The sequence below is a fragment of the Streptomyces sp. NPDC020917 genome (assembly GCF_044333795.1).
Lineage (GTDB): Bacteria > Actinomycetota > Actinomycetes > Streptomycetales > Streptomycetaceae > Actinacidiphila.
Map to the genome: position 1 here is coordinate 55,310 of NZ_JBIRRR010000008.1, position 230,686 is coordinate 285,995.

Annotated in this window: 187 protein-coding genes and 3 tRNA genes (2 of these 190 cut by a window edge); 105 read left to right on the forward strand and 85 right to left on the reverse strand. The window is 72.8% G+C overall.

Annotated features, from left to right (window positions below):
• Both ACH4TG_RS19115 and ACH4TG_RS19120 read right to left on the reverse strand, forming a co-directional pair.
• Positions 1-835, reverse strand: partial view of an aldo/keto reductase gene (locus tag ACH4TG_RS19115; RefSeq protein ID WP_398243520.1) — the 5' portion only. 161 nt of this gene lie to the left of the window's left edge; 835 of the gene's 996 nt are visible here — the first part of the coding sequence; it begins with the start codon at positions 833-835; its stop codon lies beyond the left edge, outside the window.
• A gap of 91 nt (positions 836-926) precedes the next feature.
• A complete protein-coding gene (locus ACH4TG_RS19120) occupies positions 927-1,607 on the reverse strand; it encodes a GDSL-type esterase/lipase family protein (protein ID WP_398243521.1) in 681 nt (226 codons plus the stop codon).
• Between the two features lie 47 nt (positions 1,608-1,654).
• On the opposite strand from ACH4TG_RS19120, the gene ACH4TG_RS19125 reads away from it, so the two are divergent.
• A complete protein-coding gene (locus ACH4TG_RS19125) occupies positions 1,655-2,677 on the forward strand; it encodes a hypothetical protein (protein ID WP_398243522.1) in 1,023 nt (340 codons plus the stop codon).
• A 191-nt stretch (positions 2,678-2,868) separates the two neighbouring features.
• Here the strand turns inward: ACH4TG_RS19125 and serC are convergent, their stop codons facing one another.
• A complete protein-coding gene (serC, locus tag ACH4TG_RS19130) occupies positions 2,869-3,987 on the reverse strand; it encodes a phosphoserine transaminase (protein ID WP_398243523.1) in 1,119 nt (372 codons plus the stop codon).
• Between the two features lie 34 nt (positions 3,988-4,021).
• Positions 4,022-4,522, reverse strand: a complete 501-nt coding sequence (locus ACH4TG_RS19135; RefSeq protein WP_398243524.1) for a hypothetical protein — start codon at positions 4,520-4,522, stop codon at positions 4,022-4,024.
• A gap of 26 nt (positions 4,523-4,548) precedes the next feature.
• Between ACH4TG_RS19135 and ACH4TG_RS19140 the strand changes: the two genes are divergently transcribed.
• The gene (locus tag ACH4TG_RS19140; RefSeq protein WP_398243525.1) at positions 4,549-7,470 is read left to right on the forward strand and encodes an FAD-binding and (Fe-S)-binding domain-containing protein; all 2,922 of its coding nucleotides are present in this window, start codon (positions 4,549-4,551) and stop codon (positions 7,468-7,470) included.
• A gap of 92 nt (positions 7,471-7,562) precedes the next feature.
• Here ACH4TG_RS19140 and ACH4TG_RS19145 read toward each other — a convergent pair whose 3' ends face one another.
• Positions 7,563-8,663 (reverse strand): citrate synthase 2, encoded by a 1,101-nt coding sequence (locus ACH4TG_RS19145; RefSeq protein ID WP_398243526.1) that lies wholly within the window; start codon positions 8,661-8,663, stop codon positions 7,563-7,565.
• A 256-nt stretch (positions 8,664-8,919) separates the two neighbouring features.
• Here ACH4TG_RS19145 and pdxH point away from each other — a divergent pair, with 256 nt between their 5' ends.
• Together pdxH and ACH4TG_RS19155 are read left to right on the forward strand one after the other, a co-directional pair.
• Entirely contained in the window at positions 8,920-9,558 is a 639-nt protein-coding gene (pdxH, locus tag ACH4TG_RS19150; protein WP_398243778.1) for a pyridoxamine 5'-phosphate oxidase, read from the forward strand.
• 339 nt (positions 9,559-9,897) lie between these two features.
• On the forward strand, positions 9,898-11,340 hold the full coding sequence (locus ACH4TG_RS19155) for a PAS domain-containing protein (protein ID WP_398243527.1): 1,443 nt from the start codon (positions 9,898-9,900) through the stop codon (positions 11,338-11,340).
• Between the two features lie 46 nt (positions 11,341-11,386).
• On the opposite strand, the gene ACH4TG_RS19160 is transcribed toward ACH4TG_RS19155, so the two are convergent.
• The gene (locus ACH4TG_RS19160; RefSeq protein WP_398243528.1) at positions 11,387-12,151 is read right to left on the reverse strand and encodes an SIS domain-containing protein; all 765 of its coding nucleotides are present in this window, start codon (positions 12,149-12,151) and stop codon (positions 11,387-11,389) included.
• Between the two features lie 141 nt (positions 12,152-12,292).
• Between ACH4TG_RS19160 and ACH4TG_RS19165 the strand changes: the two genes are divergently transcribed.
• Positions 12,293-12,985 (forward strand): metal-dependent transcriptional regulator, encoded by a 693-nt coding sequence (locus ACH4TG_RS19165; RefSeq protein WP_398243529.1) that lies wholly within the window; start codon positions 12,293-12,295, stop codon positions 12,983-12,985.
• 328 nt (positions 12,986-13,313) lie between these two features.
• Positions 13,314-14,216, forward strand: coding sequence for an alpha/beta fold hydrolase (locus ACH4TG_RS19170; protein ID WP_398243530.1), 903 nt, complete (start codon positions 13,314-13,316; stop codon positions 14,214-14,216).
• A gap of 28 nt (positions 14,217-14,244) precedes the next feature.
• On the opposite strand, the gene ACH4TG_RS19175 is transcribed toward ACH4TG_RS19170, so the two are convergent.
• The 5 genes from ACH4TG_RS19175 to ACH4TG_RS19195 are packed head-to-tail and all read right to left on the reverse strand — an operon-like array spanning position 14,245 to position 18,352.
• The gene (locus ACH4TG_RS19175; protein WP_398243531.1) at positions 14,245-14,994 is read right to left on the reverse strand and encodes a hypothetical protein; all 750 of its coding nucleotides are present in this window, start codon (positions 14,992-14,994) and stop codon (positions 14,245-14,247) included.
• A complete protein-coding gene (locus ACH4TG_RS19180; RefSeq protein ID WP_398243532.1) occupies positions 14,994-15,755 on the reverse strand; it encodes a hypothetical protein in 762 nt (253 codons plus the stop codon). The genes ACH4TG_RS19175 and ACH4TG_RS19180 overlap by 1 nt, the downstream gene beginning before the upstream one ends.
• A gap of 12 nt (positions 15,756-15,767) precedes the next feature.
• A complete protein-coding gene (locus ACH4TG_RS19185) occupies positions 15,768-16,652 on the reverse strand; it encodes a hypothetical protein (protein WP_398243533.1) in 885 nt (294 codons plus the stop codon).
• Positions 16,653-16,708: 56 nt separating this feature from the next.
• Complete coding sequence (locus tag ACH4TG_RS19190) at positions 16,709-18,049, reverse strand: putative T7SS-secreted protein (protein WP_398243534.1); 1,341 nt, start codon at positions 18,047-18,049, stop codon at positions 16,709-16,711.
• Between the two features lie 6 nt (positions 18,050-18,055).
• Positions 18,056-18,352: a hypothetical protein gene (locus tag ACH4TG_RS19195; RefSeq protein ID WP_398243535.1), complete on the reverse strand. Its 297-nt coding sequence runs from the start codon at positions 18,350-18,352 to the stop codon at positions 18,056-18,058.
• A gap of 265 nt (positions 18,353-18,617) precedes the next feature.
• On the opposite strand from ACH4TG_RS19195, the gene ACH4TG_RS19200 reads away from it, so the two are divergent.
• The gene (locus ACH4TG_RS19200; RefSeq protein WP_398243536.1) at positions 18,618-19,061 is read left to right on the forward strand and encodes a hypothetical protein; all 444 of its coding nucleotides are present in this window, start codon (positions 18,618-18,620) and stop codon (positions 19,059-19,061) included.
• A 306-nt stretch (positions 19,062-19,367) separates the two neighbouring features.
• Here the strand turns inward: ACH4TG_RS19200 and ACH4TG_RS19205 are convergent, their stop codons facing one another.
• Positions 19,368-23,906 (reverse strand): FtsK/SpoIIIE domain-containing protein, encoded by a 4,539-nt coding sequence (locus tag ACH4TG_RS19205; protein ID WP_398243537.1) that lies wholly within the window; start codon positions 23,904-23,906, stop codon positions 19,368-19,370.
• Between the two features lie 524 nt (positions 23,907-24,430).
• Between ACH4TG_RS19205 and ACH4TG_RS19210 the strand changes: the two genes are divergently transcribed.
• The 14 genes from ACH4TG_RS19210 (at position 24,431) to ACH4TG_RS19275 (ending at position 37,205) form a co-directional block, all read left to right on the forward strand.
• Positions 24,431-25,084 carry a hypothetical protein gene (locus ACH4TG_RS19210; RefSeq protein ID WP_398243538.1) on the forward strand — a complete coding sequence of 218 codons (654 nt, stop codon included), beginning with the start codon at positions 24,431-24,433 and terminating at the stop codon, positions 25,082-25,084.
• 20 nt (positions 25,085-25,104) lie between these two features.
• Entirely contained in the window at positions 25,105-25,908 is an 804-nt protein-coding gene (locus tag ACH4TG_RS19215; protein ID WP_398243539.1) for a MinD/ParA family protein, read from the forward strand.
• A complete protein-coding gene (locus ACH4TG_RS19220) occupies positions 25,905-27,212 on the forward strand; it encodes a CpaF family protein (protein ID WP_398243540.1) in 1,308 nt (435 codons plus the stop codon). Before ACH4TG_RS19215 ends, ACH4TG_RS19220 begins: the two co-directional genes overlap by 4 nt.
• Positions 27,212-28,255: a type II secretion system F family protein gene (locus ACH4TG_RS19225; RefSeq protein WP_398243541.1), complete on the forward strand. Its 1,044-nt coding sequence runs from the start codon at positions 27,212-27,214 to the stop codon at positions 28,253-28,255. Before ACH4TG_RS19220 ends, ACH4TG_RS19225 begins: the two co-directional genes overlap by 1 nt.
• Positions 28,252-29,163, forward strand: coding sequence for a type II secretion system F family protein (locus ACH4TG_RS19230; RefSeq protein ID WP_398243542.1), 912 nt, complete (start codon positions 28,252-28,254; stop codon positions 29,161-29,163). The genes ACH4TG_RS19225 and ACH4TG_RS19230 overlap by 4 nt, the downstream gene beginning before the upstream one ends.
• 50 nt (positions 29,164-29,213) lie before the next feature.
• Entirely contained in the window at positions 29,214-29,462 is a 249-nt protein-coding gene (locus ACH4TG_RS19235; RefSeq protein ID WP_398243543.1) for a Flp family type IVb pilin, read from the forward strand.
• Between the two features lie 21 nt (positions 29,463-29,483).
• Positions 29,484-30,005, forward strand: a complete 522-nt coding sequence (locus ACH4TG_RS19240) for a TadE family protein (RefSeq protein WP_398243544.1) — start codon at positions 29,484-29,486, stop codon at positions 30,003-30,005.
• Positions 30,006-30,035: 30 nt separating this feature from the next.
• A complete protein-coding gene (locus tag ACH4TG_RS19245; protein ID WP_398243545.1) occupies positions 30,036-30,473 on the forward strand; it encodes a TadE/TadG family type IV pilus assembly protein in 438 nt (145 codons plus the stop codon).
• A 95-nt stretch (positions 30,474-30,568) separates the two neighbouring features.
• Positions 30,569-31,048, forward strand: a complete 480-nt coding sequence (locus tag ACH4TG_RS19250) for a TadE/TadG family type IV pilus assembly protein (RefSeq protein ID WP_398243779.1) — start codon at positions 30,569-30,571, stop codon at positions 31,046-31,048.
• Between the two features lie 175 nt (positions 31,049-31,223).
• The gene (locus ACH4TG_RS19255) at positions 31,224-34,250 is read left to right on the forward strand and encodes a BTAD domain-containing putative transcriptional regulator (RefSeq protein WP_398243546.1); all 3,027 of its coding nucleotides are present in this window, start codon (positions 31,224-31,226) and stop codon (positions 34,248-34,250) included.
• 251 nt (positions 34,251-34,501) lie between these two features.
• Complete coding sequence (locus ACH4TG_RS19260; RefSeq protein WP_398243547.1) at positions 34,502-34,777, forward strand: hypothetical protein; 276 nt, start codon at positions 34,502-34,504, stop codon at positions 34,775-34,777.
• Positions 34,774-36,126 carry a hypothetical protein gene (locus ACH4TG_RS19265; protein ID WP_398243548.1) on the forward strand — a complete coding sequence of 451 codons (1,353 nt, stop codon included), beginning with the start codon at positions 34,774-34,776 and terminating at the stop codon, positions 36,124-36,126. Before ACH4TG_RS19260 ends, ACH4TG_RS19265 begins: the two co-directional genes overlap by 4 nt.
• A 27-nt stretch (positions 36,127-36,153) precedes the next feature.
• A complete protein-coding gene (locus tag ACH4TG_RS19270) occupies positions 36,154-36,549 on the forward strand; it encodes a hypothetical protein (RefSeq protein WP_398243549.1) in 396 nt (131 codons plus the stop codon).
• On the forward strand, positions 36,546-37,205 hold the full coding sequence (locus ACH4TG_RS19275) for a hypothetical protein (protein WP_398243550.1): 660 nt from the start codon (positions 36,546-36,548) through the stop codon (positions 37,203-37,205). The genes ACH4TG_RS19270 and ACH4TG_RS19275 overlap by 4 nt, the downstream gene beginning before the upstream one ends.
• 48 nt (positions 37,206-37,253) lie before the next feature.
• On the opposite strand, the gene ACH4TG_RS19280 is transcribed toward ACH4TG_RS19275, so the two are convergent.
• Entirely contained in the window at positions 37,254-37,859 is a 606-nt protein-coding gene (locus ACH4TG_RS19280) for a CGNR zinc finger domain-containing protein (RefSeq protein WP_398243551.1), read from the reverse strand.
• A 123-nt stretch (positions 37,860-37,982) separates the two neighbouring features.
• Between ACH4TG_RS19280 and ACH4TG_RS19285 the strand changes: the two genes are divergently transcribed.
• Positions 37,983-39,353 carry an MFS transporter gene (locus ACH4TG_RS19285; RefSeq protein WP_398243552.1) on the forward strand — a complete coding sequence of 457 codons (1,371 nt, stop codon included), beginning with the start codon at positions 37,983-37,985 and terminating at the stop codon, positions 39,351-39,353.
• A gap of 85 nt (positions 39,354-39,438) precedes the next feature.
• Here the strand turns inward: ACH4TG_RS19285 and ACH4TG_RS19290 are convergent, their stop codons facing one another.
• From ACH4TG_RS19290 to ACH4TG_RS19300, 3 genes are all read right to left on the reverse strand, one after another.
• Complete coding sequence (locus ACH4TG_RS19290; protein ID WP_398243553.1) at positions 39,439-41,151, reverse strand: transporter; 1,713 nt, start codon at positions 41,149-41,151, stop codon at positions 39,439-39,441.
• On the reverse strand, positions 41,148-42,041 hold the full coding sequence (locus ACH4TG_RS19295) for an ABC transporter ATP-binding protein (protein WP_398243554.1): 894 nt from the start codon (positions 42,039-42,041) through the stop codon (positions 41,148-41,150). The genes ACH4TG_RS19290 and ACH4TG_RS19295 overlap by 4 nt, the downstream gene beginning before the upstream one ends.
• A 275-nt stretch (positions 42,042-42,316) precedes the next feature.
• Positions 42,317-42,973 (reverse strand): bifunctional DNA primase/polymerase, encoded by a 657-nt coding sequence (locus tag ACH4TG_RS19300; protein ID WP_398243555.1) that lies wholly within the window; start codon positions 42,971-42,973, stop codon positions 42,317-42,319.
• A gap of 226 nt (positions 42,974-43,199) precedes the next feature.
• Here ACH4TG_RS19300 and ACH4TG_RS19305 point away from each other — a divergent pair, with 226 nt between their 5' ends.
• Both ACH4TG_RS19305 and ACH4TG_RS19310 read left to right on the forward strand, forming a co-directional pair.
• On the forward strand, positions 43,200-44,579 hold the full coding sequence (locus tag ACH4TG_RS19305) for a transcriptional regulator (protein ID WP_398243556.1): 1,380 nt from the start codon (positions 43,200-43,202) through the stop codon (positions 44,577-44,579).
• Positions 44,580-45,087: 508 nt separating this feature from the next.
• Positions 45,088-46,689, forward strand: a complete 1,602-nt coding sequence (locus ACH4TG_RS19310) for a hypothetical protein (protein ID WP_398243557.1) — start codon at positions 45,088-45,090, stop codon at positions 46,687-46,689.
• A gap of 58 nt (positions 46,690-46,747) precedes the next feature.
• On the opposite strand, the gene ACH4TG_RS19315 is transcribed toward ACH4TG_RS19310, so the two are convergent.
• Complete coding sequence (locus tag ACH4TG_RS19315; RefSeq protein WP_398243558.1) at positions 46,748-47,872, reverse strand: ABC transporter substrate-binding protein; 1,125 nt, start codon at positions 47,870-47,872, stop codon at positions 46,748-46,750.
• A 286-nt stretch (positions 47,873-48,158) separates the two neighbouring features.
• Here ACH4TG_RS19315 and ACH4TG_RS19320 point away from each other — a divergent pair, with 286 nt between their 5' ends.
• On the forward strand, positions 48,159-48,605 hold the full coding sequence (locus ACH4TG_RS19320; RefSeq protein WP_398243780.1) for a hypothetical protein: 447 nt from the start codon (positions 48,159-48,161) through the stop codon (positions 48,603-48,605).
• Positions 48,606-48,675: 70 nt separating this feature from the next.
• Entirely contained in the window at positions 48,676-49,587 is a 912-nt protein-coding gene (gene purU, locus ACH4TG_RS19325; RefSeq protein WP_398243559.1) for a formyltetrahydrofolate deformylase, read from the forward strand.
• 51 nt (positions 49,588-49,638) lie between these two features.
• Here purU and ACH4TG_RS19330 read toward each other — a convergent pair whose 3' ends face one another.
• Both ACH4TG_RS19330 and ACH4TG_RS19335 read right to left on the reverse strand, forming a co-directional pair.
• Positions 49,639-51,066, reverse strand: coding sequence for a maleylpyruvate isomerase family mycothiol-dependent enzyme (locus ACH4TG_RS19330; protein ID WP_398243560.1), 1,428 nt, complete (start codon positions 51,064-51,066; stop codon positions 49,639-49,641).
• A complete protein-coding gene (locus tag ACH4TG_RS19335; protein ID WP_398243561.1) occupies positions 51,063-51,638 on the reverse strand; it encodes a sigma-70 family RNA polymerase sigma factor in 576 nt (191 codons plus the stop codon). Before ACH4TG_RS19335 ends, ACH4TG_RS19330 begins: the two co-directional genes overlap by 4 nt.
• A gap of 298 nt (positions 51,639-51,936) precedes the next feature.
• Between ACH4TG_RS19335 and ACH4TG_RS19340 the strand changes: the two genes are divergently transcribed.
• Positions 51,937-52,308: an STAS domain-containing protein gene (locus ACH4TG_RS19340; protein ID WP_398243781.1), complete on the forward strand. Its 372-nt coding sequence runs from the start codon at positions 51,937-51,939 to the stop codon at positions 52,306-52,308.
• 69 nt (positions 52,309-52,377) lie between these two features.
• Here the strand turns inward: ACH4TG_RS19340 and ACH4TG_RS19345 are convergent, their stop codons facing one another.
• Positions 52,378-53,046, reverse strand: a complete 669-nt coding sequence (locus ACH4TG_RS19345) for a TetR/AcrR family transcriptional regulator (protein WP_398243562.1) — start codon at positions 53,044-53,046, stop codon at positions 52,378-52,380.
• Positions 53,047-53,212: 166 nt separating this feature from the next.
• On the opposite strand from ACH4TG_RS19345, the gene mca reads away from it, so the two are divergent.
• From mca to ACH4TG_RS19360, 3 genes are all read left to right on the forward strand, one after another.
• Positions 53,213-54,064 carry a mycothiol conjugate amidase Mca gene (gene mca / locus ACH4TG_RS19350; RefSeq protein ID WP_398243563.1) on the forward strand — a complete coding sequence of 284 codons (852 nt, stop codon included), beginning with the start codon at positions 53,213-53,215 and terminating at the stop codon, positions 54,062-54,064.
• Between the two features lie 15 nt (positions 54,065-54,079).
• Positions 54,080-54,586, forward strand: coding sequence for an O-acetyl-ADP-ribose deacetylase (locus tag ACH4TG_RS19355; RefSeq protein ID WP_398243564.1), 507 nt, complete (start codon positions 54,080-54,082; stop codon positions 54,584-54,586).
• A 359-nt stretch (positions 54,587-54,945) separates the two neighbouring features.
• Complete coding sequence (locus ACH4TG_RS19360) at positions 54,946-55,350, forward strand: ATP-binding protein (RefSeq protein WP_398243565.1); 405 nt, start codon at positions 54,946-54,948, stop codon at positions 55,348-55,350.
• A 38-nt stretch (positions 55,351-55,388) separates the two neighbouring features.
• On the opposite strand, the gene ACH4TG_RS19365 is transcribed toward ACH4TG_RS19360, so the two are convergent.
• Entirely contained in the window at positions 55,389-56,426 is a 1,038-nt protein-coding gene (locus ACH4TG_RS19365) for a GlxA family transcriptional regulator (protein ID WP_398243566.1), read from the reverse strand.
• A gap of 19 nt (positions 56,427-56,445) precedes the next feature.
• On the opposite strand from ACH4TG_RS19365, the gene ACH4TG_RS19370 reads away from it, so the two are divergent.
• Positions 56,446-57,828: an MFS transporter gene (locus ACH4TG_RS19370; RefSeq protein WP_398243782.1), complete on the forward strand. Its 1,383-nt coding sequence runs from the start codon at positions 56,446-56,448 to the stop codon at positions 57,826-57,828.
• 84 nt (positions 57,829-57,912) lie between these two features.
• Here ACH4TG_RS19370 and ACH4TG_RS19375 read toward each other — a convergent pair whose 3' ends face one another.
• From ACH4TG_RS19375 to ACH4TG_RS19390, 4 genes are all read right to left on the reverse strand, one after another.
• Positions 57,913-59,082, reverse strand: a complete 1,170-nt coding sequence (locus ACH4TG_RS19375) for a flavin-containing monooxygenase (RefSeq protein ID WP_398243567.1) — start codon at positions 59,080-59,082, stop codon at positions 57,913-57,915.
• Between the two features lie 66 nt (positions 59,083-59,148).
• The gene (locus ACH4TG_RS19380; protein WP_398243568.1) at positions 59,149-60,072 is read right to left on the reverse strand and encodes a trypsin-like serine peptidase; all 924 of its coding nucleotides are present in this window, start codon (positions 60,070-60,072) and stop codon (positions 59,149-59,151) included.
• A 4-nt stretch (positions 60,073-60,076) separates the two neighbouring features.
• Positions 60,077-60,334 carry a hypothetical protein gene (locus ACH4TG_RS19385; protein ID WP_398243569.1) on the reverse strand — a complete coding sequence of 86 codons (258 nt, stop codon included), beginning with the start codon at positions 60,332-60,334 and terminating at the stop codon, positions 60,077-60,079.
• Positions 60,335-60,489: 155 nt separating this feature from the next.
• Entirely contained in the window at positions 60,490-61,137 is a 648-nt protein-coding gene (locus tag ACH4TG_RS19390) for a TetR/AcrR family transcriptional regulator (RefSeq protein WP_398243570.1), read from the reverse strand.
• Between the two features lie 279 nt (positions 61,138-61,416).
• On the opposite strand from ACH4TG_RS19390, the gene ACH4TG_RS19395 reads away from it, so the two are divergent.
• Together ACH4TG_RS19395 and ACH4TG_RS19400 are read left to right on the forward strand one after the other, a co-directional pair.
• The gene (locus ACH4TG_RS19395) at positions 61,417-62,205 is read left to right on the forward strand and encodes a VOC family protein (protein ID WP_398243571.1); all 789 of its coding nucleotides are present in this window, start codon (positions 61,417-61,419) and stop codon (positions 62,203-62,205) included.
• A 317-nt stretch (positions 62,206-62,522) separates the two neighbouring features.
• Positions 62,523-64,976, forward strand: coding sequence for a PQQ-binding-like beta-propeller repeat protein (locus tag ACH4TG_RS19400; RefSeq protein WP_398243572.1), 2,454 nt, complete (start codon positions 62,523-62,525; stop codon positions 64,974-64,976).
• 34 nt (positions 64,977-65,010) lie between these two features.
• Here ACH4TG_RS19400 and ACH4TG_RS19405 read toward each other — a convergent pair whose 3' ends face one another.
• From ACH4TG_RS19405 to ACH4TG_RS19415, 3 genes are all read right to left on the reverse strand, one after another.
• Positions 65,011-65,595 carry a hypothetical protein gene (locus ACH4TG_RS19405; protein WP_398243573.1) on the reverse strand — a complete coding sequence of 195 codons (585 nt, stop codon included), beginning with the start codon at positions 65,593-65,595 and terminating at the stop codon, positions 65,011-65,013.
• Positions 65,596-65,970: 375 nt separating this feature from the next.
• Positions 65,971-66,135: a hypothetical protein gene (locus ACH4TG_RS19410; RefSeq protein WP_398243574.1), complete on the reverse strand. Its 165-nt coding sequence runs from the start codon at positions 66,133-66,135 to the stop codon at positions 65,971-65,973.
• Positions 66,136-66,307: 172 nt separating this feature from the next.
• Positions 66,308-69,241 carry a BTAD domain-containing putative transcriptional regulator gene (locus ACH4TG_RS19415; RefSeq protein ID WP_398243575.1) on the reverse strand — a complete coding sequence of 978 codons (2,934 nt, stop codon included), beginning with the start codon at positions 69,239-69,241 and terminating at the stop codon, positions 66,308-66,310.
• Positions 69,242-69,816: 575 nt separating this feature from the next.
• Between ACH4TG_RS19415 and ACH4TG_RS19420 the strand changes: the two genes are divergently transcribed.
• Positions 69,817-70,608 carry an AMP-binding protein gene (locus ACH4TG_RS19420; RefSeq protein WP_398243577.1) on the forward strand — a complete coding sequence of 264 codons (792 nt, stop codon included), beginning with the start codon at positions 69,817-69,819 and terminating at the stop codon, positions 70,606-70,608.
• 260 nt (positions 70,609-70,868) lie between these two features.
• Here ACH4TG_RS19420 and ACH4TG_RS19425 read toward each other — a convergent pair whose 3' ends face one another.
• The gene (locus ACH4TG_RS19425; protein ID WP_398243578.1) at positions 70,869-72,410 is read right to left on the reverse strand and encodes a CehA/McbA family metallohydrolase; all 1,542 of its coding nucleotides are present in this window, start codon (positions 72,408-72,410) and stop codon (positions 70,869-70,871) included.
• 111 nt (positions 72,411-72,521) lie between these two features.
• Between ACH4TG_RS19425 and ACH4TG_RS19430 the strand changes: the two genes are divergently transcribed.
• From ACH4TG_RS19430 to ACH4TG_RS19445, 4 genes are all read left to right on the forward strand, one after another.
• A complete protein-coding gene (locus tag ACH4TG_RS19430) occupies positions 72,522-73,349 on the forward strand; it encodes a TIGR03619 family F420-dependent LLM class oxidoreductase (RefSeq protein WP_398243579.1) in 828 nt (275 codons plus the stop codon).
• A 168-nt stretch (positions 73,350-73,517) separates the two neighbouring features.
• Entirely contained in the window at positions 73,518-76,106 is a 2,589-nt protein-coding gene (locus ACH4TG_RS19435) for a bifunctional FO biosynthesis protein CofGH (protein WP_398243580.1), read from the forward strand.
• Positions 76,107-76,672: 566 nt separating this feature from the next.
• A complete protein-coding gene (locus ACH4TG_RS19440; RefSeq protein WP_398243783.1) occupies positions 76,673-77,899 on the forward strand; it encodes a phosphodiester glycosidase family protein in 1,227 nt (408 codons plus the stop codon).
• Positions 77,900-78,210: 311 nt separating this feature from the next.
• A complete protein-coding gene (locus ACH4TG_RS19445) occupies positions 78,211-79,314 on the forward strand; it encodes an ADP-ribosylglycohydrolase family protein (RefSeq protein ID WP_398243582.1) in 1,104 nt (367 codons plus the stop codon).
• Positions 79,315-79,525: 211 nt separating this feature from the next.
• Here ACH4TG_RS19445 and ACH4TG_RS19450 read toward each other — a convergent pair whose 3' ends face one another.
• The 5 genes from ACH4TG_RS19450 to ACH4TG_RS19470 all read right to left on the reverse strand — a co-directional run bounded on the left by ACH4TG_RS19450 (position 79,526) and on the right by ACH4TG_RS19470 (position 85,349).
• Complete coding sequence (locus ACH4TG_RS19450) at positions 79,526-81,100, reverse strand: sodium:solute symporter family protein (protein ID WP_398243583.1); 1,575 nt, start codon at positions 81,098-81,100, stop codon at positions 79,526-79,528.
• 422 nt (positions 81,101-81,522) lie between these two features.
• Complete coding sequence (locus ACH4TG_RS19455) at positions 81,523-82,713, reverse strand: PLP-dependent aminotransferase family protein (RefSeq protein WP_398243584.1); 1,191 nt, start codon at positions 82,711-82,713, stop codon at positions 81,523-81,525.
• Positions 82,714-82,893: 180 nt separating this feature from the next.
• Entirely contained in the window at positions 82,894-83,103 is a 210-nt protein-coding gene (locus ACH4TG_RS19460) for a DUF397 domain-containing protein (protein ID WP_398243585.1), read from the reverse strand.
• Positions 83,104-83,321: 218 nt separating this feature from the next.
• Positions 83,322-84,176, reverse strand: coding sequence for a helix-turn-helix domain-containing protein (locus ACH4TG_RS19465; protein ID WP_398243586.1), 855 nt, complete (start codon positions 84,174-84,176; stop codon positions 83,322-83,324).
• Positions 84,177-84,647: 471 nt separating this feature from the next.
• Positions 84,648-85,349 carry a GPP34 family phosphoprotein gene (locus ACH4TG_RS19470; RefSeq protein ID WP_069463322.1) on the reverse strand — a complete coding sequence of 234 codons (702 nt, stop codon included), beginning with the start codon at positions 85,347-85,349 and terminating at the stop codon, positions 84,648-84,650.
• A gap of 675 nt (positions 85,350-86,024) precedes the next feature.
• Here ACH4TG_RS19470 and ACH4TG_RS19475 point away from each other — a divergent pair.
• Positions 86,025-88,217, forward strand: coding sequence for a D-alanyl-D-alanine carboxypeptidase (locus tag ACH4TG_RS19475; protein ID WP_398243587.1), 2,193 nt, complete (start codon positions 86,025-86,027; stop codon positions 88,215-88,217).
• 71 nt (positions 88,218-88,288) lie between these two features.
• On the opposite strand, the gene ACH4TG_RS19480 is transcribed toward ACH4TG_RS19475, so the two are convergent.
• The 4 genes from ACH4TG_RS19480 to ACH4TG_RS19495 form a co-directional block, all read right to left on the reverse strand.
• Positions 88,289-89,470: a DNA glycosylase AlkZ-like family protein gene (locus ACH4TG_RS19480; RefSeq protein ID WP_398243588.1), complete on the reverse strand. Its 1,182-nt coding sequence runs from the start codon at positions 89,468-89,470 to the stop codon at positions 88,289-88,291.
• Positions 89,471-89,641: 171 nt separating this feature from the next.
• Positions 89,642-91,975 carry a heavy metal translocating P-type ATPase gene (locus ACH4TG_RS19485; protein WP_398243589.1) on the reverse strand — a complete coding sequence of 778 codons (2,334 nt, stop codon included), beginning with the start codon at positions 91,973-91,975 and terminating at the stop codon, positions 89,642-89,644.
• A 160-nt stretch (positions 91,976-92,135) separates the two neighbouring features.
• Complete coding sequence (locus ACH4TG_RS19490) at positions 92,136-92,348, reverse strand: heavy-metal-associated domain-containing protein (RefSeq protein ID WP_398243590.1); 213 nt, start codon at positions 92,346-92,348, stop codon at positions 92,136-92,138.
• A 134-nt stretch (positions 92,349-92,482) separates the two neighbouring features.
• On the reverse strand, positions 92,483-92,848 hold the full coding sequence (locus tag ACH4TG_RS19495; protein ID WP_398243591.1) for a MarR family transcriptional regulator: 366 nt from the start codon (positions 92,846-92,848) through the stop codon (positions 92,483-92,485).
• Between the two features lie 239 nt (positions 92,849-93,087).
• Here ACH4TG_RS19495 and ACH4TG_RS19500 point away from each other — a divergent pair, with 239 nt between their 5' ends.
• Both ACH4TG_RS19500 and panD read left to right on the forward strand, forming a co-directional pair.
• Entirely contained in the window at positions 93,088-95,046 is a 1,959-nt protein-coding gene (locus ACH4TG_RS19500) for an FUSC family protein (protein WP_398243592.1), read from the forward strand.
• Positions 95,047-95,180: 134 nt separating this feature from the next.
• Positions 95,181-95,603 (forward strand): aspartate 1-decarboxylase, encoded by a 423-nt coding sequence (gene panD, locus ACH4TG_RS19505; RefSeq protein WP_398243593.1) that lies wholly within the window; start codon positions 95,181-95,183, stop codon positions 95,601-95,603.
• A 128-nt stretch (positions 95,604-95,731) separates the two neighbouring features.
• Here panD and ACH4TG_RS19510 read toward each other — a convergent pair whose 3' ends face one another.
• Positions 95,732-95,980, reverse strand: coding sequence for a hypothetical protein (locus ACH4TG_RS19510; protein ID WP_398243594.1), 249 nt, complete (start codon positions 95,978-95,980; stop codon positions 95,732-95,734).
• Positions 95,981-96,216: 236 nt separating this feature from the next.
• On the opposite strand from ACH4TG_RS19510, the gene ACH4TG_RS19515 reads away from it, so the two are divergent.
• Entirely contained in the window at positions 96,217-97,014 is a 798-nt protein-coding gene (locus ACH4TG_RS19515) for a VOC family protein (RefSeq protein WP_398243595.1), read from the forward strand.
• 31 nt (positions 97,015-97,045) lie between these two features.
• Here ACH4TG_RS19515 and ACH4TG_RS19520 read toward each other — a convergent pair whose 3' ends face one another.
• On the reverse strand, positions 97,046-98,044 hold the full coding sequence (locus ACH4TG_RS19520) for a pseudouridine synthase (protein WP_398243596.1): 999 nt from the start codon (positions 98,042-98,044) through the stop codon (positions 97,046-97,048).
• A 294-nt stretch (positions 98,045-98,338) separates the two neighbouring features.
• Between ACH4TG_RS19520 and ACH4TG_RS19525 the strand changes: the two genes are divergently transcribed.
• A complete protein-coding gene (locus ACH4TG_RS19525; protein WP_398243597.1) occupies positions 98,339-99,691 on the forward strand; it encodes a ricin-type beta-trefoil lectin domain protein in 1,353 nt (450 codons plus the stop codon).
• A 107-nt stretch (positions 99,692-99,798) separates the two neighbouring features.
• Here ACH4TG_RS19525 and ACH4TG_RS19530 read toward each other — a convergent pair.
• Positions 99,799-99,871, reverse strand: a tRNA-Arg gene (locus ACH4TG_RS19530).
• 243 nt (positions 99,872-100,114) lie between these two features.
• Here ACH4TG_RS19530 and ACH4TG_RS19535 point away from each other — a divergent pair.
• Positions 100,115-101,212 carry an LLM class flavin-dependent oxidoreductase gene (locus tag ACH4TG_RS19535; RefSeq protein WP_398243599.1) on the forward strand — a complete coding sequence of 366 codons (1,098 nt, stop codon included), beginning with the start codon at positions 100,115-100,117 and terminating at the stop codon, positions 101,210-101,212.
• Positions 101,209-101,817, forward strand: coding sequence for an FMN reductase (locus ACH4TG_RS19540; protein ID WP_398243600.1), 609 nt, complete (start codon positions 101,209-101,211; stop codon positions 101,815-101,817). Before ACH4TG_RS19535 ends, ACH4TG_RS19540 begins: the two co-directional genes overlap by 4 nt.
• Before the next feature lie 103 nt (positions 101,818-101,920).
• Here the strand turns inward: ACH4TG_RS19540 and ACH4TG_RS19545 are convergent, their stop codons facing one another.
• Positions 101,921-103,225, reverse strand: a complete 1,305-nt coding sequence (locus tag ACH4TG_RS19545; protein ID WP_398243601.1) for a hypothetical protein — start codon at positions 103,223-103,225, stop codon at positions 101,921-101,923.
• Positions 103,226-103,781: 556 nt separating this feature from the next.
• On the opposite strand from ACH4TG_RS19545, the gene ACH4TG_RS19550 reads away from it, so the two are divergent.
• A complete protein-coding gene (locus ACH4TG_RS19550) occupies positions 103,782-105,320 on the forward strand; it encodes an MFS transporter (protein ID WP_398243602.1) in 1,539 nt (512 codons plus the stop codon).
• A gap of 110 nt (positions 105,321-105,430) precedes the next feature.
• Positions 105,431-106,267, forward strand: a complete 837-nt coding sequence (locus ACH4TG_RS19555) for an ABC transporter ATP-binding protein (protein ID WP_398243603.1) — start codon at positions 105,431-105,433, stop codon at positions 106,265-106,267.
• 21 nt (positions 106,268-106,288) lie between these two features.
• On the opposite strand, the gene ACH4TG_RS19560 is transcribed toward ACH4TG_RS19555, so the two are convergent.
• On the reverse strand, positions 106,289-106,774 hold the full coding sequence (locus ACH4TG_RS19560) for a MarR family winged helix-turn-helix transcriptional regulator (protein WP_398243604.1): 486 nt from the start codon (positions 106,772-106,774) through the stop codon (positions 106,289-106,291).
• A gap of 224 nt (positions 106,775-106,998) precedes the next feature.
• On the opposite strand from ACH4TG_RS19560, the gene ACH4TG_RS19565 reads away from it, so the two are divergent.
• On the forward strand, positions 106,999-107,640 hold the full coding sequence (locus tag ACH4TG_RS19565; protein WP_398243784.1) for a TetR/AcrR family transcriptional regulator: 642 nt from the start codon (positions 106,999-107,001) through the stop codon (positions 107,638-107,640).
• A 264-nt stretch (positions 107,641-107,904) separates the two neighbouring features.
• Entirely contained in the window at positions 107,905-109,413 is a 1,509-nt protein-coding gene (locus tag ACH4TG_RS19570; protein WP_398243605.1) for an MFS transporter, read from the forward strand.
• A gap of 181 nt (positions 109,414-109,594) precedes the next feature.
• Here the strand turns inward: ACH4TG_RS19570 and ACH4TG_RS19575 are convergent, their stop codons facing one another.
• The 3 genes from ACH4TG_RS19575 to ACH4TG_RS19585 form a co-directional block, all read right to left on the reverse strand.
• Positions 109,595-110,203 carry a hypothetical protein gene (locus ACH4TG_RS19575; RefSeq protein WP_398243606.1) on the reverse strand — a complete coding sequence of 203 codons (609 nt, stop codon included), beginning with the start codon at positions 110,201-110,203 and terminating at the stop codon, positions 109,595-109,597.
• Between the two features lie 19 nt (positions 110,204-110,222).
• Complete coding sequence (locus tag ACH4TG_RS19580; RefSeq protein ID WP_398243607.1) at positions 110,223-111,005, reverse strand: dioxygenase; 783 nt, start codon at positions 111,003-111,005, stop codon at positions 110,223-110,225.
• A 96-nt stretch (positions 111,006-111,101) separates the two neighbouring features.
• Complete coding sequence (locus tag ACH4TG_RS19585) at positions 111,102-111,626, reverse strand: GNAT family N-acetyltransferase (RefSeq protein ID WP_398243608.1); 525 nt, start codon at positions 111,624-111,626, stop codon at positions 111,102-111,104.
• Positions 111,627-111,822: 196 nt separating this feature from the next.
• Here ACH4TG_RS19585 and ACH4TG_RS19590 point away from each other — a divergent pair, with 196 nt between their 5' ends.
• Both ACH4TG_RS19590 and ACH4TG_RS19595 read left to right on the forward strand, forming a co-directional pair.
• Positions 111,823-112,818 (forward strand): RNA polymerase sigma factor RpoD/SigA, encoded by a 996-nt coding sequence (locus ACH4TG_RS19590; protein WP_398243609.1) that lies wholly within the window; start codon positions 111,823-111,825, stop codon positions 112,816-112,818.
• Between the two features lie 187 nt (positions 112,819-113,005).
• A complete protein-coding gene (locus tag ACH4TG_RS19595) occupies positions 113,006-113,677 on the forward strand; it encodes a VIT family protein (protein ID WP_398243785.1) in 672 nt (223 codons plus the stop codon).
• A gap of 48 nt (positions 113,678-113,725) precedes the next feature.
• Here the strand turns inward: ACH4TG_RS19595 and ACH4TG_RS19600 are convergent, their stop codons facing one another.
• Positions 113,726-114,934 carry a low temperature requirement protein A gene (locus ACH4TG_RS19600; RefSeq protein ID WP_398243611.1) on the reverse strand — a complete coding sequence of 403 codons (1,209 nt, stop codon included), beginning with the start codon at positions 114,932-114,934 and terminating at the stop codon, positions 113,726-113,728.
• A 50-nt stretch (positions 114,935-114,984) separates the two neighbouring features.
• Positions 114,985-116,154 (reverse strand): PLP-dependent cysteine synthase family protein, encoded by a 1,170-nt coding sequence (locus tag ACH4TG_RS19605; RefSeq protein WP_398243612.1) that lies wholly within the window; start codon positions 116,152-116,154, stop codon positions 114,985-114,987.
• A 113-nt stretch (positions 116,155-116,267) separates the two neighbouring features.
• Here ACH4TG_RS19605 and ACH4TG_RS19610 point away from each other — a divergent pair, with 113 nt between their 5' ends.
• Positions 116,268-116,525: a hypothetical protein gene (locus tag ACH4TG_RS19610; protein ID WP_398243613.1), complete on the forward strand. Its 258-nt coding sequence runs from the start codon at positions 116,268-116,270 to the stop codon at positions 116,523-116,525.
• 61 nt (positions 116,526-116,586) lie between these two features.
• On the opposite strand, the gene ACH4TG_RS19615 is transcribed toward ACH4TG_RS19610, so the two are convergent.
• From ACH4TG_RS19615 to ACH4TG_RS19635, 5 genes are all read right to left on the reverse strand, one after another.
• Complete coding sequence (locus tag ACH4TG_RS19615) at positions 116,587-116,994, reverse strand: hypothetical protein (RefSeq protein WP_398243614.1); 408 nt, start codon at positions 116,992-116,994, stop codon at positions 116,587-116,589.
• 437 nt (positions 116,995-117,431) lie between these two features.
• Positions 117,432-118,289: an S-methyl-5'-thioadenosine phosphorylase gene (locus ACH4TG_RS19620; RefSeq protein WP_398243615.1), complete on the reverse strand. Its 858-nt coding sequence runs from the start codon at positions 118,287-118,289 to the stop codon at positions 117,432-117,434.
• A 105-nt stretch (positions 118,290-118,394) separates the two neighbouring features.
• A complete protein-coding gene (locus tag ACH4TG_RS19625; RefSeq protein ID WP_398243616.1) occupies positions 118,395-118,721 on the reverse strand; it encodes an FmdB family zinc ribbon protein in 327 nt (108 codons plus the stop codon).
• A 66-nt stretch (positions 118,722-118,787) separates the two neighbouring features.
• Complete coding sequence (locus tag ACH4TG_RS19630; protein ID WP_398243786.1) at positions 118,788-120,089, reverse strand: MFS transporter; 1,302 nt, start codon at positions 120,087-120,089, stop codon at positions 118,788-118,790.
• Between the two features lie 213 nt (positions 120,090-120,302).
• Positions 120,303-121,793 (reverse strand): potassium/proton antiporter, encoded by a 1,491-nt coding sequence (locus tag ACH4TG_RS19635; RefSeq protein WP_398243787.1) that lies wholly within the window; start codon positions 121,791-121,793, stop codon positions 120,303-120,305.
• A gap of 180 nt (positions 121,794-121,973) precedes the next feature.
• On the opposite strand from ACH4TG_RS19635, the gene ACH4TG_RS19640 reads away from it, so the two are divergent.
• Positions 121,974-124,694: a penicillin acylase family protein gene (locus ACH4TG_RS19640; protein WP_398243617.1), complete on the forward strand. Its 2,721-nt coding sequence runs from the start codon at positions 121,974-121,976 to the stop codon at positions 124,692-124,694.
• Positions 124,695-124,747: 53 nt separating this feature from the next.
• Here the strand turns inward: ACH4TG_RS19640 and ACH4TG_RS19645 are convergent, their stop codons facing one another.
• Complete coding sequence (locus ACH4TG_RS19645) at positions 124,748-125,341, reverse strand: 5-formyltetrahydrofolate cyclo-ligase (protein WP_398243618.1); 594 nt, start codon at positions 125,339-125,341, stop codon at positions 124,748-124,750.
• 81 nt (positions 125,342-125,422) lie between these two features.
• On the opposite strand from ACH4TG_RS19645, the gene galU reads away from it, so the two are divergent.
• The 7 genes from galU (at position 125,423) to ACH4TG_RS19680 (ending at position 130,748) form a co-directional block, all read left to right on the forward strand.
• Positions 125,423-126,331, forward strand: coding sequence for a UTP--glucose-1-phosphate uridylyltransferase GalU (galU, locus tag ACH4TG_RS19650; RefSeq protein ID WP_398243619.1), 909 nt, complete (start codon positions 125,423-125,425; stop codon positions 126,329-126,331).
• Positions 126,328-127,650 carry a gephyrin-like molybdotransferase Glp gene (gene glp, locus ACH4TG_RS19655; protein WP_398243620.1) on the forward strand — a complete coding sequence of 441 codons (1,323 nt, stop codon included), beginning with the start codon at positions 126,328-126,330 and terminating at the stop codon, positions 127,648-127,650. The genes galU and glp overlap by 4 nt, the downstream gene beginning before the upstream one ends.
• Positions 127,651-127,748: 98 nt before the next feature.
• Positions 127,749-128,231 (forward strand): cyclic pyranopterin monophosphate synthase MoaC, encoded by a 483-nt coding sequence (gene moaC, locus ACH4TG_RS19660; protein WP_398243621.1) that lies wholly within the window; start codon positions 127,749-127,751, stop codon positions 128,229-128,231.
• On the forward strand, positions 128,228-128,785 hold the full coding sequence (locus tag ACH4TG_RS19665; RefSeq protein WP_398243622.1) for a molybdenum cofactor biosynthesis protein B: 558 nt from the start codon (positions 128,228-128,230) through the stop codon (positions 128,783-128,785). The genes moaC and ACH4TG_RS19665 overlap by 4 nt, the downstream gene beginning before the upstream one ends.
• Entirely contained in the window at positions 128,782-129,402 is a 621-nt protein-coding gene (locus ACH4TG_RS19670; RefSeq protein ID WP_398243788.1) for a GNAT family N-acetyltransferase, read from the forward strand. The genes ACH4TG_RS19665 and ACH4TG_RS19670 overlap by 4 nt, the downstream gene beginning before the upstream one ends.
• Positions 129,403-129,519: 117 nt before the next feature.
• Positions 129,520-130,587, forward strand: coding sequence for a hypothetical protein (locus tag ACH4TG_RS19675; RefSeq protein ID WP_398243623.1), 1,068 nt, complete (start codon positions 129,520-129,522; stop codon positions 130,585-130,587).
• Between the two features lie 87 nt (positions 130,588-130,674).
• Positions 130,675-130,748, forward strand: a tRNA-Ala gene (locus tag ACH4TG_RS19680).
• Positions 130,749-130,855: 107 nt separating this feature from the next.
• On the opposite strand, the gene ACH4TG_RS19685 is transcribed toward ACH4TG_RS19680, so the two are convergent.
• Positions 130,856-131,785, reverse strand: coding sequence for an AEC family transporter (locus ACH4TG_RS19685; RefSeq protein ID WP_398243624.1), 930 nt, complete (start codon positions 131,783-131,785; stop codon positions 130,856-130,858).
• A gap of 262 nt (positions 131,786-132,047) precedes the next feature.
• Here ACH4TG_RS19685 and ribA point away from each other — a divergent pair, with 262 nt between their 5' ends.
• The 4 genes from ribA to ACH4TG_RS19705 all read left to right on the forward strand — a co-directional run bounded on the left by ribA (position 132,048) and on the right by ACH4TG_RS19705 (position 138,633).
• Positions 132,048-132,680, forward strand: coding sequence for a GTP cyclohydrolase II (gene ribA, locus ACH4TG_RS19690; RefSeq protein ID WP_398243626.1), 633 nt, complete (start codon positions 132,048-132,050; stop codon positions 132,678-132,680).
• A gap of 181 nt (positions 132,681-132,861) precedes the next feature.
• Positions 132,862-133,455: a TetR/AcrR family transcriptional regulator gene (locus ACH4TG_RS19695; protein WP_398243627.1), complete on the forward strand. Its 594-nt coding sequence runs from the start codon at positions 132,862-132,864 to the stop codon at positions 133,453-133,455.
• Positions 133,456-133,616: 161 nt separating this feature from the next.
• Complete coding sequence (locus ACH4TG_RS19700; protein WP_398243628.1) at positions 133,617-135,824, forward strand: MMPL family transporter; 2,208 nt, start codon at positions 133,617-133,619, stop codon at positions 135,822-135,824.
• A gap of 223 nt (positions 135,825-136,047) precedes the next feature.
• The gene (locus ACH4TG_RS19705) at positions 136,048-138,633 is read left to right on the forward strand and encodes a YfhO family protein (RefSeq protein ID WP_398243629.1); all 2,586 of its coding nucleotides are present in this window, start codon (positions 136,048-136,050) and stop codon (positions 138,631-138,633) included.
• 87 nt (positions 138,634-138,720) lie between these two features.
• Here ACH4TG_RS19705 and ACH4TG_RS19710 read toward each other — a convergent pair whose 3' ends face one another.
• The 5 genes from ACH4TG_RS19710 to ACH4TG_RS19730 form a co-directional block, all read right to left on the reverse strand.
• Complete coding sequence (locus tag ACH4TG_RS19710; RefSeq protein WP_398243630.1) at positions 138,721-139,281, reverse strand: methylated-DNA--[protein]-cysteine S-methyltransferase; 561 nt, start codon at positions 139,279-139,281, stop codon at positions 138,721-138,723.
• Positions 139,278-140,897 carry an AlkA N-terminal domain-containing protein gene (locus tag ACH4TG_RS19715; protein ID WP_398243631.1) on the reverse strand — a complete coding sequence of 540 codons (1,620 nt, stop codon included), beginning with the start codon at positions 140,895-140,897 and terminating at the stop codon, positions 139,278-139,280. The genes ACH4TG_RS19710 and ACH4TG_RS19715 overlap by 4 nt, the downstream gene beginning before the upstream one ends.
• A 106-nt stretch (positions 140,898-141,003) precedes the next feature.
• Entirely contained in the window at positions 141,004-141,321 is a 318-nt protein-coding gene (locus ACH4TG_RS19720; protein ID WP_398243632.1) for a GNAT family N-acetyltransferase, read from the reverse strand.
• Positions 141,318-141,527, reverse strand: coding sequence for a DUF2630 family protein (locus ACH4TG_RS19725; protein WP_398243789.1), 210 nt, complete (start codon positions 141,525-141,527; stop codon positions 141,318-141,320). The genes ACH4TG_RS19720 and ACH4TG_RS19725 overlap by 4 nt, the downstream gene beginning before the upstream one ends.
• A gap of 221 nt (positions 141,528-141,748) precedes the next feature.
• Positions 141,749-142,519 (reverse strand): MerR family transcriptional regulator, encoded by a 771-nt coding sequence (locus ACH4TG_RS19730; RefSeq protein WP_398243633.1) that lies wholly within the window; start codon positions 142,517-142,519, stop codon positions 141,749-141,751.
• A gap of 253 nt (positions 142,520-142,772) precedes the next feature.
• Between ACH4TG_RS19730 and ACH4TG_RS19735 the strand changes: the two genes are divergently transcribed.
• From ACH4TG_RS19735 to ACH4TG_RS19750, 4 genes are all read left to right on the forward strand, one after another.
• Positions 142,773-144,278: a flavin-containing monooxygenase gene (locus ACH4TG_RS19735; RefSeq protein ID WP_398243790.1), complete on the forward strand. Its 1,506-nt coding sequence runs from the start codon at positions 142,773-142,775 to the stop codon at positions 144,276-144,278.
• On the forward strand, positions 144,275-145,270 hold the full coding sequence (locus ACH4TG_RS19740) for an alpha/beta fold hydrolase (protein WP_398243634.1): 996 nt from the start codon (positions 144,275-144,277) through the stop codon (positions 145,268-145,270). The genes ACH4TG_RS19735 and ACH4TG_RS19740 overlap by 4 nt, the downstream gene beginning before the upstream one ends.
• A complete protein-coding gene (locus ACH4TG_RS19745) occupies positions 145,267-146,169 on the forward strand; it encodes an SDR family oxidoreductase (RefSeq protein ID WP_398243635.1) in 903 nt (300 codons plus the stop codon). Before ACH4TG_RS19740 ends, ACH4TG_RS19745 begins: the two co-directional genes overlap by 4 nt.
• A 106-nt stretch (positions 146,170-146,275) precedes the next feature.
• Positions 146,276-146,491 (forward strand): hypothetical protein, encoded by a 216-nt coding sequence (locus tag ACH4TG_RS19750; RefSeq protein ID WP_398243636.1) that lies wholly within the window; start codon positions 146,276-146,278, stop codon positions 146,489-146,491.
• A gap of 242 nt (positions 146,492-146,733) precedes the next feature.
• On the opposite strand, the gene ACH4TG_RS19755 is transcribed toward ACH4TG_RS19750, so the two are convergent.
• Complete coding sequence (locus ACH4TG_RS19755; protein WP_398243637.1) at positions 146,734-150,543, reverse strand: S41 family peptidase; 3,810 nt, start codon at positions 150,541-150,543, stop codon at positions 146,734-146,736.
• A gap of 279 nt (positions 150,544-150,822) precedes the next feature.
• Positions 150,823-152,199 (reverse strand): glutamate--tRNA ligase, encoded by a 1,377-nt coding sequence (gene gltX / locus ACH4TG_RS19760; RefSeq protein WP_398243791.1) that lies wholly within the window; start codon positions 152,197-152,199, stop codon positions 150,823-150,825.
• Positions 152,200-152,381: 182 nt separating this feature from the next.
• Here gltX and ACH4TG_RS19765 point away from each other — a divergent pair, with 182 nt between their 5' ends.
• From ACH4TG_RS19765 to ACH4TG_RS19780, 4 genes are all read left to right on the forward strand, one after another.
• Positions 152,382-154,058 carry an FAD-binding dehydrogenase gene (locus ACH4TG_RS19765; protein ID WP_398243638.1) on the forward strand — a complete coding sequence of 559 codons (1,677 nt, stop codon included), beginning with the start codon at positions 152,382-152,384 and terminating at the stop codon, positions 154,056-154,058.
• Between the two features lie 315 nt (positions 154,059-154,373).
• Positions 154,374-156,146: a glycoside hydrolase family 6 protein gene (locus ACH4TG_RS19770; protein WP_398243639.1), complete on the forward strand. Its 1,773-nt coding sequence runs from the start codon at positions 154,374-154,376 to the stop codon at positions 156,144-156,146.
• 228 nt (positions 156,147-156,374) lie between these two features.
• The gene (locus tag ACH4TG_RS19775; protein WP_398243641.1) at positions 156,375-157,637 is read left to right on the forward strand and encodes a serine hydrolase domain-containing protein; all 1,263 of its coding nucleotides are present in this window, start codon (positions 156,375-156,377) and stop codon (positions 157,635-157,637) included.
• Positions 157,638-157,641: 4 nt separating this feature from the next.
• Complete coding sequence (locus ACH4TG_RS19780) at positions 157,642-158,451, forward strand: SDR family NAD(P)-dependent oxidoreductase (RefSeq protein WP_398243642.1); 810 nt, start codon at positions 157,642-157,644, stop codon at positions 158,449-158,451.
• A gap of 137 nt (positions 158,452-158,588) precedes the next feature.
• Here ACH4TG_RS19780 and ACH4TG_RS19785 read toward each other — a convergent pair whose 3' ends face one another.
• The 3 genes from ACH4TG_RS19785 to ACH4TG_RS19795 all read right to left on the reverse strand — a co-directional run bounded on the left by ACH4TG_RS19785 (position 158,589) and on the right by ACH4TG_RS19795 (position 163,243).
• Entirely contained in the window at positions 158,589-159,431 is an 843-nt protein-coding gene (locus tag ACH4TG_RS19785) for an EamA family transporter (protein WP_398243643.1), read from the reverse strand.
• 88 nt (positions 159,432-159,519) lie between these two features.
• Positions 159,520-161,178: a penicillin-binding transpeptidase domain-containing protein gene (locus tag ACH4TG_RS19790; RefSeq protein WP_398243792.1), complete on the reverse strand. Its 1,659-nt coding sequence runs from the start codon at positions 161,176-161,178 to the stop codon at positions 159,520-159,522.
• 340 nt (positions 161,179-161,518) lie between these two features.
• A complete protein-coding gene (locus ACH4TG_RS19795) occupies positions 161,519-163,243 on the reverse strand; it encodes a dolichyl-phosphate-mannose--protein mannosyltransferase (RefSeq protein WP_398243644.1) in 1,725 nt (574 codons plus the stop codon).
• A 203-nt stretch (positions 163,244-163,446) separates the two neighbouring features.
• Between ACH4TG_RS19795 and rsmI the strand changes: the two genes are divergently transcribed.
• From rsmI to ACH4TG_RS19855, 12 genes are all read left to right on the forward strand, one after another.
• On the forward strand, positions 163,447-164,307 hold the full coding sequence (rsmI, locus tag ACH4TG_RS19800) for a 16S rRNA (cytidine(1402)-2'-O)-methyltransferase (protein ID WP_398243645.1): 861 nt from the start codon (positions 163,447-163,449) through the stop codon (positions 164,305-164,307).
• Between the two features lie 190 nt (positions 164,308-164,497).
• Positions 164,498-164,905 carry a hypothetical protein gene (locus tag ACH4TG_RS19805; protein ID WP_398243646.1) on the forward strand — a complete coding sequence of 136 codons (408 nt, stop codon included), beginning with the start codon at positions 164,498-164,500 and terminating at the stop codon, positions 164,903-164,905.
• A gap of 117 nt (positions 164,906-165,022) precedes the next feature.
• Complete coding sequence (locus ACH4TG_RS19810; protein WP_398243647.1) at positions 165,023-165,979, forward strand: TatD family hydrolase; 957 nt, start codon at positions 165,023-165,025, stop codon at positions 165,977-165,979.
• A 113-nt stretch (positions 165,980-166,092) separates the two neighbouring features.
• Positions 166,093-167,001 (forward strand): 16S rRNA (adenine(1518)-N(6)/adenine(1519)-N(6))-dimethyltransferase RsmA, encoded by a 909-nt coding sequence (rsmA, locus tag ACH4TG_RS19815; RefSeq protein WP_398243648.1) that lies wholly within the window; start codon positions 166,093-166,095, stop codon positions 166,999-167,001.
• 70 nt (positions 167,002-167,071) lie between these two features.
• A complete protein-coding gene (locus tag ACH4TG_RS19820) occupies positions 167,072-167,986 on the forward strand; it encodes a 4-(cytidine 5'-diphospho)-2-C-methyl-D-erythritol kinase (RefSeq protein WP_398243649.1) in 915 nt (304 codons plus the stop codon).
• A 466-nt stretch (positions 167,987-168,452) separates the two neighbouring features.
• Positions 168,453-170,243, forward strand: coding sequence for an ABC-F family ATP-binding cassette domain-containing protein (locus ACH4TG_RS19825; protein ID WP_398243650.1), 1,791 nt, complete (start codon positions 168,453-168,455; stop codon positions 170,241-170,243).
• Positions 170,244-170,490: 247 nt separating this feature from the next.
• A complete protein-coding gene (locus ACH4TG_RS19830) occupies positions 170,491-172,131 on the forward strand; it encodes a hypothetical protein (protein ID WP_398243651.1) in 1,641 nt (546 codons plus the stop codon).
• A gap of 220 nt (positions 172,132-172,351) precedes the next feature.
• A complete protein-coding gene (locus ACH4TG_RS19835; RefSeq protein ID WP_398243652.1) occupies positions 172,352-173,026 on the forward strand; it encodes a response regulator transcription factor in 675 nt (224 codons plus the stop codon).
• Positions 173,027-173,320: 294 nt separating this feature from the next.
• A complete protein-coding gene (galT, locus tag ACH4TG_RS19840; RefSeq protein WP_398243653.1) occupies positions 173,321-174,364 on the forward strand; it encodes a galactose-1-phosphate uridylyltransferase in 1,044 nt (347 codons plus the stop codon).
• Positions 174,361-175,344, forward strand: coding sequence for a UDP-glucose 4-epimerase GalE (galE, locus tag ACH4TG_RS19845; protein WP_398243654.1), 984 nt, complete (start codon positions 174,361-174,363; stop codon positions 175,342-175,344). Before galT ends, galE begins: the two co-directional genes overlap by 4 nt.
• Positions 175,341-176,480 (forward strand): galactokinase, encoded by a 1,140-nt coding sequence (galK, locus tag ACH4TG_RS19850; protein WP_398243655.1) that lies wholly within the window; start codon positions 175,341-175,343, stop codon positions 176,478-176,480. The genes galE and galK overlap by 4 nt, the downstream gene beginning before the upstream one ends.
• Before the next feature lie 274 nt (positions 176,481-176,754).
• Positions 176,755-177,555 (forward strand): LuxR C-terminal-related transcriptional regulator, encoded by an 801-nt coding sequence (locus tag ACH4TG_RS19855; RefSeq protein ID WP_398243656.1) that lies wholly within the window; start codon positions 176,755-176,757, stop codon positions 177,553-177,555.
• Here ACH4TG_RS19855 and ACH4TG_RS19860 read toward each other — a convergent pair.
• Complete coding sequence (locus ACH4TG_RS19860) at positions 177,514-178,011, reverse strand: MarR family winged helix-turn-helix transcriptional regulator (RefSeq protein WP_398243657.1); 498 nt, start codon at positions 178,009-178,011, stop codon at positions 177,514-177,516. The genes ACH4TG_RS19855 and ACH4TG_RS19860 overlap by 42 nt on opposite strands.
• Positions 178,012-178,157: 146 nt before the next feature.
• On the opposite strand from ACH4TG_RS19860, the gene ACH4TG_RS19865 reads away from it, so the two are divergent.
• Positions 178,158-178,988, forward strand: coding sequence for a trans-aconitate 2-methyltransferase (locus tag ACH4TG_RS19865; protein ID WP_398243658.1), 831 nt, complete (start codon positions 178,158-178,160; stop codon positions 178,986-178,988).
• Complete coding sequence (locus ACH4TG_RS19870; RefSeq protein WP_398243659.1) at positions 178,985-179,365, forward strand: VOC family protein; 381 nt, start codon at positions 178,985-178,987, stop codon at positions 179,363-179,365. The genes ACH4TG_RS19865 and ACH4TG_RS19870 overlap by 4 nt, the downstream gene beginning before the upstream one ends.
• Positions 179,366-179,476: 111 nt before the next feature.
• Here ACH4TG_RS19870 and ACH4TG_RS19875 read toward each other — a convergent pair whose 3' ends face one another.
• The 6 genes from ACH4TG_RS19875 to ACH4TG_RS19900 all read right to left on the reverse strand — a co-directional run bounded on the left by ACH4TG_RS19875 (position 179,477) and on the right by ACH4TG_RS19900 (position 184,334).
• Positions 179,477-179,971, reverse strand: a complete 495-nt coding sequence (locus tag ACH4TG_RS19875) for a hypothetical protein (protein WP_398243660.1) — start codon at positions 179,969-179,971, stop codon at positions 179,477-179,479.
• Between the two features lie 59 nt (positions 179,972-180,030).
• A complete protein-coding gene (pth, locus tag ACH4TG_RS19880; RefSeq protein ID WP_398243661.1) occupies positions 180,031-180,633 on the reverse strand; it encodes an aminoacyl-tRNA hydrolase in 603 nt (200 codons plus the stop codon).
• 102 nt (positions 180,634-180,735) lie between these two features.
• Complete coding sequence (locus ACH4TG_RS19885; protein ID WP_398243662.1) at positions 180,736-181,362, reverse strand: 50S ribosomal protein L25/general stress protein Ctc; 627 nt, start codon at positions 181,360-181,362, stop codon at positions 180,736-180,738.
• Positions 181,363-181,570: 208 nt separating this feature from the next.
• Complete coding sequence (locus ACH4TG_RS19890) at positions 181,571-182,548, reverse strand: ribose-phosphate diphosphokinase (protein WP_398243663.1); 978 nt, start codon at positions 182,546-182,548, stop codon at positions 181,571-181,573.
• Between the two features lie 174 nt (positions 182,549-182,722).
• Positions 182,723-184,168 carry a bifunctional UDP-N-acetylglucosamine diphosphorylase/glucosamine-1-phosphate N-acetyltransferase GlmU gene (glmU, locus tag ACH4TG_RS19895; RefSeq protein WP_398243665.1) on the reverse strand — a complete coding sequence of 482 codons (1,446 nt, stop codon included), beginning with the start codon at positions 184,166-184,168 and terminating at the stop codon, positions 182,723-182,725.
• A 94-nt stretch (positions 184,169-184,262) separates the two neighbouring features.
• Positions 184,263-184,334 (reverse strand) — tRNA-Gln (locus tag ACH4TG_RS19900).
• A 254-nt stretch (positions 184,335-184,588) separates the two neighbouring features.
• On the opposite strand from ACH4TG_RS19900, the gene ACH4TG_RS19905 reads away from it, so the two are divergent.
• Together ACH4TG_RS19905 and ACH4TG_RS19910 are read left to right on the forward strand one after the other, a co-directional pair.
• On the forward strand, positions 184,589-185,578 hold the full coding sequence (locus tag ACH4TG_RS19905; protein ID WP_398243666.1) for an acyl-CoA desaturase: 990 nt from the start codon (positions 184,589-184,591) through the stop codon (positions 185,576-185,578).
• Positions 185,579-185,663: 85 nt separating this feature from the next.
• On the forward strand, positions 185,664-186,266 hold the full coding sequence (locus ACH4TG_RS19910; RefSeq protein WP_398243667.1) for a TetR family transcriptional regulator: 603 nt from the start codon (positions 185,664-185,666) through the stop codon (positions 186,264-186,266).
• A 52-nt stretch (positions 186,267-186,318) separates the two neighbouring features.
• Here ACH4TG_RS19910 and ppc read toward each other — a convergent pair whose 3' ends face one another.
• Positions 186,319-189,063 (reverse strand): phosphoenolpyruvate carboxylase, encoded by a 2,745-nt coding sequence (gene ppc, locus ACH4TG_RS19915; protein WP_398243668.1) that lies wholly within the window; start codon positions 189,061-189,063, stop codon positions 186,319-186,321.
• Between the two features lie 180 nt (positions 189,064-189,243).
• On the opposite strand from ppc, the gene ACH4TG_RS19920 reads away from it, so the two are divergent.
• Positions 189,244-190,560 (forward strand): sensor histidine kinase, encoded by a 1,317-nt coding sequence (locus ACH4TG_RS19920; protein WP_398243669.1) that lies wholly within the window; start codon positions 189,244-189,246, stop codon positions 190,558-190,560.
• A 53-nt stretch (positions 190,561-190,613) separates the two neighbouring features.
• Here the strand turns inward: ACH4TG_RS19920 and ACH4TG_RS19925 are convergent, their stop codons facing one another.
• The 5 genes from ACH4TG_RS19925 to ACH4TG_RS19945 form a co-directional block, all read right to left on the reverse strand.
• Positions 190,614-191,516 carry a DivIVA domain-containing protein gene (locus ACH4TG_RS19925; protein ID WP_398243670.1) on the reverse strand — a complete coding sequence of 301 codons (903 nt, stop codon included), beginning with the start codon at positions 191,514-191,516 and terminating at the stop codon, positions 190,614-190,616.
• Between the two features lie 290 nt (positions 191,517-191,806).
• Positions 191,807-194,452 carry an SUKH-4 family immunity protein gene (locus ACH4TG_RS19930; protein WP_398243671.1) on the reverse strand — a complete coding sequence of 882 codons (2,646 nt, stop codon included), beginning with the start codon at positions 194,450-194,452 and terminating at the stop codon, positions 191,807-191,809.
• An 8-nt stretch (positions 194,453-194,460) separates the two neighbouring features.
• Complete coding sequence (locus tag ACH4TG_RS19935) at positions 194,461-195,471, reverse strand: SMI1/KNR4 family protein (RefSeq protein WP_398243672.1); 1,011 nt, start codon at positions 195,469-195,471, stop codon at positions 194,461-194,463.
• A 107-nt stretch (positions 195,472-195,578) separates the two neighbouring features.
• Positions 195,579-196,328, reverse strand: coding sequence for a sensor domain-containing protein (locus ACH4TG_RS19940; RefSeq protein WP_398243673.1), 750 nt, complete (start codon positions 196,326-196,328; stop codon positions 195,579-195,581).
• A 159-nt stretch (positions 196,329-196,487) separates the two neighbouring features.
• Positions 196,488-197,312 (reverse strand): hypothetical protein, encoded by an 825-nt coding sequence (locus tag ACH4TG_RS19945; protein WP_398243674.1) that lies wholly within the window; start codon positions 197,310-197,312, stop codon positions 196,488-196,490.
• 326 nt (positions 197,313-197,638) lie between these two features.
• Here ACH4TG_RS19945 and ACH4TG_RS19950 point away from each other — a divergent pair, with 326 nt between their 5' ends.
• Together ACH4TG_RS19950 and ACH4TG_RS19955 are read left to right on the forward strand one after the other, a co-directional pair.
• A complete protein-coding gene (locus ACH4TG_RS19950; RefSeq protein ID WP_398243675.1) occupies positions 197,639-198,148 on the forward strand; it encodes a YwqJ-related putative deaminase in 510 nt (169 codons plus the stop codon).
• A complete protein-coding gene (locus tag ACH4TG_RS19955; RefSeq protein ID WP_398243676.1) occupies positions 198,145-198,645 on the forward strand; it encodes an SUKH-3 domain-containing protein in 501 nt (166 codons plus the stop codon). The genes ACH4TG_RS19950 and ACH4TG_RS19955 overlap by 4 nt, the downstream gene beginning before the upstream one ends.
• A gap of 117 nt (positions 198,646-198,762) precedes the next feature.
• Here ACH4TG_RS19955 and ACH4TG_RS19960 read toward each other — a convergent pair whose 3' ends face one another.
• Positions 198,763-200,262: an MFS transporter gene (locus tag ACH4TG_RS19960; protein WP_398243677.1), complete on the reverse strand. Its 1,500-nt coding sequence runs from the start codon at positions 200,260-200,262 to the stop codon at positions 198,763-198,765.
• Positions 200,263-200,649: 387 nt separating this feature from the next.
• On the opposite strand from ACH4TG_RS19960, the gene ACH4TG_RS19965 reads away from it, so the two are divergent.
• The 5 genes from ACH4TG_RS19965 (at position 200,650) to ACH4TG_RS19985 (ending at position 210,130) form a co-directional block, all read left to right on the forward strand.
• Positions 200,650-201,426 carry an ABC transporter ATP-binding protein gene (locus ACH4TG_RS19965; RefSeq protein ID WP_398243678.1) on the forward strand — a complete coding sequence of 259 codons (777 nt, stop codon included), beginning with the start codon at positions 200,650-200,652 and terminating at the stop codon, positions 201,424-201,426.
• Positions 201,423-203,990 (forward strand): ABC transporter permease, encoded by a 2,568-nt coding sequence (locus ACH4TG_RS19970; protein ID WP_398243679.1) that lies wholly within the window; start codon positions 201,423-201,425, stop codon positions 203,988-203,990. Before ACH4TG_RS19965 ends, ACH4TG_RS19970 begins: the two co-directional genes overlap by 4 nt.
• A 225-nt stretch (positions 203,991-204,215) precedes the next feature.
• Positions 204,216-207,761 carry a transcription-repair coupling factor gene (gene mfd, locus ACH4TG_RS19975; RefSeq protein ID WP_398243680.1) on the forward strand — a complete coding sequence of 1,182 codons (3,546 nt, stop codon included), beginning with the start codon at positions 204,216-204,218 and terminating at the stop codon, positions 207,759-207,761.
• Positions 207,762-207,915: 154 nt separating this feature from the next.
• A complete protein-coding gene (locus ACH4TG_RS19980; protein ID WP_398243681.1) occupies positions 207,916-209,013 on the forward strand; it encodes a glycoside hydrolase family 19 protein in 1,098 nt (365 codons plus the stop codon).
• A 154-nt stretch (positions 209,014-209,167) separates the two neighbouring features.
• Positions 209,168-210,130: a TolB family protein gene (locus ACH4TG_RS19985; RefSeq protein ID WP_398243682.1), complete on the forward strand. Its 963-nt coding sequence runs from the start codon at positions 209,168-209,170 to the stop codon at positions 210,128-210,130.
• 79 nt (positions 210,131-210,209) lie between these two features.
• Here ACH4TG_RS19985 and ACH4TG_RS19990 read toward each other — a convergent pair whose 3' ends face one another.
• The 4 genes from ACH4TG_RS19990 to ACH4TG_RS20005 all read right to left on the reverse strand — a co-directional run bounded on the left by ACH4TG_RS19990 (position 210,210) and on the right by ACH4TG_RS20005 (position 215,849).
• Positions 210,210-211,325, reverse strand: coding sequence for a MerR family transcriptional regulator (locus tag ACH4TG_RS19990; RefSeq protein WP_398243683.1), 1,116 nt, complete (start codon positions 211,323-211,325; stop codon positions 210,210-210,212).
• Positions 211,326-211,478: 153 nt separating this feature from the next.
• A complete protein-coding gene (locus ACH4TG_RS19995) occupies positions 211,479-213,119 on the reverse strand; it encodes a DUF2079 domain-containing protein (RefSeq protein WP_398243684.1) in 1,641 nt (546 codons plus the stop codon).
• A 192-nt stretch (positions 213,120-213,311) separates the two neighbouring features.
• Positions 213,312-214,925: a DUF2079 domain-containing protein gene (locus ACH4TG_RS20000; protein WP_398243685.1), complete on the reverse strand. Its 1,614-nt coding sequence runs from the start codon at positions 214,923-214,925 to the stop codon at positions 213,312-213,314.
• A 168-nt stretch (positions 214,926-215,093) separates the two neighbouring features.
• Entirely contained in the window at positions 215,094-215,849 is a 756-nt protein-coding gene (locus ACH4TG_RS20005; protein ID WP_398243686.1) for a hypothetical protein, read from the reverse strand.
• A 265-nt stretch (positions 215,850-216,114) separates the two neighbouring features.
• Here ACH4TG_RS20005 and ACH4TG_RS20010 point away from each other — a divergent pair, with 265 nt between their 5' ends.
• From ACH4TG_RS20010 to ACH4TG_RS20020, 3 genes are all read left to right on the forward strand, one after another.
• The gene (locus ACH4TG_RS20010; RefSeq protein ID WP_398243687.1) at positions 216,115-218,226 is read left to right on the forward strand and encodes an N-6 DNA methylase; all 2,112 of its coding nucleotides are present in this window, start codon (positions 216,115-216,117) and stop codon (positions 218,224-218,226) included.
• 146 nt (positions 218,227-218,372) lie between these two features.
• Positions 218,373-219,020, forward strand: coding sequence for a hypothetical protein (locus ACH4TG_RS20015; RefSeq protein ID WP_398243688.1), 648 nt, complete (start codon positions 218,373-218,375; stop codon positions 219,018-219,020).
• Positions 219,017-220,552 carry a protein kinase gene (locus tag ACH4TG_RS20020; RefSeq protein WP_398243689.1) on the forward strand — a complete coding sequence of 512 codons (1,536 nt, stop codon included), beginning with the start codon at positions 219,017-219,019 and terminating at the stop codon, positions 220,550-220,552. Before ACH4TG_RS20015 ends, ACH4TG_RS20020 begins: the two co-directional genes overlap by 4 nt.
• A 64-nt stretch (positions 220,553-220,616) precedes the next feature.
• On the opposite strand, the gene ACH4TG_RS20025 is transcribed toward ACH4TG_RS20020, so the two are convergent.
• Entirely contained in the window at positions 220,617-221,306 is a 690-nt protein-coding gene (locus ACH4TG_RS20025; RefSeq protein WP_398243690.1) for a class I SAM-dependent methyltransferase, read from the reverse strand.
• Between the two features lie 126 nt (positions 221,307-221,432).
• On the opposite strand from ACH4TG_RS20025, the gene ACH4TG_RS20030 reads away from it, so the two are divergent.
• Positions 221,433-222,230, forward strand: a complete 798-nt coding sequence (locus ACH4TG_RS20030; protein WP_398243692.1) for an HNH endonuclease family protein — start codon at positions 221,433-221,435, stop codon at positions 222,228-222,230.
• Between the two features lie 90 nt (positions 222,231-222,320).
• On the opposite strand, the gene ACH4TG_RS20035 is transcribed toward ACH4TG_RS20030, so the two are convergent.
• Positions 222,321-225,797, reverse strand: a complete 3,477-nt coding sequence (locus tag ACH4TG_RS20035) for a phosphodiester glycosidase family protein (RefSeq protein WP_398243694.1) — start codon at positions 225,795-225,797, stop codon at positions 222,321-222,323.
• Between the two features lie 265 nt (positions 225,798-226,062).
• On the opposite strand from ACH4TG_RS20035, the gene ACH4TG_RS20040 reads away from it, so the two are divergent.
• The 5 genes from ACH4TG_RS20040 to ACH4TG_RS20060 all read left to right on the forward strand — a co-directional run.
• Positions 226,063-226,716, forward strand: a complete 654-nt coding sequence (locus ACH4TG_RS20040; RefSeq protein ID WP_398243696.1) for a SurA N-terminal domain-containing protein — start codon at positions 226,063-226,065, stop codon at positions 226,714-226,716.
• Positions 226,717-226,750: 34 nt separating this feature from the next.
• Positions 226,751-227,890 (forward strand): nucleoside triphosphate pyrophosphohydrolase, encoded by a 1,140-nt coding sequence (locus tag ACH4TG_RS20045; RefSeq protein WP_398243697.1) that lies wholly within the window; start codon positions 226,751-226,753, stop codon positions 227,888-227,890.
• 2 nt (positions 227,891-227,892) lie between these two features.
• Positions 227,893-228,633 carry an endonuclease V gene (locus tag ACH4TG_RS20050; protein WP_398243698.1) on the forward strand — a complete coding sequence of 247 codons (741 nt, stop codon included), beginning with the start codon at positions 227,893-227,895 and terminating at the stop codon, positions 228,631-228,633.
• Positions 228,630-230,003, forward strand: coding sequence for a cytochrome P450 (locus tag ACH4TG_RS20055; RefSeq protein WP_398243699.1), 1,374 nt, complete (start codon positions 228,630-228,632; stop codon positions 230,001-230,003). Before ACH4TG_RS20050 ends, ACH4TG_RS20055 begins: the two co-directional genes overlap by 4 nt.
• A gap of 195 nt (positions 230,004-230,198) precedes the next feature.
• Positions 230,199-230,686: the 5' end (the start) of a transglycosylase family protein gene (locus ACH4TG_RS20060; protein ID WP_398243700.1), read on the forward strand. 610 nt of this gene lie beyond the right edge of the window; only the first 488 of its 1,098 coding nucleotides appear in the window; its start codon is at positions 230,199-230,201; its stop codon lies beyond the right edge, outside the window.

A 230,686-nucleotide genomic window follows, 5' to 3' on the forward strand; every position in this document is an offset into this window, starting at 1 on the left:
TCAGCAGCCAGGCCAGGCCGACGTCACCGGGCTGCAGGCCGTGCTTGTCGCACAGGTCCTCGTACGCCTGGATCTGGTCCCGCTGCTCCTGAGACTTCAGCGAGTCCGCCGACCGGCCGCTCGTCGACCGGGCGCCGCCGCCCTCGCGCTGCTTGCGCAGCGCCCCGCCGAGCAGACCGCCGTGCAGCGGCGACCACGGGATCACGCCCAGGCCGTAGTGCTCCGCGGCCGGGATGACCTCCATCTCCGCGCGGCGCTCCACCAGGTTGTACAGGCACTGCTCGCTGACCAGGCCCAGCGAACCGCGCCGCGCGGCCGCCTCGTTGGCCTGCGCGATGTGCCAGCCGGCGAAGTTGCTCGAACCGGCGTAGAGGATCTTGCCCTGCTGGACCAGGACGTCGATCGCCTGCCAGATCTCCTCCCACGGCGTGGCCCGGTCCACGTGGTGGAACTGGTAGATGTCGATGTAGTCGGTGCCGAGCCGCTTCAGGCTCGCCTCGACCGCACGGCGGATGTTCAGCGCCGACAGCCGGTCGTAGTTGGGCCACTCGTCGCCCTCGGCGGCCATGTTGCCGTAGACCTTGGTGGCCAGCACGGTCTTGTCCCGGCGGCCGCCCCCCTTCGCGAACCAGGTGCCGATGATCTCCTCGGTCCGGCCCTTGTTCTCGCCCCAGCCGTAGACGTTGGCGGTGTCGAAGTAGTTGATGCCCGCGGCCTGGGCCGCGTCCATGATCGCGTGGCTGTCCGCCTCATCGGTCTGCGGACCGAAGTTCATGGTCCCCAGAACCAGGCGGCTGACCTTGAGACCCGTACGTCCGAGCTGCGTGTATTCCATGACATACAAGCCAAGCCCTTCGAGTGCGCTCGAATCAAGGGCCGATCCCCGCGGTCCCACCTGGTGGCGGCACGCGCCGCCGGGTGGTCGTTCAGGCCGCCTCGTAGGGCTCCCCGAGTCCCCACGCCTGGTGCATCGCATCCGCGAAGGCGGCCGCGAGCTTGTGCTCCCCTGCCTCGTTCGGATGCGTGCCGTCGTAGGTGTCGAGGAGGATGTCGTAGCCCTCGGGACGGGAGGCCATCAGCAGCGGCGAGGCCGGCGAGTCATGGTCCGCGACCGCCTTCGCCATCCGCTCGTTGAGCTGCGCGCACTCGCCGGCGAAGTCGGGGTCCAGTTCGGCACGGGTGTTGGGGATGACGGGCAGCAGCACCATCCGCAGCCGCGGCCCCGCCTCCCGCGCCTGGACGATGAAGCGCTCCACATTGGCCGCGGTCTGCTCGGCGTTGGTGTAGAAGCCGAGATCGATCAGGCCCAGCGAGATCAGCAGCACGTCCGGGCGGTGCTCGCGCACCGCGTCGCCGATCAGCGGGGCCATGTGCAGCCAGCCCTCGCCCCACCCCGCCAGATGGCGACGGGCCCGCTGCGGGAACGCCGGATCGGCGTAGTCCGCGGACACCGCGTCGTCGCACGCCTTGTCGTAGAGCAGGACCCGCGGCCCCACCACCGAGAACGGCTCCTCGAGCCGGCACAGGTGCTGCCACATCCGGTAGCGCCAGGTGTAATCGCCGGCGGAACCGACGGTCATGGAGTCACCGACGAAGAGGTAGCGCATGCGGGGCATCATCCATGACGCAGCGGTGACCATGGACACTGGGGGGCATGCGTCCTTCTCTGCCGGTGGCCGCCGCCTGTGCCGCCCTTGCCCTGGCCTGCGTCCCGGCGATCCCCGCCGCGGCCGACAGCGGTCCCTCCGTGGCGTTCCGGATGAGCGACCCGCGGATCATCGAGTCCAGCGGACTGGCCGCCAGCCACCTCCACCCGGGCGTGTACTGGACGCACAACGACAGCGGCGACGGCCCCTACGTCTTCGCCGTCGACTCCGCGACCGGCAAGACCCTGGCCCGCGTGACGATGCGCGGCATCCCCGCCCGCGACATGGAGGCCATCTCGCTCGGCCCCGACGGAGACCTTTACCTCGGCGACATCGGCGACAACCTCGGCGGCAAGTGGCCCGAGGTATGGATCTACCGCTTCCCCGAGCCCAAGCAGCTCCGGGACCAGACGGTCGACGTCACCCGCTTCACCGTGCGCTACTCCGACGGCCCGCGCAACGCCGAGGCGCTGATGGTCCACCCCAGGACCGGGCGGGTCTACATCGCCAGCAAGAACGAGGACGGCGGCCATCTGTACGCCGGCCCCGCCAAGCTCAGCACCCACGGCGTCAACGTCTTCCGGCCCGTCGCCGACGTCCCCTGGGTCACCGACGGCGCCTTCTCGCCCGACGGCAGCCGGCTGGTGCTGCGCGGCTACTTCTGGTCCGCGGACTACCGGTGGGTGAACGGCGCCCCGCGCAAGATCAGCGATCTCACCGTCCCCATGCAGCCGCAGGGCGAGGGCGTCACCTTCACCACCGACGGCCGGACGCTGATGTACAGCAGCGAGGGCAAGAACAGCCAGGTGTGGAAGGCGCCTCTGAGCGGCGCCGATCTGCCCGACAGTGCGGCTGCGAGCGCCAGCCCGTCCGGCCGGGCCCAGGGCGGCGGCCCAGCCGCGGAGAGCAGCACCAAGACCACCGACCGGCACGGCGGCAGCAAGGCGCTCGGTATCGCGGTCCTCGCGGCCTTCGGCGGACTCGGCTACCTGACCAGCAAGGTCCTGCGGCGGCGCCGGCGCCAGCACTGAACGCCCCGCAGACCGGGGCTCAGGAGGCGGCGAGGCGCGCGGGAGGGCTCGGCTCAGTAGAGCAGACCTCAGCCGACGCCCCGCCGGTCTGGGGACGGCGGGGAGCGGGCCCGTGGGCCGCGCCCCCGCCGTGCAGCAACGGAGGGAATACCCGGCCGGAACCGGCTGCGGCAGCCGGTCCGGCCGCAGGATCAGAGCTGGCCGATGACGAAGTCGATGCAGGCCGTCAGCGCCTCGACGTCCGCCGGCTCGACGGCCGGGAACATCGCGACGCGCAGCTGGTTGCGGCCCAGCTTGCGGTACGGCTCGGTGTCCACGATGCCGTTGGCCCGCAGCACCTTGGCGACCGCGGCAGCGTCGACGCCGTCCTCGAAGTCGATGGTGCCGACGACCTGGGAGCGCTGGGCCGGGTCCGCCACGAACGGCTCGGCGAACGACGCCTTCTCCGCCCAGCCGTACAGCCGCGAGGACGAGTCGGCCGTGCGCTTGACAGCCCAGTCCAGGCCGCCCTGGCCGTTGATCCACTCCAGCTGCTCGTTGAGCAGGAAGAGCGTGGCGAGCGCCGGGGTGTTGTACGTCTGGTTCTTCTGCGAGTTGTCGATCGCCGTCGGCAGGTCGAAGAACGCCGGGATGTGGCGGCCGGACCCGGCGATCTCGGCGGCCCGCTCCAGCGCCGCGGGCGAGAACGCCGCCAGCCACAGGCCACCGTCCGCCGCGAAGGACTTCTGCGGCGCGAAGTAGTACACGTCGGTCTCGGCGATGTCGACCGGCAGGCCGCCCGCACCGGACGTGGCGTCCACCAGGACCAGCGAGCCCTCGTCGGCACCCGCGACCCGGCGCAGCGGCATCGCGACACCGGTCGACGTCTCGTTGTGGGTGAAGGCGTACACGTCGACGCCCGCCTCGGCGACCGGCGCGGGGTGCGTGCCGGGCTCCGACTTGACGATCGTCGGGTCGGCCAGCCACGGGGCCAGCTGCGCTGCCTTGGCGAACTTCGAGGAGAACTCGCCGAACGACAGGTGCTGCGACTTCTCGCGGATCAGGCCGTGGGTGGCGATGTCCCAGAAGGCGGTGGATCCGCCGTTGCCGAGCACCACCTCGTAGCCGTCGGGCAGGGAGAAGAGCTGCCGGACGCCGTCACGGACAGCGCCCACCAGGTTCTTGACCGGAGCCTGGCGATGGGAGGTGCCGAGCAGGGACGTCCCGGTGGCGGCCAGGGCGTCGAGCGCCTGCGTCCGCACCTTGGAGGGGCCCGACCCGAACCGTCCGTCGGTGGGCTTGATGTCAGCGGGAATCTGGATATCGGCCACGTCCGCAGCGTAATGCGTAACAGGCTCGTTGCGGTCAGCGTTCCATCGGATGAGACGGCGAGGCCGGGGGCGTTGTTGACGCGTTTCCGGGCCCGTCGCCCGGGGATTGCGCGCCTGCGGATTCCTCCTCCGGGGGGACGGCCGGGCCCGTCAGCGCGACCCGGTACCGGTCGCGCGCCGAATAGCGCACCGGGACCCGCCAGCCGGCCCGGGGCATGTCGAGGATCGGCAGCTGCGCCGTCGTCCAGGTCTCGAGCTCCTCGCCGTCCGGCGCCGTCACCAGCAAGGTCACGGTGACCTTCATGTCGGGCGTGCCGGGGACCACCCGGCGTCCCTCCAGCGCGGTGATGACGGCCGTACCGGGCACGCCGCGCGTGCGAAGCCGATGGTCCAGCTCCACCTTGACCATCCAGCCCACCAGGACCGCACCCACCACCGAGCCCGCGACGATCAGGAAGGTCGTGAGATCCCCGGCGCCGCCCCCTGCCGGGCAGGCGCGGTAACACTGCGGCGACGGCACGTACGCGGCGAACATCGCTTCCCCCCGGGCAAGCTGGGCACATGACGGTCGAACTCGCACCTGTGGAACACGCGCTCCGGACCGCACTGCGCGGCACGGTCGCCTTCGACGCCGGGTCGCGCGCCCTCATGACCATGGACGCCTCGAACTACCGGCGGGTTCCCGCGGGGGTCGTGGCCCCCGCCGACGCCGAGGACGTGGCCGCCGCACTGGCCGTGTGCCGCGAGCACGGGCAGCCGGTCGTGCCGCGCGGCGGCGGGACGTCCATCGCGGGGCAGGCCACCGGCACCGGAATCGTCCTGGATTTCACCCGGTCCATGAACGCGATCCTTGACATCGACCCCGAGGCCCGCACCGCCCGCGTGCAGCCCGGAGCCGTCCTGGACGACCTGCGCGCGGCGGCCGCCCGGCACGGCCTGACCTTCGGCCCCGACCCGTCCACCCACAGCCGCTGCACGCTGGGCGGGATGATCGGCAACAACGCCTGCGGGTCCCACTCGGTGGCCTGGGGCACCACCGCGGACAACGTGCTGGCCCTGGACGTCCTGACCTACCGGGGGGAGCACGTCCGGCTGGACGGCGGGCTCCCCGGCGACGGCACGCCCCAACTCCGCCACGGGCTGCGGGACCTGGCCGACCGGCACCTGTCCCTGCTGCGCACCGGCTTCCCCAGGTTGCCGCGCCGCATCTCGGGATACGCCCTGGACGCCCTGCTGCCCGAGCACGGCCGGAACGCCGCCCGGGCCTTCACCGGGAGCGAGGGCACCCTCGGCGTGCTCACCGAAGCCACCGTGCGCCTGGTGCCCGCCCCCGCCGCGCGCGTGCTGGTCGTGCTCGGCTACCACGATGAGTCGGCGGCCGCGGACGCCGCTCATCTCCTGTTGCCGCACAGCCCGTTGACGGTGGAGGGGATGGCCGCCGACCTCGTCGGCGATGCCGCCCGATCGCTGCCGCCCGGCGGGGCCTGGCTGTTCGTCGAGGTCGGCGGCGACGACCCCGGTCACGCCGGCTCCCGCGCCCGTGAGTTGTGCCGTACGGCGGCCGACGGCGTGACCGGCCACGCCGTCGTCGCCGACCCCGCTCAGCAGCGCGCCCTGTGGCGGATCCGGGAGGATGCCGCCGGAACCGCCACACGCATGCCCGATGGCAGTGAGGCATGGCCGGGCTGGGAGGACTGCGCGGTTCCTCCCCACCGGCTGGGCGCCTACCTGCGGGAGTTCCGGGTCCTGCTGGCAGATCACGGGCTGCGCGGTGCGCCCTACGGCCACTTCGGCGACGGATGCGTCCATGTGCGCATCGACTTCGACCTCATGGACAAGGCCGGGGTCGCGCGCTTCCGCCGCTTCTCCGAGGCCGCCGCCGACCTGGTGGTGTCGCACGGCGGCTCGCTCTCCGGCGAGCACGGCGACGGGCAGGCGCGCGCCGAATTGCTGCCGAAGATGTACGGCCCGGAACTGATCGCACTCTTTTCAGATTTCAAGGAACTCTGGGATCCCGACCGCGGAATGAATCCGGGGATGCTCGTGCGTCCCGAGGCCATTGATAGCAATCTGCGCTTCGCCGTGCTTCCCGCTCCCGGCCGGCGGGCGGTCGACGTGGAATTCACCTATCCGGATGACGGAGGCGATTTCTCCGCCGCGGTCAGGCGGTGCATCGGGGTCGCCAAGTGCCGCACCACGGCAGCCCACACCGGGGGTTCCGGCGTGATGTGCCCGTCGTTCCGGGCGACCGGCGAGGAGCAGCACTCCACCCGCGGCCGGGCCCGGCTGCTGCACGAGATGCTCGCAGGCGAGGTGGTCGAAGACGGCTGGCGGTCCGCCGAGGTCCGCGATGCCCTCGACCTTTGCCTTTCCTGCAAGGGATGCCGCTCGGACTGCCCGGTCGGCGTGGACATGGCCACGTACAAGGCGGAGTTCCTGCACCACCACTACCGCCGCAGGACGCGGCCGCGCGCCCACTACGCGATGGGCTGGCTGCCGCTGTGGCTGAAGGCCGCGGCACCGATCGCCGGGCCCCTCAACGCTCTTGGCAGAACTCGGTCAATCGCCTGGCTGGTGAAGCGTTTCGGCGGGCTCGCGAACGAACGCGACCTGCCCGAACTGGCATCCGAGACTTTCACTCGATGGTGGGACGGCAGGACCACGAACGAGGGACACCGGAACGCCGCGGGCCCGCAGGTCGTGCTCTGGCCGGACACGTTCACCGACCACCTCTCGCCGGAGGCCGGCCGCGCCGCCGTCCGCGTGCTGGAGGCCGCAGGACTGCGCGTCAGCACCCCGCCGGCCACCGTGTGCTGCGGCCTGACCTGGGTCTCCACCGGTCAACTCGACCGCGCCAGAGCGGTCATGCGGCGCACCCTCGACCGGCTGGAGCCGCTGCTCGATGCCGGACTCCCGCTCGTCGTCCTCGAACCCAGCTGCGCCGCCGCGCTCCGCTCCGACCTCCCCGAACTCCTCGGCGCCGACGAGCCGAGGGCCGCCCGACTCGCCGCCGCCGTACGGACGTTCGCCGAGGCGCTGGAGGAGTTCGCGCCCGGATGGGAACCCCCGCGGCTTGACCGGGCCGTCGTCGGACAGACGCACTGCCACCAGCACGCCGTGCTCGGCGACGCGGCCGACCGGCGGCTGCGCGAGCGCGCGGGGCTCACCGGTGAACTGACCGGCGGATGCTGCGGCCTCGCCGGCAACTTCGGCTTCGAAGCAGGGCACTTCGCGGTGTCGGCCGCCTGTGCCGAGGAGGCGCTGCTCCCGGCCGTGCGGGCGGCCGCTCCGGGCACGGCCGTCCTGGCCGACGGCTTCTCCTGCCGCACCCAACTCGCCCAACTCGGGGACGTCCGCGCCCGCCACCTCGCCGAACTCCTCGCGGAAGCACTGGACGTACAGGCCGTGCGGTCCGGACGGCAACAGTCCCAGGAGAACGGCGCCGAGCCCCACGAAGGACACGGCGAGGAGCACGGCCGGTAAGGGGCTCGGCACCGGGCCGCAGGCCCTTACACGCAAGGGGAAACGGGTGGGGCCGCGAGAGCCCCACCCGTTCCGTCAGTTCCGCGCGTCGGTCAGCGCGCGACCCCGTCGTAACCCACGACGTCCTGCGGGCCGCGAGGACCCGGGCCGATATACCGTGCCGACGGCCTGACCAGGCGCCCGGTCCGCTTCTGCTCCAGGATGTGCGCCGACCAGCCGGCGGTGCGGGCGCAGGTGAACATCGCGGTGAACATGTGCGCCGGCACCTGGGCGAAGTCCAGCATGATCGCGGCCCAGAACTCGACGTTCGTGGCCAGCACGCGGTCGGGCCGGCGGGCGTGCAGCTCGGCCAGCGCGGCCTTCTCCAGCGCCTCGGCCACCTCGTAGCGCGGGGCGCCCAGCTCGCGCGCGGTGCGCCGCAGCACCCGGGCGCGCGGGTCCTCGGCCCGGTAGACGCGGTGCCCGAAGCCCATCAGGCGCTCACCGCGGTCCAGCGCCGCCTTCACATAGCCCTCGGCGTCGCCGGTGCGCTCAATCTCCTCGATCATGCCCAGGACGCGCGACGGGGCACCGCCGTGCAGCGGTCCCGACATCGCGCCGACCGCCCCGGACAGCGCGGCGGCCACGTCCGCACCGGTCGAGGCGATGACCCGCGCGGTGAACGTGGACGCGTTCATGCCGTGCTCGGCGGCCGACGTCCAGTAGGCGTCAACGGCCGCGATGTGCTTGGGGTCGGGCTCGCCGCGCCAGCGGATCATGAAGCGCTCGGTGATCGTCTGGGCCTTGTCGATCTCGCGCTGCGGCACCATCGGCAGCCCCTGGCCGCGCGCGGACTGGGCGACGTACGACAGCGCCATGACGGCCGCGCGGGCGAGACCGTCCCTGGCCTCGGCCTCGTCGATGTCCAGCAGCGGTTTGAGGCCCCAGACCGGGGCGAGCATGGCCAGCGCCGACTGGACGTCGACGCGGATGTCCCCGGAGTGCACCGGGATCGGGAACGGCTCGGCGGGCGGCAGCCCGGGATTGAACTTCCCGTCGACCAGCAGGCCCCACACGTTCCCGAAGCTCACCTTCCCGACGAGCTCCTCGATGTCGACCCCGCGGTAGCGAAGCGAGCCGCCCTCCTTGTCCGGCTCGGCGATCTCGGTCTCGAACGCGACGACTCCTTCGAGTCCCGGCACGAAGTCGGACATGGGGCGGCTCCTCTGGGCTGTCGTGATCTCGACGATCCCTGTGGGTTGGGTGCTGTCTCCGGTCCCGGGCCGCCTGGTGGGCGGTCGCCCCCGATCCCGCGGGAGGGGCCGGACCGCCCATTGTCTCGACAGGGGGACACCACGGTAAGGGTGAGTTGCCGCACATCCCCGGGCCCTGGCGCGGCCCGGGAGCGCGTTCCTGCAAGATGTGCGGGTGCGAGAACCACAAGAGGTGCGCGACGACGACCCCGCGGTGATGCGCAAGCAGTACCGCGCCGCCGGACTGGTCGAGGCCGACCTGGCCGATGACCCGTACGAGCAGTTCGCCCGCTGGTTCGCCGACGCCGTCCGCGCCACGGGCAGCGGCGCCCTCACCGAGCCCAACGCCATGGTGGTCTCCACCGTCGGGGAGGACGGCGTCCCCAGCTCCCGCACCGTGCTGCTCAAGGGGTACGACCAGCGCGGATTCGTGTTCTTCAGCAACTACGGGTCGCGCAAGGGACGGGAAATCGCCGCGAACCCCCACGTGGCGCTGCTGTTCCCCTGGCACCCCATCGCCCGCCAGGTGATCGTCTCGGGGCGGGCGCACCGCGTCCCCGAGGAGGAGACCGCGGCCTACTTCCACAGCCGGCCGCACGGTTCGCAGCTCGGCGCGTGGTCGAGCCGGCAGTCCAGCGTTGTCGCCTCCCGCGCCGAGCTGGAGGAGCGCTACGCCGAGGTCGCCGCTCGCTGGCCCGAGGGCACCCAGGTGCCGGTGCCGCCCTACTGGGGCGGATTCCGGGTCGAGCCGGCCGCCGTCGAGTTCTGGCAGGGGCGCGAGAACCGGTTGCACGACCGGCTGCGGTACGTGCTGGGGGACGGCGACACCTGGACGGTCGAACGCCTCGCGCCCTGACAAAGGGGGCGGCCAGGACAGGGGTCGCAGGAACCTCGCGCCCTGGGAGCGGGAAAACGAACGACCCGCGGGCTGCTCCCCGGAGCCGGGTGGCTCCGGGCACCGGCCGGACAATTCCGACGAGCCCGCGGGTCGGGTGAACTGCGTGGGATTGGCGCGCAACGCGCACGCCGGGTGCGCGGTGCTAGCCCGCAGTCACCTCACGTGTCCGAGTGCAACTCATGCTTCAGACCACCTCCCTTCGTGTGTGCTGCAACCCTAAGAAGAGATGCGGAATCAGACAAGGGATTTATGGGAACCAGGTGTGATGTGGCCCACACAAGAGTTGAATAGTGAGACGTGCAGCCTTCCGACGCGCAACCCAAAAGCGACGAGCAACTGCTCGCGGCACTGCTCGACGGGATGGAAGCGGGCCTGTGCGCTTTCGACCGCGACGGCGTGATCACCCACTGGAACGCCGAGGCCGCCCGGATACTGGGCTGGAGCGCCGGTGACGCGATCGGCAGGCACGGGTTCGGCGGCTGGGCCGCCCGCAGTGCCGACGCCAAGGAGGCGGAACGCCGCCTGCTGGCGGTGATGGAGGCCCCCGGGCGCCAGGTCAACGAGTTCGCGCTGCTGACCAAGGACGGCCGCCGGGTCCTCGTGCGGACCCAGTCCGCAGCTGTGGCCGGTGACGACGGCCGGCCCACCGGCGTCTACTGCGCCTTCTCCGAGGTGCACGCACAGATCGACCTGGAGCGCTCCATCGCCCTCAGCGAGGCGCTCTTCTCCGACGCCACCTGGGGCGTCGTCCTCATCGACGCGGACCTGCGCCCGGCGGTCGCCAACTCCAAGGCCGGCCAGATGCTCGGCACCGGACGCGACGCGCTCCTGGGCCGCCCCCTCGGCGACCTGCTCGACCTGGGCGCGGAGGAGCTGGAGAGCGCCCTTCAGCACGTCCTGGCCGAAGGCGCGCCCCCCGGTGTCACCGACATGTGGGTCAAGCCCCGGGCGGGCGAGGCCGGCGGGCGCCGCTGCTGGCGCAGCGGGTTCGTGCGCCTCGGGTCGCCGCTCGGCGAGGAACCCGTGCCCCTGGGTGTCGGCTGGCTGTTCAGCGACGTCACCCGGCAGAAGAACGTCGAGCAGCAGAACGCCCAGGTGCGCTTCCGCTACCAGCAGCTGCACCGCGCCGACCGGGCCGCGGGCGAATGCGAGGACCCGGTCGAGGCCGCCACCCTGCACCTGGACTTCGCACTCGCCGGATTCGCCGACCACGCCCTGGTGGACGTGCTGGGCGACCGGGGACGTCCGGTCAGGCTCGCCGCCAGCCCCGGCGGCGAGCCGGGTCAGCCCGGCCCCTGCCAGGCGGTGCCGGACAACGTCCTGCCGGTCGGGTACGGGACCGGCCACCCGGTGCTGCAGGCCCTGCACCGGCTCGGCACCGTGCGCACGACCTTCACCCCGCCCGGCGGGGGAGAGCCGGGCCCGCGGTCGCGGATCGACGCGTGGGCGGCGGCGCGGCTGTGGCCCGCGGGCACGGTGCACGGCCTGGCCGCGGTGCTGCGGAGCCGGGGGCGCACGGTCGGAGCCGTCACCTTCCTGCGCGGACCCGGGCGCAGGCAGTTCGACCAGGCCGACGCGGTGTACGCGGAGGACGTCGCCTCACGGGTGGCCGCGGCCCTGGACCTGGCCGGCCTGGGCGGGCCCGTCGGCGGGCCGGAGAGCGGCCCGGCGGACGACGGAACGCCGGACGCCGGGGAGTCGGACACCGCGAGGGGCGGCGAGGGCCTCGACGGCGCCTAGATCCGGCCGACGGCCGGGCCGCCCGACCCGTGCGAGGGCGAGGACCTCAGTGCCGGAAGAAGATCCGGTCCCGGTACTCCTCGAAGATGCGGCCGTTCCACTCGTGGCCGCCGTCCACGTTGCCCGAGCGGATCATGGGCGGCGTGATGCCCCGGTCGGCCAGGTCCGCGGCCGCCGTGGCCATCACGGCCTGCATGAGCGCGCTGGTGACCACCGTGGACGCGGGGGCGAAGGGCGCGGGGATCGCGTCGTTCACCAGCTCGCCGTCGCCGACCGCGATCTTGGAGTCCAGGACGATGTGGCAGTGGTCCTTCAGGAAGGTGCCGGACGCGTGCCGGGAGCGCGTCTCCTTCGCATAGGCCACGGATGTCACGGCGATCACGGTCATGCCCAGGGCCCGGGCGTTCTGGGCCATCTCGATGGGCAGCGTGTTGCGGCCGGACAGGGAGATCACGAAGAGCACGTCGCCGCTGCGGGCCGGGCTGGTGTCCAGTGCCGCACCGGCCAGGCCCTCCACCCGCTCCAGCGCGCTGCCCAGGGTGGCGGGCATGACGTCGACGCCGACGACTCCGGGGACGGCGAGCAGGTTGATCAGCGCCAGCCCGCCCGCCCGGTACACCACGTCCTGTGCCGGGAGCGAGGAGTGGCCGGCGCCGAAGACGAACACCCGGTTGCCGCCCGCGATGGCGTCGGCCACCGCGGTCGCCGCGGCGCCGATGCCGGCCCGCTCCTCGTTGCGCACCCGCTGCAGCAGTGCGACGGCCGCGTCGAAGTACCGGTCGGACAGGTGCTCGGAGGAGGGCTCAGTCATGCGGATCACCGTGGTGCCAGGGCGCTCCCGGTGTCAAGAAATGCGGTGGCGGACGTCCGGCACTGCCGCGCCGGGAACGGTTGTCGGTGCGATGCGTCAGAATTGGGCTCAGGGCCACGCACGATTTACACGAGGGGCGCGATGTCCGGACTGATCGACACGACGGAGATGTATCTCCGCACCATCCTGGAACTGGAGGAGGAGGGTGTGGTCCCCATGCGCGCCCGAATCGCCGAGCGGCTCGACCAGAGCGGCCCGACGGTCTCCCAGACGGTGGCGCGGATGGAACGCGACGGGCTGCTGCACGTCGCAGGCGACCGGCACCTGGAGCTGACCGAGGAGGGCCGGCGCACAGCCACCCGCGTGATGCGCAAGCACCGCATCGCCGAGTGCCTGCTGGTCGACGTGATCGGCCTCGAATGGGAGCAGGTGCACGCCGAGGCCTGCCGCTGGGAGCACGTGATGAGCGAGGCGGTGGAGCGGCGGGTCCTGGAACTGCTGCAGCACCCCACCGAGTCGCCGTACGGCAACCCGATCCCGGGCCTGGAGGAACTGGGCGAGAAGGGGGAGGCCGACCCCTTCCTGGAGGAGGGCATGGTCAGCCTCACCGAGCTGCGGCCCGGCGATGCGGGCGCCAGCGTGGTCGTCCGCAGGATCGGCGAGCCGATCCAGACCGACGCGCAGATCATGTACACGCTGCGGCGGGCCGGCGTGCAGCCGGGCGCCGTCGTCAGCGTGACCGAGGCACCCGGCGGGGTGCTGGTGGGCAGTGGCGGCGAGGCCGCCGAACTCGACGCGGAGATCGCCTCGCACGTCTTCGTCGCCAAGAACTGACCCCCGCGGGCCTGAGGCCCCGCACGCAGCGGTACAGCAGCAGTACAGCAGTGTCTGCATCTGGCCCCGGCGCCGCCTGGCGGCGCCGGGGCCTTCCCCTCCCCGGTGCCCCTCCCCAGAGGTTCCCCGCAAAGGACTCAGGACCCCGAGCTTCCCGAGTGCCTCTCCGCGACCCGCTTCCCCTTCGCGTCGCGTCCCGCAGAAGATCTCCCCTCGGCTCGGGCCGGCAATCCTTGAGCGCTGTCACTCGAACGAGCGGTGTTGGCCGCGTGACCCTCTTGTTCGAATAAAAGTTCGATAGCGTGTGCCTCGAAGGGAGGTGCGGCAGATGATCAAGCGACACGAGGTGACGGGTGCGGGCGGCGTACGGCTCGCGGCCTGGGAGTATGCGGCTGCGGACGCCCCGGAGCCGGCCGAGGACGCGGGGGTGCACGGCCGCCCCGGCGTGCTCCTGCTGCACGGCCTGCTGGGCCGCGCCTCGCACTGGGCGGCCACCGCCCGCAGGCTGTCACCGCGGTACCGGGCGATCGCCCTCGACCAGCGCGGCCACGGCCGCAGCGGCCGGCCGGCCGGCCCCTACACCCCCGACGCGTACGCGGCGGACGCCCTCGCGACCGTCGAACAACTGGGCCTCGGGCCGGCGATCATCGTCGGCCACTCGATGGGCGCGCTCACCGCATGGCAGTGCGCCGCCGCCAGGCCCGACCTCGTGGCGGCCGTCGTCATCTGCGACATGCGCGCCGCGGCGCTCGGCGAGGCGGGCCAGCGGGAGTGGGCGGACTGGCTGGCGGCCTGGCCCGCGCCGTTCGCCACCCTCGGCGACGCCCGCCGCTGGTTCTCCGCGCTCGATCCCTGGTCGCAGGCGGCGAGCCCCGTCAGAGGCGAGTTCTTCGCCGAGACCCTGGAGGAGCGCGAGGACGGCTGGCACCCGCTGCACGCTCCCGAGCACCTGCTGGCCTCCCGCGAGCCGTGGATACGCGACGCCCACTGGGACGAACTCGCCCAGGTCGGCTGTCCGACGCTCGTGATCCGCGGGCTCGACGGCGAACTCGGCCGTGCCGAGGCGCAGGAGATGGTCCGGGTCCTGCCGCGCGGGCACTACGCGGAGATCGCGGACGCCGGACACCTCGTGCCCTGGGACCAGCCCGAGGCGTGGTACCGCGAGGTCGAGGGGTTCCTGCGGACGGTGGAGTCGCAGCGGCGGGCGTCCTGCTCGGCGCAGAGCGGCTGACCGGCGGCCGAGCGGTCCTGGCGGTGCGTCAGGACGCGCGGGAGCCGTAGTCGGGCGACGCCAGCCGGCGCGGGTAGTAACCCGGATTGGGCCCCTGCGCCGGGCTTGGGGTGCCCGCCAGTCGGTGCCGCTCCCCGCTGACCGTGGCCCGCACGATGGTGAACACCAGCAGCAGGAAGGCCGTGCCGACCACGCCGGGCAGCACGGGGGAGCCGTGCGTGCGGTCGCCGAGCGCGGGCGCGGCGAGCCCCGTCGGGTCCTGGGTGACGGTGACGTGCTCGCCGACCGACGGACGGCCGCAGCGGATCTCGCGGCCCACGTAACCGCCGCCGTCCAGCCGGACCCGGCACGCGTCCCAGGAGGTGCGGAGCGTCGTGCGGTGGGTGACCTCGGCGATGGTGCCGTGCGACACCTCGCCGCGCGCCGCGTACACCGCGTTCGCCACGGCGAATCCGCCCGCGAACATGCAGAACAGCAGCAGAAGGAAACCGGAGAGGACCTGGCCCATGGAACCGTGCAGCCAGTACAGCATCAGCATCAGCGTGACCGACGCGACGACCACCACCACGGCCACGCCCACCACCGCGAACGCCCCCGCGTACGTCGCGTGCGCCCAGCCCGCCGCCATCGCGGCCGTGGCCACCAGCGTGACCAGGAGCGTGACGGCGCAACGGGCCCATGCCGCCCCGCGGGTCGGCGACCCGATCCGGCCCGCCTCCCAGACGCGGGCGAATCCGGTGGGGCGCGCCGCCTCCTCGGACGGCGGGGTGGATGCCATCAGCTCGCCGCCCCCGGGACGCCGCCGGGCGCCGCCGACGCAGCACCGTCACCGGCCGTCGCGTCGGTGTCGTCGTCATCGAAGCTGATGGTGCGCAGGACGGCCATCGTCATCTCGCTGAACTCGCCCCAGTAGTCGACGGCCGCGGTGTCCATGGTGAACACGGCCGTGTACGGGCCGGTGGGGAAGGGCACGTAGACCTGCACCTGGCCCATGTGGAACTTCGCCTCCTCACCGGTGGCGGTCAGTTCCGGGCTGATGGTGATCTGACGCAGTGTCACGCAGGAGACCGCGGGCCCGCAGGGCAGGTCGATCCAGCGGGCGTCGTTGTTCTCGTCGCGGACGAGGATCTCGCGGATGCCGGTGGCGGCCACCTCGACCGACGGGTGGTCGGACTCGACCGCGCCGACGGTGAACGAGCAGTGGGCGACGCCCTCGGGGATGGAGAACAGGCCCATCGCCGCGTAGGCCAGGCCCTGCGCGGCCATGGTCTCGCCGAGCGCCGCGTAGTACGGGGCGGCGGGCGTCCACAGGTCGTCGTTGCCGTTCGGGTACAGCTCGCGGACGAACACCTCGGCCAGCAGGGCGCGTTCCTCGGCTGTGACGGCGATCGGCAGCGCGTAGAAGGACTCCGGGACCTCGAAGCCCAGCGGGGGTACGTCGGGGAGTTGTATCGCCTGGGTCTGCGCGGCGTCCTGGGCCTGCGGGACGTCTCTCGGAGCCGGGGGGTCCTGGAGCGTGTCGGAAGGAGGAGTGGTCATCGCTGTGCTCGCCTAGAGGTCGCCGGGCTGGGGTCGCGCCGGCTCGCCGGTCTCGCCCATGAGGATGGAATGGGTTTCGAACAGGCCCTTGCCCACCTTGGCCGGCACCTGGGCCTCGACGAGGATCACGCCGCTCGGCAGCCGGAAGCAGCGCGGAGCCTGGGCGTTCGCCGGCAGCTCGGCGACGAAACGCGCCACGCGCTCGCGCTGGCCGGGCGTGAGCTCTGAGTCGGGCAGCAGCCGGCGCTGGTCGGCCAGCAGCCCGGCGAACTTGCGGGCGTCGCCGGTCGCCAGCCGGACCCAGGACGCGTCGGAGAACCGGATCCGCACGTCGTGACCGCCCTCGCTGAAGGCCAGCTGCTCGGCGCCCGCCACGGCGTCGCGCGGTGCCTCCCACAGCACCTCCGCGGAGGCGGTCATGTCGGACCCGACGCCGAGCAGCACCAGGCGCCGCTCGGTGACCACGGCGTCGACCCGGTACCGGTGGGGTCGGCGGCCCGGGTCCAGCTGCCAGGGCAGCGTGCGGGCACGGGAGCCGGGGGCGGCCCACATGACGGGGAAGTCCTCCGACTCGTTGGCCGGGTCCTCCGGCGCCGACCGCGACGGGTTGCCGCCCACCGTGACGGAGTTCCCGCCGACCACGGCTTCCACGGCGACGCGGACGGCCGTGAACACGCCGCTGAGGATGCCGCCGCCGACCCGGTCCACGTTCTGGGTGGTCCTGCTCTTCAGAGTGAACACCGGGCCCTCCGGCCAGCCGGACAGCTCGCCCTGGATGTCGTGCCGTTCGGTGTCCCGGAACCAGCGCGATCCGGCCACCGGCAGGGCGTAGCCGGTGGCGAAGAGGATCGGCGTGCGCAACAGGGTGGATTCGTCCGCGTCCGGGAACCAGTCCATCGTTCTGCGGCCTTTCGGTGGGACGTCTGGGGGTCGGCGGCTGGCGTCAGCCTATGTCAGTGCGCGGTGGCCGCCTGGTCGAAGCGGTCTCCCAGGTGAACGGCCTCGCCGATGTGCTGGGGGATCGAGTAGATCTTGGGCGCGATCTTGAGGGCGCCGTCGATGCCGCGCCCGAGGTTGCTCATCGCGTCGATGGCCACCCGGCCACCGGTGACGAGCTTGATGCCCTTCGTGCCGATCAACTGGCCGCCGTGGTAGATCTGCTCGGAGACCAGCTGCATGCGGTTCATCAGCTTGCCGTCCGAGACGATCTTCCCGGCGTACTTCAGGCCGCCCAGCTCGAGGGTCTTGCCGAACAGTTTGACCTGCTTGGCGCCGGCCACGAAGTCGCCCGACAGGCCCACGAAGTTGCGGCCGAGGGTGCCCACCCCGCGGAACCCCTCGCCCAGTTCTGCGGCCCGTCCGGCGGCGATCGCACCGTCGGCGACCTTGGCGCCCTTGGAGAACGCGCCGATGCCCGGGATCGCGCCCAGCGCGTCGAAGCCGATGCTCATCCAGCTGACGTCGGCGCCGGCCAGCTTGGCGACCAGGTGCGTGATCAGGGCAGCGGCACTGGTGACCACCGCCGCGGCCGCGAAGATGGCGCCGAGCGGCTCGAAGGGGGCGGTGAGGATGGCCAGCAGGCCCAGGATGCCGCTGAGGTCGCTGAGGAGGTCGCCGATGAGCTTGATGAGGTCGGCGTGGTCCTTGACCCATTGGACGGTGTCGTTCCAGGCGTTCTCGACGCCGTGCACGATGCGGCTGAACAGGCCGGGCTTGTCCGGGGCGATGTCGCCGGCCTTGTCCAGGTCGTGGCTGATGGTCGTGGCGGCGTTGGTGTAGCGGGTGTGCAGTTCGTCGGCGCGGTTGCGGACGCCGTTGAGGGCGTCGGTGGCGTCCGTGACGTCCTGCTGCTTCTTCTTGGCGTCGGCGGCGGCCTGGGGATCGGGGTTGGGCGAGGCCTCGGGGGAGGGGTGGGGGGTGGTGTGGTCGGCGGGTATGCCGGCGGCGGTCTTGGCGTGGTCCAGGGTGCCCTGCTTGGTGGCCGCTTCGCGTTCCAGGGCGTCGGCTTCGGACTGGAAGCCGGCGAGCTGGTCGGCCCAGCGGGACAGCGCGTCGGAGGCGCGGCCGAAGGAGTCGTGGGCCTTCTTGATCAGGGGGGTGACGTCGTGGTCGATGTGGGAGACGAAGGCCTTGGCGGCCTCCCCCTTCCAGTAGCCGCACTCGATGCGGTCCAGTTCGGTGACGGTGGTGGTCAGCTCGTTGTGCAGGTCGCCGATCTGGCGGGCCAGCGACCGGGTGCGGTCCACATCGCCGGGCGTGGGATCGAACCCCAGGTGAGGGAAGCTACGCGTCACGGCGGTTCACTTCTTCCCTGCGGTCTTCAGGGAGTTGGCGAGCTGCAGGTCGGCGTCGTCGAACGTCTTGCCGATCTGGTCGATCATGTGGACCGCACTGTCGGCGTGCTGGCCTATCTGCTTGATGCCGTAGTGCCAGTCGTCCGCGAAGTCGTGCACGTCGTCGATGAGTTTCGGTGCGCCGACGGATTCGCCGTTGGCGTTGCCCATCGCCCGGCTCACCCCGTCCATGCGGTCGGCGATGGTGGAGAAGGTCTTTCTCAGATCCCCCATCACCGTTCCGTTGATCTGCAGGTCCCCCATGAGGAATCCGTCCTTTCCCGGCATTTGCCCAGGTCGCATGGCCCGTGGCGGAATCAGGTGCCCCTACTCTATGGGGCATCCCCGGCGCTACCCCACGCTCCGGTCGTCACGGTCCTGCGACAGCTGCTGCACAGGGCCATTCGCGCGGCGCATCCGCCGCCGACCTGCTGGTAACTTGCGGTTCGCTGGATCCACTTCACGCTTTGGGGGAACACAGATGCGTTGCCGAAGTCGTACAGGTGCAGGAGCAGGGATCGCGGCGGCCGTGGTCGCCGCCACGCTGGCGCTGAGCGGGTGCAGCAGCGACAGCGGCAGCCAGGGCAAGAAGTCACCGAGCGCGAGCGCCTCATCGGCGGACCAGCCCGCGCCGAGTGCCACCACGAGCGGGGCGGCGCCCGCCACCGCGTCGGCGTCGGCGACCACGAGCGGCGACGCGCAGAGCGTCGAAGGCGTGTGGCTGGCCACCGACGGCGGTACCAAGGTCCAACTCGTCCTCGGCAAGGGCAAGGCGGGGCTGACCAGCTCCAGCCTGTGCGGCGGGTCCTACAGCGGCAAGAACGACATCGCGCTCACGCTGACCTGCATGGACGGCAACAAGGAGCGCACCTCCGGCCACGGCGCCCTGAACGCCGACGGCAACACGCTCACCGTGCAGTGGACCGGCGGGCCCACCGACACGTTCTCCCGCACCGGACTGCCCAGCAACTGACCGGCGGTCCGTCGGCCGGCTGACCCCCTGGCCCGACGGTCCGCACGACGCTTCCGTACGGCGGCGGGCGCACCCACCGGCGCCGGCCGGCCGGAACCGGACACCGCAGGACTCCACGGCCGCACGACTTCACGACCCCAGGACTCCACGACCGCACGACCGGACGCGCCCCGACCCGGCGCCCACCGGGTCGTGCGCGGTCCGGGACGTGGGCCTCTGACGAGCCGGCGCCAACCGGGCGACGACCCGGCGCCGACCGGACGCCTGCCGGAGGACGATCCCCAGCAGGCCCCCCGATCCGCTGCCTCAGTCCGCCAGCGGCACGGTCACCGTCTTCGGCTCGCCGTCGCCCAGGTGCAGCAGGGCGCGGCCCGGCGTCACCTGGCCGCCGACGCTGCTGCGGCTGAGCCGGGTACCGATCAGATCGCCGCTCATCGCCTGCTGCGGCGACAGCAGCACGCCCCGGCGGGCCTTCTTGGCATCCACCTGCCAGCCGGAGAAGCCGGAGCAGATGTCCTCCTCGCCGCCGGCCAGGACCAGCGCCCGGCCGTGGTCGGAGCCGCGGGCGATGATGTCCTTGAGGATGTCCCTCGCGTCGCACTCCTTGAGCAGCTCGGCGTCGTCCACCAGGACCACCACCGGGCTGCCCTCGGCCTCCTCCAGTGCCTTGGACAGCTCGTCCGCGGGGATGTCGCTGTCGGTGAAGGTGCGCAGCACGCCCGGGGCGCCGGCCAGTTCGCGCAGCGGCGACGGCCGCGGGGTGGCGATGACCAGCTTGACGCCCTGCTGCTGGTAGCTGCGGGCCAGCGTCATCAGCAGCGTGGAGCGGCCGGACTTGCCGGGCCCGCCGATGACGAACGCCGGCAGCCCGTCGGCCAGGTTCGGCCCGTAGCCGGTGAGTTCGTCGCCGCCGACGCCGACCAGGGCCCACAGCGGGTTGCGGGCCGCGTCGGGGTCGCGCATCTCCCAGGCGTCGGCGAACGACAGCCGGGACGGGAGCACGTCCACCCGGAACGGCCGGCGGGCGCGCGGCAGTCCGGCGTCCCTGGCCGTCGCCGCCTCGCCGATCGCGGCGAGAGCCGCGGCCTGGCCCTGGCCGGTGACGTCGCCCTCGAGCATCGCGACCTGCAGCTCGATGCCGGACTCCGAGCGGTACGCCCGGCCCGGCTGGATCTCCTCGGGCACCTTGCGCGGGTTGACCGAGATGAGCGAGAAGTCCCCGCGGTCCGCGAGCCGGAAGGCGATCTTGTCCTCGGTGAGGGTGGAGATGCGGCCGGCCATCAGCGTCCGGTCACCGCTGATGATCAGGTGGATGCCGACCGACGCGCCCTCGCGCAGGAACGTGAAGATCTCGTCGGTGAGCGCGCCGTGGTCCAGTTCGCCGAGCGACGGCGTGAAGCCCTCCCAGCGGTCGAGCAGCACGACGATGTGCGGCAGCCGCTCCTCCTCGGTGGCCGCGGCCGAGCGCTGCTCGCCGATGTCCGCGAAGCCGTCGGCGGCCAGCAGCTCCTGGCGGCGGGTCATCTCCGCCTTGAGCCGGCCCATCAGGCGGATGGCCCGCTCCGACTGGGAGCGGCCCACCACGGCGCCGCAGTGCGGCAGCCGGGTCAGCGCGTTCAACGCGCCGTTGCCGCAGTCGATGCCGTACAGGTGCAGGTCGGCGGTGGACAGCGTGTTGGCCAGGGAGCCGGCGATGGTGCGCAGCAGCTGCGAGCGTCCCGAGCGCGGCGCGCCCGCGGCCAGCAGGTGCCCGAAGGAGTGGAAGTCGATGGCGACGGGCCGGCGGGCCTGCAGGGCCGGCAGGTCCTCGACGCCGTAGGGCGCGGCAGGCAGCGAGCCGAGCGGGGCCGGCACCGGCAGCTCGCTCAGCTGCAGCGAGTCCGGGAGGGCGGGCAGCCACGGGCTGTGCTGGGAGGGGATGCCCATCCGCTCGTTGGCCGCGCAGATCGCCTCGACCAGCACCTTCAGGTCGGTGATCTCGTCCTCCTCGCCCTTCGCCCCGGCCGGGCGCTGCGGGGCGCTGCGGCCCAGCTGCGCCCAGTCGACGACGCCCACCCACGGCGCCACCGAGACGTTCTCCACCGCGCCGGGGCGCCGGCCGCCGACGCGGCCGGACTGGAACGGCACCAGGGACGTGGCGCCGAGCCGCACAAAGGCGCGGCCGGGCGTCGACTTGGAGATGTTCCCCGCGTCGGGAGCGTCGATGACGTCGGACGACTCGCTGCCGTCGGTGACGCGCAGGGCTATGCGCAGGTTGGTGTTGGCCCGGATCTCGGGGGACACCACGCCGCTCGGGCGCTGCGTGGCCAGGATCAGGTGGATGCCCAGGGAACGGCCTCGCTGGGCGATGTTGACCAGACCGGTGACGAAGTCGGGCAGTTCGCGGACCATCGAGGCGAACTCGTCGATGACGATGAGCAGCCGGGGCATCGGCTTGAGCTCGGGCATCCGCTTGAGGAGGTCGGTGTAGTCCTCGATGTCCTTGGCGCCGGCCTCGGCCAGGATGTGCTCGCGGCGCTTCAGCTCGGCGCCCAGGGACTCCAGGGCGCGCTCGACCAGGTGCGCGTCGAGGTCGGTGACCATGCCGACGGTGTGCGGCAGCTGGACGCAGTCCTTGAACGCGGAACCGCCCTTGTAGTCGACGAGGACGAAGGTCATCGCCTCGGGCGTGTTCGCCACGGCCAGGGAGGCCACGATGGTCTGCAGCAGCTCCGACTTACCGGAACCGGTGGTACCGGCGATCAGGCCGTGCGGGCCGTCCTTGCGGATGTCGATCGCGAACGGGCCGTCGTAGGACTCGCCGACCACCGCCTGGGTGGAGATCGGGCTCATCCGCCAGCGGGCGGTGATCGCGTCCTCGGTGGGCGGCTCGAGTTCCAGGACGTCGAGCAGGCGGCTCGCCCCCGGGATCGCGGAGTCCTCGGCGTCGCCGCTGATGTCGCGGATGGGGGACAGGCAGCGCGCGAGCCGGGCGCACCACGCGGGGGACACCAGGTCGGGGCGGACCTTGCGGATCCGGGCCGAGCCCGCCTGCTCCACCCGCAGCCGGAAGGCGCCGAACGCGGGCTCCGCCTGGACCGCCTGGGCCTGCTGGGCGCCGGCGTACCAGGCGTTGACGGACGGGAAGCCGCCCTGCGGGCCGACGCCCGCGCCGGCCTGCGACACCGAGGCGACCGGCGCGGGCTCCGCGGCCTGCTGCTCGAACTCGGCGATGACCACGGCCTGGCACTCGCCGGGCAGGAACCGCTCCTCGGAGTCCAGGCAGATCAGGAACATCCCGACACCCGGTCCCTCGCGCAGCAGTTGGACCACGCCCGGCATGGCCCGCAGGCGCCGCGAGCCGTCCAGGATCACCACGATGTCCGGGTCCTTGAAGAACGCCGCGTGGTTGGCGGCGGCGCCCGCCTTCTGCTTGGCCTTCTGCCGGCCGTCCAGGATGGAGCCGAGTTCGGCGATACGGGCCGCGACGGTCTCCGCGTCGGTGCCCATCAGCGCGCTGGCGTCCTGGCCGTCGGTGGGACGGGAATGCGGCAGCCACCGCACCCAGTCCCAACTCTCCTGGCCCGCCTGCTCGGTGAGGACGTAGAACTGCACGTCCATCGGGCTGCTGAGTGTGGCGGCCTGGGCGACCGCCCACCGGCCCATCGCGCGGGCGCCGTCGCCGGGAGCGGCGAAGCCGATCACGCCGAGCCGGCGCAGCTCCACCGCGACCGGGGCGTCGTCGATCTCCCAGGTGACCTTGCGCCGGTGCTCCTCCTGCTCCGGGTCGTCCAGGACGACCTCGGACGGGAGCCTGGCCGTGCCGACGCGGATCAGCAGGTGGTCCCCGTCGCCGCGCCGCCGCTCCCACAGCCGGGTGCGCGGACCGGTCGCGGTGTTGAGCACGGTCGCCGGATCGGGTGACGCGGCCGCGCGGTCCTTCCGCTCCAGATCCAGGGCCGTGTTGGCGTCGTTCTCGATGCCTTCCTTGCGTTCGCGGTACTCGGTGACGGTCTTCGCGAACGACTTGCGGCCGTTCTTCTTGTCCATGAAGTAGTTGCCCACCATGACGATGGGGCTGACGACCGCCATGATCAGGTACGTCATGCGGTGCATCATGAACGCCATGGAGACGGCCATGACCAGCGGCATCAGCGCCATCAGCCAGGGCAACGGCCGCGCGTTGGGCTCCTTCGGCGGGCCGGGCAGCCGGAAGTGGGTCTCCCGCTCCGGCGGCGAGAGGCGCGGCGGGCGGTTGTACTCGTAGGTCGCGCCGTCCTCGCCCGGATGCAGGGCCGCGTTGGGCGGGGTATAGGGGCCGAGCTCCAGCAGGCTGTTGCCGAGGGCGAGTTGGTCGCCGAGCGGCCACTCCTTCGTCTCGCCGCCGACGGTGACCTGGCAGGTGCCGCCCATGCCGACGGTGAGGACCGCGGCGCGGTCGGCGAGTTCGGAGTCGTCGATGCGGATCCGGGCCGACGGGCCGCGGCCGATCTCGACCCGGCCGATGCCGAGGCGGTGCACGCCGCCGGCGTCCGGGCCGCCGGCCACGCGCAGTTCGACCACGCCGGCCGGCTCGCCCGGCAGGCAGCCCGCCGGGTCGTAGAGGCTGACGACCGCGCCCTCGCGCAACGGTGACTGCGCGACCGACCAGTTGGGGTCGACCGCGTACCCGTCCACGTACACCGCGGGTGAGCCGGGCATGCGGGCGGCGCCGCCGGCGATGGAGATGATCTCCGCGCCGCCACCGCCCACCTTCTGCCCGAGCGCCCGCGCTACTTCGGAGACGGTCGACGCCGGATCGGTGTCGACCACTACATCGGCGCGGTCCCCGCCGAGCGGGTCGACCACGGTCAACGACAGACGCACGGCGTTCCTCGTTCCCCCGGTATTCGGCTTGGTTGTTAAGGACGATAACGGCTGCGGGCGGCTCGTGGGATGGCAGGTGCTCCGCCTGTGGATAACTTGCACGTGTTTATCCACAGGGCGGTAATCGGGCTGGACACCGGCCCGGTCAGAGGTGGCACAGTGGTATCAAGCCGGACCAAAGAGGGGCGGATGGGGCGGGAGTTGCTCAGCGAAACGTGAGATGCACATGTCATCTCAGCCGTTCCGTTCTGTTGCAAGGCTGTGAGTGGGTTGTCACGGGACGCGCCTTGAGGGCGTTTGTAAGGCGCTGATAGCGTGCGGTGACTTGACATCGGCCAGCGGACGTCGCCGGACAGGAGCGCGACGATCTCTCCCCACGCAACCGATATCGACAAGTAGCACGCCGGCTCGACGGGGGCAGTGACGTGAAGACCAGGGAACGATCCGCTGCGGGCGGCGGCGGCAGTCGCCGCGCGGTTCCTGCACCGACGCACGGCGCGCCGGTAGGCGGAGATCGGCTGCCCATGGCGCCGCGCGAGCGCAAGCCCGCGCTCGCCGCGCTGGCCGTGCTGCTCATCCTCGTCGGCGCCCTCGGCGCGACCGTGATGGTCATGCGCGCGGGGAACAAGATCGAGGTCGTCGTGATCAACGACAACATCGCCGCCGGCCAGCCGATTCCCATGTCGGCCCTCAAGGACGTCGAGATCTCCGACGTCAAGGGCATCCAGTTCATCCGGTGGGGCCAGCGCAACGACCTCACCAAGAACTACCGCGCCGCCACCAACCTGATGCCCGGCACCGTGCTCACCCTCAACCAGCTCACCAAGGGCCAGAACGGCCTGACGTCCGGCAAGTCCATCGTCGGACTCTCGCTGAAGGACGGCCAGTTCCCCGACGGTCTCAAGGCCGGCGACACCGTCGCCGCGTACCGCGTGGGCAACGACGTCTCCAAGAGCACCTCCAGCTCCAGCGACGGCAGCAGCGGTGACTCGCTGGGCGGCGACACCTCGCTCATCAGCGGCAGCGTGATCGTGCAGAACGTGAAGGGCTCCTCGAGCGACTTCAGTTCGGGCAACACCTCCGTCAAGGTGCTCGTCGACTCCAGCGTCGCGGGCAAGCTGACGATCGCCGCCTCGGCGGGCGACGTCGCCCTCGTGCTCGTCTCCGGCAAGAACTGAAGCAAGCAGGCGCAGACGTCATGGCACTGATCACGATCGCCGCCGACAAGGGCTCTCCGGGCGTCACCACGACCGCCGTCGCACTGGCCGCCGTGTGGCCCCGGCGCGTCCTGCTGGCGGAGGCCGACCCGGCGGGCGGCGACCTCGTCTACCGCTCGCGCGCCGCCCACGGCGGCGTGCTCGACCCCAACTCCGGCATGCTCTCGCTGGCCGCCACCGCCCGCCGCGGCCTGGCCGCCGAGCAGTTGTGGGACCACGCCCAGCCGCTCACCGGCGGACTCGACGTCCTGGTCGGCCTGGGCAGCGCGGAGCAGGCCGCCGGCCTGTCCGGGCTGTGGCCCATGCTGGGGCAGGCGTTCGCCACGCTCGCCGAGTCGCCCAACGGCGCGGCCGACGTCATCGCGGACTGCGGCCGGATCGGCGCAGACTCGCCCACCATGGACCTGTTCGCGCACTCCTCGCTGCTGCTGCTGGTCTCCCGCACCGAGCCGGAGAACCTCGCCCGCGTGCGCGACCGGGCCGGCGCGCTGTCCGCCAAGCTGCACGGTTCGCAGCGCGGCGCCGCCGCGGCCCTCGGCCAGCCGCCGATCGGCATCGTGCTCATCGCCGAGCCCGGCAACAGCGCCAGGATCGCCGCCCAGGTCAACGAGATGCTGGTCGCCTCGCAGATCTCCGCGCGGGTCGTCGGCACCATCGCCTACGACCCGGCCGGCGCCGAGATGCTCAGCAGCCGCCGCCGCGGCCGCCTGGACAAGTCGCTGCTGATCCGCTCCGCCCGCCAGATCACCGCCGACGTACCGCAGCGGTACGGGGTCTTCCGATGAGCGAGGTCGACCACCAGCTCGTCAAACGCTTCCGGCAGGAAGCGGGCGACCGCATCGCCGAGCAGCGCCGCCTGGACCAGGCCGCCAACCGCATGGCGATGTCGTCCGAGGACGAGCGGCAGTTCGCGCGGGCGATCATCGCCCAGATCCTGGAGGAGTACGCCCGCTCCGAGATCACCATAGGCCGCACCCCGCCGGACGCGCAGGCGGAGGAGGCCTACGCGGCCGCGGTGCACGCCGCCCTGTTCGGCGTCGGCCGGCTGCAGCCGCTGCTGGACGACCCCGAGGTCGAGAACATCGACATCAACGGCTGCGACCAGGTCTTCGTGGGCTACGCCGACGGACGCGAAGTCCAGGTGGACGCGGTCGCCGAGTCCGACGAGGAACTCGTCGAGCTGATCCAGGTGCTCGGTGCGTACTCCGGCCTCTCCTCGCGCCCCTTCGACTCCGCCAACCCGCAGCTCGACCTGCGGCTGCCGGACGGCTCCCGTCTGTCCGCGGTCATGGACGTCACGCGCCGCCCCGCGCTGTCCATCCGCCGCGCCCGCCTCGGCAAGGTCTTCCTCACCGACCTCGTGGGCAACTACACGCTCACCCCCGAACTGGGCTCCTTCCTGTCGGCCTGCATCCTGGCCAGGAAGAACGTGATGATCGCCGGCGCCACCAACGCCGGCAAGACCACCCTGCTGCGGGCCCTGGCCAACGTCATCCCGCCGCACGAGCGCCTGATCACCGTCGAACGCGCCCTGGAACTCGGCCTGGACCAGTTCCCCGAACTCCACCCCAACGTGGTGGCGTTCGAGGAACGGCTGCCCAACTCCGAGGGCCTGGGCTCGATCACCATGGCCGAACTCGTCCGCCGCTCCCTGCGCATGAACCCCTCGCGGGTCATCGTCGGTGAGGTCCTCGGCGACGAGATCGTCACCATGCTCAACGCGATGTCGCAGGGCAACGACGGCTCGCTGTCCACGATCCACGCCAACAGCTCCGCCGAGGTGTTCAACCGCATCTCCACCTACGCCCTTCAGGCCCAGGAGCGCCTGCCGGTCGAGGCGTCGCAGATGCTGGTGGCGGGGGCCATCGACTTCGTGGTGTTCGTCCAGCGGCGCAACGACTTCCAGCGCGGCGGCACCCTGCGCCGCGTCGTGACCTCCGTCCGCGAGGTCAACGGCGTCGACGGGCGCGTCCTTTCCAGCGAGGTCTTCGCCGAGGGGCGGGACGGCGTGGCCCTGCCACACGCGCCGATCGCCTGCCTCGACGAGCTCCTCGCCAACGGCTACCAGCCCACGGGGGTGTGGCGGTAATGACCGGGGTCTTCTCCATGTCCGTGATGTACGGACTCCTCGCGGGAGCGGCGGCGGGCGGCGGTATCGCGCTGTTCATCGTCGCCATGCGCGGCTGGGCACCGAAACCCGTACCGGCCGGGCAGACGCAGGCGGACAAGGCGTCCGAACTCGTCCGGTTCCTGTCCCAGCGCGGCTCCATCGCCGTCGTCGCCGGCATGGCGGTCCTCGGACTCACCCGCTGGGTGGTGCTCGGCGTGGCCAGCGCGGTCCTCGTCTTCACCTGGGACCGGCTGTTCGGCGGCGCCGCCGAGGAGCGCGCGGCGATGAAGCGCGTCGAGGCCCTCGCCGCGTGGACCGAGTCGCTGCGCGACACCATCGCCGGCGCGGTCGGCCTGGAGCAGGCCATCCCCGCCTCCGCGCGGGCCGCGGCGCCCGCCCTGCGCGTCCACCTCGACTCCCTGGTGGACCGGCTGCGTTCGCGCACCCCGCTGCCCGACGCGCTCCAGCACCTCGCCGACGAGATCAACGACGCGTCGGCGGACATCATCATCGCCGCCCTCATCCTCAACGCGAAGCTGCGCGGCCCGGGTCTGCGCGAGGTGCTCGGCGCCCTCGCCAAGTCCGCCCGCGAGGAAGTGGACATGCGCCAGCGCGTGATGGCCCAGCGGGCCAGCACCCGGCGCAGCGTGCAGATCGTGGTCATCGTCTCGGTGCTGTTCGTCCTCGGACTCGCCATCTTCAACCGCGGGTTCGTGCAGCCGTACGGGACCGCGATCGGCCAGCTCGTCCTCACCGTCGTGTGCGGGCTGTTCGCCGCCGGGTTCTGGTGGCTGCGCAGCCTGTCCAAGATCGAGACGCCGGACCGGTTCCTGGTGCACGCACCCGAGCGGCTGGCCCAGCAGAACTTCACGCCCGGCGCGTTCGTGCCCGGGCACCACCCGCAGGGCCAGGCCACTCCGGGCCAGGGGGTTCCCGGTGGCCAGGCGGCCGGTTATCCGGCACCCGGCCAGCAGGCCGTGCCCGGCCACCAGGCCATGCCGGGACAGGGGGCTGCCCGATGAACTCGATCTTCCTCGCCTGCGTGGTCGGCGGTCTCGTCGGCCTCGGCATCTTCGCCCTGGTCCGCGCCCTCATTCCGGGCCGGCGCAGCGCCGTCTCGACCGTCGCCCAGATCGACGCGATGCGCGCGGCCGCACCCTCGGCCGGCGGCGCGGGACCTGCTCCTGCCGGCGGCTTCAGGGGCCGGCTCGGCCAGCGCATCGCCGCCTTCTACCTGCAGCAGGGCTGGGAACTGCGCTCGCTGCGGGCCGACCTGGCGGTGCTCGACCGCAGCTGGGAGAGCTTCCTGGCCACCAAGATCATGCTGGCGGCCGCCGGTGTGGTCTTCGGGCCCTTCCTGTTCGCGGTGGCCTGGGAAGTGGGCTTCGGCGCCAACCCGGTGATCCCGGTGTGGATGGCGCTCATCTGCGGCGCCGTGTTCTTCCTGCTGCCCGACCTCGAAGTCAGGCGGGACGCCGCGGACAAGCGCAAGGACCTGCGCAGGGTCATCGGCGCCTACCTCGACCTGGTCTCGATGAACCTCGCCGGCGGCCGGGGCCTGCCCGAGGCGCTCATGGCCGCCGCCGAAGTCAGCGACGGCTGGGCGCTGATGCGGATCCGCAACACCCTGACCGACGCCAGGATCACCGGCACCAGCCAGTGGGTGGCACTGGGACGCCTCGGCGACGAACTCGGCGTCGAGGAACTCCAGGACCTCTCGGTCACGCTCGGACTGGTCGCCGACGACGGTGCCAAGGTCCGCGAGTCGCTCGCCTCGCGCGCCGAGACGATGCGCCATCGCGAACTCGCCGAGATCGAGGGGGCGGCGGGGGAGAAGTCCCAGTCCATGCTCGTGGCCCAACTCCTGCTGTGTGCGGGCTTCCTCGTCTTCCTGATCTTTCCCGCTGCGATGCGCGTGTTCCAGGTCTGACCATCCCGATCACCGATTGCCGAGTTCCGAGTCGAGAGGACTCCACCACCATGAACCGCCTGCAGATCAGCAATCCGCCGCTCGAATTCATGATCATCTACCTGCGGGGGCGCATCGACCGCCTCCGCAACGAGGACCTGTCCCGCGGTGCGTCCGCCGTTGAGTGGGTCGTCATCTCCGCGATCGTCGTCGGCATCGTGGCCTTCGTGGGCTTCACGATCAAGAACGCGCTCAAGGGCAAGGCGAACGACGTCAGCAACTGCATCGGCAGCTCCAACGGCGACTCGTCGAGCTGCTGACCGCCACCGGGGGACCACGAGATGAAGCGAACGACCGACGTGCTGCGCCACGCCGTACGCCGCAGGCTGGACGCCGCCCGCGGCGACAGCGGCGTGGGCAGCCGTGCGGGCAGCTGCGGGACCGCGGACGCCGCGGGCCGGCGCGCATACGGTGACCGCGGCATGACCGCGATCGAGTTCGTCTTCCTCACCCCGCTGCTGTTCTTCATGATCTTCGCGACCGTGCAGTTCGGCCTGTACTTCTTCGCCGACCACGTGGCGCAGGCCGCGGCACAGGCGGGGGCTCGCAAGGCACGGGCCGAGGCCGACCAGGATCCGGGCGGCTGGCAGGGCAAGGCCACCTCCACCGCCCAGACCTACATCAACCAGCTGGGCCCGAAGCTGCTCGACGGCCAGTCCATCACGCCGTTGCAGCCCGACGCGGCCACCGTCGGCGTGCGGGTCACCGCACGGGTGCCCACGATCTTCCCCGGCATGCACTTCTCCGTGCACGAGGAATCACAGGGACCGGTCGAACGCTTCGTACCGGACATCGGGGGCTGACAAGCGATGGCGACAGCGGGGGCTGAAGCGATGGGGAGAACGAGGGTCGCGCGATGGCGCACCGCGCTGCGCGGCGATCGCGGCATCTCCACCATCGAGGTGGTGATCCTCGCCCCGATCATGATCCTCTTCATCCTCGTGCTGGTCGCCTTCGGCCAACTCGTCGACGGGCGAGGCGCCGTGGACGGTGCGGCCCGCGACGCCGCACGGGCCGGATCACTGCAGCGCGACCGGGTCAGCGCGATGCAGCAGGCGACCGCCGCCGCCAAGGCGGACCTCGACGGGACCTGCGTCTCCGGCACCCTCGAAGTGCACCAGAAGAGCACCGGATTCCAACCGGGCGGCCTGTTCACCGTGCAGATCACCTGCCAGATCCGCGGGCTCGCCTCGCTCGGGCTGGACATCCGCAAGACGATCACGTCCCAGGGCGCCGCACCGCTCGACCCCTACCGCAGGGCGGAGTCGTGATGACCGCCACCCGCATCGCGTCCGGCACCGAGATCGCGTGCGCCACGGACACGGCCACTGCCACGAACACCGCGGCCGCCACCGCCGCCGACGTCGTGACGGCCCCCGCCACCGGTGGCCTGCGCCACCGCGCTCTGGCGCGGCTGCGCGACGACCGCGGGTCCGGCGCCGCGGCCGTCCTCATCTTCGCCATCGTCTTCATGGCGCTCGCCGCCTTCGTCGTCGACGGCGGCCTGTCCATCTCCAAGCGCGAACGCGCCGCCGACATAGCCGAACAGGCGGCGCGCTACGCCGCACAGGACATCGACGTCGAGGCGCTGCGCAACGCACCGCCGGGCAGCCAGCCCGTCATCAACGACGCCGACTGCGACGCCCGCGTCAAGGACTTCGCCCAGCAGTCCGGACTCGACGCCAACGACGTGGCGGGCTCCGGATGTACGCTCGCCCAGGCCGACCGGGTCGAGGTCACCATCCAGCTCACCTACCGGCCGGTGCTGACGGGCTTCTTCTACAACCACGACATCGTCGTCCACGGCACGGCCGCCGCCGAGTCCGTGACCGGACCCGCCAACTGACCGGCCCCGCCCCACGCTCAGCGCCGAAGGGCCAGCGCCCGACACACAGCTCGACCGACCAGCCCGACCACACAGCCCCGACCGACCGACCGCTCGCCGAGACCACCGAAGACCAGCGCACAGAGCCGAAGGCACTCGAAGGCACTCACAGGCAGAGGAAGCAGAGGAAGCAGCCATGGCACGTACGACCGCCACGGGACGTCACCCCGCGCAGCAGGGAGCAGCGGCCGGCCGCCCGCAGCGCGCGCGCCGCACGTTCGGCGACTTCGTACGGGCCTTCGGCGCGTTCCTCGCGCTGGCCGTGCTGGTCGTCGGCGTGCCCGGCGCCCTGCTCTACTACATCGGATCACCGCTTCCGCACCACTTCAACGCGGACCTGGTGAACCAGCCGATCACCTCCAGGACGTTCATGAACACCCTGGCCGTCGTGGTGTGGCTGGCCTGGGCGCAGTTCACCGCGTGCGTCCTGGTCGAGGCCAAGGCCGCGATGTCCGGTGTGGGCATGCCGCACCGCGTCCCGGGTTCCGGGCCGAGCCAGTTGCTGGCGCGGCAGCTGGTCGCGGCGCTGCTGCTGGTCGGCGTGAGCACCGCCGGGCTGGTGCCGGGACTGTCCAGCTTCGGCCAGCACCACCAGGTGGAGAGCCAGGCGCGGCCCGGCGTCGCCGTCAGCGCCCAGCAGACCCCCGGCCAGCACCAGGTGCGCCAGGCCAGCACGGCCGTCCAGCACCAGCAGGGCGCGCAGCACGCGGCCTCCGCCTCCCAGGGCTCCGGCCAGACCGCGCACAAAGGCACGAAGTTCTACCGCATCCAGCCGCCCGAGGGCCGGCACCACGACTCCCTCTGGGAGATCGCGCAGCGCCACCTCGGCGACGGCCGCCGCTACAAGGAGATCTACGAGCTCAACAAGGACCGCGTGCAGCCCGACGGTTCGCGCCTCTCGCAGGCGAGCCTGATCCGGCCCGGCTGGGTCATGGAGATGCCGGCCGACGCCCACGGCGGCGACCTCGTCCAGATGCCCGTCGCGTCCCCGCACGTCGCGTCCGACGTGGAGCACTACGCCCAGCACGGCGGCGCCAAGGACACCACCGCGGAAGGTGCGCACGCCGAGGTGCAGACGCCCGCGCAGGGCGGCGGCGCCGAGACCGGCGGCGGCTCGGGCGGGGGCTCCGGCTCCGGCGGCGGTTCGGGGTCCGGCGGGGGCGGTGGCGGCGGCGGTGGCCAGCACGTCACCACGCCGGAGCACAGCGAGACCGCGCCGGCCGCACACGCCGAGTCCCACGTCACCGCGGCGTTCGGCGGCGTCACCTCCGGCAGCAGCCACGGCTTCGGCCTGTCCGAGGCACTGATCGCCGCGCCGCTGCTGGCCGCCGGCCTGCTCGGCGCGCTCGGCCGCCGGCGCCGCACCGCCCTGTGGCAGTCCGTGACCGCCGGCGGCCTGCGCACCCCGCGCACCCCCAGCGGCCCGCAGGCCGACGCCGCCGACGCGCTGCGCGTGGGCGCCGACCAGAGCACCGTCGCGTTCCTCGACCGGGCCCTGCGCTCGCTCTCGGCGCGGCTCGACGCCGAGGGCCGCAAGCTCCCCACCGTCTACGCCGCCTGGCTCACCGACGACGCGCTGCACCTCCAGCTCGCCTGGCCCGAGGGCCAGCCGCCGGCGCCCTGGGGCCTTGGCCAGGACCAGACGTTCTGGCAGCTCAACCGCAGCGACCTGCAGGAGGACGACGACGTGTCGGCCGCCGCGCCGTACCCGGGCCTCGTCGCGCTGGGCACGCTCGACGGCGCCCGGCTGCTGCTCAACCTCGAAGCGGTGCCCGGCATCGTCTCGCTCTCCGGTACCCAGCAGGACCGCGAGGCCGTCCTGGCGTCCGTCGCCGCCGAACTCGCCACGAACGGCTGGTCGGACCGGATGACGGTGACCCTCGTCGGCTTCGCCGAGGACCTCACCGCGCTCGCGCCCGCCCGGGTGCGCCACCTCGCCGACGTGCCCGAGGTCATCGAGACGATGACCGCCGAGACCACGCAGCGTGCCGGCGCGCTGCGCAACGCCGGCCAGGACAGCGTGCTCACCGGCCGCACCGGCCGCGCCCAGCACACCCAGTGGGCCCCGCACCTGGTCCTGCTCGCCGTCGAGCCGACCGCGGAGGAGGCCGAGCGGCTCGCCGAACTCGCCGCCGACGCCGGCCGGCTGGGCATCGGCTACCTCGTCGCCTCGGGCGGCACCGAACTGCCCGGCACCGCCTGGGAGCTCGAAGTCACCCCCAACGGGCGGCTGCTCGCCCCGCTGCTCGGTCTGGACCTGGAGGCGCAGATGCTGCCCGCCGCCCAATACCAGGCCGTCCTGCGGCTGTTCAACGAGGCCGGTGGGGAGGAGGGCGGCGCCGGACCCGACGCCCCGCCGTTCCTCGTCGACCTCACCGACCAGGGCCGCCCGGGCGTCTACGCCCGCCTGCTCGGCCCGTTCGAGGTCATCGGTGTCGAGGCGCCCTCCGCGGAGCGCAGCCAGCTGCTGCACGAGGCGCTCGCGCTGCTCCTGCTGCACCGCGAAGGCGTGCACCCGCGGGTGCTGGCCTCCGCCCTGTGGCCGCGCGGCGTCACCGAGGACGTCCGCGACGCCCTCATCGAGCGGCTGCGCGACTGGCTCGGCACCGACCCGGGCGGCGCCACCCGCCTGTCCTTCGACAGCACCGGCCGGATCGTGCTGGCCACCTCCGTCGTCTCCGACTGGGACGTGCTGCAGACCCTGCACCACGAGGCCACCGAGGGCGCGGCCGCGTCCGACCCCACGGCGCGCCGCCGCCTGCTCACCGACGCGCTGTCGCTGGCGCGGGGCCGGCTCCTGGAGGACCGGGCCCCCGGCCGCTACGGCTGGCTCGGCCACGAGATAGTGGACGCCCAGCACCCCGTGCTGGTCGCCGAGATCGCCCTCGCCCTCAGCTCGCTCCACCTGGACGCCAGCAAGCCCAAGGCGGCCGTGGCCGCGATCGAGACGGGCCTGGCCGTGTCGCCCGACGACGAGCGGCTCTGGCTCGAACTCCTCCGCGCCACCCACGCCACCGGCGACCCGGCGCGCCTCGACGCGGCGGCGCAGTCGCTCATCTCCCGCAGCCAGGCGGTCAGCGGCCCCAGCCGCGGCCTGCCGCCCCGCGTCGAGGCACTGCTCGACGAACTCCTCCCTGCCTGGCGCGGGAGCATCGCCAACTGACCCCACCCGGCGTCCTCGTGAACCGCTGAGACGCCGACGAGCTGCACGCAGTGCCGATCACCCACGCCGGGTCGACACGGACGGTCAGCACCACGCCGTCCGCGTCGACCCGAACGGGTTCGCTGCGGCGCCAGGACTACCCGATGGGCTGGCATATGCCGATGTGGCCGTAACCCCCAGGGAGATCACGACCGTTGTCAGGTCGTGCAGAACGACAACGGACGACGCAACCGGTCGGCGGTGGGCCGACCATGACCGACCTCAAAGTGACCGATGACGTGCTCGCCGACGCGGAACGGCTGCTCACCAGGCTCCACTCGGAGTTCGGCGGCATCGGCCACCACCGGGACGACCTGCGGCACGTGTGGGGCGCGGGCGAGGTGGCCGGCGCCATGGACTCCTTCGTGGACAACTGGTCCTGGTACCGCAAGAAGCTGCTGAGCAGCATCGAGTCCGTGGGCGGACTGGTGAGTTCGGCCCGCGAGACCTTCCGGGAGACCGACCGGCACCTGGCGAGGACCGGGTGACCGGGCACCGCCGCCGCCCCCGCGACTGGCATCCGCTCGCCGCCTTTGACCCCGTCCCCGGCGACCCCGACGCGATCCTCGACGAGGTCGCCCACATGCGCCAAGTGGCCTCGATACTGCGGCAGGAGGCCAAGGACCTGCGGGTGATCGGCCAGGGAGACGGCCTCAAGGGCCGCTACGCCGACGCCCTGCGCCACGGCGCGGACGGCCTCGAGGTCCACCTGCGGGAGACCGCCGAGCGCTACGAACGCGTCCACGGCCATCTCACCGGCTGGGCCCACGCGTTGGAGGACCTCCAGTCCGAGGCGGACCGCATCCTGCGCAACGCCCAGACCGTCGCGGAGTTCGACGCCTCCGACGACCGCCACACGAAGGGCGACCATCACCACGCCAAGGGCGACGACCACGACGGCAAGGGCGACGACGATCCGCTGGCCGGCCACCGCGCCTCCCTCGCCAAGGTCGTGGCCCAACGCGACGAGCGCGCAGCCCACTTCGGCTCCCTGATCCGCCACGAGATCGACGACAAGATCAAGGACAGCCCCTGGGAGTGGTTCAAGGACCGGGTGGACGACTGGAGCGCGACGATCTCGCTCGTCGTCGACGCCATGAGCTGGACCGCCACCGTCATCGCCCTCGTGGCGCTCGCCACCACCCCTGCCGGCTGGGTGGCCGGACTCGCCGTCTGGCTGGCGGTCGGCGTCCTCGCCGGCCACAGCCTGCTCGCCGCAGCCGGCGACGGGTCCTGGGCCGACGTCGCCATGGACATCTTCGGGCTGCTCACCATGCAGATCGGAACCCGCGCCCTGGCCCAGCTGCGCAGCGTCCGCAACGCCACGAAGCTCGCCGCCCAACTCGCCGCCGAGGAAGAGGCCGCGGCCAACTCCGCCAGGGCCACCCGGTCGGTCCGCGACCGCACCTCGGCCGTCGTCAACCGCCGCGGCGCGACCCGGGCGGAGCGGGCCAAGGCCCGCCACGACCGCAATATCGCCCGGGCGGCGAACCTGCGCGCTGGAGAGCATGCCTCCGCCCAGGAAGCGGCCGCGCCCATCCCGGAGGCGTCCCGCTGGGAGACCGTCCGCATGGGCGGCGAGAAGGAATCGATGAGGCTGCACAAGGACATCGTGCGGATGCGGAGTTCGTATCCGAACCACGGCGCCGTTCAGACCGCGAGTGAGGGTGCAGAGGGGCACAAGGGGCGGTTCCAGGCGAGTTGGGCTGCGGCGACGGCTGTTGATGGCTGGGACAAGGGTGCGGGAAGCAGCGATCTCTTCCCGAGGAAATGGCAGTACGGGCCTTACGGCGATTTCAAAGGCCGCTACACCAGGGAAGTAGGTTCCTCGTGGTGATCATCGCCCGTGAGCTGTGGAGCGTGCATGTTCCCCAGTGACATCATCGACGATCCGTTGCTCGTACGGAGCGAGAAGCTGATCCGCTGGGGTGCCGTCACCCCAATGCTGGGCCTGTGCGGCATTGCCCTGACATCGAGGCTGCTGAACCCGAGCCGGGGCATGTTCTTTGTCGAGATGGTCGTCCTGTCGCTGCTTGGGCAGGCACTCACCTGGTGGGGGATCTACGGCGTGTGGCGTTGCCGCGGTTGGGACTCGGACGTGCTGTTCTACCTGTGGATGGGAGCGATGCTTGGCGGTTTCGCAATGATGGCGACTGGTCGACTCCCCGTGGCTGCAGTCGTCCTTGCAGCCCCGCTGGTCGCCACCTTCGCCCGGTGGCGCATGCGTCGTGACGCCAAGCAGGCGGGAGTCGCGCGGTGACCGCGACGGCGCCGCCGGCGACGTACAGCCTGGTGCTCCCGCCAGGATGGGTGCGGATTCCGTTGCGGGACGGGACGCGCGAGGCGCTGGACGAGAAGGTGTTCCGGGGGATCGAGGAGATCCCCGCCGGAGTGCCGCGGGACCAGGGGATGGCGTACCGGCTGCATGTGCGCCGGAAGGTCGACCGGATGGTCGAGGAGGCGCGGCGGGCCGGTGGGCTGGACCTGTACGTGCCGGCCCGGGTGCGCAGCCGCACCCTGATGGCCTCGTCGTTCCTGGTGTCAGAGATCGCGCGGGACGGAGACGAACCCGGGGACGGGTACGACGACGCGTCGGTGCCAGGGAGCGGGCCGCAGGCCGAACTCGTGCTGGCGCGGCTCGCCGCGGACCGCAGGTCGGGGGAGGCGGGGGAACTGCGGCTGGCCGGGGAGGCGATGGCCGTGCGCTGGGAGTACCTGACCGTGCCGGACGGTTCGGATCCCGAGGTCGACGTCGGCTGCCGGCACGTGGACTACGTGCTGCCGGTGCCGGGGGACGGCGGCAGGTGGTTGGCCGTGAGCCACTCCACCGCAGGGGACGGCGATCCGGGCAGCGCGTTCACCCGCGCCCTGACCGACCTGTTCGACGCGGTCATGAGCACCTTCCAGTGGAGCTGACCCGGCGGCGGGGCGCATACGAGACTCGCTGACCCGGCCTCGCGGGGCTCAAGTCCGCGCCTTGAGCCCTGCCTTCTTCGCGCGGTTCCCGCACGTGTCCATGGAGCACCACCTGCGCGTGCCCGGGCGCGAGTGGTCGAGGAAGAGCGCGCCGCACGTCGGGGAGGCGCAGGGGCGGATGCGGGCGAGCAGCGCGGGGGACGTCGCGAGGTCCAGGGCGTCACGCGCGACGAGTGACAGGGTCGCCGTCACCGGGGCCTCCGCTGCCCATGCGACCGTGCCCGAGGCACCGAGGCGCGGCACGGGAACAGGCGCGGCGGCGGCCCGGTTCAGCTGCTCGCGGGCCGCGCTGCCCACCTGGCGGCCGCTCATGGCGGACGTCACCAGCGTGTACACCGCTTCCCGTACGGCCCGCGCATCCTTGACCTGCTCGGTCTCGGGCAGCGGGACGGCCTGGTCGGGGTCGGCGCCGAACTGCCGTACCCACGCGGCCAGGTCCTCGGGATCCGCCAGCTCCTCCGTCTGTTCTGCTGTGTCCCGATACCGCAGCGTTCTGATGAAGTCCAGGCACAGCCGACCCGCGCCCTCGCGGAAGCGGGCGGGTGTCACGGGGACCGGCGAGGGGGCGGCCGGTGCCGCTGCGCTGTCCATCATGCGGCCAGCGTACTGCCGGAACCGGTTTAACTGGTACCTTCGGCGAGTAGCGAACCGGTATAACCGGTTCTCATCTGAGCGTCACCGCGGTACGCCCGTCCCGCCCGTTCAAGAGAGGCCCCGATGCCCCAGCCCGCCGATCTCTCCCGCCAGCAGGGCTCCGCGCACCCCATACCGTCCGAAGGGCCGGACGGCGGCATACCGTCGGAAGGGCGGGCCATCGAACCGGCCATCGAACCGGCCTCCCGCCGAGACGCCGAATCGGCTGCCGACCCCGCCGCCGATCCGGACGAGCCGGCCGCGTCGCCCCCGCGGGACGGCGCCACCGCCGGGCCACGGCGCAGCCTGATCGTCCTGCTCGCCGTGTCCTGCGGCCTCACGGTCGCGAACCTCTACTACGCCCAGCCGCTGCTCAGCGAGCTGCGCCACACCTTCGGGATCTCGTCGGTCACCGCGGGCAGCCTGGTGACCGCCACTCAGCTCGGGTACGCGCTGGGCCTGGTGCTGCTGGTGCCTCTCGGCGACGTTCTGGAGAAGCGGCGGCTCGCCACCGTGCTGCTGGCCCTGACCGTCGGCGCGCTGATCGTGTCCGGCCTCGCCCCGGACTTCCCGGTCCTCGCGCTCGCCTCCCTCGTCTCGGGCACCACGCTGGTCGTCACCCAGATCCTCGTGCCGTTCGCCGCCGACCTGGCGCCGGACGAGACCCGCGGCCGGGTCGTCGGCCAGGTGATGAGCGGCCTGCTCACCGGCATCCTGCTGTCGCGGACCTTCGGCAGCCTGCTCGCCGGCGCCACCAACTGGCGCGTGGTGTACCTGACTTCCGCCGTCCTGATGACCGTGCTGACACTGGTGCTGCGGACCGCGCTGCCGCGACGGGCCCCCGCGCAGGCGGCGGCCTCGCTGACGTACGGCGCGCTGCTGCGGTCCACCGCCCGGATGCTCAAGGTGCATCCGGCGCTGCGGCGCCGCGCGCTCTACCAGGCGGCCATGTTCGGGGCGTTCTCCGTCTTCTGGACGACCATCTCCTTCGTTCTGACCGCGGCGCCCTTCCACTATGCGCAGTGGCAGGTGGGCCTGTTCGCGCTGGCCGGCGCGGGCGGTGCGCTGGTCGCGCCTCTGGCCGGGCGGTGGGCGGACCGCGGACTCGTGCGGCCGATGACCGCCGCCGCGTTCGTGGTCGCCGCGCTCGCGTTCGGCCTGGCCGCGGCCGGCCGGCACCACATCCTGGCGCTGGGTGCCGCCGCCATCGTGCTGGACATGGCCGTGCAGACCACGCTCGTCCTCGGCCAGCAGGTCGTCTACCAGCTCGACGGCCGGGCCAGGGCCCGGCTCAACAGCGCCTACATGGCCACGTTCTTCCTCGGCGGGGCGATCGGCTCCCAAGCGGGGTCCTACGCCTACCACGCGGGCGGCTGGACGGTGGCCGCCGCCTTCGGCGCCGCCCTGCCGGTGCTGGCCCTCCTCCTCTGGGCCACCGAACGCCGTCGCGCCTGAACCCCGTCGCGCCTGAACCCCGCCGCGCCTGAATCCCGTTGGCCGGCCGCCGGCCACTGGGCGCCCGCCCGGCCCTACGACGGCGTCACGTCCGCGCCACCACCGCCAAAATCTCCGGCAGCCGGTCCAGCAGCTTCGGCGCGGTCAGCCGCAGGGCCAAGGCCGCGACGGCCAGGCCGTACACCGCGCCGAACGGCAGCACCGTCCACAACAGGGCGTGGTGCCCGGTGAGATGGAGGATGAGGGTGAGGGCCAGCACGGGCAGGCTCATCGCGGCGCCGGTCAGGGTGCCCCCGAAGACGTTGAGCGCGACCAGCCCGCCCTGGCCGGGAGCGGCGTTGCCGAACGGGTTGTCCTGCGGCACCGCGTACGGGAAGCGGACACTGGCGTAGGCGCCGGTGCCTATCAGCGAGCCGAGGAACGCCAGCGACAGCCCGAGTGTCTCGGGCAGCGCCTCCGTCCTGCCCAGCAGCAGCGCCGCGACCACCGTGACCACGGTGATGTACGGCACCGCGATGAGCGCCAGGGTCAGGGCGCGGCCCCGCAGTTCCAGGGCGGCGTCCTTGCGCGTGGCCAGCGTCGCGGCGACGATCCAGAAGGCCGAGCTGTCCATGCCGAACTGGTTGTACATCTGCATGCCCAGCAGTCCGCCGGCCCACAGGCACTGGTAGATCGTCCCGTGCTGCACCACCGCGACCAGAGGCAGCAGCAGCCCGATGGCCAGGCCCGTCGCCAGCGTGGCGCGCGAGCGAGGGTCACGCCACAGGTACCGGAACTGCCGTTCCATCACCGGTGCGGTGCGGCCCGCCACCAGCCTGCGCGGCAGCAGGCGCGCCGGTCCCGCCGGGCGCCCGCCGTGCTCCGCGGCGGCCGCCGAACCGCCGGAGCCGCCGGCGCGACGCGACCGCGGCACCCGGCTCTCGCCGCCCTCGGGGCCCGACTGGATCGTCGACGCGTCCGGCGACACCATGAGCCGGAACAGGCTGCGGTGCCACCAGACCAGCACCACCGCCAGGAAGACGGCGTCGCAGGCGAGTTGCACGGCCATCAGCCCGTACGCGCCGTGGGACGCCGAGCGGACCGCGTCCACCGCGGGCGCCGGCGGGATCCAGCGCAGCACGGAGGTCAGCGAGGTCATCCGGTGCAGACCGTGGTGGGAGGACAGCGCGTTGACCCCCAGGTTCACCAGCTGGGCGCCGACCGCCACCACCAGGCCGCTGAGCAGGGCCAGGTCGCGGCCCCTGCGGCTGGTGAGCAGCCGGGTGTTGGCCGCGGCCACCGCCCGCGACAGGGCCACGCAGGTGAGCAGCAGCAGGGCGACCGCGGCCACCGCGACCACCGCCGCGGACGTGCTGTGCGCGACGGCCACCACGGCGCCGGTCGACACCAGCACGGTGAACAGCGGCCCGACGCCGATCAGCGACGAGGCCAGCAGCGCGGTGATCAGCGGCCGCGGGCGCAGCGGCAGCATGGTGAGGCGGGTGGGGTCCAGAGTGTCGTCGCCGCCGAAGAAGAAGAACAGCGGCATCACCGCCCAGCCCAGGCCGAGCACGAGGGACAGGGTGACCGCCGCGGCCGGCGCGTAGTCGTTGCCGCGCAGGGCGATCATGCCCGCGCCGAGGCCGAGGGCGTACAGCATGGAGAACGCCACACCGATCGCCCAGCCGACCGTGCGGCCGCGGGACTGGCGCAGGCCGTTGCGGAGCACCGACAGCTTGAGCCGCATGAAGACCGGCACCACCGAAGGCGCGCGCCCGGCCGGCTCGCCTGCCCCGGTCAGCGAGCCGGCGGCGGTCATCGCTCGCCTCCGCCCAGCCAGTCCAGGTCCTCCCCGGCGCGCCGGTCGGCGCCGACCAGGGAGAGGAAGGCGTCCTGCAGGGTGGGTGCCGCGCCGCGCACCTCGGCGAGGGGGCCGCTCGCCACGATCCTGCCGCCGGCCATCACCGCCACCCAGTCGCACAGGCTCTCCACCAGCTCCATCACGTGGGAGGAGAACACGACGGTGCCGCCGGTGGCGGTGTACCGCTCCAGCACGCCGCGGATCACCTGCGCCGACACCGGGTCGACACCCTCGAACGGCTCGTCGAGGAAGAGGACTTCGGGGTTGTGGAGCAGGGCCGCCGCCAGGCCGATCTTCTTGCGCATGCCGGTCGAGTAGTCGACGACGAGCTTGTGCTGCGCGCCCGACAGGTCCAGCACCTCCAGCAGCTGGCCGGCCCTGCGGTCGACCTCGGCCGCGGGCAGCCCCCGCAAGCGGCCCGTGTAGACGAGGAGTTCGCGCCCCGTGAGCCGCTCGAAGAGCCGCAGGCCCTCCGGTAGGACCCCGATCCGGGACTTCACGCCCACCGGGTCCGTCCACACGTCCCGCCCGACGATCTGCACGGCGCCGTCGTCGGGCCGCAGCAGCCCGGTCACCATCGACAACGTGGTGGTCTTGCCCGCGCCGTTCGGCCCGACGAGGCCCACGAAACGGCCCGAGGGCACCTCCAGGTCGATGCCGGCGACCGCCGCCTGCTCGCCGAACCGCTTCCACAGCCCGCGCACCCGGACCGCGGGCGGCGGCCCGTCCTGGCCCTCCGCGCCGGCCCTGCTCCCGGACCCGCCGTAGTACGGCTCCAGGCGCGCGGTCTCACCGCGTGCGGTCCCCCGCGCTTGCCGGGACCCCGGCGTTCCCTGCGAACCGTCCATCGCGCGCCCCTCTCCCCGTGTCTCCCCGTGCACGTCGCACTCCGCACATCACATTTCGTACGTACTGCCACCCTAGAGGGCGGTACTGACAGTGACGATCGATCTGAGCGGCTCTTGAGTGAAATCGGTGAGTCAGGCCGCTCCGCGTCGTTTGCGCGGGGCGCGTTCGTCGAGGTCAGAGCATGTTGAGAGAGTCAGGAGCCGGAGGCGAGAAGGCGTCCGGGGCCTGTGGACAACCGTGCGGCCGCGGCCCGAACCGGCACGCGCTGTGGCGGTCAGCGTGCCCGCGAGCCCGCCGCGTCCCGGCCGCACGCGTACGCCAGCGGGCTCAGCAGCTCTTCGGCGTCGGGCAGCCAGCGGTTCACGGCGGTCGGCCGGCGCGCCCACTGCACCCTGCCGCCGGTGCCCATCGGGGTCGGCGGCGCGGCGATCCAGTCGCCCTCGCCGCGCACCACCAGGCCGAGGGAGTCCAGCGGCCATCCGAGCCGGCGCAGCAGGTCCGGCACCTTGGCGGCGGCCCCCGGCAGCACGAAGAACGCCATCCGCCGCGCGGGTGTGGAGACCACCGGTCCGAGCGGCAGCCCCATCCGCTCCATCCGCGCCAGCGCGAGGAAGCCGGCGCTTTCGGGCACGTCGAGGGCGTCGAACGTCCGCCCGGTCGGCAGCAGCACCGAGGCGTGCGGCTGCACCGTCCACATCCTTCGCACCGCCGCGGCACTTCCGCCGGCGTGGGTGGCCCAGTCGGGCCGGGTCGGATGGGCGCCGGGCGCCGGGCACGCGGCCGAGGCGCACGAGCAGCGCGGCCCGCCCTGCGCGCTCATTTCCAGCCATGCGCCGGGCAGGACGTCCCAGTTCCGCTCCTCCGCGTAGCGGACCGCGGTGTCGAGCAGCGGGCCGGTGAGCTGCCGCGGAACTCCGATGGTGTCTTCCACGCGCTGCACAACTCCCCTCACCTGCGGGGGTTACGGGCACCGGGCGCGGCTCATTGCGGGCGCACTGGCGCAATTCGGGGGGCGCAGACGGGCATCGGCCCCGTTCGCGGGGTAGTCAACCCGAATCGGCAGAGTCGCCCGGTGCGGGTGAATTGCCGCCGACGTGCGCGTTGTCCCGACCCCGGGCGGGAAGCGACGCCTACGGAGGGACGACGAGGGGGGACCGATGGCCGCACGACCGCTGGTGGCCCGGCAGCCGAACGAACGGCTCCAGGCACTGATCCAGGAAGCGGGCTGCTCCAACGCCGGGCTGGCCCGCAGGGTCAACCTGTGCGGGGCCGAGCACGGGCTGGACCTGCGCTACGACAAGACCTCGGTGGCGCGCTGGCTGCGCGGCCAGCAACCGCGCGGCCGGGCGCCGGGCATCATCGCCGAGGCGATCGGCCGCAAGCTCGGCCGGGCGGTGTCGATCGACGAGATCGGCATGGCCAACGGCAAGAACCTGGCCACGGGCATCGGCCTGACCTTCGCCCCGACCGTGCCCGCCGCGATCGAGCAGGTCTGCGAGTTGTGGCGCAGCGACGTGGGGCGCCGGGACTTCCTCACCGGCTCCACCGTCGCCGCGTCCGCCCTCGTCGAGCCCAGCCGCGACTGGCTGATCACCCGGCCCGACCCGGGCGTGGCACGCAACGGCGGCGCCCGGGTGGGCATGTCGGACGTGGAGGCGGTCAAGGCCACCACCCAGGCGCTGACCGACCTCGACCACCGCTTCGGCAGCGGCCATGTGCGGCCCGTCGTGGTCCACTACCTCAACAGCGTGGTCTCCGGGATGCTGGCGGGCAGTTACCGCGAGGCGGTGGGGCGCGAACTGTTCTCCGCCGTGGCCCGGTTGACCGAACTGGCCGGCTACATGGCGGTCGACACCGGCCAGCCCGGCCTGGCCCAGCGCTACTACATCCAGGCCCTGCGGCTCGCCCAGGCCGCGGGCGACCGCGGCTACGGCGGCTACATCCTCGCCGCGAGCATGAGCCACCTGGCCGCCACCCTCGGCAACCCCCGCGAGATCGCCCAACTCGCCCGCGCCGCCCAGGAAGGCGCCCGCGGCCAGGTCACCCCGACCGTGCAGGCGATGTTCTACGCCGCCGAGGCCCGCGGCCACGCCCTGATGGGCGACGCCCGCACCTTCGTCACCGTCGCCGGGCACGCCGTCGAGGCGATGGAGCGCTCGGAGCCGGACCGGGACCCGGTGTGGATCGGGCACTTCGACCAGGCCTACCTCGCCGACGAACTCGCGCACTGCCACCGGGATCTGGGCCAGTCCGCCGACTCGGCCCGCCGCGCCGAAGAGGCGCTCGCCGCGCACCCCGCGACCCGCTCGCGGCGCCGCGCGATCGACCTGCTGCTGCTCGCCGAGGCGCAGGTCCAGCAGCGCGATCTCGAACGGGCCTGCCAGACCGGCACACAGGCCGTCACCCTGCTGTCCGGGCTGCGCTCCGACCGCGGTGCGGAGTACCTGGACGATTTCCGGCGCCGCCTGGAGCCGTACGCGGGCGAGTCGGTGGTCCGCGAGTTCACTGCCCGGCTGGACCAGCAGGAGGCCGCCTGACGCCCGCCCAGGACCCTTCCCGGCGGCGTACGGGCACCGGCTGACGGCCGCCCGCACAACCCCGCCCGGCTGCACCCGGCGGCACCGCCCGGCGCCCGCCCGGCAAGCCGCGCGGTGGCACGGTGGCCCCGGCCCCGGCGCGCTCTGACCTGGCGCGGGAGCCTTTCCGGCACCGTCCCGCCAACTCCCCACGCGAGCCGTCCGCCCCTGCGTCCACGCGCCGCGAGCCGCAGGGGGGCGGCACGACGTCCCGCCCGGGAGCCGAAACGGCGACAACTGTGCCTGCACACCGAATCGTTACCGGACCGACACCACGTGAGCGCAAGCCCGGCAAAGGCCAGGGCAAAGGCGCCACTACGGGACCCACCGCCCTTCCCCACCGCCGCCGACAGATGTGTGCTGCCGCTCACTCGTTCGGGTACGTGGTCTCCTCCTGGATTGACCGGGTAGCGTGGGCCGCCGGTTGCGACGACAGGCAGATGACACGTACAGGCAGGAGTGGGCGGCGATGCACAGCAACGGACGCGGCGAGGATTCGCCCGAACCGTACCGGGGCGTCGTCCTCCCCTCGGACCAGACCCAGCCGCCGCTGACGTACGGCGAGCACGTGCAGCCCGCCGCGGGCACCCCCTGGGGCTCGCCGGCCCCCGGTGCCGCCGGCGCCCTGCAGGGCCATGGCGCCGCGGGCGCCCTGCCGGGCCCCGGTGCCGCGGGCGCGCTGCCCGCCCCCGAGCCGGCCGACGCCACGCAGATGCTGCCGCCGTACCCGGGTGGCGTGCCCATGGCGCCCCCGCAGCCGCAGGGCCAGATGCCGCCGGCGGGCCAGATGCCTCCCCTGGGCCAGATGCCGCCGGCAGGTCAGATACCGCCCGCCGGTCCCGTACCGTCCGCGCCCGTGGCCGACGCCACGCAGATGCTCCCGCCGTACCCGGGTGGCGTGCCCATGGCGCCCCCGCAGCCGCAGGGCCAGATGCCGGGCGCCGTGTCCGCCGCGGCAGGGCCGCCGATGCCTCCCGTGCCGCCGCAGCAGCCCGCGCACCCGCCGTTCCTGCCGCCCACCCAGGGGCAGCCGCAGCCCGAGGCCCCGGCCGAGGCCACCCAGGCCCTGCCGCTGTCGATCTTCCAGGACCAGGACCCCGAGCCCGACCCGTACGGCGGCGCGCCCTACGCGCAGGGCCACGGCCAGCAGGCCGGCTACGACCAGGGGTACGGCGGCCAGGACTTCGGGGGCGCGCCGAACGAGGCGCAGTCCGGCGTCCAGCACGACAGCGACTACGACCACCTCTTCCGCCAGGACGTCCCCAGCCCGGCGCCCGTGCGGCCGCACATCATCCAGCCGCACGACCGCCAGCAGGCCCCCCAGGGGTACGGCCAGGGCGGCCCCGGCGGCCCCGGCTACGGGCAGCAGGGCGGCTACGAGCAGCCCTACTACGACTACGACGAGGGCGACGGCGGCCGCCGCAAGATGTCCCCCAAGGTGCTGATCGGCATCGTGGTGGCGGGCTGCGTGGTGGCAGGACTTGTGGTCGGCGGCCTGCTCAACAGCAGCGGCAGTGCCAGCGCCGACAACACCGGGACCAAGCAGTCCACCGCGCCCGGCACGCCCAGCGCGTCCGCCGACGGCAACGGCTCGGGCGCGGGCGACGACGCCGCCAAGCAGCAGGCCCAGGCCCTGGACGCGCTGCTCAAGACGAGCGGCAGCAGCCGCACCTCCGTCATCAACGCGGTGGAGTCGATCAAGAACTGCAACAACCTCGACGGCGCCGCGGGCGACCTGCGCTCCGCGGCGGGACAGCGCAACGGCCTGGTGACCCAACTGGGCTCGCTGTCCGTGGACAAGCTGCCCAACCACGCGGACCTCACCGACGCGCTCACCAAGGCGTGGCACGCCTCGGCTGCCGCCGACGGGCACTACGCGAACTGGGCCGACGAGGCCAAGAACGACCACAAGACCTGCAAGGGCGGCCACGCCCGCACCAACAACAAGGAAGCGCAGGCCGCCAACCGCGAGAGCGGCACCGCCACCACCGAGAAGAAGCGCGCCGTCAAGCTGTGGAACGCCATCGCGCGCAAGTACGGCCTCACCGAGCGCCAGTACAGCCAGCTCTGACCCGCCGCCCCCGACCGGCCGGGGCTGACCCCGGCCGGTGGCCGTCCGGCCGCCAGGCTCAGTGCTGGGCGGACAGCGTCGCGCTCAGGTCGATGAAGCCGGGTCGGGCCGGGACGAGCCGGCCGTTGCGCACCTGCTGGTAGGTGACCTTGGTGTTGGTCAGCCGCGAGTAGCCGACGATGCCGTGCGTGTCGGAGTCGGTCCACCCCAGGTCCGGGGTGAGCCCGCCGGTCGACAGCTTCGAGGTGCGGTCCATGGCGCGCTGCAGGCTGGAGCGGGTCACCGCCGTCTTGCCGCCCATCGCCGCCACCACCTTGTCCAGGACGGTGTACGCGATCCAGGTCGTCTGCGCCCCGGGGTCGTCCACGTCGATCCGGTCGTCGTTGAAGGCGTACTTGGTGACCGTCGCCTTCATCTGGTCCCACTTGGGGTCGCTGGACGGCGGGTACCAGCCGGTGACGTACGCGTTCTCCAGGGGGCTGTGCGCACCGCCGGTGGAGTCCACCAGCGACTGCGTGATGCTGCCGAGGACCGAGGAGACCCGGACCTTCAGCGCCTCCTCGCCGACGTGCCGCAGCGAGTCGAAGAACGTGCTCGTGTGGTCGCCGAGGACGGCCGAGACGCAGTCCGAGGTCTTGTTCGCGTCCACCGCGTGCTCGGCGACGCTCGTGTACTCCGTGGCGTTGTCTGCGGTGCGCAGGTCCCGGGCCGAGGAGCGGCCGCCGGCCCGCAGGCCGTCGTCCAGGAAGACCGGGTACTGGTCGCCGGTCGTGGTGTCCGGCCGGACCAGGGTCACCTTCTTGCACAGGTCGGCCAGCTGCCGTCCGTTGCCGGCCAGCAGGGCGGGCAGACCGCCGTTGACGGGGTAGGACTCGACGCTCTGGAACTCGTCCTCGGTGATCCCGTAGCCGCCTATGTAGGGGATGTCGTACGTCTCCAGGGCGGAGATGAAGTCCGCGCCCTGCTCGCTGTACGAGCCCACCACCGCGACCGCGCCCGCGTCGTTGGCCTGCTGCGCGCAGTTCCTGACCCCGACGATGTCGTCCCGCTCGTTGCAGGTGAGGACCTTCAGCTTGCGGCCGCCGAAGCCTCCCTGGTCGTTGGCGTACTTCTCGTACACCTGGGCCATGGCGAGCATTCCGGGCATGTTGGTGGCACTCGTCCCCACCGGCGCCCACGTCATGACCACCACAGGGCCCGGAGAGCCCCCCGTGCCCCCCGGAAGCACCCCGCAGCCACTGAGCAGCGCCGACGCGGCGAGAAGGGCGACGGCGGCCCGGCGGGTCCCCCGCACACGCTGTCCAGTCATGTCTCCGGAAGATTCCGCCTACTGCCCAACGTGAGGGTGACCGCAGCGGAACGAACGGTCACTTTCAGGTGAATTACAGGTGCCGCTGTTCGATTGCGTACGATCAGGCCTCGTGCAAGGTTCGGAGAACTCTTCCCGTCGCGGCCGCCGCTCCTCCACGATGGGAGGCATGCCGCTCAATGACATGCCGTGGTGGCGCTGGCGCAGCAATGTGCGCTCCGCGCTGCACATGATCAGCGACCCGGTCTTCCAGCGCGACGTCTGGCAGGCCGGCATCCCGGGGTACGGCGACGTCACCGACGCCGTCTACCGGCTCGTCGAGGACACCTGGCTCGACAACTGGTCGGCGGAGAAGTACGTCGGCACCATATTCCGCGACTCCCAGGAGGCCGCGCTGGTCGACGTCGCGGTGCTGCGGGTGCTGAAGATCCTGCACCAGGTCGGCGCCGACGCACCGGTCAGCGCCTACCTGGAGCACCCCGGCTGGCCCGAGGCCGTGCGCGCCGCCCGCGAGGCGCACGTGCGGCTGGCGACGGCCGACCAGGACGACCCCGACGCCCCGCCGCGCTCGCTCGAGGTGCTGGCGATCCTCAACAGGACCGCCTGACCCCACGGCCCGGGAGTCCGGCAGCCGGACACCTGTGCCCGGGCGGTGCCGCCTGTGCGAGGCTGGCAGCGTGAACGCACAGCCGTCGTCCGCCGCCGAGCCCCAGGCACAGCCGGAGTCGCAGCCGCAGCCGCGCCCGCAGTACGTGCTCACGCTGTCGTGCCCCGACAAGCAGGGCATCGTGCACGCGGTCTCCAGCTACCTGTTCATGACCGGCTGCAACATCGTCGACAGCCAGCAGTTCGGCGACCAGGACACCGGCCTGTTCTTCATGCGCGTGCACTTCTCCGCCGAGCCGGCGGTGACCGCGGACAAGCTGCGTGCCAGCTTCGCCGCCGTGGCAGGCGCCTACCAGATGGAGTGGCGGATCCACCCGTCGGAGGAGCGCATGCGCATCGTGCTCCTGGTCAGCAAGTTCGGCCACTGCCTCAACGATCTGCTGTTCCGCACCAGCATCGGCGCGCTGCCGGTCGAGATCGCGGCCGTGGTCTCCAACCACACCGACTTCCGCGAGCTCGTCGGCTCCTACGGCGTGCCGTTCCACCACATCCCCGTCACCCGGGAGACGAAGGCCGAGGCCGAGGCACAGCTGCTGCAGCTGGTGGAGAAGGAGGGCGTCGAGCTGGTCGTCCTCGCCCGCTACATGCAGGTGCTCTCCGACGACCTGTGCGGCAAGCTGTCCGGGCGGATCATCAACATCCACCACTCCTTCCTGCCGAGCTTCAAGGGCGCCAAGCCCTACCACCAGGCGCACGCCCGCGGCGTCAAGCTCATCGGCGCGACCGCGCACTACGTGACGGCCGACCTCGACGAGGGGCCGATCATCGAGCAGGAGGTCGAGCGCGTCGGCCACGAGGTCACGCCCGAACAGCTCGTGGCCGTCGGCCGGGACGTGGAGTGCCAGGCGCTGGCCCGCGCGGTGAAGTGGCACAGCGAGCACCGCGTACTGCTCGACGGGCACCGCACCGTCGTCTTCGCCTGAGGGCAGGAGCGCTTGGGCCCTGACGCGGCCCGGCCCCGCGCGGTGGCCGTCCTACAGGCGCGACAGCGAAGCAGCCGCGTACAGCACGTCCCTGATCGCCGAGCGGTCGCCGTCCTTGCCCGCCGCCGCGTGCTCCGGCTGCAGACGGCCCGCCGCGAGCTGGCAGAACTCCTGGCCGTCCATGGCCACATGGGCGACCTCGCCCTCCGCGGAGGCCAGGGCGCCCGGCGAGTCCAGCGGCAGGTACCAGTTGCCGCCGCCCTCACCCTCGATCTCCAGCCGCAGCGACCGGCCCGGCGCGCCCGCCGCCATCAGCCGCGACGGCGGCTCCGCACGGCCCGATCTGCGGCGGGCGGCCAGCGCCGTCGGCAGCAGCCGCGCCGCCAGGTCGATCATCCGGTGCAGATGGCGCGGCGCGGGCGGCTCGTACGGGTAGTCCACCGCCTCGGCGATGTCCCCGGCGTGTATCCAGCACTCGAAGGCCCGGTCCAGGAACGCGTCCTGCAGCGGGAGCGCGAACGTGCCGTAGTCCACGTCGAGACCGGACACGCCGGGGCCCGCGAACGACACCGTGCGCACCAGGCTGTGGCTCTGCTCGCGCCACAGCGAGCGCAGGGTCGCACCGGGAAGGTGGCTCCGGCCCGACCAGTGGGCGTCGGTCCGCTGCCGCGGCTCGACCGGCAGCTCGGCGTCGCCGCGGGCCCGCCAGAAGCGGGCCCTGGCGGCGTTCTCCGGCGCCCCGGGATCCTCCTGCCCCGGACCCGGGTAGCCGCTGCTCGGGCCCGGCAGGCCCAGCGCCCTGGCCACCAGGCTGTCCACGGCTGCCAGATGCGCGATGACCTGCCCGACCGTGAACTGCTGCGACACAGGCTCCTCGTCGAACCAGCGCAGCTCGACAGGCGCCTTCCAGTAGCCGTCCCCGAGGTCGCGCAGCAGGGCGTCCAGCCGCGCCGCCTCCGCGTCGTAGGGGCCCGCCCACACCGGCACCGGGATCCGCGCCGGGCGGCGGCCGAGGCAGCCCTCCAGGACCCGTGCGCGCAGCAGCGGATCGAGGTCCAGCGACTCCTCCTGGTGCAGCAGCCCGACCGCGTCCCGCAGCCGCAGCGCCTCCTCCGCACAGGTGGCGCAGTCCGTCAGATGCACCTCGACGGCCAGCGACTCGTCCCGCGAGCAGGCCGACAACGCCCAAGCGCCGAGCAGCGACTTGAGCGTGCCGTGGTCGTAGTGCGGCAGCGCGGGAGTGGCCGGCGTCACGGCGCCACCGCCCGGCCCCGGGTCCCCGGGGTGCTCACGGTCCTGCGGGTCGCCGGCGTCCGGGGAGCCATGGCGGTCCTGCGGTCCATGGGGACCGGAGAACGGGAGGCGCGCGGGCTCGCCCGGCGCACCGCGCTGCTCGCGCTGGTACGGCACGCGGGGTACACCGTCGCCCTCGCCATGACCGCCGCCACCGTCGCCGTTGCGGTATGCCGCGCCGCTCACCGCAGCCCCCGCGGCTGGCGGGCGTCCAGCGAGTGCGCCGGAGGATCGCCCGGTTCCATGGCCGTGGACAGCAGCTGCAGGCCCAGCCGCAGCCGGCGCCGCGCCTCGTCCTCGCTCACCCCGAGCCCGGCGGCCGCGGCACGGTAGTCGAGGCGCTCCCGGTAGGCGAGTTCGAGGGCCGCGCGCAGCGGCGCGGGCATCGACGTGACGATGAAGTCGGCACGCGCCGCGGTGTTCGCCTCGCGGACCCGCTCCTCCACCTCCGCGGGCGAGGACTGCCCGTGGTGCTCGTACTCGCGCAGCTGGTGCACGGCGTGGCGCTGGGTGAGAGCGGCGATCCAGGAGCGCAGCGAACCGAACTTGGGGTCGTAGGCGTCCGGGTTCTCCCAGACGTAGCCGAACACCTCACGGGTGATCAGGTCGGCGGCCTCGTCGTCGTCCATCACGCGGTGTGCCAGGCTGTGCACGAGGGAGGCGTAGCGATCGTAGAGTTCGGCGAGCGCGGCCTCCTCGCCGCGCGCCAGCCGCTGCTGCATCTTGCGGTCCCAGCGCGGTGGTGCGGGTGTCGCCATCTCCCGTCCCCTTCGCCTCGTCCCACCTCGTCGCGCGTCCGGTTCCCCCGCACCCCTGCCCGCACCGGCGGCGGCCATGCCTGTCCGTCCGGTCCGGAGGCGCTCGGCACCGACGTTACCGGCCGTCCGCGACGGCGTACGCCGGTTTGCACCAACCTGCTGCCGATCGCGACCGGTTTTGGCGCTCTGTTATGCGGGTGTGACCAGGAGACGGCAGTGTTACGACAGAGAACGGGCATAGGGTCGTTGTGACGACCCGGAGCAAGTCGACGGCAAGGCGAGGTGGGACCACGTGCTGGTGACCCAGGCCGAGCAGGACGGCTGGGCAGTGGTGACGGTCGCGGGCGAGATGGACCTGACCTCCTCACCCGCGGTCCGGCAGAAGGTCCACGACGCCGTGGCCGACGGGCGGCGCAGCGTCGTCCTCGACCTCTCCGGCGTGCGCTTCTGCGACTCCAGCGGCGTGGGCGTGCTGATCGGCGCCCGCCGTCTGATGCGGTCCTGCGCGGGCCGGTTGAGGATCGTGCTGCCCGAGCACGGCGAGCCGGGGACCGTCGGCGGCGCACACGTCAACCGCGTGCTGGCCGCACTGGGCGTGCGCAGGCTCTTCGACGTCTACCCCGATTTGGGCGCCGCCACCGACGACGCCGCGCGGCCGCTGTCCGCCTGAGCCCACGCTCCCCGCCGAAGCCCACGGCTCCCGCCCGAGCCCACTGCATTCCGGCCTCCCGGACGGTTCTCAGCCGTCCTCGCCCACCGGCGCCCAGTCGTCGCCGAACTCGGCGCTACGGACCGCGTAGCCGGAAAGTGACGGCTCAAGCCGCGCGAACGCCGCGCGGGCGGTGGCGTCCAGCACCGCGAACACCTCGCCCTCATCCGCTCCCCGCCGCACCCGGCGCTGCGCCTCCGCGAACAGCAGCCGCAGGACGGTGCCCAGTTGGGCCGCCGCGTGGCGCGGCGTGAACGCGTCCGCTTCCTCGCCCTCTGCCTCCGCGATCACCACCGACAGCGCCTGCTCCTGGTGGTCGAACAACTCCCGCAGCCGCGCCCGCAGTACGGCGCTGTCGTCGATCACCTGCGTGAAGCCCGGCCGGGTCCAGCCGAGCAGTGGGTCGTGCCGCTCCACCGCCGCCAGGTAGTCGCGGCGCACCGCGTCCAGCGCGGACTCGCCGGCGCGACGCGCGGCGACGGCCCGGGCCGGCCCGGTCACCACCTCCTCGTGCATGTCGAAGAAGAGGTCCTCCTTGCGCGGGAAGTAGTTCGTGACGGTCATCTTGGAGACGCCTGCGGCCTCGGCGACGTCGGAGATCGTCGTCCCCTCGAAGCCGCGCTCCATGAAGAGAACGGTGGCGGCGTTCGTGATCGCCTGCCGGGTCTGCTGCTTCTTGAGCTCGCGGAGCTGCGCCATGCCGGTGAGTTTAGTGGGTCGGACCAAAAAAAGTGCTTGACCCGAATCTGTGTCCGACCTAAATTTATGTCCAGTAAGGAAAAGCCCGGCTCGGGAGATCCGCCACGAAGCGCGGGCAGCCCGGGCCTGACCGGCCCGACCCGACCGACCGAGGAAGGTGATCCGCATGGTGCTCCGGCTCATGGCCGTCCACGCCCATCCCGACGACGAATCGAGCAAGGGCGCGGCCACCCTGGCGCACTACGCCGCGCAGGGCGTGGAGGTGACCGTGGTGACGTGCACGGGCGGTGAGCGCGGTGACGTGCTCAACCCTTTACTGGACACCCCTGAGGTGCGCGCCGACCTGCCGGCGCTGCGGCGCCGCGAGATGGCCGCCGCCGCGGCGGTACTGGGCGTGCGCCAGCGGTTCCTCGGCTTCACCGACTCCGGCCTGGTGGCGGAAGGCGAGCCGCTGCCGGACGGCTGCTTCGCCCGGCAGGACGTCCCGATCGCGGCGGAGCGGCTGGCCGCGGTCATACGGGAGGTCCGCCCGCACGTGGTCGTCACCTACGACCCGTCGGGCGGATACCCCCACCCCGATCACGTCCACACGCACCGGGTGACGCTGGCGGCCTTCGACGCGGCCGGTGACGCGGGGGCCTGCCCGGACGCGGGACCGGTCTGGCAGCCGAGCAAGCTCTACTACCTGGTGGCCTTCTCGCGGGCCTGGTTCGAGACCCTCCACCACGGCATGACCGCGGAGGGGATCCCCTCGGCGATGGGTGCCGTGCTCGACGACTGGCCGGACTGGGCGCCCGAACTCACGCCCACCACCCGCATCGCCTGCGCGGACCACTTCGCGACCCGGGACCGGGCGTTTCGCGCGCACACCAGCCAGGCGGCACCGGACAACCCCTTCTTCGCCCATCCCCGCGACCTCGAACGCCGGTTGTGGCCCACGGAGGACTACATCCTCGCCCGCTCCCGGCGGCCCGCGCGCCTGCCCGAGTCAAACCTCTTCGACGGCATCCAGGAGTGACGCCACTATGACCCCATGGTTCAGATCACCTTCGCCCAGGGCGACATCACCGAGCAGCAGGTGGATGCGATCGTCAACGCAGCGAACTCCTCACTCCTCGGCGGCGGGGGAGTGGACGGCGCGATCCACCGCAAGGGCGGTCCCGAGATCCTCGCCGCCTGCCGGGACCTGCGCGCCGGCCACTACGGGTCCGGCCTGGCCACCGGGCAGGCGGTCGCGACCACCGCCGGCCGGCTCCCGGCGCGCTGGGTCATCCACACCGTGGGCCCGGTCTGGCAGCCCCACGAGGACCGGTCGGCCCTCCTGGAGTCCTGCTACCGCGAGTCGCTGCGCGTCGCGGACGAGCTCGGCGCCCAGAGCGTCGCCTTCCCGGCCATCTCCACCGGTGTCTACGGCTGGCCGATGGACGACGGTGCGCGGATCGCCGTGCGGACCGTGCGGGAGTCCGACGCCGCCATGAGCGAGGTGCGCTTCGTGCTCTTCGGTTCGGACGCATATGAGGCTTTTGTCGCTCATCGGTGAGCCTCATGCGTCACTCCGTGCACGGTTACGGAGCGTCCGCACGGTGTTGTGTCCGATGCGTGACTTGTTACGCGGTGGAGTCGGGACCGTCCTCGGGTACGCTCCATCGGGTGCGCGTGCGTTCAGGGGACTCTCAAAGCGCCACTCGGCTGGGTCGAGTGGGCGTTGTACCTGGGCGCGCTGTCCCTCGCCGAGTGCGCGACACAGTATGCAACACCCTCCCGCCATTGCGCTGGAATATGCCCGAAGCGCTTGTTGGGGTGACCGTGGGTCAACCATGCTGTGTGATGTCCGGATCACGCACGGTGATCTTGGGCAGGCGTGAGGCGATGTGTCCGCCGGTTCGGATGGTGTGAACAGTGCAGGTGCTTCAGATGCAGCTGGAGGTCGGCGTCGATCCCGCGGAAGTCGGGCGGGCACGTCGGTGGGCGCGTTCGCGGCTGGCAGGTTCCGGAATAGGGGCCGATGAGCCGGTCGCCGAGACCCTGATCCTGCTCATCTCGGAGCTGGTCACCAACGCCGTGGTGCACACCGGGTGTCCGGCGGTGCTGCGCATGCTGTTCCCGGTCACGCCCGCCGCCCCGGTCCGCGTCGAGGTCGCCGACGCCAGCGTGACCCCGCCCGCCCCGCGGCACGCCCAGCGGGACGAAACCGGCGGTCGGGGCCTGGAGTTGGTGGACGGCCTGGCCGACCGCTGGGGATGGCAGCCCGAGGGTGCCGGCAAGCGCATCTGGTGCGAGGTCGACCGCGCCGTCCTCACCTGACCTGCCGCCCATGGACGGTTCCGCAGCAGCGGAAAGGCTCACCTGACCTGAGCGGTCTGGAAGGTCCTGCGGTACGCCGTCGGAGAGACGCCCAGTGCCGCCTGGAGATGCTGGCGCATGGACGCGCCCGTGCCGAAACCGGCCTGGCGTGCGACCTGGTCCACGCTCAGATCCGTTGACTCCAGCAACTGGCGTGCGTGCTCGACGCGTTGCTGCGTCAGCCACTGCCCCGGGCTGAGTCCGACCTCCTCGCGGAAGCGGCGGGTGAAGGTCCGCACACTCATCGACTCCCGCTCCGCCATCTCGCGCAGGGACAACGGCTGGTCGAGCCGGTCCAGCGCCCACGCCCTGGCCCGTTCGGTGCTGGCCAGTTGGGGCTCGGGCAATGGACGCCGCACATACTGCGCCTGGCCGCCCTCCCGATGCGGCGGCACCACCGTGCGGCGGGCGACCGAGTTGGCCACCGCCGTGCCGAAGTCGCGGCGGACGATGTGCAGGCACAGGTCGATGCCGGCCGCCACACCCGCCGAGGTCAGCACGTCGCCGTCGTCGACGTAGAGCACGTCGGGATCGACCTTGATCTTCGGGAAGAGGCGCTGGAAGTCGTCCGCGCTGCTCCAGTGGGTCGTCGCGCGGCGGCCGTCGAGAAGTCCCGCCGCGCCGAGCAGGAAGGAGCCGGTGCAGATCGACACCATGCGGGCGCCCGGCCGGACGACGGTGAACGCCTTGGCGAGCGGCCCGGGCAGCCGGCCCTCGGAGAAGACGGACCCCAGTTCGTGCGAGGCGGGCACGATCACCGTGTCGGCCTCCGCGAGGGCGGCCACGCCGTGCTCCACGACGATCGGGAAGTCCGCGTCGGTCCGGACCGTGCCCGGTCGCAGGCTGCAGGTCACCACCTCGTACAGCGGTGTCCCGTCGTCCGGGTGCCGGGCGCCGCCCAGGATCCGCAGGGGGATGCCGAGTTCGAAGGGGATGACGCCGTCCAGGGCGAACACGGCCACCCGGTGCCGGCCGGGCTGCGTGAAGACCGCGGACGGTCCCGGGCTCGCGACGGGCTGCTCTGCGGTCTCGGCCATGGCCCGATTCTTGCACACCATGGCCCTCCGGCCACTCGTCGCGAGGGACCGCGATCCCGACACTGAGGGAGTGACGCAGACTTCCCAGCCCCCCGCGCCGGTCACCGGCGACTCGCCCACGCCCGGGGCCGTCCGCCGTCCCCGCCTGCGGGTGCACCGCGCCTGGACGGTCGCCCTCGTGACGTTCGTGACGCTCGTCGGCGCCGCCGCGTTCGCCTCCCTCCCCGGGCTCCTGATCGACCCGCTGCACACCGAGTTCGGCTGGTCGCGCGGCATGATCGGCCTCGCGGTGTCGGTGAACCTGGCGCTGTACGGGCTCACCGCGCCGTTCGCCGCCGCACTGATGGACCGCTTCGGCATGCGCACGGTGGTGGCCTGCGCGCTGGCCACCATCGCGCTCGGCTCCGGGCTGACCGTCTGGATGACCCAGAGCTGGCAACTGGTGCTGTGCTGGGGCCTGCTGGTGGGCCTGGGCAGCGGGTCGATGGCGCTGGCGTTCGCCGCGACCGTCACCAACCGGTGGTTCGTGGCCCGGCGCGGCTTCGTCACCGGCATCCTCACCGCGGGCGGCGCGGCCGGCCAGTTGGTCTTCCTGCCGCTGCTGTCCTGGATCACCGAGCACCACGGCTGGCGGCCGGCGGCGGCGACGGTGTCCCTGGCGGCGCTCGCGGTGGTGCCGTTCGTCTGGTTCCTGCTGCGGGACCACCCGGCGGACGTGGGCCTCGCGCCTTACGGGGCAACGGAGTTCGTGCCCAAGCCGGCGCCCGGTGCCGGATCCGCCCTGCGGGCGCTGCACGCGCTGCGCGACGCGAGCCGCACGGGCACCTTCTGGCTGCTGGCCGGCACCTTCGCGATCTGCGGCGCCTCCACCAACGGCCTGGTCAAGACCCACTTCGTGCCCGCCGCCCACGACCACGGGCTGCCGGTCACCACCGCGGCGTCGCTGCTCGCCGTCATCGGGATCTTCGACATCGCGGGCACGGTCGCCTCGGGCTGGTTCACCGACCGGATCTCGCCGCGGCGCCTGCTGGCGATCTACTACGGCCTGCGCGGGCTGTCGCTGATGTTCCTGCCGATGCTGCTCTCCGACAGCATCCACCCGCCGATGGTGCTGTTCATCGTCTTCTACGGTCTGGACTGGGTGGCCACCGTGCCGCCGACCATCGCCCTGTGCCGCGAGCACTACGGCGAGAACAGCGCGATCGTCTTCGGCTGGGTGCTGGCGTCCCATCAGGTCGGCGCCGCGCTGGTGGCCTACCTCGGCGGCGTCGCCCGCGACGCGCTCGGTTCGTACGACGTGGTCTGGTACACCTCCGGCGCGCTGTGCGGGATCGCCGCGCTGATGTCCCTGGTCATCCGCCGCCGTCCGGTCGCCGCTCCCGCGGTGGCGGTCGCCGGGTGAACGCCCGGTAAGGCCGCGGTGGTTCCGGTCCGGTGCTGTGGTCACCCGCGCGGGTGACCACAGCGCGTCGTCCGCCGGGGGCCGTCAGCCGTTGCGGGCCACCGAGCGGGCGATCCGGCGGGCGTCGATGGCCATCTCGCGGAACATCCCGCTGATCGGGTTGGTGAAGCCCGTGAAGTAGAGCCCGGGTGCGCCGGGCGGGGTCGCGGCGCCGTGCACGACCGGGCGCCCGCGCTCGTCGAGGACGTCGAGGTGGCCGACCAGCGGCTCCAGGCCGCGCCGGTAGCCGGTCGCCGCGACGACCACCTCGGGGCCGATGCCGGTGCCGTCGGCCAGCCGCACCTTGTCGCCGTCGAACGCCTCGACGGCGGCGACCGGTTCGACCTTGCGGGTCCGCACCGCGTCCACGATGCCGACGTCCTGGACCGGGATCGCCCCGTCGAGGACCCGCGCGTACAGGCCGCTTTCGGGCCGCGGCAGGCCGAACTCCGTCAGGTCGGGGACGCCCATCCGCTCGATGTAGGGGGCGATGCGGTCGACCACGCCGGTGGGCAGCCGCCGGCACAGGATCCCGCTGGCCTGCGCGGGCCAACCCGCGGTGGAGCGGCGCAGGATGTGCGGCGCGGTGCGCACCGCGAGGCGGACCCGGGCCGCGCCGCCCTCGACCAGGTCGACGGCGATCTCGGCGCCGGTGTTGCCGACGCCCACCACCAGTACGTCGCGCCCGGCGTAGGGAGCGGCGTTGCGGTACGCGGCCGCGTGCAGAAGATCCCCGGAGAAGGTGTTTCGTCCCGGCCAGTCGGGTATGTACGGCGTGTGGTTGTGGCCGGTGGCCACCACGACCACCGGGGAGGAGATCATCCGCCCGCCGGTCGCGGGCAGTTCCCAGCCGGCACCCGCCCGTTCCACGCGTTCCACCTCGATGCCGGTCGCGATGTCGAGGTCGTGGTACTCGGCGTACCGCTCCAGGTAGCGGATCACGTCGTCGCGCCCCACCCACCGCCCGTACGCGCGGGGAATGGGCAGCCCCGGCAGTGCGGACAGCCGTCTGGTGGTGTGCAGGTGGAGCCGGTCGTAGTGGCTGCGCCAGGAGGCGCCGAGCCGCTCCGCCCGTTCCAGGACGAGCGGGCGCAGCCCGCGTTCGCGGAGCGCGGCCGCCACGGCGAGCCCGCCGGGTCCGGCGCCGATGACGACGGCGTCGGGCGCCGCCGGGGAGGTGGTGGCGCCCGGGGCGGCGGGCGTGGGGTCGGCCATCGTGGAACTCCCGGAACCTGAGACGTCCTGCAGTCAGGAAGAGTGGTGGTATCGGAAGTTAACAGGTCAACCCGACTGCGTGGCGGTGCGGTACAGCGCGAGGGCGGCATCTCCGAGGAACGGGCTGTAGGAGATGCGATCCGTGGTACCGCCCCCGTCCAGGCCGCCGATCACGCCGATGACGGTGCCGCTGCGGGTGCGGCTGGTGTAGTCCAGGATCCAGGGGCTGCCGGAGGTGCCGCTGTAGAAGCCCTCGCAGTCCATCTGCAACTGCTGTTCGCCTTCGAGCCGTCCGGTCGTGGTGGTGCAGGTGACGGCCTGGTCGCTGGGGTCGTCGGCGCCGTGCGGGTAGCCGATGACGGTGACGCGGTTGCGGTAACCGGGGGTGCGGGCCAGCCGGTTGGCGCCGGTCACGTCCTCCAGCCGCTCGCCGTGCGGGCCGCGGCTCACGGTGGCGAACGCGAAGTCGTAGTCGGAGGCCGCGTCGTCGTCGGGGGTCCAGCGCGGGTCGGTGAACTCCCGGTCCACCGCCCAGATCCCGTACGGCTGCGCACCGGTGCCGGCGCGGTAGTCGGGGACGAAGCCGAGGTGCGAGCCGCCCTCGCAGTGCGCGGCGGTGAGCAGCAGGTCCCGGCCGGGGCTGTGCACCACGCTCGCGGTGCAGAAGTGCGCCGCCAGGTCGCTGCCGACGGAGAAGAGCATGCCGACGGTGGGGATGCCCTCGAAGTGCACGGCGGTGCCGATGGCGGCCAGCGAGCCGACGTCGGCGTCCGGCGGGGTGATCAGATCGGGCGGGTCCCCCGGGTCGGACGGCAGCCCCGAGTCCGGCATGGAGTCCGCCATGCGCTCCGGCGTCCAGAACCGGGCCGCGGCCTGGTTGGTCCAGCCCCGCGACGCGGGCACGTGCACGCCGCCGGGCAGCAGGGCGGCGGCCACCGTGAGCACGGCGGTGCACAGGGCGGGGAGGAGCAGCCGGCGGAGCACGGGCACCTGCTCAGCGGCGCTTGCGCAGCAGGGCCACCGCGCTCAGCGACTGCGTGATCGAGATGACGGACAGCAGGATGTAGAGGATCCGCCTCAAGGTGTCGGGGTGCGACCACCACTGGGCGCTGATCCAGACCGGCAGCAGCAGCGCCCACACGATCGCGTAGGCGCGCAGTTGCGCCGTCGAGGAGTCGGGGCCCGGGGACAGGAAGCGGGACAGGCCGCTGCGCCGCGGTTTGTCCGGGGTGGGAGGACGGCTGCTGCTCATGGCGCACATCATGCCCGGCCGAGGGCGCCGCGTCGCCTGTCGGGGCTGATCGGCCTGTCCGGCTGTCGGGCGTCCGGGGGCGGCGGCCTGATGGGCGCGGGACGCGGACGGTCTCCCCGGCCTTCCCGGGGAAAGGAGGCCGGCTCCCTCGCCGACTATTTCGTCGGCTTCTTGCCGGTGACGCCCAGATAGACCAGCAGTGCCAGGGTCGGCTTGAGGTCGGCCTGCTTCACCCCGGTTCCGCTGAAACCTTTCTGGTGGGCAGCGACGGCGGCCATCATCGCCACCAGGGAACTGGCGACGGCCGGTGCACTGACGTCCTTGTCCACGCGCCCCTTGCTCTGCAGTTCCTTGACCGCCTCGGTCAGGGAGCCGCTGACGGCCGTGAGGATCCGGGTGCGGATCCGGTTGAACCGCTTGTCCCCCTCGGCCGCGCCCAGATCGACGACGCGCAGGATCGCGTCGTGCTTGCGCCAGAAGGAGAGGAAGCCGTCCACCAGGTCCTCCGCGGTCTGGGCGCCGGCCTTGCCGACCCAGGAGCGCCCGGCGACCAGATCGGTCAGCGCCGCGCCCTCCTTGGCCATGTCGTCGGCCAGCTCCAGTACGGCGCCCTCGACGTCCGGGAAGTACTGGTAGAACGTCGCCGGGGAGGTGCCCGCCATCCGGGCCACGTCGATCACCTTGACATCGCGGTACGGCGACGTGCTGAGCATCTCGCCGAGGCAGTCGAGCAGCTTCTGCCGCGTGGCCTGCCCGCGGCGGCCTGCCACACGGCCGTCGACGGTGCGAACTTGTCCTGTCATGCCGTCAGTTTACCGGCGGGTGATCAGCGCGCGATCTGACGGCGTGCAAATGGGGAAGCCACCCTTCCACTTGATGAATCCGCAGCTCATCCCGGGTTTTGCGGGGTGATTTCGCCCCTCGGGGCGCCGTCCGGAATGGTGTGAACGGGTGAAATGTGAGCCCGATGGGCGCGCCGCCGAAAAATTGACCATATGTTCGAATAGAAGGCCAGCAGTGACCTGCGTCACTGGCTACGGTGGCAGCAAGGAAGGACTCAGGACGTACGGAGAGGACCGGAGATGTCCGCATTCAGCGAAGGCGCACCCTGTTGGGCCGACGCGTCGCTGCCCGACCTGGCGGCCGGACAGCGCTTCTACGGCGAACTGCTCGGCTGGACGTTCCAGGACACGGGCGAGGAGTTCGGCCACTACACGATGGCGCTGCGCGACGGGAAGAACGCCGCCGCGCTGATGGGGAAGATGGACCCGTCGATGCCGACGGCGTGGAGCGTCTACCTCGCCGCCGACGACATCGCCAAGACCACCGCCAAGGTCCGCGAGAACGGCGGCCAGATCGTCTTCGGCCCCGACACCGTCGGCGACGTCGGCGTCATGGGGGGCGCGGTGGACCCCGGCGGCTCCTTCTTCGGCCTCTGGCAGCCCGGCGCCCACCCGGGCTTCGGCGTCGTCAACGAGCCCGGCGGCTTCTGCTGGGCGGAGAACCACACCCGTGACGCCGCCTCCGCCGACCCCTTCTACGAGGCGGTCTTCGGCTACCACGGCCAGCAGGTCGGCGACGGCTCCACCTTCGACTACAAGGTGTGGACCGTGCCCGGAGCGCCCGAACCGGTCGCCGGCCGGATGCAGCGCGGCGATCTGCCGGCCGACGCCCCGTCCGCCTACCGCGTCTACTTCGTCGTCGAGGACTGCGACGCCGCCGCGGGCACCGTGCGCCGGCTCGGCGGCCAGGTCCAGCAGGAGCCGCAGGACTCGCCCTTCGGCCGCATGGCCGCCGTCACCGACGACCAGGGTGCGGCCTTCGCGATCATCGACGTCACGCGCAGGGTCGGCCCCCCGCCCGGCGCGTAGCGCGGCGCCCGTCTCGGTATCCGGGCACCCCGGCCGCGCGGTCCCGCACCGCGCCCGGGGTGTTCCGGTGCCTGCCCGACTCCTGTATGAACGCAGCGAGTTGACGTCGCGGCGCGCGGGGCATGGACGCCATCGCGGCGGGAGCGGATGATAACGAGTTCGCTCCGCGGGCGTGTCGCAGCGCCCCGGGTTAGCAACCGGAGCCCATCCCAGGAACAATCAGGCCCGTACCCTGGCCGAGAGCCAGTGACAGGCCGCACGGGGCCGGCAGCACGGGGAAGGCCGCGGAGGCGCGGGCACGGGGAGGTGGACGGGCAGTGGTGGAGCAGCTGAACCAGCACGACCCGAGACGGATCGGCCCTTTCGAGGTGCTGGGACGGCTCGGGGCCGGCGGTATGGGGCTGGTCTATCTCGCCCGCTCGGCATCCGGACGCCGGGTGGCGATCAAGACCGTCCGCGCCGAACTCGCCGAGGACCAGCTGTTCCGGGTCCGCTTCACCCGTGAAGTAGAGGCGGCACGGGCCGTCTCCGGCTTCTACACCGCCGCCGTCGTGGACGCCGACCCGCGAGCCGCCGTGCCCTGGCTCGCCACCGCGTACGTCCCCGCGCCGTCGCTGGAAGAGATCGTCAACGAGTCCGGGCCGATGCCCGCCCAGGCCGTGCGCTGGCTGGCCGCCGGGATCGCCGAGGCGCTGCAGTCCATCCACGCGGCCGGCCTCGTGCACCGCGACATGAAGCCGTCCAACGTGCTGGTGGTGGAGGACGGCCCGCGGGTCATCGACTTCGGTATCGCCTCGGGCGTCTCCAACACCCGGCTGACCATGACCAACGTCGCCGTCGGCACCCCCGCCTACATGTCGCCCGAGCAGGCCCGCGACTCCCGCAGCGTGCGCGGCGCCAGCGACATCTTCTCGCTCGGCTCGACGCTGGTCTTCGCCGCGACCGGCCATGCCCCCTTCCACGGCGCCAACCCGGTCGAGACCGTGTTCATGCTGCTGCGCGAGGGCCCCGACCTGGCCGGGCTGCCCGAGGAGCTGCGCCCGCTCATCGAGTCCTGCATGCGCATGGAGGCCGAGCGCCGGCCCACCCCCGCCGATCTGCAGGCGCAGCTGGCCCCGCACCTGTTCTCGGCCGGCGGCGACGACACCGGCACTGCCTCCGCCTGGCTGCCGCCGGGCGCCGTGGCCCTGATAGAGCAGCGCCGCAGCGGCCGCGGAGCGGTGCACGGCTCCGGCGGGCGCGGCGCCCACGCCGCCGGCCGGCCCCCGGCCTCGCAGCCCTCCGGGCCGCAGGTCCCGGTCACCGCACCGCCCCCGCCGCAGGCGCCGCCGCACCACCAGCCGGCCGCGCAGAGCGGTATGCAGCCCTCCCAGGCCGCTCCCGTGCCCTCCTTCGGCGACGGCCACCGTGCCGACCCCGCCGCCGCGTCCGCGGTCCCCGTGCAGCTGGCCGGCTCGGCGCCGATCGGCCCCGGGCTGCGGGTCGCCGAGGTCGCCGACCGCAGGACGGCGGCCGCGCCGCCCCCCGGCACCGAGTGGGTGCGCCACCGGTCCGGCGCCCATCGCGCGGGGGACCCTGCCGTGACGGCGCCCGCGCCCGTACCCCCGCAGGCCCCGCCCCCGACCGGGCAGGGCGAGTGGCGGCCGTGGCGGTTCCGCATGTCGAACGACGTGTGGGGTACCCCGCTCGTCAGCGACGGCCTGCTCTACGTCACCTCCTTCGAGGTGCACGCCCTCGATGTGGCCAGCGGCCGGCGGCAGTTCAAGACGCGCGACGTCGCCTGGACGATGGCGGTCTCCGGCGGACGGATCCACGCCTCGGACGGGCCGAGCCTGTTCGCCCTGGACGCGGCCGACGGCAGCGAGCGCTGGCGCACCCCGATCGACGGCTGGGTGTACGCGGTGCGCACCGACTCCCGCGGCGGCGGCACCGTCGTCACCGGCGTCCGCGGCGGCGGCGTGCAGGCGTGGGACGCCGTCCGCGGCGGCCTGCGCTGGGAGCGCGGCGGGGCTCAGACCGAGTTCGAGCAGCCCGACTCCGGGCCCACCGCCGTCGACGGCACCGTCTACTACCAGGGCGGCGGCCTGCTGCACGCGGTGGACGCGATGACCGGCGCCGAGCGCTGGTCCTATCCGGTCGGCGAGCCGGGCGCGGCCGGGTCCGTGCCGACGCGGCCGGTCGTCGCGGACGGCGCCGTCCACCTGACCGCGGGCACCCGCGTCCTCGCGCTGGACGCGCGGACCGGGGCCGAGCGCTGGCACTTCGAGGCGCCCGCCGTGATGTACGCGCCGCCCGTGCACGTCCCGGGCCCGGCCGCGTCCGGCGGTGGGATCTACGTGACGGACCACCTCGGCACCGTGTACGCCCTGGACCCGGCGGACGGCCGCGACCGCTGGCGGGTCGCGACCGAGCCGCGCCAGTCCCTCGAACCGGTGGTCGTCGCGGGCGGCGCGGTGCACCTGGGCGCGGGCAGCGCCCTGTACACGCTGGACGCCGCCGCCGGCACCCCGCGCTGGCGGTTCGCCGCGCAGGGCGAGATCGTCGGATCGCCCGCGGTCGCCGACGGGCGGGTGCACTTCGGCTCCAAGGACCACTGCCTGTACACCGTCGACGCGCAGGGCGGCCAGCTGCGCTGGCGGCTGGAGACCGGCGGGGAGATCACCGGCTCACCGGTGGCCGCCGACGGTGTCGTCTACGCCTGTTCCAAGGACCGCTGCGTGTACGCGCTGGACGCGGCCAAGGGCACCGGCGCCGCCTCCCGCCGGGCCTGACACCCGGGCCCGCCGCGGGCAGGGCCGGCCCGGCTCACCGGTTCGAGGACGGCGGTTCGTAGGGCGCGTCGTACGGTGCCGGGTCGTAGGGCGCCTGCCCGTACGGCGGCGTGTCCGGCTCCGGGCCGTCCGGCGGCCGGCCGTCGTACGGATACGGCGACTCGCCGCGGTCGACGGGCACGGCCGGTTCGCCGTACTGAAGAGGGCGGTTCCGGCCGGGCAGGACGAGCGCGGCCGCGCACATCAGCAGCCCGCCCAGCACCGCGAAGGCGACACCGGTGTCGAGGCCGTCGCCGCCCGCGGTCAGGGAGTGCGAGAACTGCGCCTGCCGGACCATCCACAGCACGGTGAAGCCCAGCACGACGAGCCCGGCGAGCGCCACGACCAGGCGCGAGCGCAGCAGCACCCCGAGGGCGGCGAGCAGTGCGGCGAAGAGCAGGGGAAGGAAGAGGGAGCCGAGCAGGGCCGCGCCGTGCGGGGTGACACCGACGCCGGTGAAGAGGTCGTCCACCCGGATGTCGGAGCCGTGGCGCCCGCCGTACCACGCACGGAAAGGGCTCCAGACGGCCGCCACCGCCCCGGCCAGCGCGAGCAGCGACCCCAGCATCGTGCGGAACATCGGGTTCCACCGCCTTGCGTCGGCCCGCTCGGCCCCCTCGGGGCCGACGCTACGCCGGGGTCCGCCGGGCTGCCAGGCGAGGTGCGGACCCGCACGAGAACGGACTGACCGCGGCGCCCCCTCCGCGCCGCGGTCAGTCCTGGCAGCCCAGGGTGCGGCTGGCCCCTGCCAGTTCCCGCACCCCGGGCCTCCCCCCGGGATCCCCCGTGTCCCCCGTGTCCCCCGTGTTTTCCCCGTGCCCCCCGTATCCCCCTGCTGTTCCCCCGTGGTCCCCCTGATCCCCGGCCTACGGTTCCCCCAGGCGCGAGACGCGCCGTCGTTTCCCCGTGGCCCCCGGCCTCCCCCGAGGCCGGAGTCTCCCCGTAGTGGCCTCGATCAGAGCGTGGTGCCGTCGGCGTGGATGTTCGCCGGCTTGGCGACGGGCTTGTTCGTGGTGCCGTCGGCGTGGATGTTCGTCGGCGTCTCGGTCGTGGTGCTGTCCGCGTGGATGTTGTCGGGGTCCACCGGAGTGTCGCCGGCGGGAGCGGTTTCCTTGCTCATGGTGCTCTCCTGCACTGTCGAGGACGTGCTGTCATGAAGCCCGCCCAGCGACGACCCCCGTGCATCACCAGGCGGGCGGCTCATTTCAGTGATGGAATCCTGGCAGCTGCTGATAATCAACCGATAAACGGCTCTGATGATGAGTTGAGACGCCGCTGCGACACGGCCGGTGCTAGACCGCTACGGACGAGGCGGACTCGCCGCCGAGCAACTCCCTTACCTCGCCTGCCTCGGGCGATCCGAGCGCGGTGTAGATGCCCAGCGAGTCCTGCCAGCAGGCGTGCGCACGCACCGGCTGGCCCATCCCGGCCAGCGCCCGGCCCAGCACCGTCAGGGCGTTGGCGACCCGCCAGTCGCCGCCGACGCTGCGCAGGATGACCAGCGCCTGCTCGGCGTGCGACGCCGACTGCCGCCAACCGCCCGCCGCCAGATGGACCTTGGCGAGCCGGAAGAGCGTCATGCCCTCCCAGAACTGCTGGCGGCCCTCGCGGAAGGTGCACAGCGCCTCGGTCAGGCCCTCCAGCGCCTCGTCGAGCCGTCCGGCCGCGGTCAGCGCGATGCCCAGCGCGTACAGGCCGTTCGCCGGCCGGAACCCGGCGCCCAGTTCCCGGTATATCTCCACGACCTTGCGGGACGCGTCCAACGCGGCCTCGGTGTCGCCGAGTTCGAGCTGCACGCGGGACAGGTTGCTGAGCGTGGCGGCCTCGCCGTATTGGCTGCCGTCGCTCCTGAACGCCTCCAGCGCGGTGGCGAAGTACTCCGCCGACTCCTCGAACCTGCGGGTGTGCAGGGCGATGATGCCGCGGATGTTCGGCGCGTAACTGCTCGTCATCGGGTCCTCGGCGGCCACCCCGAGCAGATGGGCGCGGGTGATCTCCCCCTCCGCCTCCGGGAACCGCCCGGACAGGCACAGCAGTTGGCCCAGCCAGATGCGACCGCGGCCCTCGACGAGCGCGTCGCCGGTGTCCTGCGCGGCGGTCACCAGCGCCTGCGCGGCCTGCTGGTACTGCCGGGCGTAGACGCCGGACTCCATCAACTCCTGGGTGGCCAGCAGCAGATCGACGGCCTGCCGCAGCGAGTTCCGGCAGCCGCCCTCCGCCGCCTGCTGGATCGCGGCCAGCAGGCACTGCGCCTCGGAGAACATCCATCCCAGGGCCTCGTCGCGCTCGGCGAACCGCAGGCCCGGGTGGGTGGTGGCCGCCAGGTGGCCCAGTGCCCGATCGCCGGGACGCTCCAGCGCGTACACGCACGCGGCCGACGAGAGGTAGAAGTCCAGCAGCCGCGACAGCGCCTCGCAGCACTGCTCCGGCGAGTCGTCGTGCTCGGCGCGCTCGCGCGCGTACAGCCGCAGCAGGTCGTGGAAGCGGTAACGGGCCGGTGCGGCCGACTCGATGAGGCTGATGTCGACCAGCGCCTCCAGCAGCTCCTCGGCCTCGTACGGGTCGCGGTCGAGGATGGCGGCCGCCGCGTCCAAGGAGATGTCGGGGCCGTCGGCCAGGGACAGCAGGCGGAACGCGCGGGCCTGCTCCGCCGACAACTGGCCGTAGCCGAGGGCGAAGGTGGCCTTCACCGCCAGGTCGCCGGCCCGCAGCTCGTCCAGCCGGCGGCGGTGGTCGGCGAGCTTGCCGGCCAGCACCGACACCGTCCAGGTGCGGCGGGCCGCGAGGCGGGCGGCGGCGATCCGGATGGCCAGCGGCAGGAAGCCGCACGCGCCGACCACGTCGAGGGCGGCCTGCCGCTCGCCGGCGACCCGCTCCTCGCCGACGATCCGGCTGAACAGCTGGAGCGCCTCCTCCGGTGACATCACGTCGAGGTCGACCAGGTGCGCGCCGGCCAGGTCCACCATCCGGGTCCGGCTGGTGATCAGCGCCGCGCAGCCGGGGGTGCCGGGCAGCAGCGGGCGCACCTGCGCGGCGTCGTAGGCGTTGTCGAGCAGGGTCAGCACGCGCCGGCCGTCGAGCGTGGAGCGGTAGAGCGCGGCCCGCTCGGCGAGGGTCTCCGGTATCGCCTGGTTCGAGACGCCCAGCGCCCGCAGGAACGCGGCCAGCACCGCGTCGGGGTCGACCGGGCGCGGCTCGGTGCCCTGCAGGTCGACGTACAACTGCCCGTCGGGGAAGGCCTCGCGGGCGGCGTGCGCCACGTGCACCGCGAGCGTCGTCTTGCCCACGCCGCCGATGCCGGCCACCGCGGACACCGCCATCACACCGGACTCCCGGGAGGCGTCGGCGAGTTGCTCGCTCAGCTCGCGGGCCATGGCGACCCGGCCGGTGAAGTCGGCGACGCTGGCGGGCAGTTGCGCGGGGCGGGGGAAGTCGGAGCTGCGGTGGAGATTGCCCGCGGGTGCGGCGAGCCCGGCGTCCGCCTCCAGGATGCGCTGGTGCAGGTCGCTGAGTTCGGTCGACGGGTCGATGCCCAGCTCTTCGGCGAGCAGCCGCCGGGTGTCGGCGTAGACGCCGAGCGCCTCGGCCTGGCGCCCGCTGCGGTAGAGCGCGAGCATCAGCAGGGCGCGCAGCCGCTCGCGCAAGGGGTGTTCGGCGGACAGCGCGGTGAGTTCGGAGACCGCCTCGGCGTGCGCGCCCAGATCCAGGTCGAGTTCGAGACGGGTCTCGAGCAGGCCGAGGTGCCACTCGGCGAGCCGGCTGCGCTGCATCTCGGCGTAGGGGCCGGGCAGTCCGGCGAGCGGCTCGCCGTGCCACAGGTCGAGGGCGGTGCCCAGCAGTTCGCGCGCGCGGGCCGGGTCGCTCCCGCGGGTCTTCTCGGCCTCGGCGGCCAGCCGCTCCACGACCGTGTAGTCCAGGGCGTCGCCCGCCACGTGCAGCGCGTAGCCGCCGGAGTCGGTCACCAGGGCGTCGGAGCCGAGCGCCTTGCGCAACCGGAACGCGTAGGAACGCAGCGCCGCCAGTGCGGTGTTGGGTGGGCTCTCGCCCCATACCGCGTCGAGGAGTTCGGACGCCGTCGCGGTGCGGCCGCCGCGCAGCAGGAGCGCGGCGAGCAGGGCCCGCTGCTGCGGAGCCCCGGTGCCGATGGGTTCCTCATCGCGCCAGGCACGCACCGGACCGAGGACGGCGAACCGCAGGCCCGAGCCGGGCTGCGTCCTGGTTACCATCTCTGCCCCCTGAACCGCCGACGAGCCGGTCCTTCCCCTGGGGCCGGCTCTTCGCGCGTATATCGATCGTTCATCGCTGGACGGAACAGTTGTCCGCATGGCACGTGGAGCCGAGGGTTCGGCCCCGTCCGTGCCAGTTTGCCGTGTCGGGCCGCCGGGGTCACCCCGTGCAGGGTCCCGATCCGGCCTCCTGGCAAATGTTGGGCTGAATTTGAGGTTCCGTCTGTGCGTGCGCGGAGGTTGAGCTGTGTGGGGAAGGTTCGTGTCCGTGTGCTTTCTGCAACGGGGCTGGTGACGGAGCGGCCATGTGCGACTGGTGCACGACGGGTTCCCCCGGAATGCCGGTTTCCGGTGAGACGTACGGCGATTGGCCGGAACAGGCCCCATCGTGGGCGCCGGGCCACCGCCCTTCCTCTGCGGTGCGCGCCCGCCACCGGCGGGGGCCGCGGCGCGAGGGAGGCGGTCCCGCGGACGGCGGCGGTTCCGCGGACGGCGGCGGCCGGCTGGTCCGCGCGGCCGGCCCGGTGCGCGCCCTGCCGTCGGCGGCCGGCCGCGCGACCGTCGGAGCGCCCCCGATGAGCGGCGGGGGCGGCGGCAGCGGCAGCGGCGGCGGCGGGTCCGGCAAGGGCCGCGGAGGCTGGGGCAACGGCGGTGTGCGGCCGTGGACGGGGGACATCGGCCGCCTGCCGGGCCCGCTGCTGCGCTACCACGCCGAGCGCCACCCGCAGGCCGTCCCCGCCCTGCCCTACGCCACGGCGCCGGGCACAAGCGGAACCGCCGGCTGTTCCTTCGCCGAACTCGACCGGCGGGCACGGGCGGTCGCCGCCCGGCTCGGCACGCTGCTGCACCCGGGCAGCCGGGTGATGCTCGTCTACCCGGAGGGCCCGGACCTGGCCGGCGCGTTCCTCGGCTGCCTGTACGCGGGCATGGCCGCGATCCCGGTCGTGCTGACCTCGCCGGGACCCACGGGCGCCGTGCCGCGCGCCGTCGCCCGCTGCACGCCCGACCTGGTGCTCACCGGCGCCGACGCCTGGTCGCCGCTGGCCATCGACCGCAGCCGCACCCATGTCACCGAGGCCGACGGCGTCCGCGTGGGCGGCGAGCCGGTCTGGCGGCTGGCGCAGAGCTGGCGGCCGGTGGGGGTGCTGCGCAGCGCGGCGGCCTACTACCGCTACCACGACGACGGTGCGGCGGGCGGCCGCCTGGAGCCCGCCATGGGGCATGGCGATCTGTCCGACGTCATGGGCGAGTTGGCGCAGGCCGTGCGCCTCGGCACCGACGAGGAGAACGTCGGCTGGATCGCCGCCGTGCACGGCGTCGAGGACGCGGTCTGGCGCATCCTGCTCCCGATCCGCATCACCGCCTGACCCGCCTCGCCCCCTGCCTCTCGTCCGCACCGCGGGGAAGGCGCCCGGGCCGCGCCCCCGGACGACATCGACCGGCGCGACGCGGGCGCGTCCCCGGGCGCCCCACCGGCCGGACGGGCCGATCCGGGCGGCCCCGCCGGCCCCTCCGATCCGGCCGGCCCCTCCGATCCTGCCGGCCCCTCCGATCCTGCCGGTCACGCGCCGGCCGTCGCGCCGGTCATCCGTCCGTCCGGGTGTCGGCTCCTCAGGTCATCCGCCGCTCAACGGCGGCCCAGCCAGATCGGGTTGGTGACCGCCGCGGCCGGGCCGGGCAGCAGGGAACCCTCGGGCGCGGGGTGCCGGACCTCGGCGCGCACGTAGGCGGACGCCGATGCCGTCGTCACCCACTCGACGGCACCCGACGCGGGCAGCAGCGCGCCGAACGTCTGGCCCTCGTCGGTCAGCAGGCGCAGCAGCGAGGTCGCCGGCACGCCGCCGACCTCCAGCCGCACCGTCACCTCGGCGTCCGGATCGACCGCCAGCCGCTCGCCGATGCCCGCGTGCTCGCCCCGCGGGCCGGTCGCGGTCAGCGCCAGCTGGACGTCGGCGTTCTCCGCGATCCAGGAGCGTCCGGCGCGGATGCCGTCCTGCAGCGACCGCCGGTCGAGGCCGTCGGCCAGCACCACGGTCTGGGGCAGGCCCACCACGTCCGGGTCGCGGTGGGCGTCGGAGTTGCCCATCGCCGGGACCCAGTGGCCGTCGCCGCGGCGGGCGGCCCCGGTCAGCAGGTTGTCCCAGGTGAGCAGGGTCGCCTCGTCGTCGGGCGTCCACGCGCCGTTCCACACCTCGACGGCGTCGACGTTGTCGTAGCCGAACTTCCACTGACTGGCCAGGCTGATGCCGTACGGGTGCGCGGCCACCACGATCCCGCCGACCCGGCGGATCTGCCGCGCGAACCGGTCGAAGGCGCCGTCGCGCGCCCGGTAGCGCCAGTCGATCCACTCGCCGGCGTCCACACCGATGGCCAGGTAGTGACCGTTCCGGGTGGTCACCTCCTCGCCCGTGAGGATGAGCAGATCGTCGCCCGCCTGCGGGCCGAGGTAGGCGTGCGCGGAGTTGGTGTTGTGGTCGCTGGAGTTGATGAAGTCCAGGCGTGCGGCGCGGGCGAGCGACGCCAGCTGCTCCAGGGTGCGGCCGCCGTCGGAGTAGACGGTGTGCAGGTGGCAGTCGCCTCGGTACCAGGTGCGGCCGCGGCCCGGCGCGTGGTCCGGCGGATACTGCGGTACGACTGTCGTACCGGGGTCGCCGAAGCTGAGGGTGACGGTCACCGAGTAGTCCAGCCCCTGCGGGGCGACCGTGTAAGGGCCCAGCACCACGTGCCAGGTGCCGGCCTCCACCGGGCCTGCCAGGTAGCCGGGCGTCGCCTCCCCGGCGCTGATCGCGAACTCGGTGCGGGCGCCGCCCGACCAGCCGCGGAAGCCGCGCCCACCCAGGTCGGTGCCGCGCTGGTCGAAGATGCCGATGTCGCAGGCGTTGCCGAGAGTGCCCGGCGGCACCTGCGGCCGGTCGTAGGTGTACGACACCGCGATCTGCCGCACGCCGCGCGGCACCTCGACGGGCAGGTACACGAAGTCGGCGACGCCTGTCGGCAGGTGACCGGTTACCGTGCGGGTCCGGTCCGCCGGCGGCCCGCCCGGCGTGCCGCCGCCGGCCGGGACGCCGGAACCGGAGTCGGATGCGGCCGCGAAGTCCACAGGAGCCAGCGTAAGCACACCCGTCGCACCCGCCAGTGCGGAAAGCTTCAGTACGTCTCGTCGGTCCATGGCATCAAGGATCACCCGCACAGGTGACGTGCGCGTGGCCGAGCCCTGTGCGGCGGGGTACGGGAAGCAGCAGGATCAGTGCCCAACCGCCGTCACCCTCCGGAGGTACGTGTGCGCATCGCGGCGACCATCTTCCTGACCGATGAGACGATCACGCCGGTCCGCCTGGCCCAGGAGCTGGAGCAACGCGGCTTCGCCGGCCTCTACCTGCCCGAGCACACCCACATCCCGGTCTCCCGCGCCACGCCCTACCCGGGCGGCGGGCCGCTGCCGCCGGAGTACGGCCGCACCCTCGACGCCCTGGGAGCGCTGTCGGCCGCCGCGGCCGTCACCCGCACCCTCGAACTGGGCACCGCCATCACCCTGGTGGCCCAGCACGACCCGATCGTGCTCGCCAAGCAGATCGCCACCCTCGACCACCTGTCGGGCGGCCGCTTCACCTTGGGCATCGGCTTCGGCTGGAACCGGGAGGAGGCCGCCGACCACGGCGTGGCCTGGGAGCGGCGCCGCGCGTCCGTCCGCGACCGGATGGCGGTGATGCGCGCCCTGTGGGCGCCGGAACCCACCGGCCACAGCGGCGACTTCGCATCCGTGCAGGCCAGCCACGCCCACCCCAAGCCGGCCGGCGGCACGGTCCGCACCCTCGTCGGCGGCGCGGCGGGACCGCGGACCTTCTCCCAGGTGACGGGCTACGCCGACGGCTGGATGCCGATCGGCGGCGGGGGCCTGGCCGAGGCGCTGCCCCAACTGCTGGCCGCCTGGCAGGAGGCGGGCCGCGGCCCGAAGGACCCGGTCGTCGTCCCCACCGCCGTCCACCCGAGCGCGGGCAAGCTTGCCCGGCTGGGGGACCTGGGCGTCGAGGAGGCCATCGTGCAGCTGCCGACGGCCGGCCCCGACGAGGTGCTGCGCACCCTCGACGACTACGCGCAGTACCTGTGACGTGGACAGGGCGGGGGACCGACCGGCCATCGGCCGTGCGGCGATGGGGTATTCCCGTTCGGGTGGACCGTTCGCCCGATGACAGGGTGATAATTCCGACAGCCCGGCATCCCGTCGTACCGGCCCGCGATCCGGTGACGCCCCGCGGCAGCCGCATATCCTCGTGAGATGACCGTGCCGCCCCCGTCCCCGCCCACTGCGACCGCGATGCGCCGCGCCCTGCACAGAGCGGAGCAAGGGGTCGCCCTCGACACCGGCGAGGCCGCGGTCCTGCTGCAGGCCCGCGGTGAGGACCTGACCCGGCTCTCGGCGACCGCCGCCCGCGTCCGGGACGCCGGCCTGGAGGCCGCCGGACGCCCCGGCGTCATCACCTACTCCCGCAAGGTCTTCATCCCGCTGACCCGGCTGTGCCGCGACAAGTGCCACTACTGCACGTTCGTCACCGTGCCGGGCAAGCTGCGCCGGGCCGGCCACGGGATGTTCCTGTCGCCCGACGAGGTCCTGGACATCGCCCGACGCGGCGCCGAAACCGGCTGCAAGGAGGCGCTGTTCACCCTCGGCGACCGTCCCGAGGACCGCTGGCCCGAGGCCCGCGAGTGGCTCGACGCGCACGGCTACGACGACACCCTGGCCTACGTGCGGGCGATGTCGATCCGGGTCCTGGAGGAGACCGGCCTGCTGCCGCACCTCAACCCCGGCGTGCTGTCGTGGACCGACCTGCAGCGCCTGAAGCCCGTCGCCCCGTCCATGGGCATGATGCTGGAGACCACCGCCACCCGCCTGTGGTCCGAGCCCGGCGGCCCGCACCACGGCTCGCCGGACAAGGAACCGGCGGTCCGGCTGCGGGTGCTGGAGGACGCCGGACGCTCCAACGTCCCCTTCACCACCGGCATCCTGATCGGTATCGGTGAGACCCACGAGGAGCGCGCCGACGCCCTGTTCGCGATCCGCCGCACGGCACGGGCCTACCAGGGCGTCCAGGAGGTCATCGTCCAGAACTTCCGCGCCAAGCCGGACACCGCGATGCGCGGCATGCCCGACGCGGAACTCGACGAACTGGCCGCCGCCATCGCCGTCGCCCGCCTGGTGCTCGGCCCGGCCGCCCGCATCCAGGCGCCGCCGAACCTCGTCGACGGCGAGTACGACCGCTTCATCGACGCGGGCATCGACGACTGGGGCGGCGTCTCCCCGCTGACCCCCGACCACGTCAACCCCGAGCGGCCCTGGCCGCAGATCGACGAACTCGCCCGCCGCACCTCCGCCGCGGGCTTCAGCCTGCGCGAACGCCTCACCATCTACCCGGAGTTCGTCCGGCGCGGCGAACCCTGGCTCGACCCGCGGCTGGTCCCGCACGTGCAGGCGCTGGCCGACCCCGTGACGGGCCTGGCCCGCGAGGACGCCGCCGTGACCGGCCGCCCCTGGCAGGAGCCCGACGAGGCGTTCGCCGCCGCGGGTTCGGGCCGCACCGACCTGCACCGCACCATCGACACCGAGGGCCGCACCGCCGACCGGCGCGACGACTTCGACGCGGTGTACGGCGACTGGTCGGCGGTCAAGGAGCAGGCCGCGCCCGGGATGGTGCCCGACCGCGTCGACGCCGACGTCCGGCAGGCGCTGTCGACCGCCGCGGACGACCCCACCCGGTTGACCGACGCCCAGGCGCTGGCCCTGCTGCACGCCGACGGCCCGGCCCTGGACGCGCTGTGCCGCATCGCCGACGACGTCCGCCGCTCGGCGGTCGGCGACGAGGTCACGTACATCGTGACCCGCAACATCAACTTCACCAACGTCTGCTACACCGGCTGCCGTTTCTGCGCCTTCGCGCAGCGCCGCACGGACGCCGACGCCTACACCCTGTCGCTGGACCAGGTCGCCGACCGCGCGGAGCAGGCGTGGCAGGTCGGCGCCACCGAGGTGTGCATGCAGGGCGGCATCCACCCGGACCTGCCCGGCACCGCGTACTTCGACATCGTCCGCGCGGTCAAGGCGCGGGTGCCGGGGATGCACGTGCACGCCTTCTCGCCGATGGAGGTCGTCAACGGCGCGACGCGCACCGGGCTTTCGATCCGCGACTGGCTGGCCGCCGCCAAGGAGGCCGGCCTCGACTCCATCCCCGGCACCGCCGCCGAGATCCTCGACGACGAGGTCCGCTGGGTGCTGACCAAGGGCAAACTCCCGACCGCCACCTGGGTGGAGGTGGTCTCCACCGCCCACGAGCTGGGCATCCGCTCCTCGTCGACGATGATGTACGGCCACGTGGACCAGCCGCACCACTGGCTCGGCCACCTCCGCCTGCTCGCGCAGATCCAGCAACGCACCGGTGGCTTCACGGAGTTCGTGACCCTCCCGTTCATCCACACCAATGCGCCGGTCTACCTCGCCGGCATCGCCCGGCCCGGTCCCACCGCGCGCGACAACCGGGCGGTCACCGCGATGGCCCGCCTGCTGCTGCACCCGCACATCCCCAACATCCAGACCAGCTGGGTCAAGCTGGGCGCCGAGGGCGCGGCGCAGATGCTGCGCGGCGGCGCCAACGACCTCGGCGGCACCCTGATGGAGGAGACCATCTCCCGCATGGCGGGCTCTGCTTACGGCTCCTACCGCTCCATCCGCGACCTGGTCGCCATCGCCGAGGCCGCCGGCCGCCCCGCCCGCCAGCGCACCACCCTCTACGGCCAGGTCCCGCAGGAGCGGATCGACGCCGGCCTGGCATCCGACGGCCACCTGCCGGAACTGCTCCCGGTGCTCGGCGACTGACTCCGCGGGGGTCGGGTGCACCGGCCCGCCCGGGATCCGGCACGTGCGGGGCCGGCAACCGGCGGGCGCGCAACTCCCTCCGGACGTATTTCGCGCGGAATCCGTGCGTACGGGACCGCCGGCGCGGGAGGCGGCGCGTCTCCCGGCTGTCCGGCGGAACCCCGTACGTACCGCACCGCCCGCGCGGAACGCGGCGCCTACCGCCTGCCCGCGCGGGACGCGCCGCGTGCGGGGCCGCCGTCCGAAGGGGGCCCCGGGTTCCCGGCGCGTACGGGACCGCCGGCCGGTCCCAGCCGCACCTGCCGGGGGAAGGCGGCCCGCGAAGGTTCCGGCAGATTTTTCCGGTTCCTGCCCGCCACCCGGAGGAAATTTCCCGACCGGCCACGGCGGAGTTCCCCCGCGTACTTGCCGCCGCTCCGCCGGGATGGTGAAGTCCCCTGGGAATCCAGTGAGTTGCGGCGCCCTTTGGGGGAGATGTGACGCGGAGCGGCAAGCGGGAGCAGCGGACCGGGATCCGGCGGGAAGGGGCCCGGGAAACCGGACGGACGGGGCTCGGGCGGACCGGGATCCGATGGGGAGCGGCCGCGCTGGCCGCGCTGGGTGTCGCGGCGGGGACCCTCGCCGGCGCGTCCGGCGCCGCCGCCGCCGACGGCGGGCTGCCGCTGGAGAACGTCGAGCAACTCGCACAAGGCGTGCAGTACGGGCAGTTCACCGTGGCCGCCGGCCATGGAACCGTGCACGGGCACCTGCTGTCCGTCGACCTCCGCGACCCGCACGTGCGGGTGGACCTGCTGACGCCCGGCGCGGTCGCGGCCCGCGGCCAGGTCTCCGCGCTCGCCGACGCCCGGCACGCGATCGGCGCGGTGAACGGCGACTTCTTCGACATCGACGAGAGCCAGCACCCCGGCGTCGACCCCACCGGTTCCTCCGACGGCCCGGAGATCGGCTCGGGCCGGGACCTGAAGGCCGCCGTGCCCGACGCCCAGCGCTTCGGCCCGGCCATGCCGCCGGGGGAGACCACCCACGACGTCCTCGGCGTCGGCGTCGACCGCAGGGCCCGCCTGGACCGGCTGGACCTCGCGGGCCGGATCCGCACCGCTAAGGGCACGTACCAGCTGGGCGGCTACAACCAGTACGCCCTCCCGCAGGGCGGCATCGGCGCCTACACCGCCGGCTGGGGAACCGTCTCCCGCGAGCGCGCGGTGTGCGGCTCCGACACCTCGCGCGCGGCGGGCTGCAGCACCGACACCTACGAGGTCGCCGTGCGGCACGGCCGGGTCGCGTCGGTGGCGGACACGCCGGGCTCCGGGCCCATCGCCGCGGACACCACCGTGCTGCTCGGCCGCGAGGCGGGCGCCGACACCCTGCGCACGCTGCACGTCGGCGACCGCGTGGGGGTCGCCGCGCACCTCGCGCCCACCGCGACCCGCGTCCCGTACACCTTCGCGGTCGGCGGCTTCCCGATCCTGCGGGACGGGCAGCCGCTCGCCGGGCTGGACGTCAAGACCGCGGCCACCCGCACCGCCGCCGGCTTCGGCGACGGCGGGCGCACGCTGTACCTGATGGCCCTGGACGGCAGCGCGGAGTCCGGCGCCGGCCTGACGATCGCCGAGCTGTCCGCGGTGATGCGGGAGCTGGGGGCCGACGACGCGGTCAACCTGGACGGCGGCGGATCGACGACCCTGGTCACCCGCGGCCCCGCCGACCCGGCCTCGGTGGTGCGCAACCACCCCACGGGCGGCGCCGAGCGCGCGGTCGCCAACGCCGTCGGGATCTTCTCCACCGCCCCCTGACAGCCGGGCGGGAGGCGCGCGGACGGGCGCCGGGACCGGGGTTCCACGCCCCGGCCCGGCGCCGGCCCGCCTCCCGCCGAAGGGACGCGCCGGGGCCGCTCCCGGGGCTCGCCGGAGGGCCCTCGCGGTCGCCTCCGCGACCCCGGGGCATTCCGCCCTCCATCGCCGCGATCAGCGCTTTCACGGACAACGCACAGCCAATGCACCGCCTGACCCCCCTGCCTCCGGGAGGCCCTTCCGCCACGCGCCGCGTCGGATATCGTGCTGGCCCAGAACGGGTTCGGATCGGGGGATGATCGGAGGAGACCGCTTTGACGGCTGTCTGGGGACGGGCGCAGCAGCAGGACTTCCGCAGCCGCGTCCGGGGGTGCCTGCTCGGCGGCGCGATCGGCGACGCCCTGGGAGCGGGCGTGGAGTTCGAGTCGCTCGAGGCCATCCAGGCCGCCCACGGTCCGGACGGTGTCACCGACTACGTGCCGGCCTACGGGCGGCGCGGTGCGATCACCGACGACACGCAGATGACCATGTTCACCGTCGAGGGCCTGATCAGGGCCCAGGTCCGCCGGGACACCGGCGCCTGGCACCCGCCGACCGACGTGCACCGCGCCTACCTGCGCTGGGCGGCCACGCAGAACGAGTGGGGCCCGGACGAGCGCCGCAAGGACAGCGGCTGGCTGGCCCGCGAGGAGTGGCTCTACGCGCGGCGAGCGCCCGGCGGCGCGTGCCTGAGCGGCCTGGCCGACGACACCATGGGCACCCTGGAGGCGCCGAAGAACCCGGGCTCCAAGGGCTGCGGCACCGTGATGCGCTCGGCGCCGTTCGGGCTGCTGGTCGGCTGGGAGCCGCAGCTGGTGTTCCAGCTCGCGGTGGAGTGCGCGGCGCAGACCCACGGCCACCCCACCGGGCAGCTGGCGGCCGGCGCGTTCGCGGTCATCGTGCACGGCCTGGCCCGCGGCGAGGCGCTGGACGGCTCGGTCCAGCACGCGCTGGCGCTGCTCGGCGCGCGCCCCGGGCACCAGGAGACCACCGACGCGCTGCAGAGCGCCCTGGGCGCCGTCCGGCAGGGCCTGCCGTCGCCGCAGCGCGTGGAGGCGCTGGGCGAGGGCTGGACGGCCGAGGAGGCGCTGGCGATGGGCGTGTACTGCGCGCTGGTCGCCGAGGACGTGCGGCACGGCCTGCTGCTGGCCGTCAACCACTCCGGGGACAGCGACTCCACCGGTTCGATCTGCGGCAACCTGCTGGGTGTGCAGCACGGCGAGACGGCGCTGCCGCCGGCCTGGATCGCCGAGCTGGAGGGGCGGGCGACGCTCCTGCAACTCGCCGACGACTTCGCGATGGAGATGACGCAGGCCCCCGCGCTGCACGGCCCCTCCGGCGCGAGCCCCGCCTGGCTCGACCGCTACCCGGCGGCCTGAGCGCCCGGCCACCCGCCGCCCGGCCACCCGCCGCCCGGACTGCCGTCCGCACGGGCCCGAACGGCCCGCCCGCCGTACGGGGCGCGGCTGCCGGAACCGAAGGAGCGGGCCCGGACGTGCCGACGCCGCCCCGAGGAAGGAGGGCGGCGCCGGCCTTGCGGCGGTGGACAGGCCCCACCGGTTGGGTGACGACCGGTGGCTCACCGGTGGTTCAGTCGCCGACCTTGGTCGACCCCAGCACCGAGTCGCCGGCCCCGGCGGGCTCGGGCAGCGAGACGCTCCCCGCGCCCGGGCCGTCGTCGTTGATCTTCGCGATCAGCGCGTCGCGCTCCGGGGTGTCCTCGGGCTTGATGTAGCCGATGACGATGTAGAGGACGAGCGAGATCGCGACCGGCACCGAGATCTGGTACTCCAGGTTCACGCCGCCGGACACCGCGTCGTTGATCGGGTAGTTGACGAGGTAGAAGGCCAGCAGGCCCATCGCCCAGCTGACCAGTGCCGCGGTCGGCCCGGACCGGCGGAACCGCACCATCAGCCCGAGCAGGAACGGGATGGCGATCGGGCCGACGAGTCCCGCCACCCACTTGATGACGACGGTGATGATGTCCTTGAACGTCGGCGAGTTGACCTGGGTGGCGACCGCCATCGACAGGCCCAGGAACAGCAGCGTGCAGGCGCGGGCGGCGATCAGGCCGACGCGGGTGGTCCAGGCGCGCGCGGTGCGCGACATCGCGGGCGCGATGTCGCGGGTGACGACGGCGGCGATCGCGTTGGCGTCCGAGGAGCACATGGCCATGGTGTGCGAGAAGAAGCCGACCACGACCAGGCCCAGCAGGCCGTGCGGCAGCAGCTGTTCGGACAGCAGCGCGTACGAGTCGGACGCGTCGGGCTTCTTCGCCTGGACCAGCAGCGGCGAGATCCACATCGGGAAGAAGAGCACCAGCGGCCAGATGAACCACAGCACCGCCGAGAGCGTCGCGCTGCGCTGCGCCTCCTTGGCCGAGCCCGTCGCCATGTAGCGCTGGGCCTGGTTCCACATGCCGCCGTTGTACTCGAAGGTCTTGATGAACAGGTACGCCAGCAGGAAGACGGTCGTGTAGGGGCCGGCCGTCGGGTGGTTGTGGTGGTGCAGTGCGGGCTCATCCCAGACGTTCCACAGGGTGCTGATGCCGTTGAGCTTGGCGAGCGCGGCCACCAGCATGGCCAGTCCGGCCACCAACTGGATGACGAACTGCCCGAGTTCGGTGAGCGCGTCGGCCCACAGGCCGCCGACGGTGCAGTACACCGCGGTGATCGCACCGGTGATGATGATGCCCTGGGTGATGGTGACCCCGGTGAACACCGACAACAGGGTCGCGATGGCGGCCCACTTGGCGCCCACGTCGACGATCTTCAGCAGCACGCCGGACCACGCCAGCGCCTGCTGGGTCGTCAGGTTGTAGCGCTCCTTGAGGTATTCCAGCGGTGAGGCCACGTTCAGCCGGGAGCGCATGCGGTTCAGCCGCGGCGCGAACAGCTTGGCGCCCAGGGCCACACCGATGGCGATCGGGAACGCCCAGGTGAAGTACGAGGTGACGCCGTACTTGTAGGAGATGCCCGCGTAACCGGTGAACAGCACCGCGCTGTAGCCCGACATGTGGTGGGAGATGCCGGACAGCCACCACGGCATCCTGCCGCCGGCGGTGAAGTAGTCGCCGACGGTGTCGACGCGCTTGTGTGACCAGAACCCGATCGCCACCATCACGCCGAAGTACGCGATGAGCACCGTCCAGTCGAGACCATTCATGTCCCCTCCAGGGGGTCCGCCTTGTGAACGAGAGCGCACTTCGCTGTGACGCTCCGTCGGGCGGTCGCCCCCGTGCGGGAGTGGGGACTTCCGGGGATTGAACCCTGGTCCAGGGTGCCGGTCAAGAGTCCATCTGTTCAAGAGTCTGAACCGAGATCAGACGGCCGAACGATTTTGCGTCCTCTTTACTTACCTTGGCATTGTGATGACCGTGATCGCGAACCCACCATGAGCGGGCACTTCGCTGGACGTCCGGGTGCGCGCACGCGTGCCTGAATGCCTCACGGGCAACAGCCGTTCGGGATGCGGGATCCCGCACGGCCGAGGAAGGAGGTGGCCCAGGAGCGGCGCGCGACGGCACGGGGGCACGACGGGCCCCGCCGGTGAGAACGCCGTTACCAGCTACAGGAGTTGGTGCCCGATCAGCCGAACGCCTTGGCCAGGCGCGCCAGTCCCTCGGCGATCTCCTGCGGGGTGTGCGTGGTGAAGGACATGCGCAGCGCCGCCGGGTCGGGAGTCGACGCGAAGAAGGGCGCACCGGGAACGTAGGCGACGTCGTGGGCGATCGCCCGGTGCAGCACCTCGGTCGCGTCGTGGCCTTCGGGCAGGCGCACCCACACGAACATGCCGCCCTCCGGGCGGTTCCAGGCACTGCCGTCCGGCAGTGCCGCGGGCAGGCCGTCGAGCAGCGCGTCGCGGCGGGCCCGGTAGGCGGTGCGGACGCGGTCCAGGTGCGCGTCGAGATCGCAGTCGGCCAGGTAGCGGGCCGCAGCCGCCTGGTCCACCGTCGAGGTGTGCAGATCCGCGGCCTGCTTGGCGATCACACAGGCGCGCAGCAGCCCGGCCGGCGCGCGCAGCCACCCGAGCCGCATCCCCGGCGCCATCACCTTGGAGAAGCTGCCCAGCAGCACCGTGCGGTCCGCGGCGTCCTCCAGGGAGGCTATCCACGGCTGGTAGTCGCCCTCGAAGCGCAACTCGCCGTAGGGGTCGTCCTCGGCGATCCACAGGCCGTGCCGCGCCGCCACCCCGGCGATCGCCCTGCGGCGCTCCAGCGGAAGCGTACGGCCCGTCGGATTCTGGAAGTTGGGCACCAGGTAGAGCAGCTTCGGCCGCTCCCGCAGCACCAGCTCCTCCAGCGCCTCGGGGACCACCCCGTCCGCGTCGGTCGGCACCGGCAGCACCCGGGCGCCCGCGAAGCCGAAGCACTGCAGCGCGGCCAGATAGGTCGGGTCCTCGACCAGCACCGCGTCACCGGGCTCCAGCAGCGCGGTGGCGAGCAGCGCCAGGCCCTGCTGCGAACCGCCCGTCACCACCAGGGAGTCGGCCTCGGTGGCCAGGCCGCGGGCGGTCAACCGGCCCGCCACCGCGGCCCGAAGCGCCGGGTCGCCCTCCGTCGTGGAGTACTGCAGCACCCGCTGCGGCCGCTCCGCCAGCACCCGGTCGTACGCCGCCCGGATGCCCTCCGCGTCGAAGAGCTCGGGCGCGGGCAGGCCGCCGGCGAACGAGATCACCTCGGGCCGCGCGGTCAGCGCCAGGATCTCGCGTACCGGCGAGGCGCCGATGTGGCGTGCGCGGGCGGCGAGACTGGGCAGGGCGGCGGGGGCGGTCGTCATGACACCGCAGCCTACGAAGAATCGTTGCCATGTCCAGGTACTTTCCAGGATGCGGGCAGACGCCCGGCCCCGGGCAGGCGCAGAGCCCCCTCGGCAAGGACGGCGGCCGGTCGAGAGGGCTCTGCAGCAGTGCGGTTCACGGACCTCCCCGGTCCGCGCGGGCCGCGGTCGACGCGCGGGTCAGCGCAGGTCGAACGCGCCGTGGTCGACGTCGGTGACGAACGACGCCCACGCCTCGGGGGAAAAGGTCAGGACGGGTCCCTGCGGGTCCTTGGAGTCCCGGACGACCACGGCTTCCACGGCGGGGGACTTCACTTCCACACAGGCGCCGTTCCCGGTGGAACGCGAGGACTTCATCCACGCGGGGGTGCTGCCCAGCTTGATTGCCATCTCTGCTCCGGTCTGTGCTGGTGACGGCGGCGCGGCGATCGCCTGATGCGCCAATGACTGAACGCCGACGACGCTACTCGCCAACATCACGGAGCGGCGGGCCTCTTCACCCGGTCGGATGGCATATTCCTTGCGTCTCTTCCCAGTTGGACACGCAGGGGTGTACCGTGCCGTCCCCCACCCCGCGAGCCGGGTCCGGCGCCTCCCCGCAACCCTCCCTAGGCGTACCGCTGGGCGGCCTCGTCGATGAACGTCCGGGACAGCTCGGCGCTCAGCGCCTGCGCCCGAAGGTGCTCGTACATCACGCTGTACGCCTGCACGTCCGTGTCCTTCTCCAGGTACAGGTCGCTGTTGACGCCCTCCAGGTACACCACCGTCGCATCGGTGGCGTCGGTGAACTCCAGCACCGCGAACTGCCCGCTCAGCCCCGGGTGCGCGCCCGCCTCGAACGGCAGCACCTGCACGGTGACATGCGGGACGTGACTCAACTCGACCAGATGCTGCAGCTGTTCGCGCATGATGGCGTTGTCGCCGACCTTCCGGCACAGCGCCGCCTCGTCGATCACCGCCCACATCCGCAGCGGCCCTTCGGAGTCGGTGATCCGCTCCTGGCGGCGCATCCGCACGTTGACCCGCTTGTCGACCTGCTCGGGCGTGGCCTCCGGCAGGTTGCCCGCGATCACCGCGGTCGCGTACGCCTCGGTCTGCAACAGGCCCGGCACCACCTGGGGTTCGAAGACCCGCAGGCTCGCCGCCTCGGTCTCCAGACCGATGTAGACGCTGTACGGGATGTCGCCGAAGGCGTGCCACCAGCCCTGCTGCCGCGACTCCTTGGCCATCTGCATCAGCGAGTCGACGATCCGGACGTCCTCGACGCCGTACACCCCGCACAGATCGCGCACGTCGCGCTGGCTGATGCTGCGCCGCCCGTTCTCCAGACGGCTGATCTTCGACTGGGAGACGAGCAGCCGGGCCGCCACCTCCTCGGCCGTCATGCCCTTCTGCTCGCGGAGCTTGCGCAGCTCCGAACCGAGCCGGCGGCGCCTGACGGTGGGGTTGACGTTGGCGACCACGGGGACTGCACCTCCACGCTGAACGTACTGATGGTCAGCAGCCTGCCACTACCGGTCATCACCGCGCTGGAGAATGAGCGGAACAAGCTTGCCCGCGCCCACCGTTTTCCGGTCCGCTTCCGCTTCGCGGTAACGTCCGGTCCGGTTCCGGCGGATGCCGCGCCGCCCCGGAAAAGCGCGACGCGCGGGGCGCCGACGCCCCGGAGGTGTTCCGGAACGCCGTCGCCCCGCGCGACGCAGCGGCTCCCGGAGGGGACTCGCCGAGGGCGGCCGCCCGGCCGCAGGGCCGGTGGCGGCGGTGTCCGGTCCCTGCCGGCGGACACCGCAGCCGTCCTGAAAACGGGGCTGTACGAGCGGTACGAGCTGTGCGAGGTGGAGCGAGGGGTGCTGCCGGAAGTGCTGCCGTTCAGCGTGCTGTCGTGCCGTGCCGTGCGGCGCCCTGCTCTGCCGTCCGGCGTTCCGTGCGACCGGTCAGCGAGCGCCGGCGCGGGCCATCGTGCTGTGCCCTGCCGGGCGTTGCGCCTGGGCCGGCGGCCGTTTCGGCTGCGCCGCCACCCCGTTCTGCACGTCCATCACGGCGTGCGCGACGAGGCCGCCCATCGGGTCGTACCGGATCAGGTCACGCAGGCGCGATCGCGAGGACCGGCCCTCGTTCCCCGGGTACAGGTGCTTGCCGAGACCCACCGAGTGGGCGAGCGCGGCGAGCGCCGCGGTCCGCGGGTCCGGCGGTACGCCGGTGCGGATCGCCGAGTCGAGCCGTGCCCTGATCTCCCGGCTGACCGCGCTGTCGGTCGCCTGGTACCGGGTGGTGGGCAGTACCCCGCACATCTGACCCGGCACGGCGTGCACCATGCCGCACCGCTCCAGGTGCGCGAGATACGTCTGGCGCAACCCCAGCCGGGGCCCGCCGATCCAGTGGACGGCGCGCACCGGGCTGCCGCGTCGGCGCAGCAGTTCGAGCGCGGAGTCCAGAGTCGGATCTCCTGTCGGCCGTGGGTGCACCACGGCGATACGATCCCCGTCAGGGGCTATCCGTCCGGCCAGGGCCAGCTCGACGAGCTGTGCCCCGGCGAGGCCGAGGTCGAGCGACTGAGGCTGCGCCGTGGTCCCGGTGGCCGGGTCCAGAGCGAGCAGCAGGAGCTCTTCCGGAATTGTTCTGCGGCTCTTGCCCATCCATGCCTCCCCGCGTGGATGAATGACAGGGTGACGCCTCTCACACCGGCCTGTCGAGAGCGCCTCATCCATATCGACGGGAACCGGGTGGTATGTCGTTCTCGTCTACGGGGTGGTGGGGTGTCGCAGACGGCCTGCGCGCCTGTCGCGGGACACTTGCCAGTGTGGGTCAGCGCGGCTAGGGGTGCCATGGAGTGGCGCCCCTCACGATGTGTTCATGACGGATGACGATCTGTGGAGGAGGTCTGCGTGGCGGGCGAGTCCCCCGGCAAGGAGCAGCAGAAGGAGACGTCGGGGGAGGTGGCGGACCGCGTAGCCGCGGATCCGAGGCTGGCGGTGTTCCGAACGCCCACCGGGACGCGTGAGGTGCGTGAGGCGAGGCTGACCTCCGACATCCGCGACGAACGCGTCTCCGTGGCGACTTCCGGCGCCCCTTCCGCTTCCGCCGCGCCCTCGCCGGGTGCCGTGGACGGCTCGGCCTCCGGCGTGCGTCCGCATCCGTCCACGCCGTCGACACCGTCGACCACGGCGGATACGGCGGACGACGTAGCCGCCGTCGACTCCCCGCCGGCCCCTGCTGCGCCGCCGGTCACTTCCGCCTCGCGGGCCACGGCCTCCCAGGGCACGAAAACGGAATCGAATCGTGATGGAGCGGCCGAGGCTGATGGGGCGGATGTGACCTCCGAGGCCGACGGTGCGAGCGAGGGCGTTTCGGCGACCGCGCCCGCCGCCACCCCGGCGGCCGAACCCGGTGCACGAACGGGCCGCGCCCACCCGGACGAAACCGCCTCCGACGCGGAGCCGGAAGTGGACCGCGCCGACGCGGCCGAGGACGCCGAACCGAAGCCCGCGGCTGAGGACGGGGATTCCGGGCCGGGGTCCAAAGAGGCCGCTTCCGGGGGCAAGGCGCCCGAGGACGAAGCGCCCAAGGACGCCGCAATTGAGGACGCGGCACCTGAGGAGGCGGACCCGAAGTCCGGTGCGGAAGCGCAGGACCGCTTCAAGGACCTGCCCACCACCACGCTGAAGGTGCGCACAGACCTTCCCCGGTCGGCCGCGCCCAAGGATCTGCCGACGACGCCGCTGAAGGCCGGGGCGGCTACCGGCACGCCCAAGGACGCGGCGCCGAAGTCCGCGCCCAAGGACCTGCCCACCACTCCGCTGAAGGCCGGGGCGACCTCTGCCACGCCCAAGGACGCGGCGCCGAAGTCCGTGTCCAAGGACGGGGATTCCGCGTCGCCGCCCAAGGACGCGGCCCCGAAGGACGCCGCCCCCAAGGTCGCGGAGCCCGAGGACGCACCCAAGGACGCGCCCAAGGAGGCCGGCGAGCCCGGTCCCAAGGGCGGGCCCGTGGTGCGGCCGCTGGTGTCGGACCTGTACGCCGGGCAGAACGGCGAGGGCGGCGCGGTCGCGTTCGGCAAGCCTGGCACGCCCACCCGGGCCGTCCCGCCGGTTCCGCCCATGCCGCCGGGGAAGGCACCGCTGCCGCCCGCCGCGGCAGGGGAGGGCGCCAAGGGCGGCGACAGCGAGGGGGTGGGGCCGCAGGGCACCCGCACCATGCCGGTGCCGCCTATGCCCGACAAGGACCCGCTGAAGCTGCTCGCGGAGCTGACGAACACCCCGCCTCCGCCGCAGACGCTGCTGCGCACCATCGGCCGCCGCTTCAAGATCTGGACGCCGCTGGCCATCCTGCTTGTGCTGGTCTTCGTCCTGGCCCAGGCGCTGCGGCCGCTGCCGTCGCCGTCGCTGGTGTCGACCACGGAGGCGACGTACCGCTTCCCCGGCACCCCGCTGCCGCAGTCCATGCCGTGGCCCGGTCAGGGCCAGGCGGCCGTGGAGGTCGAGGGTCTGGGCTCGCTGGGCGTGCGCGGCGCGCAGACGCCGGTGCCGATCGCGAGCGTCACCAAGGTGATGACCGCGTTCGTGATCCTGCGCGACCACCCGATCAGCGGGAAGCAGAACGGCCCGGTGATCACCGTCGACAAGCAGGCGGCCGACGAGTCCGGCTCCACCGAGGAGTCGACGGCGCACGTCCAGGAGGGCCAGAAGTTCACCGAACGCCAGATGCTGGAGTTGCTGCTCGTCCCGTCCGGCAACAACATCGCCCGCCTGCTGGCGCGTTGGGACGCCGGCACGCAGGAGGCGTTCGTCGCCAAGATGCAGCACGCGGCGGCCGGCTTCGGCATGACCCACACCACGTACACGGGCGCCAGCGGCTTCGAGTCGACGACGCAGAGCACCGCGGTGGACCAGCTCAAGCTGGCCCGGCAGGTCATGCAGAACGACGTGTTCCGGGCGGTCGTGGCCCAGCCGCACGTGGACATCCCGGGCGTCGGCACGATCTACAACAACAACAACGACTTGGTGAACCTGGGCGTCGTCGGCATCAAGACCGGATCGAGCACCCCGGCGGGCGGCGCCCTGATGTGGGCGGCGCACAAGACCGTCGACGGCAAGCAGCAGCTGATCCTGGGCGTGGTCCTGCAGCAGCGCGGCGGCGTCACCGTCAACGACAGCCTGAACGTGGCGCTCCAGCGCAGCCAGTCCCTGATCAACTCCATCCAGGGCGGCATGACGTCGGCGACGATACTGAAGAAGGGCGAGGTCGTCGGCGAGGTCGACGACGGACTCGGCGGCCGGACCCCGGTGGTCGCCGCGGCCGACCTGAAGGCGATCGGCTGGCCCGGCATGACCGCCGGTCTGACGCTCACCCCCCAGGGCGGCGGCCTGCCGCACAACGCCAAGGCCGGCACCCAGGTGGGCACGATCGGCTTCGGCACGGGCACCGCCCGCACCACGGTGCCGGTGGTCCTGCAGACCGACCTGAACGCGCCGTCCTTCGGCAAGAAGCTGACCCGGATCAGCTGATCCTCCCCGGGCCGACCCGGATCAGCTGATCCGGGTCGCCCGCGACCGGCCTCCGCCTCGGGCCTTTGCGCCTAGGCAGAGGCCAGTTCGCGTTCCAGGGGCGTACGGAACCGCGGTGTGATCCGAACGCCGCCGAGCCGGGCGGTCAGTTCGGCCGCCGCGCGGTCCACCGCCTTGGCGGCCTGCGCGCCGCGGTCGGCCAACTGCCGCCACACCACGGTCCCGTCGGCCTGCTGCCCCCAGCCGCCGACCACCTCGCCGCCCCACCACACGGTGGGCCCGACGTTGCCCGTGCGGTCGAAGAGCGCCGCGCGGTGCTCCTGGGGCAGGAACCAGTCCCGGTCCTGCCATCCCATCGGCGCCGGGTCGAGGGCCGGCAGCAGGGCGGCGGCGGGCGGTGGCGCCTTCTGCGGCCCGGTGTCGCCGGGCAGCACGTAGCCGGTGGCCGGCCCGGAGCCCGTGTCGAGCCCCACCTGCTCGGCGCCGACGGCCGCCAGCGCCTTCCTGACGGCGGTCAGCGTCCAGCCGGTCCACCACTTGAGGTCGGCCTCCGTGCCCGGCCCGTAGGCACCCAGCCAGGCCCGTACGACGGCCGCCCGTGCGTCGTCCGGAGGCCGCTCCTCCAGGGGCCGTGCGGGCGCCCACCGGAACTGGCTGCTGGCCCAGGTGCCGGCGGGCCGGCGCCGCTCGATCCGGTTCTCGGCTGCCATCGTGCGGATGATCCGGCTGGCCACGTTCTGCGTGGCCTCGTACGGCTTGCCGCGGGCGACGACCACCTGCTCGCGCAACTGCGGTACCCGCTTGGACAGTTCGGCGCCGCTCAGCTCGCCCCCGGCGGCCAGTACCGCTTCGACCGCCTCCTCGGCCGCGGTGAGCCACTTCTCGTCCCAGCCGCCGCCCTCGGCGAGGAACGCCAGCAGCTTCTTGCGCTCGTTGGCGGCGATGGGCCGGCCGGCGGCTGCGTACACGTCGGGCGCGACGTCGCGGGTGACGACGAACATGGTGCGCCGCATCGCCAGCATCCGGACCAGGGGCGCCTGCGGCCCGTACAGCGCCTCCTCGACGGCCTCGATGCTGCCTTCTGGCTGCGCCAGCCGCGCGTCGACCGAGAGGAACACCGTCGCCGGATCGGTGGCGTGCAGCGCGACCAGAGACCGGGTCACCTCCTCGGGGCCCGCGGCCCCCCGCCCCACCAGCCGTTGCGCCACGCGAGCGGCGCGCTCCTGTGCCGTGACCTGCCGTCGAACCGCCATCCCCCCATCCTCACACCACTGTGCGCGGCGCGGTGCGGTCATCGGGGAACGGCGTGCCGGTCAACCGGAGATGGGCTGCTGCCGACCCGGGCCCGTGCGTGAAGCGGTCCGCGGTCGCCGGTCGCCGGTCGCCGGTCGCCGGTCGCCGGTCCGCGGTCCGCGGTCCGGGCGTCACGCGGGCAGCGGGCGGAAGCCGCGCAGCCGCAGGCTGTTGCCGACGACGAACACCGAGGAGAACGCCATCGCGGCCCCCGCGATCATCGGGTTGAGCAGCCCGGCGGCGGCCAGCGGGATCGCCGCGGTGTTGTACGCGAACGCCCAGAACAGGTTGGCACGGATCGTGCCCAGGGTCCTGCGGGACAGCCGGATCGCGTCCGCCGCCACGGTCAGGTCCCCGCGCACCAGCGTCAGGTCGCCGGCCTCGATCGCCGCGTCCGTGCCCGTTCCCATCGCCAGCCCCAGGTCGGCCTGGGCCAGCGCCGCCGCGTCGTTGACGCCGTCGCCGACCATCGCGACCGTCCTGCCCTGCTCCTGCAGCCGCCGCACCACGGCGACCTTGTCCTCGGGCAGCACCTCGGCGTGGACGTCCTCGGCCGCGATGCCCACCTGGGCCGCGACGGTGGCCGCGACCGCCGCGTTGTCGCCGGTCAGCAGTACCGGCCGCAGGCCCAGCGCGCGCAGCCGCCGCACCGCCTCGGCACTGGTCGGCCGGACGCGGTCGGAGACGGTCAGCACGGCCCGGGCGGCCCCGTCCCAGCCGACGGCGACCGCCGTCGCACCGCGCGCCTCGGCCTCGTCCCGCGCCTTCGCCAGGGCGGGCGGCAGCGGCATTCCCGCGTCCTCCAGTAGCCGGCTGCGGCCGGCCAGCACCAGGTGGCCGTCGACCGTGCCGCGCACGCCGAGCCCGGGAAGGCCGGCGAAGTCCTCGGCGACAGGCGGAAGTTCGCCGACCGCGTCGGCCGCTCCGGTCGCGATCGCCCGCGCCACCGGGTGCTCCGAGGCGTGTTCGAGGGCTCCGGCCAGCCGCAGCACGTCCTGGTCGGCGACCCCGTCCGCGGCGTGCACGCCGGTCAGCGCCATCGCGCCGGTGGTGACGGTGCCGGTCTTGTCCAGCACGACGGTGTCCACGGCCCGTGTGGACTCCAGCACCTCGGGCCCCTTGATGAGGATCCCCAACTGCGCGCCGCGGCCGGTGCCGACCATCAGTGCGGTCGGCGTGGCCAGGCCCAGCGCGCACGGGCAGGCGATGATGAGCACCGCAACGGCCGCCGTGAAGGCCGCGGTCGGCCCTTCCCCGAGTGCCAGCCACACGCCGAGCGTGCCCAGCGCGAGGGCGATCACGGCCGGCACGAACACCGCCGAGATGCGGTCGGCCAGCCGCTGCGCCGCAGCCTTGCCGTTCTGCGCGTCGGCCACCAGCCGTGCCATGCGGGCCAGTTGGGTGTCGGCGCCGACCTTCGCGGCCTCGACGACGATCCGTCCGCCGGCGTTGACCGTCGCGCCGGTGACCGCCGACCCCGGCCCGACCTCGACCGGGACCGATTCGCCCGTCAGCATCGAGGCGTCGACCGCCGAGCCGCCCTCGCGCACGATCCCGTCGGTGGCGATCTTCTCGCCGGGCCGCACCACGAAGCGGTCGCCGACCGCCAACTCGGCCACCGGGACCCGGACTTCCCTTACCTGGCCGCCGCTGCCGGCGCGCAGCACCGCCACGTCCCTGGCACCCAGCTCCAGCAGCGCGCGCAGCGCCGCGCCCGCCCGCCGCTTGGCCCGGACCTCGAAGTACCGTCCGGCGAGGAGGAACGCGGTCACGCCGGCCGCGGCTTCCAGATAGATCTGCCCGCCCCCGTCGCCGCGCGAGATCGCGAAGCTGAACGGGTGCTTCATCCCGGCCGTCCCCGCGGTGCCGAAGAACAGCGCCCACAGCGACCAGCCGTAGGCGGCGAGGGTGCCGACCGAGACCAGGGTGTCCATGGTCGCCGCGCCGTGCCGGGCGTTGATCCAGGCCGCGCGGTGGAAGGGCCAGCCGGCGTAGGCGACGACCGGCGAGGCCAGAGTCAGCGCCAGCCACTGCCAGTTGGTGAACTGCAGGACCGGGACCATTGACAGCACGATCACCGGCACGGCCAGGACCACGGCGGTCGTCAACCGCTGCCGCAGCGGGACCAGTTCGGGGTCCTCCGCGGGCGGGGCGACGCCTCCGGCGGAGGGCTGTGCCCCGCCGGCGGCGACGGCGGGCGGGGGAGCGGGCGGCGCGGGCAGGGCGGCGGTGTAGCCGGTGGCCTCGACCGTCGCGACGAGATCGGAGACCGCGATGCCGGCCGCGTCGTCGTACGCCACCTTCGCCCGCTCGGTGGCGTAGTTGACGGTGGCGGTCACGCCGTCCATCCGGTTGAGCTTCTTCTCGATCCTCGCGGCGCAGGACGCGCACGTCATGCCGCCGATCTCCAGCTCGACCAGTTGCCGCTGCGCCGTCCCGCCGTCGTTCTCCGCTGTCGTCGCCACGCCCGTTCGCCTGCTCCCGTGAACCCTTGCTTCCCCTTGCCCGTGTGCCCGCCGGCGTCCGGGCCATCCTGCTGCGCGTGCCGGTGCCGGTGCCGGTGTCCGTGCCTGGGGCCGTCGTGTGCGTCCGGCTCCGGGTCGCTCCGCGCGCCTGCCCAGGTTCTCAGGCGCGGCCGACCAGCTCGTAGCCCGCCTCGTCGACGGCGGCGCGGATCGCGTCGTCGTCCAGGGGCTGCTCGGAGGCGATGGTCACCAGCCCGGTCGTCGCCACGGCCGTCACCGAGGTGACACCCGGGATCGCGGTGACCTCCTTGGTGACCGCGGACTCGCAGTGACCGCAGCTCATCCCGGAAACGGTGTAGACGGCCTCGCTCATGGTGCGCTCCTCATGCGTGTGCGTACGGGGATGCCGTACGGGTGCCGGTTGCCGGGACGGTTTCCCGCCCTCTCCCGTCAGCTTATACCCCCTAGGGGTATTACCGGAGCGCGGCCCGGCCGTTGTGGGCACCGTCACTCGTCCGCCGCGAGCCGGTCCATCAGCCGGGCGGCCAGCCGGAGCACCTCGCGCTCGGTGTCGTTCAGTTCCGCCTTCATGCGCGCCCGCAGCCAGGCGTCGCGGTGCTCGACGTCGCGCGTCATCGCCTCGAAGCCGCTCCGGGTCAGCTCGATGCGGAACTGGCGGCCGTCGTCGGCGTCCCGCACCCGGGTCACCAGCCCGTCCTGCTCGAGCGCGGCCAGTGTCCGGGTCAGCGACTGCGGCTGCACGTGCAGCGCGGCCGCCATCGCACCGGGAGTGCTCGGGCCCTCGCGGTACAGCTGCGCCAAGGCGCCGAGCCGGCCCGTCGGCAGCGAGTCGGGCAGCCGCTCGGCACGCATGCGGCGACTCAACCGGTTGACGGCGCGGCGGAGCGTGGACGCGGGGTCGGCGGGCGGGGGAGGAAACATGGCAGCCATTTTCTCAGCTCTGCGTACTATCTTGGGATCGATACTTCGGGGGTGAGTGACGGGTGACATCGCCGAATTAGTGGGGAACTCATGTGCTCATCGGCTTGGTTCGTAGTGACATGCACGCCAGCAGTGGATGATTGTCATACGCATGACGTAGGACTTGTGGGATGAGGACACAGATGATCGTCAGCCTGCGACTGCTGGACCCCGGCGGAGTGCGGTGGCGCGTGGCCATACGGACGGTCCTCGCGGCCGTGGCGGCGTTGCTGGTGACCGACGCGGTCGTGCGATCCGCTCATCTGCCCGGCGGCATGGTGGTGATCGCGACCGTCCTCGCCGTCCTCGTCTCGCGTTCGCTGCACGCCACCAGCCTCCCGCACCGCCTCTCCGCGCTGGCCTTTGTCCCCGGTATCGGCATCGTCGCCGCCTTCACCGGACGGTTCATGCTCGGCCACGCGGTGCTCGGTTCCGTTGTCTTCGTGAGCGCCGTCGCCACGTCCCGCTACCTGATGCGCTTCGGCGGCACCGTCCGCCGCCTCGGCCGCCTGGCCCTCACCCCGCTGATCGCCGTCCTGGTGGTGCCGATCCCGCCCAGCGCGGCCCACGCCACCGGCCCGCTGTGGGGCGGGGCCGCCGGGGCCATCGCCGTTGCCTGCGTGATCACCGCCATGGCGGTGCTGCCGGCCCGGCCCACCCGCGAGGCGGCCGCTGCCGCCCTCGACCTGCTGCCCGCCGCCGCCCGGCTGCGTGACCTGCCGGCCGGCGACCCCGCCCGGGCCCGTGCCGAACGCACCCTGCACCGCGCCGCCCTCACCGCCGAGGACCGGCTGGCCGCCGCCCGCCTCCCCGAAGGCGCCGACCACGCCCCGCTCGACGCCCTGTCCGCCGCGGTGCTCCGGGCCGAGGTCCTGGCCGCCGCCGAACCGGACGCCGAAGCGGGTACGGACACCGGACCGGGCCGCTGGAACGCCGCGGTCGCCGACGTCCGCACCCGGGCCGCCGCCGTACGCCGCACCCCCTCCCGCGAACACCCGGCCCCTGACGCGCCCGCGCCCCGCCGCAGGGCCGGCGGCTGGCGCGACCCGCAGCCGCAGACCCGGCTGACCGCCCAGCTCGCGTGCGCCATGGCCGCCGCGTTCGCAGCCGGCCACCTGGCGTTCTCGCACCGCTGGACCTGGACGGTCATCACCGCGTTCGTGGTGTGCAGCGCCGCCCGCAGCCGCGGGGACGTGGTGCACCGCAGCGGGCTGCGGATCGCCGGGGCGTTCACCGGAGCCGTCACCGGAACGCTGGCCGCCCACCTGGTCGCCGGCCGGGCGCCGCTCGCCGTCACGGTGATCCTCGTGTACCTGCTGGCCGGCCTGTGGCTGCGCGATCTCACCTACGCCGCCTGGGCGTTCTGCGTCACCAGCATGCTCGCCGTCCTCCACGGCATGGACGGCGAGCGCGGCACCGCGCTCCTCGTCCAGCGGCCCGAAGGCATCCTGCTCGGCTCGGCCTGCGGCATCGCGGCCGCGTACTTCGTCCTGCCGCTGCGCACCGAGACGGTGCTGCGCGGGCGGGCGGCCAGGGCCCTGCAGGTGCTGCAGGACCTGCTCGGCGCCACCCGGGCCACCGAACCCCAGCCCGCGGAGATGCGGCGGCTGGCCCGCGCCTTCGACCGCGCCACCCGCGACCTCGCCCAGGCCGCCGCGCCCGCCCGCGCCCACCGATCCGTGGTCCACCGCCTGAGGCGCCGCCTCCCGGACCCGCTTGCCCGTGTGCTGGACGCAGCCTCCGCGCGCATCCGGCGCCCCACGGGCGCCAAGCCCGGCCCGGCCGCCGCACATGCCCACGCCGCGGACTGGGCGGACGCCCTCGCCGCCTGCGCCCCCGCCGTGCGGGCCCTCGCCGCCGGCGACCCCCGCGAACTGGCCGCCGCACGACCGCACCTGGGCCTGGCCGCCCTCAACACCGGGCAGGTGCGGCGCAGGCTCGGCCACCGCCCCGACGCCGGGCCGCCGCGCAGGACCCGCGGCGGACCCCCGCACCTGGTACTCCTGAACGCCGCGCTCGCCGACCTCTACGACCGGCTGCCCACCGCGCCCGCCCCTCCGGTGCCCGCGCCCGCGCCGGCCGCCGGCTGATCCGCCCGTGGTTGAGATCTTCCGCACTCCGCCCGGGCCCCCGCTTCCGCGCGCCGCCGCGGGCCCTACGCTTGGGACGTCGGCGCGTACCGCGAACGCGGACGCGACCAGCTCGTTCACCAGGAGGCGGCACCGTGCTGCGCACCATGTTCAAGTCCAAGATCCACCGGGCCACCGTGACCCAGGCCGATCTGCACTATGTGGGCTCCGTGACCGTCGACGCCGACCTGATGGACGCCGCCGACCTGCTGCCCGGTGAACTCGTGCACATCGTCGACATCACCAACGGCGCGCGCCTGGAGACCTACGTCATCGAGGGCGAGCGCGGTTCCGGGGTGATCGGCATCAACGGCGCCGCCGCGCACCTGGTCCACCCCGGCGACCTCGTCATCCTGATCAGCTACGCCCAGGTCGACGACGCCGAGGCCCGCGCCCTGCGCCCGGCCGTGGTCCACGTGGACGCCGCCAACCGGATCGTTGCCCTCGGCGACGACACCGCCGAGCCCGCGCCCGGCTCCGACGCCGTCCGCCCTCCCCACGCGGCCGTGCGGGTCTGACCACCTCGGACACCAGAGGAATCCCGCGAGGATCCAGGACCGTACGAGGAGGGGCCTCCCGGGCTCGCGGGCCGCGTGTCCCGGCGCCGCCGTGTCCCGGGCCGGATCGGCCGGGCTCACTCATCCCTTCAAGCAGCGGTCACCACGGCTGAGCCGTTGACGGGGCCGGACACCGGTCGTATCTCCACACGGACGCCGCGCACGGCCGCCGTCCACACCGCGCGCAGCCGCGCCAGCTCCGTGAGCTCCTCCGCCGTCCACGGCCGGTCGCCGTGCTCCTGCACGTACGCGCGCAGGACCGCGTTCGCCGAGTGCGCCGCGGCAGCTGCCGTCGTCGGCTCATCGGCGTTCGCCTGATCGAGACTTCCCCCAAACATGTGAACCACCCTAGGGCGACCCACTGACAATCCCGAATCCGTTTCGCCACGGCGTGTGGCCGGGCCCGTACGCGCCGGCACGGCCCCGGACCTGCGAAGACCACGGCGTGCCCGGCGACCGTCGGTGCCTGCTGCCATGCTGGATGTGAGAGAGGACACAGCGTCCGAATCCGCCACAACCACGCCAGACCGCGCACGGCGCGGACAGCTCACGCACAGCCATGGAGGACGGCACCATGCTCACCACCGACTACGTGCCCGGCGCACCCAGCTGGGTCGACCTGGGCAGCCGCGACACGGACGCGGCAGCAGCGTTCTACAAGGCCCTGTTCGGCTGGGAGTTCCAGTCCGCGGGCCCGGACGCCGGCGGCTACGGCATGTTCCAGCTGGGCGGGAAGACGGTCGCCGCACTCGGCCCGCTGCAGGAGAACGCCACGTCGGCCTGGACCGTGTACTTCGAGACGGCCGACGCCGACGCGACCACCAAGACCGTCGAACAGGCCGGCGGCAGCGTCCGGTTCGCGCCGATGGACGTCTTCGACCAGGGCCGCCTCGCCGGCTACACCGACCCGACCGGCGCCGACTTCGCCGTGTGGGAGCCGCGCTCCAACAAGGGGCTCGACCACGTGGGCGACGGCGCCCTGTGCTGGACCGAGCTGTACACGCCGGACGCCGAGCAGGCCAAGGCGTTCTACCAGGCGGTCTTCCACTGGGACAGCATCGGCATGCCGCTGCCCGACAACGCCGGCACCTACCACGTCGTCTCCCGCGCCGGCGGCGGCCAGGAGGGTTCGCACGGCGGCATCCTGCAGCTCGCCCCCGACCTGCTCCCCGACGGAACCGCCTACTGGCAGCCGTACTTCGCGGTCGCCGACTGCGACGGTGTGGTGGCCAAGGCCGCCGAGAAGGGCGCCGCGGTGCTGATGCCCGCCACCGACATGCAGGGTATCGGGCGCATCGCCCTCCTCCGGGACCTCGAGGGCGCGTTCTTCGCCGTCCTCAGCCCCGAGCCGCCCCAGGGCTCCGCCTCCTGACGGAACGTCTGGCCATCAGGCCGGTGGAACGTCAGACGACCCCGGGTCCGGCGGGCGCCTCACCGCTCCCGCCGGCCGTGCCGGTCGCCGCGGTCCCGGTCCACGCCGTCAGCTCGCGCGCGCTCTCGAACCGCATCTGCCCGCCGCCGAGCGGGTCGGTGAACTCCAGGGCGCGCGCGAGCAGTTGCAGCGGCCGGTCGAAGTCCTCGTCCTCAGGGGCCCGCTCGGGCAGCACCCGCGGGTAGACGGGGTCGTTGAGCAGCGGCAGGCCCAGCGCGTTCATGTGGACCCGCAGCTGGTGGGTGCGGCCGGTCGCGGGCAGCAGCCGGTAGAGGCCCAGCCCGCCGCGGTGCGCCAGCAGCTCGACCCGGCTCTCCGCGTTCGGCGGGCCCGGCTCCTCGTGCGCCGCGATCACCCCGCGGTCCTTGACGATCCGGCTGCGCACGGTCCGCGGCAGCGCCACCTCCGGGTCGTACCCGGCCACCGCCTCGTACTCCTTGCGCACCCGACGGTCCCGGAACAGCGTCTGGTAGGCCCCGCGGTCCTGCGGGCGGACCACGAACAGCGCGAGGCCCGCGGTCAGCCGGTCCAGCCGGTGCGCGGGTGACAGCTGCGGCAGGCCGAGGTCCCGGCGCAGCCTGGCCAGCGCCGTCTCCGTGACGTGCCGACCGCGCGGCGTGGTGGCCAGGAAGTGCGGCTTGTCCGCGACGACGATCCGCTCGTCCCGGTACACGACCCCGACGGGGAAGGGCACCGGCCGCTCGGGTTCCAGGTCCCGGTGGAACCACACCCAGCCGCCCGCCCGGTACGGGGTGCCCGCGTCCACCGGACCGTCCTGCGTGACGAACCGGCCGTCCACGAGCATCGCGTCCAGCCGCGGCCGGCCCACCGTCGTGCCGTAGTGGTCGAGCAGGAAGTCGCGGATCGTCGGCCAGGAGCCGTCGCCGGGCAGCCGCAGCCGCACGGGGTCGATGCCCGCGCGCTGCTCCAGCGGTGCGGGCGGCGCCTTCCGCCGCGGCCTGTGCGCCACGATCCCGCTCGCCCTCTTCCCGTGCCCCCGGTGCTTCCGTACGCGTTTCGTACGTACGCGTTTCGTACGTGCACGTCTTGTATGCCGCGCAGGGTCGTCCCGCCGCCGCGGCCTACGCCTCGCGCGCCGTCAAGGCTACGCGTCCGACCTGCGGTTCCGTTGATCTCCGAAGTCGGATGAGAGCGCTCTCTTGACGTGTTGGCGTGTACACGACTTCAATCGTTGTCGGTCAGTCCCACACCCCCACCTGGACGCAGCCCGGTGCTGCCGTCGACCCATCACCCGGAGCCGGCCATGTCCGATCACGCACGAAGGTCCCCCCATCCCGGCGCCGCACGCCTGACCTCGCTGGTCCGGCGGTGGCGCACTCTCGCCCTGGCGGCCGCGCTCGGCGCCGTCGCCCTGTTCGGCGCCGAGGCCCCCACCGCGCAGGCCGTCACCGTCCCGGCGCCGCCGTCCGGCTGGTCGACCGTCTTCAGCGACGACTTCTCCGGCGCCTCGGGCAGTGCCCCCAACAGCTCGAAGTGGACGTACGACACCGGCCCCGGCTCGAACTTCGGCACCGGTGAGATCGAGACCATGACCAACTCGACCAGCAACGTCCACCTTGACGGCAACGGCCACCTGAACATCACCGCCCTGGGCAGCGGCAGCAACTGGACGTCGGGCCGCATTCACACGCCCACCGCCCTGGTGGGTGCGCCGGCCGGCGGCAAGCTGCAGGTCACCGCGTCGATCCAGCAGCCCTCCCCGGCCAACGGCCTCGGGTACTGGCCCGCGTTCTGGATGCTGGGCTCCGGCCAGTGGCCGGAGAACGGCGAGATCGACATCATGGAGGACGTCAACGCCCTGTCCCAGGTGGCCGGCACGGTCCACTGCGGCACCTACCCGGGCGGCGTGTGCAACGAGGGCAACGGCATCGGCAGCGGCCTGCGCGGCTGTTCCGGCTGCCAGAGCGGCTTCCACACGTACTCGATGATCCTGGACCGCACGAACACCTCGGCCGAGTCGATCACCTTCTACCTGGACGGCTCGGCGTACTTCACCGTCACCGAGGGCCAGGTCGGCGCCTCCACCTGGCAGCAGGCGTTCGACCACAACATGATGATCATCTTTGACCTCGCCATGGGCGGCGGCTTCCCCAACGGCGTGTGCGGCTGCACCTCGCCGAGCGGGGCGACGACCTCCGGCGGGACGATGAGCGTCGGCTACGTGGCGGCGTACAGCACCTCCGGTGGCGGCGGCAACCCGCCGCCCGGCAACGGCAAGGCCATCACCGGCTACGGCGGCCTGTGCCTGGACGACCGCTCCTCCAGCACCGCCAACTACAACCCGATCCAGGTCTACACGTGCAACGGCACGGGGGCCCAGCAGTGGACCGTCGTCGAGGCCGGCAGCACCCTGCACGTCCTCGGCAAGTGCCTGGACGTGTACGCGGCCGGCACCGCCAACGGGACAGCCGTCGACCTCTACGACTGCAACAGCACCGGATCACAGGTGTGGATCCCGCAGTCCAACGGGTCCTTGTACAACCCGCAGTCCAACAAGTGCCTGGACGACACCGGTTGGTCCACCACACCCGGCACCCAGGTCCAGATCTGGGACTGCACGGGCGGCGCCAACCAGGTCTGGAACCTGCCCTCCTGACCCGGCCCGCGGCCGGGCCGGGCGCCCGAACCCGGGCCCGGCCGCGGACCGCACGCGAAAGCCCGCACCCTGGAGGGTGCGGGCTTTCCGCATGTCGATCGGCAACGTGCCCCAGGCAGGATTCGAACCTGCGACACCAGCTTTAGGAGAGCTGTGCTCTATCCCCTGAGCTACTGGGGCGGGGATGCGTCCAGCCGTGGCTGATCACGCGTCGACAGTGTACCGGCTGCGCCGATCCGCCGAGGCGGGTGATACGCCGCCGGGCCGTGGACGGGGGTCCGGAGGCGGCGCACGGCGCTCCGGGCCCGCATGTCAAGGGTGAGCGATCGGTCGCGGACAGTGACAAGGGCCAGGCTGGAATAGCAGGGCGGGTGCCTCGGTTGAGGTGGTTGAATGGTCAACCAAATGGGACGGGTGAGAAGGATGCAGTTCGGGATCTTCACGGTCGGCGACGTGACGACCGACCCCACCAACGGGCGCACGCCGAGCGAGCACGAGCGGATCAAGGCGATGGTCGCCATCGCGCAGAAGGCGGAAGAGGTGGGCCTCGACGTCTTCGCGACCGGCGAGCACCACAATCCGCCTTTCGTACCGTCGTCTCCTACGACGATGCTCGGTTACATCGCCGCGCGCACCGATCATCTGATCCTGTCCACGTCGACCACGCTCATCACGACGAACGACCCGGTGAAGATCGCCGAGGACTTCGCGATGCTGCAGCATCTGGCGGAGGGCCGCGTCGACGTGATGATGGGCCGCGGCAACACCGGCCCGGTCTACCCCTGGTTCGGCAAGGACATCCGCCAGGGCATCGAGCTGGCCGTGGAGAACTACGCGCTGCTGCACAAGCTGTGGCGCGAGGACGTCGTGGACTGGGCCGGCCGGTTCCGCACCCCGCTGCAGTCCTTCACCTCGACCCCGCGCCCGCTGGACGGCGTGCCGCCGTTCGTCTGGCACGGCTCGATCCGCAGCCCCGAGATCGCCGAGCAGGCCGCCTACTACGGTGACGGCTTCTTCGCGAACAACATCTTCTGGCCCAAGGAGCACTTCAAGCGGCTGATCGACCTGTACCGCGACCGGTTCGCGCACTACGGGCACGGCACGCCGGAGCAGGCGATCGTCGGACTCGGCGGCCAGGCGTTCATACGGAAGAACTCGCAGGACGCGGTGCGCGAGTTCCGGCCCTACTTCGACAACGCGCCCGTCTACGGGCACGGCCCGTCGCTGGAGGAGTTCACCGACCAGACCCCGCTCACCGTGGGCTCCCCCCAGGAGGTCATCGAGAAGACGCTGGCCTTCCGCGAGTCCTTCGGCGACTACCAGCGGCAGCTGTTCCTGATGGACCACGCGGGTCTCCCGCTGAAGACCGTCCTGGAGCAGCTCGACATCCTCGGCGAGGAGGTCGTGCCGGTGCTGCGCGAGGAGTTCGCCAAGGGACGGCCGGCCGAGGTGCCGGACGGACCCACCCACGAGGCGCTGGTGGCCCGGCGCGACGCAGAACTGCAGGAGGCTCAGGCATGACGAAGACGCTGGTCGCGGTCACCGCGGGGCTCAGCCGCCCGTCGTCGACGCGGCTGCTGGCCGACCGGCTGGCCGCCGCCGCCCGGCAGCACACGGGCGAGCTGACCACCGAGGTGCGGGTGATCGAGCTGCGCGAGCTGGCGAACGAGATCGCGCAGAACATGGTCACCGGCTTCCCCGGGCCGCGGCTGCGCGACGCCGTCGAGGCGGTCACCGCCGCCGACGGGCTGATCGCGGTCACCCCGGTGTTCACCGGCTCCTACAGCGGCCTGTTCAAGTCGTTCTTCGACATTGTCGACAAAGATGCACTGGCGGGTACTCCGGTGCTGATCGCCGCGACCGGCGGCACCGCCCGGCACTCCCTGGTGCTGGAGCACGCCATGCGCCCGCTGTTCGCCTACCTGCGGGCCGTGGTGGTGCCGACCGCCGTCTACGCCGCGTCCGAGGACTGGGGGACGGGCGGCGACGACGCCCTCGCCGGCCGCATCGACCGTGCCGCGCGGGAACTGGCGGCGCTGGTCGAGGCGCGTCCGGAGCACGCGGACGCCGAGGAAGCGGTGGTGCCGTTCGCCCAGCAGCTGGCGGCGCTGGCCGCGCAGGAGTGACGTCGCGCGCGGGGCGACCTGTAGGTGCCGGCCACCCGGACGAGTGACGAGCGGGCTGCTGCGGCGGCCCGCTCGCTCGTGCGGGTGAGGTGCGCGGCGCCGGCTACGCCGCTGTCACCTCTTCGGGTGGCGGTCGCCCGCGGTCGTCGAGGAACTCGATGATCGCCATGCCCACCACGGCCACCAGCGCGATCCAGAAGATGACCAGCCCGGTCGGGTACGACCACACCAGCAGCACGATGACGGCCACCGCCACGACCGCCCACTGCAGCGCGTACCGGTAGCGGTGCACCCAGCGCCCGACCGGACCCAGCGACGTGATCCCCAGCCCTTGGCGCACGGCCGCGATCCCCGACTCCCACACGTCGCGGACCCGCCGCGCCCACCGCCCCGGCCCGCTCAGCCAGGCGCCGACGGCCACGACCACGCCCAGGACGATCACCATCCGAACGGTCAGCCGCAGAAATCGGATCAGCTGGTCGTAGACCGCGCCGGCCGCTGGCTCGTTGGTGTTCGCCGGCAGATGGTTCAGGTAGATGACGCGGAACACCGACAGCCCGATGCCGAGGACCGCGACCCCGGCGGCCACGGCCAGCGCCGCGGTCACCAGGGCCCTCCGCCGCCGCGCAGCCAGCAGCACGCCGGCGGCCGCCAGCACCACGGTGATCAGCGGCAGCCAGTTCCCGGCCAGCTCCAGGATCCGGAACCCGGTCTTGACCTTCTTCACATCGTCGGACTTCACCAGGACGAAGTCGGTGTTCACCGCCGGGATGTGCGCCGCGACGCCCAGCCCTCGCTGGACCAGCTGCTGCTTGACCTGATCGACCACCGGGGCCAGGTTCAGCACCACCTCGTCGCCGCGCACCTGCAGGGCGGTGTTGCTGTTGCCGGTCAGAGCCCCTGTGAACGCGGCGTGCGCCTGGCGGTTCAGCTGCGTCCACAGCCGGGCGAAGGTGTCGGACGCCACGAAGGTGGCCACCGTCTGGTGCACGAAGTCCTTGATGCCGCTGGTGATCGGGCCGCGCAGCGTCCCCAGCGCGGCCTCCAGCCGCGGGCGGTCCGACGGCGTGACGTTGGACAGCAGCGCGTGCAGGTCGACCTTCGTCATGATCGCGTCGGTCACCCGATCGGTGACCGCCGCCTGGACGTCGGGCTGCTTGGCCAGCGGCGCGACCGTCGCGACGTAGCGGTCGGTGTTCGCCATCTCGTCGGCCACCCACACCGCCACCGCGCTCAGCGGCGCGAGCACCGCGGCCACGATGATCAGGACCGCGGACAGGAACGAGCGCCAGCGATGCCGGGGGGTGACCCGCTTGCGCAGGGCGGCCAGTTCCGCCCGCTCGTCATCGTCCAGCGGGCCGCGGCCCTCCGGACCGTCATCCGGGGGCACGTCGGCAGGGGTGGCCATACGCGTACTCCCCTCATGCGGTTCTCCGGTCCTGTGTTCATCAGAAAACGGCCCCGGGGCGCGGATCGCGCGCGGTGCTACTGCGTATGGGCGCCTGCACGGGATGTGGGCACGCCGGTCGGCCTACACCTGCCGGTGATGATGTGCTCATCGGGTCACGCCAACCGGGTGACGGCGAGTTAGCCGTACGGAATGGTTGGTTACTCATCGTTGTGTCCGAGCCGTACCTCAGCGGTGCGGCCGAACACTCCGTGACCGTCATCGCCACCTGGGACGGTCGTCCGATGACGGTCGCGGGTGATCTCCCGCGGCCCGGGCAGACGGCCGGTGCGGGAGACCGCGGAACGGAGGAGCTGCCGCCGCGGCCGGTTTCGGGGACCGGTCGCCGGCAGCTCCTCGGCCTGTCCGCCGCGCCCCGCCCGCAGCTTGCCGCCCGCCCTGCCGAGGGCCCGCGGCCAGGCCCCGCAGCCGGACTTCCCCCACATGGCGGAGGTGCTGACCTGCGCCTAGCGTGGGACTGCGGGGGGGCGAAGTCGTGCCGAGGGAGACGCATGCCATGGTCCGCAGCACGCAGGACAGCTCCGCAACCGGCCACCTGGGACGCGATACCCGGAAGGCCGGGGTAAAGAGCGATACGGGCCCCCCGGACCACCGGTGGTGGGTGCTTGTCGTCGTCGGCACCGCGCAGCTCATGGTGGTGCTCGACGCGACGATCGTGAACATCGCGCTGCCGTCGGCGCAGAAGGCGCTCGGCTTCTCCGACGGCAACCGCCAGTGGATCATCACCGCGTACGCGCTGGCGTTCGGCTCGCTGCTGCTCTTCGGCGGGCGGCTCGCCGACCTCCTCGGCCGCAAGACGACGTTCCTGGTCGGCCTGGTCGGCTTCGCCCTCGCCTCCGCCGTCGGCGGTGCGGCTCCCAGCTTCGAAGTGCTGGTCACCGCCCGCGCGGCCCAGGGCGCCTTCGGCGCGGTCCTCGCGCCCGCAGCCCTGTCCCTGCTGACCACGACCTTCACCGACACCAGGGAGCGGGCGAAGGCGTTCGGCATCTACGGCGCGATCGCCGGCGCCGGAGCCGCGGTCGGCCTGCTGCTCGGCGGCATCCTCACCGAGTACCTGGACTGGCGCTGGTGCCTGTACGTCAACCTGCTCTTCGCCGCCGCCGCGTTCGTCGGCGGATGGCGGCTGCTGCGCGCCGGCGCGCCACCGGACCGTCCGACCCTGGACGTGCCCGGCACCCTGATGGTCACGTCCGGCCTGTTCTGCATCGTCTACGGCTTCTCCAACGTGCAGCGCCACTCCTGGACCACGCCCAGCACATGGGGATTCCTGCTGGCCGGCGTCGTCCTGCTACTGGCCTTCGTGCTGTGGCAAGGGCGCACCAGGCATCCGCTGCTACCCCTGCGGGTGGTGGGCGACCGGGACCGCGCGGCGTCGTTCCTGGCGATGTTCCTGTCCGGCGCGGGCATGTTCGGCGTCTTCCTGTTCCTGACGTACTACATGCAGCGGACCCTGTTCTACTCGCCGATCAAGACGGGGCTGGCGTTCCTGCCCATGGTCGCCGTGCTGGTCGCCGCGTCCATGACCGTGCAGAACTCGCTGCTGCCCAGAGTCGGCGCCAAACCCATCGTGCCGACCGGCATGCTCTTCGCGGGCGGTGCCATGGCGTGGCTGACCTCGCTCAATGCCAACAGCACCTACTTCGCGCACATCATGCCGCCCCTGCTGCTGCTCGGCCTCGGTCTCGGCATGGTCTTCGCCACCTCGATGAACCTCGCCACCGCGAGGGTGCGGCCCAGCGACTCGGGTGTCGCCTCGGCGATGGTCAACACCAGCCAGCAGGTCGGCGGCTCGGTCGGCACCTCGCTGCTCAACTCCCTCGCCACGACGGCCGCCGCCAGCTACCTGGTCGGCAGGCAGCCGACACCGGCCGTGGCCGCCCAGGCGCAGCTGCACAGCTACACCGTCGCCTACTGGTGGTCGGCGGCGTTCTTCGCAGCCGGCTCCGTCATCACGTTCCTGCTGTTCCGGCGGGGCAAGCCGAGGATCCAGGCGAGCCCCGAGGACAGCGAGGAACGGACACCGGCCGCCATGTGAGCCGCCGTCCCGCTTCCCGGTCGGCGCCGGGGAGCGGGCGGTGTGTTGCCGGCCCATCCGCATGCCGGAACACGCCGATGCAACATGCCCCATACAGCTATCGTTCCGGCATGACAGCCAACGGGACGGACGCCGCCTCCGGCGGCAGCACGCCGGCACCGGCAGCCGTGGCCGCGCTCGAGGGCGCGAGCGTGCGGCGCTACACCACCGGCCAGGTCATCCTCGACGACATCACCTGGACCGTGAGGTCCGGCGAGCACTGGGCGCTACTCGGGGCCAACGGCGCGGGCAAGACGACGGTCCTGCGGCTGATCGGCGCGCTGATGCACCCCACCACCGGAACCGTCGAGGTGCTGGGCCACCGCCTGGGCCAGGTCGACATGCGCGAACTGCGCGCCCGCATCGGGCTGGTGTCCTCCGCGCAGAAGGTCCCGCAGGACGCGACCGCGCATACTGTCGTACTGACCGGTCATACCGGCACTGTGCAGCCGCTCTGGCGAAAATACGACTCCGAGGTGCGCGACCGCGCCCACGCGCTCCTCGCCGAGCTGGAGATCAAGGACCTCGCCGACCGCGCCTTCGGCGTCTGCTCCGGCGGCCAGCGCGCCCGCATCCTGGTGGCGCGGGCACTGATGGCCGATCCGTCGCTGCTGCTGCTCGACGAGCCGTTCAACGCCCTCGACCTGCCGTCGCGTGAAGATCTGATCGACGCCATGCACGGGCTCGCAGTCACCCGTACGGGTCTGGCGACGATCACCGTCACCCATCACCTGGAGGAGCTGTCACCTGCCATCGGGCATGTGCTGCTGCTGAAGGAGGGCCGGGTGCTGACCGCGGGGCCCGCGGAGCAGGCGCTGACGGGGGAGTGGATGTCGGCGTGCTTCGGGCGGCCGATCGAGGTGAGCCGGCACGAGGGGCGGTGGCTGGCCCGATCCGGGCGCCACTGAGTACGGCCCCTGGGGAATCGGTCAGCGCAGCCAGGGCACGTCATTGCCCTCGGGCCCGTGCAGGCCGTCGGCGATGATCCGCGAGATCTCGGTGAGCTGGGCGGTCTGCTCGCTGGTGAGCCGGTCGAAGATCGCGGCACGCACGGCCGAGACATGGCCGGGCGCGGTGCGCACCACTTCCTCGTAGCCCTCGTCGGTCAGGACCACGATCTGACCGCGGCGGTCGGACGGGCAGCTCTCGCGGCGCAGCCAGCCGTTGCCCTCCAGGCGGGTGACCGCGTGGGACAGCCGCGACCGGGTGATCTTCGTCTGCTGCGCCAGCTCGGTCATCCTCATCCGGCGCCCGGGCGTCTCGGAAAGTGTGCTGAGCAGTGCGTAGTACATGTGCGGCATGCCGGCGTCCCGCTGCAGCTGCCGGTCGAGGTGGTCTTCGAGAAGCGTGGTGGCCTGCAGAAACGCTCGCCATGCCGCCTGCTCGTCTTCTGTCAGCCATCTCATGGTGTTCATGATAGAGCCACTTCTTGAAGCTTCAATAAAATACCACCGGCGGTCACTCTGCCGTGTGATGCAGGTCACCTTATGAGCGGGAAATATCCGGGGACCCGCTCCCCGTTTAGTCATACGACCGCGCGAAACGGGGATTCGTTTTCCGTTTCACGTGACGTGGCTCTCACCCGGGAGCCGCGCCGAGACAACCGACCAGCGGAAGGGAGCCCGCCGTGATGACCGACATGGACACCGCAGCCAAGCCACGCACGGCGCGGCTTCGCGCCGATGCCTCCCGCAACCGCGAGCGGATCGTCGCCGCGGCGACCGAGGCGCTCGTGGAGTTCGGACCGGACGTCCCGCTCGACGAGGTGGCCCGGCGGGCCGGCGTCGGCAACGCCACCCTCTACCGCCACTTCAGCGACCGCTGCGAACTCATCCGCCAGGTCACGCTGTCGGTGATGGCACGCACCGCCCAGCGGGCGGAGGACGCCCTCGCCGAGGAACCCGACGCCTTCGCCGCCCTCTACCGCTTCGTCTTCGAGGCGGCGGAGGAACGTATCGGCGCCCTGTGCCCCATGCTCTCAGAGGCCTTCGACCACGCGGACCCCGAGGTCGCAGGCCAGGTGCAGCGCATGGAAAGCGCGATCAACGCCATCGTCGACCGCGCCCAGCGCGCCGGCCAGTTGCGTCCCGACATCGCCGTCGGCGACCTGATGGTCGCACTCACCCAGCTGACCCGGCCGCTGCCGGGCACCGGCTGCGTGAGCTTCGACCGATTCGTCCACCGGCACCTGCAACTCTTCCTCGACGGGCTCCGCGCGCCGGCGCGGTCGGTGCTCGTGGGGACCGCCGCGACTCTGGAGGATCTGCAAGCCAGCCGTTAACCGTTCGCACGTCACGCCCGTCGGGTTGTAGCGTTGACGACTTCGTCAACGGCGCACTCCGTCGGCGTCACCGGATCAGGTCACCCGCTACAGGGCCGATCCGACAAGAGGCCGATCACGACCCGAGAAGCCACCGACGTCAGAGAAGACCGCTCGTCCTCCCGGACGCCGGCAGCGGATCCAGGTTCCGATCCCCCGCCGGACGAACTCGCTGACACACGTCCCCACGTCCTGTCACTCCGCATCCCTTTAGTGAGACCAGTTATGCCTGAAACGCTCAAGCCCGATCCAAAGCGGTGGACCGCGCTGATCTTCATCGCGATCGCCCAGTTGATGGTCGTCCTCGACGCGACCGTCGTGAACATCGCACTGCCGTCCGCCCAGGCCGACCTGGGTATCTCCGACGGCAACCGCCAGTGGGTCGTCACGGCCTACACCCTCGCCTTCGGTGGCCTGCTGCTCTTCGGCGGTCGCGTGGCCGACCTGTGGGGACGCAAGAACACCTTCATCGTCGGCCTGTTCGGCTTCGCCGCGGCCTCCGCCATCGGCGGCGCCGCGGTGAACACCTCGATGCTGCTCGGTGCCCGCGCCCTGCAGGGTGTCTTCGGCGCGCTCCTGGCGCCCGCCGCCCTGTCGCTGCTCGCGGTGATGTTCACCGACGCGAAGGAGCGCGCCAAGGCGTTCGGCATCTACGGCGCCATCGCCGGTGCCGGTGCGGCCGTCGGCCTGATCCTCGGCGGTGTCCTGACCGAGTACCTGAACTGGCGCTGGGCGCTCTTTGTCAACATCGCCTTCGCCGCCGCCGCCATCATCGGCGCCGGCCTGTTCATCAACGAGCCCGCACAGGGCCGCAACCGCAACCGCCTCGACGTCCCCGGCGTGATCCTCGCCAGCGCCGGCCTGGTCTCCCTGGTGTACGGCTTCAGCCGTGCCGAGTCCGACGGCTGGGGTGCCGGCCTGACGGTCGGCCTGTTCGTCGCCGCCGGCGTCCTGCTCGTCGCGTTCGTGCTGGTCGAGAGCCGTGTCAAGGCCCCGCTGCTGCCGCTGCGCGTCGTGACCGAACGCAACCGCGGTGGTATCTACCTGTCGCTGGGTCTGGCCGTCATCGGCATGTTCGGCCTGTTCCTGTTCCTGACGTACTACCTGCAGACCGTCATGGGCTACTCGGCGCTGAAGTCCGGGTTCGCCTTCCTGCCGATGGTGGCGGGCATGATCGTCGGCTCCACGCAGATCGGCACGCGTCTGATGCTGCGGGTCCGCCCGCGCTACCTGATGGCGCCCGGCTTCCTGGTCGCCGCGGTCGGTATGGGCATCCTGGCGCAGATCAAGGTCGACTCCAGCTACGCCGCGATCCTGCTGCCCGGCCTGGTCCTGATGGGCCTCGGTATGGGTACGGCGTTCATGCCGGCGATGAGCCTCGCCACCCACGGGGTGCGGCCGGAGGACGCGGGTGTCGCGTCCGCCATGGTCAACACCTCGCAGCAGGTGGGCGGTTCGATCGGTACCGCGCTGCTGAACACCCTGGCGGCCAGCGCCACCACCTCGTGGATCACCGGCCACCTGAAGAGCCCGGGCGACCTCAAGAACAAGGTGTTCGTCAACGAGGCCGCCGTGCACGGCTACTCCGTCGCCATCTACTGGGCGATGGGCATCCTGCTCGTGTCGGCCGTCCTGGCCTTCACCCTCATCAACGCCTCGGTGCAGAACAACCCCGAGCGCGCCGAGGGCGACGAGTCGATCGAGGACGTCGCGGTGCCGGTCATCGCGCACTGACACGCACGGGTGACAGGACCGGACCGGTCCTGACGTGGTGGCGCCGCGGGAGCGCGCCACCACGTGGGTACGAGAAGACGGCAGGTCCCCGCCGCTCCGGTTCAGCCGGAGGGGCGGGGACCTGCCGTTCGTCGTGGCGCGGCCGTCCCGGGGCGGACGGCCCGCGTGCCGGCGCCTGCCGCTACAGGCCCTGCGGCCAGTTGTAGGAGGTGGGCACCTGCACCTTGGTGGCGGGCGAACCGTAGACGACCGCGATCTCGTCGTGCGCCGCGAGCTTCAGCGCCGCCGGGTCACCGGACTGCTCCTTGCCGTTGACGTAGACGTGCAGCTCCTTGCCGCCGCCCGTCTTCAGCGGGCCGAGGCTGTCCTTGGTGATCGGCACGTTCCACTCGGTCATGAACTCGCCGAGGGTGAAGTCGGCCTTCACCGGCGACTCGATGTGCACCACACCGGAGGTGTCGTGCGTGTGCAGCGGGCTGATCTGCTGCTTGTTCAGGTCGATGCCGATGTCTGCGGGGACGGTCACCTGCTTGCCGTCCACGTAGACGTCGAGGTGGCTGTGGATGTGCAGGACCTGCCCCTCCTGCCCGAGCATCGGCAGACCAGCGGCCTTCACCTGTGCCGAAGCGTCGGCGGGCGCGGGCCACGCGACCGAGGAAGCGGCCGGCTTGCTGTCGGACGCGGGGGAGGTCGCGGAGTCGCTCGCCTTCTTGTCGTTCGAGCCGCACGCGGCCAGGGTCACGGCTCCGGCCAGGACGGCCACGCCGATCGCGATGCGTCGCTTCTGCATGAGGGGGGTGTCTTCCTGTTCAGCCGAGCTGGACGGAGCGCTTGGCGAGGCCCATCCAGAAACCGTCGATGATGCTGCGCTGGCTGCCGAGATCCGACTCGGCAGCGCCGAGCGTAACGAACAGCGGGGCGAAGTGCTCGGTCCGCGGATGCGCCAGGTGGCCTGCGGGCGAGGCGTGCTCGAAGTCCAGCAGCGCGTCGATGTCCTGGGCGTCCAGGGCGCGGTGCCCCCAGTCGTCGAACTCCGCGGACCAGCTGGGCACACCGCCGGAGTGCCGAAGCGCGGCCAGGTTGTGGGTGAAGAAGCCGCTCCCCATGATGAGCACACCTTCGTCGCGCAAGGGGGCCAGCCGGCGCCCTATACGGAACAGCTCCTCGGGCTCGAGCGTCGGCATCGACACCTGCAGCACCGGGATGTCCGCCTCCGGGTACATCTCCACCAGGGGGACATAGGCGCCGTGGTCGAGGCCGCGGTCGGGTACGTCCTGCACGGCGTGGCCGGCGCCGCCCAGCAGCTTGCGCACGGACTGCGCCAGCTCAGGAGCCCCGGGTGCCGCGTAGGTCACCTGGTAGTAGTGCTCGGGGAAGCCCCAGAAGTCGTAGACCAGGGGCACGGTCGTGGTCGCGCCGATGGCCAGCGGTGCCTCTTCCCAGTGCGCCGAGACCATCAGCACCGCCTTGGGGCGGGGCAGGCCGGCCGCCCAGGCGGCCAGCTCGCCGGGCCATACGGGGTCGTCGGCGAGCGGCGGGGCGCCGTGCGAGAGGTAGAGAGCCGGCATCCGCTCCGGTGTCGCTGTGGTCATCGCGGGAGCCTCCTTGAAGTTTCAAGCGTAGTGCGACGATAACGCAGATTTGCTTGAACCTTCAAGAAGTGCTGGAGGTCCGCCCCAGCGCGGGGCTCAAGTCAGCCGCTTCTCGAACCACGCGACGTCGTGATAGGCGCCGAACTTCCGCCCCACCTCGCCGTACACGCCGATCTGCTCGAACCCGAAGCGGCGGTGCAGGCGGATCGACGCCTCGTTGGGAAGAGCGATCCCCGCGTACGCGCGGTGCACGTCCTCACTCGCGAGCGCCTCGAAAAGCTGCTTGTAGAGCAGGGTGCCGATACCGCGGCCGCCCGCGTCGGGTGCCAGGTAGATGGTCGTCTCCACCGACGTCGCGTAGGCGGCCTTCGGGCGGAAGGGGCTGCTCGTCGCGTATCCCAGGATCTTTTCCGGTGAACCGGCCTCCCGGGCAACCAGAAGGCGATGGGGGCCGTCTTCCGGGTGGGAGAGCAGCCACGGCCGGCGCTCGTCGGGCGTGAGGGGAGTGACGTCGAACGTGATCGCCGTCTCACGGACGTAGTGGTTGTAGAGCTCCGTCAGGGCGGCCAGATCCCCCTCTTCACCCGGACTGACCTGCACTTCTATACGATCCGACACCATTCGACCTCTCTGTGTGGCGGCACAGGGTACTGCATGATCATAAAAAACAGGTGACGACTTGGGAATTGTGTCCGGTTTCCAGTCGTTATCTCGATCGGATGGGGCAGCCGGAAGGCAAGAGGGACTGCACACCGCAGGAGCTCGAACAGCGTCCCATACCGACACAGACCGCACGCACCTTCGTAAGGGAGCTCGCATGGCAACCCGTGCCGTCGCCCGTCGTAACGCAGGCGGGACCAGCAGCGTTCGCGCCGCAGGCGGAGAGGTCGCGGACCGTGACCTCGTCGGCATGTACCTGGACGAGATCGCGCGCACACCGCTGCTCGATGCCGCCAGGGAGGTCGAGCTGTCCCGGGACATCGAAGCGGGCGTGTACGCGGAGCGCATCCTGGCCGCCGAGAACGACCTGCCCGCCGACGCGGGCGCCGACGCCGACCGCGGGGAACTCGAAGCCCTCGTGGCGGCCGGTGAGCGCGCCAAGGACGTCTTCATCAGGTCCAACCTCCGTCTCGTCGTCGCCGTCGCCCGGCGCTACCCGCGCAGCGGGCTGCCGCTCCTGGACCTGATCCAGGAGGGCAACGCCGGCCTGGTGCGCGCCGTCGAGAAGTTCGACTACGCCAAGGGCTTCAAGTTCTCCACCTATGCGACATGGTGGATCCGCCAGGCCATCACCCGGTCCATCGCCGACCAGTCGCGCACCATCCGGCTGCCCGTGCACCTCGTCGAGGAGCTCGGCCGCATCCGGCGCGTCCAGCGCGAGTTCAACCGGGAGAACGGCCGCGACGCCGAGCCCGCGGAGATCGCCGCCGAGCTCAGCTCCACCCCGGAGCGCGTCGCCGACGTCCTGGACTGGGCACGCGACCCCGTGTCGCTGAACATGTCCGTCGACGCCGAGGGCGAAACCGAGTTCGGCGACCTCGTCGAGGACGGCGCGGCACCCTCCCCGGAGGACTCCGTGCTCGTCATGCTGCGGCGCGAGGAGCTCGACGGGCTCATCGACCGCCTCGACGACCGCACCGCGTCCATCATCCGCGCCCGCTACGGGATCGTGGACGGCCGCGAGCGGACCCTCACCGAGGTGGGCAAGGAACACGGCCTGACCCGCGAACGCATCCGCCAGATCGAGAAGCACGCCCTCGCCGACCTCAAGCGCATGGCGCGCGCCACCGGCCTGGACTACGAAGCCGCCTGACCCGGCGGCCCGCCCAGGCCCCACAGACCCGAACCCCGGTGCATCCCCCCCGCGCCGGGGTTCGGCCTGTCCGGACACCTCCCCCGGGGCGCCAGGTGAGACGCTGCATCACATGAACGACGACCCCCAGCCCGGCGGTGCGGCGGGACCGCCCGGCCGCCACCCCCACGAACCGCACCACGACGGCATGGGCACCCGGCTGAACTGGCTGCGCGCCGCCGTGCTGGGAGCCAACGACGGCGTGGTCTCCACCGCCGGCCTGGTCGTCGGCGTCGCCGGGGCCACCGAGTCGCGGTCCGCTCTGCTGACCGCGGGACTCGCGGGCCTGCTCGCCGGATCGCTGTCGATGGCGGCCGGCGAGTACGTGTCGGTGAGCACCCAGCGGGACTCCGAGGAAGCCGCCCTCGCCCTGGAGCGCGAGGAGCTCGCCACCACCCCGCAGGCCGAACTCGACGAACTCACCGGCCTGCTCCAGGACCGCGGCATCAGCCACCACCTCGCCCGCGAGGTCGCCGAGCAACTGACCGAACGCGACGCGCTGGGCGCCCACGCCCGCGTGGAACTCGGCATCGACCCCGAGGAACTCGCCAACCCCTGGCATGCCGCTTGGGCCAGCTTCGTCTCCTTCACCGTCGGCGCGCTCCTGCCGCTGCTCGCGATCGTGCTGCCGCCGAACCACTGGCGGCTGCCGGTGACCGTCGTGTCCGTCCTCATCGCCCTGGTCGGCTGCGGCTGGATCAGCGCGCGCCTGGGCGGCGCCTCGGCCCGCCCCGCCGTCCTCCGCAACACCGCCGGCGGCGCCATCGCCATGGCCGTCACCTACGCGGTGGGGGTGCTCCTCGGAGCTGCCGGGGTCTGACGCACAGCGGCGGCCGCCGCTGCGAAACCGATTCCCCGCGCATGACGGTCAAACGACCTCACGCGCCTGCAAGGACACCCCGACCGCCACGGCCGCCGCACACACCAGCCCGGTCCACAGCACGGCGTGAGTTCCCGTCCACGTACAGGCGAGGACACACAACGCCGCCACCGGAAGAGTGAGTTGCTGGGCAACGCCGTGCTTGCTGTGCCGCGAGTGGAGAAGCCACACGGTGAACAGGAAGACCGCGGTCGGGATGGTCACCGACCATGCGGCCGCCCGCGTCGAGATGTCCGCGGAACCGACGGCCTGCTCCACCGCGATCTCCAGACCCGCGCCGATCGCCGCGGCCGAACTGAACACCGCGTAGTGGCCGTAGCCCCACAGGAACGCCTCGCGATTGGACACCAGGTAGTCGTGGATGGGCACGGCGAAGTAGATCCACCAGGCCGAGAAGACGATGAGCAGACCACCGGCCGCGATCGGCAGCAGCGCACCCAAGGCGTTGTGCTCGTCGACGGCCGACTGCACCGCGACCGTGGCGGCGGAGACGGACTCGCCCAGGACGATGATCGTGAACCCCCCGTACCGCTCCGCGATGTGATGCGGATGCCATGACGTGGGCGCGGTGCGCTCCGCCAACGGAGGCACGGCGAGTTCGGCGACCACCAGCACCAGGAACGCCCACACAGGTGGCGCTCCGTGCGGCAGCAGCAACGCCATCCAGCCCACCTGGCAGAGCGTCACCCCGATCGCATAGCGCACCGCGGTCGCCCGGGCACCGGCCGCGTCCTCACCCTGGGCGTCGTGCGCCGCTCGCAGCCACTGCGTCACCAGGGCCAGGCGCATCACCGCGTACCCGATCGCCACGAGCTGGAAGTCGCTTGCGTCGAATGCGCGCGGGACTCCGGCCGCCAGAATCAGCACGCCCACGATCTGCACCAGCGTGGTCACCCGGTAGAGCACGTCGTCCGTGTCATAGGCGGAGGCGAACCACGAGAAGTTCATCCAGGCCCACCAGATGGCGAAGAACACCATCAGATAGCCCGACACCCCGTGCCCTGCGTCGCCCTCGGCGATGGCGTGCACGAGGCGCCGTCCCGCCTGCGCCACAGCAACGACAAAACACAGATCGAAGAACAACTCCAGCGGCGTCGACGCGCGATGCTCCTCGTCGCGGCTGCGGGCGGTCATCCTCCTCAGGGCATCACCGGTACGAGCGCCGGGCCTGGGAGAACTGGGCGTGGAATGGCTCATGCAGGACACCTTGGGCCAGCAGGCGCCCTGCACGCACCTCAACGCGCATGTTAGTTCGACCTGTCGGGCTCCGGACCTGCCAGTTCGCCGCTGCGAAGGAAGTCGTTCAACTGCCTCACGTAAGGCCCGATGGCGATGCCCTGCGACGCCAACCAGGCGTCGGAGTAGTACTTCTCGACGTAGCGCTCACCCGGGTCGCACAGCAGCCCCACCACGCTGCCGTGCTCGCCGCGTTCACGCATCTCCGAGATGATCCGGAAGGCCGCCCACAGACCGGTCCCGGTGGACGCCCCCGCCCGGCGCCCCAGGAGGCGCTCCAGGACGCGGACGGCGGCGATCGACGCCGCGTCCGGCACCCGCATCATCCGGTCGATCGCTCCGGGGACGAAGCTCGGCTCCACCCGCTGCCGGCCGATCCCCTCGATCCGCGAAGCCGTACCGGTCGTCGCCGAGGGATCGCCGTCCCGCCAGCCCGGGAAGAACGCCGAGTTCTCCGGGTCGGCCACGCAGATCCCCGTGGTCGCCTGCGCGTAGCGGACGTAGCGGGCCAACGTCGCCGAAGTTCCGCCCGTCCCGGCCGTCGCCACGATCCACGTCGGGACGGGATGCCGCTCCTCCGCCATCTGCCGGAAGATCGACTCGGCGATGTTGTTGTTGCCCCGCCAGTCCGTCGCCCGCTCCGCGTACGTGAACTGGTCCATGTAGTGCCCGCCGGTCTCCAGGGCGAGCCGGGCCGCTGTCTCGTACACCTCGGACGCGTCGTCCACCAGGTGACAGCTGGCCCCCTGGAACTCGATCAGCTCCACCTTGGCCCGTACCGTCCCACGTGCCATCACGGCCACAAAGGGGACACCGATCAGCCGGGCGAAGTACGCCTCCGAAACGGCCGTAGACCCGCTGGACGCCTCGATCACCGGGCGGCCGGGGCGGATCCAGCCGTTGCACAGGGCGTAGAGGAACAGTGAGCGGGCGAGCCGGTGCTTCAGGGAGCCCGTCGGATGCGTCGACTCGTCCTTCAGATAGAGGTCGACGCCCCAGTCCGCCGGGAGCGGAACTGACAGCAAATGGGTATCGGCGGACCGGTTGGCGTCGGCATGGACCTTCGCCACAGCCTCGCTCAACCAGCGGCGGTACTCGAGGTCGCTTCGGTCGATGTCCAGTACCTCCGCGACCGCGGGTGCCGGTACCGGGGGCTGCGTCGGCTCCTTCGGGGATTCCATGAGGCCAGGTATATCCGCCTGGCTGCCTCAAACGGACACTTGGGGTATCTCCGTACACCTCCTTGGGGAGGCCAGACGGACGATGATCCGCCGCCCCGCCGTACCCTGGGGGCATGACCACCGCCGACGAACCCGAGGGCACGACCGACGCCGCACCCGCGGACGCCTCGGAAGGCGCGAAGGCGGACTCCACGCAGTCGTCCGTTGCGGCGACCGGCTCGGGGCAGAGCGGTTCGGCGCTGGTGTTCGACGATCCGTTGAACCGCCCGTCCTCCGACGACACCGACCGGGGCTGGGGCGAATCGTTCTCCGACTCCGCGGACGACGACTTCAGGCGGTTCCTCAACGAGAAGCCGCCCCACCACCTCTGAACGCGCTCGGCGGCCTTCTCCAGACGCTTCCAGGCGCTTGCTGCCAGTTGCGCGAGTTCGTTCAGCACAGTGCCACCGCCAGAGGTGACGCAGCCGCTGCGCCCGAGAGCGCTGCCGCAGTGCCGCGAGGCACGCTGACCACTACCAGCGCGCCGCCCACTCCGGTCCCGACGCCGTCGTGAGCTGCGGACAGGGCCGAAGCCTCGTCCGCGTCGGCCGGCACCTCGACCACGGTCGCCCCGGCCGCCACCACGCGGGCAGCGGCCAGGACGTCCACCCGGTCGCCGGGGCGCAGAAGATGAGCCGCGGCCGCGTCCGCGATGCGGATCGGTGCCCGCACGAGTACTTCGTGGCGCGGTCGCGGCGGGGTGGGGGCCGTCGGCCGCTGCGGGACGGCGGTCACCGGACGGGGAGCGGCACCATTGGCGGCGGAGACCAGCAGCGCAGCGGCGGCCAAGGCCAGACCCATGGCGATCGGCCGTCGTCGCCGTCGCACGGCCCGTCGTAGCAGGCGTCTGCCGCCTCGTCCGCCTGCGCGGATGGGTGGGAAGTCAGGGATCTCCCACCGCGGTGGCGTGTAAGGCGTGGGCGCCGTGTGCGTGGCGACGCGTTCAAGGTCAGCCGGTGGCTCGGGCCGCGATGATCGGCTGGGGAACGGCGTGGGCGAGTGAACGGACGTAGGCATGGCAAGCACCGCCTGGCGAGATGAGGGGCCGGCCGTGACCCGGCCGACGCACTCACCATCGCGCACTTCGCGGACATCGCTCCGAGGCCCTGTGGACAACTCGGCGGTTGTGGATAACTCCGTCACTCACAGGAGTGAGCAGCCGCGGCGGACTCCCCGGCAGACCCGCCAGCCAGACGCCGTCGTTCCCCGAAGGCGCCCGCGAAGATCGGTCCGCCCGCTTACGGCAGAGCGATCCCGGGGTCCTGCCCGCCGAGCGAGTTCACGCAGAGGCAGTCGCGCTCGCCGGAGGCGGGCAGCGCGCCGACCACGTCGAACAGCACGTCGCGCATCCTGCCGACGTTGGCGGCGAAGACCTCCAGGACCTCCTCGTGGGAGACGCCTTCGCCCGTGTCGGCACCTGCGTCCAGGTCGGTCACCAGGGTGAGCGAGGTGTAGCATAGCCCCAGCTCTCGGGCCAGCACGGCCTCGGGGTGCCCGGTCATCCCGACGACCGACCAGCCCTGCGCCGCGTGCCACAGCGATTCCGCCCGGGTGGAGAAGCGCGGTCCCTCCACCACGACGAGCGTGCCGCCGTCGACCGCCTCCCAACCGGTCGTCCGCGCCGTGTCCACAGCCGCCTTGCGCCCGACCGGGCAGTACGGGTCGGCGAAGGTCACGTGCACGACGTTGGGCACCTGGCCGTCGGAGCGCACCTCGCCGTCGAAGTAGGACTGCGTCCGAGACTTCGTACGGTCGACGAGCTGGTCGGGGACCAGCAGGGTTCCGGGGCCGTACTGGGCCCGCAGGCCGCCGACGGCACACGGTCCGAGTACCTGGCGGGCGCCGACGGACGCAAGGGCCCAGAGGTTGGCCCGGTAGTTGATCTTGTGCGGCGGCAGGGTGTGCTTGCGGCCGTGGCGCGGCAGGAACGCCACCTTGCGGCCGCTCACCTCGCCGAGGAACAGCGAGTCGCTCGGCGGCCCATAGGGAGTGTCGACTGTGACTTCCGTCACGTCGTCCAGGAACGAGTAGAAGCCGGATCCGCCGATGACACCGATCTCGGCCTGTGTCTGCCCACCGCTGCTGTTCTGCGCCATGAGCGTCACCCTAGTCGGGCGCCCTACAGCACGACGAACCCCCGCCGTGCCACACGACGGGGGTTCGTGATGTCTTCGGTCGCCCCTGTGAAGGGCGAGGGCGTCTCAGGCCGCCGAGGTGCTGCTCGAGGACGAGCTGGACGACGACGAGCTCGACGACGTGGAGGACGGCGACTTCGAGCCGCTGCCGGAATCCGAGCTCTTGCTCTCGGAGCCGCCGCTGTTCTTGGCGGCCGGGCTGCTGCTCGACGACGAGCCGCGGCTGTCGGTCCGGTAGAAACCGGAACCCTTGAAGACCACGCCCACTGCCGAGAAGACCTTGCGCAGGCGTCCGCCGCAGTTGGGGCACTCGGTCAGCGCGTCATCGCTGAACTTCTGCACCGCCTCAAGGGCTTCGCCGCACTCGGTGCACTGGTACTGGTACGTCGGCACTTGCTCCTCCTGGCACTCTCATTCGTTGAGTGCTAACGACGCTCAATAGTGCAGTATTTCCCGCCGTCAGTCCACCGTGACGGACGGACGGTGACCGATCACACCTCCGGCCACCACACCGCGGGGCCGCGAAACCAGTCGTCCACGCAGCCCCAGCAGTACCACCAGCGCCATTATGGTGCCGGCCAGCGGTACGACGAAGCCCGCGTGCGATCCGGCGTGATCCGTCAGCAGCCCGGCGATGGTGACCGCGGCGGCCTGCCCCAGGGCCACGGATCCCGTCATCCAGGTGAACGCCTCCGTGCGTGCGGCGGCAGGTACGAGCGATTCGACCAGCGTGTATCCGGTGATGAGAGCCGGCGCGATGCACAGCCCCACCAGCATCCCCAGAGCGCCCAGGAGCGGCGCCGCATGCACGAGCCACAACGGAGTGCAGGCCACGGTCAGGCACGCATAGGCGGCGAGCAGCCGCATGCGCGGCCCGCGGCGCCAGGTGACCGCACCGTAGACGACCCCGGCCAGCATGTTGCCCGCGGCAAAAGTCCCGTACAGCACGCCGTTGATCCCCGGGTTGCCGATCTCCTGGCTGAACGCCGCCACGGACACCTGCATGCCGCCGAAGACCGAGCCGATGCCCAGGAAGGCCACCGCCAAGGCGCGGATCCCCGGCACCGACAGCGCTGACGCCGGCTTCGCACCGGAGCCGGCAGCAGCCGGGTCCACGCGCGGCGCCGACCTGTGCTGAGTGGCGAACAGCGCGCCGCCGACGAGTGTCAGTGTGCCCTCGGCCGCCAGTCCCGCCGCCGGATGCACTCCCGTGCACAGAGCGGTGGCCATTACCGGGCCGATGACGAACGTGAACTCGTCGGTCACCGATTCGAAGGCGGCGGCGGTCGCGAGGAGGGATGAGCGGGGGCCGTCCAGCACCGCTGCCCAGCGGGCGCGCACCATGGGCCCGATCTGCGGGACCGTCGCGCCTGCGGGGGCCGCCGCGGCGAAGAGCGCCCACACGGGCGCGTGCGCCAGCGCCAGGACGATCAGCGACGCCACCGAGGCGGCGTGCAGCGCGATGCCGGGGAGCAGCACGGCCCGCTGCCCGAATCGGTCGGCGAGCCGCCCGGCACGTGGCGCGCAGAGTGCCATCGACACCCCGGTGACGGCCGCGGCCGCGCCGGCGGTCGCATACGAGCCGGTGGTGTGCTCGACGAGCAGCACCATGCCGATGGTCAGCATCGCGAAGGGCTGCCGCGCGGCGAACCCGGGCAGCAGGAAGGACCATGCGCCAGGGGTGGCCAGCAGATGCCGGTAGCCCGGCTTTCGGGTCTCGCCAGTGGTGGGTGCGTATGACGGGGACGAAGAGGTGGGCACCTTGGATGCCACAGCCTGGTCTTTCTGCTGCCTGGTAGCGCGGGTGCCGCCGAGGGCGTGCTGTTCCGCGCCGAGGACCGTCCGCTCAGCGCGGCTGGCCGCGCCGGCCCTGCGTCAAGCAGAGGTTGTACTCGACAAATACCCGACCATCATACGTAAGTCTGTATACGAACTGCGGTGCGTGACCTGGACCACAAGGCTCCGGAGCGGTGTTCACTCGCCGAGCCAACCGGCGAGCTTGCCGCCGCGGCCGACGGCGCGCAGCCGGTTCTCGGCGGCGTCGCGCACCGGATCCGTGGAGACGACGAGCAGCTCGTCGCCTCGTCTCAGCACGGTGGTCGGCAGCGGCACGAAACTCGTTCCGTCGCGCACCACGAGGGTGACCGCCGAGCCGGCGGGGAGGCGCAGTTCGTTGACCTCGACGCCGTGCATGCGCGAACCCTCCGGTATCGCCACCGACAGCAGATGCCCGCGGAGGCGCTCCAGGGGAGCCGACTCGATCCCGAGATCAGAGGCATCCGGGCCGTCCGCCTGCGTGAGCCGAAGCCGCTTCGCGACCCAGGGAAGGGTCGGTCCCTGGATCAGCGTGTAGACGATCACAAGGACGAAGACGATATTGAAGATCTTCCGGCTGTTCGTCACGTCGGCCACCATCGGAATCGTGGCCAGCACGATGGGCACCGCCCCGCGTAGCCCGGCCCACGACATGAGCGCTTCCTCGCGCCATGGGACGCGGAACGGCGCGAGGCTCACGACGACGGATGCCGGCCGTGCGATCAGCGTCAGGAAAAGTCCGATGATGATCGCGGGGACGATGTCGTCACCCAGTTCGTGCGGTGTGACAAGCAGACCGAGCAGGACGAAAAGTCCGATCTGGGCTATCCATCCGAGGCCTTCGGCGAAACCGCGCGTGGCCGGCCGGTGGGGGAGTTTGGCGTTGCCGAGGATGAGCGAGGCCACATAGACGGCGAGGAACCCCGAGCCGTGCCCCATGGCGCCTGCGGCGTAGGCGCCAACGGCGATCGCCATCACGGCGATCGGGTAGAGGCCGGAGGCGGGCAGCGCCACATGCTTCAGCCCGTAGGCGCCGATCCAGCCGACGGCCAGGCCGACCGCGGCGCCGATGGTCAGTTCCAGGGCCATCTCGCCGACCAGTTGGTACCAGTGCTCGACGGGACCCGCCGCCGAGAAGGCCACCACCAGGATCACGACAGGGGCGTCGTTGAACCCCGACTCGGCTTCCAGCACCCCTGTCACCCGCTTGGGCAGCGGGACGTTTCTCAAGACTGAGAACACCGCTGCGGCGTCCGTCGACGAGACGACCGCTCCGATGATCAGCGCCTGCCGCCAGTCCAGGTCCACGAGATAGTGCGCGGCCGCGGCGGTGACGAACACGCTCACCAGGAGGCCGCCCGTGGCCAGGACCGCTGCCGCGGGGACGACGGGTTTGATCTGGTGCCACTTCGTTCCGAGTCCGCCCTCGGCGAGGATCACCACGAGGGCGGCGTAGCCCAGCACCTGGGTGAGCTCGACATCGTCGAAGGTGAAGCCGAAGAGACCGTCCTGCCCGATGACCACACCGATGCCGAGATAGATCAGAAGAGTGGGCAGGCCGCTGCGTGAGGCGACCCGCACGGCGACGACGGCGACGAGGAGTACAGCGGCGCCGATCAGCAGAATCTCGTTGAGGTGGTGGACAGTCAGGGGCCCGGTCCTTTCAACTTCGTTGCCTTACCTAACATTTTACCTGTACTTGACGAAGCCCCGTCCACCGGATGGCTCATCCGCACTCCGTGTCCTGCCCGCAGTGGCCGTACGCCTATGGTTGCCCTTGCACCACGAGCACGAGATCACCGTTCCGCACTGCCCCCGCGAAGGACAGCGATGCCCGCACGGAAGAAGTCCCGCCGCGTACGCCTCATCGTGATCGCGTTCGCACTGCTGCTCGTCGCGGGCATCGGATACGGGTCGTACTGGAGTGTCAGCACCGTCCGCGCGTCCTTCCCGCAGACCACCGGTTCGCTGAAGCTCAAGGGTCTGTCCGCGCCGGTCGACGTCAAGCGCGACGGCAACGGGATCCCGCAGATCTACGCCGACACCCCCCAGGACCTCTTCCGGGCCCAGGGCTACGTGCAGGCGCAGGACCGTTTCTACGAGATGGACGTGCGCCGCCACCTCACCTCGGGCCGGCTGTCGGAGATGTTCGGCAAGGGCCAGGTCGAGACGGACGCCTTCCTGCGCACCCTCAACTGGCACGGCATCGCGCAGCAGGAGTACGACCACCAGCTCGACGCCACGACGAAGTCCTACCTGCAGGCGTACACCGACGGCGTCAACGCCTACCTCGGCGACCACAGCGGTGCCGCCCTGTCCGTGGAATACGCGGCTCTGTCGTTCAGCAACAGCTACAAGCCGGAGCCGTGGACGCCCGTCGACTCGGTGGCGTGGCTCAAGGCGATGGCGTGGGACCTGCGCGGCAACATGCAGGACGAGATAGATCGCTCGCTGATGACCAGCCGCCTGAGTCAGGCGCAGATCAAACAACTATACCCTTCATATCCGTATGACCGGAATCGTCCGATTGTCGACGCGGGTTCGGTGAACAACGTCACGGGCGAGTACGAACCCGCTGGCTCGAAGGGCCCGGTGGCGCTCAACAGCACGGTGACCACCCAGCTGGCGGGCATCTCGAAGATCATCGACCAGATGCCGGCGCTGCTCGGACCCACCGGCAGCGGTATCGGATCCAACTCCTGGGTCGTCTCCGGGCAGTACACCACCACCGGAAAACCGCTCCTGGCCAACGACCCGCACCTTGCGCCGCAGCTGCCCTCGCTCTGGTACCAGATGGGGCTGCACTGCCGCACCGTGAGCTCCGCCTGCCCGTACGACGTGGCCGGCTACACCTTCTCCGGGATGCCCGGTGTGATCATCGGGCACAACCAGAACATCGCCTGGGGCATGACCAACCTCGGCGCCGATGTCACCGACCTCTACCTGGAGAAGGTCACCGCCAACACGTACTTGTACGACGGTCAGCAGGTCCCGTTCATCACCCGCCAGGAGACCATCAAGGTGGCCGGCGGGAAGGATCGTACGATCACCGTTCGTCAGACCCGCGACGGTATGCCGCTGATCTCCGACCGCGACGACGAGCTTCGGACCGTCGGCCAGGTGGCTCCCGTCACCGACCCGCCCGGCGGGGTCAACAGCGGCTACGCGGTCGCCCTGAAGTGGACCGCGCTCACCCCGTCGAAGACCATGGACGCCGTCTTCGAACTGGACCGCGCGACCGACTTCGCCCACTTCCGCAGCGCGGCGGCCGACTTCGCCGTCCCCTCGCAGAACCTGATCTACGCCGACACCAAGAACAACATCGGCTACCAGGCCCCGGGCCAGGTCCCGATCCGTCCCGCCGGCGACGACGGCGCCTGGCCGCAGCCTGGTTGGAACTCGCACTACGCATGGACCGGCAAGTACATCCCGTTCAAGTCGATGCCGTACGAGCTCAACCCTGATCGCGGCTACATCGTCACCGCGAACCAGCCCGTCATCGACCAGAGCAAGTACCCGTACCTTCTGACGAACGACTGGGACTACGGCACGCGCAGCCAGCGGATCAACGACCTCATCGCGTCGAAGATCAAGGACGGCGGAAAGATCTCCATGGACGACATGCAGTCCATGCAGAACGACTCCAGCAGCGACATCGCCAAGCTGATGGTCCCGACGCTGACCAAGATCGCCATTACCAACGACAAGGGTGACTACGTCCGCGAGGCACAACAGCTGCTCGTCGGATGGGACTACAACCAGGATTCCGACTCCGCCGCGGCCGCGTACTTCAACGCCGTGTGGCGCAACGTCCTCAAGCTCGCGTTCGGCAACAAGCTCCCCAAGGAGCTGCGTCCCGAAGGCCAGTGCCTGAGGGTGCCGCCGGCAGGCCAGACCGGCCCGGTCGACAACCTCGACGGCGCGTCGAAGACCGTAGAGGAGTGCGGCGACCGTGATCCCGCCGAGGCGCAGCCCGACGGCGGCGACCGGTGGTTCGAAGTCGTGCGCAACATCTGGAACCAGCCGAACAACCCGTGGTGGACCATGTCGACCACCGCGTTCTTCGGTGTCGACACCGACAAGGCCCACCACAGCACGCGTGACCAGCTGCTCGCGCAGGCCATGAAGGACGCCCGCTACGAGCTGACCGCCAAGCTCGGCAAGGACATCAACACCTGGAGCTGGGGCCGCCTCCACAAGCTCGACCTGAAGAACCAGACGCTCGGCACCAAGGGTCCCGGCGTGATCAAGTGGATGCTCAACCGCGGCCCCTACCAGCTCAGCGGCGGCGAGGCGGCCGTCGACGCCACCGGGTGGAACGCGGCCGGCGGCTACGACGTCGTCTGGGTGCCGTCGATGCGGATGATCGTCAACCTGCAGGACTTCGACAAGTCCCGCTGGATCAACCTCACGGGCGCGTCAGGCCACGCCTACAACGCGCACTACACCGACCAGACCCAGATGTGGGCCAACGGCGAACTCCTGCCCTGGTACTTCTCCGACACCCGCGTCGACCAGGAAGCCAAGGCCAAGATGGCCCTGACTCCATGATCGTCTGAGTGGCCCGTCCGCTGAGCCGATGACCGGATCGACCGTCGCTCCGGTCATCGGCTGAAGTGATGCACGCCCTCCGGTGTGATCACTGCGTCGACCAGGTGGTCGTGGGGCTCGCGGGGAACGGATTCCACGACCTCGTCGGCGTACAGGAGCACGACGAGAGCCGGGCGCTTCCCGGCTGCCTCCAGCCGGGCGAGGACGCGGTCGTACGAGCCGCCGCCGCGTCCCAGCCGCACCCCGGAGCGGTCCACGGCCAGGCCCGGCAGCAGGACGGCCGCGGCCTCGGTGACCGCCTGCGGGCCGAGGCGTTCTCCGGTGGGCTCCAGGAGGCCGCGGGCGGTGCGCTGCAGGGTGTCGGGGCCGAGGTACTCCGCCCAGTCCAGGTCGTTGTCGGGCTGCAGGACAGGCAGCAGTACCCGGGTGCCGGTGATCCGCAGGGTCTCGATCAGCTCATGGGTGCGGGGTTCGGACCCCATGGAGACGTAGGCGGCGACGGTCCCGGCTCTTGCCAGCTGAGGCAGGTCCCGTACCCTCGTCTCCAGCGCTGCCCCGGCCATGCTCCGTTCGTCGGCGGTCAATCCGCGCCTGGCTCTCAGGAGATCCGCCCGCAGCGTTTGCTTTCGGGCCCGAGGATTACCCATACCATCCACAACCGTCACCTATTAGCCAGCATCCATCGAATATTCATCTTCTGCACATTCAGGGCCGCTACAGTGCCCGCCATGACGCAATCACGTACCCGGATCAGCAAGGCTGTCATCCCCGCAGCAGGACTTGGAACCCGGTTCCTGCCGGCGACCAAGGCAACGCCCAAGGAGATGCTGCCGGTAGTCGACAAACCGGCGATCCAGTACGTGGTGGAAGAGGCCGTGTCGGCCGGACTGTCCGATGTGCTGATGATCACAGGCCGCAACAAGCGCCCGCTCGAGGACCACTTCGACCGCAACTACGAGCTGGAGGAGGCACTCACTCGCAAGGGTGACGCCTCCCGCCTCGCGCGCGTCCGCGAATCCAGCGACCTCGCCACGATGCACTACGTGCGGCAGGGCGACCCCAGGGGTCTCGGCCACGCCGTCCTGTGCGCCGAGCCCCACGTCAGCGACCAGCCCTTCGCGGTCCTGCTCGGCGACGACCTCATCGACCCGCGGGACCCCCTGCTGGCCCGCATGATCGAGGTCCAGGAGCGCCGCGGCGGCAGTGTCGTGGCCCTGATGGAGGTCGACCCCGAGCAGATCCACCTCTACGGCTCGGCGGCCATAGTCGCCACCGACGAGGACGACGTCGTCCGGGTGACCGACCTCGTGGAGAAGCCCGAGGCAAGCCAGGCGCCGTCCTACTACGCGATCATCGGACGGTATGTGCTCGAACCGTCGGTGTTCGAGGTGCTGAAGAAGACCCCTCCCGGCCGGGGCGGCGAGATCCAGCTCACCGACGCGCTGCGCGAACTCGCCCAGCGCGACGACATAGGGGGTCCCGTGCACGGTGTGGTGTTCAAGGGGCGCCGGTACGACACCGGTGACCGCGGCGACTACCTGCGTGCGATTGTCCGACTGGCATGCGAACGTGAGGACCTGGGGCCCGATTTCCGGACCTGGCTGCGTTCGTACGTCAATGAGGAGTTGCAAGAGTGAGTGATGGCGCCGACCGCGTGTGGTCCGTCTCCGAACATCTGGAAAGCATCCTGGCGCAGCTCAAGCCACTCGAGCCGATCGAGCTGCAACTGCTCGACGCCCAGGGATGCGTGCTGGTCGAGGACGTGACGGTGCCGGTCGCGCTGCCGCCCTTCGCGAACAGCTCCATGGACGGCTACGCGATCCGCGTCGCCGATGTCCAGGCGGCCACCGCCGAACACCCCGCGGTGCTCGACGTGATCGGCGACGTCGCCGCGGGCACCGGTGAACTGCCCACCGTGGGGCCCGGGCAGGCGGCAAGGATCATGACCGGTGCCCCGATGCCGCCCGGAGCCGAGGCGGTCGTCCCCGTCGAATGGACGGACGGCGGCACCGGCGGCGGGCCCGCCGCCTCCATGGCCGCGCACAGCGCCGATCCAGGGGGCGCAGGCGGCGAGGTGCGCGTTCACCGGCCCGCTAACAACGGCCAGTTCGTCCGCGAGCGGGGAAGTGACGTCGCAGCGGGGGAGCTGGCTCTTGCGGCCGGTACCGTCATCGGCCCGCCGCAGATCGGCCTGCTCGCCGCGATCGGACGCGGCACCGTCACCGTCCGGCCCCGGCCGCGGGTCGTCGTGCTGTCCACCGGAAGCGAACTCGTCCAGCCCGGGGAGCCGCTCGGGCCCGGCCGTATCCACGACTCCAACAGCTTCGCGCTCACCGCGGCCGCGCGCGCCGCCGGCGCCATCGCCTATCGCGTCGGTGCGGTCACCGACGAGGTGGAGACGCTGCGTGCCACCATCGAGGACCAGTTGATCCGCGCCGACGTCATCGTCACCAGCGGCGGCGTCAGCGTCGGCGCCTACGACGTGGTGAAGGAGGCCCTGTCCTCGCTGGGCGACTCCTTCGGGGACGAGGGCGACGGGCCTTTCGGGCACGTCGAGTTCCGCAAACTCGCGATGCAGCCCGGCAAGCCGCAGGGCTTCGGCAGGATCGGCCCGGACCGCACGCCGCTGCTCGCACTGCCCGGCAATCCGGTCAGTGCCTACGTGTCGTTCGAGCTGTTCGTGCGTCCTGCCATCCGCACGCTGATGGGAGCACCGTCGGTTCATCGGGAAGTCGTACGCGCGGTCTGCGTCGCGGCCATCGACGGCTCGCCGGAAGGACGACGGCAGTTCCTGCGCGGACATTACGACCGTAGGACCGGCACGGTCACTCCTGTGGGTGGCTCCGGATCACACCTGGTCAGGGCGCTTGCCCACGCCGACTGCCTGATCGTCGTACCCGAGGCGGACACCGCGGTCGCCGCGGGCGAGGACGTCGACGTGGTGCTCCTGGACTAGCGCCCACCGGACGCCGGTGCGGCACCCCGTGGGCCCCCGGCCCGGGGCCGCCGCCGTGCCGGTACGGTGTCTGCCCAAGAGACCGTCACGGGAGAACGATGAGCAGCGGCCAGCACCACCTCACCCACATCGACGAGGCCGGCGCGGCCCGCATGGTGGACGTCTCCGGCAAGGACGTCACCGCACGCACGGCCCGTGCCAGCGGCCGTGTCCTCGTCGCTCCCCGGGTCGTCGAACTCCTGCGTGGCGAGGGCCTCCCCAAGGGCGACGCACTGGCCACCGCCCGGATCGCCGGGATCCTCGGCGCCAAGCGCACTCCCGACCTGATCCCCCTGTGCCATCCGCTGGACGTCTCGGGCGTCACCGTCGACCTCGCCGTCGCCGACGACGCGGTGGAGATCACCGCGACGGTGAAGACGACCGGGCGCACAGGCGTCGAGATGGAGGCCCTCACCGCGGTCGGCGTCGCTGCGCTGACCGTCGTCGACATGGTGAAGGCCGTCGACAAGGCGGCGGTCATCACCGACATCAGGGTCGAGGAGAAGTCCGGCGGGAAGTCCGGCGACTGGCGTCGGCCATGACCGGACCGACGACACGGCGCCCGCTGCGGGCCCTGGCGGTCACCGCCTCCAACCGCGCGGCCGCCGGCGTGTACGAGGACCGCGGCGGCCCGATCATCGTCGACGCGCTGAGCGCACTCGGCTTCACCGTCGACGGCCCGCGGGTCGTGCCCGACGGCGAGCCGGTGGGGATGGTGCTGCGGGAGGCGGTGAAGGCCGGCTACGACCTGGTGGTCACCACCGGTGGCACCGGGATCTCGCCGACCGACCGGACGCCGGAGGTCACCAGGTCGGTGCTGGACTACGAGGTGCCCGGCATCGCGGAGGCGATCCGCGCCGCCGGACGCGAGAAAGTGCCCACCGCCGTGCTCTCCCGTGGCGTCGCGGGGGTCAGCGGACGCACCCTTGTGGTGAACCTCCCCGGCTCCACCGGCGGGGTGAAGGACGGCCTGGCCGTGCTCGCACCGCTTGTCGTACATGCCGTCGATCAGATCCACGGCGGCGATCACCCGAATGTCCACGCGGATGATCACCAGAATGATCATCCGGATAGCGCTCCTGGGAGACCGAGCTGAACGGGTCCTGGCCGGCCGAGCTGGTGGACGGTGCTGTCACCCTCCGCCCGATCCGGATGCGCGACCAGCGCGCATGGCGCGAGGTCAACCGCCGCAACCGCGAATGGCTGCGGCCGTGGGAGGCGACGGTGCCGCCCGCACCGCCCGGGCACGTCGCCCAGCGGCCCACCTATCGCCAGATGGTCCGCCATCTGCGCAGTGAGGCCCACGCGGGGCGCATGCTGCCTTTCGTGATCGAGTACCAGGGGCGGCTGGCCGGTCAACTGACCGTTGCCGGAATCACCTGGGGGTCGATGTGTTCGGCGCACATCGGTTACTGGGTGGACGAGGCGGTCGCCGGGCGCGGGGTGATGCCGACGTCCGTGGCGCTCGCGGTGGACCACTGCTTCCGCCGCGTCGGCCTTCACCGGATCGAGGTGTGCATTCGCCCGGAGAACGGTCCCAGCCGCCGGGTGGCGGAAAAGCTCGGCTTCCGCGAAGAAGGGCTACGGCCGCGATATCTCCATATCGACGGTGGCTGGCGCGACCACCTGGTGTACGCGCTGACCGCGGAGGAAGTGCCGGAGGGGCTCCTCAACCGCTGGCGTCAGGCCCGGCCCGGAACCGCTCGCAAATAAAACGATTGTTCGAAATAGAAGCCAATCGCAAAAAAATCTCGGCCTATCAGCCAGATCGTGCGACACACCGGGCCAAATTGCGTATGGCGTGTCTCGATCACCCCTACCGTGTAGCTCGTGAGCAGTAGCGGCCTCATCTACGCAGTCATTGTCGGGGCCTGGGCTGCCTATCTGGTGCCGATGTGGCTCCGTAGGCAGGACGAGCTCAACGAAGCGCGGCCGACGGAACGCTTCAGTACCGCCATCCGGCTCCTGTCCGGGCGGGCGGCAATGGAGCGGCGCGTCGCCAAGGCGCGAGCTGAGCACGGCGAACCCGACGCCGACGTGGACGCGGACGACGCGGAGGACACCGACCTGGGTGGTGCGGTGGACGTCCGCGCCCTTGCTGTGCCCGCGGACGAGGGTCGGCGCCCGGCTCCGGGCCGCCAGACGCCCCAGGTGACGAACTCCCGCGCCCGGGTGCTCGCCGCTCGCCGCCGCACCACCACGCTGCTGTTCGCCGCCTTCACCGTCGGTGCCATCGCCGCGGCCGTCGGCGGCCTCACCCTGCTCTGGGTGCCGGCCATCCCGGCCGTGCTGCTCACCGTGTACATCGGCCAGATGCGACGCCAGGAGCGTCGTCGTTACGAGGTGCGCCTGGACCAGCGCCAGGCTGCCGAGGCCGCACGCCGAGTGCGCGCCCGCGCCCAGACGCAGGCGCCGCACGCCCGCGAGGAGCACCCGGCCGTCCAGGAGCCGGCCGGCCCGCCGCAGGCGCGCGCTCAGGCGCCGCAGCCCGCGCCTCCGGCTCCGGCTCCGTCGCCGCGTACGGCCGACCGCCGGGCGCTCGTCGAGCAGACCGACCACGCGGAGTGGGTCGACCAGCAGCGCGCCGAGCAGGCCGCGGACGACGGCTGGGAGCCGGTGCCCGTGCCGCTTCCCACCTATGTCACGGCCCCGGTCGCTCCCCGCACCCCGGGGGGCATCGACCTTGGCGCCCCTGACACGTGGAGCTCCGCCAGGTCGGGCACCACGCCGGCCGAGTCGGCGCCGCCGCGCGACCACCGCAGCACGCCCAGGGAGGGCCGTGAGGCCGCCCGTGAGCCGCGGGAGCAGCAGCCGCCGGTGCGCCGCCCGCGCGGCAGCCGCACGCCGCTCTTCGACCAGTACGCGGACCCCGACCGCCCCCGCGCCGCCAACGAGTGACGGGGGCGGCGCCCGGGCGCGCGTGGACCAGCCGATATGGCGTTCACGAACACCCCCGCCGGGATGCTAGAGTTTTCCTCGTTGCAAGGGCCTGTGGCGCAGTCCGGTAGCGCACCTCGTTCGCATCGAGGGGGTCAGGGGTTCGAATCCCCTCAGGTCCACAACAAGCAGGACACCGGGATCCCGGTCGGACGGTCATCGTCGGGCCGGGATCTCCGCGTTTGAGGCCTGGTCAGATCCGTGGGTCCGGGGCCCGCCGCCGCCCGCCTCAGGCGAGGAGGTACGCGATCAGCGACAGTGAGGCCATCGACAGCAGGGTGGACAGCAGGACGGTGTCCCGGGGGAGATCGGTGTCCAGGCCGTACTCGGAGGCGAAGATGAACGCGTTCTGGGCGGTGGGCAGCCCGGAGCACAGCACGACGGCGAACAGGGCGTGCCCGGTGAGGCCGAACAGGCCGCGCGCCAGCACATAGGCGAGGGCGGGCTGGACGGCGGTCTTCAAGGTGACCAGTAGACGCCGTTGGGTGCGGCCCTCGGGGGACGTGCGGGTGCGGGCATTGAGGGACATGCCGAGCGCGAACAGGGCGGAGGGCACTCCAGCGCCGCCGAGCGTCTGAAGGGGTGTCGTCAACTCCGCGGGCAGCCGGTCACCCTTGCCCAGGGCGGCGACCAGGAGGCCGGCGGCGGACGCGGCGACCACCGGGTTGCGGAAGGGCAGTTGCAGGATGCGCAGCCACAGCCTGCCCAGGCCGCGGTGGGTGTCGAGGTCGATCAGGATGATGATCAGCGGTGTGATGAACAGCATCTGGAACAGCGCGGCCGCGATGATGAACGACGTGTCGTGCAGGACGTTCACCGCGATGGGTATGCCGAGGTTCGCGGAGTTGACGTAGGCGGCGCACATGGCGCCGATGGACTGGTCGGCGAGGCGCCGGCGGAACACCCAGCGGCTGAGGGCGAGTCCCGCGGCGAAGACGGCCAGCAGGGCCAGCGCGAACGCGGCGACGCCAGGGGTGGCGACGTCGCTGACATGTGAGCGGGACATCGTCAGGAACAGCAGCGACGGCATGGCGAAGGTGAACGCGAAGCGGCCGAGCACGTTCTGCGCCTCGTCGCCGAGGACGCGGTACCGCCCGGCGAGCCAGCCGAGTGCGGTGACCGTCCAGATGGGCAGGAAGCCGCTGAATACCGAGCGCACGCCGTCGCCCGCCTAGTGCGGTTGTCGCATGATCGCTTCACTCACGGGCGTCCAGCATGCCGGACGGGGTGATCGCGACCGTGCCCGGGGTCAGGTGCGGTGGAGGTGTGGTGGCTCGGCGCGTGGAATCGCAGGCTGCGGTGGGGTGTTGACCGTTCCAGCCGGTCATCTGACGATGTGACCTGGGCCACACTCGACGTGGAGGGAAATAATCGGGCCTTCGTAAGAGCTTGATGTTTCAAGATCTTACGAGGGAGTCGCCATGTCGGTAGACGCAAGTCCGGTGCCCGCCGCCGGCATCCGCACCAAGGTGCGTGTTCCGCTCCGGTTCCCCGACGGGTGGGGGACGACGGTGGACGTGTTCACGTTCACCGGGCTCGCCGACGGCAAGGAGCACCTCGCTCTGGGTGTCGGCGACTACGAGAAGGCGGACGTGCCCCTGGTGCGGCCGCACTCCGAGTGCCTGACGGGGGACGTCTTCGGCTCCGAGCGGTGCGACTGCGGGCCGCAGCTGCGGGAAGCGGTGGAACGCATCTCCGCCGTCGGCGGGTACCTGCTCTACCTGCGACAGGAAGGGCGGGGCATCGGCCTGTACGCCAAGCTCGACGCGTACGCCCTGCAGGACCAGGGGCTCGACACCTACGAGGCCAACCGCGCCCTCGGGCGCGGTGACGACGAGCGCGACTACACCGCGGCGGCGCAGATGCTCGCGGCGCTCGGCGTCGACGAGATCACCCTGCTGAGCAACAACCCCGACAAAGCGGAGCAGCTCGCTCGGCTCGGTGTCGGCGTGGTGGAGCAGGTGCCGACCGGCGTGCACGTGTCCGCGTCGAACGTCCGTTACCTGCGCGCGAAGGTGGAGCACACCGGTCACACGCTGGCGCTGCCGGCCTGACGGCGGGTGTCGGGGGACCTCAACCGGAATCCCGGGGGTTGAGCTTCGAGTACGTGATACGGCCCACGATCGAAACGGTGGCGTTTCGATCGTGGGCCGACTACTCTCTTAGGTGTACGACATCGTTTCGACAGTGCATATGGCACCAGCGTGCACGCAGGGAAGGCAAGGAGGACTGGTCATGTCGCCGGAGGTAGCCGCGCGTCGTACCCGTCTGACTCCCGAGCGTGAACGGGAGCTGTACACCGCGGTCGTCGAACTCCTGCGGGAAGTCGGCTACGAGGCGCTGACCATGGACGCCGTCGCCGCGCGCACCCGCGCCAGCAAGGCCACCCTCTACCGCCAGTGGAAGGGCAAGCCGGAACTGGTCGCGACCGCGTTGCGGCACCACAAGCCGGTCTCCCTCGGGGACATCGACACCGGGTCGCTCAAGGGTGATCTCCACGAGCTCGTCAGGGCGCACGACGAGAACGAGATCAAGCGCGACCAGGAGGTCATGCGCGGGCTGGCACACGCCGCGTTCCAGAACGAGGACCTCTTCCGGGCACTGCGGGAACTGCTCATCGAGCCGGAACTGGCCAGCTTCCGCGACCTGGTGCAGCGCGCGGTGGACCGCGGCGAACTGGCCGCGGACAACCCGGCCCGCGACTTCGTCCCGCACATGCTGTTCGGCGGCGCGCTGGCACGTCCGATCATCGAGGGCATCGACCCGGATCCCGTGTACACGCACCGCTACATCGATGCCGTCGTCGTCCCTGCGCTCGGGTTGTCCTAGCCCATGGGGCGGCAACCGTTGAACCGAAGACATTCCTTCTGAAGAAGTCCCTTCCGAACAACACACCATCGCACCACCGCTCCACCTGACACGCCGCTCTCGTCGTCGGGCTGGTTCCTCACGCCCATATCCGCCTCCTTTCGACGGGAGCTCCTGCCTCCATGGCCACATTCCTGTACCGACTGGGCCGTTTCGCCTTCCGGCGACGGCGCTACGTCGTCCTCGTGTGGGTGGCGCTGCTCGCCCTCGCCGGTGTCGGCGCCGCCACCGCGCCCTCGGCACCCAGTGACAACTTCACGGTCCCCGGCACCGAGGCGCAGCACGCCTTCGACCTGCTCCACGAGCGCTTCCCCGGCAGCAACGCCGACGGCGCTTCCGCGCGCATGGTGTTCAAGGCCCCAGGCGGCCAGAAGATCATGGCGGGCCCGGCCAAGGCGGCCGTCGAGCAGGTCGTCACCGATCTGAAGAACAGCCCGCAGAAGGCCACCGTCGCCGATCCGTTCACCGCCGACGCGGTCAGCAAGGACGGCACCACGGCCTACGCGACGGTCACCTACACCGCCAAGGCGACCGAGATCACCGACGCCACGCACACCGCGATCGAGGACGCGGCGCAGCACGGCAGGGACGCCGGGCTGACGGTGGAGACCGGCGGCACCGCGCTGCAGGCGTCACCGGAGACGGGCAACAGCGAGGTCATCGGCATCGGCATCGCCGCTGTGGTGCTGCTCATCACGTTCAGCTCGCTGGTCGCCGCGGGACTGCCGCTCCTCACGGCGATCATGGGGGTCGGGGTCGGCATCGCGTCGATCACCGCGCTCGCGACCACGCTGGGGCTGTCCAGCACCTCGTCGACGCTCGCGTCGATGATCGGACTGGCGGTCGGTATCGACTACGCGCTGTTCATCGTCTCCCGGCACCGGCACGAGTTGATGGAGGGCCGCGACGGCGAGGAGGCGGCCGGACGGGCCGTGGGCACCGCCGGCTCGGCCGTGGTGTTCGCCGGTCTGACGGTGCTGATCGCGCTGGCCGGGCTCGCCGTGGTGAACATCCCGATGCTCACCAAGATGGGACTGGCGGCCGCGGCCACCGTGGCGCTTGCGGTACTCATCGCGCTCACGCTCATCCCCGCGCTGCTCGGCTTCGCCGGACCCAAGGTGCTCACCCGCAAGGTGCGCAAGGGCCGCGCCAAGGACACGGACAAGCCCAACATGGGGACGCGCTGGGCGCGGCTGGTGGTCCGCCGGCGCATACCGTTCCTGCTGGCCGGCGTCGTCGCGCTGGGACTTGCGGCCCTGCCCATGACCGGGATGCAACTCGGCCTGCCCGACGACGGCTCGCAGCCGGTCAGCACCACGCAGCGCAAGGCGTACGACATGCTGTCGGACGGCTTCGGGCCCGGCTTCAACGGGCCGCTGATGGTCGTGGTCGACGCCGCGCACAGCGACCGGCCGCACCAGGCCGCGGAGCACATCAAGCAGACGATCACAGGATTCCCCGACGTCAAGACGGTGACCACGCCGGCGTTCAACACCAAGGGTGACACCGCGACGCTCACCGTTGTCCCGGCCTCGAAGCCGAGCAGCGCGGAGACCGAGAACCTGGTGCACACCATCCGCGGTCACGCGAACGAGTTCAGCGAGTCGACGGGCGCCGACGTGCTCGTGACCGGCACGACCGCGATGAACATCGACGTCTCGCAGCGGCTGAACGACGCGCTGGTGCCGTATCTGGCGCTGGTGGTCGGCCTCGCGTTCCTGCTGCTGATGATCGTGTTCCGGTCGGTGCTGGTGCCGTTGAAGGCGGCGCTGGGCTTCCTGCTGTCGGTGCTGGCCGCGCTCGGCGCGGTGGTGGCCGTCTTCCAGTGGGGGTGGCTGGCCGGCCTCATCGGCGTCGAGCAGACCGGTCCGATCATGAGCATGATGCCGATCTTCATGATCGGTGTGGTCTTCGGACTGGCGATGGACTACGAGGTGTTCCTGGTGACCCGGATGAGGGAGGCGTACGTCCACGGCGAGTCGCCGCGTCAGGCCGTTGTCACCGGATTCACCCACGGCGCCCGGGTGGTGTCGGCTGCCGCGGTCATCATGATCAGCGTCTTCGCCGGATTCATCGGATCGTCGGAATCAATGATCAAGATGATGGGATTCGGCCTGGCCATCGCGGTCGCCTTCGACGCGTTCATCGTCAGAATGACGATCGTCCCGGCGGTGCTGGCACTCCTGGGCCGGGCCGCGTGGTGGCTGCCCGGGTGGCTGCAGCGCGCGCTGCCCAACGTCGACGTCGAGGGCGAGCAGTTGCGGAAGAGCCTCGAGACCGCACCCGCGTCGCGCGCCGAGAGCGACGAGCACGAGGTGATCGGCGTCTGATCGCATGATCAGTTGACCCTTCGTGTCCCCGGCCGGTGCTCATTACCGGCCGGGGACACGGCGTTCACTGAGTGGCAGGGCTACGGACACCATCCGGTCGTATGACGGTGCCTAGGATTCGGCGACCATCACGGATTCATGCGTACCGGGGGAACCCATGGCATTTGAGGATGTTCCCCTGCGTGGGGCAGACCGCCTGCGCGCGGCACTGATCGCCGCCTGTGTGACGGCACTGTCCTTCTGCCTCGGCGACGCGATCGCCGGGCAGTACCCGTTCGGGCCGCGGACGCGCGACGTCAACGACCTCGGCAACCAGTTCGTCCCCTTCCACGCGCACCTGTGGGACCTGCTGCACGGCAAGGCGGACGGCGGCTGGCTCCTCAACTGGCAGTCCGGGTACGGCACCAGCTTCCTCCCCGACTACGGCACGTACCTGTCGAGCCCGTTCGCGCCGCTCGTGGCGCTGTTCCCGCGGGACCAGATCGACCTGGCCGTGTACGTCGTCACCGTCCTCAAGATCGCGTCGGCGGCGGCCGCGATGGCCTGGCTGCTGCTGACCCTGCGGCCCGGGCCGCGCTGGGCGGCCGGCGTCCTCGGCGCCTCCTACGCGCTGTGCGGGTGGACGCTGATGATGGCGTCGTACAACCCGATGTGGCTCGACGGACTCATCGCGTTCCCGATGCTGTGCCTGGTCGGCGAGTGGGCGCGGCACGGGCGGCGGCCGTTCTGGGGGATCGTGGTCGTCGCGCTGTGCTGGACGGCCAACTTCTACATCGCCTACATGGCGACCATCGGCGCCGCGCTCGTCCTGGTGGCGCGGCTCCTGACCGACCAGGACCCGCGGACCACCAACCGCGCGCGGCTGTTCACCCTCGGCCGCGCCGCCCTCACCACCGCGCTCGGCATCGGACTGACCGCACCGCTGCTGCTCACCATCGTCAAGGGCACCAAACTGGCGTACCCGGGCCGCCAGGAGGTCTTCCACCCGCAGCCCTGGGCCGACCTGCTGATGCGGCTGCTGCCCGGCACCTACGGCTTCTCCAGCCCGTCGACGTACGTGGACACCGCCGCGGTGCTGCTGGCGTTCGTGCTGCCGTTCCACTCGGCGGTGCCCAAGCGCAGCCGCGTGGTGTGGACGGTGCTGGCGCTCGCCGTCGCCGCGTCCTTCCAGTGGCGGCCCACGCATCTGGTGTGGCACGCGTTCACGACGCCCAACGGCAGCGCCTACCGGCAGACGTTCGTGCTCAGCGGGATCCTGGTGATCGCCGCCTGGCTGGCCCTGTCGCACGCGCTGCCCAACCCGCGCCAACTCGCGTGCGGCGCGGGGGTGATGGGGGTCGCGGCCGGGCTGGCCGCCCTGGGGGCGCAGAGTTCCCTCGCGGGGCGCGGCACCTGGCCGCTGCTGGGCGCGGGCGTGGTGGTCTCGGTCGTCGCGCTGTTCGTGCTGTGGCGGGCCGGCACCGTACAAGGCGGGCCGGGCCGGTGGAAGGTGGCGGCGGGCGTCGCGGTCGGCGTGCTGGTCGTCGCCCAGGTGGGCCAACTGGCCCTCAGCAACGCCTGGATCGACCGCAAGCGGCTCTCCGTCATGGACGACTACCCGACGTGGGGCCAGCGGCAGGACTGGCAGCGCTCCACCATCGCGTCCGTCGACGACTGGCCGGCAAGCCGTACCGAACCCGGGCGCGAGCAGACGGTCGGCAACGACCCGCTGGCGGTCGGCGGCCAGGGCGCCCAGTACTACAGCAGCCTCACGCCCGACGTGTACACCCGCACCATGCTGGCGTTGGGCGGCGGTTGGACCTCGCGCGGCCGCAACCTGCAGAGCCTCGACAACCCGGTCACCGACGTGATCTTCTCCGTCGGAGCCCGGCTGCGCTCGCCGCGCGACCCGCACAGCTCGCACATCCCGCAGACCGCCCCGCCGACCGTCGTCCGGGAGAACGTGCCGCCGCTGGTCACCGTGCACGCGAGTCCGCCGAGCGGGTCGTACGGCCGGTCGCCTTACCGCAACCAGGAGTTGCTGCTGGGCAGCGACGTCTACACCACGCACCGCGTCACCGTCACCGACAACTCCGGCACCTCGGTGCCCCTGTCGGCCGGCGGCGTCTACCGGACGCCGGGTCACCGCGGGGACCTCAAGCACAGCACCTACCGGATCGCGGCCTCGTGCCCGGCGGGGACCGACGTGTACTTCTGGGCGCCCAGCTTCAACGGCAACGTGCGCATCGACGGCCAGGCGCCGGTCAACTGGCACGGTGTGCTGCCGAGCCACCGGGCGCCCGTCCAGCGGCTGGGCGCCACCCCCGCGGACGGCCGGGTGATGCTGGAACTGCGGGCCCTGCCCGGCAGCAGCACCGTCGACCCGGACGGCCTCGGATGCCTGTCGCTGCCGCGGCTGGCGGCGGCGGAGCGGCAGATCGCGGCCACGGCGGCCACGCAGGTGCACGTCGGCAGCGACGGCATCAGCGCGCAACTGCCCCAGGGCGCACGGGGAACCGCGGTGATCGCGGCGCCCGCGATCACCGGGTGGAGCTGCTCGGCCGGCGACGGCACGCACCCCGGCCGGTCCTACCTCGGCCTGCTGTCGGTCCCGCTGGACGGGCACAGCACCAGCATCTCCTGCTCGTTCACCCCGCCTGGCCTGCACCTGGGAGAGGCGGCGGGCGGCGCGTCCTTGCTGGGGGTGGCGGCTCTGGCCGGCTACGGGTGGTGGCGCTCGCGGCGGCGACCGGCCGGCAGCGGCGACGGCAACGGCGTCGATCCTGAGCCCGTGCAGCCGCCGGTGCTGCCCGAAGAAGCGGTCATCTGACGATCCGCTGTCCGACGATCGGCCCGGACGTGACACGACCGCGCACGTCACCCGAAACGGTGGCGTGCGCGGTCCGCTGATCGGATGTCAGATCAACGTCGGCTGCTGGGTGCCGCGTTCGAACGCCAGCAGCCAGCGCTTGCGGTCCAGGCCGCCGCCGTAACCGGTGAGGCTGCCGTTGGCGCCGATCACGCGGTGGCAGGGCACGATGATGCCGACCGGGTTCTTGCCGTTGGCCAGGCCCACCGCGCGGGAGGCGCCGGGCTGGCCCAGGACGTCGGCGAGTTCGCCGTAGGAGACGGTCTCGCCGTAGGGGATGTCGCGCAGTGCCGCCCAGACCCGCTGCTGGAACGGTGTGCCGCTGAGCCGCAGGTCGAGGTCGAAGGCGGTGCGGTCGCCGGTGAAGTACTCGGCGAGCTGCGCCGCGGCCTGCTCGAAGACCGGAAGGTCGGCGCGCGGCCCGAAGGCGTCCTCCTCCGGCCGGTGCCGCTGCTGCGTCATGTACAGGCCCGCGAGCCCGCCTTCACGGGCGACGAGCGTCAACGGCCCGCAGGGGCTGTCCACGACCGTGTGGACGGTGGCGGGGCCGGCGGTCGCCGCTGCTGCGGCAGCGGCCGGAGCCGTCGTGGGGGTCGTCGTGGTGCTCATCGCACCGCACCTTCCTTCGCTGGCGTGATGGTCGCGGGAATGCCCGTCGTACGGGCGGTCGTCGGATCGTCGGCCGGACCGACGACCGGATCGTCCTTTGTCGGAAGGACGTTGATCGGATGGTCGCCCGTCGCCCACAGGTACTGGGTGGCGTATGCGCGCCACGGCTGCCAGGCCGCGGCGTGGCGGGTGAGGGCCGCGGGTGTCGTCGGCAGGCCGAGGGCGCGGGCGGCGTTGCGGACGCCCAGGTCGGTGGCGAGGAACGCGTCGGGGTCGCCGAGCGCCCGCATCGCGATGGTCTCCACCGTCCAGGGCCCGAACCCGGGCAGCGCGTTCAGCCGGGCGCGGGCGTGCAGCCAGTCGCTGCCCACATCGAGGTCCAGGCCTCCGCCGGCCAGCTCGCGGACCAGCGCCGCCAGGGTGTTCCTGCGGGTCTGGGGCATGGCCAGGGCCGCGGGGTTGTGACCGGCCAGGGCCTCGGGGGAGGGGAACAGGTGGGTGAGGCCGCCGGCCGGGTCGGTGACGGGTTCGCCGTGCGCGGCGACCAGCCGCCCGGCGTGGGTGCGGGCCGCTGCGGTGGAGATCTGCTGGCCGAGCACCGCCCGCACCGCGAACTCCGGCCCGTCGGCGACCCGCGGCACCCGCCGCCCCGGCGCCTTGGCGACGAGCGGGGCGAGCACCGGGTCGGCGGACAGCAGCGCGTCCACGGCCAGCGGGTCCGCGTCCAGGTCGAGCATGCGCCGGCAGCGGCTGATCGCCTGGGACAGGTCGCGCCAGTCGGTGAGCCACAACTGGCAGGCGACGTGGTCGGGTTCGGGCCGCAGTGCCGCGATGCCGGAGCCGTGCGGCAGCCGCAGGGTGCGGCGGTACGCGCCGGCCCGCCACTCCTCGACGCCGGGCACGGCGGTGGCCGCGAGGTGGCCGAACAGGTTGTCCGGGGTCAGCGGGCGGCGGAAGGGCAGCCGCAGCGCCAGGGTGCCGGTCGCCGCCGCGGGCCGGCCCTTGGCGACCCGCGCCCGCAGCTCGCTCGGGGACAGCGCGAAGACCTCGCGCACGGTGTCGTTGAAGGTGCGGATGCTGGCGAACCCGGCGGCGAAGGCGACCTCGCCCATCGGCATGGCGGTGGTCTCGATCAGCAGCCGGGCGGTCTGGGCGCGCTGCGCGCGGGCCAGCGCGAGGGGGCCGGCGCCCAGTTCGCCGAGCAGCTGCCGTTCGATCTGCCGCTCGCTGTATCCCAGGCGGGCGGCGAGGCCCGGAACGCCGTCCCGGTCGACCACGCCGTCGGCGATCAGCCGCATGGCGCGGGCGACGAGGTCGGCCCGCTCGTTCCACTGCGGGGATCCGGGGCTGGCGTCGGGCCGGCAGCGCTTGCAGGCGCGGAAGCCGGCCTGCTGGGCGGCGGCCGCGCTCGGGTAGAAGGTCATGTTCTCGACCTTCGGCGGCACCACCGGACAGCTGGGCCGGCAGTAGATGCGGGTGGTCAGCACCGCCGTGAAGAACCACCCGTCGAAACGGGAGTCCTTCGACTGGACGGCGCGAACGCAGGCGTCGAAGTCCGTATGCACCCCACCAGCATCGCCCGTCGTCAGGGTCGCGGTCTGGCGAGAATCCGACATCGAGGTCGGGCGGGCTGGCGCCGGAGCCACCCGCGAGCCGGGCCGGTCCCGGACCGGGGCCGGCCTCCCGGCCGGGGTCTGCCGCGGCCCCGCGGAACCGGCCGGGTCAGTCGGCGACGCGGCTCGCCGGCTCGTACCGCAGGCCCTCGTACTCGGGGTGCCGCTGCATCCAGCCGTCGATGAACGGGCAGATGGCGACGACCCGCAGGCCCAGCTCCCGGGCCTCGTCCAGGGCGGTGCGGGCCAGCACCGAGCCGACGCCGCGGCCCTCGAAGGCGGGCTCCACCTCGGTGTGGACGAAGACGATCATGTCAGGCGTGCGCAGGTAGACGGCCTCACCCGCCAGTTCGCCGTCGATCCGGGCCTCGTAGCGCCGCGACTCGGGGACGTCGGTGACGGTGACGGTGCCGCCGGGCGCGGTCACGAGCGGTATCCCTCGACCGTCGAGGAGGGGCGGACGCGGGCGCCGCCCGGGTCCTCGCCGGCCTCCAGCAGGGCGCGGCGCTGCCGCAGCAGGTCCCAGCACTGGTCGAGCTCGTGCTCCAGGGCGGTCAGGCGCTCGTTCTCGGTTCCGCCTTCGATGGCGCCCTGGGCGAGCAGGTCGCGCAGGGCCTTCTCGTCGGCGACCATCTGGCTGATCCGGTTGAGGATGGCCGCTTCGGCGTTGGCGTCGCGGGGCTGTTCCACGGGGAGGCACCTCCAGAATCCGTTTCCGGGTGGTCCGGCTCTTCCACTCTTGCAGGTCGCGCGCCGCGGTGCAGTCCGTCACCCGCGTCGGTGCAGGCCACCAGGCCACCAGGCCACCAGACCGGCAGGTCCGCCCGCGTCCGCTGCCGCCGCGCGGCGGGCGGTCACTCCTGGTCGGGGGCGGCCGCGTCGGCGTGCTCGCGCATCCACTGCTCGATGTCGCTGCGGACCCTGCGGTCCATCGCCAGCGACATCTCGGCGTCGACGATGTTCTTGGCGAGCGGGCGCAGCCGCTCCAGGGCGTCGGCGATGCGCTGCGCCTCGCCGGGGGGCAGGCTGGCCGCCGGGGTCAGCACATGGGTCGTGATGACCTCGGTGAACACCTCGGCGATGGCGTCGACGTGCGCGCGCACCTCGCGGCCGGCGGCGAGCACGGCGGACAGCGGCACGCCCTCGCGGACCAGCGCGGCGGAGGCGTCCAGCAGGCGGCGGCTGATGTGCAGGACGTTCTCGCCGTCGACCGCGATGTAGCCGATCTCCAGGGCCGTGGTGAGGTTGTCGGGGCTGACGTCCAGGCCGAAGTAGTCGGCCAGTTCCTGCGGGCTGAGGCGCACCGGCGTCTCGTCGGACCAGGGCGTGGACAGGGCGCCCTCCAGGCCGAGGAGTTCGGCGACGCCGTCCAGGGTGCGGCCGTTCTCCCAGGCGGCGATCAGGTCGGCGATGCCGTCCAGGGTGTGGCCGCGCTCCACGAGGGCGGCGATGGTGCGCAGCCGGGCGAGGTGGTCCTCGGAGTACCAGGCGATGCGGCCGTCGCGGCGCGGCGGCGGCAGCAGGCGGCGCTCCCGGTAGAAGCGCAGGGTCCTGACGGGGATGCCGGCGGCTTTCGCCAGTTCCTCGACGCGGTACTCGCGCGCCCCGGTGCCGTTGTCGTCCACGCCGCCAGCCTATGTGCTGGCGAACGTACGATCGGGCCGCCCGCGGGTGCTCGGCCCGGGGGGCGCCCGGTGGACAGACTTACCGGTCGGTAAGGAATTCCGCCGTACCTCTATCGCAGGTAACTCCGGTGCCCTACAGTCCGACTGTACGACCGTGCCAGTGATTGCTGGCGCGATTGTCGGACCGTATACGCGGTCGGACGGTTCGGACGGTTCAGCCAGGCGGTTCAGTCGGTCGGTGAAGGGCGGTGCCATGGACGGCGACCTCGAACACGTGCGGGTGGCGGTGATCGGGTCAGGGTTCGGCGGGCTGGGCGCCGCCGTCAGACTGCGCAGGGAGGGGATCACCGACTTCGTGATCCTGGAGCGCGCCGAGGCGGTGGGCGGGACCTGGCGGGACAACAGCTACCCCGGCTGCGCCTGCGACGTGCCCTCCCACCTCTACTCGTTCTCCTTCGCGCCCAACCCGGAGTGGCCGCGCGCCTTCTCCGGCCAGGAGCACATCCGCGCCTACCTGGAGCGGGTCACCGACTCCTTCGGGCTGCGGCCGCACCTGCGGTTCGGCGCCGAACTGCTGCAGGCCCGCTGGGACGACGGGGCGCGACGCTGGCACCTGACGACCGCCACCGGCGAACTCACCGCCGACGTCGTGGTCTCCGCCACCGGACCGCTGTCCGACCCCAAGATCCCGGAGATCCCCGGCATCGAGGACTTCCCCGGGCGGGTCTTCCACTCCTCGCGCTGGGACCACGACTTCGACCTCAAGGGCAAGCGGGTGGCCATGGTCGGCACCGGCGCGTCCGCGATCCAGATCGTGCCGTCGATCCAGCCCGAAGTGGCGCAGCTGACCGTCATCCAGCGCACCCCGCCGTGGGTGATGCCGCGGATGGACCGGCCGATCGGGGCCGCCGAGCGCTGGCTGCACGGCACGGTGCCGGCCACCGCCAAGGCCCGGCGCGGGCTGCTGTGGCTGATCCGCGAGTTCCAGGTGGGCGCGTTCGTGAAGCGGCCGAAGCTGATGAAGGCGGCCGAGCGGATCGCCCGCAACCACCTGCGGCGGTCGGTGAAGGACCCGGAGCTGCGGGCCCGGCTCACCCCCGACTACACCATCGGCTGCAAGCGGATCCTGCTGTCCAACACCTACTATCCGGCGCTGGCGCAGCCCAACACCGAGGTCGTCACCTCCGCGCTGGCCGAGGTGCGCGGGTCGAAGGTGGTCACCGCGGACGGCACCGAGCGGGAGGTCGACGCGATCGTCTTCGGCACCGGCTTCCACGTCACCGACATGCCGATCGGCGACCGGGTGATCGGCGCGGACGGCCGCTCGCTGAGCGAGCACTGGAAGGACGGCATGGCCGCACTGCGCGGCTGCACGGTGGACGGATTTCCCAATCTTCTGTTCATCATCGGGCCCAACACCGGCCTCGGGAACAGCTCGATGATCCTGATGATCGAATCATCGCTCAACTACGTCGCCTCCTACATGCGCGCGCTGGCGTCGACCGGTGCCGCCGCGCTGGACGCGAAACCGGCCTCCGTGTCGGCCTGGAACCAGGAGATGCAGCGGCGCGCCGCCCGCACCGTGTGGAACACCGGCGGCTGCAAGAGCTGGTACCTGGACGCCAACGGCCGCAACACCACCGCGTGGCCCGGCACCACCGCCGAGTTCCGGCGCGCCACACGCGAGGTGAAGCTGTCGGAGTACGAGGTGCTGGCGCCGGTCGCCGCCGGCGAGCGCCCGGTGGAGGCGGTCTCATGACCGTGCCCTACGAGGCGGTGCGCGCCCGCCGCGAGCACACCGTCGTATCAGCGGACGGAACGCGCCTGCACGCCGAGGAGTACGGGCGGGCCGATGGTCCCACCGTCGTACTGGCGCACGGCTGGACGTGCTCGACGCTGTTCTGGGCGCCGGTGGTGCGGCTGCTCGCCGCAGACCACCGGGTCGTCGCCTACGACCAGCGCGGCCACGGCCGCAGCGGCGTACCGGCCACCCGTGCGGGTTACGGCACGGACGTACTGGCCGATGATCTGCAAGCCGTACTGGAGGCGGTCGTCCCCGACGGGGAGCAGGCCGTGCTCGCCGGTCACTCCATGGGCGGTATGACGATCATGGCGGCCTCCGGGCGGGCGCCGGTGCGCGACCGCACCGCCGCCGCGCTGCTCGTCAGCACCGGCAGCGCGCAACTGCTGGGCAGCACCGAGGTGCTGCCGCCGCGGGTGCGCTCCAAGCGGCTGCGGCGCTTCTTCCACCGTCAACTGCTGGTGTCGCGGCTGCCACTCGGACCGGTGACCCCGCTGTCGAAGGCCGCACTCAGCTACGGCGTGCTGGGCACCCACCCGACGCGCGAGCAGGCCGCGTTCACCGCCCGCATCGTGCACGCGTGCCGCGCGAGCCAGCGCGCCGCCTGGGGCCGGGTGCTGGCCGTGCTCGACCTGGACCGCGAACTGGCCGCGCTCACCGCGCCCACCGCCGTCCTCGTCGGCACCGCCGACAAGCTCACCCCCAGGTCGCACGCCCACCGCATGGCCGCCGCCCTGCCGCAGCCGGTCTCGCTGACCGAACTGCCGGGCCTCGGCCACATGACGCCCATCGAGGACGCGCCCGCGGTGGAGCGGGCCATCCGCGCACTGGTCGCCGGGTACCTGTCCCCGGCGGCGGCCGGCGCGGGCGGCGCCCTCGACGAGCCGCAGCCCGGGTATGAGTCAGGGCAGGAGCAGCAGGAGCCGGCGAAGGAGGAGAAGAGCGCATGAGCGGACGATCGCTGGACGGCCGGGTGGCCGTCGTCACCGGAGCGGCCCGCGGCGTGGGGGCGATGCTCGCCCGCAAGCTCGCCGACCGCGGCGCCCGCGTGGCCCTCGTCGGCCTGGAGCCCGACGAGTTGAAGAAGGTCGCGCAGTCGCTGCCCGGCGACGCGGCCCACTGGACCGCGGACGTCACCGACCGGGAGGCGATGGCCGCGGTCGCCGCCGACGTGCTCGCGCACTTCGGCCGGATCGACATCGTGGTGGCCAACGCCGGTGTGGCGACGGGCGGTCCGTTCCTGGACTCCGACCCCGACGCGTTCGACCGGGTCATCCAGGTCAACCTGCTGGGCAGCGTGGCCACCGCCCGCGCGTTCCTGCCGGCGCTGGTCACCTCGCGCGGCTACCTGCTGCAGATCGCCTCGCTCGCCGCGATCACCCCGGCGCCGATGATGGCCGCGTACTGCGCGAGCAAGTCCGGCGTGGAGGCGTTCGCGCACAGCCTGCGCGCCGAACTCGGCCACAAGGGCGTGGGAGTGGGCGTGGGCTACCTCAGCTGGACCGACACCGACATGGTGCGCGGCGCGGACGAGGACGAGGCGCTGCGCACGATGCGGGCCCGGCTGCCGTGGCCGGCCAACCGCACCTACCCCCTGGAGCCCGCCGTCGACCGGATCGTGGCGGGGATCGTGCGCCGTTCCCCGCACGTGTACGCACAGTGGTGGCTGCGCGGGATGCAGCCGGTGCGCGGCTACCTGCCGTCGCTCCTCGGCGGAGCCCTCGGACGGCGCGAAATGCGGCGTGTGGAACCGGCGCTGGCGCGCGGCGACGGTCCGCGCAGGGGACTGGTCGGCCGCGGCGGCGCCGCCGACGAGGCCGAGCGATCATCGATCGATCACGCTCAGTAACAGTAACCAGCCGCTGACCTGGGGTGATTGTCCCAGGATGCGCGGGTTGTCCGGCCGTGTCAGTCTTATCGAGGCCCCATTCCGACACACTCCAGGAGGAGTAACCATGGGCGCTTTCGATCAGTTCAAGGACCAGGCCACCCAGTACGAGGAGAAGGCCAAGGGCGCGCAGGGCAACCGGCGCGACAAGTCCGCCAACCCCCAGCAGGAGCAGATGGAGCGTGGTGCGCAGCGTGACGCGCAGCAGCGTGGCTCCGAGTTCGAGGACCGTGCGCGTGACCGCATGGACCGCGACGCCGAGGAAGAGCAGGACTGGGCCTGAACCGGCCTGACTTGAACGGTCGCCGCCGACGACGGCGCGTGCGTCGCGGTCGGTCGCAGTGACACCGGAAGGGGCACCCCGGCGGGGTGCCCCTTCTCCGTTGTGCGCGGTCCGCGCGTCGCGGAGGGATGCAGGACCCCGCTCGAAGCAAGGGAGTTGGGCCGGTGCAACGCAAGTGTGCCCACCGCGGCGGGATGGGAGTTGAAGTGGGCGCGAGCCCGGGGGCTGAATGAAGCGGGGGTTCAGCGCGGCGGGAGTTGGGGGCGGGCGCGGTCGGGGCGCGAGGACAGGTCGGGCGGCACCGCCGCCGGGTGCTCCTCCAGCAGGCTGAGCGCGGTGCGGACGGCCACGGCGAGTTGGCCGTGGCGCCCCTCCGCCCAGTCCACCGGGGTGCGCAGGCACTCGATGTCCGGCGGGACGCCCTGGTTCTCCACCGACCAGCCGTAGGCGTCGAACCAGGCGGCGTTCATCGGCACGGTGATGACGGTGTTGTCGCCCAGGCGGTGCCGGCCGGTCATGCCGACCACGCCGCCCCAGGTGCGCAGCCCCACCACCGGCCCCAGGCCGAGGAGTTTGAAGGCCGCGGTGATCATGTCGCCGTCGGAGGACGTCGCTTCGTCGGCGATCGCCACGATCGGCCCGCGCGGCGCGCTGCCCAGGTAGGAGACGGGCTGCGCGTTGCGGGTCAGGTCCCAGCCGAGGACGGTGCGGGTCAGCTTCTCGATGACCAGCTCGCTGATGTTGCCGCCGGCGTTGCCGCGCACGTCCACCAGCAGCGCGTCGTAGGCGACTTCCTTGCGCAGGTCGCGGTTGAACTGCGCCCAGCCGGAGCCGCCGAGGTCGGGGATGTGCAGATAGCCGCACCGGCCGCCGCTCAGCCGCCGGACCACGCCGCGGCGCCTGGCGACCCAGTGCTGGTAGCGCAGCGTCCGGTCGTCGATCAGCGGCACGACCGCGACCCTCCGCGGCGCGCCCCGGCGGCCGGGGGGCTCGAAGGTCAGCTCCACCGTGGTGCCGCCGGCGCCCGAAAGCAGCGGGTACGGGCCTGCGTTGGGATCGACCGGCCGCCCGTCCACGTGCGTGAGGATCGCGCCTTCCCGGATGCCGGTGCCCGCCAGCGGCGAGCGCGCCTTGGAGTCCGAGGACTCGCCCGGCAGGATCCGCAGCACCGACCACGTGCCGTCCTTGTTGTGCTGGAAGTCCGCGCCCAGCAGGCCGATCGGTCGCTGGTAGTGCGGCGGGCCCTCGTTGCGGCGGGCGGGCTGCACGTACGCGTGGGAGGTGCCGAGTTCGCCGAGGACCTCGCGCAGCAGGTCGGCGAACTCGTCCGGGGTGCTGACGCGTTCGACCAGTGGCCGGTACTGGTCGAGGATCGCCGGCCAGTCCACGCCGCACATGTCGGGCGCCCAGAAGTAGTCGCGGATCAGCCGGCCCGCCTCGGCGTACGACTGGCGCCACTCGGCGGCCGGCACCACCTCGTGCAGGATGCGGCGCATGTCGACGAACACCGTCGAGTCGTCGTCGCCCCGCTCGGTGGCGGGCAGCACGGCCAGTTCGCCCTCGTCGAAGACGGCCAGGCGCCGGCCGTCGCCGCTGACCGAGTACCAGTCCATGTGGTGGACGAGTTCGGTGCGCTTGGACTTGCCGAGGTTGAAGTACTCCAGCGTGGGCCGCGCGGACGGGTCGGTGGGGTTGACGAAGGTCTCCCCCAGCGCGCCGGAGATGGGCCAGCGCAGCCACACCAGCCCGCCCTGCACCGGCTCCAGCGCCGAGTACTTCGAGGCGGCCACCGGGAACGGCGTCACCCGGTCCGGCAGCCCCTCGGTCTCCACCACGACCGGGCCGTCGCCCGCCGCCTCGCCCGGGTCCAGGCCGGACCCGACCGGGCTGCCCTCCACCCGCAGCGCGAACGGCGACGGGGTCGCGGAGTTGAGCGGCACCAGGTACGGGCGGCAGCCGAGCGGGAACGACAGGTCGCCGGTGTGCACGTCGTACACCGGGTCGAAGCCGCGCCACGACAGGAACGCCAGATAGCGGCCGTCGCGGGTGAACACCGGCTGCTCGTCCTCGAAGCGGCCGTTGGTGACGTCGATGATCGTGTGGTCGGACAACCTTGCGATCTTGATGGAGCGCAGCGAGCGGCCCACCCCGGGGTGCGACCAGGTCAGCCACGCGGAGTCGGGGGAGAAGGCCATGTCGCGGACCGGGCCGTTGGTGGAGCGGATCAGCTCCTCGACGGTTCCCGCCGGGCGGCCCGACGGAGGCGCCCCGGCCGTCAACTCCGCGCCCGCGAAGTCACCCTCGCCCAGGTCGGCGCCGTCGAAGCCACCCGCACCGGTCAGGTCGCCGGACCCCGCCATGCCGCCCTCGCCCTCGTCGGCGGCGCCGGTGCTCACCAGCAGCAGCCGGCCGTCGTGCGCGGCGACGGCGAGGGTGCCGCCGTCCGGCGACGACGCCAGCTCCAGGACACGGCCCAGGCGGCCGACCCCCAGCCGCACCCGGACGTCGTCCACCTCGTGGACCCCGCCCGCGACCCCGCCGCCCGTCGCGCCCGCGCCGCCGTCACCCGCACCGTCCGGGCCGCCGCCCGCGCCGCCCGGCGCGCCGTCCACCAGCGACTCCGGCCGCGGCAGGGCCCGCTCCGGGAGGCCGACCTCGCCGAGGACCGCCTCCTCGACCACGACCTCCTCGACCTCCTCGACTTCCCGGACGTCCTCGGCCCCTTTGGCCTCCTCGGCGCTCCGGGCGCCGGCCACGCCCGCCTCGTCCGTCCACCGTGTGGACCCGCCCCGCACCCCCGCCGGCACCGCGCCCGCACTGGCACCCGCGCCCTCGTCCTCGCCCGGCGTACCCGGCCCGCTCCCCGCCGCGCCCGCAGGCGCCCGCCCCGGTACCAGCCCCTCCCGGCCGCGCGACAGCGCCCGCGACGCGCGCCCGGGCAGCGGCGCCAGCTCGATGCCGTCCTCGCCCTCGGCGTCGGTGACGTACGCGACCACGCCCGTGTCGCCCAGCATCACCGGCAGCCGCACCCGCGCGCCCGGCTCGTCGGCGATGGTGCGCGCCGGGCCGTCGCGGTGGGTGAGCCAGTAGAGGCTGCCGCGCACGCACACCGCGCTGGCGCGGCCGGTGCGGTCGGTGGCCAGCCCGTCGAGGTTGGCGGCGGCCGGCACCTGGTAGGGGCGGCGCCCGCTGCGCTGCCCGCCGAGCCGGATGTCCAGCCGGCGCGGCTCCGCGTCCGGCGAGGACAGGTCGTCCACCAGCCACAGCCCGCCCGCGCACTGGTACACCACGCGGTCACCGTCGGTGGCGGCGCTGCGGGCGTAGAAGTCCGCGTGGTCGGTGTGGCGGCGCAGGTCGGTGCCGTCGGGCGCGCAGGAGTACAGGTTGCCGACGCCCTCGTGGTCGGAGAGGAACGCGATCCGGCCCTGCACGAACATCGGCGACGACAGGTGCCCGTCGATCTCCTGGACCAGACGGCGGCCGTGCAGCCACAGCCGGCCGGTGGCGCCGCCGCGGTAGCGCTTCCAGGCGTACGGCTCGTGCGGCGGCGTGCCGGTCAGCAGCAGGGTGCGGCGGTCGGTGCCGCCGCCGGCGCAGGGCCGGTCCTGGACGGCGATGTCGGAGACCGGGCCCCAGGGCAGCTGCCCGCCCGGCTCGTCCTCCACCGGCACGCTGTAGGCCCACGTGTGGTAGGCGAACGGCTTGCTGTGCGAGGACACCGCCAGGACGTGGTTGTCCGGCGTCCACGAGCACACCCGGGTGTCGCTGCTGCCCCAGTACGTCAGCCGGTGCGCCGCCCCGCCCTCGACCGGTACCAGGTACACCTCGGGGTCGAGGCTGCGCCAGTTGGTGAACGCGATCAGGGTGCCGTCAGGGGAGAAGCGCGGCGGGCCGACCCGCGTCCGGTCGGCGGTCACCCGCCAGGCACGCCCGGGCGCCCCGCCGGGCGGACCCAGCGGGGCCATCCAGATGTCGTCCTCGGCGGCGAAGCAGACGAGGTCGCCGTTCAGGTGCGGGAACCGGAGGTACGCGCCATCGCTCACCCCTCCCATGGTTCGGGGCGCCCGGAGGCCCAGCAACTTTTCCGGGGTGCTTGCGCCCCGCCGCACCCCGTTCCGCCCCCGTGCGCCCCGGGGCCCGCGACCCCGCCCGCCCCCGCGGCCCCGCACACCCCTCCAGCGACGGCAGCCGGGACGCCCGGCCGCCCGGACGCCGAACCCCGGAACCGCCCGAACCCCGGAACCCCGCGAACCCCGCGAACCCCGGAACCCCGCGAACCCCGGAACCCCGCGAACCCCGGAACCCCCCGGACCCGCGAACCGCCCGGCGGGCTACTCCGCGGTCTCGCGCGCCAGCCGCTCCTCGGCCGCCGCCAGCCGCGCCAGCGTCCGCTCGCGGCCGAGCGCGACCAGGGACTCGAAGAGCGGCAGGCCGACCGTGCGGCCGGTCACCGCCACCCGCACCGGCGCCTGCGCCTTGCCGAGCTTGAGCCCGTGGGCGGCGGCCACCGCCTCCAGCGCGGCCTTCAGCGGCTCGGCCTCCCACTGCGCGACGTCCAGCGCCGCCGAGGCGTCCCGCAGCAGCTCCCGCGCGCCCGGCTTCATCGCCTTCGCCCACGACGCCTCGTCGTCCACCGGCGCGTCGAGGAAGAGGAAGTCGACGTTCGTGGTGATGTCCGCCAGCACGGCCAGCCGCGTCTGGGCCAGCGGCGCCACCGCCGCGAACACCTCCGGGTCGTACGACTCCGGGGCCCACGGGGCGTGCGGCGCGATCAGCCACGGCGTGCACTCGGCGACGAAGTCCTCCGCCGGCAGCGCGCGGATGTACTCGCCGTTGAACGCGGTGAGCTTCTTCAGGTCGAAGAACGCCGAGGAGCCGTTGACGTCCTCGATCCGGAACAGCTGCTCCAGCTCCTCGTACGGCATGATCTCGCGGTCGCCGCCGGGCCCCCAGCCCAGCAGCATCAGGTAGTTGACCATCGCCTGCGGCAGGTAGCCCTCGGCCAGGTAGTCCTCCAGCGCGACCTTGTCCCGGCGCTTGGAGAGCTTCTGGCGCTTCTCGTTGACGATCACCGGCAGGTGCGCCCACACCGGCGGCACCGCGTCCAGCGCCTGCCACAGCAGCTGCTGCTTGGGGGTGTTCGACAGGTGCTCCTCGCCGCGGATCACCTCGGTGATCCCCTCGTCGAGGTCGTCGACGACGTTGGCCAGCAGGAACACCGGCGAGCCGTCGCCGCGGGCGATCACGAAGTCCTCGATCGCGCTGTTGGGGAACGCCGGCTCGCCGCGGATCAGGTCCACCACGACCGTCTCGCCCTCGTCCGGGGTGCGGAACCGCAGCGCCCGCCCCGGCTCGTGGGCAAGGCCCCGGTCGCGGCAGAAGCCGTCGTAGCCCAGTTGCTGTGATCCGGTGCGCTCGGCCAGCTGCTCGCGGGTGCAGTCGCAGTAGTAGGCCCGGCCCGCCGCGTGCAGCTTCAGGGCCGCCTCGCGGTGCCGGCCGGCGTTCGCGGACTGGAAGTAGGGGCCCTCGAAGTGCGGGTCCGCCTGGGAGATGCCGATCGCGGCCAGCGCGCTGATGATGCCGTCGATCCACTCGGGCCGGTTGCGGGCCGCGTCGGTGTCCTCGACGCGCAGCACGAAGGTGCCGCCGGAACGGCGTGCCACGGCCCAGTTGTAGAGGGCGGAACGCGCGCCTCCGACGTGGAACATGCCGGTCGGGGAGGGTGCGAAGCGGACGCGGGGCGCGGCATCAGACATGGTCCACAGCCTATCCGCCCGTACACCGGTGGCCGTGGACAATGACCTGGCCAGCGCCGTCGCGTAACGTGCTCGGCGACGTGACCGGTGGGTAACACCGGTGGGGAGCAGCCGAGTGGGACGGGAGCGGGCCGATGGCGCTGGACGCGGACGTCGTGGTGGTGGGGGGCGGGCTGGCCGGGCTGGTCGCGACCGCCGAGCTGGCCGAGGCCGGCCGCAAGGTGATCCTGGTCGACCAGGAGCCGGAGGCCTCGCTCGGCGGCCAAGCGTTCTGGTCCTTCGGCGGGCTGTTCTTCGTCGACTCGCCCGAGCAGCGCCGGATGCGGATCAAGGACAGCACGGAGCTGGCGCTGCAGGACTGGATGGGCACCGCGGGCTTCGACCGGGCCGAGGACCACTGGCCGCGCCGCTGGGCGGAGGCGTACGTGCACTTCGCGGCAGGGGAGAAGCGGGCCTGGCTGCACGAGCGCGGGATACGGATGTTCCCGGTGGTCGGCTGGGCCGAGCGCGGCGGGTTCCTGGCCACCGGGCCGGGCAACTCGGTGCCGCGCTTCCACATCACCTGGGGGACCGGGCCGGGCGTCGTCGCGCCGTTCGAGCAGCGGGTGCGGGAGGGGGTCGCGCGCGGCCGGGTCGAGCTGCGCTTCCGGCACCGGGTGACCGCGCTGACCACGACCGGCGGCGCCGTGGACGGGGTGAGCGGCGAGGTGCTGGTGCCCAGCGACGCGGCACGCGGTGAGGCCAGCTCACGGGAGGTCGCGGAGGAGTTCAGCCTCAGGGCGCAGGCGGTGGTGGTCACTTCCGGAGGCATCGGCGGCAACCACGACCTGGTGCGGGCGGCCTGGCCGAAGCGGCTGGGGACCCCGCCGGAGAAGCTGCTGTCGGGTGTTCCGGCGCACGTCGACGGGCTGATGCTGGGGGTCGCCGAGGCGGCGGGCGGCGGGCTGATCAACGGCGACCGGATGTGGCACTACACCGAGGGCATCGAGAACTGGAACCCGATCTGGGCCCGCCACGGCATCCGCATCCTGCCCGGGCCGTCCTCGCTGTGGCTGGACGCGACCGGCAGGCGCCTGCCGGTGCCGTACTTCCCCGGCTTCGACACCCTCGGCACCCTCGCGCACATCATGGGCACCGGCCACGAGTACACCTGGTTCGTCCTCACCCAGAAGATCATCGAGAAGGAGTTCGCGCTCTCCGGATCCGAGCAGAACCCGGACCTGACCGGCAGGAGCGTGCGCGACGTGCTCAAGCGGGTGCTGCCCGGGGCACCCGGCCCGGTCGAGGCGTTCAAGCAGCACGGCGTGGACTTCGTCGTGGAGCGCGAACTGGGCGCGCTGGTACGGGGGATGAACGCGCTCACCGGCGAGGGACTGATCGACGAGGCCGAGCTGCGCCGCGAGATCGAGGCGCGCGACCGCGAGATCGCCAACACCTACACCAAGGACCTGCAGGTCACCGCGATCCGCGGCGCCCGCAACTACCTGGGGGACAAGCTGATCCGCACCGCGTCCCCGCACCGGCTGCTGGACCCCAAGGCCGGCCCGCTGATCGCCGTGCGGCTCAACATCCTCACCCGCAAGTCGCTCGGCGGACTGGAGACCGATCTCGACGCACGCGTCCTCACCCCGGCGCCGGCCGGCGGCGAGCAGCGCGGCGAGCCGCTGCCCGGCTTGTACGCGGCGGGCGAGGCGGCCGGCTTCGGCGGCGGCGGGATGCACGGATACCGGTCCCTGGAGGGGACGTTCCTCGGCGGCTGCATCTTCTCCGGCCGCGCGGCCGGCCGGGCCGCGGCCGCCGCGACCGCGTGACGGCGACCGCACGGGCACTGACCGCGTGACGGTGTGTCAGCGGGCCCGCACCCCGCTGACCGGCGCACATGACCCGGTTCGATACCCGTCTCCAGGACCCGAACTGACAACACGTCAGTTCGGGTCCTTCGTGGGCCCGTCGAGCGGGTCCGCCGCTTCTCGTGTTTGAAGCATTGACAGGAGCAGACCGGCTCCTCACTATGGGAGCGCTCCCACGTTAAGAGCGTGTAACCGAACCATGCATCACCGCACCACCTCCCTCGACCTCTCGAACAGTTTTCGACGGTCCACCCCCCATATGGAGGTTGTTCGCACATGGCAGTCCCGATAGTCCGACGCAGAATGGCCGCGCTGGCGGCGGCAGGCGCGCTCGTCGTCGCCTCCGGCGCAGTGGCCGCTGCGATGAGCACCACCGCCTCGGCCGCCTCGGCCGGATGCTCGGTGAACTACAGCGTGAACCAGTGGGACAGCGGGTTCACCGCTAACGTCACCGTCACCAACACCGGCCCCGCGCTGACCGCGTGGACCGTGGGCTGGACCTTCGCGGGGAACCAGAAGGTCACCCAGGGCTGGAACGCCACCATCACCCAGTCCGGCCAGTCGGTCACGGCCAAGGACATGGGCTACAACGGCGCGGTCGCCAGCGGCGGCCAGGCCAGCTTCGGCTTCAACGGCACGTACAGCGGCACCAACGCCTCGCCGGCGAACTTCACGCTCAACGGCGTGGCCTGCGACAGCGGCAGCGGAACCGGCGGCACCACCGGCGGCGGGACCACCCCGCCGACGACGCCTCCGACGACGCCCCCCACGACGCCGCCCACCACCCCGCCGCCCGGTTCGAAGGTCGACAACCCGTACGTCGGCGCCAAGGGCTACGTCAACTCGGAGTGGTCCGCCGAGGCCGCGGCCGACGGCGGCCAGGCCATCGCCAACCAGTCGACCGCCGTCTGGCTCGACCGGATCGCCGCGATCAACGGCGTGAACGGCGGGATGGGCCTCAAGGCCCACCTGGACGCCGCCGTGCAGCAGGCCGCGGGCCAGCCGCTGACCATCGAGATCGTCATCTACGACCTCCCCGGCCGCGACTGCGCCGCCCTGGCCTCCAACGGCGAGCTGGGCCCGACGGACATCGCCACGTACGAGTCGCAGTACATCGACCCGATCGCCTCGATCATGTCGGACGCGAAGTACGCGAACCTGCGGATCGTCAACGTCATCGAGCCCGACTCGCTGCCGAACCTGATCACCAACGCGGACGGCCAGGCCGGTGCCACGTCGGCGTGCGCGACGATGAAGCAGAACGGCAACTACGAGAAGGGCGTCAGCTACGCGCTGTCCAAGCTCGGTGCGCTGTCGAACACCTACAACTACATCGACGCCGGCCACCACGCCTGGCTGGGCTGGGACACCAACCTCGCCCCGTCCGCCCAGGAGTTCTACAAGGTCGCGACCACCAACGGCGCCAGCCTGGCCGACGTGCAGGGCTTCATCACCAACACCGCCAACTACAGCGCGACGGTGGAGCCCAACTTCAAGGTCACGGACTCCGTCAACGGCACCACGGTGCGCCAGTCCAAGTGGGTGGACTGGAACAACTACGTGGACGAGCAGTCCTACGCCCTGGGCCTGCGCAACCAGCTGATCTCGGACGGCTTCCCGTCCAGCATCGGCATGCTGATCGACACCGGCCGCAACGGCTGGGGCGGCAGCGCGCGTCCGACCGGTCCGGGCGCGACGACCAGCGTCGACACCTACGTCGACGGCGGCCGCATCGACCGCCGCATCCACGCCGGCAACTGGTGCAACCAGTCCGGTGCGGGTATCGGGGCACGCCCGACCGCGGCGCCCTCGGCGAACATCGACGCCTACGTGTGGATCAAGCCTCCGGGTGAGTCGGACGGCTCGAGCTCGGCCATCTCGAACGACGAGGGCAAGGGCTTCGACCAGATGTGCGACCCGACCTACGGCGGCAACGCCCGCAACGGCAACAACCCGACGGGCGCGCTGCCCAACTCGCCCCTGGCGGGCCACTGGTTCTCGGCCCAGTTCCACCAGCTGATCCAGAACGCGTACCCGCCGCTGTCGTGAGCACCGCACGCTGACAGCGGATCCCCCCACCGGGCCCGTGACGGGGCCGCGCCCTGGTCGTAGCGACCAGGGGCCGCGGTCCCGGAACGGGCCCGCCGCATGCCCGCACCCGGGCCCCGTGCCGCTGTCCGCGGGCGTCGTGCACCATGGAGGGCGGAACATCAGAGCCCGCAGGTGCGCAGGTGGCAGGCGTGCGGGCCGGGCACGCGCACGCGGGAGGCACCGCTCATGGGCTTCGAGGACGTCCACCAGGCGGTGGCCGGCAGCAGCGTCCACGGCACGGTGGCCGGCGGCTGGGAGCAGGTGCGCGACGCCTTCGCGCACAACTTCACCCGCCGCGGCGACCAGGGGGCGGCCGTCGCCGTCTACCACCAGGGACGCAAGGTCGTCGACCTGTGGGGCGGCAGCCGCGACTTCGACGGCGGCCCCGGCGGCAAGCCCTGGGAGCACGACACCGCGCAGACCGTGCGGTCGGCCACCAAGGGCGTGGCGGCGGCCTGCCTGCTGCTGCTCCACCAGCGCGGCCGGCTCGACCTGGACGCGCCGGTCGGCGCCTACTGGCCGGAGTTCAAGGCGCACGGCAAGGACCGCGTCACCGTGCGGGACGTGCTGGCGCACCGGGCCGGGGTGCCCGCGTTCGACGTGCCGCTGACCCCCGCCCAGGCGCTGGACGGCGTCTCGGGGCCGCGCGCTGTCGCCGCCCAGCCGCCGCTCTTCCCGCCCGGCGACGAGCACGGCTACCACGCCCAGACCTACAGTTGGCTGCTCGGCGAGCTGGTGCTGCGCGTCACCGGCCGCACCCTCGGCCGGTTCCTCGCCGACGAGATCGCGGGCCCCCTCGGCCTCGACCTGTGGCTCGGGCTGCCCGCCGGCCAGGAGCACCGGGTCGGCCGGATCGGCCCGACCGCGGCGCCCGAACCCCGCACCTCCGGCGCGCTGCGCGCCCGCCCCAAGCAGTCGGTGCACGACGCCTACGCCGACCCGCAGTCGCTGACCCGCAGGGCCTTCGCCGCGATCACCCCGATACCCGACGAGAACGATCCCGCCTACCGGGCCGCCGAACTCGCCGGGTCCGGCGGCATCGCGACCGCCCGCGCGCTGGCCCGCTGCTACGCCGCGTTCATCGGCGACGTCGAGGCAGCCGGATCCGAACCCGGAGCCGGAGGGGGCGGCGCCGCCAGTGCCGGCGGTGTTGGGCGGCTGCTCGCGCCCGCCACCGTCACCGCGGCCCGCACCCTGGAGTCGGCGGGCCCGGACCGCGTGCTCGTCGTCAACACCCGTTTCGGGCTGGGCTACATGCTGCACGGCCCCGCGTCGCCGCTGCTCGCCCCCGGCTCCTTCGGGCACCCCGGCCGCGGCGGTTCGCTCGCCTTCGCCGACCCCGAACACGCCGTCGGCTTCGGCTACGTCACCAACGGCATGCAGAAGAACGTCACCGCAGACCCGCGTGCACAGGCTCTGGCCAGGGCCGTTCGGGACTGCCTAACCTGACCCGATGACACGCTTCGACACGTACGGTGTGGTGGTGACGGGCGGGGCCCGGGGGATCGGGGAGGCGACCGCGCGACGGTTCGCCGCGGAAGGTGCCGGTGTGCTGATCGCCGACATCGACGAGGAGTCGGCCGCCCGCACGGCGGCGGCCATCAGGGACGACGGGGGACGGGCCGAGCACGCGGCGTGCGACGTCGCCGACAGCGCGGCCGTCGACGCGGCGGTGGCCCGGGCCGTGGCCGCCTTCGGCACGCTCGACGTCCTGGTCAACAACGCCTACGCGTGCAGCGACCACCGCGAGGACTTCTCCGAGGAACGCGACGAGGACTGGCTGCGCGACCTCGACATCTGCCTGGTGGGATCGATGCGCTGCTCCCGCGCGGCGCTGCCGCACCTGGCCGAGGCGCCGGGCGGGCGGGGCGCGATCGTCACCGTCGGCTCGGTCAACGGCCTCTCGTACTTCGGCAACCACGCGTACAGCGCGGCCAAGGCCGGGCTGGTCTCGCTCACGCGCACCCTCGCCCAGCAGGCGGCGCCGCTGGGGGTGCGGGCGAACCTGGTGGCGCCCGGCACCATCCGCACCCCGGTGTGGGACGGCCGCGAGAAGATGCTGGAGGCCGCCGCCCGCGCCTACCCGCTGCGGCGCGTCGGGGAGCCGGCCGACATCGCGGCGGCCGTCGCGTTCCTCGCCTCCACCGACGCGTCCTGGATCACCGGCGTGACGCTGCCGGTGGACGGCGGCATCCTCGGGTCCAACGCGGGGTTCACCGACGCGCTGGCCGCCGAGTTCGCGGCGGACACCGCGCAGGCGTAGGGCCCCGGCCGCTCGGTCCGGCCGGCCGCGGCTTTCGAGGCATGGCTTCGGCTCCCGGGCTCCGGTGCGCGCGAGGTGCCCGACGCGCCGCGCGCGCAGGAGCCGGTGCCGGCCGGGGCCCGCCGGGGCAGCAGGTGTCAGCCCGCGAGCATCAGCGCGATGCCGCCGACCACCACGACCGCGGCCAGCAGGCGGGGGCGGCCGAAGCGCTCCTTGAAGACCAGGGTGCCGATGGCCGCGCCGGCGATGATCGAGGTCTCCCGCAGAGCCGCCACCGGGGCCAGCGGGGCGCGGGTCTGCGCCCACAGCACCAGGCCGTAGGCGGCCGTGGACAGCGCGCCGCCCAGCAGCCCGCGGGCCGCCACCGGGCGCAGCGCGGCCAGCAGGCCGCCGCGCCGCACGATGACCGCCAGCAGCGGGATCGCCATGCCCTGCAGCAGCATCAGCCAGGTGATGTAGCCGAGCGAGGAGCCCGAGTCGCGGACGCCCACGCCGTCCACGACCGTGTACCCGGCGATCGTCAGGCCGGTGCCCACCGCGGCGGCCAGCGCCGGCCAGTTGGGCCGCCGGCCGCGCAACCCCCACAGGGCGACGCCGCCGAGCCCCGCGGACGCCACCGCGACGCCCGACGCCTGCCAGGCGTCCGGCCGTTCGGACACGAACACCGCGGCCAGCACCGTCACCGCGAGCGGCGCCACCCCGCGGGCCACTGGGTAGACCTGCCCGAACTCGCCCAGCCGGAAGGACCGCATCAGCAGGTACTGGTACGCGAGGTGGATCACCACCGAAGCGGCGAGGAACGGCCAGGCGCCGCGGTGCGGGACCGCGGCGAACGGCGCCATCGCGAGCGCGCACAGCGCCCCGCCCCCACCCACCAGGGTGAAGGCGAGGAGCTGGTCCTTGATGCCGTGCGCGATCGCGTTCCACGCGGCGTGGGTGAGCGCGGCGGTGAGCACCGCGAGGACGACGAGCGGGGTCATGCGGGGGTGTGCCCCGCGCGCCGCGCGGTCGTTCGGGCCCGCAGTACCGCTACCGGTGCCGGTGCCACGGGCACCGCTGCCGGTGCGGTCACGACGCCCGCAGCACGGACGCGACGATCGGCCCGGCGGACGCGTTGCCGTGCCCGCCGCTCTGGACGAGGGCGGCCGCGGCCACATGCCCGTCGTACGCGGTGAACCAGCCGTTGGGCGCGGCGGCGCCGTCGACCTCGGCGGAGCCCGTCTTGGCGCCCGCGTTCGGGCCGAACCCGCTCATCACGCCGCTCGCCGTGCCGTAGCTGATGGTGTCGTGCATCATCGCCCGCAGCTTCGTCGAGATGCCGGGCTGCAGCGACCGCGTGGAGACGATCGGGCGGTCGATCAGCCCGCGGTCGACGATCAGCGGCTGGTGGAAGGTGCCGGTGGCGGCGGTCGCCGCCACCGAGGCCATGATCAGCGGGTTCATCAGCAGCTCGCCCTGGCCGATCATCTCCGACGTCAACTCGTCCTGGTTGCTGCCGGGGACGGGCATGCTCGGCTGGCCGTCCAGGGTGGGCGTGCCGATGTTCCACTGCTCGGTGAGGCCGAACTCCCCGGCGGTGGTGCGCAGTCCGCCGCCGCGCAGATGGCCGGTCTGCTGGATGAAGCCGGTGTTGCAGGACACCGCGAAGTCCCAGCGGAGCGTCGCGTCCGGGTTGTCGTGCACGCCGCTGTCGTTGTGGTAGATCCGGCCGTACGTCGAACCGGAGGAGTAGTTCCTGCCGTTGACGCAGGGCGCCTTGGAGTTGGGGCTGAGCCCGCCTTCCATCAGCGAGGCGGCGGTGACGATCTTGAAGGTCGAGCCCGGCGCCTCCTTGGCCTGCAGGGCCAGGTCGAAGCCGGTCGGCGGGCTGTAGGCGACCGCGAGGACGCCGCCGGTGCGGGTGTCCAGCGCGACGACGCCGGCCTTGTCCTTGCCGGACACCGCCTTCTCCGCCGCCGCCTGCAGCGTGCTGTCCAGCGTGGTCCTCAGGCGCTTGCCCTTGCCCTTCTGCAGCACCACCAGGGTCTTGCCCTGCGAGCCGTCCGCCTTCTCGACGTAGGTCTCGATGCCCGGGGTGCCGCCGGACAGCTTGTCGCCGTACCGTTTCGCGAAGTCGTCGAAGATCCGCACCATGGACGGGTACTGCTGCGCGGTCATCGTCTTGCCGTTGCGGTCGACGACGTCCAGGTCCGGCGTCTTGGCGCGCCCGGTGACGATCCGGTCGCCGTCGGACAGGCTCGGGTGCAGCAGGGACGCCGTCCACTTGACGGCCGGGTCGCCCTTGGCGTTGCGGCCGACGGTCAGCGACGTGCCGTACTGCAGGAGCGTTTCCTTGCCCTGATAGGCGATATGGGCGACGACGGTGTAGGGCACAGTCGTCGCCGAAGGAGTGCCTTCGGTGATCTCGACCCTGGAGATCTTGCCGTCGGTGGCGAAACTGCGGAATGCGGCGGTTGCCGTCTGCACGGAATCCGTCAGGCGCGCCGCCGCCGTGGTGTCCCCGCCCGCCCAGGAGGTCAGGAAGTCCGACGCGGTGTCGGAGACCTCCTTCGCCGTCGGCGGCTCGTTGGCCAGAGCCGTGGAGGTCGTCTGCGGGCTGCTGTGGCCCGAACTCCCGCCCCCGCCGCTGTCCAGCGCCGTCCAGATGTTGTACGCGCCGAACCCGGCGACCCCCAGCATCCCCGCGAACACGGTGCCGATGATCCCGATCTTGACGCCCCTTGTCATGGGCACAGCCCGATCCCCTCCCCTTGAACGCGTTCAGTGAACGCGCTCCCGGGACTCTACGGGGGCTGCCTGTCCACAGGGTCTCGAAAAGGCCACGGGTTCGTGCCGAAACCCTATGAAGAGGAACCGGACCACCCGCAATGAGATCCGGCCACCGCGCCGTTTTCCGCCCTGCCGACGGGAATTGGGCCTCCCTATTCCGCCCCCGCGAACGCAGCGGACGCAAGCACCACCACGACGAGGGTCCGGGGTGACCGGGTGCGGGCCGGCAACGACGACGGGCCCCGCACCGGTGTCTCGGTGCGGGGCCCGCGTCCGTGGGATCACATCGCCGGCCTGGCTAGATCCAGGAGTCGAACCACATTCTGGCCTGCCAGCCGGAGTAGGGGATCGTCTGGCCCGTGTAGATGGGGAAGAAGTAGATGAAGTTCCAGATGATCAGCAGGACGAGGGTGCCCGCACCCACCGCGCCCCACATGCGCCGGCCCTCGCTGGCGCCCGGTGGGCCGAGGAAGGCGCCGACCATCATGGCCACCGCCAGGCACAGGTAGGGGACGAAGGCGACCGCGTAGAAGTAGAAGATCGTGCGGTCCTGGTAGTGGAACCAGGGCAGCCAGCCGGCGCCCAGCGCGCACAGGATCGCGCCGGCCCGCCAGTCGCGGCGCATCGCCCAGCGGAAGAGCAGGTAGACGATGGCGAAGCAGGCCGACCACCACAGCAGCGGCGTGCCCAGCGCGAGGATCTCGCGGGAGCAGCCGGACGCGGTGTGGCAGCCGTCCTGGCCGTACTTCGGCGACTCGAAGTAGTACGAGACCGGCCGCCCCAGCACCATCCAGCTCCACGGGTTGGACTGGTACGGGTGCGGGGTGTGCAGGCTCACGTTGAACTTGTAGACCTCGTGCTCGTAGTGCCACAGGCTGCGCAGCGGCGCCGGGATCCACGACCAGGTGCCGCCGCGGTCGTCCGCCCAGTGCCGGAAGTAGCCGCCGCTGGTGACGAACCAGCCGGTCCAGGTGAGCAGGTACGTCACCAGGGCGACCGGCAGCATCGACAGCACCGACCAGCCGAGGTCCTTGCGCGCCACCGACAGGTACGGGCGGCGCGCCCCCGCCATGCGCCGCGAGCCCACGTCCCACAGCACCGTCATGATCATGAAGAAGGCGAGGAAGTACAGGCCGTTCCACTTGCTGGCCGCGGCCAGTCCGAGGAAGAAGCCGGCCGCGAGCCGCCAGGGCCGCCAGCCCATGCCCGCGCGGTCGCCGGTGCGCTGGTCAGGGCCGGCGAAGCCGTCCTCGCCCACCGGCAGCGCCGACGCCAGCCGGGCTCTGGCCCAGTCCCGGTCGATCAGCAGGCAGCCGAACGCGGCCAGCGCGAAGAACATGATCACCAGGTCGAGCAGGGCGATCCGGCTCATCACGTAGTGCAGGCCGTCCACCGCCATCAGCGTGCCGGCCACGCAGCCCAGCGCCGTCGAGCGGAACAGCCGCCGCCCGATCCGGCACAGCATCAGCACGGACAGGCTGCCGAGCAGCGCCATCATGAAGCGCCAGCCGAACGGGTTGAGGCCGAACATCCACTCGCCGGCCGCAATCACCCACTTGCCCATCGGCGGGTGCACGACGTACCCGGGGGCGTCCGTGAGCGGGATGGTCTGCGGGTGCGCCAGGATCTCCGGGTTGGAGATCTTGCCGTCCGGCCAGCTGCCCTCGTAGCCGAGCTTCAGCAGCGCCCAGGCGTCCTTGGCGTAGTACGTCTCGTCGAAGACGACCTCGCGGGGGCTGCCCAGGTGCCAGAAGCGGATGCCCCCGGCGACGGCGGCGACGAGCAGCGGCCCGAGCCAGCCCGACCACCGGGCCACCCGGTGGGCGGCCGCCGGGCCGAGGCCCAGCATCTCCCACATGCGGGTCCCGGGTTCGGGAAAGGGCGGGACCAGGCGTTCGCGGGTGTCGGTCCGGGGACGCTCGGCGTACCCGAAGCGGCGCAGACGCCGCGCCCAGGGACTGGCGGCGGCCTGCACCCGGACCTCCTCGTCGACGCGGTCCTGCGTCGCGGTGTCACTCGTCACCGGGCCATCGTAGGGAAACGACCTGAGAATGCGATGTGCCCGGCGGCGGGCGACCGGTTTTGCCCCCTATCTCCGTGCGGCGCGGTACGCCATCCCCGTGCGGTGCGGTCCGCTGTCCCCGTGCGGGGCGATCCGCTGCCCGGGCCCCCGGCCGCCCGGGCCACCCGCGGCGTCCGGGCCGTCCGCGGTGGGAGGATGCCGGAGTGAACAGCACCGCCGCAGGCGTCCTCGTACTGGCCGGAACCCCCATCGGCGACCCCGCGGACGCCCCGCCGCGGCTGAGCGAGGAACTGGCGGGCGCCGACGTGGTGGCCGCCGAGGACACCCGGCGGCTGCGCCGGCTCGCCCAGGCGCTCCAGGTGGAGGTCGGCGGCCGGATCGTGTCGTACTTCGAGGGCAACGAGGCGGGCCGCACCCCGGAACTGGTGGACGCGCTGCTCGGCGGCGCCCGTGTGGTGCTGGTCACGGACGCCGGCATGCCGTCGGTGTCCGACCCCGGCTACCGGCTGGTCGCCGCCGCGGTCGAGCGCGGCATCCGGGTCACCGCCGTGCCCGGCCCCTCGGCGGTGCTCACCGCGCTCGCGCTGTCCGGGCTGCCGGTGGACCGGTTCTGCTTCGAGGGCTTCCTGCCGCGCAAGGCCGGCGAGCGGGCCGGCCGGCTGCGCGAGGTCGCCGCCGACCGGCGCACCCTCGTCTACTTCGAGGCGCCGCACCGGATCGCCGACGCGCTCGCCGCGATGGCCGAGGTGTTCGGGGCCGAGCGGCGGGCAGCGGTGTGCCGCGAGCTGACGAAGACCTACGAGGAGGTGCGGCGCGGCCCGCTGGAGGAGCTGGCGCGATGGGCCGCCGAGGGCGTGCGCGGCGAGATCACCGTGGTGGTCGAGGGCGCCCCGGAGCCCGGCCCCGGCGATCTGGAGCCGGCCGAACTGGTGCGCCGGGTGGCTGCCCGGGAGGAGGCCGGGGAACGCCGCAAGGAGGCCATCGCGGCGGTCGCCGCCGAGGCCGGTGTGCCCAAGCGCGACGTGTTCGACGCGGTGGTGGCGGCCAAGCACGGCGGCGCGTGACCGCCGCCCGGCCGGGCGGCTGACCGGCCTAAACTTGGAGGGAGGCAAAGCAACAGCACCCAACTCCCACATACGCATCAAATCTCCCCCAAGAGTCGGAAGCCCTGCTGCGGTATCCGTCCGGGAGGCGTTCGCTGGAGGTGGGAAGTCCAGTCCGGGCACCACGCCTGGAGGGCACGCAGGAGCTGCCATGAGCGAGACCATCGGAAGCGACCGCGGCGCGAACGGGCAGACCGTCGCCGAGGCGTACTCCTTCGCCTGCATGAACTGCGGTTACTGCTGGGAGCAGGCGTACGAGATCCAGCACCACACGGACGCCGGCGGCCACCCGTACGTCACCTACCGCGCCGACGGCATCGAGGTGCCGTCCCCGCTGACCCGCCCCACGTGCGCCAACTGCGACGGTCACCGGGTACGCATCATGCGCTCCGGACAGGTCTCCGACGCCGTGGCGCAGCGCTGGACGCTGGACCACCGCGGCGCCCACGAGCGCGGCGTGCACCGCACCCGCCACTGGCCCACCCTGCACCTGATGCGGCGCAGGAACCGCCCGCCGCAGGACGGCTCCTCCGGGTCCGGCTGGCGGCTGGCCCCCTAGGGCCCCTGGGCCCCCGAGGTCCGGGCCCGGCCCCTGGGGCCGGCCCGGCGGCCCGTCCAGGGCGCGTGCGGACGGGCCCCGGCGGCCCCGGGCCCGGCAGTCCCTAGGATCGGGCCCATGGCGACGCACGAAGACCCCAGTCCCGCGACCCCCGCCGGCAACAGCACCGGCGGGGGCGGCACGGAATCCGCCGGTGCCGACCGCAGGAAGGCCGCGCCTCCGGCGCCCGAGCCGCTGCGGGTCGCGGTCGCCGACTCCCACACGCACCTCGACATGCAGTCCGGCACGGTCGAGGAGGCGCTGGCGCAGGCCGCCGCGGTCGGCGTGACCACCCTCATCCAGGTCGGCTGCGACCTGCCCGGGTCGCGGTGGGCCGCCGAGACCGCCGCGGCGCACCCGGCCGTCTGGGCGTCCGTCGCCCTGCACCCCAACGAGGCCCCGCGGATCGTCCACGGCGACCCCGAGGGCATGCACCCGCGCGCGGACGGGCGGGTGCGCGCCGGCGGCGGCATGACCGCCCTGGACCGGGCACTGGACGAGATCGAGGCGCTCGCCGCCCTCCCGCAGGTGCGCGGCGTCGGCGAGACCGGCCTGGACTACTACCGGACGGGCCCGGACGGCGTGGCCGCCCAGCACCACTCCTTCCGGCGCCACATCGCCATCGCCAAGCGGCACGCCAAGGCGCTGGTCATCCACGACCGGGAGGCGCACGACGACGTGCTGCGCATCCTCGACGAGGAGGGCGCGCCCGGCACCGTGGTCTTCCACTGCTTCTCCGGCGACGCGGAGATGGCCCGGGTGTGCGCCGAGCAGGGCTACTACCTGTCCTTCGCCGGCAACGTCAGCTACAAGAACGCGCAGAACCTGCGGGACGCGGTCGCCGTCGCCCCGCTGGACCGGCTGCTGGTGGAGACGGACGCGCCGTTCCTGACCCCGGTGCCGTTCCGCGGCCGGCCCAACGCGCCGTACCTCATCCCCGTGACGCTGCGCGCGATGGCCGAGGCCCGCGGGATCGACGAGGACACGCTGGCGGGCGCGATCGCCGCGAACACGGCCAGGGCGTTCGCGTACTGACCGCCGCCGGGGGACGGAGGACGGCGGACGGGCGGACGGGCAGGCGGCAGGCCGGACCGGGGACGCCCGGCGGGCGGCATGGGGGTGCCCGGCGGGCGGATAGCCTTGCGGGTGTGAGTACGACACCCCCCGACGACCACGACGCCCTGCTCGGCCCGGCCGACGTCCGCGAGCTGGCCGCCGCGCTGGGCGTCCGCCCCACCAAGCAGCGCGGCCAGAACTTCGTGATCGACGCGAACACCGTGCGGCGGATCGTCAGGACCGCGGGGGTGCGGCCCGAGGACACCGTCGTGGAGGTCGGCCCCGGGCTCGGCTCGCTGACCCTGGGGCTGCTGGAGGCCGCCGACCGGGTCACCGCCATCGAGATCGACGACGTGCTGGCCGCCGCGCTGCCCTCCACCGTGGCGGCCCGCCTGCCCGGCCGCGCCGACCGCTTCGCGCTCGTGCACAGCGACGCGCTGCGCGTCACCGAGCTGCCCGGGCCGCCGCCCACCGCCCTGGTGGCGAACCTGCCGTACAACGTGGCCGTCCCGGTGCTGCTGCACATGCTCGCCGCGTTCCCGACCATCGAGCGCACCCTGGTCATGGTCCAGGCCGAGGTCGCCGACCGGCTGGCCGCCCAGCCCGGCAGCAAGGTGTACGGGGTGCCGTCGGTGAAGGCCTGCTGGTACGCCGAGGTGCGCAGGGCCGGCTCGATCGGGCGCAACGTCTTCTGGCCCGCGCCCAATGTCGACTCCGGCCTGGTCTCGCTGGTCCGGCGGGACCCGCCGGACACCACCGCCTCCCGGGAGGAGGTGTTCGCCGCCGTCGACGCGGCGTTCGCCCAGCGCCGCAAGACGCTGCGGGCGGCGCTCGCCGGCTGGGCCGGGTCCGCGCCCGCCGCGGAGGCCGCGCTGGTCGCCGCGGGGATCTCCCCGCAGGCCCGCGGCGAGGCGCTGACCGTCGAGGAGTTCGCCGCGATCGCCGAGCACCGCCCGGCCCGGCCGGACCTCCGGCCGGAAGCGCACCCGGCCCGCCCGTGACCCGCCCGCCCGTCCCTGCCGCCGCACGCGCCGCCCGCACGGCCCGCACCGTTCCCGAGGAGCCCCGCCCGTGACCGCCACCGCCGCCGTGACCGTCCGCGTGCCCGCCAAGGTCAACGTCCAGCTCGCCGTGGGCGGCCGGCGCCCGGACGGCTTCCACGACCTGGCCAACGTCTTCCTGGCGGTCGGGCTGTACGACCACGTCACCGCCTCCCCCGCGCCCGACCTGCGCATCACGGGCGAGGGGCGGGACATCGCGTCGGTGCCGCTGGACCCGTCGAACCTCGCGGCGCGGGCCGCCGTCGCGCTGGCCGCACGGCACGGCATCGAGCCGCGCGTGCACCTGCACATCCGCAAGGACATCCCGGTCGCCGGCGGCATGGCCGGCGGCAGCGCCGACGCGGCGGGCGCACTGGTGGCCTGCGACGCGCTGTGGGGCCTCGGGACCCCGCGCGAGGACCTGCTGGCGATCTGCGCGGAACTGGGCAGCGACGTGCCGTTCAGCCTGGCCGGCGGGGCGGCGCTGGGCGAGGGCCGCGGCGAGATCCTCACACCGCTGGAGGTCGGCGGCACCTTCTCGTGGGTGTTCGCGGCCGCGGACGGCGGGCTGTCGACACCCGCGGTCTACCGCGAGTGCGACCGGCTTCGGCGCGAGCAGGGCGGCGGTGACGGCATCGGCGACGTGCCGGCGCCGCAGGCCGACCCGCGCCTGCTGGAGGCGCTGCGCGCCGGCGATGTGCACGGGCTGGCTGCCGCCCTGGCGAACGACCTTCAGGCGGCCGCTCTGTCGCTGCGGCCGGACCTGGCCCGTACGCTGCGGGCCGGCGCGGACGCGGGGGCGCTGGCCGCGCTGGTGTCCGGGTCGGGGCCGACCTGTGCGTTTCTCGTCTCCGACGGGGAGACGGCGGCCAAGGTGGCCCACACCCTCGGGCCTGCGGCCCGGCCCGCTCTCTCGCCGGCTCCCGGCGCCACCCTCCTCCCCTGACCCCGGACCCCGTCCTCCCCTGCCCCCTGGGCGGGGGCGTGCCCCGAAGGGGCGCGGGGTCCCCCAGAGCCGCACCTGGGAGGTGCCCCCAGCGCGGGCAACCACGCACCTGCCGTGCGACGGCATCGTGCCTTTCGGGGCAGGGCGTGCCCCGTAGGGGCGCGGGGAACTGCGCGCTCAGCCCGCGCGGCGCCGCGGGTCGTCACCGCCCCGAAGGGGCAGTTCGGTACGTCCCGGACCACCGGCCGGTGGTGGGCTGGTCGCGCAGTTCCCCGCGCCCCTTGGGGGCGGACCCGTCGTGGGGACGGCGGGCCGCCGCTGTGGCTGGGCGCGCCAGTTCCTCGCGCGCCCCTGGGGGCGGACCCCGTCGTGCGGAGGGCGGGGCGCCGTCGTGGGTGGGCGCTCGGAGAGAGGGAAGTAGGGTTGGGGGGTCGTAGACCCGAGCGAAACGTGGAGAACCGCCGACGTGGCCGTCAATCTCGTCAATGTCGAAGCCGTCGGCAAGACCTACGGGACCCGCACGCTCCTGGACTCGCTGAGCCTCGGTGTCTCGGAGGGCGACCGCATCGGCGTCGTCGGGCGCAACGGCGACGGCAAGACGACCCTCGTCCGGATCCTCGCCAAGCTGGAGGAGCCGGACTCCGGCCGCGTCACCCACCAGGGCGGCCTCCGCTTCGGCGTGCTCACCCAGAGCGACTCCCTGGACCCGAAGGCCACCGTCCGGCACGAGATCGTCGGCGACCGGCCGGACCACGACTGGGCCGGCGACGCCCGCATCCGCGACGTCCTCACCGGCCTGTTCGGCGCGCTGGACCTGCCCGGCTTCCCCGACGGCCTGGACACCGTCATCGGCCCGCTGTCGGGCGGCGAGCGCCGGCGGATCGCGCTGGCCCGGCTGCTCATCCAGGAGCAGGACCTGATCGTCCTGGACGAGCCCACCAACCACCTCGACGTGGAGGGCATCGCCTGGCTCGCCGGCCATCTGCGGGCCCGCCGCTCCGCGCTGGTCTGCGTCACCCATGACCGCTGGTTCCTCGACCAGGTCTGCACCCGCATGTGGGACGTGCAGCGCGGCACCGTCTACGAGTACGAGGGCGGCTACAGCGACTACGTCTTCGCCCGCGCCGAGCGGGAGCGGATCGCGGCCACCGAGGAGACCAAGCGGCAGAACCTGGTCCGCAAGGAGCTGGCGTGGCTGCGCCGCGGCGCCCCGGCCCGCACCTCCAAGCCGCGCTTCCGCATCGAGGCGGCGAACGCGCTGATCGAGGACGTGCCGCCGCCGCGCGACTCCGCCGAGCTGATGCGGTTCGCCAACTCGCGGCTGGGCAAGACGGTGTTCGACCTGGAGGACGTCACCGTCACCGCCGGTCCCAAGGAACTGCTGGCGCACCTGACCTGGCAGCTCGGCCCGGGCGACCGGATCGGCCTGGTCGGCGTGAACGGCGCCGGCAAGACGTCCTTCCTGCGCACCCTCGCCGACGCCGCCCGCAGCGACGGCGAAGTGCAGCCGGTCCACGGCCGGGTGGTGGTCGGCAAGACCGTGAAGCTCGCCTACCTCTCGCAGGAGGTCGCCGAACTCGACCCGGCGCAGCGGGTGCTGCAGGCCGTGGAGTCGGTGCGGCAGCGGGTCGACTTGGGCAAGGGCCGCGAGATGACCGCGGGCCAGCTGTGCGAGCGGTTCGGCTTCACGAAGGAGAAGCAGTGGACGCCGGTCGGCGACCTGTCCGGCGGCGAGCGGCGCCGCCTGCAGGTGCTGCGGCTGCTGATGGACGAGCCCAACGTGCTGTTCCTGGACGAGCCCACGAACGACCTCGACATCGAGACGCTGACGCAGCTGGAGGACCTGCTCGACGGCTGGCCGGGCTCCATGGTGGTCATCAGCCACGACCGCTACTTCCTGGAGCGCACCACCGACCGGGTGTTCGCGCTGCTGGGCGACCGGACCCTGCGGATGCTGCCGCGCGGCGTCGACGAGTACCTGGAGCGGCGCCGCCGCGTCGTGGAGGCCGCCGCGCCCCCGCCGCCCCCGGCGAAGGAGAAGCCGGCCGTGGACACCCGGGCGGCGAAGAAGGAACTGCAGCGCGTCGAGCGCCGGTTGGACAAGATCGGCGAGCGCGAGGGCGCCCTGCACGCGGAGATCGCCGAGCACGCCACCGACTTCGAGAAGGTCGCCGCCCTCGACGCGGAGCTGCGCGCCCTGAGCGACGAGCGCGAGCAGCTGGAGACCCGCTGGCTGGAGCTCGCGGAGGACGTGTAGCAGGGCGGTAACGGAACAGCCGCTGGCTGCGGCGTCAAGTGGGCCGGGTGGTAGAAAGAATGACCGCTCGTCCGACTCTCCCCAGCGAAGCACGAAGAGGAACCTGCTGATGTCGCAGCCGCCCCCGCCCCCCGGAAATCCGCCCCAGTTCGGGGCGTCGGACGGCGCTGCACCGCCGCCCCCGCCGCAGACACCGCCGCCGGCCCCCGGCGGGTACGGCTACCCGGCGCCGCCGACGCCGACGCAGGTGAGCCCGCAGACCCCGCCGCCGGGCGACAACCCGTACGCGGCGCCCGTCCCGCCGGGGCAGAACCCGTACGCGGCGCCCACCCAACCGGCGTTCCCGCAGCAGCAGTTCCCGCAAGCGCCGCCGCCCCCGCCGTACCCGAGCGGGCAGCAGCAGCCGCCGCCGCAGCAGCAGGGCTACGGCTACCCGGGCCAGCAGCCGCAGCAGGGCTACGGCCAGCAGGGCTACGGCTACGGGCAGACCCCGCCGCCCGGCGGCTACCCGCAGCAGTACACCGGCGCCCCCGGCGGCGGCCGCTCGTCGAACAAGATGGTCGCGATCGTGGCGGCCGTGGTCGCCGCGGTGCTGGTCATAGGCGGCGGCGTGTACTTCGCGACGAAGGGCGGCGGTGGCGGCGACAAGCCCAAGCCGCAGGCCGACGCGGGCGGTTCGAACGGCACCACCGGGGGCAGCGGAGGGCCCACCGGCGGCGGCCACAACACCGCGCTGTCGCTGAAGTGGCAGATCGACGGCGACAAGGTGGCGCAGAAGGACAACCTCAAGGACGTCGTCGGGGTCTGGTTCACCGACAAGTACGTGGTGAAGAACGAGATCGACAAGGTCGTCGCCTACGACAAGACGACCGGCGCGCCGGCCTGGACGCTGCCCGCGCCGTCCAGCGGCGACTGCACCGCGGCCCGCGACTCGTGGAACAACCAGGCCGCCATCCAGTACGGCGCGCACTGCGAGAAGGTCATGGTCGTCAACCTGACCACGGGCAAGGCGGTGTGGACCAAGGACCTGCCGGGCGCGTCCAGCGCCGACAACAGCACCTTCGACTACACCCAGATGGCGATCAGCGGCGACGCGGTCGGCGTGTCCTGGCTGGAGGGCTCGATCGCCTACCGGCTCAGCGACCAGAAGGTGCTGTGGCAGGGCGGCGCCGGCCAGTGCAAGGACGACGGCTACGCCGGTGGCAAGCAGTTCGTCGCGGTCGTCAACTGCGGCTACGACACGTACAAGGTGCAGGTCATCGACACGACCCAGAACGGCAAGTCGAAGTGGTCGTGGACCGCGCCGGCCGGCACCCAGGTGACCGCGATCGTCTCCACCGACCCGGTGGTGGCGATCCTGGGCACCGAGTCGAAGCTGAAGACCGACGTGGTCTCGCTCGCCGACGGCAAGCTGCAGTCCCGGGTCTCGCTCGGCACCGACAAGTACGACATCCAGGACGACGGCACCGAGCAGCAGTCCGTGCACAACGTGCTGGTGTCCAAGGACACGCTCTACCTGACACTGCAGGGCCAGCGTGACGGCCAGGGCCAGGTGCTGGGCGGCATCGTGGCGTTCGGCCTCGCCGACGGCAAGCAGAAGTGGATCGCGCGACCGACGGACAAGCACGAGATCACCGGCCTGGACTTCATCGGCGACAAGGTGCTCGCCTACGAGCCCGCCGGGTACGACGTGCAGGGCCGGCTGGTGACCGTGGATCCGGCGAGCGGCGCGATCAGCCCGTACGCGACCTTCTCCAAGGACGCCTACGACTCGCTGGACACCGGCTCCCACGAGTACCTGCAGTGGCACGACAACCAGTTCTACCTGGTGAACCGGACGATGTACGCCGGGATCAGCGACCAGAAGTACCTGATCGCCTACGGGTGATCCGCAGCGGTCCCGCCCGCCGCGCGCCCCCTGCCGGTCACGTTCCGGAATTGCCGGAATGTTTCCCCCGGTTGGGGGCGCGCGGCGTTGCCGGACCGTGTAGCTTCGCGGCGGATGGATCGGTCCGTGCGGGGGCATGGTTGGAACCGATCCCGGCGCGGTATGCACTGGGAAACGGGGCCGGCGGCGTGCGGGTCCGGGGGGATTGGGGATTCCCGACATGGGTCTACGGCTCGTCGTGGTCGACGACCACCGGCTGCTCGCCGAGGCGCTGGCCTCGGCGCTCAAACTGCGCGGCCACCGCGTGCTGGCCGCCGCGGCACCCGCGGGAGGTGCCGCGGAGCTGGTGCTGAGCCGGTCGCCCGAGGTGTGCCTGCTGGGCACCGCGGCACCGGGCGAGCCGGGCGTCTTCGACCCGGTGGTGCGGATCAAGCGGGAGCGGCCCGCGGTCGCGGTGGTGGTGCTGGGACCGGTGCCCGATCCGCGCGGTATCGCGGCCGCGTTCGCCGCCGGCGCCTCGGGCTACGTGCGGCACGACGAGCGCATCGAGGGCGTGGAGCGCGCGATGGCGAAGGCGCGGGCCGGCGAGGTGGCGGTCGCCCCGTCGCTGCTGCAGGGCGCGTTCGCCGAACTGCTCAACCCGGCACGGCAGCCCGACGACGAGGGCGTGCGGCTGCTGGAGATGCTCACCCCGCGCGAGATCGAGGTGCTGGTCCGGGTGGCCGAGGGCGAGGACACCCGGGTCATCGCGGCCGGGATGCGGATCGCGCCGAGCACCGCGCGCACCCATGTGCAGCGGGTACTGATGAAGCTGGGCGTGGGCTCCCGGCTGGAGGCCGCGGCCCTCGCGGCCCGCACCGGACTGCTGGACCGGGCGGCGGGCGACCGGGCATAGCCTGGTCAGGAGCCCGGCTGCCCGAGCCCGGGCCCGCGCCGCGCCCGCACCGCGCCCGAACCCGCGCGCGATCCGGGAGCCGCCGCCGCCCCCCGCGGGCGGCCGCCTCGCCACGGCCCGGTGGCCCGCTGTTCGACGGCTGTTCGGCTTTGTTTGTTTGTGCCCGTACCGGGCTTCCCATGAGCGTCTCTGGCCGCTATGAACTTCGTGCTGCCCCGCGCATTGACTCATCTGTTCTGTTGTGATTCATTGTGTGCGGTTCTGTTGAGTGCGCAGGGTGTGAGGTGCCGTAGGGTGAAGAAGACGACGACTCGGCTGGCCGACGGTCGAGAGCTGATCTACTACGACTCCGCCGACGCGGTGGTCCGCGACGCCGTCGACCTGCGCCCGCTCGAACCCGTCTCCACCGACTCCGACCTGCGGGCCGACCGGCTGCTCGGCGACACCGTCGCCATCGCGTCGCACCGGCAGGGCCGCACGTACCACCCGCCGGCCGACCAGTGCCCGCTGTGCCCGTCCCGCGACGGCCGGCTGAGCGAGATCCCGGCGCCGGACTACGAGGTGGCGGTCTTCGAGAACCGCTTCCCGTCGCTGACCGGGGACAAGGGCCGCTGCGAGGTGGTCTGCTTCACCTCCGACCACGACGCGTCGTTCGCGTCGCTGAGCCCGGCCGGCGCCCGGCTGGTGCTCGACGTGTGGACCGACCGCACCCAGGACCTGTCCCAGCTGCCGGGCGTGGAGCAGGTCTACCCGTTCGAGAACCGCGGCGCGGAGATCGGCGTCACCCTCGGCCACCCGCACGGCCAGATCTACGGCTACCCCTTCGCCACCCCGCGCACCGCCCTGATGCTGCGCAACGCCGCCGAGTACCGGGAGCGCACCGGCCGCAACCTCTTCGACGACGTGGTCGCCGACGAGCGGGCCGACGGCCGCCGGATCGTGCTGGAGGGCGACCACTGGACCGCCTTCGTGCCGTACGCCGCCCACTGGCCGTACGAGGTGCACCTGTACCCCAAGCGCCGGGTGCCGGACCTGCTGGGCCTGGACGAGGACGCGCGGGCCGAGTTCCCCGGGATCTACCTGGAGCTGCTGCGCCGGTTCGACCGGATCTTCGGCGAGGGCCAGCCGCCCACGCCCTACATCTCCGGCTGGCACCAGGCGCCGTTCACCGCGGCCGACCGCCGTGACTTCGCTCTCCACCTGGAACTTTTCACCATCCGCCGGACGTCGGGCAAGCTGAAGTTCCTCGCGGGCTCGGAATCGGGCATGAGCGCTTTCGTCAACGACGTGCCGCCGGAGTCCGCGGCCCAGCGACTGCGAGAGGTAGCGAGCAATTGAGCCCCGACCCCAAGAAGCTCCTGGTCACCGGCGGCGCCGGATACGTCGGCGGCGTGGTCGCCGCCCACCTGCTGGAGGCCGGCCACCAGGTGACCGTCCTGGACGACCTGTCCACGGGCTTCAAGGCCGGCGTCCCCGAGGGCGCCCGCTTCGTCGAGGGCCGGATCCAGGACGCCGCGAAGGTGCTCGACGGCTCCTACGACGCGGTGCTGCACTTCGCCGCCTCCTCGCAGGTCGGCGAGTCGGTCGCCAACCCGGAGAAGTACTGGCGGAACAACGTCGCCGGCACCCTCGAACTGCTCGCCGCCATGCGGGAGTCCGGGGTGCGCACCCTGGTCTTCTCGTCCACCGCCGCCACCTACGGCGAGCCGGACGAGGTGCCGATCACCGAGACCGCGCGCACCGCGCCCACCAACCCCTACGGCGCGACCAAGCTCGCCGTGGACCACATGATCTCCTCCGAGTGCGCCGCCCACGGGCTGTCCGCGGTCTCGCTGCGCTACTTCAACGTGGCCGGCGCGTACGGCCGCCACGGCGAGCGGCACGACCCCGAGTCGCACCTGATCCCGCTGATCCTCCAGGTCGCCCAGGGGCGCCGCGCGTCGGTGTCGATCTTCGGCGACGACTACCCGACGCCCGACGGCACCTGCCTGCGCGACTACATCCACGTCGCCGACCTGGCCGAGGCCCATCTGCTCGCCCTGGACAAGGCGCCGGCCGGCGAGCACCTGATCTGCAACCTCGGCAACGGCAACGGCTTCTCCGTCCGCCAGGTCGTGGAGGCCGCCCGCGAGGTCACCGGCCACCCGATCCCGGCGAACGTCGAGCCGCGCCGGGCCGGCGACCCCGCCGTCCTGGTGGCCTCCGCGGACCGCGCCCGGCAGCGCCTGGGCTGGCAGCCGCGCCGCACCGACCTCGTGGAGATCATCCGCGATGCATGGAACTTCGCCACTTCAGCAGGGGAGGACGGCGCAGCATGACCGACGCCGCGTTCGAGATCGCGTTCAAGAACGTCTTCGGGCGGGTCGCCGAGGGCGCCTGGGCGGCACCGGGCAGGGTCAACCTGATCGGCGAGCACACCGACTACAACGACGGCCTCGTCATGCCGTTCGCGCTGCCGCACACCACCCGCGCGGCGGTCGCCCGCCGCGACGACGGGCTGCTGCGGCTGCACTCGGCGGACATGGACGGCGGGGTCGTCGAGCTCCCCATAGCCGACCTGGCCCCCGGCACCACCGAGGGCTGGGCCCGCTACCCCGCCGCCGTGCTGTGGACGCTGCGCGGGGCCGGGCACGCGATCGGCGGCGCGGACATCCACTACGACAGCACCGTCCCGGTCGGCGGCGGGCTGTCCTCCTCCGCGGCGCTGCAGGTCGTCACCGCCCTGGCGCTGACCGAACTGCACGGCGTGCAGGGGCTGTCCCGCCAGGAGTTGGCGCTGCTCTGCCAGTCCTCGGAGAACACCTACGTGGGCGCGCCGGTCGGCGTCATGGACCAGACCGCGTCCGCCTGCTGCACCGAGGGGCATGCGCTGCACCTGGACGTGCGCGGGCTCGCGCAGCGCCAGGTGCCGTTCGACCTGGCGGCCGAGGGCCTGCGGCTGCTGGTGTGCGACACCCGGGTCAAGCACGCGCACGCCGACGGCGCCTACGGGAAGCTGCGGGCCGGCTGCGAGGCCGCGGCCGAGGTGCTCGGCGTGCCCGCGCTGCGGGACGTGGCCTTCGACGGGCTGCAGGCGGCCCTGGACGCGCTGCCGGACGACCGGCTGCGCCGGCTGACCCGGCACGTGGTCACCGAGAACCAGCGCGTGGAGCAGGTGCTGGCGCTGCTGGACGCGGGCCGCACCCGCGAGATCGGCCCGGTGCTGACCGCCGGGCACGTCTCGCTGCGCGACGACTTCCAGGTCTCCTGCCCGGAACTCGACCTGGTGGTCGACACCGCGCTGGCCGCGGGCGCGCTCGGCGCCCGGATGACCGGCGGCGGGTTCGGCGGGTCGGCGATCGTGCTGGTGGAGGCGGCGGACGAGGCCGCGGTCGGTGCGGCGGTGGCCGCCGCACTGCCGCAGGTCCGGCAGTTCGCCACCGTTCCCGGCCCCGGCGCCCGCCGGCTGTGGTGATCCTTTCCGCTGCTCCAGGGGCACCTCAGAGGTCCAGACCACTGGAAAATCGCGGAAGAACAGGCCGGTAACTTCCGGCAAGACGGTTCCTTATCGCCGCCGAACCCCTACTCTTTTCCCACAGCGCCGGTGGGGGCCGGTGCTCATCAGGGGGCGAGACGCACGGGGTTCGGCACCCGGACCGGGACGGCGGTCCAGGTCCGGGTGCCGGATCCCACGCGAGCGGCGCCCCACCGCCACTGGGGGATGCCCTGTACCGGGAAAGTGGTGTTCCGTGGGAAGAATCCGCGTTCTCGTCGTCGACGACCACCGCATCTTCGCCGAGTCGCTGGCGGCCGCACTCGCGGCCGAACCCGACGTCGACGTGTCCGCCGCGGGCAGCGGTCCCGCAGCCCAGCGCTGCCTGGACCGCGCCGTGGCCGACAACCGCCGCTACGACGTCCTGCTGGTCGACGCCGACCTGGGCGCGGGACCGCGGCCGCCGGTGACGCTGGCCGCGGTGCCGCCGCTGCAGGCCGGCACCCGGCCGCTGGAACCGCGCGACCCCGTCATGGACGGCCTGGCGCTGGTGGAGCGGGTGCGCGCCGAGCATCCGGGGACCCGCACGGTGGTGCTGGCCGAGCGGGACGACCCGCTGCGCGCCGCCCGTGCGCTGCAGGCCGGCGCGTCCGGCTGGGTGGCCAAGGACTGCTCGCTGTCGCGGCTGCTGGCCGTGGTGCGCGGGGTGCTGCGCGACGAGACCCATCTGCCGCCGGCCCTGCTGACCGGCGTGCTGCGGGAGTTGACCGCGGCCCGGCGCAACCGCACGGAGAGCGAGCGGCTGGTGGAGTCGCTGACCCCGCGCGAGCAGGAGGTGCTGCGCTGCATGGTGGCCGGGCTCGGCCGGAAGGCGGTCGCCGAGCGGCTGTTCCTGTCCCCGCACACCGTCCGCACCCACATGCAGAACGTGCTGGGCAAGCTGGGTGTGCACTCCACGCTCGCCGCGGTCGCGCTGGCCCGCCGGGCCGGCGTCGGGCCGGTGGAACTCGTCCCGTCAGCCGGGGACGTTGTCGAACGGCGCGGTCAACTGTCGTAGCAGCCCGGCCAGTTCGGTGCGCTGGCGGTCGCTCAGATCGCCCAGGATGGCCCGCTCCTGGGCGAGCAGACCGGCCAGCGCCTGGTCGGCGCGGTCCCGGCCCTCGCCGGTCAGCCGGACCAGCACGCCGCGCCGGTCGCTCGGGTCCGGCAGCCGCTCGACCAGGCCCTTCTTCGCCAGCCTGTCGATGCGGTTGGTCATGGTGCCCGAGGTCACCAGCGTCTGGGTGAGCAGCTGCCCCGGGGACAGCTGGTAGGGCGCGCCCGCGCGCCGCAGCGACGTCAGGACGTCGAACTCCCATGGCTCCAGGCTGTGCTCGGCGAACGCCAGCCGCCGGGCCCGGTCCAGGTGCCGGGCGAGCCGGCTGACCCGGCTGAGCACCTCAAGCGGTTCCACGTCGAGGTCGGGGCGCTCGCGGCGCCATGCAGCGACCAGCCGGTCGACCTCGTCCTCCATGGGGATCAGTGTAATAGGTCTGTCGATATGAAGTCTCTTGACATCAAGATACCTGGCGGTGGAGCCTGGAATCAGAGGGCCGCGCATCCGGCGGGCCTGCTTCCGCTGCGGTCGGCGGCTTCGAACCACCCCAGGGAGTACGAACGATGCAAGCAGCTCCAACGTGGGATCCGCAACAGTATCTCCGGCACTCCACCCACCGCACCCGCCCCTTTCTCGACCTGCTCACCCGCATCACCGACCTGCCCGGCGGCGGCGCGCCCCGGATAGCCGACATCGGCTGCGGCCCGGGGAACGTCACGGCGCTGCTCGCCGACCGCTGGCCCGGTGCCCGGATCACCGGGTACGACAGCTCGCGGGAGATGCTCGCCGCCGCCGAGCACTACGCGGGCCCGACCGCCGGCGGCGGCACCCTCGACTTCCGGCGCGCCGACGCCGCCGAGTGGACCCCGGAGGAGACCTTCGACCTGATCGTGTCCAACGCCGCCCTGCAGTGGGTGCCCGGGCACGCCGACCGCTTCCCCGCCTGGCTGGACCGCACCGCGCCCGGCGGCACCCTCGCCTTCCAGGTCCCCGGCAACTTCACCGCGCCCAGCCACGCGCTGCTCGCCGAGCTGTGCGACAGCGCCCGCTGGCGCACCCGGCTCGACGGGCACGGCCGCCGCTACGTGCACATCCTCAGCCCCGCCGACTACCTGGAGCGCCTCACCGAGCTGGGCTGCGAGGTCGTCGACGTCTGGGAGACCACGTACGTGCAGCTGCTGCAGGGCGAGGACCCGGTGCTCGACTGGACCAAGGGCACCGCGCTGCGTCCGGTGCTGACGGCCCTGGAGGGGGACCCGGCCGCGCAGGAGGAGTTCGTCGGCCAGTACCGCGACCTGCTGCGCAAGGCGTATCCGGCGGGCCCGCACGGCACGGTCTTCCCGTTCCGCCGGATCTTCGCCGTCGCCCGCACCGCCGAGGGGGTCCGCGCATGATCGCCGCCGTCGACCACGTCCAGCTCGCGGCGCCGCCCGGCAGCGAACCGGAGCTGCGCGCCTTCTACACCGGGGTGCTGGGGATGGCCGAGCTGCCCAAGCCGCCGGTGCTCGCCGCCCGCGGCGGCTGCTGGTTCGGCGCCGGCACCGCGGTGCTGCACCTGGGCATCGAGGAGGACTTCCGGCCGGCCCGCAAGGCCCACCCGGGCCTGCGGGTCAGCGACATCCACGGCTTCGCCAAGCAGCTGGAGGCCCGGGGCGCGCCGGTGGTCTGGGACTACGACCTGCCGGGCCACATGCGCTTCTACTGCCAGGACCCGGTGGGCAACCGGCTGGAGTTCCTGGAGCCGATCGCGATGGCGCCGCCGGAGTCCTGACGGCCGGTGGGGCCCGGCCCGCCGGGCCCCACCGCCGGCCTCGGCCGCCGACCCCGACGGCCGACCCCGGCCGGCGGTCCTGGGACTCGGCCCCAGGACCGCCGGCCTCGGCTAGAGCGTCAGGAACGCGCCGCCCAGCAGTGCGGCCCCGGCGGCGGCCAGGGTCCAGGCGGTGCGCGGCATCCGCAGCCCGCCGCCGACCACGACCGCGGCCAGCAGCAGCGACCCGCCCAGCGGCACCCAGGCGAACAGCAGCCCGCCGAACCCGGCCCGCACCGCGGTGTCGGTGCCCGGTTTGATCACCGCCGGGACCTTGTCGCCGACCTGGTGCCGGATGGGGAGGCTGATCGTCACCTTGGAACGGGCGGTCGCGCTCCCGGAGGGGGCGAACGGACCGGTGCAGGTGGAATCGCCGCAGGCGGCCAGCGTCACGGTGCCGTGCTCGCGGCCCTTGGTGAGCATCACGTGCTGTGCCGTCCGCCACGAGGCCCACGCGCCCGAGGCGAGGATCAGCGCGGCGAGCGCGCCGAGCCCCAGCACCCGGGCCAGCAGTACCAGTCCCCAGGCACCTTCCGCGGCCCGGCGTGAACGGCTCCTTTTGACCATGCGGGCGATCTTTGGCCATGGCCTGCCGTTCGGTCAACCCGGGGCGGGTCATGACCGGTTCAGCTGTTGTACGTGCTCTGCGCCCGCTCCAGGCCCTCGCCGACGAGCGCCTCGACCGCGTCGGCCGCCCGGTCCACGAACCAGTCCAGCTCCTTGCGCTCGGCCGAGGAGAAGTCCTTCAGCACGAACGCGGCCACGTCCATCCGCCCCGGCGGGCGGCCGATGCCGGCCCGCACCCGCAGGTAGTTCGCGCCCAGTGACTTGGTGATGGACTTCAGCCCGTTGTGGCCGTTGTCCCCGCCGCCGAGCTTGAGCCGCAGCGTGCCGTAGTCGATGTCCAGCTCGTCGTGGACGGCGATGATCTGCTCGGTCGGCACCTTGTAGAAGTCCTTGAGGGCGGTGACCGGGCCGCCCGACAGGTTCATGTACGACATCGGCTTGGCCAGCACCACGCGCCGGCTCGCCGGCCCGGGCGGGCCGATCCGGCCCTCCAGCACCTGCGCCTGCGCCTTGCCCGAGCGCTTGAACGTGCCGCCGATCCGCTCGGCGAGCAGGTCGGCGACCATGAAGCCGATGTTGTGCCGGTTGCCCGCGTACTCGGGCCCGGGGTTGCCCAGGCCCACGACCAACCAGGGCCCTGCCATGCTGCTGGGGGTGCTCATCCGTCTCTCCGTCTCGGACATGCGGCCGCCGCCGCACCCCAGGAGGGTACGACGGCGGACGGCGGCTGCGTCGCAGCGGTGGAACAGGCGGGACCGCGAGGATCAGGCCTCGGCGGCTTCGCCGGCCTCGGCGGCGACGGCGGGGGCCTCCTCGCCCTCGGCGCCCTCCTCCTCGGTCTCCTCGGCCTCGATCTGCGCGGCCACGACCTGGATGACGACGGCGTCCTCGTCGACCGCCAGGGAGACGCCCTTGGGCAGCACGACGTCCTTGGCGAGGATGGAGGCGCCGGCCTCCAGGCCCTCGACGGAGACGGTGAAGCCCTCGGGGATGTGGGTCGCCTCGGCCTCGACCGGCAGGGTGTTGAGCACGTGCTCCAGCAGGTTGCCGCCCGGGGCCAGCTCGCCCTCGGTGGAGACCGGGATCTCGACGGTGACCTTCTCGCCGCGCTTGACCGACAGCAGGTCGACGTGCTCCAGGAAGCCCTTCAGCGGGTCGCGCTGCACGGCCTTGGGGATGACCAGCTCGGACTTGCCGTCGATCTCCAGGGAGATCAGCACGTTCGGGGTGCGCAGCGCGAGCAGGAACTCGTGGCCGGGGACGGAGACGTGCTTCGGGTCGGCGCCGTGACCGTAGATGACGGCGGGGACCTGGTTGGCGCGGCGCACGCGGCGGGCGGCGCCCTTGCCGAACTCGGTACGCGCCTCGGCGATGATCTTGACCTCGGCCATGATGCTCAACTCCTCGTAGCGGGGGAACGTTGCGGGAAACAGTCGGTCGCCCGACCCACGACAGGCCGTTCTCCTACGAGGAGCGCGTCGATAACGGAGGACCGGGGTCCGGACATGCGTCCGGGGCCTCCCTCGCCGAGCAACGCGGACAGCGTAACCGGCAGGGAGGCCCCGGACGAAATCGATCAGCCCTCAGGGGGCCTGCGGATCAGTGACCGTCCTCGAACAGGCTGGTCACCGAGCCGTCCTCGAACACCTCGCGGACCGCGTTGGCGATGGTCGGCGCCATCGACAGCACCTTGATCTTGTCGAGGTTGAGCTGGTTGGGCGTCGGCAGCGTGTCGGTGAGCACGAACTCGCTGACCCGCGAGTTCTTCAGCCGGTCCGCGGCCGGACCGGAGAGCACACCGTGGGTGGCGGTCACGATGACGTCCTCGGCGCCGTTGGCGAACAGCGCGTCGGCGGCGGCGCAGATCGTGCCGCCGGTGTCGATCATGTCGTCGACCAGCACGCAGACCCGGCCCTGGACGTCACCGACGACCTCGTGGACCTTCACCTCGTTGGCGATGTTGGGGTCGCGGCGCTTGTGCACGATGGCCAGCGGCGCGCCGAGCCGGTCGCACCAGCGGTCGGCGACCCGCACCCGGCCGGCGTCCGGCGAGACGATCGTCAGCTTGGAGCGGTCGACCTTGGAGCCCACGTAGTCGGCCAGCACCGGCAGGGCGAACAGGTGGTCCACCGGGCCGTCGAAGAAGCCCTGGATCTGGTCGGTGTGCAGGTCGACCGTGAGGATCCGGTCGGCGCCCGCGGTCTTGAACAGGTCGGCCACCAGGCGGGCCGAGATCGGCTCGCGGCCGCGGTGCTTCTTGTCCTGCCGGGCGTAGCCGTAGAAGGGCACGATCACCGTGATGCTCCGAGCGGAGGCCCGCTTCAGAGCGTCGAGCATGATCAACTGCTCCATGATCCACTGGTTGATCGGGCTGGTGTGGCTCTGGATGAGGAAGCAGTCGGCGCCGCGGGCCGACTCCTCGAACCGCACGTAGATCTCGCCGTTGGCGAAGTCGAAAGCGCGGGTCGGAACGAGGTCCACACCGAGTTGGTGTGCCACCGCCTCCGCCAGATCGGGGTGGGCGCGGCCGGAGAAGAGCATCAGCTTCTTCTCACCGGTCGTCTTGATCCCGGTCACTGCACCGTCTCCTTGGTGTTCGACTGGTGTTCGACACAGCGACGCCCGGAGTTGGGCGTGCTGGCGGAATTGTGTGCACCCCACACGGTACGCCCCATCCGCTGCACCTGTGCACCTCGGAGGCGGTGCCGACCGCCGAGTGAGACGACGCTCACGTGCCCCCGCGGGAGCGGGTCAGTCGTCCTGCTGCGCTGCGCGTTCGGCCGCCTGCGCAGCGGCACTGCCGGGCCGCTTGCGGGCCACCCAGCCCTCGATGTTGCGCTGCTGCCCCCGGGCGACGGCCAGCGACCCGGCCGGCACGTCCTTGGTGATCACCGAGCCGGCCGCGGTGTACGCGCCGTCGCCGACCACCACCGGGGCGACGAACATGTTGTCCGACCCGGTCTTGCAGTAACTGCCGATCGTGGTGTGGTGCTTGGCCTCGCCGTCGTAGTTCACGAAGACGCTGGCCGCGCCGATGTTGGTGTACTCGCCGATGGTGGCGTCGCCCACATAGCTCAGGTGGGGCACCTTGGTGCCCTCGCCGATGGTGGCGTTCTTCATCTCGACGTACGTACCGGCCTTGGCCTTCAGGCCCAGACGGGTGCCGGGGCGCAGGTACGCGTACGGGCCGACGCTCGCCTGCGGGCCGATCTCCGCCTGGTCCGCCACGGTGTTGGAGACCCGCGCGCCCTCGCCCACCGAGGTGTCGGTCAGCGTGCAGTTCGGGCCGACCTCGGCGCCGGAGGCGACGGAGGTGGCGCCCAGCAGCTGGGTGTTGGGGAGCACCACGCAGTCCGGCGCGAAGGTGACGTCCACGTCCACCCAGGTGGTGGCCGGGTCGACGATGGTGGCGCCGTCCATCATGGCCCGGGTCAGCAGCCGGTCGTTGAGCACCCGGCGGGCCTCGGCGAGCTGCACCCGGTTGTTCACGCCGGCGATCTCGCGGTGGTCGCCCGCGGTGAACGCGCCCACCCGGTGGCCGGCCTCGCGCAGGATCGCCAGTGTGTCGGTGAGGTACTCCTCGCCCTGCGAGTTGTCCGTGGTCACCTTGGTGAGAGCCTCGGCCAGCAGCGCCGCGTCGTACGCGTACACGCCGGAGTTGATCTCCCTGATGGACTGCTGCGCGACGCTGGCGTCCTTCTGCTCGACGATCTCGGTGACCTGGCCGTCGGCCGCGCGGACGATCCGCCCGTAGCCGGTCGGGTCGGGCACCTGCGCGGTCAGCACGGTCACCGCGTTGCCGTCGTCCTCGTGCAGCCGCACCAGGGTGGAGAGGGTCTCGGCGGTCAGCAGCGGGGTGTCGCCGTAGGTGACGACCAGCGTGCCGTCCAGCACGATGCCCTGCCGGGTCAGCTCGTCCAGCGCCATCCGCATGGCGTGCCCGGTGCCGTTCTGCTCGTGCTGCACCGCGGTCAGCGTCTGCGGGTCGAGTGTGGCGAGGTGCTCGCCCACCTGCTCGCGGGCATGGCCGACGACCACCACCAGATGCTCCGGCTCAAGGGCGCGGGAGGCTGCCACGACATGGCCGACCAGGGAGCGGCCGCTGATCGTGTGCAGGACTTTGGGGGTGGCCGACTTCATGCGGGTGCCCTCACCCGCGGCGAGGATGACGACGGCAGCCGGACGATTCGGGCTCACGGGGGAGACTCCTCGGCTTCGGGTGCTGGACACCCGCAGGATACCGACGGGCCGCACCCGGTGTTCCCGGTGCCCTCGCAGGCCACCTCGACTGCTCCGCCGCCAGGACTCGAACCCGGACTTAAGGCACCAAAAGCCCCAGTGCTGCCAATTACACCACGGCGGATCAACTCGACGTCCCGGGACCGCTGTCGGACCTCGTCGAGCAGGCCGTCCCCATCATGCCGTACGGGCAGGGGTGGACGCGACGCCGATCCGGGGTAGACATGCGGCGGGCAGTGGAGAAGGACGCAGCGAAGGTGAGCCTTACCTCGTGTGGTCCTGTTGCCCTGACGCGCGCCGCTGCAATACTTACGGAGCCGTAGGTTCCGTGCGCTTACGCCAACAGCAGCTCTCACCTCAGCCGACAAAGGGACAGACATGACCACACAGACGGACGTGATCACCGAGTCCCGGGATCCCGGGCCCTCAGGACAGGAGCCGCAGCCGAGCGCCACCCGCGGCGGCGAGAACAAGCGGTCGATCGAGCAGATCGCCCTGCTCCTCTTCATCTGCATCCCGTTCGTCGCCCTGGTCGCCGCCATCCCGCTGGCCTGGGGCCGCGGTATGAGCTGGCTCGACCTGGGCCTGATGATCGGCATGTACTTCCTCGGCTGCCACGGCATCACGGTCGGCTTCCACCGGCACTTCACGCACAGCTCGTTCAAGGCCAACCGGCCGCTGAAGATCGCGCTCGCCATCGCCGGCTCGATGGCCGTCGAGGGCCCGATCGTGCGCTGGGTCGCCGACCACCGCAGGCACCACAGGTTCAGCGACGCCGAGGGCGACCCGCACAGCCCGTGGCGCTACGGCGACACCCTGCCCGCCCTGATGAAGGGCCTGTGGTGGGCGCACATGGGCTGGCTCTTCGACGAGGAGCAGACCCCGCAGCAGAAGTACGCGCCCGACCTGATCAAGGACCCGGCGATCCGCCGCATCTCCCGCGACTTCTGGCTGTGGACCGCGATCTCGCTGCTGATCCCGCCGCTGGTCGGCGGCCTGGCCACCATGTCCTGGTACGGCGCGTTCACCGCGTTCTTCTGGGGTTCGCTGGTGCGGGTGGCGCTCCTGCACCACGTCACCTGGTCCATCAACTCCATCTGCCACGCGGTCGGCAAGCGGCCGTTCAAGTCCCGCGACCGGTCCGGCAACGTGTGGTGGCTGGCGGTGCTCTCCTGCGGCGAGTCGTGGCACAACCTCCACCACGCCGACCCCACCTGCGCCCGGCACGGCGTGCTGCGCGGGCAGATCGACTCCAGCGCCCGCATCATCCGCTGGATGGAGATGGCCGGCTGGGCCACCGACGTGCGCTGGCCGAGTGCCGACCGGATCGAGTCCCGTCGCAAGGACAGCGTGCGCCAGGCGGCATGATGGACCGGTGAGCGACGGCAGCAACGCACGGGGGACGGCCAGAAGCACCGCGGGCCCGTCGGCGCGACGCGCGCGACGGGTCCGCATGACCGGCAAGGAACGGCGCGAGCAACTGCTCGACGTGGGCCGGGTGCTCTTCGCGGAACGCGGGTACGAGGGCACCTCGGTCGAGGAGATCGCCCATACCGCGGGCGTCTCCAAGCCGGTGGTCTACGAGCACTTCGGCGGCAAGGAAGGGCTGTACGCCGTCGTCGTGGACCGCGAGATGCGCCGCCTGCTGGACATGGTCACCGGCGCGCTGACCGGCGGCCACCCCAGGGAACTCCTCGAGCAGGCCGCGTTCGCCCTCCTCGACTACATCGAGCAGTACACCGACGGCTTCCGGATCCTGGTCCGGGACTCGCCGGTCGCCCAGTCGACCGGCACCTTCGCCTCGCTGATCAGCGACATCGCCACCCAGGTCGAGGACATCCTCGGCCACGAGTTCACCCAGCGCGGCTTCGACGCCAAGCTCGCGTCGCTCTACGCCCAGGCGCTGGTCGGCATGGTGGCGCTCACCGGCCAGTGGTGGCTCGACGCGCAGCGCCCCGGCAAGGCCGAGGTCGTCGCCCACCTGGTCAACCTCTCCTGGAACGGCCTGTCGGGGCTGGAACCGCACCCGCGGCTGATCGGCCACCGCAAGAGCTGACGCCCGGCAGGCGTACCGCCTGCCGGGCGTCGGTCGCTGGTGCGGCGCGCGGTCAGCCGGTGTTGCGCAGACCCGCCGCCACGCCGTTGACGGTCAGCAGCAGCGCCCGCGACAGCAGCGGATCGGGCGTCTCGCCCGCCGCCGCGGCCGCCCGCTGCCGGGCCAGCAGCGTCACCTGGAGGTAGGAGATCGGGTCCAGGTACTGGTCGCGGATCCGGAACGTCTGCGCCAGCACCGGGCTGCCGGCGAGCAGTTCGCTCTCCCCGGTGATCCGCAGCACCTCCTGCACGGTCAGGTCGTGCTCGGCCTCGATCGCGGCGAACACGTGCTTCAGCTCGTCCGGCACCAGCGTGTCCACGTAGTGCCGGGCGATCCGCAGGTCCGTCTTGGCCAGCGTCATCTCGACGTTGGACAGGAAGGTGCGGAAGAAGTGCCACTGCCCGAACGCCTCGTCGATCACCGCGTCCAGGCCGGCCTCGCGGGCGGCCTTCAGGCCCGACCCGACGCCGTACCAGCCGGGCACGATCTGCCGCGACTGCGTCCAGCCGAACACCCACGGGATGGCGCGCAGCCCGTCCAGGCCGGCACCGGAGTCCGGCCGGCGCGAGGGGCGCGAGCCCAGGTGCAGCTCGCCGAGCTGGTCGACCGGCGTGGAGGCGAAGAAGTACGGCGGCAGGTCCGGGTCCTCCACCAGCTCCCGGTACGCCGAGTGGGCCGCCTCGGAGACGATGTCCATCGCCGCGTCCCAGCGGGCCAGCGCCTCGTCGGACTGCCGCGGCGCGGTGTGCAGCGCCGACGCCTGCAGCGTCGCGGCGACCGTCAGCTCCAGGTTCTCCCGGGCCAGCGACGGGATCAGGTACTTGTCGGAGATGACCTCGCCCTGCTCGGTCACCTTGATCTCGCCCTCCAGCGTGCCCCACGGCTGGGCGAGGATCGCGGTGTGCGAGGGGCCGCCGCCGCGGCCCACGGTGCCGCCGCGGCCGTGGAACAGCCGCAGCCGCACGCCGTGCCGGTGCGCCACGTCGCGCAGCCGGCGCTGCGCCCGGTGGATCTCCCACTGCGAGGTGGTGATGCCGCCGAACTTCGAGGAGTCGGAGTAGCCGAGCATGACCTCCTGCACGTCCCCGCGCAGCGACACCAGCCGCCGGTAGGAGGGGTCGGAGAGCATCTCGTCCAGCAGCTTGTCCGCGATCCGCAGCTCGTCGGTGGTCTCCAGCAGCGGCACGATGCCGATCTTGGCGACACCCGCGTGCAGGTCGATCAGCCCGGCCTCGCGGGCCAGCACCGCGGCCGCGAACACGTCGTCGGAGCCCAGGCACATGGAGATGATGTAGGACTCCATCACCTCGGGCCCGAAGCGCTCGAACGCCTCGCTGATGGTGTGGAAGACCCCCAGCGTCTTCGCGCCGGCCGCGTCCAGCGGGGCCGGCGTCGGCGCCAGCGGCCGGCGCGACCGCAGCTCCTTGGCCAGCAGCTTCCTGCGGTAGTCGCGCGGCATGTCGGCGTACCGCCAGGACTCCTCGCCGAGCCGGTCGAAGAGCTGGCCGAGCGCGTGGTGGTGCGCCTCGGCGTGCTCGCGCACGTCCATCGTGGCCAGTTGCAGGCCGAACGCCGACAGGGTGCGGATCGCCCGGTCGAGGCGGCCCTCGGCGATCAGGCCGCCGCGGTGCGACCGCAGCGAGTCCTGGATCAGCTGGAGGTCCTTCAGCAGCCCGGCGGTGCCCAGGTAGTCGCGGCCGGGGACGTGCGGAGTGCCCCCGGCGAGCCGCTCCCGGGTGTTGACGAGCTTCTGCCGGATGCAGGTCGCCTTCAGCCGGTAGGGCTCCTCGGCGTTCAGCCGCTTGTAGCGCGGGCTGATCTCGGGCAGCGCGACCAGGTCATCGGAGAGCGAGTCCAGCAGCTCCTGGCTCGCGCCGGAGTTGCGGATGGAGTTCGACAGCGCGCCGCGCAGGAAGTCGACGACGTCCAGGGCGTCGGTGATCCCGTGCTCGTGCTGCAGGATCAGCACGTCCCAGGTGACCTGCGGGGTGACGTTCGGGTTGCCGTCGCGGTCGCCGCCGATCCAGGTGCCGAAGGTCAGCGGGCGGGTCTGCGCCGGCAGCGGGAAGCCGACCCGCTCCAGCTCGGCCGCCAGGTCCTCCAGCACGTCGCCGACCGCCCCGGCGTGCAGCTCGTCCAGGTAGTAGATGGCGTTGCGGGCCTCGTCGGCGGGCTCGGGCCGCACCACCCGCAGCTCGTCGGTCTGCCACAGCAGGTCGATGTTCTCGGCCAGCCGCAGGTCCGCCCGGCGCCGGTCGGCCGTGCCCGGCGCGGAACCGCCCTCGCTCTCCTCCAGCAGCTCGGCGATCCGGCGCAGCTTGTTCAGCACCGAGCGGCGGGCCGCCTCGGTCGGGTGGGCGGTGAAGACGGGGCGGACGTTGAGGTTCTTCACGCTGTCGCGCACGTGCGCGGGGTCGCCGTCCTTGAGCAGGTCGGCGGTCTGGGCGAGCAGGCCGCCCTCCTCGGCGCGCCGGACCCGCAGGTCGCGGCCGCGGTGGACCTGCTCGGTGACGTTCGCCAGATGGAAGTAGGTCGAGAAGGCGCGGACCAGCTTGGCGGCGGTCTCCAGGTCCGTGTCGCCGAGCAGGGCGGCGGCGGCCTCGCCGTCGCTGCGGGTCAGCGCCCGCACCTTCTCCACGAGGTCGAGGAGGTCCTGGCCCTCCTGCCGGACCAGGGTGCCGCCGAGCAGGTCGCCCAGGCGTCGGATGTCGGCCCGTAGGGCGGTGCTGCTGTCCGGGGGCGTGTCGGCACTGCTCACAGGTGCGGCTCCTTGTGCAGGTGGTGGACGGGATGTTTCGGAGCACCGGAGTGCTCACGGACCGCGCTGTCCGACTCCACCAGGATAGGTGGCGGTCCTCAGGCCGAGACGGGCCGCCCACCTTCCGGACACCGGGACAGGGCCGGTCCGCCCGGGCGGCGCACCCTTAGGCTGGACGTCATGAGTACGACGGGGGCGCACGTACCGGACGACGGGGCTGGAGGATCGCCCCGCTCCGGCTGGTGGTGGTGGGCGAGGCGGCGCAGCTTCGCCCTCGACGCGACACTCGCGGCGGTCTCCGCGCTGGAGTGCGCCTTCGAGGGCGCCACCTTCGCCCAGAAGACCGGCATCGCGACCACGCTCGGCGCGCTCTTCGGCATGCTCGTCGGCGCGGTCCTGCTGCTGCGGCGGCGCTGGCCGGTGGCGGTGGTGCTGGTCGGCATCGCGGTCAGCCCGGCGCAGATGGGCTTCCTGCTGTCCCTGGTCGGCCTGTACACGCTGGCCGCCTCCGAGGTGCCGCGGCGGATCACCGTCGCGCTCGCCTCGATGAACGGCGTCGGCACCATGCTCGTCGCCTTCCTCAATTTCGAGGACAGCATGCACGACTCCGGCACCGAGTCGATGTCGGTGCTCGTGACGCTGATCGTGTCGGCCCTGATGGCGCTGGGCCTGACCGCCCCGCCGGTGCTGCTGGGCCTGTACGCCAGGGCCAGGCGGCGGCTGGTGGAGAGCCTGCGGGAGCGCGCCGACGGCCTGGAGCGGGAGCTGGAGCTGCTCGCGGAGAAGGCGCTGGAGCGTGCCGAGCGGGCCCGCTCGGACGAGCGCACCCGGATCGCCCGCGAGATGCACGACGTGGTCGCCCACCGGGTCAGCCTGATGGTGGTGCACGCCGCCGCGCTCAAGGCGGTCGCCCTGAAGGACCCGCAGAAGGCGTCGGCGAGCGCCGAGCTGCTCGGTGACATGGGGCGCCAGGCGCTGAACGAGCTGCGGCAGATGCTCGGGGTGCTGCGCGCCGCGTCGGAGCCGGTGGCGCCGGCCGCACCCCTCGCCGCGGCGTCCGGATCGACGGTCGTCCCGGTCGCGCCCGAGGAGGAGGACGAGGGCCCGAGCCTGGAGCGGCTGGCCGAGCTGGTGGAGGAGTCGGCGGCGGCCGGGATGGGCGTCGAGCTGGCCGTCGAGGGCGAGTCGCGTCCGTGCGGCGCCCGGATCGAGGCGACGGTGTACCGGGTGGTGCAGGAGGCGCTGACCAATGTGCACAAGCACGCGGCCGGGGCGAAGGCGCGGGTGCTGCTCGCGTACCGCGAGGCCGAGGTCGCGGTGCTGATCACCAACGGCCCGTCGGACGGTTCCGCGGCCACCAAGCTGCCCAGCGGCGGCCACGGCCTGGTCGGCATGCGCGAACGCGTCACCGCGCACGGCGGCGGCTTCGCCGCGGGACCGACCCCCGAGGGCGGCTTCCGGGTCTCGGCGATGATCCCGCTGCCCGCCTCCGCCTGACCGCGGCGCCGGGCCTGCGACGGGGCCGGCGACGGATCAGGGCCGGGGGACGGTCAGGAGGAGGGCTCGCGGCCGGTGAGGGCGGCCAGGGTGGCGCGGATGTGGGCCAGGTGCGACCGGATCTCCTCGCGGTGCTCCTCGTGCTCGCGCAGGGTGCGCTCCGCGTCCCGCCGCACCCGCTCCTCGTGCAGGCGGGCCTGGGCCAGCAGCGCCGTGGCGCGGTCCTCGGCGTCGGCCTGCTGGGACCGCAGCGCCTCCTCCGCCTCCGCCCGCTCCCGGTGCGCCTCCTCCAGCCGCCGCTCGGCGTCGGCGAGCAGGTCGGCGAGCCGACTGTCCACGCCCGCCTCGCGCTCGGCCAGTTCGTGCTCCAGCACGTCGAGCCGCTCCTGCCGCGCCTTGTCCGCGTCCGCGTTCTCCTGTCCGAGCTGGGCCTGCACGGCCTCCATCGCCGCGCTCGCCTCGCCGCGGACCGCGTCCGCCTCGGCGCGGGCCTCCCCGAGGATCTCCGCGGCCCGGCCGCACGCCTCGTCCATGACGGCCTGCGCCTGGTCCTCCGCCGCGGCCAGCCGCGCCGACGCGGCGGCGCGGGCCTCGTCCTGCAGGGTGCGGCGCGCGGTGTCCGCGGCGTCCCTGGCGTACTGCGCCTCGACCTCGGCCCGGTCCCGTACCGCCTGGGCCTCCTCCTCCACCAGCCGCAGCAGGTCCACCGCGCCGGCGCCGAGCGAGTCGTACGCGGACGCGGCCAGGGCGTCCACCTGCTGCCGCAGCGCCGTGCACTCCGCGTCCATCTCGTTGGCCAGGACGGTGAGGCGGGCCGCGCGCTCCCACGCGGCGTCCCGGTCCTCGGACAGTTCGTCCAGGAACCGGTCCACCTGATCGGGCCGGTAGCCGCGACCGCGGATCGTGTCGAACCGCCCCTGTGCCGCACCCGGTGTGGTCGTCGTGTTACTGCTCATGCCGTCTGCCCCTCGCCGTCGGGCCGGTCCGAGTCATGGCCGCGTGGTCGCGCGCTGTGCACCATTTTTCGCTTATGCCCGAATTGTACGGGCTGCGACACTCCGGCCCTTCTCCTACCCGGCGACGCGCCGCACATGGAGACGTACCCGTACGGCCACGAAGCCGCACGTGGCGGCGTCCCCGTACAAGCGGCGCACGGGGCAGACGAGATGAAAGGGCCGGGCGGAGGCGTTCCTCCACCCGGCCCTACGACCGGCCTCCGCGCGCCCGGCGGTTGCGGCGACCGCCGCTACAGCAGCCCGTCCCACATCTGCTCGACGAGCACCGACCACCAGTTGTCCGGCGAGGCGATGGCCGCCGGGTCCTGCGCGGCCAACTGCGCCTGGAAGTCGACCGTCCAGCGGCCGGCCTGGTCCGGGGTCAGCCCGAGGCGCAGCCGCCACATCCGGCCGAGCAGCGCGAGGCAGCGGGCGAACTCCGGCAGGCTGGAGTTCACGAACTGCGGTGCCAGGGCGGGCGCTCCGCCCGGGCCGCCCTCCAGCGGCACCGCGACGATGTGCGCCGTGCCGTACTGCACGCACAGCTGGCGGCCGAAGTCGTTGCCCATCACCAGGTACGAGCCGGCGTCGGACGCCGGCTGCACCCCGCGCTGCGCGGCGAGTTCGGCCAGCGTCGGCACCGGCTGGCCCGGCTGGGCCTGCGCCCAGAAGAACGGCCCGAAGTCCACCGGCAGCCCGGCCCACATCAGCGTCTGCGCGACGATGTCCGGCAGGCCGGCCCGGGAGACCGCGCGCTGGTCGAAGCGGAACACGGCCTGCGGGCCGAACGCGCCGGCCAGTTCCTGGCCGATCACGTCCAGGCCGACCGGCGGCACCCGCACCACGGTGTGCGCGTCCGGCATCGGCACGCGCTGCGGCTGCGGGCGGGCGGGCGCGCCGGCCACCTGGTGCAGCTCGCCCTGGTGCGTCAGCAGGTGCTGCACGCCCTGGCGGCGGCCCGCGTGCTCCCGGCCGTACGGCGCGGTGTGGCTGATCCGCACCTGCGGCCAGGTCTCACGGACCATCCGCGCGCAGTAGCCCCCGGGCAGGTCGCACGACTCCAACTCGGTGTGCAGCTCCAGCACCTGCTCCGGGTGGACGTTCATCGACCGCAGCTCGTGCAGGATCTGCCACTCCGGGTGCGGGGTGCCCGGTGCCGAACGGCGGATGAGCTGCTGCTCGCTGCCGTCCTGGCCGCGGTAGCGCAGCACCGCCATGTAGCCGGGGCCGACTGTCGGAACGGCGGCACCGCCCTGCGGGTACCCGTACGCCGGAGCGGGCGGCGGGGTGCCGGCGCCCGGCGCGGGCGGGGGCGGCGGAGGCGCGCCCGCACCGGGTCCGGGCGGGGGTCCGCCAGGGCCGGCGAGCATGGTCGCGGCGTAGTGCGGGTTGCCGGGTCCGGGCGGCGGGGTGCCCGCGCCCGGGCCGGGCGGGGGCGGGGGAGTGCCCGCGCCGGGGCCGGGCGGTGGGGGCGGGGGTCCGCCGGGGCTGGCGAGCATGGTGGCCGCGTAGTGCGGGTCGCCGGGGGGCGGGGTGCCCGCGCCGGGGCCGGGAGGCGGCGGGGGAGTGCCCGCGCCGGGGCCCGGCGGCGGGGGCACGGGTGCGCCCGGGCCGCCGTTCGGACCGGGGGAGGCGAGCATGGTGGCCGCGTACGCCGGGTTGCCCGCGGCGGGCGGGGGCGGCGTGCCGGGGCCGGGGGGCGGCGGCACGCTGCCGGGGACCGCCCTGGCGGTCTCCAGGCCGGCGATGTCCCCGGCGGCGGCCGGCGGCGGCAGATGGACGGCCGGCCCGCCCGGCGGCGGGTACGGCGAACCGCCCATGGTGTGCGGTACGCCCGGGTTCGGCACACCGGGATTCGGCATCCCGGGGCCCGGCACGGCGGGGTTCGGCATGCCGGGAGCCGGCATGCCCGGGGCGGGCGGGCCCTGGTTCGGCACCGGCGGGGCCGGCTGCTGCTCGGCCGGCGCGATCACCGTCTTCGGCAGCGCGCTGCCGGCGGGCATCAGCTCGGTCCGCGCCTCGGACGCCACCTTGGGCACCTCCGGCGGGTCGTCGGACTGGCTGATCGGCGGCGCGAACACGGTGGCGGGCACCGCGACGGACTGCCCCTCACCCGAGTCGCTGATCGTCTTCCCGGCCCAGCCCCCGTCCGCGCCCCCGGCGCTCTCGCCCGCGGCGGGCGCGGGCGCCTCGGAGTGGCGGCGGTAGTCGATGCCGCCGGACGGGGAGCCGGCCGCAGCGTCGGGTGAACTGCCCGCTGCCGCCGGGGAGTCGGTGCGCCGGGTGTAGTCGATGCCGCCGGAGGGAGCGCCCGCGGCGGGCGCGGGGGCCTCGGAGCGGCGCTGGTAGTCGATGCCGCCCGACGGCGTGCCGGCCGCGGCGTCGGGTGAACTGCCCGCTGGCGCGGGGGAGTCGGTGCGCCGGGTGTAGTCGATGCCGCCGGAGGGAGTACCCGCGGCGGGCGCGGCCGGGTCCTGACCGGAGTCCTGCGCCGCGCCCGCGCCGGAGGCGGCGGAGCGGCGGTCCGGGATGCCCATGCGGTCGGCCGCCTCCTGGAGCCACTGCGGCGGGCTCAGCAGGAAGGACGTGGCCTCCAGGTCGATGCGCTGCGGCGGCTCCGGTGCCGCGTCGTCCGGCACGGCGCCGTACTCCTCCTCGTAGCGGCGGATGAGCTCGCCGATGGGCAGGGCGGGCCAGAGCGTGGCCTCGCCGCTGTCGCGGGCGATGATGACGCGGACCAGGCCGTCGTCGGTGAGCGGCCCGCCCTCCCGCGTCTCGGACCAGACCACGAAGCCCAGGTCGAACTCGCGGACCCGGATCTCCCGGGCCTGGTACGACGGGACGTCGCCGTTGATCCAGCGCTCGGCGCGCTCCTGCGCCTGTGCGAAGGTCACCATCTGCGGCCTCACCCCTCCACCGGGACGGCGGTCGCGAAGCCGCCGTCGACCATCAGGTTCGCCACCGTCTCCAGCTCCGGCGGGTTGCCCGCGAGCCGCATCAGGAACTCGTCGAACGAGTCGCCGCACGGCAGCAGCAGGTCGGCGACGCGCTCCGCCGGGCTGCCCCAGCGCTCGCCGTCGCGCACGTCGTCGTAGGCGCAGAACCAGACCGAACCGTTCCGCTCGCCCTTGACCTTGACGGCCAGCACGCCCCCCTGGACGTAGCCGACCGCCAGGTAGTCCTTCGTCAGATGGTCGCGCAGGCACTTGTTCACGTAGACCAGGTCGTTGACCGCCGCGTCCTCGCGGACGGTGAAGAACGGCTGGTCGACCAGCAGGCCCAGTTCGGCGTCGAGCGCCACGCCCTTGGGCGCGCAGCCGCCGGCCGCCTTCAGGAAGGTGCGGTAGGCGCCGGGGAGCCGGTAGCCCAGCTCCTCCTCGACGTCGCGCACCTGCTGCTCCGTCACCGCGACCGCGTCCTTGGGCAGGCCGAAGTGCGCCGGGCGGGTCTCCTGCAGGGGGCGGGTGCCGCGCTTGGTGTGGTCGGCGGACGACGTCGCCAGGCCGCCGTGGTGCCGCAGCAGCGCCTTGACCTCCACCGGGACCAGTTCGACGCGGCGGGTGCCGTACACGTGGTGCCAGGTCCAGCCGTGCGGGGTGGCCACGCCCGGCAGGCTGGCCCACAGCTCGTGTCCCGCGGCGTGCTGCGCGGCGTTCGCCGACACGTGGTCGGTCAGGCGCAGTTCGTCGACGCCGAAGCCCTCCGGGGGCTCGGCGATCTCGGCGGCGGCACGCGCGTACGGCGAGAAGTCGGGGTAGCCGCGGTCGTCGACCCAGAGGCCCTGCGGGTACTTGGCCGCGCGGACCGGGTCGGGGAAGTGCACGACCTGTCCTGAATAGGCCGCGTTCGGTGGCGCGGAGTGCTCCGCAGCTCCGGGCCCGGGAGGTGCTCCCAGCCCTTGCCGGCCTGTCGTCATGGCGGTTGCCCCCTGCTGCGTCTGGCTGATGACCACAGCCTAGGGGGTGTGGCAAGGTTCCTGACCTCCCCGGTCCCCGCCCTGCGGGCGCCGGGCACCACTTCCCGTCAGCTGCCCTTGGCGGCCTCGCGCAACTTGGCGACCTGGGCGAGCGGGATCGCGGGGCGCAGGGTGGCCGGCCTGTGGTCGGCGCGCAGCGTCTCGTACGCGGCGGTGGCCTCGCCGACCCGGATGACGGTCACCAGAACCGCGCCCGACGGGCCCGCCTTGCTGTCGCCGATGGTGTACGTCGCCTGCTGGTCGCCGTAGGTCCCGGTGGCCGGCACGGCCTTCACGGCGTACGTGGTGGTGGTGCCGTTGCGGGTCGAGGTGTACGAGGTGCAGGTCTTCAGCGACGTGGTCAGGTCGTCGAGGACCTGCTTCGCCTCGCCCGCGGTGTAGGAGGCGACGACCGAGAGGCTGATCGTCTTGGCGTTCTTGTCCTTGGCGGCGGTGTCGGTGACCATCGCGCCGACGTAGACCTGCCGGGGGTGCGCGGGCTGGCTGCTCCACTGGTCGGCGACGGCCTGGCACGCGGGGTGGTCGGTCTGCTGGCGGGCTCCGAGCAGCTGCTCCTTGGTGCCGGCGGGCAGCACCTGCACGTCGGACACGTCCTTGGAGGTGAGCAGCGCCTGGGTGAGCTTCGCGGTGGAGACCGCGCCGGACGCCCGCACGCCCTGCGGGGTGGGCTTGGCGTCCTTCCCGCCGCCGCCCCCGCCGCACGCCGCGGTCAGGGCGAGCGCCGGCACCAGGGCGGCTGCCGCGGCGGCCGTCCGGCCACTACCGGCGAGTAGGCGACTGCGTGCACGTATCCGCATCGGTTCGTTCCCCAAGTGTCGTGTCCGTCCCGGCGGCCGGGGCCCGCGCGTCCCGGCGCGGGCGTTCGCGGGCGGACGGCCCGCTGCCGCGCGACTTTACGGCACCGGGCACGCCGCACCCCGTGTGGCACTGCTCACGAAACGGTCACGGCCCGGTGGTCACCGCCGGGCGGCCAGTGCGGCCCGCAGCTTGGCGTCCTGCTTGCGCGCGACCGCCAGCGGCACGGCGCCCGCTCCGCCCTTGGACTGCGTCGACAGGTAGGAGGTGATGGTGTCGCCGGTGCGGACGACCGTCACCAGGGCCGCGCCGGTCTTCTTGTCGGAGGTGTCGGTCATCACATAGCTCACCGCCTGGTCGCCGACCGGCACGGCCGGGCCGCGCGCGATGGCGAACGGGGTCCGCACCCCGTCGCCGCCGGTCGCGACGAACCGGGTGCAGGTGGCGAGCGCGGACGTCACCGACGCCATCACCTTCCGGGCGTCGCCGGGCGCGTGGCTGGCGACGAGCATCTGGTTGACGCTCGCCGGCACGACGGAGGAACCCTTCGACGTGCCTCCGGCGCCGGGTCCGGACGACGGCTTCGGCGCGAACTCGGCGCCCACCGAGGCCATGCGGTGGATCGCCGGCCTGGTGCTGGCCACGTCGGCGAGCGGCTGGCAGTCCGGCCGGTCGGCGGTGAGCACCGCCTGCCCGCCGGACGGGTCCTGCGCGGAGAGGTCGTCGGGGTTGAACTCCTCGGGCGCGGTGGTCTGGACGCCGTCGGACGACGAGGACTGCTCGACCACCCAGCCGGGCAGGTCGCTGCCGGTGACCAGGGCCCTGGTCAACTGCTGGACGGTGAGCGGTGCGTGGCCGGCGAGCGAGGACAGCGCCGTGGGGGAGGCGCTGGGCGTGCCGTCGGTGGCGGAGGAGCCGGCGGAGCAGGCCGTGAGCGTCAGCAGCGCGGGCAGCGCGGCGATCGCGGCCGTCAGGGACTTGCGCATGGGGTCACGTTCCCTCGGGTTCGGCGGTGGGGGGATCCGCGGGTGCGGGGCCGAACCCCGATCCTCCCGGCGGCCGTTCGCGCCGTCCATGGCGCCGCCCACCCTGTGGACGGGCCGTGCCCGCGCTGTGCGGTCCCGGTGGCCCGGCAAACGTGCACGTCGCGTGTCCACCGGACCGACACACCGTCACAGGACGGTGACATGGCCCACACAATGGGCGCGCCACGATGCCGATTGCTTCCCCATCGGACGCCGGATTTGGCACTCTGAATCGGATACGGGGGGTCGTCCGCAACCGCGGGCGCATGGAGGGAAGTACGCACGAGATGACAATCGACCTGCCGGCGGCGGGGACCGCCGATCCGAGGCTGAGCTGGAGCGCGGTGCACGATCCGGCCGGCCCGCCGGTGCTGCGGCACCGCAGGGACGGCATCATGCCCGCGGTCGCCGCCGCGCTGTCCATCCGCGACGAGGTGCTGTCCTGCACCGGCGCCAAGGGCGAGCAGCCCCCCGTACTCCACCCGATCGTCCAGGACTTCCTCGACGCGCTGCCGGCCGCCCAGCGGGAGCGCTTCACCGGGCGCTGCCCCGAGCCGGTGCTGATCTCCCGTCATCTGACCGCGGTCGAGGCCACCCGCTCCAAGCGCGCCTCCCGCCGCCCGCTCACCCAGGGCGAGGCGCGCAAGGCGCTGCGCGGCGCGAAGCTGACCGTCCGGCGGATACGCGAGGACGGCGATCCGGCGCACGGCACGTACATGCCGCCGTGCCGCTCCTGCGCGCCGCTGCTCGCCCACCTCGGCGTGCTGCCGGTCGACCCCGCAGCGGGGCGCGGATGACCGCGGCCGGCCCTGCCAGCACCCGCTTCCCGGTCGGCGTGGACGCCGCGCTGCGGGCCGCGGGCTGGCAGCCGGGCCGCTGGGACATCAAGCAGGCGGAGGAGTGGGCGGACGCGCTGCGCGCCCATGTCTCGCCCGGCGGCCACCGGCACGCGGTGTTCCCCGCCGCAGTGGAGGCGTGGGCGGAGTTCGGCGGGCTCACGGTGCCGGCCGCCTCGGGCCCCGGCCGGCAGATCGCGCCGGCCGCGGTCGTCGTCGACCCGATGCGGGGGCTGCACATGGCGCGCACCCTGGGCGACCTGGGGCGCGCGCTGGAGACGGAGGTCAGCCCGCTCGGGGAGGAGCCGGGCACCGGTGCGGTGCTCGCCCTCGACGCCGAGGGGCGGCTCTACGCGGTGGACCACACCGGCGACTGGTACGTCGGCCCGGACATCGACCGCGGCCTCGCCCACCTCGTCACCGGTGTCGCCCCCGCCCGCCTCAGCCCGGCGCAGTGACCGCCTGACGCGGCACGCGACCGTGGACGCGGCGCGCGGCACGGCGTGATCGCGTGACGCGCCGGAGGGCGCGGGGTCACCTGTCGCTCGTCACTCGCCCTGCCGGTCCCGCTCGTCTCATTCGTCGGGGACGACGGGAAAGCGGCGTGGCGCCACCAGGGCCAGGACGGCGACCGCGAGGGCGGCGGCGACGGCGGCGCCCTCGAAGACATGGGAGACGGCCGTCGAGACGGCGTGCCGCAGCGCGACGGGAAGGGCAGGGCCGCCGGGCTCCTGGAGCCGGCTGAAGGACACCTTGTGCGCCAGCGTGGCGTTGGCGACCGCGCCGAACAGCGCCGCGCCCACGCTCTGCCCGACCTGCCGGCAGAACAGGATGGACGAGGTGGCGGTGCCCCGCCGGTCGTAGCCGACGGTGGACTGCACGCCCACGATCAGCGGCAGTTGGAAGATGCCGAGGGCCATGCCCAGCAGCAGCATCAGCGCGGCCGGCTGCCAGCCCGGCCCGGCGAACGGCAGCAGCGGGAACGCCGCCAGCACCAGCGTCGCGCAACTGATGCCGATCAGCGCGGAGTTGCGGAAGCCCACCCGCAGGTAAAGCCGCGGTGAGAGCGCCGCGGACAGCGGCCAGCTCAGCGTCATCGTGGACAGCACGAACCCGGCGGCGATCGGCCCGAGGCCCAGCACCGCCTGCGCGTACGTCGGCAGGAACACCGTCGGCGCGACCATCAGCACGCCGAGCGCGCCCAGCGCCAGGTTGACGGCCACGATCGGGCGCCGCCGCCACACCCAGCCGGGGATGACCGGTTCCGCGGCCCGCCGTTCGAGCACCGCGGTCGCCGCGGCGACCAGCGCGCTGCCCGCGAGCAGGCCGAGCGACGGCCACGACAGCCACGGCCAGGCCACCCCGCCCTGCACCAGCGCGAACAGCAGCAGCCCGCCGGCGACGAACAGCCCGCCCGCGCCCGCCCAGTCGATGCGGGGGCGCCGGGCCGGACGCTCCCGGTGCTCGGCCAGGTGCCGCACGATGAGCAGCAGCGCGGCCGCCCCGATCGGCACGTTGACCAGGAAGATCCAGCGCCAGTCCGCGTAGCCGGCGAAGAAGCCGCCGAGCAGCGGTCCCGCGACGGCCGCGGTCGCCCACACCGACGACAGCGCCGCCTGGATCCGCCCGCGCTCCTTGAGCCCGTACAGGTCCGCGGCCACGGTCTGCACGGTGCCCTGGATGGCGCCGCCGCCCAGGCCCTGGACCACCCGGAAGGCGATCAGGCTGACCATGTTCCAGGCGCCCGCGCACAGCAGCGAGCCCACCAGGAACGCGACGATGCCGACCACCAGCACCGGCTTGCGGCCGAAGGTGTCGGCGAGCTTGCCGTACACCGGCAGCGTCACCGTCACGGCCAGCAGGTAGCCGGAGAACAGCCAGGAGAAGAGGGAGAAGCCGCCGAGGTCGCCGACGATCTGCGGCACCGCGGTGGAGATGATCGTGGAGTCCATCGCGGCCAGCGCCATGGCGAGCATCAGGGCCGCGACCACCGGGCCCCTGCGGGGCGTCCGGCCGCCGTCGCGCACCGTCCGCGCGCCGCTGGTCCCCGTCGCGTCGTGCGCCTGACCGGACATCACCGATCCCCCCTCGCCCCGTTCCCGCCTGCGTCCGTGTACACGACACCTTTTCACGGCCGCCCGCCGGCTGCTCCGAACGGGTGGAGACGACCCTGAGAGCCGTATGAGACCCAGGTAGCAGTCCCCTAGGGGGAGTGACCTACTTACGGCTCCCCCGGGTTCGTGCTGCCGGATGACGATCCGGCCTTATGCGCTCCCTACTGTCATAGGGCGGGGTGGGAAGCCCCACTCCGGTGCCGGGGTGGGGCTAGCCCCACCCTCAGGACGGAGACCCGCCCCATCGCGGCCGGCGTCCCGGACCAGCAGGCTGAGACGTACGCCGGAACGTACGGCTCACCACCCGTCCCGACCCCACGAGACCAGGAGACACCAGTGACAACGGCCATGACGATTCCCACGGCTGGGGGCAGCGGAGAACGTTCGGCCGTCGCCGCTGCAGGCCGCGCGGTGACCAAGGCGTACGGCATCGGCGAGACCCGCGTGCTCGCGCTGGACGCCGTCGACGTCGACATCGCGCGTGGCCGGTTCACCGCGATCATGGGCCCCTCGGGCTCCGGCAAGTCCACGCTCATGCACTGCCTGGCCGGTCTGGACACCGTGAGCGAGGGCCGGATCTGGATCGGCGACACCGAGATCACCGGGCTGAAGGACAAGCGGCTCACCAAGCTGCGCCGCGACAAGATCGGCTTCATCTTCCAGTCGTTCAACCTGCTGCCCACGCTGAACGCGGCGGAGAACATCACGCTGCCGATGGACATCGCCGGCCGCAAGGTGGACCGCGACTGGATGGACCGGGTCGTGGAGACGGTCGGTCTCGGCGGCCGGCTCAAGCACCGTCCCAACCAGCTGTCCGGCGGCCAGCAGCAGCGGGTGGCCGTCGCCCGGGCGCTGGCCGCCCGCCCCGAGATCATCTTCGGTGACGAGCCGACCGGAAACCTCGACTCCCGGGCCGGCGCCGAGGTCCTCGGCTTCCTGCGCCGCTCGGTCGACGAGCTGGGCCAGACCATCGTCATGGTCACCCACGACCCGGTCGCCGCCTCCTACGCCGACCGCGTCCTGTACCTGGCCGACGGCCGGATCGTGGACGACATGCTCAACCCCACCGCCGACTCCGTCCTCGAGCGCATGAAGTCCTTCGACGGTCGCGGGAGGACCTCGTGACCGTCCTCAAGACCTCGGTGCGCAACTTCTTCGCGCACAAGGGCAGAATGGCGCTCTCCGCGATCGCCGTGCTCCTGTCGGTGGCCTTCGTCTGCGGGACCCTGGTCTTCACCGACACCATGACCGCCACGTTCGACAAGCTCTTCGGCTCCACCGCCTCGGACGTCACCGTGTCGGCCCCGAAGGTCGACCACGAGCAGCACACCGGCCTGCCGGACATGGTGCCCGCCTCCCTCCAGGACAAGCTGACCCACGTCAGCGGCGTCGCCCAGTCCGACCCCGACGTCACCAGCACCGACGTCACGGTCGCTGACGCGAAGAACAACAAGATCAGCCCGTCGTCCGGCGCGCCGACCATCGTCAGCAACTGGGACCCGACCGAGACCCGCGCCGTCGAGCTGTCCTCCGGCCACCTGCCGCAGGGCCCGAACGACGCGGTGCTGGACGCCGACACCGCGAGCAAGCACGATCTGAAGATCGGCGACACGCTGCGCGTCATCGCGGCGCCCGGCGACTTCGACCTCACGATCTCCGGCATCGTCACCTTCAAGACCACCAACCCGGGCGCGGCCGTCGTCTACATCGACACCGCCACCGCCCAGAGCAAGCTGCTCGGCAGGACCGACGCCTACACCGGCTTCGGCCTGACCGCGGCCAAGGGCGTCACCGACGACCAGCTCAAGGCCAACGTCAAGGCGGCCATCGGCCACTACACCATCGACACCGCGGCCGAGACCAAGAAGAAGGACAAGGACGACGTCGGCGGCTTCCTGAACTTCATGAAGTACGCGATGCTCGGCTTCGCCGGCATCTCCGTCCTGGTCGGCATCTTCCTGATCGTCAACACCTTCTCGATGCTGGTCGCCCAGCGCACCCGCGAGATCGGCCTGATGCGCGCCCTCGGCTCCAGCCGGCGGCAGATCAACCGGTCGGTGCTGATCGAGGCGGTCATGCTCGGTGTCGTGGGCTCGGTGCTCGGCATCGGCGGCGGTATCGGCATCGCCATCGGCCTGATGAACCTCATGGGCAAGGCCGGCATGAAGCTCGACACCTCCGAGCTGACCATCAAGGCCACCACCCCGGTCGTCGGGCTGGTGCTCGGCGTGGTCGTCACCGTCCTCGCCGCCTACATCCCCGCCCGCCGGGCCGGGAAGATCTCCCCGATGGCCGCACTGCGCGACGCCGGCACCCCGGCCGACGGCAGGGCGGGCCGGATCAGGGCCGCGCTCGGCATCCTGATCTGCGCGGCCGGCGCGCTCGCGCTGGTCGGCGCGAGCCAGGCCGACAAGGCGTCGTCCGGCGGCAGCCTGCTGGGCCTGGGGGTGCTCTGCTCGCTGATCGGCTTCGTGGTGGTCGGCCCGCTGCTGGCCGGCGTGGTCGTCCGGGCGGTCAGCGCGGTGCTGCTGCGCTTCTTCGGCCCGATGGGCCGGCTGGCCGAGCGCAACGCGCTGCGCAACCCGCGGCGCACCGGCGCCACCGCCTCCGCCCTGATGATCGGCCTGGCCCTGGTGGCCGGCCTGTCGGTGGTCGGCTCCTCGATGGTGGCCTCCGCCGACGACCAGCTGGACAAGTCGGTCGGCGCGGACTTCATCATCAACGGCGGCGGCAACGGCGCCCAGCCGATCACCGCGGCGGAGAAGGCCGCGGTCAAGCGGGCGCAGGACATCGAGCGGTTCACCGACTACACGATCGTCAACGCCGCGATCACCACGCCCAAGGGCAAGGTCGTCAACGGCGACCTGAGCGCGGCCGACCCGAGCTACGCCGACGACCTGCGGCTGGACACCGTCTCCGGCAAGCTGTCCGACGCCTACGGCAAGGACGCCATGTCCGTGCCCGAGGGCTGGGCGAAGAACAACGGGGTCAAGCTCGGCGACGAGCTGAAGGTCGTGATGACCGGCGGCCGGCCCGCCAGCCTGAAGGTCGGCGCGATCACCAGCGACGACACGTCCATTGAGCACGGCTCGATGTTCACCAACATCGCGACGGCCCGCAGCTACCTGCCGGCCGACAAGATGCCGGGCGACTTCATGATCTTCGCCAAGGCGGTGAGCGGCAAGCAGGACGAGGCCTACGCCTCGCTCAAGGCGGCCGTGAAGAACTACCCGGAGATCGACGTCCGCGACCAGGCCGACTACAAGGACCTCATCCACAAGCAGGTCAACCAGCTGCTCTACATGATCTACGGCCTGCTGGCGCTGGCGATCATCGTGGCGGTGCTGGGCGTGGTGAACACCCTCGCCCTCTCGGTGGTCGAGCGCACCCGCGAGATCGGCCTGATGCGGGCGATCGGCACCTCGCGCCGCCAGCTGCGGCGGATGATCCGGCTGGAGTCCGTGGTCATCGCCCTGTTCGGCGCGCTGGTCGGCCTGGGCCTGGGCCTCGGCTGGGGTGCGACCGGGCAGAAGGTGCTGGCCTCCCAGGGCCTGCAGATCCTGCAGATCCCGTGGGGCACGATCGTCGCGGTGTTCATCGGTTCCGCGGTCGTCGGCCTGCTGGCCGCGCTGCTCCCCGCCTTCAGGGCGGGCCGGATGAACGTGCTGAACGCCATCGCGACGGACTAGGAGGGCGCCCGGTCCCGCCTGTCCTGCCCCGGCAGGGCCCGGTGGGACCGCGGCGAGGGCCCGGCCCCGGAGTGCGGTTCGCCCGCGCTCCGGGGCCGGGCCCTTCCCCGCTGGGCGCAGGGCGTGGCCCGCCGCGGCCGTTCGCGTCGTAGGCTGGACGCACCCCCGGCCCGTGACACGTGTCGGGCGCTTCGCGTTGCCCCCCACCGCACCCCTGGGACGGAAATGAGTCTGAACGGTCTGGTCGGCGTCGTCACCGAGGACGCCGCCCTCGCTGAAGCCGTGGCGGCGGCCGCCTCCGGCACCCGTCCGCAGGTCGACCTCGTGGGCCCGCCCGCCGCCCGCCCGCTGGCCGTCGCCGCCCTCGCGGCCCGCGCGGGACGGACCGTCCTCGCGGTCACCGCGACCGGCCGCGAGGCCGAGGACCTGGCGGCCGCGCTGCGCAGCCTGCTGCCGCCGGACGGCGTAGTGGAGTACCCCGCGTGGGAGACGCTGCCGCACGAGCGGCTGTCCCCGCGCAGCGACACCGTCGGCCGCCGCCTGGCGGTGCTGCGCCGGCTCGTCCACCCGCGCGCCGACGACCCGTCGGCCGGCCCGGTGCAGGTCGTCGTCGCCCCGATCCGGTCGGTGCTGCAGCCGCAGGTCAAGGGGCTCGGGGACCTGGAGCCGGTGTCCCTGCGCACCGGCGTGAGCGCCGACCTGGGGACGGTCGTCGACGGCCTGGCCGCCGCGGCCTACTCCCGGGTGGAACTGGTCGAGAAGCGCGGCGAGTTCGCGGTGCGCGGCGGCATCCTGGACGTCTTCCCGCCGACCGAGGAGCACCCGCTGCGGGTGGAGTTCTGGGGCGACGACGTCGAGGAGATCCGCTACTTCAAGGTCGCCGACCAGCGGTCCCTGGAGGTCGCCGAGCACGGCCTGTGGGCGCCGCCGTGCCGCGAGCTGCTGCTGACCGCCGAGGTCCGGCGGCGGGCCGCGGAGCTCGCCGAGCGCCACCCCGAACTGCGCGAGCTGCTGGACAAGATCGCCGAGGGCATCGCGGTCGAGGGCATGGAGTCCCTCGCGCCGGTCCTGGTCGACGACATGGAGCTGCTGCTCGACGTGCTGCCGGCCGGCTCGATGGCCGTGGTGTGCGACCCGGAGCGGGTCCGCACCCGGGCGGCTGACCTGGTGGCGACCTCGCGGGAGTTCCTGGAGGCGTCCTGGGCGGCGTCGGCCGGCGGCGGCGAGGCGCCGATCGACCTGGGCGCGGCGTCGCTGTGGTCGATCGCCGACGTCCGGGAGCGGGCGCGGGAGCTGGGCACCCTGTGGTGGTCGGTGAGCCCGTTCGCCGCCGACGAGGAGGGCGCGCTCACCGACGACGGCGACACCCTGCGGCTGGGCATGCGCGCCCCCGAGCTCTACCGCGGCGACACCGCCCGCGCGCTCGCCGACACCAAGGGCTGGCTCGCCGACGGCTGGCGCACGGTGTTCGTCACCGAGGGCCACGGCCCGGCGTCGCGCCTGGTCGAGGTGCTCGGCGGCGAGGGCATCGCGGCCCGCCTCGACATCGAGCTGGCCGACCTCGCGCCGTCCGTGGTGCACGTGGCGACCGGCTCGATCGAGCACGGCTTCGTCGACCCGGCGCTGCGGCTCGCGGTGCTGACCGAGACCGACCTGTCCGGCCAGAAGTCCTCCACCAAGGACATGGGGCGCATGCCGTCCCGGCGCCGCAAGACCATCGACCCGCTCACCCTGGCCGGCGGCGACTACATCGTGCACGAGCAGCACGGCGTGGGCCGCTACGTGGAGATGGTGCAGCGCACCGTGCAGGGCGCCACCCGCGAGTACCTGGTGGTGGAGTACGCGCCGGCCAAGCGCGGCCAGCCCGGCGACCGGCTGTTCGTGCCCACCGACCAGCTGGAGCAGGTCACCAAGTACGTGGGCGGCGAGGCACCGTCGCTGCACCGCCTCGGCGGCGCGGACTGGACGAAGACCAAGGCGCGGGCCAAGAAGGCCGTCAAGGAGATCGCCGGCGACCTGATCCGGCTGTACTCCGCGCGGATGGCCGCGCCCGGCCACACCTTCGGTGCCGACACCCCCTGGCAGCGCGAGCTGGAGGACGCGTTCCCGTACGCCGAGACGCCCGACCAGCTGACGACCATCGCCGAGGTGAAGGAGGACATGGAGAAGTCGGTCCCGATGGACCGGCTGATCTGCGGCGACGTCGGCTACGGCAAGACCGAGATCGCGGTGCGGGCCGCGTTCAAGGCGGTGCAGGACGGCAAGCAGGTCGCGGTGCTGGTGCCCACCACGCTGCTGGTGCAGCAGCACTTCGGCACCTTCTCCGAGCGCTACGCCCAGTTCCCGGTCAACGTGCGGGCGCTGTCCCGGTTCCAGACCGACACCGAGGCCAAGGCGGTGCTGGAGGGCCTGCGCGACGGCTCGGTGGACGTCGTCATCGGCACCCACCGGCTGTTCTCGTCCGAGACCAGGTTCAAGGACCTGGGCCTGGTCATCGTCGACGAGGAGCAGCGGTTCGGTGTCGAGCACAAGGAGCAGCTGAAGAAGCTGCGGGCCAACGTCGACGTGCTCACCATGTCCGCCACCCCGATCCCGCGCACCCTGGAGATGGCGGTCACCGGCATCCGCGAGATGTCCACCATCACCACGCCGCCCGAGGAGCGGCACCCGGTGCTGACGTTCGTCGGACCGTACGAGGAGAAGCAGATCGGCGCGGCCATCCGCCGTGAACTGCTGCGCGAGGGCCAGGTCTTCTACATCCACAACCGCGTCGAGTCCATCGACCGGGCGGCCGCGCGGCTGCGCGACATCGTGCCCGAGGCGCGGATCGCCACGGCCCACGGCCAGATGGGGGAGTCGCAGCTCGAACAGGTCGTGGTCGATTTCTGGGAGAAGAAGTTCGACGTGCTGGTGTCCACCACGATCGTGGAGTCCGGCATCGACATCTCCAACGCCAACACCCTGATCGTCGAGCGCGGCGACACCTTCGGCCTGTCCCAGCTGCACCAGCTGCGCGGCCGCGTCGGCCGGTCCCGCGAGCGCGGCTACGCCTACTTCCTGTACCCGCCGGAGAAGCCGCTCACCGAGACCGCGCACGAGCGGCTGGCCACCATCGCCCAGCACACCGAGATGGGCGCCGGCATGTACGTGGCGATGAAGGACCTGGAGATCCGCGGCGCCGGCAACCTGCTCGGCGGCGAGCAGTCCGGGCACATCGCGGGTGTCGGCTTCGACCTGTACGTGCGGATGGTCGGCGAGGCCGTCGCCGACTACCGCTCGGCGCTGGAGTCCGGCGGCGAGCCGGAGGAGACGCTGCTGGAGGTGAAGATCGAGCTGCCGGTCGACGCGCACGTCCCGCACGACTACGCGCCCGGCGAGCGGCTGCGGCTGCAGGCGTACCGCTCGATCGCGGCGGCGACCACCGAGGAGGACATCGCGGCGGTCCGCGAGGAGCTCGGCGACCGCTACGGCAAGCTGCCGGAACCGGTGGAGAACCTGCTGCTGGTGGCGGGGCTGCGGATGCTGGCCCGCAAGGTGGGGGTCAGCGACATCACCCTGCAGGGCGCCAACGTCCGCTTCGGACCGGTGGAGTTGCGCGAGTCGCAGGAGCTGCGGCTGCAGCGGGTCTACCCGCGGTCGGTGATCAAGCACGCCACCCGGCAGGTGCTGGTGCCGCGCCCGGCCACCGCGCGGATCGGCGGCAAGCCGGTCGTGGGACGCGAACTGCTGCAGTGGACCGCGGAGTTCCTCACCACCGTGCTGGGCGGCTGACGGCCCTCCGCGGCCGCCCGCCCGCACCCCGTTCCCGCCGCGTGCCACCGCGCTCGCGCGCGGGCCCGTTGTTGGTCTGGACTATTGACAGGTCCAGACCAATGCGCTGGAGTGACCCTCGGCCCCCACCGAACCCCCCACAAGGAGTGGTCACATGTCCAGACAGCGGATCGTCGCGTTACTGGCCGCCCTCGCGGCCGTCGTGGGACTCGCCGTCCTCGTGCCGATGGCCTCCACCGCCTCCGCCGCCACCTGCGCCTCCGCGTGGAACGCCTCCTCGGTGTACACCGGCGGGATGGCCGCCTCGTACAACGGCCACAACTGGTCCGCGAAGTGGTGGACGCAGGGCGAGACGCCCGGCGCCGCCGACGTCTGGGCCGACCAGGGCACCTGCGACGGCTCGTCCGGCGGCAGCGGCGGCACCACGGGCGGGTCGGGCGGCTGCAGCTACCCGGCGTGGGTCGCGGGCCGCGCGTACGTCACCGGCGACATCGTCCAGTACACCAACGGCGGCTACTACATCGCCACCCACGACAACCCGGGCTACGACCCGACGATCAGCACCTGGTACTGGAGCCCGTACACCTGCAGCGGCGGCGGCACCACCGGCGGCGGCACCACGCCGCCCAGCGGCGGATTCGTGGTCACCGAGGCGCAGTTCGACCAGATCTTCCCGAACCGCAACTCCTTCTACACCTACAGCGGGCTGACCGCCGCGCTGAGCGCCTACCCGGGCTTCGCCACCACCGGCAGCGACACCGTCAAGAAGCAGGAGGCCGCGGCCTTCCTGGCCAACGTCGACCACGAGACCGGCGGGCTGGTCTACGTCGTCGAGCAGAACACCTCCAACTACTCGCACTACTGCGACGCCAACCAGCCCTACGGCTGCCCGGCCGGCCAGTCCGCGTACTACGGCCGCGGGCCCATCCAGCTGAGCTGGAACTTCAACTACAAGGCGGCCGGCGACGCCCTCGGCATCGACCTGCTGGACAACCCGAACCTGGTCCAGACGGACGCGGCCGTCGCCTGGAAGACCGGCCTGTGGTACTGGGACACCCAGAGCGGCCCCGGCACCATGACGCCGCACAACGCGATGGTCAACGGCGCCGGCTTCGGCGAGACCATCCGCAGCATCAACGGCAGCATCGAGTGCAACGGCGGCAACCCCGCCGAGGTCCAGGACCGGGTCAACGACTACCTGGCCATCACGTCCCTCCTGGGCGTGCCGGCCGGCAGCAACCTGTCCTGCTGACCGCGCGGTTGCGGCCCCGACGGCACCGTCCCGCCGCCGGCCGCACCGCCGCCCCGCTCGGGCGGCCCCGTTCCGGGGGGCCGCCCGAGTGCCCTCACTGGCGGCCCCCAGGTGGTCCCCGCCGTCGCACGCGAGGGAGCGTTAGGGTGCCGGGGTGACCATCACCGCAGCGGGAACCGACGTCCGTCCGCTCGCCCCGGGCCAGCGCGCCCGGCTGCTCGTCGCGGACGTGGACGGCGGCCCGCCGCGGCTGGTGCACGAGACCACCGGCACCGCGCTGGAGGCGCCCAACTGGTCGCCGGACGGACGTTGGCTGGTCTTCAACCAGGACGGGCTGCTGCTGCGGATCGCCGCGGACGCCGAGCCGGGCCGCGGCCTGGGACCCGAGGTCATCGACACCGGCCGGATCACCGACGCCAACAACGACCACGTGCTCTCGCCCGACGGCCGCACCCTCTACCTCTCCGCGGGCGACGGCCACATCCACGCCGTGCCGTTCGAGGGCGGCGAGCCGCGCCGGGTCACCAACCCGCCGGCGCCCGGCGACGGGAAGGCCCACCCCTTCCGCCACTTCCTGCACGGCATCTCGCCCGACGGCCGCACGCTGGCGTACGTGGGCGTCGAGCCGTTCGGCGGGGACGAGTGGGGGTACCGCAACATCTACACGCTGCCGTCCGCCGGCGGCCCCGACACCCGGCTCACCGACAGCCCGGCCCCCGCCGACGGGCCCGAGTTCAGCCCTGACGGCGACTGGATCTACTTCAACTCCGAGCTGGAGGCGCTCGTCCCCGGCCACGCGCAGATCTACCGGATGCGCCCCGACGGCAGCGGGACGGCCCGGCTGACCGGCGACGAGCGCGTCAACTGGTTCCCCCACCTGTCGCCCGACGGCCGCCACCTGCTCTACCTCAGCTTCCCGCCCGGCACCGAGGGGCACCCCGCCGACCGCGAGGTCGTGCTGCGGCTGATCGACCCGGACGGCGGTGAACCGCGCGACCTGCTCACCCTCTTCGGCGGCCAGGGCACCCTCAACGTCAACAGCTGGGCGCCGGACAGCCACCGGTTCGCCTACGTCGACTACCCCCTGGGCGGGGCCGGGGTCCGGCCGGGCGCCTGACCTCCCCGGCCGGCAGCCGTACGGGGAGTGGCCGGGCACGGGCGCGCGCACAGCGGTCGGCGAGGCCGCGCACGGCGGTTCAGGCGACGAGCAGGCGCAGGCCCAGTTCCGCCGCGTCGAGATCGACGAGGTCGCGGTTGCGCTCCGCCCACCGGCCCGAGGAGAGGTCCGCGCTGAGCATGGCCACCGCCCGCTGCTCGGCCTCCGGCCCGACCCGCGCCCACACCGACACCGCGCGGCGCACCTCTTCCTCCAGGTACGCCTCGGGCCGGCGCCAGTAGGCCTCGAAGAAGCCGTCGGCGCAGTCCCAGGGGATCAGTACCGGCTCCATCCGGGCCCCGATCACCCGGGCCAGCCGGTCCACCGGGGGCCGGCCGGCGACCAGGCCCGAGACCTCGGGCAGGTAGTCGCGGCTGAGCCAGAACCGCCGCCGCCACCCGGCGTCGCTGGCGTCGTGCGTGAACACCACCACGCGGCGGGCCACGCGCTGCATCTCGCGCAGCCCCGCGATCGGGTCGTGCCAGTGATGAACGGTGCTGAACGCCATTGCCGCGTCGAAGGACCGGTCCTCGAACGGGAGCCGCTCCGCGGCGGCGGCCACGCACGGCGCCGCGCCGGCGGGCCGCTGCGCCCGCATGACCGCCGACGGTTCCACCGCGGTCACCTCGCGGTCGGGGGGTTCGTAGGAGCCGGTGCCGGCCCCGACGTTCAGCACCGTCCGCGCGTCCCCCAGCGCCTCCCAGACCTGCGCGGCGATCCGCGGCTCGGTGCGCCGCGTCGCCGGGTAGGCGGATCCGATGACCTCGTACAGCCGCGCGCCGAACACCTTCAACTGCTCCTCCGGCGTCGTCCTGATCCCCATTGCCCGTGCCTCCAACTCCCTGTCCAGGGCCGTCACCATGGCGGCGGCGCGGTCGCGCTGCTCCAGCAGCAGGCCGCGCAGCCGGCGCAGATGGGCGACCGCGTCGGTGGCCGGGTCGTCGACCAGATCCGCGATCTCGCGCAGTCCGAAGCCCAGCCGCCGGTAGGCGAGCACCTCGCGCAGCCGCTCCACGTCGCCCGCCGAGTAGACCCGGTATCCGGCCGCGGTCCGTGCGGACGGCCGGACGAGGGCGATCTCGTCGTAGTGGTGGAGCGTGCGGACGCTCACGCCGGTCAGCTCGGCCACGCGTCCCACCGTCAGGTGTTCCTCCATGCCTCGACCATGCGGCATGACGCCACGTGAGGGTCAAGCGCCGGCCGGGGCGCGCCTGTCGGGCCCGGCGGGACGGGCGGGACGCCGGCGGGTCGCGCTGAGGCGCGGCGGGTCGCGGTGAGTGAGGCGCGGTGAGTTGCGGGCGGGTCGCGGCTAGTTGCGGCGCATGACGACGTAGCCCTCGGCGTTCGCGATCTCGGTGTACGTGACGCCGGGGTGCAACTGGGTGGCGTAGACGGCCGGATCCGGCACCCAGCCGTTGGTGTTGTCGATCGCGATGTACTGCGGCACGACACCGGGGGTGTCGCCGATCCAGTACACGGTCGTGCGGTGGACCAGCCGGCTGATCGGGCCGACGTTGGCCTCGACCGTCGCGCCGTCGGGGATCTGGTCGAGGACCTTCTCGACGGCCTTGGTGCGCGCGTCGACCTTGTAGGTGTCGCCGTGCTGGAGCGCGGCCAGCGGCAGGGTGAGGGTCAGGGCGAGCGCCGCGCCCGCCGCGGCCGCCGGGGCGCCGGAGGCGAACGAGCGCAGCCACGGCATCCGGCTGTGGCGCGACCGGTCGGCCGCGTCGACCAGGGCGAGGAAGATCACCGGCATCAGCACCGCGCTGTAGTGCCAGTCGGTTCCCCAGTAGTGGTCGTCGTGCGAGATGAACCGCCAGCCGAGGGTGGGCAGCGCGGCCAGGAACAGCGGGGAGCGCAGCGCCAGCAGGCCGCTGGTCGGCAGCAGGATCCACAGCAGGGTGTGGAACGCGGTGCCGAACGGTATGTGGCCCGGCATCGGCGCGCCGTGGCCGTTCAGCTTGTTCCAGTAGTCGTAGCCGCCGGCCTTGTTGAAGGCGGGGATGATCACGCCGAAGGCCAGGGCGGAGGCCGCGACCCCGAAGGCCGCGAGGCCGATCGCCCAGGGGCCGTACCGCTCGCCGTCGGACATCGGCCCGTCGTGGCCGGCGGTGTCCGATGCGCCTTCCGCGGTCTCGGCACCCTCGGCGCTCTCCGCGCCGTCCTCGGCGGTGTCCGGGGCGTGGGCGCCGGCGGGAGTGCCGGAGCCGGCGGCCGGTGCCTCGGGGGCGGGCTCCTGGCGGGTGCGCCACCAGACGATCACGCCGATCGCGGCGGCCGTGACCCCCATGTCCTCCTTGACCAGGGCCAGCGGCACCGCCCACCACATGGCCGCGACCCACCTCTTGCGCAGCACGGCCTCCAGGGAGAAGGCCAGCAGCGGCATCGCGAACGCGATCTCGTGGAAGTCGAACTGCACCGCCTTCTGCACGCCCCAGGACAGGGCGTACGCGGTGCCGATCGCCAGCCCGCGCCCGCGTCCCAGCACGTACGCCGCGCCCCGGGTCACCGGGACGACGGACAGCGCGAAGAGCAGCGCCTGCGCGACGAGCAGGGTGACCGGTGTCGGGAAGATCCGGTAGAACGGCGCGATCAGCGCGGTGATCGGGCTGAAGTGGTCGCCGAGGATGTTGAATCCGGGGCCCTTGAGGTCGGCGGTCGGCGCGTGCAGGTGGGCGTAGGACTTGATCGCCTGCTCGAAGATGCCCAGGTCCCAGGACATCGTCAGCATCTGCCGGTAGCGGGTCACCGACAGCAGCAGGTACGCCACGAAGAACACGGCGGCCAGCAGGTACGGGTCCAGGCGGGCGCCCGGCGGACGCAGCCGCGGTCCGGGGCCGGCCGGCGCCTGCTCGGCGCCCGCGCTGCCCGGCGCCGGCACGGGGGCGGACGCGCCCTGTGCGGCGGCTCTGGAGCCCTGCGCCGGTATGACGGCCTCGGCCCTGTCCATCGTCGTCCTCCCGTGGCATCGGGTCGGGGTCTGCCGGAAAAGATACGGGACGAGGCTGTGCCCGGGGGACCCGACGGACGACCGGACCGGGTCGCCGGGAGCGTGAACCGGCCGCCGCACGCCGGGCGGTGGGTGGCGCCGGTCACACCGGCCGCGGCATCGGACCCCGCGCGGGGTCACGTCATGTGCGGGTCACACCATGTGCAGGGTCACACTCTGCGCGGGATCGACCCGCCGGAGGATCACGCACGCGTCCTGGTTCGCCACCACCGTGTACCGGAAGCCGGGGTGCAGCGCCTGCGCGTGGCCGACCGGGTCGTCCGCCCAGTCCGCGGCGCTGCCCAGGGCGATGTACTGCGGGACGACGTCCTTGCTGCCGCCGATCCAGTAGACCGTGGTCCGGCGGACCAGGACGCTCAGCGGGCCGACGTCGGACTCCACGGTGGCGCCGTCCGGGATCCGGTCGAGCAGCCGCTCCACGGTGCGGGTGCGGGCGTCGACCCGGTAGGCGTCGGCGTGTGTCAGCCCGGCCAGCGGCAGGTGCGCCGTCAGCGCGATCGCCGCGCCGGCCGCGGCGGCCGGCATCGCCGCCGCGTACCCGCGCAGGCGGCGCCCGGCCCGCCGGGCGCTCGGCCCGACCCCTCCATGCGGGCCGAACGCACCGTGCGGGCCGGGCCGTTCGAGGGCGGCCACCGCGTCCACCAGCGCCAGGAACACCACCGGCATCAGCACGGCGCTGTAGTGCCACGCGGTGCCCCAGTTCTCCGGGTAGTGCGAGTAGAACCGCCAGCCGAGGGTGGGCAGCGCCACCAGCAGCAGCGGGGAGCGCAGCGCCAGCAGCCCCCCGGCGGGCAGCAGCACCCAGAGCAGGGTGCGGACTGCGGTGGCCACCGGGACGTGGCCCTTCAGCGCCCCCTCCCCGTTGATGTGCGTGAACGCGTCGTAGCCCGGCCCGTGGAAGGCGGGGATCAGCCAGTTGACCTCCCACGCCGAGGCCGCGATCCCGAACGCGGCCAGCGCCAGCGCGTAGGTGCCCGCCGACGATCCCCGGCCGCCGCCGGCTTCCCGGCCGGCCCGATCCCCCGGCTCACCGGGCGCGCTCCGGGCGGCCCGCCGCTCGTGCCGGGTCCGCAGCCGCACCAGCAGCCCGATCATCGCGACGGTCGCCCCCATGTCCTCCTTGACCAGCACCAGCGGCACGGCCCACCACAGGGCCACCGTCCACTTCCCGCGCAGCACCGCCTCCAGGGAGAAGGCCAGCAGCGGCATCGCGAACGCGACCTCGTGGAAGTCGAAGTCCACGGCCCGCTGCACGCCCCACGACAGCCCGTACGCCACCCCGACCGCACATCCCCGGCCCCGCCCGAGTGCCCGTACACCGGCCCGGGTCACCGGGATCACGGAGACCGCGAACAGCAGGGCCTGCACGACGAGCAGGGTGACCGGCGTGGGGAAGATCCGGTAGAACGGCGCGATCAGCGCGGTGATCGGGCTGAAGTGGTCGCCCAGGACGTCGAATCCGGGGCCCTTGAGGTCCACGACGGGCGCGCGCAGGTGGGCGTAGGACTTGACCGCCTGCTCGAAGATGCCCAGGTCCCAGGACATCGCCAGCATCCGCCGGTCACGGGACACCGACAGCGCCGTGTAGGCGCAGAGGAACGCCGACGCGAGCAGATACGGGTCGAGACGGCCGGCCGGCAGCCGGTCGCGCATCCCCTTCCGCGCGCCGGGAGAGTCCGGGGTGGCTGCCGGCGCTTCCGCCGGTGCCCCGCCCTGCGCCGGAAGGACCGCTTCGGTCTTGTCCACCTTCACCACTCTTTCGGCAGTTGAGTGAGCTATGCACCGAAAGATAGGTGATGGTCCGTCACCGGCCGCCGGATATCCGGCCGGAGCCGCCGGGCGTCACGACAAGCGGGTGGTGACCGGTGGCGAGCGGTCCGGGGCTCGTGAGCGGTCCGGGCGGCGGCCCATGGCTCAGGCCTTGCCCTTGAGTTGGCCGGCTATGTGCCGGGCCACCTTCTCCGCGGTCACCCGGCCGTCGTGCCCGCTGTCGTCGCCGGAGAGCACCGTGACGACGGCGGTGCCGACCCGGGCGGCGATCAGCGTCGTGCCGCTCTGCCACCGCGGCGACGTCAGGGTGATCACGTAGGCGCCGTCCCCGATGCCGGTCAGCGGCTTCTCGGTCACGGTCACCTTGGAGCGCGTGTCGCTGTCGAGGAACGAGGGGCAGGCCGCGCCGACCGCGCCGATCCGCTCCATGGCGGTGGCCGCCGTGCCGCCCTTGAAGACGTCGATCTCCTGGTCGATCTCGGCGGTCCGTGCCTTGTCGACCCGGTCCTGCTGGGTGAAGGACACCCCGGTCAGCCCGGTGATCGCGATCCAGGCGTTGGTCTGCAGCTTGGCGCAGTCGGGCTTGGCCGGGTGGGTGTCCCCGGTGGCCTGGTAGTCGCCGCCGGTGTCCTGGGTGGCCGACGGGTCGACGGCGAAGCCCGCGGGGAACATCGCGTCGGGGGCCAGCGCCCTGGTGAGCTCGGTGCCGGTGAGCAGGGGCCGGGCGGCAGCGGTGGTGGCGGACGGAGCACCGGTGGACGCGGACGATGCGGTGTCCCCGGCGGACGGGCTGTCCTTGGCGCTGTCGCCGCCCTTGCCCTGGCAAGCGGTCAGGCCGAGCGCCGCGGCGGCGCACAGAGCCGCGGCTGTCGCGGCGCGGCGGGAAAGGGTCGAGCGCATGGCGTGCCTTCCGGGAGCAGAGGAGCAGAGCGGAGTGCGGAGCGAAGTGCGGTGCGGAGCCGAGCGAAGTGCCGGGCGAACTCGAGCGGAGTCGAGCGGAGTCGAGCGGTGAACGTTGCGTCAATGACAGCATAGCGTGTGAACCGAGTCAACATGCTTTCCTGTGGACAACCGTGCCCGCACTGTGAAGCGGTCTCCGCCGTGCCGCTCGGTATGCTCGGCATCACACGGCGCGGGGGATCTCGGGGGAGAGGAGTCAGCCGGCATGGCGGAGCAGGCGAGCGAGGTCACGGCGGCGGGAATCGCCAGGCTGGCGGGTGTCGGCCGGGCCGCGGTCAGCAACTGGCGGCGCCGGCACGGCGACTTCCCCAAGCCCGTCGGCGGCACCGAGACCAGTCCCACCTTCGAACTGACCGCCGTCGAGCGGTGGTTGCGCGACCAGGGCAAGCTCGCCGTGGTCCCGGTGCACGAACGCCTCTGGCAGCAGGCCGAATCCCACCCCGGCGGGACGCCCGCCGCGCTGCGCATCGCGGGCTCGCTGCTGATGCTCATCCGCGAGCGGCCCGCCGTCTCCGTCGGCTACACCGGCTGCTCCGACGCCGAACTCGCCGCCCGGCTGCCCGGCGACATGGAGGCGGCGCTCACCGCCCGCCTCGGCGCCCAGCACCCGGTCCGGCTGCCCGCCGACCTCGACGACGCGGTCCCGCTGCTGCGGGCCACCGCCAAGCTGGCCCTGGAGATGGGGCCGGGCCAGACCTACGAGTTCCTGCTCGGCCGCTATCTCGACGCCAACCCGCGCCAGTTCACCCTCACCCCGCAGGGACCCGCCGAGCTCATGACCGCGCTCGCCGGCGACCGGCTCGGCAGCGTCCTGGACCCCGCCTGCGGCAGCGGGTCCCTGCTGCGTGCCGCCGCCGTCACCGCCCCGGCCGACTCCGCGGCGGCCACCGCGGAGGCGCTCCACGCCCAGGAGGCGGACCCCGACCTGGCCGCGCTCACCGCGCTGCGCCTCGCGCTGGCCACCGACCCCGCCGTGCGGGTCCGCGTCCGGGCCGGCGACAGCCTGCGCGCCGACGCCTTCCCGGGGCTCCGCGCCGACGCGGTGGTGTGTCACCCGCCGTTCAACGACCGCAACTGGGGCCACGACGAGCTGGGTTACGATCCGCGCTGGGAGTACGGCTTCCCGGCCAGGACGGAGTCCGAACTGGCCTGGCTGCAGCACGCGCTGGCCCACGCGCGCGACGGCGGCAGCGTGGTGGTGCTCATGCCGCCCGCCGCCGCCTCGCGCCGCTCCGGCCGCCGCATCCGCGCGGACCTGCTGCGCCGCGGCACGCTGCGCGCGGTGATCGCCCTGCCCCCGGGCGCCGCGCCCCCGTACGGCATCCCGCTGCACCTGTGGGTGCTGCGCCGGCCCGGCGCCGACCAGCGCCCCGCCGCCGACGTGCTGCTCGTCGACGCGGCGGCCGTGCCCGCCCAGGGCGCGGAGAAGGCGCCGTGGCAGGTCGTCAGGGCCGCCGTCCTGGACGCGTGGCGGGCCTTCGACCGGCACGGGTCCACCGAAGAGCGCCCCGGAGTCAGCCGGACGGTGCCGGTCATCGACCTGCTGGACGACGACGTGGACCTGGCGCCGGCCCGGCATCTGCCTCCGCCCGCCGCCGAAGGCGGCGTCGCCGCCCTGGACGCGGTGCGCGACCGGCTCGCCGCCACGCTGCGCCGCACCGCCGAACTCGCCCCGGCACCGGCCACCCCGGGGGAGCCCGCGCACTGGCCGCTCACCACCATCGGCGAACTCGCCCGCGCGGGCGCCCTGGTGATGCGTGCCGGCGGTCCCGGAACGACGGCGGGCGACGGCGCCGCGGTGCCCGCCGTGCTCACCGAGCACGACGTGATCGCCGGCACCGGCCCCACCGGCGTGCTGCCGGCCGCCGCGCAGGACGCCCCGGCCGAGGAGCCGGTGCTCACCGAGGCCGGCGACGTGGTGGTGCCGGTGCTCGGCGGCGGCGCGGTAGCCCGGGTCGTCGACGCGGACACCGCGGGCGCCGCGCTCGGCCGGAACGTCTACCTGCTGCGGCCCGACCCCGCCGCCCTCGACCCGTGGTTCCTCGCCGGGTTCCTGCGCGGCACCGCCAACAACCGCCAGGCCAGCAGCTACGCGTCCACCGCGACCCGGCTCGACGTGCGCCGGCTGCAGGTGCCGCGGCTGGCCGCGGCCGACCAGCGCCGCTACGGCGAGCGCTTCCGCACCCTCGCCCGGTTCGAGGAGGCGCTGCGCCAGGCCGCGCACCTCGGCGAGCAGTTGGTGCAGGGGCTGCACGACGGCCTGACCGACGGCACGGTCCGGCCCGACGGCCCGGCCGTCGAGGGCGGCGCCGGGTAGCGCGCACAGCGCGTCGACCGAGTTGTCCACAGGTCGTGCGGGAGCGGGCGACGGGCGTCGGCCGGTGCCGATACGCTCTGCGAACAAGCGTCACCCGCCAGCCGTTCCACGGCGCTCCGCAAGCCACCGACCACCAGGAGCACACGATGTACGGACCCGGCACCGGTCCGCCGCCGGTCCGCCCTCCCCACCGCGGGGCGGTCATCGGTCTGCGCGTGCTGTTCACGGTGCTGCCGGTGGTCACCCTCGGCGTGGGCGCGTGGGGGTCGGTGCTGCGGCTGGCCATGCTCCGCCGCCAGGCGGTCGACTGGGCCCTGCTGCCGGTCGTGGCCGTGTTCGGCATCGGCGGCTTCGTGCTGATCGGCTCGTCCAGCGACGACAGCCCGCAGAGCAACGTGGGCGCGGTGGGCATCTTCGCCTGCATGCTGGCGGTGCCCGTCTACTACCTGGTCGCCGACCTGCTGTGGCACACCCGCCCGCAGCAGCAGGCGATGCCGCCGCGGACCGCGAACCCGTACGCCACAGGACCGGTGACCGGCCCCCTGCCCGGCCCCCTGCCCGGCCCGATGAACGGGCCCTTGGCCGGCACGGGGCACGCCCCGGTGCCGGGGCCGATATCCGGGCCGCCCCACCACGGCATGACCGGCGGGCTGCCGTACGCCTCCGGGACGCCGGCGCCGCAGCCGACCCGGCCGCCGGTGGCCGGCACCGGGCCCGCGCACCCCCGCATCGACCAGGTCCGCGCGGAACTCGACGAGTTGAGCGACTACCTCCGCAAGGAGGACGGCCGGTGATCGGTCGGCTGATCGCCGGCCGGTACGAACTGGCCTCCGTCATCGGGCAGGGCGGCATGGGCCAGGTGTGGACCGCCTACGACCGGCGGCTGGACCGCCGGGTCGCGGTGAAGCTGCTGCGGCCCGACAAGGTGGCCGGCGGCGACGACGCCGAGGAACTGCGCAGCCGCTTCGACCGCGAGTGCCGCGTCACCGCCCAGGTCGACCACTCCGGCCTGGTCACCGTGCACGACGCGGGGGCCGACGGCGACGAGCTGTACCTGGTCATGCAGTACCTGGACGGCGCCGACCTCGGCGACCACCTCGCCGAGCACGACCCGTACCCGTGGCCGTGGGCGGTGGCCGTCGCCGCCCAGCTGTGCGCGGTGCTGGCCGCCGTGCACGCGGTGCCGATCGTCCACCGCGACCTCAAGCCGCGCAACGTGATGGTCCGTCCCGACGGCACCGTCACCGTGCTCGACCTGGGCGTCGCCTCCGTGATGGACACCGACACCACCCGGCTCACCCACACCGGCTCGCCGATCGGCAGCCCCGCCTACATGGCGCCCGAGCAGGCCATGGGCGGCGCCGTCGGGCCGCGCACCGACCTGTACGCCCTGGGCGTGCTGCTGCACGAACTGGTCAGCGGCAACGTGCCGTTCGCCGGAGCCACCGCGCTCGGCGTGCTCCACCGCCACCTGTACGAGGCGCCGGTGCCGCTGCGCCGGCTGCGCCCCGAAGTGCCGGAACCGCTGGAGTCGCTGGTACTGCGGCTGCTCGCCAAGGACCCGCAGCACCGGCCCGCTTCCGCGCAGGACGTCCACCGCGAACTGGCCGCGCTGCTGCCCGTACCCGGCGCCGCGCACGCGCAGCTCGGCCCGATGGACCCCACCCGGCCCTTCCTGCGCCCGCACGCGCCGTGGCCCGACCGCCCGGTGCCGCCGGCCCCGACCACCCCGCCGGCGCCGGTGCCCGCCGCGCCGGGCGCCGACCTGGCGGCCGCGGTCGACGAGGTGCGCCGGCTGCTGGACGCCGGCCGCATCACCCAGGCAGTCGACATGCTCGGCGGCCTGATCCCCGCCGCCGCGGAGCGGCACGGCCCGCACTCGCCGGTGCTGCGCACGCTGCGCAAGCAGTACGCGGCCACGCTCATGGAGGACGGCCAGTACCGCCGGGCGCTGCCCGAACTGCGGCGGCTGTCCGAGGAGTTCGCCTCCCAGTACGGCGGCGCCGACCGGCAGGCGCTGCAGTTCCGCTACGAGGCCGCGCAGTGCCTGGAGCAGCTCGGCGACGCGGCCGCCGCCCTCAGCGAGTACCGGGTGCTGCTGCCCTACTTCCAGCAGTTCGCGGCGAGCGGCTCCGCGGCGCCCGCCGTGCCGCTGGACATCCGGCGCCGGATCGGCCACCTGCTGCTGTCCGTCGGCGACCGGGCCGGCGCGCGGGACGTGCTGACCCGCCTGCTGTACGACGCCGAGCGGGTGCACGGCCCGCACCACCCGTTCCCCGCGGAGGTCCGCCGCACCCTGGCCTGGCTGGGCCAGGTGCAGGTCTGACCCGCGGGCGCCCGCGGGCCGGCGGCCCGCACCCGCGTCCCACCGGGAGCGCCCGCCCCGCGTCTCACACCGGGAGCGCCCGCACCCACACGCCGTCGTCCGTCAGGTAGGCGTCCACCGACAGGCCCGCGGCGGCCAGCGCGTCCTCGAACTCGGGCCGGGTGAGCGGGCGGCTGAGGAATGTCTGGGTCCAGGTGGCGTCCGGGTACACGTACTCCACGTGCACCGACCGCACGCCCGGCGCGTAGCCGGTGGAGGAGACCACCCGGACCGTGCCGTCGGGCTCCAGCGGCGACTCCCGCGGCACCTGGTCGTGCCAGTCCGCGCCCTCGCGCTGGATCAGCACGGAGCCTCCGGCGGCGACATGGCGGCGGCAGGTGGCGAGCAACTCCTGCCGTACCGCCGGGTCGTGGGCGTGGACCAGGCAGGATCCGAGCAGCACCGCGTCGAACCGCTCGCCCAGGTCCAGGCCCTGGATCGCGGCCTCGACGGTCCGCGCGCCGCGCACCCGCTCCAGCATCATCGGCGACTCGTCGACGGCCGTCACGGCGAAGCCGCGCTCCACCAGCGGGTGGGTCACCCGGCCCGCGCCGCAGCCCAGTTCCAGGATGCTCGCGCCGGCCGGGAGAGCGGCGGCGATGATGTCCGGCTGGGTGCCGGCGGGCAGCCGGGTGTAGAGGTCGACCGCGCACCCGTCAGGGGTGAGCGGGCCGGGACCCGTTGCGGCGAAACCTTCACGCATCTGTGCGGTCATGCACTCCATGGGAACACACCCGGAGCGGCGCGGGGCCGTAGTCTTCGGCGGCCGGGGCAGATTCCGACCAGGGGCGGGGTGCGCCCCGGGACCGCCGCGGCGGTCACGACCACCGAGGGGCACTGCATGGACACTTCGACCACCCGTACCCGCGCGCTCGTCCTCGCCGCGGTGATCGCCGCGGCGATCGGCGTCGCCGGCTGCAAGGACACCACGACCGGCGCGGCCGGCGGCACCGGTGCCTCCGGCGGCGACAAGGCGACGTCCGGCGGGCCGGTGGCCGGCGACGGCCACGCCGTCAGCCCGCTGGACAACCCCGACGGCACCAAGCCCGGCCTCGCGCCGATCACCTCGGCCGCCGACAAGGCCAGGGCCAGGGCGCTGATCTCCCGGGTGGCCACGAAGGGGCGCGGGCCCAAGACCGGTTACACCAGGGCGCAGTTCGGCTACGCCTGGATGGACAGCGCGCCCGGCGTGCCCTACGCCCACAACGGCTGCGACACCCGCAACGACGTGATCAAGCGCGACGGCACCGAGGTGCGCTACCGCTCCGGCTCCACCTGCGTGATCAGCTCCATGGTGCTGGCCGACCCCTACACCGGCCGCACCATCGACTGGACCAAGACGCACGCCTCGGCCGTCCAGATCGACCATGTGATGCCGCTGTCGTACGACTGGCAGATGGGCGCGGCGCGGTGGACGAAGGACAAGCGCGAGCAGATAGCCAACGACCCGCTCAACCTCCTTCCGGTCGACGGCCCCTCCAACAGCGCCAAGGGCGACTCCGGCCCCGCCAGCTGGCTGCCGCCCTCCGCGGTGATCCGCTGCTCCTACGCGGTCCGCGTCGCGCAGGTCTCCCTCAAGTACGCGCTGCCCGTCACGGCGCCCGACAAGCAGGCGATGCTCAGTCAGTGCGCGGGCTGACGGCACTGAGGGCGAGCACCGGAGTGCTCGCCCTCAGCCGGGCCCGCTCGGCCGCCCTCGCTCAGCGGTCGCGCGCGGTGACGGTGACGGTCACCGGGGGGACGGCACGACCTCAATGGTCCTCGACGCCGTGATCGGCGCGAGCGAGGCCTCGCCGGTGTAGGCGCGCATCGAGTCGTTGGTCACCGACACGGTCACCGTGCCGGCGCGCAGCGCGGTGAGCGTCCGGGTCGCCGGGTCGAGGATCGCGACCTTGCCCTCGTGGCGGGCCGCGTCGACGGCCGCCTTGCCGCTGCCGATCGCCAGGCCCGGCGAGCCGCCCCATCCGACCGACATCGGGTACCGCAGGGGCACGACGCGGGTGCCGGCCGCCACGCCCTTCGGCTGCACGATGCTGCCGGACAGCGTCGCGGTGCCGCCGACCTCCACCGACTCCGGGGTGTCGAGGGTGATCGACTGCGCGAAGGCGCGCACGTCGGCCTGCAGCCACTGCTGGTCCGCGGTGCGGTCCGCGTTCACCGACCAGTCGACCCAGCCGGTGAACCCGCCGCGGTCCGGGGTGCCGTAGGGGTCCTTGCCCGACGACGGCAGCACCATGTAGGGGACGCCCTCGAGCCGGTGGACGTCGGCGATCTGGGCGTGGCTGCCGACCATCGCGGCGCCCTTGCCCGTGGAGTCGCGGAAGTCCGTGAGCATCTTCTCGACGAGCGCGGCCTCGTCGCGGTCGCCGAGCTGGCTGGACTTGGCCTCGCCGGGGTCGTCCACCGGGTGGTGGGCGAACACCACGACGTTGTGCACCGACGGGTCCTTCTTCGCGTCGGCCAGGGCCTGCTGCATCATCGGCAGCTGGTCCCACGCCGTGCCGTGCAGCGTCCCGAGGGAGCTGGCCAGCAGCACGAAGCGGGTGCCCTTGTGGTCGAACGTCCGGTACGGCCGGCCGAACTCGCTCGTGAAGCCGGTCAGATCGCTCTGGACGTTGTTGAGGCCGTAGGACTCGTGGTTGCCCGGCACGTAGTAGCAGGGGACCGAGCCGGCCTTCGGGTCCGGCGTGCTGTCCTTCGCCGGCTCCTGGCCGACCGGGACGAGGTCGCACCCGGCGTCGGTGAGCACCTGGCGGGCGAGCGCGAGATCCTGCGGCAGGCCGCGGTCGGTGATGTCGCCGTTGAGGACGACCAGGTCCGGATGGGTCGCGCGGATCCGCTGGAGGGCGGCCGTCGCGACCTGCGCCAGGTCCGGGGCGTCCGCGGTGAACTGCACATCCGACAGCGTGGCGAACTGCCACGTGTCGCGGCCGCCGGGCAGCGAGCCGTCGTCGGAGACGAGCGGGTCGGGCCGCGGTTCGGGCTGTGCGGGCAGGTCGACCGGCGACGGGATGTCGGCCTCGATGCGGTCCAGGACGAACGTGCCCGGCTTCTGGTTGGCGACGTTGGTGTTGATGCCCTGGAAGCTGGAGACCGAGATCGGGAAGGCCGTGGTGGCCGGGACCGTGAACGTGGCGTACTGCCAGTCGCCGCTCGCGGCCAGTGCGGTGCCGTAGACGCCGCCGCTCTGGTTGGCCGAGTCGACGTAGCCGAGGTAGGTCAGGCCGGCCGGCACGCTGATGCTCGACTTGATCCGCACCCGCACGCGCAGCGGCTGGCCCGGCACCGGGACGCGCAGGGCCGGCGAGGTCGCGGCGATGCCCACGTTGCGCATCGCGCCGAAGTCGATGCGCAGGCCGTCGGGGTCCGCCGAGAACGTCGTGGCCGCGGTGCTGTTGTTGCGCCAGCGGGCGAGGACGTCGTCGTCGAAGTCGTAGACGTTCTTCGTCTGCACGCCGATGGTGATCGGGAGCTTGACCGAGGTGCCGCCGGCGGAGACGGTGAGGATCGTGCTCGCGTCGGCGAGCGGGGTGATCTTCAGCTTGCCGTCCACGGGCTTGATGTCGACGACGGCGTGGTCGTAGTCGAGCGACAGGTCCTGCGGGTCGATCGGCGCCGTGTAGCCCTGGCCGTCACGGCCGGACACCGAGACGGTGGCCGCGTTCCCCGGCGTCGCGTCGGCGATCGACAGGAGGTGGGACGACAGCTCCACCTCGGCGAGCGGGCCGAGGACGGTCACCGCCTGCTGCGCCTTGCGGGGGCCCACGTGCGCGTCGACCGTGATCGTGTCGTGCGCCTTGGCCGGGGCGGTGAGCGTGCCGCCCCTGACGGGCCCGCCGGGCGCCGTCCACCGCACGGACGCCGGGTCGACCGTCACCGGCGTCTCGTGGTCGTCGACGCCCACCGCGACGAGCCTGCGGTGCAGCCCGGGGAAGACCTTCACCCCGCCGTCGTCCGACGCCGCGCCCGGCGCGGGCTTGACGAGGAGCCGGTGCAGGGTGCCGTCGCCCTTGGCGACGAACACCCCGACGCCGTTGGGGTCGTTGCGCTCGTGGCCGTCCGAGGGGACGTTGCGGACGGTCGCGTCGTCCTCGCCGAGCGCGCGGGCGACCATGGTCGTGGAGCCGCCGCCGTCGAGGTTGACCGCGGTCTCCACGCCCATCGCGGCGAGGTCGCGGGCCTCCTTGTCGATGCCGACGCCGCCCTTGCCGGTGCCGCCGGGGCCGTCCCAGGTGGCGAGGACGAGCGTCCTGCCGCCGTTCTTGAAGCCGAGCGCGGTCCGCGGCGCGATCGAGGTGTCGAGGCCCTTGACGACCTGGCCGCCGGACACGATGGTGCCGCCGTGGCCGAGCGCGAACCGCATCTTCTTCGCCGCGTTGTCGGCGAGGTCGTAGGCGAGCGTCGCCGGGTCGCCGGGCTGCAGCGCGCGGATCGCGGCCGCCGCGGTCCCGCGCCCGACCAGGACGAAGCCGTCGTCCGGGACGGTGCCCGAGCCGGCGGGGCCGGCCGGCGTGACCGAGACGACCGTGCCGCCGCGGACCAGCACCTCGGCGATCTGGGCGTCGGCCACGCCCGTCAGGCCGCGGTTGCGGCTGTAGTCGCCCCAGGCGGACGTGAAGGCGACCAGGCCGTCCGCCGGGATCCCGCCGCCGTTCGCGGCGTTGACCGACAGGACCTTGTGGTCCGCGCCGGCGAACCTCGCGTGCGCGTCGACCGCCAGGTTCACCAGCTGGGCGACGCCGTCGGTGCTGACGCCGACGTGCTGGCGGCCGCTGATGTCGGACGACTTGAGGAGCTTGCCGTCCTGGACCTCGCCGCCGAGGGCCGCGTTGGAGTTGCCGATGTCGAAGAACTCGCCGTTGATGCCGGCGACGGCGCCGGCCTTGTCGGCGGCCTCGCTGAGCGGCCCGCCGGACGCGACCGGTCCGGAGGTCAGCAGGTCCGTGCGGACCGAGCTGCCGGACAGGTCGACCGTCATGTACCGGGCGTCGTACCAGCCCTTCTGGTCGAGTGCCTTCACATGCTGCAGGCCGATCCCGGGACCGAGCTTCTCGGTCGTGTCGATCAGCGGGATTCCGCCGGTGACCGGCGCGGGGGCACCGCCGTCCGCGAAGGCGGCGGTGGGGGCGGCCGCCAGCGCGGCCGCGGTGGCGAGCACCACCAGCAGTGGTCTCGCGTGGCGATGGTTCAGGACCATCAATGTCATTGCCCGTACCTCGGGTTGGGAGTGGACGCGGAGGTGGCGGCCCCCGCTGCGCCCTGTCGGTCACAGGGCGCACCCGAGATTGCAAAGGACACGTAAACACCCGGACGACTCCGTCGCGAGCACACGGTGAATGCTGGCTGTAGCTTGCGTCGTGGCCAAAGCGTTGGGCGGAGTGCTGGATATCCGTGGGGCGGGCTCAATAAGCTCGTCCCCGATCATCACATCAGCATCGCGAGGTTGTTTCGTTCTCCTGCCTGGAGGCACCATGGTCCGCCGCCGCACCGCCGTCCCGCTGGCCGCCGCAGCACTGCTGCTCGCATCCCCCGCGCTCACCGCGTGCGGATCGGGACCGGTGCACACCGGCGCCGCGGCCGTCGTCGGTGACCACCGGATCACCGTGGCCACCCTGCAGTCGGAGGTCAACGACCTGCGGGACGCCGCCGCGGGCTCGCCGCAGGGCCAGCAGCTGCTGGAGTCCGCCGGCAACCTGCCCACCCAGCTGCTCGGCCGGCTGGTGGAGGACCAGGTCCTGGACCGCACCCTCGCCGACAACGGGCTCACCGTCACCGACGCCGAGGTCGCGCAGGAACACCAGGCCGCGCTGCAGCAGTTCGGCGGCAACGAGGCGCAGCTGGATTCCACGCTGCTCACCCAGTACGGCGTGGCGCCCAAGGACATCGACCACTTCTTCCGGCGCAACGTCGCCTTCGCCAAGGTCATCCAGCACCTCGGCTACCAGCCGGGCAGCGACGGCGGCAACGCCGCGCTCCAGCAGGCGGTGGTCAAGACCTCCAAGAGCCTGGGCGTGACGATCAACCCGCGGTACGGCACCTGGGACGCCAAGAAGGGCGCCATCGGCAGCGCGTCCGACCCGTGGCTGGTCAGCAAGACGCAGGTCGCCGCACCCACGGGCGCGTGACCCGGCGGCCGGCGCGGCGGGGTACGTTCGAGGTGTGAACGACGAGAACGGCGGCGTGCCCGCCCCGGGACGCCTGGTACTGCTCACCACCAGCCACCGGGTCGCGCCCGGCCAGCTGTCCTGGCAGGCGTGGCAGGTGCTGCACGCGGCGGACCGGGTGCTGTGCGCGGACCCCGGGCACCCGCAGCTGCCCTACCTGCGCGAGGCCGGTGTGCGCTGCGAGCTGGCCGACCCGGGCGGGCGGGAGCTGGTCGACGCCACCGAGGGCGGCCGGACCGTGGTGTACCTGCCGCCCTCGGGCGGCGCCGCGCCGGCCGTCACCGACGAACTCGCCCGGCTCGGCGGCTCGGGCCGGGTGCAGATGCCCGATCTGGAGCTGCTCCCCGGCTCCTACGACCTGCCAGGCGCCCGGCTGATCGACCTCGTCCAGGTGATGGACCAGATCCGCGCCGAGTGCCCGTGGAGCAGCCTGCGCACCCACGAGGACCTCGCCAAGTACGGCATCGAGGAGATGTACGAACTGGTCGAGGCGATCGAGGAGGGCGACCGGGAGGCGGTCAAGGAGGAGTTGGGGGACGTCCTGCTGCAGGTCGTCTTCCACGCCGCGATCGCCCAGGGCGACCCCGAGGACCCGTTCGGCATCGACGACGTGGCCGCCGGCCTCGTCGCCAAGCTGATCCACCGCCACCCGCACATCTACGGCGACGAGATCGCCGAGACACCGGAGCAGGTGCAGGCCAACTGGGTCCGGCTCAAGGGCGTGGAGAAGTCCCGCGAGTCGGTCACGGACGGGGTGCCGCTGGCGTCGCCCGCGCTCGCGCTGGCCGCCAAGCTCACCGGCCGCGCCCGCACCGCGGGGCTGCCGCTCCCGGTCACCCCGCCCGCGCCGCTGTACGACGACGAGGACACCCTCGGCGAGCACCTGCTGGCCGAGGCGGCCACCGCCCAGGCCGCGGGCATCGACCCCGAGGCGGCGCTGCGCCACGCCGCCCGCCGCTACCGGGCCGCCGTACGGCAGGCCGAGGCGGAGGCCAGGACCGGCACCCCGGGCCCCGACCCCGCCGACACCACCCCCTGGGGCGAGGCCGACCCCGGGCTCGCGGATCCCGCCCAGGACGGCTCCGGCGGCACCGCCGGCGGGGACGCCGGCCCCGGGCGGGAAGAGGACCGCTGAGCGTGCGCGTCGACGTCCCCCACGCCTGGCCCGCCGATCCGGCCGCGGCCCTCGCCCTGCAGGACCGGCTGCGGCCGCTGGCCGACCACCGCGGTCCAGGACCGGCCCACCCGCGGCTGGTCGCCGGGCTCGACGTCGCCTACGCCGGCGACGGCCGCGGCACCGGCGACCTGGTCGCGGCCGCGGTCGTGGTGATCGACACCGCGACCCTCGGGGTCGTCGAGCGCGCGACGGCCACCGCCACCAGCACCTTCCCCTACGTCCCGGGCCTCTTCGCGTACCGCGAGCTCCCGGTCCTGGTCGAGGCGTTGCGCGCGCTGCGGACCACTCCCGAGCTGCTGCTGTGCGACGGGCACGGCCTGGCGCACCCGCGCCGCTTCGGGCTGGCCTGCCATCTCGGCGTGCTCACCGGGCTGCCCACGGCCGGCGTCGCCAAGACCCCGTTCGTCGGCAGCCACGACCCCGCGGCCCTGGCCGGGGCGCGCGGCTCCCACGCCGACCTGGTGGACGCCGGCGAGACGGTCGGCCGGGTGCTGCGCACCCAGGACGGGGTCAAGCCCGTCTACGTCTCCACCGGCCACCTCGTCGACCTGCCCACGGCCTGCGCGCAGGTGCTGGCGCTGGCGCCCGCCTACCGCCTCCCCGAGACGACACGGCAGGCGGACCGCCTGAGCCGGGACGCGCTGGCCGCCGCGGTGGCCGCCGCCGGCACCGGGCCCGCGGCCGATACCGTCGAGGGGTGAACGACCCCGGCTCCCTCCCCGCGGACAGCGGCACTTCCGGCGGAAATCCCGGCGGCGGACCGGCCGGCCCTCCTGGCAGCGGACCGGCCGGCACCCCCGCCGCCGTGCCTGAGCTGTTCTCCTGGCAGTTCGCCACCGACCCCTACCCGGCGTACGCCTATCTGCGCGAGCACGCGCCGGTGCGGTGGACCCGGCTGCCCAGCGGGGTGGACGCCTGGCTGGTGACGCGTTACGCCGACGCACGGGAGGCGCTGGCCGACCCGCGGCTCAGCAAGAACCCGGTCCACCACGCCGACGAGGCCGGGTCGCGCGGGAAGACCGGCATCCCGGGGGAGCGCAGCGCGGACCTGATGACGCATCTGCTGAACATCGACCCGCCCGACCACACCCGGCTGCGGCGTCTGGTGTCCAAGGCGTTCACCCCGCGCCGGGTGGCGCAGTTCGCGCCGCGGGTGGCGGAGCTGACCGACCGCTTCATCGACGGCTTCGCCGCCGAGGGGAGCGCGGACCTGATCCACGAGTTCGCGTTCCCGCTGCCGATCTACGCGATCTGCGACCTGCTGGGCGTGCCGGCCGAGGACCAGGACGACTTCCGCGACTGGGCCGGGATGATGATCCGTCACGGCGGCGGCCCGCGCGGCGGTGTCGCCCGCTCGGTCAAGCGGATGCGCGCCTACCTGGTGGAGCTGATCCACCGCAAGCGCGGCGACCTGGGCGACGACCTGATCTCCGGCCTGATCCGGGCCAGTGACCACGGCGAGCACCTGACGGAGAACGAGGCCGCCGCCATGGCCTTCATCCTGCTGTTCGCCGGTTTCGAGACGACCGTCAACCTCATCGGGAACGGGATGCACACCCTGCTGCGGCACCCGGTGCAGCGTGCGGCCCTCCAGGAGTCGCTGGCGCGCGGCGAGACCGCCCTGCTGGAGACCGCCGTCGAGGAGCTGCTGCGCTTCGACGGCCCGGTGGAACTCGCGACGTGGCGGTACGCGACCGGACCGCTGGCCATCGGCGGGCAGCCGGTGGCGGCGGGCGACCCGGTGCTGGTCGTGCTCGCCGCGGCCGACCGCGACCCGGACCGCTTCGCCGCGCCGGACACCGTGGACCTGGCGCGCCGGGACAACCCGCACCTGGGATACGGGCACGGCATCCACTACTGCCTCGGCGCGCCGCTCGCCCGGCTGGAGGCGAGGACCGCGCTGGCCGCGCTGCTGACCCGGCTGCCCGATCTGCGGCTTGCCGCCGAACCCGGCGAACTCCGGTGGCGGGGCGGCCTGATCATGCGCGGACTTCGCACCCTGCCGGTGGCCTTCACCCCGCAGCCGGAACCCGTACGGGCAAAGGAAAGTGACGATCTGTCAGGTCCGTGACCATGACGTGATGCCCGCTACATCGGCTTGTGATCCGTTGGCCATCACCGCTACGTTCTGCGGTCAGCGCGAGGCATCCACGGCTCGCGCCACGCGCCCGCCCCACAGGAACGGGCAGCCGCCGGGTGGCCGCACCGCCGCCCTCACGGCGGATGCCCGCGCCGGGCGCGTACGGCCAAACGAAAGGCGTACCGCATGCTCTCGTCCGGCAACGGCAGGCACCGACGCCCCCGGCCCACCCCGGCCGCCGTCGTGACCGTCGCGACCGCGGCCGCGACAGGTGCCGGCATCGCGATCCCGCTGCTGGGGGCGTCCGTCGCCCAGGCCGCGGACAACGGCACCTGGGACAAGGTCGCGGTCTGCGAGACCGGCGGCCTGTGGAGTGCGAACACCGGCAACGGCTTCTACGGCGGCCTGGCGATCACCCAGGCCACCTGGGACCAGTACGGCGGCGACGCGTACGCGTCGCGCCCGGACCTCGCGTCCCGTGCCCAGCAGATCACGGTGGCCGAGAAGATCCTCGCGGACCTGGGACCCGGCGCGTGGCCGGGCTGCGAGAAGAACACCGGGCTGTTCAAGGACCAGGGCACGCCCGAGGTGGACCCCGGCACCCCGTCGGCCACGCCGACGCTGCCCGGCGTGCCCCTGCCCACCCTGCCGGACGTGCCGGTGCCGACCGGCAT

Coding starts and splice junctions, on each gene's coding strand:
- ACH4TG_RS19365 (WP_398243566.1), bottom strand. CDS start 56,426: ATGGCCGAGACCGCAGAGCAGCCCGTCGCGAGCCCGGGACCGTCCGCG.
- galK (WP_398243655.1), top strand. CDS start 175,341: ATGACCGACGCCGCGTTCGAGATCGCGTTCAAGAACGTCTTCGGGCGG.
- ACH4TG_RS19770 (WP_398243639.1), top strand. CDS start 154,374: ATGGCAGTCCCGATAGTCCGACGCAGAATGGCCGCGCTGGCGGCGGCA.
- ACH4TG_RS19715 (WP_398243631.1), bottom strand. CDS start 140,897: ATGTCGGATTCTCGCCAGACCGCGACCCTGACGACGGGCGATGCTGGT.
- ACH4TG_RS19490 (WP_398243590.1), bottom strand. CDS start 92,348: ATGAGCGAGGCCGTCTACACCGTTTCCGGGATGAGCTGCGGTCACTGC.
- galU (WP_398243619.1), top strand. CDS start 125,423: ATGACGCAATCACGTACCCGGATCAGCAAGGCTGTCATCCCCGCAGCA.
- ACH4TG_RS19525 (WP_398243597.1), top strand. CDS start 98,339: ATGTCCGATCACGCACGAAGGTCCCCCCATCCCGGCGCCGCACGCCTG.
- ACH4TG_RS19395 (WP_398243571.1), top strand. CDS start 61,417: ATGTCCGCATTCAGCGAAGGCGCACCCTGTTGGGCCGACGCGTCGCTG.
- ACH4TG_RS20005 (WP_398243686.1), bottom strand. CDS start 215,849: ATGCGCTCGACCCTTTCCCGCCGCGCCGCGACAGCCGCGGCTCTGTGC.
- ACH4TG_RS19160 (WP_398243528.1), bottom strand. CDS start 12,151: ATGACTGAGCCCTCCTCCGAGCACCTGTCCGACCGGTACTTCGACGCG.
- pdxH (WP_398243778.1), top strand. CDS start 8,920: ATGCGCAAGCAGTACCGCGCCGCCGGACTGGTCGAGGCCGACCTGGCC.
- ACH4TG_RS19755 (WP_398243637.1), bottom strand. CDS start 150,543: ATGGGAGGGGTGAGCGATGGCGCGTACCTCCGGTTCCCGCACCTGAAC.
- ACH4TG_RS19585 (WP_398243608.1), bottom strand. CDS start 111,626: ATGGTGTCGGATCGTATAGAAGTGCAGGTCAGTCCGGGTGAAGAGGGG.
- ACH4TG_RS19255 (WP_398243546.1), top strand. CDS start 31,224: ATGGCACGTACGACCGCCACGGGACGTCACCCCGCGCAGCAGGGAGCA.
- ACH4TG_RS19595 (WP_398243785.1), top strand. CDS start 113,006: ATGGGCACCCGGCTGAACTGGCTGCGCGCCGCCGTGCTGGGAGCCAAC.
- ACH4TG_RS19235 (WP_398243543.1), top strand. CDS start 29,214: ATGAACCGCCTGCAGATCAGCAATCCGCCGCTCGAATTCATGATCATC.
- ACH4TG_RS20025 (WP_398243690.1), bottom strand. CDS start 221,306: ATGACCGCACAGATGCGTGAAGGTTTCGCCGCAACGGGTCCCGGCCCG.
- ACH4TG_RS19315 (WP_398243558.1), bottom strand. CDS start 47,872: ATGACGTGGGCGCCGGTGGGGACGAGTGCCACCAACATGCCCGGAATG.
- ACH4TG_RS20015 (WP_398243688.1), top strand. CDS start 218,373: ATGTACGGACCCGGCACCGGTCCGCCGCCGGTCCGCCCTCCCCACCGC.
- ACH4TG_RS19125 (WP_398243522.1), top strand. CDS start 1,655: ATGCGTCCTTCTCTGCCGGTGGCCGCCGCCTGTGCCGCCCTTGCCCTG.
- ACH4TG_RS19930 (WP_398243671.1), bottom strand. CDS start 194,452: ATGGTGACCTTCGCACAGGCGCAGGAGCGCGCCGAGCGCTGGATCAAC.
- moaC (WP_398243621.1), top strand. CDS start 127,749: ATGAGCAGCGGCCAGCACCACCTCACCCACATCGACGAGGCCGGCGCG.
- ACH4TG_RS19470 (WP_069463322.1), bottom strand. CDS start 85,349: ATGGGCAAGAGCCGCAGAACAATTCCGGAAGAGCTCCTGCTGCTCGCT.
- ACH4TG_RS19405 (WP_398243573.1), bottom strand. CDS start 65,595: ATGTTCCGCACGATGCTGGGGTCGCTGCTCGCGCTGGCCGGGGCGGTG.
- ACH4TG_RS19180 (WP_398243532.1), bottom strand. CDS start 15,755: ATGACCACTCCTCCTTCCGACACGCTCCAGGACCCCCCGGCTCCGAGA.
- ACH4TG_RS19245 (WP_398243545.1), top strand. CDS start 30,036: ATGGGGAGAACGAGGGTCGCGCGATGGCGCACCGCGCTGCGCGGCGAT.
- ACH4TG_RS19935 (WP_398243672.1), bottom strand. CDS start 195,471: ATGACGACAGGCCGGCAAGGGCTGGGAGCACCTCCCGGGCCCGGAGCT.
- ACH4TG_RS19590 (WP_398243609.1), top strand. CDS start 111,823: ATGGCAACCCGTGCCGTCGCCCGTCGTAACGCAGGCGGGACCAGCAGC.
- ACH4TG_RS19665 (WP_398243622.1), top strand. CDS start 128,228: ATGACCGGACCGACGACACGGCGCCCGCTGCGGGCCCTGGCGGTCACC.
- ACH4TG_RS19780 (WP_398243642.1), top strand. CDS start 157,642: ATGACACGCTTCGACACGTACGGTGTGGTGGTGACGGGCGGGGCCCGG.
- ACH4TG_RS19610 (WP_398243613.1), top strand. CDS start 116,268: ATGACCACCGCCGACGAACCCGAGGGCACGACCGACGCCGCACCCGCG.
- ACH4TG_RS19875 (WP_398243660.1), bottom strand. CDS start 179,971: ATGGTCAAAAGGAGCCGTTCACGCCGGGCCGCGGAAGGTGCCTGGGGA.
- pth (WP_398243661.1), bottom strand. CDS start 180,633: ATGAGCACCCCCAGCAGCATGGCAGGGCCCTGGTTGGTCGTGGGCCTG.
- mca (WP_398243563.1), top strand. CDS start 53,213: ATGGTGCTCCGGCTCATGGCCGTCCACGCCCATCCCGACGACGAATCG.
- ACH4TG_RS19225 (WP_398243541.1), top strand. CDS start 27,212: ATGACCGGGGTCTTCTCCATGTCCGTGATGTACGGACTCCTCGCGGGA.
- ACH4TG_RS19320 (WP_398243780.1), top strand. CDS start 48,159: ATGGGAGGCATGCCGCTCAATGACATGCCGTGGTGGCGCTGGCGCAGC.
- ACH4TG_RS19455 (WP_398243584.1), bottom strand. CDS start 82,713: ATGACGACCGCCCCCGCCGCCCTGCCCAGTCTCGCCGCCCGCGCACGC.
- ACH4TG_RS19425 (WP_398243578.1), bottom strand. CDS start 72,410: ATGGACCGACGAGACGTACTGAAGCTTTCCGCACTGGCGGGTGCGACG.
- ACH4TG_RS19210 (WP_398243538.1), top strand. CDS start 24,431: ATGGCGCCGCGCGAGCGCAAGCCCGCGCTCGCCGCGCTGGCCGTGCTG.
- ACH4TG_RS19810 (WP_398243647.1), top strand. CDS start 165,023: ATGGCGACGCACGAAGACCCCAGTCCCGCGACCCCCGCCGGCAACAGC.
- ACH4TG_RS19510 (WP_398243594.1), bottom strand. CDS start 95,980: ATGTTTGGGGGAAGTCTCGATCAGGCGAACGCCGATGAGCCGACGACG.
- ACH4TG_RS19735 (WP_398243790.1), top strand. CDS start 142,773: ATGGACGGCGACCTCGAACACGTGCGGGTGGCGGTGATCGGGTCAGGG.
- ACH4TG_RS19240 (WP_398243544.1), top strand. CDS start 29,484: ATGAAGCGAACGACCGACGTGCTGCGCCACGCCGTACGCCGCAGGCTG.
- ACH4TG_RS19785 (WP_398243643.1), bottom strand. CDS start 159,431: ATGACCCCGCTCGTCGTCCTCGCGGTGCTCACCGCCGCGCTCACCCAC.
- ACH4TG_RS19990 (WP_398243683.1), bottom strand. CDS start 211,325: ATGGAGGAACACCTGACGGTGGGACGCGTGGCCGAGCTGACCGGCGTG.
- ACH4TG_RS19140 (WP_398243525.1), top strand. CDS start 4,549: ATGACGGTCGAACTCGCACCTGTGGAACACGCGCTCCGGACCGCACTG.
- ACH4TG_RS19560 (WP_398243604.1), bottom strand. CDS start 106,774: ATGAACACCATGAGATGGCTGACAGAAGACGAGCAGGCGGCATGGCGA.
- ACH4TG_RS19865 (WP_398243658.1), top strand. CDS start 178,158: ATGCAAGCAGCTCCAACGTGGGATCCGCAACAGTATCTCCGGCACTCC.
- ACH4TG_RS19885 (WP_398243662.1), bottom strand. CDS start 181,362: ATGGCCGAGGTCAAGATCATCGCCGAGGCGCGTACCGAGTTCGGCAAG.
- ACH4TG_RS19540 (WP_398243600.1), top strand. CDS start 101,209: ATGACGAAGACGCTGGTCGCGGTCACCGCGGGGCTCAGCCGCCCGTCG.
- ACH4TG_RS19555 (WP_398243603.1), top strand. CDS start 105,431: ATGACAGCCAACGGGACGGACGCCGCCTCCGGCGGCAGCACGCCGGCA.
- ACH4TG_RS19290 (WP_398243553.1), bottom strand. CDS start 41,151: ATGACCGCCGCCGGCTCGCTGACCGGGGCAGGCGAGCCGGCCGGGCGC.
- ACH4TG_RS19920 (WP_398243669.1), top strand. CDS start 189,244: ATGAGTACGACGGGGGCGCACGTACCGGACGACGGGGCTGGAGGATCG.
- ACH4TG_RS19945 (WP_398243674.1), bottom strand. CDS start 197,312: ATGCGCAAGTCCCTGACGGCCGCGATCGCCGCGCTGCCCGCGCTGCTG.
- ACH4TG_RS19230 (WP_398243542.1), top strand. CDS start 28,252: ATGAACTCGATCTTCCTCGCCTGCGTGGTCGGCGGTCTCGTCGGCCTC.
- ACH4TG_RS19480 (WP_398243588.1), bottom strand. CDS start 89,470: ATGGCGGTTCGACGGCAGGTCACGGCACAGGAGCGCGCCGCTCGCGTG.
- ACH4TG_RS19305 (WP_398243556.1), top strand. CDS start 43,200: ATGGCCGCACGACCGCTGGTGGCCCGGCAGCCGAACGAACGGCTCCAG.
- ACH4TG_RS19905 (WP_398243666.1), top strand. CDS start 184,589: ATGACCACACAGACGGACGTGATCACCGAGTCCCGGGATCCCGGGCCC.
- ACH4TG_RS20030 (WP_398243692.1), top strand. CDS start 221,433: ATGGACACTTCGACCACCCGTACCCGCGCGCTCGTCCTCGCCGCGGTG.
- ACH4TG_RS19700 (WP_398243628.1), top strand. CDS start 133,617: ATGGCCACATTCCTGTACCGACTGGGCCGTTTCGCCTTCCGGCGACGG.
- ACH4TG_RS19870 (WP_398243659.1), top strand. CDS start 178,985: ATGATCGCCGCCGTCGACCACGTCCAGCTCGCGGCGCCGCCCGGCAGC.
- ACH4TG_RS19640 (WP_398243617.1), top strand. CDS start 121,974: ATGCCCGCACGGAAGAAGTCCCGCCGCGTACGCCTCATCGTGATCGCG.
- ACH4TG_RS20010 (WP_398243687.1), top strand. CDS start 216,115: ATGGCGGAGCAGGCGAGCGAGGTCACGGCGGCGGGAATCGCCAGGCTG.
- ACH4TG_RS19385 (WP_398243569.1), bottom strand. CDS start 60,334: ATGAGCAGCAGCCGTCCTCCCACCCCGGACAAACCGCGGCGCAGCGGC.
- ACH4TG_RS19390 (WP_398243570.1), bottom strand. CDS start 61,137: ATGACAGGACAAGTTCGCACCGTCGACGGCCGTGTGGCAGGCCGCCGC.
- ACH4TG_RS19910 (WP_398243667.1), top strand. CDS start 185,664: ATGACCGGCAAGGAACGGCGCGAGCAACTGCTCGACGTGGGCCGGGTG.
- ACH4TG_RS19195 (WP_398243535.1), bottom strand. CDS start 18,352: ATGGGGGACCTGCAGATCAACGGAACGGTGATGGGGGATCTGAGAAAG.
- ACH4TG_RS19145 (WP_398243526.1), bottom strand. CDS start 8,663: ATGTCCGACTTCGTGCCGGGACTCGAAGGAGTCGTCGCGTTCGAGACC.
- ACH4TG_RS19345 (WP_398243562.1), bottom strand. CDS start 53,046: ATGGCGCAGCTCCGCGAGCTCAAGAAGCAGCAGACCCGGCAGGCGATC.
- ACH4TG_RS20040 (WP_398243696.1), top strand. CDS start 226,063: ATGGTCCGCCGCCGCACCGCCGTCCCGCTGGCCGCCGCAGCACTGCTG.
- ACH4TG_RS19415 (WP_398243575.1), bottom strand. CDS start 69,241: ATGGTAACCAGGACGCAGCCCGGCTCGGGCCTGCGGTTCGCCGTCCTC.
- ACH4TG_RS19600 (WP_398243611.1), bottom strand. CDS start 114,934: ATGAGCCATTCCACGCCCAGTTCTCCCAGGCCCGGCGCTCGTACCGGT.
- ACH4TG_RS19995 (WP_398243684.1), bottom strand. CDS start 213,119: ATGGACAGGGCCGAGGCCGTCATACCGGCGCAGGGCTCCAGAGCCGCC.
- ACH4TG_RS19835 (WP_398243652.1), top strand. CDS start 172,352: ATGGGTCTACGGCTCGTCGTGGTCGACGACCACCGGCTGCTCGCCGAG.
- ACH4TG_RS19575 (WP_398243606.1), bottom strand. CDS start 110,203: ATGCAGAAGCGACGCATCGCGATCGGCGTGGCCGTCCTGGCCGGAGCC.
- ACH4TG_RS19765 (WP_398243638.1), top strand. CDS start 152,382: ATGGCGCTGGACGCGGACGTCGTGGTGGTGGGGGGCGGGCTGGCCGGG.
- ACH4TG_RS19570 (WP_398243605.1), top strand. CDS start 107,905: ATGCCTGAAACGCTCAAGCCCGATCCAAAGCGGTGGACCGCGCTGATC.
- ACH4TG_RS19860 (WP_398243657.1), bottom strand. CDS start 178,011: ATGGAGGACGAGGTCGACCGGCTGGTCGCTGCATGGCGCCGCGAGCGC.
- ACH4TG_RS19740 (WP_398243634.1), top strand. CDS start 144,275: ATGACCGTGCCCTACGAGGCGGTGCGCGCCCGCCGCGAGCACACCGTC.
- ACH4TG_RS19355 (WP_398243564.1), top strand. CDS start 54,080: ATGGTTCAGATCACCTTCGCCCAGGGCGACATCACCGAGCAGCAGGTG.
- ACH4TG_RS19545 (WP_398243601.1), bottom strand. CDS start 103,225: ATGGCCACCCCTGCCGACGTGCCCCCGGATGACGGTCCGGAGGGCCGC.
- ACH4TG_RS19725 (WP_398243789.1), bottom strand. CDS start 141,527: ATGGTCGCCGACGAGAAGGCCCTGCGCGACCTGCTCGCCCAGGGCGCC.
- ACH4TG_RS19310 (WP_398243557.1), top strand. CDS start 45,088: ATGCACAGCAACGGACGCGGCGAGGATTCGCCCGAACCGTACCGGGGC.
- ACH4TG_RS19750 (WP_398243636.1), top strand. CDS start 146,276: ATGGGCGCTTTCGATCAGTTCAAGGACCAGGCCACCCAGTACGAGGAG.
- ACH4TG_RS19500 (WP_398243592.1), top strand. CDS start 93,088: ATGAGGACACAGATGATCGTCAGCCTGCGACTGCTGGACCCCGGCGGA.
- ACH4TG_RS19420 (WP_398243577.1), top strand. CDS start 69,817: ATGAGCGGCGGGGGCGGCGGCAGCGGCAGCGGCGGCGGCGGGTCCGGC.
- ACH4TG_RS19460 (WP_398243585.1), bottom strand. CDS start 83,103: ATGGCAATCAAGCTGGGCAGCACCCCCGCGTGGATGAAGTCCTCGCGT.
- ACH4TG_RS19620 (WP_398243615.1), bottom strand. CDS start 118,289: ATGGCGCAGAACAGCAGCGGTGGGCAGACACAGGCCGAGATCGGTGTC.
- ACH4TG_RS19215 (WP_398243539.1), top strand. CDS start 25,105: ATGGCACTGATCACGATCGCCGCCGACAAGGGCTCTCCGGGCGTCACC.
- ACH4TG_RS19135 (WP_398243524.1), bottom strand. CDS start 4,522: ATGTTCGCCGCGTACGTGCCGTCGCCGCAGTGTTACCGCGCCTGCCCG.
- ACH4TG_RS19175 (WP_398243531.1), bottom strand. CDS start 14,994: ATGGCATCCACCCCGCCGTCCGAGGAGGCGGCGCGCCCCACCGGATTC.
- ACH4TG_RS19165 (WP_398243529.1), top strand. CDS start 12,293: ATGTCCGGACTGATCGACACGACGGAGATGTATCTCCGCACCATCCTG.
- ACH4TG_RS19550 (WP_398243602.1), top strand. CDS start 103,782: ATGGTCCGCAGCACGCAGGACAGCTCCGCAACCGGCCACCTGGGACGC.
- ACH4TG_RS19375 (WP_398243567.1), bottom strand. CDS start 59,082: ATGGCCGACCCCACGCCCGCCGCCCCGGGCGCCACCACCTCCCCGGCG.
- ACH4TG_RS19270 (WP_398243549.1), top strand. CDS start 36,154: ATGTTCCCCAGTGACATCATCGACGATCCGTTGCTCGTACGGAGCGAG.
- ACH4TG_RS20035 (WP_398243694.1), bottom strand. CDS start 225,797: ATGACATTGATGGTCCTGAACCATCGCCACGCGAGACCACTGCTGGTG.
- ACH4TG_RS19775 (WP_398243641.1), top strand. CDS start 156,375: ATGGGCTTCGAGGACGTCCACCAGGCGGTGGCCGGCAGCAGCGTCCAC.
- ACH4TG_RS19950 (WP_398243675.1), top strand. CDS start 197,639: ATGACAATCGACCTGCCGGCGGCGGGGACCGCCGATCCGAGGCTGAGC.
- ACH4TG_RS19925 (WP_398243670.1), bottom strand. CDS start 191,516: ATGAGCAGTAACACGACGACCACACCGGGTGCGGCACAGGGGCGGTTC.
- ACH4TG_RS19450 (WP_398243583.1), bottom strand. CDS start 81,100: ATGAATGGTCTCGACTGGACGGTGCTCATCGCGTACTTCGGCGTGATG.
- ACH4TG_RS19280 (WP_398243551.1), bottom strand. CDS start 37,859: ATGATGGACAGCGCAGCGGCACCGGCCGCCCCCTCGCCGGTCCCCGTG.
- ACH4TG_RS19940 (WP_398243673.1), bottom strand. CDS start 196,328: ATGCGGATACGTGCACGCAGTCGCCTACTCGCCGGTAGTGGCCGGACG.
- ACH4TG_RS19695 (WP_398243627.1), top strand. CDS start 132,862: ATGTCGCCGGAGGTAGCCGCGCGTCGTACCCGTCTGACTCCCGAGCGT.
- ACH4TG_RS19790 (WP_398243792.1), bottom strand. CDS start 161,178: ATGACAAGGGGCGTCAAGATCGGGATCATCGGCACCGTGTTCGCGGGG.
- ACH4TG_RS19220 (WP_398243540.1), top strand. CDS start 25,905: ATGAGCGAGGTCGACCACCAGCTCGTCAAACGCTTCCGGCAGGAAGCG.
- mfd (WP_398243680.1), top strand. CDS start 204,216: ATGAGTCTGAACGGTCTGGTCGGCGTCGTCACCGAGGACGCCGCCCTC.
- ACH4TG_RS19495 (WP_398243591.1), bottom strand. CDS start 92,848: ATGCGTGCCGAGCGGCTGCCCGACTCGCTGCCGACGGGCCGGCTCGGC.
- ribA (WP_398243626.1), top strand. CDS start 132,048: ATGTCGGTAGACGCAAGTCCGGTGCCCGCCGCCGGCATCCGCACCAAG.
- ACH4TG_RS19185 (WP_398243533.1), bottom strand. CDS start 16,652: ATGGACTGGTTCCCGGACGCGGACGAATCCACCCTGTTGCGCACGCCG.
- ACH4TG_RS19645 (WP_398243618.1), bottom strand. CDS start 125,341: ATGGGTAATCCTCGGGCCCGAAAGCAAACGCTGCGGGCGGATCTCCTG.
- ACH4TG_RS19370 (WP_398243782.1), top strand. CDS start 56,446: ATGGCCCTCCGGCCACTCGTCGCGAGGGACCGCGATCCCGACACTGAG.
- ACH4TG_RS19960 (WP_398243677.1), bottom strand. CDS start 200,262: ATGTCCGGTCAGGCGCACGACGCGACGGGGACCAGCGGCGCGCGGACG.
- ACH4TG_RS19435 (WP_398243580.1), top strand. CDS start 73,518: ATGACCGTGCCGCCCCCGTCCCCGCCCACTGCGACCGCGATGCGCCGC.
- ACH4TG_RS19605 (WP_398243612.1), bottom strand. CDS start 116,154: ATGGAATCCCCGAAGGAGCCGACGCAGCCCCCGGTACCGGCACCCGCG.
- ACH4TG_RS19710 (WP_398243630.1), bottom strand. CDS start 139,281: ATGAGCACCACGACGACCCCCACGACGGCTCCGGCCGCTGCCGCAGCA.
- ACH4TG_RS19615 (WP_398243614.1), bottom strand. CDS start 116,994: ATGGGTCTGGCCTTGGCCGCCGCTGCGCTGCTGGTCTCCGCCGCCAAT.
- ACH4TG_RS19410 (WP_398243574.1), bottom strand. CDS start 66,135: ATGAGCAAGGAAACCGCTCCCGCCGGCGACACTCCGGTGGACCCCGAC.
- ACH4TG_RS19805 (WP_398243646.1), top strand. CDS start 164,498: ATGAGCGAGACCATCGGAAGCGACCGCGGCGCGAACGGGCAGACCGTC.
- ACH4TG_RS19565 (WP_398243784.1), top strand. CDS start 106,999: ATGGACACCGCAGCCAAGCCACGCACGGCGCGGCTTCGCGCCGATGCC.
- ACH4TG_RS19745 (WP_398243635.1), top strand. CDS start 145,267: ATGAGCGGACGATCGCTGGACGGCCGGGTGGCCGTCGTCACCGGAGCG.
- ACH4TG_RS19285 (WP_398243552.1), top strand. CDS start 37,983: ATGCCCCAGCCCGCCGATCTCTCCCGCCAGCAGGGCTCCGCGCACCCC.
- ACH4TG_RS19580 (WP_398243607.1), bottom strand. CDS start 111,005: ATGACCACAGCGACACCGGAGCGGATGCCGGCTCTCTACCTCTCGCAC.
- ACH4TG_RS19955 (WP_398243676.1), top strand. CDS start 198,145: ATGACCGCGGCCGGCCCTGCCAGCACCCGCTTCCCGGTCGGCGTGGAC.
- ACH4TG_RS19260 (WP_398243547.1), top strand. CDS start 34,502: ATGACCGACCTCAAAGTGACCGATGACGTGCTCGCCGACGCGGAACGG.
- ACH4TG_RS19335 (WP_398243561.1), bottom strand. CDS start 51,638: ATGGCGACACCCGCACCACCGCGCTGGGACCGCAAGATGCAGCAGCGG.
- ACH4TG_RS19980 (WP_398243681.1), top strand. CDS start 207,916: ATGTCCAGACAGCGGATCGTCGCGTTACTGGCCGCCCTCGCGGCCGTC.
- ACH4TG_RS19295 (WP_398243554.1), bottom strand. CDS start 42,041: ATGGACGGTTCGCAGGGAACGCCGGGGTCCCGGCAAGCGCGGGGGACC.
- ACH4TG_RS19965 (WP_398243678.1), top strand. CDS start 200,650: ATGACGATTCCCACGGCTGGGGGCAGCGGAGAACGTTCGGCCGTCGCC.
- ACH4TG_RS19535 (WP_398243599.1), top strand. CDS start 100,115: ATGCAGTTCGGGATCTTCACGGTCGGCGACGTGACGACCGACCCCACC.
- ACH4TG_RS19120 (WP_398243521.1), bottom strand. CDS start 1,607: ATGCGCTACCTCTTCGTCGGTGACTCCATGACCGTCGGTTCCGCCGGC.
- ACH4TG_RS19170 (WP_398243530.1), top strand. CDS start 13,314: ATGATCAAGCGACACGAGGTGACGGGTGCGGGCGGCGTACGGCTCGCG.
- ACH4TG_RS19515 (WP_398243595.1), top strand. CDS start 96,217: ATGCTCACCACCGACTACGTGCCCGGCGCACCCAGCTGGGTCGACCTG.
- gltX (WP_398243791.1), bottom strand. CDS start 152,199: ATGTTCCACGTCGGAGGCGCGCGTTCCGCCCTCTACAACTGGGCCGTG.